210 protein-coding genes, 6 tRNA genes, 3 rRNA genes, 12 pseudogenes, 2 riboswitches and 1 other annotated feature (2 of these 234 cut by a window edge) are annotated in these 230,686 nt (G+C 43.7%); of the genes and pseudogenes, 142 read left to right on the top strand and 89 right to left on the bottom strand.

What is annotated here, in order from left to right:
* The 3 genes and pseudogenes from LEPTO7376_RS25440 to LEPTO7376_RS22815 form a co-directional block, all read left to right on the top strand.
* The gene (locus LEPTO7376_RS25440; protein ID WP_015132314.1) for an IS1 family transposase occupies positions 1 to 348 on the top strand; it begins 347 nt to the left of the window's first position. Within the gene, positions 1 to 348 belong to an annotated coding region that runs on past the window's edge; the region does not span the whole gene.
* 166 nt (positions 349 to 514) lie between these two features.
* Positions 515 to 1,373: pseudogene (locus LEPTO7376_RS25435) on the top strand (IS982 family transposase).
* Positions 1,374 to 1,652: 279 nt separating this feature from the next.
* Positions 1,653 to 2,657 (top strand): CHAT domain-containing protein, encoded by a 1,005-nt coding sequence (locus tag LEPTO7376_RS22815; protein ID WP_051188847.1) that lies wholly within the window; start codon positions 1,653 to 1,655, stop codon positions 2,655 to 2,657.
* A 121-nt stretch (positions 2,658 to 2,778) separates the two neighbouring features.
* Here LEPTO7376_RS22815 and LEPTO7376_RS22810 read toward each other — a convergent pair whose 3' ends face one another.
* Positions 2,779 to 3,834, bottom strand: a complete 1,056-nt coding sequence (locus tag LEPTO7376_RS22810; protein WP_160148558.1) for a lipopolysaccharide assembly protein LapB — start codon at positions 3,832 to 3,834, stop codon at positions 2,779 to 2,781.
* 188 nt (positions 3,835 to 4,022) lie between these two features.
* Between LEPTO7376_RS22810 and LEPTO7376_RS22805 the strand changes: the two genes are divergently transcribed.
* The 5 genes from LEPTO7376_RS22805 (at position 4,023) to LEPTO7376_RS22780 (ending at position 9,589) form a co-directional block, all read left to right on the top strand.
* A complete protein-coding gene (locus LEPTO7376_RS22805) occupies positions 4,023 to 6,596 on the top strand; it encodes a M1 family metallopeptidase (RefSeq protein WP_015136358.1) in 2,574 nt (857 codons plus the stop codon).
* A 282-nt stretch (positions 6,597 to 6,878) separates the two neighbouring features.
* Positions 6,879 to 7,952 (top strand): Gfo/Idh/MocA family protein, encoded by a 1,074-nt coding sequence (locus LEPTO7376_RS22800; protein ID WP_015136357.1) that lies wholly within the window; start codon positions 6,879 to 6,881, stop codon positions 7,950 to 7,952.
* Between the two features lie 295 nt (positions 7,953 to 8,247).
* The gene (locus tag LEPTO7376_RS22790) at positions 8,248 to 9,339 is read left to right on the top strand and encodes a hemolysin family protein (protein WP_015136355.1); all 1,092 of its coding nucleotides are present in this window, start codon (positions 8,248 to 8,250) and stop codon (positions 9,337 to 9,339) included.
* Between the two features lie 83 nt (positions 9,340 to 9,422).
* Positions 9,423 to 9,504: transfer RNA gene (locus LEPTO7376_RS22785), tRNA-Tyr, on the top strand.
* 13 nt (positions 9,505 to 9,517) lie between these two features.
* A tRNA-Thr gene (locus LEPTO7376_RS22780) sits at positions 9,518 to 9,589 on the top strand.
* Positions 9,590 to 9,749: 160 nt separating this feature from the next.
* On the opposite strand, the gene LEPTO7376_RS22775 is transcribed toward LEPTO7376_RS22780, so the two are convergent.
* From LEPTO7376_RS22775 to LEPTO7376_RS22730, 9 genes are all read right to left on the bottom strand, one after another.
* Positions 9,750 to 11,048: an ATP-dependent RecD-like DNA helicase gene (locus LEPTO7376_RS22775; RefSeq protein WP_015136354.1), complete on the bottom strand. Its 1,299-nt coding sequence runs from the start codon at positions 11,046 to 11,048 to the stop codon at positions 9,750 to 9,752.
* Positions 11,049 to 11,260: 212 nt separating this feature from the next.
* Positions 11,261 to 12,436, bottom strand: a complete 1,176-nt coding sequence (locus tag LEPTO7376_RS22765) for a hypothetical protein (RefSeq protein ID WP_015136353.1) — start codon at positions 12,434 to 12,436, stop codon at positions 11,261 to 11,263.
* A gap of 150 nt (positions 12,437 to 12,586) precedes the next feature.
* A complete protein-coding gene (locus LEPTO7376_RS22760) occupies positions 12,587 to 13,294 on the bottom strand; it encodes a hypothetical protein (RefSeq protein WP_015136352.1) in 708 nt (235 codons plus the stop codon).
* 53 nt (positions 13,295 to 13,347) lie between these two features.
* Entirely contained in the window at positions 13,348 to 13,527 is a 180-nt protein-coding gene (locus LEPTO7376_RS22755; protein WP_015136351.1) for a hypothetical protein, read from the bottom strand.
* Between the two features lie 72 nt (positions 13,528 to 13,599).
* Positions 13,600 to 14,028, bottom strand: coding sequence for a hypothetical protein (locus LEPTO7376_RS22750; protein ID WP_015136350.1), 429 nt, complete (start codon positions 14,026 to 14,028; stop codon positions 13,600 to 13,602).
* A 516-nt stretch (positions 14,029 to 14,544) separates the two neighbouring features.
* Complete coding sequence (locus LEPTO7376_RS22740) at positions 14,545 to 14,760, bottom strand: hypothetical protein (protein WP_015136348.1); 216 nt, start codon at positions 14,758 to 14,760, stop codon at positions 14,545 to 14,547.
* The gene (locus LEPTO7376_RS26870) at positions 14,753 to 14,917 is read right to left on the bottom strand and encodes a hypothetical protein (protein WP_015136347.1); all 165 of its coding nucleotides are present in this window, start codon (positions 14,915 to 14,917) and stop codon (positions 14,753 to 14,755) included. Before LEPTO7376_RS26870 ends, LEPTO7376_RS22740 begins: the two co-directional genes overlap by 8 nt.
* 201 nt (positions 14,918 to 15,118) lie before the next feature.
* A complete protein-coding gene (locus tag LEPTO7376_RS29375) occupies positions 15,119 to 15,556 on the bottom strand; it encodes a DUF1064 domain-containing protein (protein WP_015136345.1) in 438 nt (145 codons plus the stop codon).
* On the bottom strand, positions 15,549 to 15,977 hold the full coding sequence (locus LEPTO7376_RS22730; protein ID WP_015136344.1) for a hypothetical protein: 429 nt from the start codon (positions 15,975 to 15,977) through the stop codon (positions 15,549 to 15,551). Before LEPTO7376_RS22730 ends, LEPTO7376_RS29375 begins: the two co-directional genes overlap by 8 nt.
* Positions 15,978 to 16,167: 190 nt before the next feature.
* On the opposite strand from LEPTO7376_RS22730, the gene LEPTO7376_RS29370 reads away from it, so the two are divergent.
* Complete coding sequence (locus tag LEPTO7376_RS29370; protein WP_071880762.1) at positions 16,168 to 16,362, top strand: helix-turn-helix transcriptional regulator; 195 nt, start codon at positions 16,168 to 16,170, stop codon at positions 16,360 to 16,362.
* Positions 16,363 to 16,890: 528 nt separating this feature from the next.
* Here LEPTO7376_RS29370 and LEPTO7376_RS22720 read toward each other — a convergent pair.
* The 6 genes from LEPTO7376_RS22720 to LEPTO7376_RS22690 all read right to left on the bottom strand — a co-directional run bounded on the left by LEPTO7376_RS22720 (position 16,891) and on the right by LEPTO7376_RS22690 (position 22,832).
* The gene (locus tag LEPTO7376_RS22720) at positions 16,891 to 19,557 is read right to left on the bottom strand and encodes a tetratricopeptide repeat protein (protein WP_015136342.1); all 2,667 of its coding nucleotides are present in this window, start codon (positions 19,555 to 19,557) and stop codon (positions 16,891 to 16,893) included.
* A gap of 3 nt (positions 19,558 to 19,560) precedes the next feature.
* Entirely contained in the window at positions 19,561 to 20,040 is a 480-nt protein-coding gene (locus LEPTO7376_RS22715) for a hypothetical protein (RefSeq protein WP_015136341.1), read from the bottom strand.
* Between the two features lie 368 nt (positions 20,041 to 20,408).
* Positions 20,409 to 21,074: a hypothetical protein gene (locus tag LEPTO7376_RS22705; protein WP_015136340.1), complete on the bottom strand. Its 666-nt coding sequence runs from the start codon at positions 21,072 to 21,074 to the stop codon at positions 20,409 to 20,411.
* A 57-nt stretch (positions 21,075 to 21,131) separates the two neighbouring features.
* The gene (locus LEPTO7376_RS22700) at positions 21,132 to 21,467 is read right to left on the bottom strand and encodes a hypothetical protein (protein WP_015136339.1); all 336 of its coding nucleotides are present in this window, start codon (positions 21,465 to 21,467) and stop codon (positions 21,132 to 21,134) included.
* 56 nt (positions 21,468 to 21,523) lie between these two features.
* Complete coding sequence (locus LEPTO7376_RS22695) at positions 21,524 to 21,913, bottom strand: hypothetical protein (RefSeq protein ID WP_015136338.1); 390 nt, start codon at positions 21,911 to 21,913, stop codon at positions 21,524 to 21,526.
* Between the two features lie 97 nt (positions 21,914 to 22,010).
* A complete protein-coding gene (locus LEPTO7376_RS22690) occupies positions 22,011 to 22,832 on the bottom strand; it encodes a hypothetical protein (protein WP_015136337.1) in 822 nt (273 codons plus the stop codon).
* Between the two features lie 206 nt (positions 22,833 to 23,038).
* Here LEPTO7376_RS22690 and LEPTO7376_RS22685 point away from each other — a divergent pair, with 206 nt between their 5' ends.
* The 3 genes from LEPTO7376_RS22685 (at position 23,039) to LEPTO7376_RS22675 (ending at position 25,311) form a co-directional block, all read left to right on the top strand.
* Positions 23,039 to 23,299, top strand: a complete 261-nt coding sequence (locus LEPTO7376_RS22685; RefSeq protein WP_015136336.1) for a hypothetical protein — start codon at positions 23,039 to 23,041, stop codon at positions 23,297 to 23,299.
* 90 nt (positions 23,300 to 23,389) lie between these two features.
* Positions 23,390 to 24,931, top strand: coding sequence for a hypothetical protein (locus LEPTO7376_RS22680; RefSeq protein ID WP_015136335.1), 1,542 nt, complete (start codon positions 23,390 to 23,392; stop codon positions 24,929 to 24,931).
* Positions 24,932 to 25,098: 167 nt separating this feature from the next.
* Entirely contained in the window at positions 25,099 to 25,311 is a 213-nt protein-coding gene (locus LEPTO7376_RS22675; RefSeq protein ID WP_015136334.1) for a hypothetical protein, read from the top strand.
* A gap of 683 nt (positions 25,312 to 25,994) precedes the next feature.
* On the opposite strand, the gene LEPTO7376_RS22670 is transcribed toward LEPTO7376_RS22675, so the two are convergent.
* From LEPTO7376_RS22670 to LEPTO7376_RS29365, 8 genes and pseudogenes are all read right to left on the bottom strand, one after another.
* Positions 25,995 to 26,219 carry a hypothetical protein gene (locus LEPTO7376_RS22670; RefSeq protein ID WP_015136333.1) on the bottom strand — a complete coding sequence of 75 codons (225 nt, stop codon included), beginning with the start codon at positions 26,217 to 26,219 and terminating at the stop codon, positions 25,995 to 25,997.
* Positions 26,220 to 26,238: 19 nt separating this feature from the next.
* The gene (locus LEPTO7376_RS22665) at positions 26,239 to 26,583 is read right to left on the bottom strand and encodes a PadR family transcriptional regulator (RefSeq protein ID WP_015136332.1); all 345 of its coding nucleotides are present in this window, start codon (positions 26,581 to 26,583) and stop codon (positions 26,239 to 26,241) included.
* A gap of 999 nt (positions 26,584 to 27,582) precedes the next feature.
* Positions 27,583 to 28,602, bottom strand: coding sequence for a site-specific integrase (locus tag LEPTO7376_RS22660; RefSeq protein WP_216700269.1), 1,020 nt, complete (start codon positions 28,600 to 28,602; stop codon positions 27,583 to 27,585).
* Between the two features lie 464 nt (positions 28,603 to 29,066).
* On the bottom strand, positions 29,067 to 29,924 hold the full coding sequence (locus LEPTO7376_RS22655) for an IS982 family transposase (RefSeq protein WP_015136329.1): 858 nt from the start codon (positions 29,922 to 29,924) through the stop codon (positions 29,067 to 29,069).
* Between the two features lie 122 nt (positions 29,925 to 30,046).
* On the bottom strand, positions 30,047 to 30,553 hold the full coding sequence (locus LEPTO7376_RS22650) for a hypothetical protein (protein ID WP_216700268.1): 507 nt from the start codon (positions 30,551 to 30,553) through the stop codon (positions 30,047 to 30,049).
* A gap of 187 nt (positions 30,554 to 30,740) precedes the next feature.
* A pseudogene (locus LEPTO7376_RS25430) lies at positions 30,741 to 31,049 on the bottom strand (transposase); the annotation flags it as partial.
* Between the two features lie 6 nt (positions 31,050 to 31,055).
* Positions 31,056 to 31,783, bottom strand: a protein-coding gene (locus tag LEPTO7376_RS26100; RefSeq protein WP_315861548.1) for an IS1 family transposase whose coding sequence is annotated in 2 segments (ribosomal slippage) — positions 31,056 to 31,456 and positions 31,456 to 31,783 — 729 coding nt in all. Because the reading frame shifts where the segments join, the coding sequence is not laid out codon by codon here.
* Positions 31,784 to 31,837: 54 nt separating this feature from the next.
* A pseudogene (locus LEPTO7376_RS29365) lies at positions 31,838 to 32,382 on the bottom strand (transposase); the annotation flags it as partial.
* A 194-nt stretch (positions 32,383 to 32,576) separates the two neighbouring features.
* Here LEPTO7376_RS29365 and LEPTO7376_RS29360 point away from each other — a divergent pair.
* The 3 genes and pseudogenes from LEPTO7376_RS29360 (at position 32,577) to LEPTO7376_RS26745 (ending at position 34,295) form a co-directional block, all read left to right on the top strand.
* Positions 32,577 to 33,448 (top strand): annotated as a pseudogene (locus LEPTO7376_RS29360) (IS630 family transposase).
* 120 nt (positions 33,449 to 33,568) lie between these two features.
* The gene (locus tag LEPTO7376_RS22625) at positions 33,569 to 33,928 is read left to right on the top strand and encodes an IS630 transposase-related protein (protein ID WP_041764463.1); all 360 of its coding nucleotides are present in this window, start codon (positions 33,569 to 33,571) and stop codon (positions 33,926 to 33,928) included.
* 16 nt (positions 33,929 to 33,944) lie between these two features.
* Positions 33,945 to 34,295 (top strand): hypothetical protein, encoded by a 351-nt coding sequence (locus LEPTO7376_RS26745; RefSeq protein WP_162471212.1) that lies wholly within the window; start codon positions 33,945 to 33,947, stop codon positions 34,293 to 34,295.
* Here the strand turns inward: LEPTO7376_RS26745 and LEPTO7376_RS22615 are convergent.
* From LEPTO7376_RS22615 to LEPTO7376_RS22610, 3 genes and pseudogenes are all read right to left on the bottom strand, one after another.
* Positions 34,191 to 35,411: pseudogene (locus LEPTO7376_RS22615) on the bottom strand (IS256 family transposase). The gene LEPTO7376_RS26745 and the pseudogene LEPTO7376_RS22615 sit on opposite strands and share 105 nt — an antisense overlap.
* Before the next feature lie 94 nt (positions 35,412 to 35,505).
* Complete coding sequence (locus LEPTO7376_RS28795; RefSeq protein ID WP_315861547.1) at positions 35,506 to 35,625, bottom strand: hypothetical protein; 120 nt, start codon at positions 35,623 to 35,625, stop codon at positions 35,506 to 35,508.
* Between the two features lie 23 nt (positions 35,626 to 35,648).
* Positions 35,649 to 36,374, bottom strand: coding sequence for an IS5/IS1182 family transposase (locus LEPTO7376_RS22610; protein ID WP_015136326.1), 726 nt, complete (start codon positions 36,372 to 36,374; stop codon positions 35,649 to 35,651).
* A gap of 258 nt (positions 36,375 to 36,632) precedes the next feature.
* On the opposite strand from LEPTO7376_RS22610, the gene LEPTO7376_RS26095 reads away from it, so the two are divergent.
* Both LEPTO7376_RS26095 and LEPTO7376_RS22600 read left to right on the top strand, forming a co-directional pair.
* Positions 36,633 to 37,357 (top strand): IS1 family transposase gene (locus LEPTO7376_RS26095; RefSeq protein ID WP_398338393.1). Its coding sequence is split into 2 segments (ribosomal slippage): positions 36,633 to 36,956 and positions 36,959 to 37,357, totalling 723 coding nucleotides; the frame shifts between segments, so codons are not numbered across the junction.
* A 407-nt stretch (positions 37,358 to 37,764) separates the two neighbouring features.
* Positions 37,765 to 38,612: pseudogene (locus tag LEPTO7376_RS22600) on the top strand (IS982 family transposase).
* A gap of 390 nt (positions 38,613 to 39,002) precedes the next feature.
* Here the strand turns inward: LEPTO7376_RS22600 and dxs are convergent.
* Positions 39,003 to 40,913 carry a 1-deoxy-D-xylulose-5-phosphate synthase gene (gene dxs / locus LEPTO7376_RS22595; RefSeq protein WP_015136325.1) on the bottom strand — a complete coding sequence of 637 codons (1,911 nt, stop codon included), beginning with the start codon at positions 40,911 to 40,913 and terminating at the stop codon, positions 39,003 to 39,005.
* Positions 40,914 to 41,315: 402 nt separating this feature from the next.
* On the opposite strand from dxs, the gene LEPTO7376_RS22590 reads away from it, so the two are divergent.
* Both LEPTO7376_RS22590 and LEPTO7376_RS22585 read left to right on the top strand, forming a co-directional pair.
* Positions 41,316 to 41,618 (top strand): hypothetical protein, encoded by a 303-nt coding sequence (locus LEPTO7376_RS22590; protein WP_015136324.1) that lies wholly within the window; start codon positions 41,316 to 41,318, stop codon positions 41,616 to 41,618.
* 42 nt (positions 41,619 to 41,660) lie between these two features.
* Positions 41,661 to 42,164: a 2TM domain-containing protein gene (locus LEPTO7376_RS22585; protein WP_015136323.1), complete on the top strand. Its 504-nt coding sequence runs from the start codon at positions 41,661 to 41,663 to the stop codon at positions 42,162 to 42,164.
* Positions 42,165 to 42,211: 47 nt separating this feature from the next.
* On the opposite strand, the gene thrB is transcribed toward LEPTO7376_RS22585, so the two are convergent.
* The 4 genes from thrB to LEPTO7376_RS22565 form a co-directional block, all read right to left on the bottom strand.
* Positions 42,212 to 43,135 (bottom strand): homoserine kinase, encoded by a 924-nt coding sequence (thrB, locus tag LEPTO7376_RS22580; protein ID WP_015136322.1) that lies wholly within the window; start codon positions 43,133 to 43,135, stop codon positions 42,212 to 42,214.
* A 42-nt stretch (positions 43,136 to 43,177) separates the two neighbouring features.
* Positions 43,178 to 44,002: a hypothetical protein gene (locus tag LEPTO7376_RS22575; RefSeq protein ID WP_015136321.1), complete on the bottom strand. Its 825-nt coding sequence runs from the start codon at positions 44,000 to 44,002 to the stop codon at positions 43,178 to 43,180.
* A 61-nt stretch (positions 44,003 to 44,063) separates the two neighbouring features.
* Entirely contained in the window at positions 44,064 to 44,396 is a 333-nt protein-coding gene (locus tag LEPTO7376_RS22570; RefSeq protein ID WP_015136320.1) for an MgPME-cyclase complex family protein, read from the bottom strand.
* Positions 44,397 to 44,447: 51 nt separating this feature from the next.
* A complete protein-coding gene (locus tag LEPTO7376_RS22565) occupies positions 44,448 to 45,188 on the bottom strand; it encodes a pyridoxine 5'-phosphate synthase (protein ID WP_015136319.1) in 741 nt (246 codons plus the stop codon).
* A gap of 492 nt (positions 45,189 to 45,680) precedes the next feature.
* Between LEPTO7376_RS22565 and LEPTO7376_RS22560 the strand changes: the two genes are divergently transcribed.
* Positions 45,681 to 46,970, top strand: coding sequence for a glucose-1-phosphate adenylyltransferase (locus LEPTO7376_RS22560; protein ID WP_015136318.1), 1,290 nt, complete (start codon positions 45,681 to 45,683; stop codon positions 46,968 to 46,970).
* A gap of 114 nt (positions 46,971 to 47,084) precedes the next feature.
* Here the strand turns inward: LEPTO7376_RS22560 and rimI are convergent, their stop codons facing one another.
* Complete coding sequence (gene rimI / locus LEPTO7376_RS22555; protein WP_015136317.1) at positions 47,085 to 47,630, bottom strand: ribosomal protein S18-alanine N-acetyltransferase; 546 nt, start codon at positions 47,628 to 47,630, stop codon at positions 47,085 to 47,087.
* A gap of 112 nt (positions 47,631 to 47,742) precedes the next feature.
* Between rimI and lysA the strand changes: the two genes are divergently transcribed.
* From lysA to LEPTO7376_RS22540, 4 genes are all read left to right on the top strand, one after another.
* The gene (gene lysA / locus LEPTO7376_RS22550) at positions 47,743 to 49,131 is read left to right on the top strand and encodes a diaminopimelate decarboxylase (RefSeq protein WP_015136316.1); all 1,389 of its coding nucleotides are present in this window, start codon (positions 47,743 to 47,745) and stop codon (positions 49,129 to 49,131) included.
* 120 nt (positions 49,132 to 49,251) lie between these two features.
* Positions 49,252 to 49,413 carry a hypothetical protein gene (locus tag LEPTO7376_RS26720; RefSeq protein WP_160148557.1) on the top strand — a complete coding sequence of 54 codons (162 nt, stop codon included), beginning with the start codon at positions 49,252 to 49,254 and terminating at the stop codon, positions 49,411 to 49,413.
* Between the two features lie 48 nt (positions 49,414 to 49,461).
* Complete coding sequence (gene cdaA / locus LEPTO7376_RS22545) at positions 49,462 to 50,340, top strand: diadenylate cyclase CdaA (RefSeq protein WP_015136315.1); 879 nt, start codon at positions 49,462 to 49,464, stop codon at positions 50,338 to 50,340.
* An 86-nt stretch (positions 50,341 to 50,426) separates the two neighbouring features.
* A complete protein-coding gene (locus LEPTO7376_RS22540; RefSeq protein WP_015136314.1) occupies positions 50,427 to 51,170 on the top strand; it encodes an isoprenyl transferase in 744 nt (247 codons plus the stop codon).
* Positions 51,171 to 51,195: 25 nt separating this feature from the next.
* On the opposite strand, the gene LEPTO7376_RS22535 is transcribed toward LEPTO7376_RS22540, so the two are convergent.
* Positions 51,196 to 52,332 carry an LptF/LptG family permease gene (locus LEPTO7376_RS22535; protein WP_225901150.1) on the bottom strand — a complete coding sequence of 379 codons (1,137 nt, stop codon included), beginning with the start codon at positions 52,330 to 52,332 and terminating at the stop codon, positions 51,196 to 51,198.
* A gap of 284 nt (positions 52,333 to 52,616) precedes the next feature.
* Between LEPTO7376_RS22535 and LEPTO7376_RS22530 the strand changes: the two genes are divergently transcribed.
* Complete coding sequence (locus LEPTO7376_RS22530) at positions 52,617 to 54,359, top strand: DUF3370 domain-containing protein (RefSeq protein WP_015136312.1); 1,743 nt, start codon at positions 52,617 to 52,619, stop codon at positions 54,357 to 54,359.
* 16 nt (positions 54,360 to 54,375) lie between these two features.
* Here LEPTO7376_RS22530 and LEPTO7376_RS22525 read toward each other — a convergent pair whose 3' ends face one another.
* The 3 genes from LEPTO7376_RS22525 to LEPTO7376_RS22520 all read right to left on the bottom strand — a co-directional run bounded on the left by LEPTO7376_RS22525 (position 54,376) and on the right by LEPTO7376_RS22520 (position 57,311).
* The gene (locus LEPTO7376_RS22525) at positions 54,376 to 54,960 is read right to left on the bottom strand and encodes a low-complexity tail membrane protein (RefSeq protein ID WP_015136311.1); all 585 of its coding nucleotides are present in this window, start codon (positions 54,958 to 54,960) and stop codon (positions 54,376 to 54,378) included.
* 142 nt (positions 54,961 to 55,102) lie between these two features.
* Entirely contained in the window at positions 55,103 to 55,309 is a 207-nt protein-coding gene (locus LEPTO7376_RS26715; protein WP_015136310.1) for a hypothetical protein, read from the bottom strand.
* Positions 55,310 to 55,580: 271 nt separating this feature from the next.
* A complete protein-coding gene (locus LEPTO7376_RS22520; protein WP_015136309.1) occupies positions 55,581 to 57,311 on the bottom strand; it encodes a diflavin flavoprotein in 1,731 nt (576 codons plus the stop codon).
* Between the two features lie 137 nt (positions 57,312 to 57,448).
* On the opposite strand from LEPTO7376_RS22520, the gene LEPTO7376_RS29355 reads away from it, so the two are divergent.
* The 5 genes from LEPTO7376_RS29355 to LEPTO7376_RS26090 all read left to right on the top strand — a co-directional run bounded on the left by LEPTO7376_RS29355 (position 57,449) and on the right by LEPTO7376_RS26090 (position 61,811).
* A complete protein-coding gene (locus tag LEPTO7376_RS29355; RefSeq protein ID WP_225901236.1) occupies positions 57,449 to 57,520 on the top strand; it encodes a hypothetical protein in 72 nt (23 codons plus the stop codon).
* Positions 57,521 to 57,703: 183 nt separating this feature from the next.
* Complete coding sequence (locus LEPTO7376_RS22515) at positions 57,704 to 57,958, top strand: hypothetical protein (protein ID WP_160148556.1); 255 nt, start codon at positions 57,704 to 57,706, stop codon at positions 57,956 to 57,958.
* Positions 57,959 to 57,976: 18 nt separating this feature from the next.
* Entirely contained in the window at positions 57,977 to 58,174 is a 198-nt protein-coding gene (locus LEPTO7376_RS22510) for a hypothetical protein (protein ID WP_015136308.1), read from the top strand.
* Positions 58,175 to 58,179: 5 nt separating this feature from the next.
* Positions 58,180 to 59,349: a chromate efflux transporter gene (chrA, locus tag LEPTO7376_RS22505; RefSeq protein ID WP_015136307.1), complete on the top strand. Its 1,170-nt coding sequence runs from the start codon at positions 58,180 to 58,182 to the stop codon at positions 59,347 to 59,349.
* 395 nt (positions 59,350 to 59,744) lie between these two features.
* Positions 59,745 to 61,811, top strand: coding sequence for a DUF917 family protein (locus LEPTO7376_RS26090; RefSeq protein WP_015136306.1), 2,067 nt, complete (start codon positions 59,745 to 59,747; stop codon positions 61,809 to 61,811).
* A gap of 30 nt (positions 61,812 to 61,841) precedes the next feature.
* On the opposite strand, the gene LEPTO7376_RS22495 is transcribed toward LEPTO7376_RS26090, so the two are convergent.
* Both LEPTO7376_RS22495 and LEPTO7376_RS22490 read right to left on the bottom strand, forming a co-directional pair.
* On the bottom strand, positions 61,842 to 67,109 hold the full coding sequence (locus tag LEPTO7376_RS22495; RefSeq protein WP_015136305.1) for a TIR domain-containing protein: 5,268 nt from the start codon (positions 67,107 to 67,109) through the stop codon (positions 61,842 to 61,844).
* Between the two features lie 502 nt (positions 67,110 to 67,611).
* Complete coding sequence (locus tag LEPTO7376_RS22490; RefSeq protein WP_015136304.1) at positions 67,612 to 68,160, bottom strand: GNAT family N-acetyltransferase; 549 nt, start codon at positions 68,158 to 68,160, stop codon at positions 67,612 to 67,614.
* A 223-nt stretch (positions 68,161 to 68,383) separates the two neighbouring features.
* Between LEPTO7376_RS22490 and LEPTO7376_RS22485 the strand changes: the two genes are divergently transcribed.
* From LEPTO7376_RS22485 to LEPTO7376_RS22475, 3 genes are all read left to right on the top strand, one after another.
* Entirely contained in the window at positions 68,384 to 69,433 is a 1,050-nt protein-coding gene (locus LEPTO7376_RS22485; protein WP_225901149.1) for a diguanylate cyclase, read from the top strand.
* A gap of 97 nt (positions 69,434 to 69,530) precedes the next feature.
* On the top strand, positions 69,531 to 70,265 hold the full coding sequence (locus LEPTO7376_RS22480; RefSeq protein WP_015136302.1) for a MotA/TolQ/ExbB proton channel family protein: 735 nt from the start codon (positions 69,531 to 69,533) through the stop codon (positions 70,263 to 70,265).
* The gene (locus LEPTO7376_RS22475) at positions 70,258 to 70,965 is read left to right on the top strand and encodes a biopolymer transporter ExbD (protein ID WP_015136301.1); all 708 of its coding nucleotides are present in this window, start codon (positions 70,258 to 70,260) and stop codon (positions 70,963 to 70,965) included. The genes LEPTO7376_RS22480 and LEPTO7376_RS22475 overlap by 8 nt, the downstream gene beginning before the upstream one ends.
* Here the strand turns inward: LEPTO7376_RS22475 and tmk are convergent.
* The 3 genes from tmk to LEPTO7376_RS22460 form a co-directional block, all read right to left on the bottom strand.
* A complete protein-coding gene (gene tmk, locus LEPTO7376_RS22470; RefSeq protein WP_015136300.1) occupies positions 70,934 to 71,569 on the bottom strand; it encodes a dTMP kinase in 636 nt (211 codons plus the stop codon). The genes LEPTO7376_RS22475 and tmk overlap by 32 nt on opposite strands.
* Entirely contained in the window at positions 71,569 to 72,792 is a 1,224-nt protein-coding gene (locus tag LEPTO7376_RS22465) for a hypothetical protein (RefSeq protein WP_041764450.1), read from the bottom strand. Before LEPTO7376_RS22465 ends, tmk begins: the two co-directional genes overlap by 1 nt.
* Positions 72,793 to 72,940: 148 nt before the next feature.
* Positions 72,941 to 75,085 (bottom strand): polyribonucleotide nucleotidyltransferase, encoded by a 2,145-nt coding sequence (locus tag LEPTO7376_RS22460; protein ID WP_015136298.1) that lies wholly within the window; start codon positions 75,083 to 75,085, stop codon positions 72,941 to 72,943.
* 557 nt (positions 75,086 to 75,642) lie between these two features.
* Here LEPTO7376_RS22460 and rplC point away from each other — a divergent pair.
* From rplC to prfA, 31 genes are all read left to right on the top strand, one after another.
* Positions 75,643 to 76,284 carry a 50S ribosomal protein L3 gene (gene rplC / locus LEPTO7376_RS22455; RefSeq protein ID WP_015136297.1) on the top strand — a complete coding sequence of 214 codons (642 nt, stop codon included), beginning with the start codon at positions 75,643 to 75,645 and terminating at the stop codon, positions 76,282 to 76,284.
* A gap of 127 nt (positions 76,285 to 76,411) precedes the next feature.
* The gene (rplD, locus tag LEPTO7376_RS22450) at positions 76,412 to 77,044 is read left to right on the top strand and encodes a 50S ribosomal protein L4 (RefSeq protein WP_015136296.1); all 633 of its coding nucleotides are present in this window, start codon (positions 76,412 to 76,414) and stop codon (positions 77,042 to 77,044) included.
* Positions 77,037 to 77,342 (top strand): 50S ribosomal protein L23, encoded by a 306-nt coding sequence (locus LEPTO7376_RS22445; RefSeq protein ID WP_015136295.1) that lies wholly within the window; start codon positions 77,037 to 77,039, stop codon positions 77,340 to 77,342. Before rplD ends, LEPTO7376_RS22445 begins: the two co-directional genes overlap by 8 nt.
* A gap of 22 nt (positions 77,343 to 77,364) precedes the next feature.
* A complete protein-coding gene (gene rplB / locus LEPTO7376_RS22440; RefSeq protein WP_015136294.1) occupies positions 77,365 to 78,192 on the top strand; it encodes a 50S ribosomal protein L2 in 828 nt (275 codons plus the stop codon).
* A 34-nt stretch (positions 78,193 to 78,226) separates the two neighbouring features.
* Positions 78,227 to 78,505, top strand: coding sequence for a 30S ribosomal protein S19 (rpsS, locus tag LEPTO7376_RS22435; protein WP_015136293.1), 279 nt, complete (start codon positions 78,227 to 78,229; stop codon positions 78,503 to 78,505).
* A gap of 16 nt (positions 78,506 to 78,521) precedes the next feature.
* Positions 78,522 to 78,881, top strand: coding sequence for a 50S ribosomal protein L22 (rplV, locus tag LEPTO7376_RS22430; protein ID WP_015136292.1), 360 nt, complete (start codon positions 78,522 to 78,524; stop codon positions 78,879 to 78,881).
* Positions 78,882 to 78,926: 45 nt separating this feature from the next.
* On the top strand, positions 78,927 to 79,649 hold the full coding sequence (rpsC, locus tag LEPTO7376_RS22425) for a 30S ribosomal protein S3 (RefSeq protein WP_015136291.1): 723 nt from the start codon (positions 78,927 to 78,929) through the stop codon (positions 79,647 to 79,649).
* A 71-nt stretch (positions 79,650 to 79,720) separates the two neighbouring features.
* The gene (gene rplP, locus LEPTO7376_RS22420) at positions 79,721 to 80,140 is read left to right on the top strand and encodes a 50S ribosomal protein L16 (protein ID WP_015136290.1); all 420 of its coding nucleotides are present in this window, start codon (positions 79,721 to 79,723) and stop codon (positions 80,138 to 80,140) included.
* 3 nt (positions 80,141 to 80,143) lie between these two features.
* Positions 80,144 to 80,350, top strand: coding sequence for a 50S ribosomal protein L29 (gene rpmC / locus LEPTO7376_RS22415; protein WP_015136289.1), 207 nt, complete (start codon positions 80,144 to 80,146; stop codon positions 80,348 to 80,350).
* Positions 80,351 to 80,370: 20 nt separating this feature from the next.
* The gene (gene rpsQ / locus LEPTO7376_RS22410) at positions 80,371 to 80,607 is read left to right on the top strand and encodes a 30S ribosomal protein S17 (RefSeq protein ID WP_015136288.1); all 237 of its coding nucleotides are present in this window, start codon (positions 80,371 to 80,373) and stop codon (positions 80,605 to 80,607) included.
* 36 nt (positions 80,608 to 80,643) lie between these two features.
* Entirely contained in the window at positions 80,644 to 81,012 is a 369-nt protein-coding gene (gene rplN, locus LEPTO7376_RS22405; RefSeq protein WP_015136287.1) for a 50S ribosomal protein L14, read from the top strand.
* A complete protein-coding gene (gene rplX, locus LEPTO7376_RS22400) occupies positions 81,013 to 81,363 on the top strand; it encodes a 50S ribosomal protein L24 (protein ID WP_015136286.1) in 351 nt (116 codons plus the stop codon).
* An 80-nt stretch (positions 81,364 to 81,443) separates the two neighbouring features.
* Positions 81,444 to 81,989, top strand: coding sequence for a 50S ribosomal protein L5 (rplE, locus tag LEPTO7376_RS22395; protein WP_015136285.1), 546 nt, complete (start codon positions 81,444 to 81,446; stop codon positions 81,987 to 81,989).
* Positions 81,990 to 82,014: 25 nt separating this feature from the next.
* The gene (rpsH, locus tag LEPTO7376_RS22390; protein ID WP_015136284.1) at positions 82,015 to 82,416 is read left to right on the top strand and encodes a 30S ribosomal protein S8; all 402 of its coding nucleotides are present in this window, start codon (positions 82,015 to 82,017) and stop codon (positions 82,414 to 82,416) included.
* A 33-nt stretch (positions 82,417 to 82,449) separates the two neighbouring features.
* Positions 82,450 to 82,989 carry a 50S ribosomal protein L6 gene (rplF, locus tag LEPTO7376_RS22385; protein WP_015136283.1) on the top strand — a complete coding sequence of 180 codons (540 nt, stop codon included), beginning with the start codon at positions 82,450 to 82,452 and terminating at the stop codon, positions 82,987 to 82,989.
* A 5-nt stretch (positions 82,990 to 82,994) separates the two neighbouring features.
* A complete protein-coding gene (gene rplR, locus LEPTO7376_RS22380) occupies positions 82,995 to 83,357 on the top strand; it encodes a 50S ribosomal protein L18 (protein WP_015136282.1) in 363 nt (120 codons plus the stop codon).
* 30 nt (positions 83,358 to 83,387) lie between these two features.
* Positions 83,388 to 83,909 (top strand): 30S ribosomal protein S5, encoded by a 522-nt coding sequence (rpsE, locus tag LEPTO7376_RS22375; protein ID WP_015136281.1) that lies wholly within the window; start codon positions 83,388 to 83,390, stop codon positions 83,907 to 83,909.
* 47 nt (positions 83,910 to 83,956) lie between these two features.
* A complete protein-coding gene (gene rplO / locus LEPTO7376_RS22370; RefSeq protein ID WP_015136280.1) occupies positions 83,957 to 84,415 on the top strand; it encodes a 50S ribosomal protein L15 in 459 nt (152 codons plus the stop codon).
* Positions 84,416 to 84,499: 84 nt separating this feature from the next.
* Positions 84,500 to 85,816 carry a preprotein translocase subunit SecY gene (secY, locus tag LEPTO7376_RS22365; RefSeq protein WP_015136279.1) on the top strand — a complete coding sequence of 439 codons (1,317 nt, stop codon included), beginning with the start codon at positions 84,500 to 84,502 and terminating at the stop codon, positions 85,814 to 85,816.
* Positions 85,817 to 85,875: 59 nt separating this feature from the next.
* Positions 85,876 to 86,427, top strand: coding sequence for an adenylate kinase (locus LEPTO7376_RS22360; RefSeq protein WP_015136278.1), 552 nt, complete (start codon positions 85,876 to 85,878; stop codon positions 86,425 to 86,427).
* A 30-nt stretch (positions 86,428 to 86,457) separates the two neighbouring features.
* A complete protein-coding gene (gene infA, locus LEPTO7376_RS22355) occupies positions 86,458 to 86,682 on the top strand; it encodes a translation initiation factor IF-1 (protein WP_006276978.1) in 225 nt (74 codons plus the stop codon).
* A gap of 150 nt (positions 86,683 to 86,832) precedes the next feature.
* A complete protein-coding gene (gene rpmJ / locus LEPTO7376_RS25390) occupies positions 86,833 to 86,946 on the top strand; it encodes a 50S ribosomal protein L36 (RefSeq protein ID WP_015136277.1) in 114 nt (37 codons plus the stop codon).
* Positions 86,947 to 87,016: 70 nt separating this feature from the next.
* On the top strand, positions 87,017 to 87,394 hold the full coding sequence (gene rpsM, locus LEPTO7376_RS22350) for a 30S ribosomal protein S13 (RefSeq protein ID WP_015136276.1): 378 nt from the start codon (positions 87,017 to 87,019) through the stop codon (positions 87,392 to 87,394).
* 84 nt (positions 87,395 to 87,478) lie between these two features.
* On the top strand, positions 87,479 to 87,868 hold the full coding sequence (rpsK, locus tag LEPTO7376_RS22345) for a 30S ribosomal protein S11 (RefSeq protein WP_015136275.1): 390 nt from the start codon (positions 87,479 to 87,481) through the stop codon (positions 87,866 to 87,868).
* Positions 87,869 to 87,961: 93 nt separating this feature from the next.
* Positions 87,962 to 88,903, top strand: a complete 942-nt coding sequence (locus LEPTO7376_RS22340) for a DNA-directed RNA polymerase subunit alpha (protein ID WP_015136274.1) — start codon at positions 87,962 to 87,964, stop codon at positions 88,901 to 88,903.
* Between the two features lie 48 nt (positions 88,904 to 88,951).
* Positions 88,952 to 89,302, top strand: coding sequence for a 50S ribosomal protein L17 (rplQ, locus tag LEPTO7376_RS22335; RefSeq protein ID WP_015136273.1), 351 nt, complete (start codon positions 88,952 to 88,954; stop codon positions 89,300 to 89,302).
* Positions 89,303 to 89,322: 20 nt separating this feature from the next.
* Positions 89,323 to 90,147, top strand: coding sequence for a tRNA pseudouridine(38-40) synthase TruA (gene truA / locus LEPTO7376_RS22330; RefSeq protein ID WP_015136272.1), 825 nt, complete (start codon positions 89,323 to 89,325; stop codon positions 90,145 to 90,147).
* Positions 90,148 to 90,183: 36 nt separating this feature from the next.
* Complete coding sequence (gene rplM / locus LEPTO7376_RS22325) at positions 90,184 to 90,639, top strand: 50S ribosomal protein L13 (protein ID WP_015136271.1); 456 nt, start codon at positions 90,184 to 90,186, stop codon at positions 90,637 to 90,639.
* Positions 90,640 to 90,641: 2 nt separating this feature from the next.
* Positions 90,642 to 91,052: a 30S ribosomal protein S9 gene (gene rpsI, locus LEPTO7376_RS22320; protein ID WP_015136270.1), complete on the top strand. Its 411-nt coding sequence runs from the start codon at positions 90,642 to 90,644 to the stop codon at positions 91,050 to 91,052.
* 82 nt (positions 91,053 to 91,134) lie between these two features.
* On the top strand, positions 91,135 to 91,365 hold the full coding sequence (gene rpmE, locus LEPTO7376_RS22315) for a 50S ribosomal protein L31 (protein WP_015136269.1): 231 nt from the start codon (positions 91,135 to 91,137) through the stop codon (positions 91,363 to 91,365).
* Positions 91,366 to 91,466: 101 nt separating this feature from the next.
* Positions 91,467 to 92,585: a peptide chain release factor 1 gene (gene prfA, locus LEPTO7376_RS22310; RefSeq protein WP_015136268.1), complete on the top strand. Its 1,119-nt coding sequence runs from the start codon at positions 91,467 to 91,469 to the stop codon at positions 92,583 to 92,585.
* Here prfA and LEPTO7376_RS22305 read toward each other — a convergent pair.
* Together LEPTO7376_RS22305 and LEPTO7376_RS22300 are read right to left on the bottom strand one after the other, a co-directional pair.
* Positions 92,582 to 92,926, bottom strand: a complete 345-nt coding sequence (locus tag LEPTO7376_RS22305; RefSeq protein ID WP_015136267.1) for a hypothetical protein — start codon at positions 92,924 to 92,926, stop codon at positions 92,582 to 92,584. The genes prfA and LEPTO7376_RS22305 overlap by 4 nt on opposite strands.
* Positions 92,927 to 93,048: 122 nt before the next feature.
* The gene (locus LEPTO7376_RS22300) at positions 93,049 to 94,410 is read right to left on the bottom strand and encodes an aminopeptidase P family protein (protein ID WP_015136266.1); all 1,362 of its coding nucleotides are present in this window, start codon (positions 94,408 to 94,410) and stop codon (positions 93,049 to 93,051) included.
* Between the two features lie 322 nt (positions 94,411 to 94,732).
* On the opposite strand from LEPTO7376_RS22300, the gene LEPTO7376_RS22295 reads away from it, so the two are divergent.
* The 9 genes from LEPTO7376_RS22295 to rplL all read left to right on the top strand — a co-directional run bounded on the left by LEPTO7376_RS22295 (position 94,733) and on the right by rplL (position 100,412).
* The gene (locus tag LEPTO7376_RS22295) at positions 94,733 to 96,316 is read left to right on the top strand and encodes an iron uptake porin (protein ID WP_225901148.1); all 1,584 of its coding nucleotides are present in this window, start codon (positions 94,733 to 94,735) and stop codon (positions 96,314 to 96,316) included.
* 182 nt (positions 96,317 to 96,498) lie between these two features.
* Positions 96,499 to 96,861 (top strand): 50S ribosomal protein L19, encoded by a 363-nt coding sequence (rplS, locus tag LEPTO7376_RS22290; protein ID WP_015136264.1) that lies wholly within the window; start codon positions 96,499 to 96,501, stop codon positions 96,859 to 96,861.
* Between the two features lie 67 nt (positions 96,862 to 96,928).
* Positions 96,929 to 97,001, top strand: a tRNA-Trp gene (locus tag LEPTO7376_RS22285).
* Positions 97,002 to 97,063: 62 nt separating this feature from the next.
* Positions 97,064 to 97,291 carry a preprotein translocase subunit SecE gene (secE, locus tag LEPTO7376_RS22280; RefSeq protein WP_015136263.1) on the top strand — a complete coding sequence of 76 codons (228 nt, stop codon included), beginning with the start codon at positions 97,064 to 97,066 and terminating at the stop codon, positions 97,289 to 97,291.
* Between the two features lie 22 nt (positions 97,292 to 97,313).
* Complete coding sequence (nusG, locus tag LEPTO7376_RS22275) at positions 97,314 to 97,919, top strand: transcription termination/antitermination protein NusG (RefSeq protein ID WP_015136262.1); 606 nt, start codon at positions 97,314 to 97,316, stop codon at positions 97,917 to 97,919.
* Between the two features lie 2 nt (positions 97,920 to 97,921).
* Positions 97,922 to 98,347: a 50S ribosomal protein L11 gene (gene rplK / locus LEPTO7376_RS22270; RefSeq protein WP_015136261.1), complete on the top strand. Its 426-nt coding sequence runs from the start codon at positions 97,922 to 97,924 to the stop codon at positions 98,345 to 98,347.
* Between the two features lie 102 nt (positions 98,348 to 98,449).
* Entirely contained in the window at positions 98,450 to 99,157 is a 708-nt protein-coding gene (rplA, locus tag LEPTO7376_RS22265) for a 50S ribosomal protein L1 (protein WP_015136260.1), read from the top strand.
* Between the two features lie 42 nt (positions 99,158 to 99,199).
* Positions 99,200 to 99,358, top strand: a sequence feature (ribosomal protein L10 leader region).
* 41 nt (positions 99,359 to 99,399) lie between these two features.
* Positions 99,400 to 99,927 carry a 50S ribosomal protein L10 gene (gene rplJ / locus LEPTO7376_RS22260; RefSeq protein ID WP_015136259.1) on the top strand — a complete coding sequence of 176 codons (528 nt, stop codon included), beginning with the start codon at positions 99,400 to 99,402 and terminating at the stop codon, positions 99,925 to 99,927.
* A gap of 95 nt (positions 99,928 to 100,022) precedes the next feature.
* Positions 100,023 to 100,412, top strand: a complete 390-nt coding sequence (rplL, locus tag LEPTO7376_RS22255; RefSeq protein WP_015136258.1) for a 50S ribosomal protein L7/L12 — start codon at positions 100,023 to 100,025, stop codon at positions 100,410 to 100,412.
* 121 nt (positions 100,413 to 100,533) lie between these two features.
* On the opposite strand, the gene gatA is transcribed toward rplL, so the two are convergent.
* Entirely contained in the window at positions 100,534 to 101,991 is a 1,458-nt protein-coding gene (gatA, locus tag LEPTO7376_RS22250; RefSeq protein ID WP_015136257.1) for an Asp-tRNA(Asn)/Glu-tRNA(Gln) amidotransferase subunit GatA, read from the bottom strand.
* Between the two features lie 251 nt (positions 101,992 to 102,242).
* On the opposite strand from gatA, the gene LEPTO7376_RS22245 reads away from it, so the two are divergent.
* From LEPTO7376_RS22245 to tkt, 3 genes are all read left to right on the top strand, one after another.
* A complete protein-coding gene (locus LEPTO7376_RS22245) occupies positions 102,243 to 102,485 on the top strand; it encodes an acyl carrier protein (protein WP_015136256.1) in 243 nt (80 codons plus the stop codon).
* A 171-nt stretch (positions 102,486 to 102,656) separates the two neighbouring features.
* Positions 102,657 to 103,910, top strand: a complete 1,254-nt coding sequence (gene fabF, locus LEPTO7376_RS22240; protein WP_015136255.1) for a beta-ketoacyl-ACP synthase II — start codon at positions 102,657 to 102,659, stop codon at positions 103,908 to 103,910.
* Positions 103,911 to 104,069: 159 nt separating this feature from the next.
* A complete protein-coding gene (tkt, locus tag LEPTO7376_RS22235) occupies positions 104,070 to 106,076 on the top strand; it encodes a transketolase (RefSeq protein WP_015136254.1) in 2,007 nt (668 codons plus the stop codon).
* Positions 106,077 to 106,367: 291 nt separating this feature from the next.
* Here tkt and LEPTO7376_RS22230 read toward each other — a convergent pair whose 3' ends face one another.
* Positions 106,368 to 107,015, bottom strand: a complete 648-nt coding sequence (locus LEPTO7376_RS22230; RefSeq protein ID WP_015136253.1) for a hypothetical protein — start codon at positions 107,013 to 107,015, stop codon at positions 106,368 to 106,370.
* A 229-nt stretch (positions 107,016 to 107,244) separates the two neighbouring features.
* Between LEPTO7376_RS22230 and LEPTO7376_RS22225 the strand changes: the two genes are divergently transcribed.
* The 3 genes and pseudogenes from LEPTO7376_RS22225 to LEPTO7376_RS25385 all read left to right on the top strand — a co-directional run bounded on the left by LEPTO7376_RS22225 (position 107,245) and on the right by LEPTO7376_RS25385 (position 111,186).
* Positions 107,245 to 109,986, top strand: coding sequence for a valine--tRNA ligase (locus tag LEPTO7376_RS22225; RefSeq protein WP_015136252.1), 2,742 nt, complete (start codon positions 107,245 to 107,247; stop codon positions 109,984 to 109,986).
* A gap of 17 nt (positions 109,987 to 110,003) precedes the next feature.
* Positions 110,004 to 110,414 (top strand): hypothetical protein, encoded by a 411-nt coding sequence (locus LEPTO7376_RS22220; RefSeq protein WP_015136251.1) that lies wholly within the window; start codon positions 110,004 to 110,006, stop codon positions 110,412 to 110,414.
* A 76-nt stretch (positions 110,415 to 110,490) separates the two neighbouring features.
* A pseudogene (locus LEPTO7376_RS25385) lies at positions 110,491 to 111,186 on the top strand (IS1 family transposase).
* A 163-nt stretch (positions 111,187 to 111,349) separates the two neighbouring features.
* Here LEPTO7376_RS25385 and LEPTO7376_RS28165 read toward each other — a convergent pair.
* Positions 111,350 to 111,808: pseudogene (locus LEPTO7376_RS28165) on the bottom strand (transposase).
* A gap of 87 nt (positions 111,809 to 111,895) precedes the next feature.
* On the opposite strand from LEPTO7376_RS28165, the gene LEPTO7376_RS22205 reads away from it, so the two are divergent.
* Positions 111,896 to 112,195 carry a transposase family protein gene (locus LEPTO7376_RS22205; protein WP_051188845.1) on the top strand — a complete coding sequence of 100 codons (300 nt, stop codon included), beginning with the start codon at positions 111,896 to 111,898 and terminating at the stop codon, positions 112,193 to 112,195.
* Between the two features lie 71 nt (positions 112,196 to 112,266).
* On the opposite strand, the pseudogene LEPTO7376_RS22200 reads toward LEPTO7376_RS22205, so the two are convergent.
* From LEPTO7376_RS22200 to LEPTO7376_RS22185, 3 genes and pseudogenes are all read right to left on the bottom strand, one after another.
* Positions 112,267 to 112,842, bottom strand: a pseudogene (locus LEPTO7376_RS22200) (IS982 family transposase); the annotation flags it as partial.
* A gap of 6 nt (positions 112,843 to 112,848) precedes the next feature.
* A pseudogene (locus LEPTO7376_RS29350) lies at positions 112,849 to 113,717 on the bottom strand (IS630 family transposase).
* Positions 113,718 to 113,771: 54 nt separating this feature from the next.
* A complete protein-coding gene (locus LEPTO7376_RS22185) occupies positions 113,772 to 114,110 on the bottom strand; it encodes a transposase family protein (RefSeq protein ID WP_051188843.1) in 339 nt (112 codons plus the stop codon).
* A gap of 62 nt (positions 114,111 to 114,172) precedes the next feature.
* Between LEPTO7376_RS22185 and LEPTO7376_RS22180 the strand changes: the two are divergent.
* The 8 genes and pseudogenes from LEPTO7376_RS22180 to LEPTO7376_RS24075 form a co-directional block, all read left to right on the top strand.
* Positions 114,173 to 114,718, top strand: a pseudogene (locus tag LEPTO7376_RS22180) (IS982 family transposase); the annotation flags it as partial.
* Positions 114,719 to 114,747: 29 nt separating this feature from the next.
* Positions 114,748 to 114,878: pseudogene (locus LEPTO7376_RS29345) on the top strand (IS630 family transposase); the annotation flags it as partial.
* 480 nt (positions 114,879 to 115,358) lie between these two features.
* Positions 115,359 to 116,846: ribosomal RNA gene (locus LEPTO7376_RS22175) — 16S ribosomal RNA — on the top strand.
* Between the two features lie 122 nt (positions 116,847 to 116,968).
* A tRNA-Ile gene (locus tag LEPTO7376_RS22170) sits at positions 116,969 to 117,042 on the top strand.
* A 51-nt stretch (positions 117,043 to 117,093) separates the two neighbouring features.
* A tRNA-Ala gene (locus LEPTO7376_RS22165) sits at positions 117,094 to 117,169 on the top strand.
* A 193-nt stretch (positions 117,170 to 117,362) separates the two neighbouring features.
* A 23S ribosomal RNA gene (locus LEPTO7376_RS22160) occupies positions 117,363 to 120,182 on the top strand.
* An 83-nt stretch (positions 120,183 to 120,265) separates the two neighbouring features.
* Positions 120,266 to 120,383: ribosomal RNA gene (rrf, locus tag LEPTO7376_RS22155) — 5S ribosomal RNA — on the top strand.
* Together the 16S, 23S and 5S rRNA genes with 2 tRNA genes alongside form the textbook arrangement of a ribosomal RNA operon.
* A 151-nt stretch (positions 120,384 to 120,534) precedes the next feature.
* Complete coding sequence (locus tag LEPTO7376_RS24075) at positions 120,535 to 121,467, top strand: GAF domain-containing protein (protein WP_015136249.1); 933 nt, start codon at positions 120,535 to 120,537, stop codon at positions 121,465 to 121,467.
* Here the strand turns inward: LEPTO7376_RS24075 and LEPTO7376_RS22145 are convergent.
* A complete protein-coding gene (locus LEPTO7376_RS22145; RefSeq protein WP_015136248.1) occupies positions 121,454 to 122,344 on the bottom strand; it encodes a 4-hydroxybenzoate solanesyltransferase in 891 nt (296 codons plus the stop codon). The two genes, LEPTO7376_RS24075 and LEPTO7376_RS22145, sit on opposite strands and share 14 nt — an antisense overlap.
* A gap of 77 nt (positions 122,345 to 122,421) precedes the next feature.
* Here LEPTO7376_RS22145 and LEPTO7376_RS22140 point away from each other — a divergent pair, with 77 nt between their 5' ends.
* From LEPTO7376_RS22140 to LEPTO7376_RS22115, 6 genes are all read left to right on the top strand, one after another.
* Complete coding sequence (locus LEPTO7376_RS22140) at positions 122,422 to 124,062, top strand: Ppx/GppA phosphatase family protein (RefSeq protein ID WP_015136247.1); 1,641 nt, start codon at positions 122,422 to 122,424, stop codon at positions 124,060 to 124,062.
* 126 nt (positions 124,063 to 124,188) lie between these two features.
* The gene (gene thrC / locus LEPTO7376_RS22135) at positions 124,189 to 125,298 is read left to right on the top strand and encodes a threonine synthase (RefSeq protein WP_315861600.1); all 1,110 of its coding nucleotides are present in this window, start codon (positions 124,189 to 124,191) and stop codon (positions 125,296 to 125,298) included.
* Positions 125,299 to 125,431: 133 nt separating this feature from the next.
* Positions 125,432 to 125,998, top strand: a complete 567-nt coding sequence (locus tag LEPTO7376_RS22130) for a hypothetical protein (protein WP_160148553.1) — start codon at positions 125,432 to 125,434, stop codon at positions 125,996 to 125,998.
* A gap of 12 nt (positions 125,999 to 126,010) precedes the next feature.
* Complete coding sequence (locus tag LEPTO7376_RS22125; RefSeq protein ID WP_015136244.1) at positions 126,011 to 126,496, top strand: M67 family metallopeptidase; 486 nt, start codon at positions 126,011 to 126,013, stop codon at positions 126,494 to 126,496.
* Positions 126,497 to 126,578: 82 nt separating this feature from the next.
* Positions 126,579 to 127,154 carry a CAP domain-containing protein gene (locus LEPTO7376_RS22120; protein WP_015136243.1) on the top strand — a complete coding sequence of 192 codons (576 nt, stop codon included), beginning with the start codon at positions 126,579 to 126,581 and terminating at the stop codon, positions 127,152 to 127,154.
* Positions 127,155 to 127,195: 41 nt separating this feature from the next.
* Positions 127,196 to 128,230, top strand: coding sequence for a hypothetical protein (locus LEPTO7376_RS22115; RefSeq protein WP_015136242.1), 1,035 nt, complete (start codon positions 127,196 to 127,198; stop codon positions 128,228 to 128,230).
* A gap of 23 nt (positions 128,231 to 128,253) precedes the next feature.
* Here LEPTO7376_RS22115 and nblS read toward each other — a convergent pair whose 3' ends face one another.
* Both nblS and purD read right to left on the bottom strand, forming a co-directional pair.
* Positions 128,254 to 130,245, bottom strand: coding sequence for a two-component system sensor histidine kinase NblS (nblS, locus tag LEPTO7376_RS22110; protein WP_015136241.1), 1,992 nt, complete (start codon positions 130,243 to 130,245; stop codon positions 128,254 to 128,256).
* 68 nt (positions 130,246 to 130,313) lie between these two features.
* A complete protein-coding gene (gene purD / locus LEPTO7376_RS22105; RefSeq protein WP_015136240.1) occupies positions 130,314 to 131,579 on the bottom strand; it encodes a phosphoribosylamine--glycine ligase in 1,266 nt (421 codons plus the stop codon).
* A 539-nt stretch (positions 131,580 to 132,118) separates the two neighbouring features.
* Between purD and LEPTO7376_RS22100 the strand changes: the two genes are divergently transcribed.
* From LEPTO7376_RS22100 to LEPTO7376_RS22085, 4 genes are all read left to right on the top strand, one after another.
* Complete coding sequence (locus LEPTO7376_RS22100; protein ID WP_015136239.1) at positions 132,119 to 132,481, top strand: Hpt domain-containing protein; 363 nt, start codon at positions 132,119 to 132,121, stop codon at positions 132,479 to 132,481.
* 52 nt (positions 132,482 to 132,533) lie between these two features.
* Positions 132,534 to 134,060, top strand: coding sequence for a M48 family metallopeptidase (locus LEPTO7376_RS22095; RefSeq protein WP_015136238.1), 1,527 nt, complete (start codon positions 132,534 to 132,536; stop codon positions 134,058 to 134,060).
* Positions 134,061 to 134,163: 103 nt separating this feature from the next.
* Complete coding sequence (locus LEPTO7376_RS22090) at positions 134,164 to 135,510, top strand: MFS transporter (protein WP_015136237.1); 1,347 nt, start codon at positions 134,164 to 134,166, stop codon at positions 135,508 to 135,510.
* A 21-nt stretch (positions 135,511 to 135,531) separates the two neighbouring features.
* Entirely contained in the window at positions 135,532 to 136,701 is a 1,170-nt protein-coding gene (locus LEPTO7376_RS22085) for a glycosyltransferase family 4 protein (protein ID WP_015136236.1), read from the top strand.
* 272 nt (positions 136,702 to 136,973) lie between these two features.
* Here the strand turns inward: LEPTO7376_RS22085 and tig are convergent, their stop codons facing one another.
* Positions 136,974 to 138,362 (bottom strand): trigger factor, encoded by a 1,389-nt coding sequence (gene tig, locus LEPTO7376_RS22080; protein WP_015136235.1) that lies wholly within the window; start codon positions 138,360 to 138,362, stop codon positions 136,974 to 136,976.
* Positions 138,363 to 138,727: 365 nt separating this feature from the next.
* Here tig and LEPTO7376_RS22075 point away from each other — a divergent pair, with 365 nt between their 5' ends.
* From LEPTO7376_RS22075 to LEPTO7376_RS22065, 3 genes are all read left to right on the top strand, one after another.
* Positions 138,728 to 139,771, top strand: coding sequence for an aspartate-semialdehyde dehydrogenase (locus LEPTO7376_RS22075; RefSeq protein ID WP_015136234.1), 1,044 nt, complete (start codon positions 138,728 to 138,730; stop codon positions 139,769 to 139,771).
* Between the two features lie 37 nt (positions 139,772 to 139,808).
* Positions 139,809 to 140,699, top strand: a complete 891-nt coding sequence (gene dapA, locus LEPTO7376_RS22070) for a 4-hydroxy-tetrahydrodipicolinate synthase (protein ID WP_015136233.1) — start codon at positions 139,809 to 139,811, stop codon at positions 140,697 to 140,699.
* Between the two features lie 147 nt (positions 140,700 to 140,846).
* A complete protein-coding gene (locus LEPTO7376_RS22065; RefSeq protein ID WP_015136232.1) occupies positions 140,847 to 142,652 on the top strand; it encodes a ribonuclease J in 1,806 nt (601 codons plus the stop codon).
* Positions 142,653 to 142,805: 153 nt separating this feature from the next.
* Here LEPTO7376_RS22065 and LEPTO7376_RS22060 read toward each other — a convergent pair whose 3' ends face one another.
* Together LEPTO7376_RS22060 and dnaB are read right to left on the bottom strand one after the other, a co-directional pair.
* Positions 142,806 to 143,210, bottom strand: a complete 405-nt coding sequence (locus tag LEPTO7376_RS22060) for a hypothetical protein (RefSeq protein WP_015136231.1) — start codon at positions 143,208 to 143,210, stop codon at positions 142,806 to 142,808.
* A gap of 391 nt (positions 143,211 to 143,601) precedes the next feature.
* Positions 143,602 to 144,966, bottom strand: coding sequence for a replicative DNA helicase (dnaB, locus tag LEPTO7376_RS22055; RefSeq protein WP_015136230.1), 1,365 nt, complete (start codon positions 144,964 to 144,966; stop codon positions 143,602 to 143,604).
* Between the two features lie 118 nt (positions 144,967 to 145,084).
* Between dnaB and ruvA the strand changes: the two genes are divergently transcribed.
* Positions 145,085 to 145,714, top strand: a complete 630-nt coding sequence (ruvA, locus tag LEPTO7376_RS22050) for a Holliday junction branch migration protein RuvA (protein ID WP_015136229.1) — start codon at positions 145,085 to 145,087, stop codon at positions 145,712 to 145,714.
* A gap of 58 nt (positions 145,715 to 145,772) precedes the next feature.
* On the opposite strand, the gene rpiA is transcribed toward ruvA, so the two are convergent.
* Both rpiA and LEPTO7376_RS22040 read right to left on the bottom strand, forming a co-directional pair.
* A complete protein-coding gene (gene rpiA, locus LEPTO7376_RS22045; RefSeq protein ID WP_015136228.1) occupies positions 145,773 to 146,474 on the bottom strand; it encodes a ribose-5-phosphate isomerase RpiA in 702 nt (233 codons plus the stop codon).
* Positions 146,475 to 146,580: 106 nt separating this feature from the next.
* Positions 146,581 to 147,027: an RNA-binding protein gene (locus LEPTO7376_RS22040; protein WP_015136227.1), complete on the bottom strand. Its 447-nt coding sequence runs from the start codon at positions 147,025 to 147,027 to the stop codon at positions 146,581 to 146,583.
* A 634-nt stretch (positions 147,028 to 147,661) separates the two neighbouring features.
* Between LEPTO7376_RS22040 and LEPTO7376_RS22035 the strand changes: the two genes are divergently transcribed.
* Positions 147,662 to 149,476, top strand: coding sequence for an aspartate kinase (locus LEPTO7376_RS22035; protein ID WP_015136225.1), 1,815 nt, complete (start codon positions 147,662 to 147,664; stop codon positions 149,474 to 149,476).
* Between the two features lie 144 nt (positions 149,477 to 149,620).
* On the opposite strand, the gene LEPTO7376_RS24070 is transcribed toward LEPTO7376_RS22035, so the two are convergent.
* The 5 genes from LEPTO7376_RS24070 to LEPTO7376_RS22010 all read right to left on the bottom strand — a co-directional run bounded on the left by LEPTO7376_RS24070 (position 149,621) and on the right by LEPTO7376_RS22010 (position 155,421).
* A complete protein-coding gene (locus LEPTO7376_RS24070) occupies positions 149,621 to 151,252 on the bottom strand; it encodes a PAS domain S-box protein (protein ID WP_015136223.1) in 1,632 nt (543 codons plus the stop codon).
* Positions 151,253 to 151,429: 177 nt separating this feature from the next.
* On the bottom strand, positions 151,430 to 154,009 hold the full coding sequence (locus LEPTO7376_RS22025) for a GAF domain-containing protein (RefSeq protein WP_015136222.1): 2,580 nt from the start codon (positions 154,007 to 154,009) through the stop codon (positions 151,430 to 151,432).
* A 221-nt stretch (positions 154,010 to 154,230) separates the two neighbouring features.
* Positions 154,231 to 154,303, bottom strand: a tRNA-Phe gene (locus LEPTO7376_RS22020).
* 86 nt (positions 154,304 to 154,389) lie between these two features.
* Positions 154,390 to 154,983, bottom strand: coding sequence for a DUF3177 family protein (locus tag LEPTO7376_RS22015; protein ID WP_041766342.1), 594 nt, complete (start codon positions 154,981 to 154,983; stop codon positions 154,390 to 154,392).
* Between the two features lie 216 nt (positions 154,984 to 155,199).
* A complete protein-coding gene (locus LEPTO7376_RS22010; protein ID WP_015136220.1) occupies positions 155,200 to 155,421 on the bottom strand; it encodes a Calvin cycle protein CP12 in 222 nt (73 codons plus the stop codon).
* A gap of 387 nt (positions 155,422 to 155,808) precedes the next feature.
* Between LEPTO7376_RS22010 and dnaN the strand changes: the two genes are divergently transcribed.
* A complete protein-coding gene (dnaN, locus tag LEPTO7376_RS22005) occupies positions 155,809 to 156,987 on the top strand; it encodes a DNA polymerase III subunit beta (RefSeq protein ID WP_015136219.1) in 1,179 nt (392 codons plus the stop codon).
* 18 nt (positions 156,988 to 157,005) lie between these two features.
* Here the strand turns inward: dnaN and LEPTO7376_RS22000 are convergent, their stop codons facing one another.
* Positions 157,006 to 158,337 (bottom strand): serine hydrolase, encoded by a 1,332-nt coding sequence (locus LEPTO7376_RS22000; RefSeq protein WP_015136218.1) that lies wholly within the window; start codon positions 158,335 to 158,337, stop codon positions 157,006 to 157,008.
* Between LEPTO7376_RS22000 and LEPTO7376_RS26700 the strand changes: the two genes are divergently transcribed.
* Entirely contained in the window at positions 158,322 to 158,513 is a 192-nt protein-coding gene (locus LEPTO7376_RS26700) for a hypothetical protein (RefSeq protein WP_160148552.1), read from the top strand. The genes LEPTO7376_RS22000 and LEPTO7376_RS26700 overlap by 16 nt on opposite strands.
* 334 nt (positions 158,514 to 158,847) lie before the next feature.
* On the top strand, positions 158,848 to 159,243 hold the full coding sequence (locus LEPTO7376_RS21995; RefSeq protein WP_015136217.1) for an Hpt domain-containing protein: 396 nt from the start codon (positions 158,848 to 158,850) through the stop codon (positions 159,241 to 159,243).
* Between the two features lie 27 nt (positions 159,244 to 159,270).
* Here the strand turns inward: LEPTO7376_RS21995 and LEPTO7376_RS21990 are convergent, their stop codons facing one another.
* Together LEPTO7376_RS21990 and LEPTO7376_RS21985 are read right to left on the bottom strand one after the other, a co-directional pair.
* Complete coding sequence (locus tag LEPTO7376_RS21990; RefSeq protein ID WP_015136216.1) at positions 159,271 to 160,026, bottom strand: RNA methyltransferase; 756 nt, start codon at positions 160,024 to 160,026, stop codon at positions 159,271 to 159,273.
* Positions 160,027 to 160,066: 40 nt separating this feature from the next.
* A complete protein-coding gene (locus LEPTO7376_RS21985; protein WP_015136215.1) occupies positions 160,067 to 160,453 on the bottom strand; it encodes a hypothetical protein in 387 nt (128 codons plus the stop codon).
* A 355-nt stretch (positions 160,454 to 160,808) separates the two neighbouring features.
* Between LEPTO7376_RS21985 and fusA the strand changes: the two genes are divergently transcribed.
* Positions 160,809 to 162,899 carry an elongation factor G gene (fusA, locus tag LEPTO7376_RS21980; RefSeq protein ID WP_015136214.1) on the top strand — a complete coding sequence of 697 codons (2,091 nt, stop codon included), beginning with the start codon at positions 160,809 to 160,811 and terminating at the stop codon, positions 162,897 to 162,899.
* 123 nt (positions 162,900 to 163,022) lie between these two features.
* Positions 163,023 to 163,628 carry a glutathione S-transferase family protein gene (locus LEPTO7376_RS21975; RefSeq protein ID WP_015136213.1) on the top strand — a complete coding sequence of 202 codons (606 nt, stop codon included), beginning with the start codon at positions 163,023 to 163,025 and terminating at the stop codon, positions 163,626 to 163,628.
* A gap of 56 nt (positions 163,629 to 163,684) precedes the next feature.
* Here LEPTO7376_RS21975 and LEPTO7376_RS21970 read toward each other — a convergent pair whose 3' ends face one another.
* The 3 genes from LEPTO7376_RS21970 to LEPTO7376_RS21960 form a co-directional block, all read right to left on the bottom strand.
* The gene (locus tag LEPTO7376_RS21970) at positions 163,685 to 163,897 is read right to left on the bottom strand and encodes a hypothetical protein (protein WP_015136212.1); all 213 of its coding nucleotides are present in this window, start codon (positions 163,895 to 163,897) and stop codon (positions 163,685 to 163,687) included.
* 228 nt (positions 163,898 to 164,125) lie between these two features.
* Positions 164,126 to 164,503 carry a hypothetical protein gene (locus LEPTO7376_RS21965; protein ID WP_015136211.1) on the bottom strand — a complete coding sequence of 126 codons (378 nt, stop codon included), beginning with the start codon at positions 164,501 to 164,503 and terminating at the stop codon, positions 164,126 to 164,128.
* 182 nt (positions 164,504 to 164,685) lie between these two features.
* Positions 164,686 to 165,666 carry an aldo/keto reductase gene (locus tag LEPTO7376_RS21960; protein WP_015136210.1) on the bottom strand — a complete coding sequence of 327 codons (981 nt, stop codon included), beginning with the start codon at positions 165,664 to 165,666 and terminating at the stop codon, positions 164,686 to 164,688.
* A gap of 323 nt (positions 165,667 to 165,989) precedes the next feature.
* On the opposite strand from LEPTO7376_RS21960, the gene LEPTO7376_RS21955 reads away from it, so the two are divergent.
* The 9 genes from LEPTO7376_RS21955 to psb29 all read left to right on the top strand — a co-directional run bounded on the left by LEPTO7376_RS21955 (position 165,990) and on the right by psb29 (position 173,383).
* The gene (locus tag LEPTO7376_RS21955) at positions 165,990 to 166,541 is read left to right on the top strand and encodes an ATP synthase subunit I (protein WP_015136209.1); all 552 of its coding nucleotides are present in this window, start codon (positions 165,990 to 165,992) and stop codon (positions 166,539 to 166,541) included.
* Between the two features lie 58 nt (positions 166,542 to 166,599).
* Positions 166,600 to 167,334, top strand: coding sequence for a F0F1 ATP synthase subunit A (gene atpB, locus LEPTO7376_RS21950; RefSeq protein ID WP_216700267.1), 735 nt, complete (start codon positions 166,600 to 166,602; stop codon positions 167,332 to 167,334).
* 191 nt (positions 167,335 to 167,525) lie between these two features.
* Positions 167,526 to 167,771, top strand: coding sequence for an ATP synthase F0 subunit C (gene atpE / locus LEPTO7376_RS21945; protein WP_015136207.1), 246 nt, complete (start codon positions 167,526 to 167,528; stop codon positions 167,769 to 167,771).
* Between the two features lie 158 nt (positions 167,772 to 167,929).
* Positions 167,930 to 168,415, top strand: coding sequence for a F0F1 ATP synthase subunit B' (locus LEPTO7376_RS21940; RefSeq protein WP_015136206.1), 486 nt, complete (start codon positions 167,930 to 167,932; stop codon positions 168,413 to 168,415).
* Between the two features lie 140 nt (positions 168,416 to 168,555).
* Positions 168,556 to 169,083, top strand: a complete 528-nt coding sequence (locus tag LEPTO7376_RS21935) for a F0F1 ATP synthase subunit B (protein ID WP_015136205.1) — start codon at positions 168,556 to 168,558, stop codon at positions 169,081 to 169,083.
* Positions 169,080 to 169,637 carry an ATP synthase F1 subunit delta gene (atpH, locus tag LEPTO7376_RS21930; protein ID WP_015136204.1) on the top strand — a complete coding sequence of 186 codons (558 nt, stop codon included), beginning with the start codon at positions 169,080 to 169,082 and terminating at the stop codon, positions 169,635 to 169,637. The genes LEPTO7376_RS21935 and atpH overlap by 4 nt, the downstream gene beginning before the upstream one ends.
* A gap of 103 nt (positions 169,638 to 169,740) precedes the next feature.
* Entirely contained in the window at positions 169,741 to 171,258 is a 1,518-nt protein-coding gene (gene atpA / locus LEPTO7376_RS21925) for a F0F1 ATP synthase subunit alpha (protein ID WP_015136203.1), read from the top strand.
* 72 nt (positions 171,259 to 171,330) lie between these two features.
* The gene (locus tag LEPTO7376_RS21920; RefSeq protein ID WP_015136202.1) at positions 171,331 to 172,275 is read left to right on the top strand and encodes a F0F1 ATP synthase subunit gamma; all 945 of its coding nucleotides are present in this window, start codon (positions 171,331 to 171,333) and stop codon (positions 172,273 to 172,275) included.
* Between the two features lie 367 nt (positions 172,276 to 172,642).
* Complete coding sequence (gene psb29, locus LEPTO7376_RS21915) at positions 172,643 to 173,383, top strand: photosystem II biogenesis protein Psp29 (RefSeq protein WP_015136201.1); 741 nt, start codon at positions 172,643 to 172,645, stop codon at positions 173,381 to 173,383.
* 66 nt (positions 173,384 to 173,449) lie between these two features.
* On the opposite strand, the gene LEPTO7376_RS21910 is transcribed toward psb29, so the two are convergent.
* Positions 173,450 to 173,947, bottom strand: a complete 498-nt coding sequence (locus tag LEPTO7376_RS21910) for a hypothetical protein (RefSeq protein WP_015136200.1) — start codon at positions 173,945 to 173,947, stop codon at positions 173,450 to 173,452.
* A 226-nt stretch (positions 173,948 to 174,173) separates the two neighbouring features.
* On the opposite strand from LEPTO7376_RS21910, the gene cimA reads away from it, so the two are divergent.
* Positions 174,174 to 175,784, top strand: a complete 1,611-nt coding sequence (gene cimA / locus LEPTO7376_RS21905) for a citramalate synthase (RefSeq protein ID WP_015136199.1) — start codon at positions 174,174 to 174,176, stop codon at positions 175,782 to 175,784.
* Here the strand turns inward: cimA and LEPTO7376_RS21900 are convergent.
* The 6 genes from LEPTO7376_RS21900 to LEPTO7376_RS21880 form a co-directional block, all read right to left on the bottom strand.
* Positions 175,781 to 176,815, bottom strand: a complete 1,035-nt coding sequence (locus tag LEPTO7376_RS21900; RefSeq protein ID WP_173391212.1) for an iron ABC transporter permease — start codon at positions 176,813 to 176,815, stop codon at positions 175,781 to 175,783. The two genes, cimA and LEPTO7376_RS21900, sit on opposite strands and share 4 nt — an antisense overlap.
* Before the next feature lie 47 nt (positions 176,816 to 176,862).
* Positions 176,863 to 178,104: an ABC transporter substrate-binding protein gene (locus tag LEPTO7376_RS21895; RefSeq protein ID WP_015136197.1), complete on the bottom strand. Its 1,242-nt coding sequence runs from the start codon at positions 178,102 to 178,104 to the stop codon at positions 176,863 to 176,865.
* Complete coding sequence (locus LEPTO7376_RS21890) at positions 178,095 to 178,859, bottom strand: phosphodiesterase (RefSeq protein ID WP_015136196.1); 765 nt, start codon at positions 178,857 to 178,859, stop codon at positions 178,095 to 178,097. Before LEPTO7376_RS21890 ends, LEPTO7376_RS21895 begins: the two co-directional genes overlap by 10 nt.
* Before the next feature lie 69 nt (positions 178,860 to 178,928).
* Positions 178,929 to 180,956: a TonB-dependent siderophore receptor gene (locus LEPTO7376_RS21885; RefSeq protein WP_015136195.1), complete on the bottom strand. Its 2,028-nt coding sequence runs from the start codon at positions 180,954 to 180,956 to the stop codon at positions 178,929 to 178,931.
* 163 nt (positions 180,957 to 181,119) lie between these two features.
* Positions 181,120 to 181,251, bottom strand: coding sequence for a hypothetical protein (locus LEPTO7376_RS28535; RefSeq protein ID WP_264308936.1), 132 nt, complete (start codon positions 181,249 to 181,251; stop codon positions 181,120 to 181,122).
* Positions 181,249 to 181,402, bottom strand: a riboswitch (cobalamin riboswitch). It overlaps the preceding gene by 3 nt.
* 146 nt (positions 181,403 to 181,548) lie before the next feature.
* Positions 181,549 to 184,251 (bottom strand): bifunctional diguanylate cyclase/phosphodiesterase, encoded by a 2,703-nt coding sequence (locus LEPTO7376_RS21880; RefSeq protein WP_015136194.1) that lies wholly within the window; start codon positions 184,249 to 184,251, stop codon positions 181,549 to 181,551.
* A 696-nt stretch (positions 184,252 to 184,947) separates the two neighbouring features.
* Between LEPTO7376_RS21880 and LEPTO7376_RS21875 the strand changes: the two genes are divergently transcribed.
* Both LEPTO7376_RS21875 and gyrA read left to right on the top strand, forming a co-directional pair.
* On the top strand, positions 184,948 to 187,134 hold the full coding sequence (locus LEPTO7376_RS21875) for a ComEC/Rec2 family competence protein (protein ID WP_015136193.1): 2,187 nt from the start codon (positions 184,948 to 184,950) through the stop codon (positions 187,132 to 187,134).
* 167 nt (positions 187,135 to 187,301) lie between these two features.
* The gene (gene gyrA / locus LEPTO7376_RS21870) at positions 187,302 to 189,917 is read left to right on the top strand and encodes a DNA topoisomerase (ATP-hydrolyzing) subunit A (protein WP_015136192.1); all 2,616 of its coding nucleotides are present in this window, start codon (positions 187,302 to 187,304) and stop codon (positions 189,915 to 189,917) included.
* 88 nt (positions 189,918 to 190,005) lie between these two features.
* Here the strand turns inward: gyrA and LEPTO7376_RS21865 are convergent, their stop codons facing one another.
* Positions 190,006 to 191,754: a hypothetical protein gene (locus LEPTO7376_RS21865; protein WP_015136191.1), complete on the bottom strand. Its 1,749-nt coding sequence runs from the start codon at positions 191,752 to 191,754 to the stop codon at positions 190,006 to 190,008.
* Positions 191,755 to 191,796: 42 nt separating this feature from the next.
* On the opposite strand from LEPTO7376_RS21865, the gene LEPTO7376_RS21860 reads away from it, so the two are divergent.
* Positions 191,797 to 192,687, top strand: coding sequence for a glycosyltransferase family 2 protein (locus LEPTO7376_RS21860; RefSeq protein WP_015136190.1), 891 nt, complete (start codon positions 191,797 to 191,799; stop codon positions 192,685 to 192,687).
* 10 nt (positions 192,688 to 192,697) lie between these two features.
* Here LEPTO7376_RS21860 and LEPTO7376_RS21855 read toward each other — a convergent pair whose 3' ends face one another.
* Entirely contained in the window at positions 192,698 to 193,573 is an 876-nt protein-coding gene (locus LEPTO7376_RS21855) for a shikimate dehydrogenase (protein WP_015136189.1), read from the bottom strand.
* Positions 193,574 to 193,840: 267 nt separating this feature from the next.
* A riboswitch (cobalamin riboswitch) is annotated at positions 193,841 to 193,983 on the top strand.
* Positions 193,984 to 194,471: 488 nt separating this feature from the next.
* On the opposite strand from LEPTO7376_RS21855, the gene metE reads away from it, so the two are divergent.
* From metE to LEPTO7376_RS21830, 5 genes are all read left to right on the top strand, one after another.
* Entirely contained in the window at positions 194,472 to 196,721 is a 2,250-nt protein-coding gene (gene metE, locus LEPTO7376_RS21850) for a 5-methyltetrahydropteroyltriglutamate--homocysteine S-methyltransferase (RefSeq protein ID WP_015136188.1), read from the top strand.
* Positions 196,705 to 197,142 (top strand): hypothetical protein, encoded by a 438-nt coding sequence (locus LEPTO7376_RS21845; RefSeq protein ID WP_015136187.1) that lies wholly within the window; start codon positions 196,705 to 196,707, stop codon positions 197,140 to 197,142. Before metE ends, LEPTO7376_RS21845 begins: the two co-directional genes overlap by 17 nt.
* 259 nt (positions 197,143 to 197,401) lie before the next feature.
* Complete coding sequence (locus LEPTO7376_RS21840) at positions 197,402 to 199,051, top strand: CTP synthase (protein ID WP_015136186.1); 1,650 nt, start codon at positions 197,402 to 197,404, stop codon at positions 199,049 to 199,051.
* A 33-nt stretch (positions 199,052 to 199,084) separates the two neighbouring features.
* The gene (locus LEPTO7376_RS21835; RefSeq protein WP_015136185.1) at positions 199,085 to 199,399 is read left to right on the top strand and encodes a Dabb family protein; all 315 of its coding nucleotides are present in this window, start codon (positions 199,085 to 199,087) and stop codon (positions 199,397 to 199,399) included.
* A gap of 35 nt (positions 199,400 to 199,434) precedes the next feature.
* Positions 199,435 to 199,992: a GNAT family N-acetyltransferase gene (locus LEPTO7376_RS21830; protein ID WP_264308935.1), complete on the top strand. Its 558-nt coding sequence runs from the start codon at positions 199,435 to 199,437 to the stop codon at positions 199,990 to 199,992.
* Positions 199,993 to 199,996: 4 nt separating this feature from the next.
* Here LEPTO7376_RS21830 and coaBC read toward each other — a convergent pair whose 3' ends face one another.
* Both coaBC and LEPTO7376_RS21820 read right to left on the bottom strand, forming a co-directional pair.
* Positions 199,997 to 201,208 (bottom strand): bifunctional phosphopantothenoylcysteine decarboxylase/phosphopantothenate--cysteine ligase CoaBC, encoded by a 1,212-nt coding sequence (gene coaBC / locus LEPTO7376_RS21825; RefSeq protein WP_015136183.1) that lies wholly within the window; start codon positions 201,206 to 201,208, stop codon positions 199,997 to 199,999.
* The gene (locus LEPTO7376_RS21820; RefSeq protein WP_015136182.1) at positions 201,209 to 201,421 is read right to left on the bottom strand and encodes a DUF2555 domain-containing protein; all 213 of its coding nucleotides are present in this window, start codon (positions 201,419 to 201,421) and stop codon (positions 201,209 to 201,211) included.
* Positions 201,422 to 201,585: 164 nt separating this feature from the next.
* Between LEPTO7376_RS21820 and LEPTO7376_RS21815 the strand changes: the two genes are divergently transcribed.
* Positions 201,586 to 201,831: a hypothetical protein gene (locus LEPTO7376_RS21815; RefSeq protein WP_015136181.1), complete on the top strand. Its 246-nt coding sequence runs from the start codon at positions 201,586 to 201,588 to the stop codon at positions 201,829 to 201,831.
* 24 nt (positions 201,832 to 201,855) lie between these two features.
* Here LEPTO7376_RS21815 and truB read toward each other — a convergent pair whose 3' ends face one another.
* Positions 201,856 to 202,788 (bottom strand): tRNA pseudouridine(55) synthase TruB, encoded by a 933-nt coding sequence (gene truB / locus LEPTO7376_RS21810; RefSeq protein ID WP_015136180.1) that lies wholly within the window; start codon positions 202,786 to 202,788, stop codon positions 201,856 to 201,858.
* Positions 202,789 to 202,993: 205 nt separating this feature from the next.
* Here truB and rpaB point away from each other — a divergent pair, with 205 nt between their 5' ends.
* The 3 genes from rpaB to LEPTO7376_RS26695 all read left to right on the top strand — a co-directional run bounded on the left by rpaB (position 202,994) and on the right by LEPTO7376_RS26695 (position 205,274).
* Complete coding sequence (gene rpaB / locus LEPTO7376_RS21805; RefSeq protein WP_015136179.1) at positions 202,994 to 203,728, top strand: response regulator transcription factor RpaB; 735 nt, start codon at positions 202,994 to 202,996, stop codon at positions 203,726 to 203,728.
* 332 nt (positions 203,729 to 204,060) lie between these two features.
* On the top strand, positions 204,061 to 205,017 hold the full coding sequence (locus LEPTO7376_RS21800; protein WP_015136178.1) for a ParA family protein: 957 nt from the start codon (positions 204,061 to 204,063) through the stop codon (positions 205,015 to 205,017).
* Positions 205,018 to 205,106: 89 nt separating this feature from the next.
* Complete coding sequence (locus tag LEPTO7376_RS26695; RefSeq protein ID WP_160148551.1) at positions 205,107 to 205,274, top strand: hypothetical protein; 168 nt, start codon at positions 205,107 to 205,109, stop codon at positions 205,272 to 205,274.
* Between the two features lie 258 nt (positions 205,275 to 205,532).
* Here the strand turns inward: LEPTO7376_RS26695 and trxA are convergent, their stop codons facing one another.
* The gene (gene trxA / locus LEPTO7376_RS21795) at positions 205,533 to 205,856 is read right to left on the bottom strand and encodes a thioredoxin (RefSeq protein ID WP_015136176.1); all 324 of its coding nucleotides are present in this window, start codon (positions 205,854 to 205,856) and stop codon (positions 205,533 to 205,535) included.
* A 501-nt stretch (positions 205,857 to 206,357) separates the two neighbouring features.
* On the opposite strand from trxA, the gene LEPTO7376_RS21790 reads away from it, so the two are divergent.
* Positions 206,358 to 207,548 (top strand): glycosyltransferase family 4 protein, encoded by a 1,191-nt coding sequence (locus tag LEPTO7376_RS21790; protein WP_015136175.1) that lies wholly within the window; start codon positions 206,358 to 206,360, stop codon positions 207,546 to 207,548.
* Between the two features lie 6 nt (positions 207,549 to 207,554).
* On the opposite strand, the gene ilvA is transcribed toward LEPTO7376_RS21790, so the two are convergent.
* The 5 genes from ilvA to LEPTO7376_RS24065 form a co-directional block, all read right to left on the bottom strand.
* Entirely contained in the window at positions 207,555 to 209,066 is a 1,512-nt protein-coding gene (ilvA, locus tag LEPTO7376_RS21785) for a threonine ammonia-lyase, biosynthetic (RefSeq protein WP_015136174.1), read from the bottom strand.
* Between the two features lie 88 nt (positions 209,067 to 209,154).
* Positions 209,155 to 209,478, bottom strand: a complete 324-nt coding sequence (locus tag LEPTO7376_RS21780) for a hypothetical protein (RefSeq protein ID WP_160148550.1) — start codon at positions 209,476 to 209,478, stop codon at positions 209,155 to 209,157.
* Positions 209,479 to 209,780: 302 nt separating this feature from the next.
* Positions 209,781 to 210,836: an anthranilate phosphoribosyltransferase family protein gene (locus LEPTO7376_RS21775; protein WP_015136172.1), complete on the bottom strand. Its 1,056-nt coding sequence runs from the start codon at positions 210,834 to 210,836 to the stop codon at positions 209,781 to 209,783.
* Between the two features lie 76 nt (positions 210,837 to 210,912).
* Positions 210,913 to 212,082 carry a HEAT repeat domain-containing protein gene (locus LEPTO7376_RS21770; RefSeq protein ID WP_015136171.1) on the bottom strand — a complete coding sequence of 390 codons (1,170 nt, stop codon included), beginning with the start codon at positions 212,080 to 212,082 and terminating at the stop codon, positions 210,913 to 210,915.
* Between the two features lie 245 nt (positions 212,083 to 212,327).
* Positions 212,328 to 215,108: a CHASE2 domain-containing protein gene (locus tag LEPTO7376_RS24065; RefSeq protein WP_015136170.1), complete on the bottom strand. Its 2,781-nt coding sequence runs from the start codon at positions 215,106 to 215,108 to the stop codon at positions 212,328 to 212,330.
* Between the two features lie 334 nt (positions 215,109 to 215,442).
* Here LEPTO7376_RS24065 and LEPTO7376_RS21760 point away from each other — a divergent pair, with 334 nt between their 5' ends.
* The 9 genes from LEPTO7376_RS21760 (at position 215,443) to psbC (ending at position 223,231) form a co-directional block, all read left to right on the top strand.
* Positions 215,443 to 215,745 carry an RNA-binding protein gene (locus LEPTO7376_RS21760; protein WP_015136169.1) on the top strand — a complete coding sequence of 101 codons (303 nt, stop codon included), beginning with the start codon at positions 215,443 to 215,445 and terminating at the stop codon, positions 215,743 to 215,745.
* Positions 215,746 to 216,032: 287 nt separating this feature from the next.
* On the top strand, positions 216,033 to 216,797 hold the full coding sequence (locus LEPTO7376_RS21750) for a TVP38/TMEM64 family protein (RefSeq protein WP_015136168.1): 765 nt from the start codon (positions 216,033 to 216,035) through the stop codon (positions 216,795 to 216,797).
* Positions 216,766 to 217,470 (top strand): TVP38/TMEM64 family protein, encoded by a 705-nt coding sequence (locus LEPTO7376_RS21745; protein WP_015136167.1) that lies wholly within the window; start codon positions 216,766 to 216,768, stop codon positions 217,468 to 217,470. Before LEPTO7376_RS21750 ends, LEPTO7376_RS21745 begins: the two co-directional genes overlap by 32 nt.
* A gap of 156 nt (positions 217,471 to 217,626) precedes the next feature.
* Positions 217,627 to 218,019, top strand: coding sequence for a preQ(1) synthase (gene queF, locus LEPTO7376_RS21740; protein WP_015136166.1), 393 nt, complete (start codon positions 217,627 to 217,629; stop codon positions 218,017 to 218,019).
* 32 nt (positions 218,020 to 218,051) lie between these two features.
* Entirely contained in the window at positions 218,052 to 218,921 is an 870-nt protein-coding gene (lgt, locus tag LEPTO7376_RS21735) for a prolipoprotein diacylglyceryl transferase (RefSeq protein WP_015136165.1), read from the top strand.
* A gap of 76 nt (positions 218,922 to 218,997) precedes the next feature.
* The gene (locus tag LEPTO7376_RS21730) at positions 218,998 to 219,918 is read left to right on the top strand and encodes a 3'-5' exonuclease (RefSeq protein WP_015136164.1); all 921 of its coding nucleotides are present in this window, start codon (positions 218,998 to 219,000) and stop codon (positions 219,916 to 219,918) included.
* 11 nt (positions 219,919 to 219,929) lie between these two features.
* Complete coding sequence (cobU, locus tag LEPTO7376_RS21725; protein WP_015136163.1) at positions 219,930 to 220,487, top strand: bifunctional adenosylcobinamide kinase/adenosylcobinamide-phosphate guanylyltransferase; 558 nt, start codon at positions 219,930 to 219,932, stop codon at positions 220,485 to 220,487.
* Positions 220,488 to 220,806: 319 nt separating this feature from the next.
* Positions 220,807 to 221,865 carry a photosystem II D2 protein (photosystem q(a) protein) gene (gene psbD, locus LEPTO7376_RS21720; RefSeq protein ID WP_015136162.1) on the top strand — a complete coding sequence of 353 codons (1,059 nt, stop codon included), beginning with the start codon at positions 220,807 to 220,809 and terminating at the stop codon, positions 221,863 to 221,865.
* Positions 221,849 to 223,231 carry a photosystem II reaction center protein CP43 gene (psbC, locus tag LEPTO7376_RS21715; protein WP_015136161.1) on the top strand — a complete coding sequence of 461 codons (1,383 nt, stop codon included), beginning with the start codon at positions 221,849 to 221,851 and terminating at the stop codon, positions 223,229 to 223,231. The genes psbD and psbC overlap by 17 nt, the downstream gene beginning before the upstream one ends.
* 110 nt (positions 223,232 to 223,341) lie before the next feature.
* Here psbC and LEPTO7376_RS21710 read toward each other — a convergent pair whose 3' ends face one another.
* Positions 223,342 to 224,211, bottom strand: coding sequence for an NAD(P)-dependent oxidoreductase (locus tag LEPTO7376_RS21710; protein WP_015136160.1), 870 nt, complete (start codon positions 224,209 to 224,211; stop codon positions 223,342 to 223,344).
* Positions 224,212 to 224,219: 8 nt separating this feature from the next.
* Positions 224,220 to 225,725 (bottom strand): hypothetical protein, encoded by a 1,506-nt coding sequence (locus LEPTO7376_RS21705; RefSeq protein WP_015136159.1) that lies wholly within the window; start codon positions 225,723 to 225,725, stop codon positions 224,220 to 224,222.
* Between the two features lie 628 nt (positions 225,726 to 226,353).
* Here LEPTO7376_RS21705 and psaA point away from each other — a divergent pair.
* Positions 226,354 to 228,573, top strand: coding sequence for a photosystem I core protein PsaA (gene psaA / locus LEPTO7376_RS21700; protein ID WP_015136158.1), 2,220 nt, complete (start codon positions 226,354 to 226,356; stop codon positions 228,571 to 228,573).
* Positions 228,574 to 228,763: 190 nt separating this feature from the next.
* A protein-coding gene (gene psaB, locus LEPTO7376_RS21695; protein WP_015136157.1) for a photosystem I core protein PsaB crosses the window boundary here: on the top strand, positions 228,764 to 230,686 show its 5' portion. 279 nt of this gene lie beyond the right edge of the window; only the first 1,923 of its 2,202 coding nucleotides appear in the window; its start codon is at positions 228,764 to 228,766; its stop codon lies beyond the right edge, outside the window.

Raw genomic sequence — 230,686 nt, 5'->3', positions numbered from 1 at the left:
ACAGCAGTAGACCACTTTCAACCAGGTATTCTTGCTTGGACTATTGGTGACAGAAGTGCAGAGACATTCAAGCCACTATGGGCAATCGTTAGTCTCTGGAGATGCTTCTTTTACGTCACAGATGGCTGGAAAGTTTATCCCATCTTTGTACCCGATGGGGACCAGATTGTCAGTAAGACCTATATGACTCGAGTCGAAGGAGAGAACACTCGATTGCGGCATTATCTCGCTCGACTCCATCGAAAGACCTTATGTTATTCAAAGTCTGTGGAAATGTTAGAGCATTCGATTCGATTGCTGATTCACTATCTCAAGTTCTGGGATGTTCCTATCCCTCGACCCTCATAGATTCATACCTCTATTCACCAACGCCCCAAATCCTAGCCCTCAGCCAAGAACGCCTCACCCTCCTCGCCCGCAAAGATACCAGTAGTTTAACGTGAGTTCGGGATAAGAGAAGAAAAGGAGAAAGTGCATATTGTGGAAGTTGATAAGCAATCCACCACTTTCTCCCATGACCAGTCTAGAACCTTTGTTTTGTGCTGTTGATGATGTCTGCCAAGTCTTCGAACCTCAATGGCAACAACAGCTGCTGGCCTCGAAACAACGGCGGCGACGTCGCTCAAGAAGCTTGAGTTTAAGCGAGATAATGACGATATTGATTGCTTTTCACCAATCTCATTATCGTAATTTCAAATATTTCTATCTCATCAATGTGCGTCATCTATTGGCGAGGAGCTTTTCCCAGAGCCGTGAGTGACCAACGTTTTGTGGAGTGGATGCCTTCGACGTTAGTACCTCTATGTGTCTACCTACAGCACTGTTATGGTCAATGCACAGGTATTAGTTTCATTGATGCCACCAGTATCAAGGTTTGTCACAATCGCCGCATCTCTCAACATCGCGTTTTTGAAGGTCATGCCGCTCGAGGTAAAACATCTGTGGGTTGGTTCTTTGGTTTCAAACTATATCTGGTTATCAATGACCATGGCGAATTACTCAATGTGAAGGTCACACCCGGCAACACCAATGATAGAAAACCGGTAGTGGAGCTTTTGAAAGAGTTATCGGGAAAAGTCTTTGCTGATAAAAGTTACGTCTCTCAACCTCTGGCACAGTATTTACAAGAAGAATATGATATGAGGCTTCTAGCTAAACCTCGTCGCAATATGAAGAATCACCGGATGCTTTGGCGAGACAAAGTGCTGGCTCGTAAGTGAGCTTTGATTGAAACGGTCATTGACCAACTGAAGAAAATTTCTCAGATTGAACATTCCCGCCACCGCAGTCCAGCGAACTTTTGTGTCAACTTGCTTTGCGGTCTAATTGCCTACTGTCATCAGCCTAAGAAACCCTCTCTTCAGCTTGATTAGAAGCTTCTTTTCCTATCCCGAACTCAGGTTAGTTTAAGTAGTTCAGAAAAACGCCGCTTTAGCGAAATCGAAGTAGAACTAAGCGAATTAGCCACAGACTTTTACGACTTTATCAATAGCCCAGAAGTCCAAGACATCCTCGACATCCTCGCTACCCTAAAAGTCAACCTCAAAGAATTCGACGAAACAGTCGATCTCGCCCAGTCCGACCAACTCCGCTCCGAACTCGCAGACATCAAAGAATTTGGTGAAAATGCAGCCCTGCTCTACCCCTTAATCTTGGACGACAGACTGGAAGTTATCGTTATTACCGCCGATGCTGAACCCCTACGTTTCACAGAATATATTTCGTCCACCGAGCTAAACGAAATCATCATCGAAGCCAGCGCCACTCTTAAAAACAAAACAACCGACTACCAAGCCCTCCAGAAACTCCACCAATACCTAATCGAACCCTTCGAAGCCCAGCTAAAAGATTTTGGCATCGAAAATATTATCTATGCCCCAGATGGCGCGTTGCGTTACATTCCCCTCGCGGCACTCTACGACGGCGAAAAGTGGCTCATCGAGAAATATCGCACCACAAATATTACTGCCCTAAGCTTGACTTCCTTTGCCGACAAACCCAAAAAAGTCGTGGATATCCTCGGTGCAGCTTTCCCAGATACCAAACAGACTATCTCTGTCGAAACCGCAGTCAGTACCAGAGAATTCGGCTTTGGAGGATTACCTGCCGCCACCCAAGAAATTGAGGGCATCGCCTCCGTCTTTCCCGTCGAAAAGCGCTTGGCTGGGGACTTCGGCAAAAATATTTATAGTGAATTTAACCTCTACTCCGTCATCCACCTAGCCACCCATGCCAAGTTTCTGCCTGGCACACCAGAGGACTCATTTATTGTGTTTGGCAACGGCGAATATACAAACCTGAAAGAGATTGGCGAAAAATGGAAATTCACCGAAGATCAGTTGGTGGTGCTGAGTGCCTGCGAAACGGGACTGGGCACAGATTTTACGGAACTCAATGCAGAAAATAACGGTATCGAGATTGTTGGTTTAGCCTACCAAATGCAACGCAGAGGGGCACAGTCAACCGTGGCTTCGCTATGGCAAGTTCAGGATGATAGCACCGAAAAATTAATGACAGAATTTTATCGTCAACTCCAGCAAAGCAATATCAGTAAAGCGGAAGCCCTGCGCATTGCCCAAGAAACCATTAGCCAAAATCCGGAATATGCGCATCCATACCACTGGGCATCCTTTGTGATGATCGGGAATGGTTTGTAAGTTCCCCCCTTTTTTCAAGGGGGGCTAGGGGGGATCTTTCTTTGGGTTAATGAACTTACTGAGGGATCCCTCCGGCTTCGCCACCTCCCTTTGGAAGGGAGGCAATGGGGGCAATACATTTTTAATAACCGAGTTGCTGAGAAATTTGTTGGCCTTCAGCCCGATATTTTGCGGCGATCGCCTCTTCTTCATTTCCTTCTGCAAAATCAGCTAATCGATTTAAGGCACGCATCCTGATTTCTGTAATCTGTCCCGGCGATCGCCCGATAATTTCCTCATATTGCTGTTGCTCTTCACGGGGTAAACCAATCCTTCCATAGAGTTCAGCCAGCCGTTCCCGAATATCCAATGCATTGGGATTCTCTCGCATATATCCCGACAAAATGGCGATCGCCTGACTGTAGAGTTCGTATTCTTCGTAGAGAATTGACTCTAGGATGATTTCAGTTTGAGCGGATAAATCCAATTGCCGTAACTCTTTCAGCAAACCAAATAATTCTTGCTGTTTCGCTTCGTCCAGAACTTCGATGGTGACGGTCTGGCCATCCTCAGTTGAGGCAATGAAATTACTGGTGGTGATTTTGATGCTGTAGGTTTCACCGAGAACCAATGCGGGTTGTGCCAAAGGATATTGATAGTTCAATTCCTCTGCCGTGATTTCCCAAGAAATGACCTCAGTGGTGGGACTACTCAACTGAACAGTATATGCTTCTGCTCCTTCTACTTGATTCCAGTGAATCCTTGGGCGTGTCGTCAAAATCTTACTTTTTCGGGGACTAATGACATATGGCAAATTCGCCAATCCAGCCCGTGCATCTTGAATGCTATTGGGTAATGGCTTGCCTCGAAACCAATCCCAAACGACTCCAGCTAGTGATCGCCCATCCGTCTCTCTAACTTGTGTACTCGGACATTTGCTTAACACTTTTGCTGTAGAAGTGAAGGTCGCCTCCGTTTCGTTGAGGCATAGCACGACTACTTTGCCGCCAGCTAAAACAGTTAGCTGGTCTGCCCCAGCCAACAGTTGCCCCGTTCGCAATGCCGTCGAACCGAGTTGTGCTCTCGAACTTTCGATCACAAAATGTTCTTTCTTGGTTTGGGCGATCGCCTGCGGTATCGAACTACCAACCCCCATTGAAATGACGAGAAGCCCCGCTAAAGATTTCCAGAGATGCATATAAAAAATCTCATTCTTCCCCATAGGATAGCGAATGTCGTTTGATTCACTATTGATCACAATTCGCTGAATAAAAATGATGATTTCTGTCTAATTAAATCCCTGACAGCCCTCTAGATGATCCTGTTGCTATCATTTAGGACGAGTCATGATTTGTTGTGGCGATCGCCCGTAAGGTCAGGAAAAAAATGTCTGGAATTAATTTTGAATATTTCGTCGATACCGAAGATGCGCGTTCTTTCGAGTTACCCGGCGCTAAACCCCACTACAATCCTGACCGTCCGGGGCAAGTTGAACATATTCTTCTTGATTTAGACCTCGATATCGCTGGGCGCTCGCTCGCAGGTACTTGTACGATTACCTTGGCTCCAATTCGCTCTGGCGTAACCACATTCAAGCTCGATGCTGTGGATATGGTGATTGAATCCGTTTGTGTCGGCAACGTCAGTCAGCCTTTTGATTATGATGGTGAATTTCTCACCGTCACGTTATTACAACCGACCACCACCGAAAAAATTGATCTGGCGATCGCCTACAAACTCGAAGAACCTCAACGTGGCATTTACTTCATTCAGCCGGACGAACATTATCCAGACAAACCTGTGCAAGTTTGGACGCAAGGTGAAGATGAAGATTCTCGATTTTGGTTTCCCTGTTTCGATTATCCGGGCCAATTAGCGACATCCGAAATTAAAATTCGTGTCCCCAAACCCTACCGCGCGATTTCAAATGGCGAATTAGTCGGCACAGAAGAACAAGGCGATCGCACCCAATACCATTGGCACCAGAAAGAAATTCACCCATCCTACCTTGTCACCCTTGCGGTGGGAGACTTTGCCGAAATTCAAGACGAATGGCAAGGCATTCCCGTACTTTATTACGTTGAGAAAGGGAAAGAATCAGAGGGCGATCGCAGCATGGGAAAAACCCCTGAGATGATGGATTTTCTCAGCGAAACCTATGGCTATAAATATCCTTTTCCGAAATATGCTCAAGTTTGTGTCGATGACTTTATCTTCGGCGGCATGGAAAACACTTCCACTACCCTGTTGACTGATCGCTGTCTCCTCGACGAACGCGCCAGCCTCGATAATACTCGCACTGAAACTCTTGTCCTTCATGAGTTGGCGCATCAGTGGTTTGGCGATTTAGTCGTCATTAAACATTGGAGCCACGCTTGGATTAAAGAAGGTATGGCTACCTATGCCGAAGTGCTATGGATGGATCATGAGTATGGCAAAGATGAAGCTGCCTATTATCTATTGGAGCAAATGCGGAATTATCTCGCTGAAGATCGCAGCCGCTACCGTCGCCCAATTGTGACTCATGTGTACCGTGCTCCCATCGAACTCTATGATCGCCACCTCTACGAAAAGGGAGCTTGTGTATATCACATGATTCGTACTCTCCTAGGCGATGAGTTGTTCTTTAAAGCCATCCAAACTTTCGTAAATCGCCATGCCCACCAAACTGTGGAAACGATCGATTTACTTCGCGCCGTTGAAACTGCTACTGGATTTAACCTTGCGTCACTTTTTGATCAATATGTTTTCCGGGGCGGACATCCTGATTTTGAGGTGAGTTATAGCTGGGATGGAGGCAGTGGTTTAGCGAAATTAAGTATTAAGCAAACCCAAGCGAAAAAAGATGAAAAGGCATTATTCGATCTGAATATTCCAGTTGCATTTGGTTATGTTGATGGTGAAAATGTTACTCAAAAAACATTTACTTTCCGCCTGAATGAAGCTGAACAAACCTTTTATTTACCTCTTGAAAAGAAACCGAATTTTGTCAGTTTTGATGTAGGGAATAATTGGACAAAAACTGTGAAATTGTCCTACCCAATGAATGAGTTGAAAGCTCAACTCACCGATGATCCAGACCCCATTTCTCGCATTCACGCAGCCGAGGCGATCGCCAAACAGGGAAATCTCGAAGCTGTTAAAGCCTTACAAACAGCCCTCACAAAAGAACCTTTTTGGGGTGTGCGAGTTGAAATCGCGAAAGCCCTCGGTAAAATCCAACTCAACCAAGCCGAAGCTGCTTTGATGATCGGTCTTAAAGATAGCCATCCCCGCGTACGTCGCGCCACATTATCCAGCCTAGGAAACTTTAAAACGACGGATAGCTACAAAGCCGTGAAAGCCAGTCTGCTCAAAGGTGATGATAGCTACTACACTGAGGCGGCAGCAGCAAGAGTTTTGGGCTCAATGGTGGCAGTGGGCTTAGAAGATAAGGCTCCTGAAAGTCGTGATCTTCTCCAACAAATTCTCGAAACTCGTGCAGGCTGGAATGAAGTGGTGCGAGCTGGAGCAATTGGTGGTTTAGCGGCCATGAAAACTTCCCCGGAAGCGGTTGATTTGCTTTTGCCTTATACCGAAATTGGTATGCCACAACCATTACGTCTTGCTGCGATCCGTTCCCTCGGAGCCGTCGCCAGTGGACAAAGCAACGACAAACTAGAGGTCATTCTGAATCGTTTAGAGGCGATCGCCCGCGAAACTTTTTTCCTGACCCAAGTGGCGATTGTCGCGTCCCTCGGCAGAATCGAAAATCCCAAAGCCATGAGTCTCTTACAAACCCTCGCAGGCCAAGCTCCAGACAAGCGTGTGCGCCAGCGAGCAGAGGAAACTGTTAACCGCCTCCAGAAAAAACTCAGCAAAGATAAAGCTGTGAAATCCTTACGCGATGATCTCGATAAACTAAAAGAAGAAAACAAACAACTTCAAAGTCGTCTTGCCAAATTAGAAGCTCAAAAGTAGGCAAACTTCTATCAGAAATTGCGTTTGTTAATGTGAACTTTTTTAATAGCCCTGCGTCAAAAAGCCTAGAAGAATTGATTTTTTGTATTTCAGAATACAGGCGATCGCCTATTCCATAAGGACAAGGACAAACGAGCTGCTAAACTCTGAAGAATCAACTTATCAATTCTTTATACTCTAAAGTTCCGTGTTAACATCGGTGACAAAAAGATGCGGAGAGAAGAAAACAGCACACTCTCTCAACATCCAATTGTGAGGAGTACGCAGGAGTTTCTAAATTCTATGTCTCAAGTTCAGACTGGTGTATCGCAAAAACCCGCAATTCGGATCGGTGTCATCGGCATCGGTAACATGGGACAGCACCACACCCGTGTTCTGAGTTTACTGAAGGATGTTGAACTCGTTGGGATTGCAGATCTCAATGTCGAACGAGGACTGGATCTTGCCAGTAAATACCGCATCAAATTTTTTGAAGACTATCGTGAGCTACTGCCGCTAGTCGACGCCGTTTGCATCGCTGTCCCCACAAAGCTCCATTACCAAGTTGGTTTGGAATGTATGGAACGAGGTGTGCATGTCATGATCGAGAAGCCGATCGCTGCTAGCATTGCCGAAGCCGAAGCCCTCGTGAATGCCGCTGCTGAACATAAAGTAATTTTGCAAGTCGGTCATATTGAACGATTTAATCCCGCTTTTCAAGAACTGAGTAAAGTCCTTAAAACAGAACATCTCCTCGCCATTGAAGCTCACCGCATGAGCCCTTATTCCCAGCGAGCAAACGATGTCTCCGTTGTGCTGGATTTAATGATTCACGACATTGACCTTTTGCTGGAAATGGCTGCTTCTCCAGTTGTTCAGCTGACGGCTACAGGCTCTAAGAAAGAAGAATCAAACCATCTCGATTACGTTACTGCAACGCTTAACTTTGCCAATGGTATTGTTGCGACTCTGACAGCAAGTAAAGTCACCCATCGCAAGATTCGGACGATCGCCGCCCATTGTAAAAACTCCTTAACGGAAGCGGATTTTCTGAATAATGAGATCGAAATCCATCGCCAAACCACCGCTAACTACACCACCGATTATGGTCAGGTTTTATATCGTCAAGATGGCTTAATCGAACAGGTTTATACCAGCAATATTGAGCCACTTCACGCTGAACTTGAGCATTTTGTGCAATGTGTGCGAGGAGGAGAACAGCCCTCCGTTGGTGGTGAACAAGCTCTCAAAGCATTACGCTTAGCGAGCTTAATCGAGCAGAGTGCCCTTGATGGCAAGGCTTGGCATGAAATGGATTGGCAGTATCAACACCTTAATCAACCCAATAAACCAATGACTCCAGCTAAGGTTTCCTAACTTTTTCACGCTTCCGTAATTTCTTGCACGCGATCACCCGGTAAGTTCGATAACCTATAAAAGAAGTCTTTTGTATTTTGTGGAACAGGAGTTCACTAAAAAAATATTATGTCTGATCTCAACCGTGGCATCATGAAATTCGATGGAGCTGACAAGCCCGTTGTCGTTGCAGTTTCTGCCGTACTGGTGCTTGGGGCGATCGCTGTCCTCATTATTTGGGGCCTGCGTACCGCTTACGCCTTCTAAAAGTCGTTACGCTCCGTTGTAACCAGCTAACTTACTCTCTCTGTACAAATTGAATTCTTTTGTTGCGATCGCCGAACCCCGTCCCCTTCTCGGAGAAATTTGGCTAGATATCGCCGTCCTCGCGGTAATGCTCTGTTTATCGGCTTTTTTTGCCGGATCTGAAACAGCCATTACCGCTTTTGATGATCTAAAGCTTGAAGGATTAATTAAGCGGCAGGGAGATCCGCAAGGCATGTTCCGCCTTGTAAAAAAGAACCGTACCAGATTTATTACGACCCTGCTCCTTGGCAATAATCTTGTCAATAATTTCTCTGCCATCCTTACCAGTAATCTCTTCGCCATCTGGTTAGGTAATGCAGGCTTAGGTGTCGCAACAGCTGTTGTCACGATTATTGTGCTTATCTTTGGTGAAATTACACCAAAATCTCTCGCTATCCTAAATGTGCGTTCTACTTTTACGTTGGTGGTGCGGCCAATTTATCTGATCTCTCGATTTCTTTCATTCTTTGGCATCATCTACATTTTCGAGACCATCACTGAGAAAACAATCAAGCTTTTTTCCGGCCAGCAAAATAAAAATGCCCCCACCAGTGAAACCCTTACCGAGTTGCAATTAATGATCGAGATCCTTGGCGGTAAAGGCAAGCTCGATTTACAACGGCGACAAATTCTTGGTAATACTCTACTCCTCGACAACATGATGGTGAAAGATGTGGTGAAGCCCCGCATCGAAATGTGTACCATAGACCATGGCGCGACCGTCCAAGCACTCATCGATGTTTGTTTAGAAACGGGTTATTCCCGGATTCCGGTACAGGAACAATCCAAAGATCACATCATTGGAGTTGTCAACCTCAAACAGGCTCTAAAAGTTATTAATGATACTGCCTCTGAGCAGCTATCAACATCAGTTAGTCAGGTGATGGATACTCCAGTTTATATCCCTGAAACAAAAAGGGTTGCGGACCTGCTAAAGGAAATGTTGCAGCAACGGTTGCACATTGCCATTGTCGTTGATGAATACGGTGGCACTGTGGGTTTAGTGACCCTTGAGGATCTTCTCGAAGAATTGGTTGGTGAAATTTATGACGAAAGTGACCTCGAACCTTTTGGCGATCGCCCCTCTAGAAAATCCTCTTAATCTAGACCCTCAAAAAATATTGAGAGAGGGCTTGCAAAAAAAAACTTTTATGTTAGAGTTGTTAACTGTGAAAAGAAATACGTGGGTCGGTGCCCGAGTGGTTAATGGGGGCGGACTGTAAATCCGCTAGCTATGCTTACGCTGGTTCGAATCCAGCTCGGCCCATCACCTTTTCCATGCCCATATGGCTCAGGGGTAGAGCACTCCCTTGGTAAGGGAGAGGTCACGAGTTCAAATCTCGTTATGGGCTCTACGTTTGAACGTCATGACGCTCTACCACTCTTCAAAATAGGCGAACAATGGGCGAACTTGTTTTTTTATTGTATCAAAATGGTTTGTGTTGACCGCTCCCTTTTGGGTTAAGTACTTAAGGTATTTGTTAAGTCAAGCAGTCTACCCATGAGAGGTAGTCAAACGATAAACAGCTTTTTCTTTGCACGGGACGAACCGACGTACCATAATCGCGGTTGAAGCTTGTGGTCTTTTAGCCAAGTGAAGTCACGTTTGATAAACACATTGCCGAAACTAGAACCCTGTGACTTGTGAATCGTCATCGCATAGAGATAATCCACATCAGCAAAAAACTTATTCAGTTTCCAGTAATCCTTCCATGCGACTTTACGCTCATTCTGGTTAGTTTGCTTGCTGGCAAAGTCCTTACATAATTTGAGGGCTTTTTTTAGTTTCTTCCGCTCTGATGGTGGCAGAGTGATGATTCTCCAAGGTGTAATTCCGTCATTCACATCTACAGCAAACCCATTAAACGAGAACGAACCACAGTTCAGACTAATTTGTTCTTTGTAGTGAGATGACCCTTTGACATCAAGCACTGAGCCATTGCTGTAGATAATCTCGTTGCCCTCAAATACCGGGCTATTGCAGATAATTTGCTCACCATCGGTAAACTGTTCTTTCTTCTGTTCAGGAGTAAGGCTTGAGTCAACAGAACGAAGTAATTGATTGAGAGTACCGACAGTATCGTTTTTCAGTGCAAGAGCTACTTTAGAGCCATCACATTTCTGCCAGTGTTCTACTAACTCAGTTTTAGAGATAGCTTCTAAATCATCAAAATCTGGTTTGTATCTAGACTTCCAGTCAAATAAAACCTGTAGGTCTACAGCCATCTTTGAGGCTTTAACGAAATCAGCGATTCCGCCACCGTCGTATCTCATCACTTCAGTAAGCAGAGATTTATGCTTACAAACACTAAACATCGGGAATTCGCCTGAAGCGTCACCCACGGGGGTTAGTTGTAGAGAATCACCCAAAACTAAAACCTTATTCCCTTTAATGAATGATTCTTGAACAATCTCTGAGCACAAGTCTTTGCTTACCATCGAACCTTCATCTACTATCACCAGCTTTTTATCGTTGAATCCTTGAGACTCACCAGAGATAGTTTCTTGAACGTGTTCATTGGTAGCGATAGACAAACCTAAAGCCTTGTGGATGGTGGCACATTCCACAGGAATATCATTTGAATCCATGAACTCAATCAAGACATTCTTCGCTCGGTGAGTTGGTGCTGTAGCGATTACCTCATGCCATCTCAAATCATATTCATCATGTAGAATCCCAAGGATTTTAGATGCTGTATAGCTCTTTCCAGTACCAGCAGAACCATCCAAAAAGAAAAATTGAGCAGGAGAATCCCAGAACTCAAGGAAGTTATTAACGGCTTCCTTTTGTCCGATGTTTAAGTTATTCATTTGTTTAATTGATTAGTGTTAGAAGTTTTCTCGCATGTATCGATATGCTTCTCTACGAAATTGCTCGTAGATAGCGTCTTCTAATAGGCTCCAAGAGCTAAACCCATAGGATATTGCGAGTTTATTCAGTAAAGATTCGTCCTCGGAAACCTTGTATAGGTCATGGGCTAAACAGAATTTCTCGAAGCACGAATCTAGCGTTTCAGGGTTAGTTAAATCCGTGTCCATACCGACTTGCTGCTTGAGTAAACAGACTTGGTTTGTCTGAACCCTAAAGACCACATTGCAGAGTTGATATTCTTGCCTGTAAGAGATTCTGTGATTGCTCCATTCATCCGGGCTTCCATCATCTTGCTACGAAAGAATTTAGCGTCAATTTCCAATGGAGTATCACACACCCATTGCTTTTGACAATTAGCAACAATTTGCTCAAACGCTATCTGCATAGATGTTTTGTTCTCTAGCAACACAAGCAGGATTTCCTGATAGTATTTGCTAAAAATGTCAACAGACTTATCAATATCACCACAGATACAGACATGGATGGCAATAATTTCTGAACACATAGAAGTAAAATCTTGAAGCATCCCAGATTTTTTTAGGAGCTTTCTAAACTCACGACATCTCTTGAGTTCAAAAAAACGATTTTTGTTGTCTTCGTTTGCCCAAAACATTGCATATCCTTGATAAGCAGAGAAATTGAATAAATCCACTTCCTCTAGGTCAAATGGTTGACGGTTAACCCCTTTATCCTCAGGAGGCAAAAAATCATATTTTAAATGCTTCAAAATCAGCATTCTGCGTTTAAGCTCTTCTAATTCTGGCACAGCCCAAAGTGGCGTCACTGAACCTAATAACTTAGGAGCAAATACATCGAAGTCTAGGTTTGTACCTGTCCCGGCTACTGCAATACCTGTGTTAGATGTGGCTCGTGATGCACCAGACTTGAGGATAGAAAACAATAGGTCGTCTTCGAGGATTCGGGGGGTAATGTCGTCCCAAGGGAGAAAACAATCTGATTCCTCAAGGTCTATCCCTGCCTCTACTTTGTCTTTCCAATCATTGCCAAATTTCTGTTGCTGTAGATGATTGCGGATAGCTGTAGGGGTAATCTTACCTAGTTTGATTGCTGATGCTGGGTTAAAGCCACGCACGGCAGCAACCAACTTTAGGAAGGTAGACTTGCCAGAACCTGAGACACCATAGCTTTGAACAATTGGAGCGTTAATCATCCATGAACTAGGCATCAAGCAAAGAGCTTTCATGATTTCTAGTTGTATTTCCTTGAAAGGAATAATCATGAAATTGTCAGCGAAGATATCTACAAATTCATTTATTGGGGTGAATTCGTCTAACCCCTCTATCTCGTGAAGTGGGTAAAAAGTCATGCTTATTTCCTAGGTAAAGTGTTCTAGTTAACCAAAGTGTTAATTGGTTAACATTCTGGTTAACCCACACGCTCTACCCACTGAGCCGACGATTGACTTAGTAGAAAAAGTGTTAATTGGTTAACACTTTAGTTAACTGCGATGCTCCACCTAGCGGACTAGTACCCCCAAAACAGCAGAATAAGATTCACGTTCAACTTGTTCTTGGTTGGACAGCAAAAGCACAACATCCGAAAATGATTTCAACTTTTCTTCTTCCTTTTCAACGCCTTCATTCAGTAGCTCAAGAACTTCTTTCAATCTGTCCTGAGCAGTTTTAGGCTTACGGAAATTACTGTAACCACCAGACAGGTTTACCTTGTCTACTTCTGATGTGTCTTCACATGGTTCGAGCTTCAGTGCTGTTTCCATAAGAAATTCCTTCATCTCATCAGTAAGGTCTGAGCCATCCTGCTTTTTGCCAGTCTTGAGAGATTCTAGAGATGTAGGTTGCAGTGAACCAAAGGTTAGACGACCACTAAAGCCCTTATCGCCATAGGTTTCCTTGATGTACTCAACTAGCCATACACCAAACTCTGTAGCTGTCTTCTTAGTCTTCTTATCTTGGTAGGACTTCTCGTAATCCTTGATAGTGATATCGAGTTTAACGGGTTCACCTTTTTCGTCTAGAGATGGATTAGAATCGCCACGTTTAGCAAGGTTGGTGCAGCTTGTAGCCAAAAGGATTAGAGTTGCAAAATTGCCTGATGAATCTAGCACCATCTTGCCCTGTGTGAACTCGATAGAAGTAGATTCGTTCTCGACGTTACCAAGGGATGCAGAGTCAGCGTTATCGCGTTTGTTGTACCAAATAGACATGATTTACCTGTAGTTAATAGTTGATAGGTTAATTAGACGGTTAGCGTAGAGGCTTATTCGTCGATTTCTTCTGCATAGCCATCTTGGATATCCAGTTCGTCGCAAATGTAGTCATCGTCCATCATTTGTCTGGCTTTTTCGAGCGCATCTTCTTCGGTTTCAGCTTCGACTGTATAGATTTCGGAGACTTCTGTAACAACGAGTCCTTCAAGCCCAACTGTGTACTTTTTCATGTTCTTTTTGTGGATGATTGTTGATAGTTAGTCAGTAGATAGTTAATGTCTTTCTAAACCCAGACAATTGAGCTATTCGTCTTTTACCGAGTCATAGAATGCAAGGGCATCATCAATTGGTTTTATTGAGCTTGGTGACACAGTTTCTGTGGTGCAAATTTCTAGTTGCCGTCTTGCTTTTTCCAGTGTCCTGATGTACCCCCTCAACAGATATGATTCGATAGTTGAACTTGGTTTTGACTCAGGTAAAACGGCCTTGTGTTTGATGCTCACAAAAACTTCATTTTCCTTGCAATTCCAATCACTCCATACTTTGATAGACTCAGCATCTTCCTGCTTGTACTCTCCATGTTTTAGGTCTTCAAGTAATGCATCATAGTCTTTGAGTTTCTCTTGATGCTCTTCCTCCATTTTTGGGAGGTATTCTTGTAGGAAACTGGTAGCTTTTTCGATGCGCTCGATTAGCTTTAATCGGTCTAGTTTTATACGTAATGTCGCCATGGTTAATACGGTTAAGTATGTTAGTTGTGTTCGTGATTTTGGCAGTATTCAGAGATAGCGTTATCCAGCGTTGACAAGCCTTGTGATGCGGCAATGGTTAGGGTAACTCCTACTAGGAGACTCACTACGATAGTTGTGATTGTTTTGAGCTTCATAGAGTTGCCAAAAGATTTTGATGGTGATTTTCAAGCACTTGGTTTGATTGGATAAGACCATCTCCCCTTTAGTTCCATGCTTAAAATTCAAGTACTTGTAAAGCAAAGGGAAAATAGTTGCACTGAGATAAGCTTTGAGAGCGATTAGATTGCAGTTCTTTAGGTCATTAGCAAACTGTCTCTTGACCTGAGATTTGATAGGTAGCGATTGACATTTATTCATGGATTACCTCAATTGATGGCAGCTTGAACTCGATTGTTGTGTGTCTGTGATTGCTGTAGTAGTAGGCAAATAGCCCTAGAAATACCGCGATAATAAGCATCACTAGAAAGGCTTCAGCTTCTCGATTCATTGTGATGATTAATGACGAAAGCCATCGATTGTAAATTCATGACCACAGCCTTCACAAGTGATGTCTAGGGCGATAGCTGCTTCATCGAAATACGCACTAACTACCTCCCCTTCTTCGTCCCAGTCCAGAATATCGATTGTGTCTAGGCAATTGGGACAATCGGCATAGCAAGAGTAGTCGAACACTGCTGATGCCTTGCTTAAATCTTTTTCGCCTTTAGTCATTTTTCTCTACCGCTTTCTTTGCAACCATATTTGTATTTGATTGGTTGATTCCTTCCATAAATTCACTTGGAGAATTGGCGGATGTCGTTGTGTATGCAACAACCTTTTCCCCATTGCTAAGCTGAGCGGTAAATTCTACTGTGTAACGCTTTTCCATGATTATTTAGTTGGATGAAATTTACAGGTGAATCGATTAGTCTTGAGCGAACTTAGATAGGCTTACGTGTAGCTTTGGATACAGCATTTTCCCTTTAAAAAGAGCTTCTGTATCACTAATCGCAGTTACCTGAAAAGGTAGTCTAACCAACTCTTTTTTGGTTGAGTAGCCATCTCTAAACAAGGTGTAAATGCGCATTGTTTATACTTTTGGACAAATAGTGTGCAAGTTCTTAAGCCGGACTACTTTTGACTTTGTTCTGCACTGAAACTTGGTAATTCTCTCTTGATTAAAATTGTCTGGTACGACAAACCAAAGGTTGCTAAATGACTCTGGGTCATTGTACTCAAAGAACTTAAGCTTAATCATGAAATCTTTAGTCAAAACAGCCTTAGGCTCTACGTAGATTGGAGTCTCTAGGCAGGGGTGAGATAGTCTAAAATCTACTTTCCAGTACATGACTGGGAAGACTCTAGTTTTGGGTTTAGCGACTAACTTGAACTGAGTATCTATCTGACAGAATGGACAGACCTTTTTCAGTTTTCGGTAAGTCTCAGCCTCTAATAGACTGTCAAACCTTATTCCATCGACATGTACAAACTTTTTGGCTCCCCTGTAGCTTTTTGTGGGTTTAGCCAATAATTTCGTCTAGTTCCAGCAGTAGAGCAGAAACATTAGACCATCTGGGTTGGTCGCTTTTCCCTGTTGTTTTGTTATCCCATTCCTCTACTTTGTCTTTGATGAGTTGTAGCTGTAGAGAGATATCAGTGAAGGTTTCAGAAGTTAGTTGAGTAGCCCATACAGGAGGATATTCAGAACCAGTTTCCTGCATGTACATCTGAGATGCTGATTCTAGAGCTTGCTGCCAATCTTCGAGACTAACCGATGCAACGTGATTTAATGTCTTGTAAAGCTTATGAACGACGTAAGACTTATCGTATTTAACCCAAATCCCAGCTTTGTTGACCAAGAAGCCTTGTTCGATAAACATTTGAGGATGAAGTCTTACCAAGTCGGAGCGATGACGACCCTTAGCGGTTTGCCAGTTAACTGTATTCATGAGTAGAATTGGAGTGTATTTATTCGATGAACGTCCTCGGTGGTTAGAACCCGTGGGCGTTTTTTGTTTGAGTTAGCCGATTAATGGATTAACTCGTTATTGATAAATTAGACTATCTCCAACAAAAATGCAACGTATACTTTGAGTTTTTGTGCGGAAAAAAGAACAAGAAGGACTCGAATCTACTGAAATGACTACGTTTAAGGCTTACTTGAAATCTCGTAACATCAAGCAGAATGACATAGCTGAATTATTGGGAGTAACTCATCAGAGGGTTAGCACAATAGTTACTGGGAAAACCCCGCCATCGCTCCAGCAAGTCATAACCATTGCTCAATATCTCGGAATTAGCACAGATGAACTCATAAAATTATTAGAGCTTTAGAGGGGTATATACCCGTACCTAAATCGATTGACTTAACAAAACACTTAACTAGTTAAGTATTAAGTGCTTAACTAGCGTTTTTTTATCTGAGAAACATCCTTTTCTACCTAGAAGTTTGAAGTTAACCAGAGTGTTAACCAGTTAACACTTTTTCTATTAAGTCAATAGTCGGCTCAGTGGGTAGAGCGTGTGGGTTAACCAGAATGTTAATCGGTTAACACTTTAGTTAACCCAGTGGTTGTATCTAGGAAGATACCTTTTGGCTCATAGAAAAAAGAACAAACCAGCGAACACTCTGGTTAACTCAGTCATTTTACCTAGATAGGAATAGGTATTCTGATGATTCTAGACAACTTAAAATCTCTAGCAGAAATTCAGTCACTTGCCATAGAAGAAAGTCGTTATACAAATTAGAAAATAAGATTTTGAATATTCATAACATTAGAGACACTGTTGCCTATCATTATTTAGCTTCAACTTCTGCTAAATAGCGATTCGGCGTCCCTTTCTAGGAGTCTTTCCAGATCTTTATGCGGATTGAAATTGAGTCAATTCGAGTTCAACTTCTCTCAAAGAGTCTCTAGTTTCTGCAACTCTTTCGCGTCGGCCAATACGCTCAAAAATATCTAATGCTTTTCTCAACCAAGTTTGAGCTTCATTAAGCTTATCTATCTTTCGAGAAATAGATGATTCAATTTGGGCTGAACGCTGCTCTATCAAACCATATCCTCTATAACACCAGGCTATTGTATGCGGACGCCCAATAAATCTCGCTATTTGTAAAGCCTCATCAAATCGGGGTCTGATTTGCTCAAGATTTTTTTCTTGTCCCAACCAGATTTCAACATGACCCAAATTTGCTGAGCTAAAGGCAATCAATGCCTCTTTATTCTGCCAAGAACTATTATTCGCATTCTCTAGAACAGTTGAATAAAGCCTCTGAGCAAGCTCGTAATGTTCATAACTTTCCTCTTCTTTCCCAACTTCATTTTTCCAGTGACCCATGTCAACTGATAAATCACCTTGGTTAGAGTCAACAAGAGCTATCGCATAATCTGGATCTTCAAACGTCCAACGTGGACCATTTTTACTTATGTACTCAATAAAAAGATTGCGCGCCTTATTATGATACCCATTCGCTTGTTCAAACAGATTATTTACCTCAGCTTTCATATTAGTTGCGGGGCTACCCTGCTTCTTGCTGCGTTTGTAAACTTCGACTGCTTCTCCATGAGTTATTAATGCGTTAAGTTGTAAAGTTTTGGCTTCATATAATATTTTAAAAACATTTTGACTAGACACTTTAAACAAACTCTCTTGAGCCTTTTCCAACCATTTTTTTGCTTCATCATAGTTGTTTTGACGACTAAAAACCCATCCTGCCCAAAAAGATTCTCGCCAAGCAGCCTCAAAATTATTTCCTGACGAATCATGATCAAGTGCTGAGGCAGAACTGCAAATCTGAATACGAGTATGCCAAAACCCTTTTTCAAACAAGAAATGCTGTAAATGTTCAACTATTTTTGAGGTATTTCTATTGTCTCTTTGATTACTACACCATTCAAATGCTGCTAAGCAATTAGGTAAATCCTGCTCTAATTTCTCATATTCCGATGCCTCCAGACCGGGGCGTCCTAATTGCTCCATCAAGCTCATAAAATAATTAACAGCAGAACTATATATTGCTTTTTTGACAACACGATCATCATCAACTTTTGTATCAATAAAACTACGAGTTAATGGATGTAGAGAAAAACGCAATTCATTTCCTTCTGTAAGATCTCTATCAGGTTGGATCAAAGACATCCGAATCAAATTTTTAATTGCTGATTGAAACCTATTTTCATTGGTGTCAGTAATGATCTGGATAGCTCTTTCAGCAGCAGGCGCTGCAAAAAAAGTCATGCTCATTAGGATTGTGCAAGCTGATGAATCATTCTCTCGCAGAAACTTCCATGAATTACCAAATAGATGGTCTAACAAACCTTCAATAGGCAAATCATCACCTACTAATTGCTCCATTTTTTTATTGCTTTTCAAGCTTTCTAAAACAAGCTTCAAAGGAATGTTCTGAGAAAGTTGACCAATGATCAACTTCAAAGCAATCGGTAAGCCAGAAGTTATATTATGAATTTTATCAATAGTATCTTTCTGTATAATCTCATTGGCAACTCCTTGAGCTTTACCAACCTCTCTAAGCATTCTTTCACTCTGTTCAGGTTTTAAACCTCGCAATTCAATAGTTGTAGAATTTTGAGGATAAATAACTCTTGTCGTTATTAAAATTTTACTGGGATAAAAGTCATTTCTAGCCAGAAATGTATCTACATCCGAATCTCCAATTCGTTCAAAACTATCTATAACTAACAGATATCTACCGCCCCGTAAGAGTTCTGATACTTTTTCTTGCTTTTCATCTATGTTTAATTGATCAGATCGATAATTAATTGCTCTTAAAACAATATCTAAAAGATTGGCTAAAGTGATTGAGTGATCATTTGCTGAAGCCCAGATAACTTTCTTGAATATTCCCCTTACAGCTCTGGCAACCTCAACCGCCAAAACAGTTTTGCCAGTTCCACCCATGCCTCTTATTACAATAGTTCTCACCCATTTTTCTGAGGATTTAAGAGCTTCTTCAATAAACTTTCGTTCTTCAGGTCTGTCGATAAATTGTACTGGTGCAGGAATGTCATATTTAGATATATCCTCCATAGTAGTAGTACTATCTACAGAAACTTTCTCTTCAAGATTAGCTATATCCAAACGCAAAATAGCAATTTCTTGTATCATCTCTGTCGGGCACTCACTAAGACCTCCAGAACTGTCTATTAAATCTTTAAGACGTTTCAATTGAGCTTGCTTGATATCTAGAAGTTGTGAATCAGACAAATCATCTTGTGACATATTAATCGACTCACTGCTAGCACTTTCTACTATCAATTTATCTTGTGTATCATTGCTGTATAATGGCTCTTGAGAACTCAAATTATCCTGCGATTCATTATTTGTGGAAAATACATTTAGTTTTTGTAAATCCGATTCTAATTTTTCAATTTCTCTATCACACTCTTCTATTGATTTTCTAAGTGAAAATTTTTTCTCATCACTATCAGATTTGATTAGTGAAAGTCGCAATGAGTGTCGTCGATCTTGCCAAGCCTTTATTTCATGTTTCAGGTCTTGAGATGACATAAGCTACCTCCGAGTCATTCCTTTAATTGATTCCCAGGCTTTATTCATCAAACCTGACGTTTCCATTTCTATTTCATAAGATGCTATTGCTGGAATCAGTGGAAGGGCAACTTTTAATTTTGCGGATGCAGGCTGTGTCAAATCTTCTAACAATCTTCGAATCTCATTTAGTAACAGAATCAATTCTTCAGCATATTCAGTATTTGATGCCTTATCAAATGACTCTACAGCTTCACTTACCAGAGCTAGTTGAGCTGTTGCTTCATCCTCAGAAACAACAATAGTTTCTAAAGGGTAGATCTTCCAATATTCTTTTTCAGACTGTCGAATATCTGGGAGAATCTCACGTTTAATAGTTTGTCTTAATTGAAACTTTTCAGGGACAGAGGCCGTCATAGCTAGTTGTTTCCGAAATACCCCGAGTTGTTCGTAACGAAGCTCTAATATTTCCTGAAGATCAGATAATCTTTGTGAGTCAAACATTTATCTTGATAACCAACTATCTTATGTGAAGTCATGTATCTCTCATTGGAGACTCAACTTCGTGTATTTCCTTTTGTTTTAGCATTTCTCCGGCCAAATAAGCGAAAATAAAAGTTAAGAAGTGCAGATACACTCTAAGAGGATGTCTGAAAAGGGTCTGACCGTAACTTTTGTCGAAATGAGTTGCACGTAAAAATAAGCACTTCAGGCGATCAACCTGGCGGAATTTACGCAGCATTTATCGAACATAAAGACTTTTCAGACAACCTCTTACTGGCTAAATCTCTAACTTTTCTTCTGCACCACCCTTTTCAGACATCCTCTAAAGTGTTAACCAATTAACACTTTAGTTAACTGACACAACCAACCTACGAAATAACCACCACCTGATGACTGGCTGCCTCAGATACAGAAATTTTTACAGCATCCAAGCTATCCCGATTTGCCTTGAGAACTAATGAGTACTCGCGACTTAACACGAAGTCCGGAAGTACAGATGATGGCTCATTAATTACGATGCGCTGCACCGGATTGCCCTGAAAGTACACATCGATAGTCAATCTGTCGTTGTCATTGAATAACTCTAAATCAGCTAGTACTTGGTCGATTCTGAAGTACTCGAACATAAAGCCGCTAAAGTCTACGGTCTTCTCTTGATTGCGCTGTAGCTGTAGCACTCGTACTGTGGCGGTTCTAGGGAGTATCGAATTAATATCCATGTCATCGCTCCTATAAAGTGCTAACTCAAGTCTGGTATCCCCTGATATATCTAATCCACGAACAGGTAAATTTTGACTATTTACCACTATCAATTCAGGGTTTTTATCGACTAAGTATGTGGGATTGATGGCTGTGGTAAAGCCGTTTAACTCCACCAGTAGCTTCATATACAAGGGTGACAAGTACGAGACACCGCCCCTAGTCCTACGCAACCTATTGATAGGTTCATAGTCAAATACCTTTATCGCGTCAAAATCAGGCAACCCTGTGATTATTTGCCCTTTCTCTATCTCGATTACTTCTAATAGTTCCATGAACAGCAAAAGGGAGCATAAGCCCCCTCAATAACTAACCTAGATGTGGATTCAGACCTAAGGATTTAGGTTGACAGTTTTCTCACACTCTACAATGTCGATTCGACGGTCTAAGAACAGTGTTTGTACCTCTGCTTTCCGTCGTCGAGCAGATTCGATGGTTTCCTCAGCGAAAAGAAGCACTTCAGCCTCGTTTACGTTGTCAGCATCAAACGGTTCGTAGCGGTCTTCACCATTGGCATCAGGGGTCGTTTGAGCACCATCATCAAACCAGTTAGGGTTAGGCACTAAATCAGCGATATTCTGAATCGTCCCATCGTCTGCAAAAACACCATCAACCGTGTTGTCTAGCTCGTCACTATAAGAAACAATTGCCCATCCATTAGCTGGCATAATTAAACCTCAAAAAAATAAATTTACTTGGAAAAGATGAAAGTGGAATGTGTACGTTAAGCGCCAACCTTGCGAATTTCAGTATCTCCTTTGACCTTGACGATTTTTTGCCCGTTGTACTTTTTGTCTTTCAAGCCACCATTGTTTTTTCGCACATCCTTAAGTTGGTCGCCGGAGCAATAAATAGTAGCTTGTTGTAAGACAGCTTTACCATTTCGCTTTTTCCCTTTTACTTCATAAGTAATCTTTACGGGGACTAAGAGAAGGCCTTCTACAGCCTCAACAATTGTCAGTCGTTCGCTATCTTCAGATGTGCTATCAGTTCGTTTTGTTAGACCCAAAAGGTCGTTAAAACCGTCGTAGTTCCGTTCGATTAGAGATACGGAATATTTGTCCCCATCGACTGTAAATTCGTAGGGAGATTCGGAGCGAGCAGGCTTGGTCATAAGTCAATTTTCCTTGGTTGTTCACAATCTCAAGCTAACACCAAAAAAGCGTGCTAAAGATACTGGGTACATTAATGTTTCATGCAAATTGTGTTAGTTAAGTCGCAGTCTCTCCATATACGTAATATTTGCCACGTCGAGCAATAAGGTTGAAATCTTTATTGTTTGGCAATACAAGTTCTACCAACTCCAACCTCACCTTCCCTGTTCGCGGCTGGTTAGTCTTTGTGCTTTCCTCCCCTAGAGTTTCTATTGTCTCTGTGACATAGTTCTTTTTGGTGATAGCGGCTAGCTTACCCGGTATATAACTCACCCCTGCTATATCACACAAAGATTCGTACATGTAGACAGCATCGGCTTCTTTTAATGCAGCCACTCTAGTACCAGAAAAGCTATTCTTAGGATCGTAGTAACTCCATTTATTTAACCCCTTAAAGTGCTCAAATTCAGAGGGAAACTTTTCTGTTATTTTGTCTTGAATCTCCTCTAGTAGCTGTTCTGTTAACTCATCGTTCCTGTACAGCAAGCGTACGGTTAAGCGCATATCTAGCCTGTTACGGCTTCTGCCTGCTTGCTTCGCTTGGAATCTTGTCTCTTTAAAATAAAAAATTAACTGTATCTCTAGTGATGAAAATACTCCTTTGAAAGCTGTTTTTGGATAGCCATAAAACCTATCTCCAATGTCGTTAGTAATAGCACCTGTAAACAATGCATAAAAAATCATCTTGGCAATGACTAGAGTTAATGAGTCCCCTTCATGCAATTTGCAGGCTTGTTTCAATGCTCCTAATGGTGATGAAATATCTGATTCTTCTATTTCGTCTTCAGGGTCAAAATAGCTTGATATTAAAGGGTTTAAAACCTTGCTTGCCACACTAAGGAAATGAGTTGATGAGTTGTAATTTTCGGGTAATGGCATATGTCTACTTCACTCAGTTAACTACTTAAATTATTCGATGAACTTGCATTCCTAGAATACATTACCTAAATAGAAGAAATTCTCTAGATTGAATTGGACAATAGCGGAAAGATTAGTTATGCTCTATCTAGAAATAGTTTGTATGTACTTATAACCAAAATGACTTGTATTAACGTCAATATTCCTATCTTTATGGATGAACAAAAATGATTAACTTAGCTCTTATATCTGGCAATACCGGGATAGAGTTGGGCTTGATTGCTACTCTCTTTTTGGCTTTACTCGGTTTTATGTGGAAAATTTATACCGAAATTCAAAAAGCTTCTTATCGCATGGGCAAGCTAGACCAAACAATCCTCAATCTTCTTCAGGATGTAAATGAGTTGAAGGGGGAATATAAGCAAATCTGGCAATACTTATTTAAGAAGTTTGCAGACTTTAAAAACACTGGTGGCAGAGGCAAATGAGGGAAGCTAAATTTTTCTTGTATGCAGCTACTGGATTAGCTATTGCTTTATTGATAGTTGTTATTTTTTAGTGGTTTATAAAACAACAAGATGGCTAGTTTTTTTGATGCGGTTAAAGAAAGAATAGGCGGCGCATATTGTAACGTCTCAGACTTCTCTGTCTGGTATGCAGCCAACGCCTCGGAGCTATTAACGGGCACTGTTGCCGAAGCCCCCGCTGAGGTTCAAGAGCAGCTTTTCAGGCATTGGAATCAATTGGCTTGCGGAGTTAGTCCCGACACTCCTTTACCTGCTGTTTTTGATAAGCCTTTTACGGGGGGACAGTGCGAAAAGCCTTACAACGTTAGTTACCGATTCTACGCAACAGATTCGGGGGGGCAGATAATTTCGGGTTCTGACTCTGGACTAATCACAACTGCTCCTTTAGTTGGGGCGATTTCTTACGGCTCGACGACCGAAGGCGGGGTTGAGAAAACTTGGCTTTACTGGAACAACGGGGCTTCTCGTCAGTTCCTTTTTCAAGAGGACGGCATTTTTTATCAAGGTGAGTACTACACAGCGGAAATCGTAGAATTTTCTGTCGATACGACTGATGGGTCTCCAGATGATTGCGGCGACATCTCCACAGCGCTTCCAGCAGATAACAACCCACTTGTAGATACGACTGATATCAATTACGAAGATGAGAATGGCGACCCTCAGACAGCTCAGGGGGTAGAGTTCACTTTTGGACTGCCATTCCTTGAACCTGATGGGACTATTTCTGTTCCGTACGAAGTTTGCTACAACGGTTTTTGCACAAAAGGGAAACAGAATTTCGGTGAAGGGGTATCCGTAATTTCGGAACCGCCATTCAAACTTGAAGAGTTAACCGAAGATATCGGCGAACTGCTGGATGAGAAGGATAGAACCGATGAAGTGCTTGATGCCCTATCAGCGGCTGAAGCTAATCAGGAAAAGCACTTGGGAATAAGCTCTTTGACCCTTGCCGTATCCACATTCAACGCTCAGCAATTATCGTTTAATAGCGGTGACTACATTCCTTCTATTGCTACTGCTGTATCAACTGCTTTTGATGTTGTAGACGAGGGAAGCAAGTATAGTGATTTGTTGATTAACAATTCAGGTAGAGATGATAAAGAATGGTTGGACAGCAGCAGCATAATTTCTAGCTCGACTAATCTACTTACAGGGCTAAAAGAACAGCATTATCTGAATGGGTTGCTTATCGATATCAGTAACGCAAAGTTATCTCTGTTGATGAATAGCCTCAAGGGGCAAAGCTTGGTAGGGCGCAATTCATACGAATTACAGCCATTAGCTTACGGAATAGACAGGGGTTACGGTGACTTGTCTGGCTATGTAGAGGAACTAGTTACCTCAGCAGAAGCCCCCGCCGGGGTAGGGGATACCACAGTAGGTGATGAAGAGAATCTGTTTGTAGCAACTATCCCAAGCGTGGCAACTGATATCGCTACGGGTATTCAAGCCATTAATCAAGACCTAGAGGCAGTCACGAGTCAAGGCATAACTGAATTAGAGAATGATTTATCTGAGCAGGATATCGACAATGAAGCACCCGAAAGCCTAGAGAGCGCAGACCCCTCAGCCCAGCAGGTTGCACAAACATAGCCCTAGGTTGTCTAAGGCCATGCCGTAGGAGGGTTACACGGGTTGCATGAGCATCGTTATCATTTCAGCCTTCTTAAGGTGTCGATTCTTGTCGTGATAATTGCGCCAGCGGATATTAGCAGCGCTACATAGCTTACTGAAATTCCACAGCCTTATCAGATAAGGAAATGAGTAATGTCGGCGGCAAAATAAATCTATGGGTTAAGTTCACCAATATTCCCGAAGATGGTAAGTCCTTCGAGCGTTTAGGTGATTACTGCAAACGTAAGCATATTTCTAAGACTTCGGTTCGACGTGCTATTAATGCTCAAAGAGTTAGGGCGTTTAAGTTTAAGGGGAACTGGTATATGAAGGAATACCAAGCATATTTTCTCACCTGAGTCGCTTGGGTTAACCAGACTGTTAACCGATTAACACTTTGATTAACTATCTCACTCTACCTAGGAAAGAGAATTTTTGATATGACTGGAACATACGCTATTTTTTTCATTCGGTCTCTATCAACACAAAAAACTACTCACTCTCACCTCCAAACTACTATTTTAACTAGCTCTATCTATCCGCTTATTGCCTGGCTTCTAGCACTATAGAAAAAATCATAGAAGTAGTAAGAAGTAGTTAAAATACACGATTTCAAAGCGTTTAGCCATCAATAGTTCCTCTCTATAATATTGTTTGTACAACCAAGTCCACCCTTTAAGGTCTTGATGAATAGAGGAGTCCAAAATGAAAGACTTCAAGCAACAAAAATACGTGCGATTGATGCAGTTTATTTCTGCGTTTTTATCTGGTCTTTACTGGATTCTACGTATTGCTCATCTGTTGTAGCCACCATTCAGTGCTAGAGGACTTGAAACTTCACTAGCACCTGATAAACGGCTTTGACACATTGCAAATGTAGCCACCATTCTATTTCAGTTTGGTGGTTGTATTGGTAGCCATTTTTTTATCTAATACTTTTTTAGGAATATATTTGTCATTAATTACTCGCGCTGTAGAGATAATGAAATATTCACGCTACAGTTCACTTTTTAGATTCTTTATGTTGTTTTTTTGGTGAAAGTTACTTTTTTATTTTGCTGTATAAGTCTGCAAACCTATCCATCATGGGAAGTAGAAAGCTTAATAAGATATAAACACCTAGATTGCCGAAAAGAATTAGGTTAACGAATAAGCGACTATAGCCTTCATTCTCGATTAAGTGCTGCTCTCGCTCACGGAATCCTTCGGAAATCTCTATCGCTTTTTCGTTGCTGACTTCCAGAATATGAGCTGTTGGAATAGCCATAAACCTTGTGACAAGAGTATCAGATTGACGCGGCTCTAATTCCTGTTGAAGCAGATAATCTACGTTCGAACTCGATACACTCATTGAGGACTTTTTGTCCAAAAGCAGTAAGACAGTAGTATCGTTTCTGCTTTTCTCCTTTTCCAGTTGCTCCGAGTTTGGTTCGTCCTTCGATAAGACCTTTTCGTTCAAGCTGTCTGAGCTTTGGATAGAGTGAACCAAAGTTGATTTTTCTATGTCCGAAGCTGGCTTGGTTGACAACTTCAATAATTTCAAGACCGTAGAGTTCTTTGGATTGCAAAACTCTAAGAATGATTTCATCCAGTTTCTTGATTTCATAGGAGGCAGGTTTATTCTCAATCATTTTCCTTGTCCTGCTCCTATCAAAAAAAATCAACGGAGTATATAACTACCAATAAATCCACTTAAGAGTCCTTTAATGAAAGGCATCTTAAACAAATCTAAATGTCAATCAACAGATAGAAGAAGGATCTCCCCAACGCAGATAAAGCATCAGGAAATGATAGATATAAACTTGCCGTGGCTTATTGGTCTATGTATTTATTCAATTCACAAACATGGGTCAACCATTGCACTGGAAACATCACATAAATCCTAAAATGAGTGCAATGGTTGACATCATAAATAATTGGCAGACGGACTTTTTGCCTTGATATAAGTGTGCGTACTATATGGGTCTCATTATATCAATTCTTTGATACAGTGACAACTCAACGATTGATGTACCACAATTAAAGTCTCTGCATTTTCTATTTCTAAGACATAAGCTATTTCCTGATAAAGGTAATCTAAATCTAAATTGACCAAGAACCGAAGCTGTCAACTGTTCCTTAAGTGCTGATAATTGGGAACGTTCCTACTCCCTAACTTGGCAAGATATTAATGGAGTAAATGAAGCGTTCAGTAAAGGTTTCGTAGAACCGCTTGCGGCTTGACCTTTATGGGTTGCTGAGTGAGCGTAAAATATTGCAGCAAGTTAGGTGAGAGCTTATCCGCTTCCCAACCTTTTAACTCATCATCGTTATCAATCTCACAAAGTAAAGCTCAAGCCTACGGTGCTTCGCAAGCTTGACATTGCTCCATTGATATCAATTTCAGGTCTTTGCAAGGTTGGAAGAGAGGTACGTTCACCGTTTACCTAACCTTAGTTAGTTAGCGTCAGTGAGATAGGGCATCCGATTTCCTGAACTAATTCAATTAGCGCATCCCTGATGAGTGCTTGATTTGTTCGCAGACACTCTAAAGCCACAGCTCTAAGTGCTGTCCCTAGAAAAACCGACACAACGAGGGCAAAGAATTGGGAATTTTTCATTTTAAGATTAGATTCGTGCAGGGCAATTAATTACTTGGAATATTCCGAAATGTAGTCACTGTAAGAGCTGAGGTCTAATCCCGTGTCATCATCAATCCACCAGTCGTTGCTAATCAGGTAAGTCTTAGTAATCATCTCGATAGACGTTCCAACTTGTGCAGCAATAACGTTTATTCTGTCACCCCGTTTAATCATGTTGGTGATAGCTGTATGTCTCATGCAGTAGGGCTTAAGGTACTTTCTGATTTTATTGAGAGCCACTAAATCTGTTAGTAATGGTTTCCAGATTCTTTTATTGAAATTACCCCAATTGATGTAAGTGCCCTTGGGTGACGGGAAAACAAGGGCGTTATCGATTTCATTTAGGGCGGATTCTTCCCAGCTAGGCCGTAAAAGGAAATCTGTTTGTGACTTGTCTAATCGGTAGGCGCGATGAACAATTTTTCCTTTCTTCCCTTGCTTGGTATTGTGCCTCAGGTCGCCTTTTGAGTAGGTTTTGTTGATTTGCATCAACCCTTTTTTGAAGTTGATATCACCCCAAGTTAGAGGGATAGCTTCTTCAGGTCTAAGCCCTGTCATAAACAGGAATTGCACCAAGTCACGATAAGCGTTAACACCTAAACTTTGAATTATTATGGCGCGCTCGTTAGCCGTAAAGCGACCCTTGTTGTTATGTTTTTTGGGAGTTAACTGACTCTTGATAGCAGGGTAAGGATTATGAGCAACTTTCCCTAATTTGCACCAATAATTGACGCAAGCAACAATGTCGTTTAAATCGCGCTTAACGGTTCCGTCTGAATATCCCAGCATCCGATACGCCTCAAGAAACCCATGTGCGTTACCTAGGTTCAGGTGCTCATGATGAATAGTAGACAAAACCGTCTCAATTCTTTTGTGGACACGCAGAGAAGCGGCACTATACTCGTGGTCAAGCTTTTTCCATTCAAACCAGAGGAAAACTAACGACTTGTATCGCTCATCTAAACGAGCTTTTTCGACTGCTTTCTTTGGGTCGTAACAGGCAACGGGGTTATAGATGCCAGCATTCAAGTCTCTTGAGATATTTAGCGCAATCTGTCGAGCGATAGACTCTTCGTTAATAGTTAGCTTGTACTGCTTTCTGTTAATCGACCATCTAAGCTGGTAGGTCTCCCCTGAACTTGTTTTTTGGCTATGAATCGATATACGCCCTATTCTTATTTTCATGGTTGCTCTTGATGAAATGGAGCAAGCAACCCACCGGGCGAATTTTGGGCGAAGAGTAGGCGGAAACAGCAAGGGCTAAATGAGTTAACCAGTTAACTTAAAGCTGTCCTAATCCTTGGTAAGGGAGAGGTCACGAGTTCAAATCTCGTTATGGGCTCTACGTTACCAAGATTAGCCCTCGATGACGCTCTACAATCTGACTCGAATCTGACTCACGGGTGGTTTCAGATTAGCACTGAATTAAAGTGGATGACTAGTCCCTTTTAGGTTAAGTAATTAACGTGAGTTCTGGATAAGGAAATGAGACTCTAATTGAGTTGGAGAGAAGGTTTCTTAGGCTGATGACAATAGGCAATCAAGCCACACAGCAAATTGACACAGAAGTTCGCTGGACTACGATGTCTAGAGTGCTCAATCTGAGAAATGTTCTTCAGTTGGTCAATCACGGTTTCAATCAAAGCTCGTTTACGAGCGATGAATGTATCTTGCCAGAGCATCAAGTGATTCTCCATATTGCGGCGAGGCTTAGCAATTAACATCACATCATGTTCTTCTTTGAGATGTTGTGCCAGAGCTTGGGACACATAGCCCTTATCTCCAAAAACTTTGCCGAATAAATTCCGTAACAGTTCAACGACAGGCTTTCTGTCATCAATATTGCCAGGAGTGATTTGTACATGAAGTAATTCTCCTCGGTCATTAATGACCAGATGGAGTTTGAAGCCAAAGAACCATCCAACAGAGGTTTTACCTCTAGCGGCATGACCGTTAAAGACTCGATGTTGGGCAATACGGCGATTGTGACAAACTTTGATACTGGTGGCATCAATGAAACTAATGCCTGTGCAATCTCCATAACAGTCACATAAATAGGCACATAGAGGCACTAAGCTGGAGGGCATCCATGCCACAAAGCGTTGATAACTCACTGCTTTGGGAAAGGCTTTTTGCCAATAGTGTCGCACCATCAGGAGATAGAAATGCTTGAAATTACGATAGTGAGATTGATGAAATGCAATCAGTATCGTCATCACCTCACTCAAGCTTAGGCTTCTAGAACGGTGACGATACCTTTTGCAAGAGCTAAGTAATTCTTGATGCCACTGAGGTTCAAAGACTGGGCAGAAATCGTCAACGTCACAAAATAAAGCGTCTAAACTAAGCATAGGAGAAAGCTGTGGATTGGTTTCAACTGCCACGATATGAGCTTTCTTCTTTTCTTTCCTTATCCAGAACTCACGTTAATTAAGGTATTTGTTAAGTCAAGCAGTCTACCCATGAGAGGTAGTCAAACGATAAGCTGCTTTTCCTCGCAAAAAATGCCACATTCAAAATTTAATCCCTTCATGGGTCTTCCTTTGGCATCTGGGTCAAGCTCATCAAGGAATAATCGCTGTCCTTTGACTCTTACGAGTTTTGCGCCTATTTGTCGAGACTGGGTAGCTCTGGCATTAAATACTTTGGGATGGACTTCTCTGACATGATTCCAGTAGGTCGGGCTAGTCGCTTTAACACAACCAATGCAGTTGGCATTCGGATACCCCAAAAAATACATCTCTGGTAGCCTTAGTCCCACATCTGCAATGATTTCAAAGCAATTATGCTTGCTGAGGTTCGCATCGATAAGTACGGGTAGAATGTTATCTCTTTCAAGTAGCTTGAATCGCTTGAAGCGACTATGTTCTTCTGAGGTAAACCCCAAAACCAAATAGTCAAAGTTGTTGGCATTTTCCCAGTGCTGGCGTGCCATTTTCTTTAGCTCTTGTGTGCAAGGTGCTCCGTTGATTCCAGACATGTACTTTCGTCCCTCCCATACCTCTACACATGAATGATTGGGATACTTGGGGTTTGTTGCTGACTCAATTTTTATGTCCAGCCAATTTCCTACATCCTTCAAAAATCTTCTGCTGTCTGGATGCTCTTCCCTGATTGGGTTGTTTACCGCTCTAATAAACGTGAGTTCTGGATAAGGAAATGAGACTCTAATTGAGTTGGAGAGAAGATTTTTTCGGCTGATGGCAGTAGGCAATGAGCCCGCAAAGCAAGTTAACACAGAAGTTCGCTGGACTACGATGTCTAGGGTGCTCAATCTGAGAAATATTCTTCAGCTGGTCAATGACCGTCTCAATTAAAGCTCGCTTACGGGCAAGGATTTTGTCATGCCAAAGCATCAAGTGATTCTTCATATTGCGCCGAGGCTTAGCCATCAACGTCACATCATGCCCTTCTTGTAAATGCTGTGCCAGAGGTTGAGAGATATAGCCTTTATCTGCAAAAACCTTGCCAAATAGAGAGTTTCAAGAGAGTAATGTTAAACGCCAATTGCGCAGTAGCTCAATACTTCCATTCACTCTAAATTTCGCAAACAGTGCCATGCTCAAGTCCACCATGTGTTTTGATTTAGAGACGACCTTCGTCCTGCGATGAAACCGAGCAAACCAATGGCGATTGTCTGAGTTGTTTCTCTCAATTGCTATTGTCTCTTTCTTGCTAATGACATGAAAAGCATCTGGGTGATTCTCTAATAGCTGTTGATAGGGTTTCCAATTATCGGTGCAATAGACAGTGATTTGCCATTGCGAGAACCGCTCTAGTAAATGACCTAAAGTTCGACTATCACGACTTCCCAATTCCCAGTCAATGAGTCGCCCAGTATTACGGTCATATGCTTTCCAGACCCAAAGTTTGTTTTTTTCTCTTGGATAAAATGCCATAGCTCATCTAGCTCCACCACGACAGCAGACTCAGGAGTGGGCTTTTCATAATTGGCTTCACCGAAATCTCTTACCCAATTGAGCACTGATTGAGCTGATACACCGAGAATCTTGGCTGTCGCATTCATGGACATACCACTCATATACATCAATACAGCTTCTAATTTCATCCAGAGAGGCTTGCCCCGCTCTTTAGAAAAGCTTGTAAATTGATAATTGCACTGCTTACACTTATTAAATCGTTGACGATTTTTAGCGAATCCACTTTTGATGATGTCTTGAGCATTACATTGGGGACAGTGAATTGTCATAGCGAGAATTTCTAGGAAACGACTCACTCCATTTTGTTATAGCATTACTTACTTGAAACTCTCGCCAAATAAATTCTGCAATAGTTCCAGCACTGGCTTGCGGTCATCAGTGTTGCCGGGGGTGACTTTCACTTGGAGTAACTCGCCACGGTCATTGATTACCACCAACCAACAGATGTTTTACCTTGAGTAGCGTGACATCTAAATACCCGATGTTGAGAGATACGGCGATTATGGCAAACCTTGATACTGGTGGCATCAATGAAACTAATACCAGTGCATTGACCATAACAGTGCTGTAGATAAATGCACAGAGGAACTAACACTGAAGGCATCCACTCCACAAAACGTTGGTAACTCACTGCTGTGGGAAAAGCTCTACGCCAATGGTGACGCACATTAATGAGATAGAAATGCTTGAAATTACGATAGTGGGATTGATGAAAGGCAATCAGTATAGTCATTATCTCACTCAAGCTCAGACTTCTGGGGCGCCGCCGCCGTTTTTGTTTTGAAGCCATCTGTTGCTGTTGCCATTGAGGTTCAAAGACTTGGCAGAAATCATCAACAGAGCAGAACAAAGATTCTAGACTGGTCATGGGAGAAGATGGTGGGCTGTTTATCAACTTCCACAATATGCACTTTCTCCTTTTTCTTCCTTATCCCGAACTCACGTTAGTTAGACTTACTTGCTTTGAGTTGATAACGACGGCCTCCTATGTTTTTCGCTGTTTTATAGCAGGCAAGGAGTGGGTTAAGACAGAATAGGATAGAAGCAATAAACATAGATGCCATGCCTGCTCCCCATAGTCTTGATTTACGCCTAAAAGCTGTTGCCGCCTTCGATAAAGGTGAACGAAAAAGTGATATCTGTCGCTTCTTTGGTATTAGCCGAAATACGCTAGACCTGTGGCTGAAACGACGAGAGAAAATCGGTTCAGTCGCTCCGAAGACAGATTACCGTCGAGGCCCTCAACCGAAGATTAATGATCTAGATGCTTTTCGTGCTTTTGCAGAGGAATATGGGCATCTAACCCAGAAGGAAATGGCGGAGAAATGGCCAGAGTCTATTAGTGATGCATCCAGACGTGAAGCTCTACGGAAAATTGAATTTACTCGAAAAAAAAGACCTATCGATATCAAGAGAGAGATAAAGAATTAGAAAAAGCATTTGTGGCACAACTGAAGCAGTATGGCCAAGAACGACTCGTATATATCGATGAAAGTGGATTTGATAATACCTTAGATTATGGGTATGGCTACTGCCATAAGTCAGAGAGGTTTATCGCAGAGAAGTTAGGTCATCGTACAGAACGAGTTAGCGTGATTGGAGGATGGCGAGAGGGAGAGCAGATAGCACCGATGGTATTTGAGGGCTATGCCAACAGCGCCTTAGTTTGCCAATGGGTAGAGGATTGCTTAGTGCCAGAGTTGATTCCGGGTCAAATTATTATTCTGGATAATGCCAGTGTTCATCCAAAGGAAAGAATACAAACATTGGTGGCGAAGGCAGGATGTGAAGTGATATTTTTGCCACCCTACTCACCACACCTGAACAAGATAGAGAAGTTTTGGGGGAGGTTAAAGAAGGAGGTAAGTAAGCTCATCAAGAAGACTGAGGATTTGTTCGATGCCATCAGAATAGCCTTCTGTTCTATGTCCTAACCTTCTCCTTCGCTGCTATAGGTATAGCAGGATAGTTTTAGAATAAGGAGAGAAGTATGTATCTATAGCGCTGGTCGGATGGTTTCAGAATTAGAATAAAAGTTGTTATCTAAAGAAAAAATGCCTGCCGCTTATAGTGATGACCTACGCCGGAAAGCTCTTGCTGCTGTGGAACGAGGTATTCCCAAACAAGAAGTTTGTGACATGTTTAATATCAGCCTCAGTAGTCTTTATCTCTGGATACAACGTCTAAAAGAAACAGGGAACTACAGCTCTAAAACAGGTTATCAGAAAGGCTATGGTCACAAAATCGCAGACTGGGAAGCATTCAAAAGCTTTGTACAACAGCATCCAGATAAAACCCAGGCAGAAATGGCAGAGTTGTGGCCGGGTGATGTGAGTCGTCGCACCATATCGAGAATGTTGAAGAAGATAGGTTTTACTCGCAAAAAAGGCCTATGGGTATCAGGAAAGGGATGAACAGAAGCGGGAAGCATTGAGGCAAGAACTAGCAAGATTAAAACCCGAACAAATCATCTACTGTGATGAGTCGGGAATGGATGAGAGAGACGGTCAGTATGACTATGGCTATGGCCCTGAAGAGGAAAGAGTTTATGACCTCAAGTCAGGAAGCCGTCGCGGAAGAGTTAAGAGGATTGCCGCATGGAGTCGAGGCAAACTGTTTGCACCTTTTATTGTGGAAGGCTCGGGAGTGTCAAGAATTTTGTGTAAGCCAAGAAAATTAGTGAAGAAAATACTCTGGATTATCAATGGCAAAATAGCTCAAAGCTCTTTTCCAATGGGGTATTGGTATCGTCCATCCCTTCATCAAATGCTTCAGGGCTAAATACAGCAATTTCAGGGCAGCATCTGCATGGGGGAACATGCCCTTGGTTTTTCACACCTTGCCCAAAGAGCGATTGACCGCCTCAATGGCATTGGTGGTGTAAATGATGCGACGGATGGGAGCTGGATAATCAAATAATGGAATGATGTTTTCCCAATGATTCAGCCATATTTGGGAAATAGTGGGGTAGATACCGTCCCAACGCTCCGCAAAAGCAGTTAAGGCGGATTCTGCCTCGGAAACTGTGGCGGCCTGGTAAATAGGCTTGAGGTCTGACACCACGGACTTACGGTCTTTCCAAGAAACGAATTTCAGGCTATTTCGTATCAGATGAACGATACATAATTGCACTCTCGTTTTTGGGAACACCGCTTCAATGGCAGCGGGAAATCCCTTCAACCCATCCACACAAGCTATGCAGATATGTTCGACTCCCCGATGGTGGATTTCATTCAGCACTGATAACCAAAATTTTGCCCCCTCTCCTCCCGAGGATAGCCACATTCCTAAGACCTCCTTGTGACCGGACTGCTTCACTCCCAGTGCTAGATAGAGAGTCTGATTCGTATCCCGTCCTTCCTCTCTGATTTTTATTCTCATGCCATCCAGCCACAGGATTGGATATATCTCCTCCAGAGGACGATGCTGCCATGCTTTGATTTCCTCCATCACTGCCGAGGTCACTTCACTCACTAGCCCAGCTGAAATCTCCACCCCATACAGTTCTTGCATTTGTGCCTGAATATCTCTGGTACTCATACCTCGACTGTACAAAGCCAGTATCTTCTCTTCTAGCCCTTGAATACGCCTTTGACCTTTGGGCACTAACAGCGGCTCAAATTCACTTTTCCTATCCCTTGGGATGCTGATATCCATTTCCCCTTGGGTTGATTTGATTGTTTTCTTGGAATAGCCGTTTCTACTATTCTGCTTACCCGCTTCTTTGACTTGATTCAGATGATGACTCAATTCCCCTTGCAAGGCTCTTTCAATTAATCTCTGATTCAAGTGCTGTAGTAAGCCTGATTCTCCCAGAATTGATTCCGAGTCGGGACAATCTGGCAGTAATTCATCAATCAGTTCATCGGCTCTACTGGTTTGATTCTGTTTTTTCATGGGTCACGGTCTCCTTAACCATTTGTTGATTTTGACCGCTTACACAAATTAATTTACATACCCACGCCGATGTCTTTTGACCTCTTGCAAAAGGTTATAGCAATTCAAAATTGTAAAGACCAGCAATGAGATTAAGTCTTAATCCCCATCTCCGACGGCGGTTACGATATCGACTGGATAATATACGAAATCTTTTGAGCATTCTGAATACCATCTCAATGATGATTCTTTGAGCTGCTAAGAGCTGATTCTCCTGTTTCTGCTCGCAGTAAACTCTCCTCCTCTAGGCTTCTTGTGAGGAGTGAGACTCCGCTGATGCCGCTTGTGTATGCCTTGATATCCGGCATCGGCAAGGCAGAGTTGTCCCTGTCGAAAATGGACTCTACTCTTTTTGAGTAGTTTGAAGTCATGGATGCTACCTTTCTCACAGTCACAACAGATAATCTGTGCCCACTGCCAAGCAATAACTATTTGAGCTTTAAGGGAATGATGCTTCTTTTTCCTGAGTAGTAAAGACGTTGTTTTTTGGGGCTTTTCAATCACCTGTTCTGTGGCATCCATCACCACTACTGTTAGAGATAACTCTTCTGAACCATGGAGCTGTTTCATGCCGGGTAAGTGGCAATCGGTTTCTTTGATGAGTGTATTCTCTGTTTTTTGCACCATGCGACAAACTGTTGATTCATGAATGCCCCATGATTGAGCGATAGGAAAATAAGTGCGATATTCCCTCAGATATTCCAAGGTGAGGAGTAACTGATTTTCCAGGGATAAAACACTGGGACGACCGGGTTTTTGCTTTGCTTTAGCTTCTGCTAGGACCTCTACCAGACGATTGAAAGTCTGAAGTTTAACTCCACAGGCTCTCCTGAATTGTTCTGGAGATAAATGTTGGAGCTGTTCGTAAGTTGGCCTTTTTATCGCTATGGCTCTGTTACTTGCCTCTTTTTTCCCTACTCTCACCCCTTTTGCAAGAGGTCAAAGGTACTTATATCGCTCATCAAGAGCTGCTTTCTCTACTGCTTTCTCTACTGCTTTCCGAGGGTCGTAGTAATCACGACTATGGTAGATACCTGCACCAATATCTCTATTTATGGCAAAAGCAATTTCTTGTGCCTTCTGGAAATCTATAACTGATAATGATGGGTTATTCTTTCCGCTACGCCACCGTATTCGGTAACTTGTCTTTATGGAGTGAGTCGTTTCCTTGGAAGTCTCGCTATGACAATTCACTGTCCCCAATGTAATGCTCAAGACATCATCAAAAGTGGATTCGCTAAAAATCGTCAACGATTTAAGTGTAAGCAGTGCAATTATCAATTTACAAGCTTTTCTAAAGAGCGGGGCAAGCCTCTCTGGATGAAATTAGAAGCTGTATTGATGTATATGAGTGGTATGTCAATGAATGCGACAGCCAAGATTCTCGGTGTATCAGCTCAATCAGTGCTCAATTGGGTAAGAGATTTCGGTGAAGCCAATTATGAAAAGCCCACTCCTGAGTCTGCTGTCGTGGTGGAGCTAGATGAGCTATGGCATTTTATCCAAGAGAAAAAAACAAACTTTGGGTCTGGAAAGCATATGACCGTAATACTGGGCGACTCATTGACTGGGAATTGGGAAGTCGTGATAGTCGAACTTTAGGTCATTTACTAGAGCGGTTCTCGCAATGGCAAATCACTGTCTATTGCACCGATAATTGGAAACCCTATCAACAGCTATTAGAGAATCACCCAGATGCTTTTCATGTCATTAGCAAGAAAGAGACAATAGCAATTGAGAGAAACAACTCAGACAATCGCCATTGGTTTGCTCGGTTTCATCGCAGGACGAAGGTCGTCTCTAAATCAAAACACATGGTGGACTTGAGCATGGCACTGTTTGCGAAATTTAGAGTGAATGGAAGTATTGAGCTACTGCGCAATTGGCGTTTAACATTACTCTCTTGAAACTCTCTTATAAACGTTAACCACACCTACGGTAAATAGTGAATCTGCCATCTTAAGAATACGAAGAAAAGTGAATAAAATTCACCCGCATTTCTGACTCACATTCGAGTTGGTAGATTGTTGAAACGGTTAATAGATTGATTAACTATTTGCCGTAGACCCTTGGTAAGGGAGAGGTCACGAGTTCAAATCTCGTTATGGGCTCTACGTTACAGGGATTAGCCCTCGATGACGCTCTACCAAATAGACTTATTACGGACTTATAAGTAGCTCTAGGATAACTGGTCATGACAGGTTGTGACTACTCCTACATCAGACTTATCTAAAAAAACGTGAGTTCGGGATAAGGAAGAAAAAGGAAAAAGTGCATATTGTGGAAGTTAATAAGCAATCCACCACTTTCTCCCATGACCAGTCTAGAACCTTTGTTTTGTTCCATTGATGATTTCTGCCAAGTCTTTGAACCTCAATGGCAACAACAATTACTGGCCTCGAAACAACGGCGGCGACGTCGCCCCAGAAGCCTTAGTCTCAGCGAGATAATGACGATATTGATTGCATTTCATCAATCTCACTATCGTAATTTCAAGTATTTCTATCTCATCAATGTGCGTCATCACTGGCGAGGAGCTTTTCCCAGAGCCGTGAGTGACCAACGTTTTGTGGAGTGGATGCCTTCGACGTTAGTACCTCTATGTGTCTACCTACAGCACAATGCACAGGTATTAGTTTCATTGATGCCACCAGTATCAAGGTTTGTCACAATCGCCGCATCTCTCCACATCGCGTTTTTGATGGTCATGCCGCTCGAGGTAAAACCTCTGTGGGTTGGTTCTTTGGTTTCAAACTACATCTGATTATCAATGACCATGGCGAATTACTCAATGTTAAAATCACGCCTGGCAACACCAATGATAGAAAGCCGGTAGTGGAGCTTTTGAAAGGGTTATCGGGAAAAGTCTTTGCCGATAAAGGTTACGTCTCTCAACCTCTGGCACAGTATTTACAAGAAGAATATGATGTGAGGCTTCTAGCTAAGCCTCGTCGCAATATGAAGAATCACCTGATGCTTTGGCGTGACAAAGTTTTGGCTCGTAAGCGAGCTTTAATTGAGACAGTCATTGACCAACTGAAGAAAATTTCTCAGATTGAACATTCCCGCCACCGCAGTCCTGCCAACTTTTGTGTCAACTTGCTTTGCGGTCTAATTGCCTACTGTCATCAGCCTAAGAAACCCTCTCTTCAGCTTGATTAGAACCTCATTTCCTTATCCCGAACTCACGTTATTTAAGAATTCAGTAGATCGGCCCTTCACCTCGGAAAATGGCTTTGAATCTATTAAGGACTATTTCATCCCCCAATACGTTCAGAGTGAATCTCGACCATTATCTTCTTTTGCTTCATTCCCTCGGAGTAGACAAGATTTAATCTGACTGTTGGGAAGGCATGCTGCTCTGGCGTGGCTTTTGAATCTGTACTGTGATGTCTTTGTGTTGATCAAAGAACCATGTGTAAGAGTTAGGGCGATCGCCCATATTTTTATTTTTCCAGCACTAATAAAAAGAGAGTGCTCTTATGAACACTCCCAATGATTTGCCCGATTTATGGGTGGATTTATTGAGCTAATAAATATTGGGCGAATAAATTAGGCATTGACTGTAACTGTATTTTTCGCGAAAAACTTCTCGCGGATAGATTGAGCCATTTGTGCTGGTGTTAAACCGTGGGCAATCTTGGATTCTGCCGGAGTTGCGTGATCGACAAGGACATCTTTAATCCCAAATCGCTTCACGGGAACCTGAATATCATGCTCTTGGAGAGCTTCACACACTGCGGAACCAAAGCCACCCATTAGACTTCCTTCTTCAAAGGTTGCGACTTTGCCAAGTTGCTTTGCGAGGGGCGCGATTAGCTCAGTATCTAGAGGTTTCACAAAACGGGCATTGATCACCGTTGCAGAGATGCCGTGCTCTCCTAAGATTTCAGCAACTTGTAATGTTGGGTTCACCATGGCACCGTAACCGATTAAGAGGATGTCATCACCGTTACGGAGAATTTCACCTTTGCCGATTGGGAGTGCTTCCCAGCCATCTTCCATGAGTGGTACACCAATGCCACTACCTCGGGGATAACGCATGGCGATCGCCCCTTTGTTGTATTCGATACCAGTGACGAGCATCTGTTGAAGCTCAGCTTCGTCTTTTGGTGCCATCACGACGATATTAGGGATGAGGCGGAGGTAAGAAATATCGTACATGCCTTGGTGTGTTGGGCCATCCGCACCAACAATACCTGCGCGGTCTAAACAGAAAAAGACTGGCAATTTCTGAATGCAAACATCATGAATAATTTGGTCGTAAGCTCGCTGCAAAAAGGTCGAATAAATTGCGACGACTGGACTAATTCCGTCACAAGCCATGCCTGCTGCAAGGGTTACTGCATGTTGCTCCGCGATACCAACATCAATATATTGCTTTGGTAGTTTCTTCTGGAGCTTATCGAGGCCAGTACCTGTTGCCATTGCAGCGGTAATCCCGATGATTTTTGGATTATTTGCGGCAAGGGTCGTTAAAGTATGGGCAAAAACTTTTGAGTAGCTTGGTGGAGTCGGCTTTTTCGAAGGGTAAGCCTTCCCTGTGGCGAGATCAAAAGGCTTTTGGGCATGGTAGCCTACTTGGTCTTTTTCGGCGATCGCATACCCTTTGCCCTTCACTGTTGCAACATGAACAAGGGTAGGGCCTTTCGCCTTGTGAGCTTGTTTAAATGTACGGATGAGCTCCTCAATATTGTGACCATCAACAGGGCCAAAATATGTAAAGCCAAGCTCTTCGATGACAGCACCGACTTTAGAGACTGCGAGACGCTTCATGCCTTCTTTGAAGCGTTCCATTTCTGGTGTGATAGATTCACCAAGAAAAGGTAGATGTTTAACCTGTTCTTCGAGGTTATCCGTTAAAAATTGCACCGGATCGCTCAGGCGTACCTTATTGAGGTAACGGGAAATGGCACCAACATTTGGTGAAATCGACATTTCATTATCGTTAAGCACCACCATCAAATTGGTGTCGGGCAAGTGTCCAGCGTGGTTGATGGCTTCTAAGGCCATACCGCCAGTTAAAGCACCATCACCAATTACTGCAACAGATTTATAGTCTTCTCCTTGGGCATCCCGCGCTAATGCCATGCCCAATGCCGCTGAAATACTGGTTGAAGCGTGGCCAGCACCAAAGTGATCAAATTGATTTTCTGTGCGCTTGAGGTAGCCTGCAACACCGTCTTTTTGGCGGAGAGTATGGAAGTCGTTATAGCGTCCAGTGAGGAGTTTGTGGGGATATGCTTGGTGCCCGACATCCCAGACAACTTTGTCGTGATCCAGATCGAGAGTTTGGTACAGGGCGATTGTTAGTTCGACGACGCCAAGTCCCGGGCCAAGGTGACCACCACTTGCGGCGATCGTTTGTAAATGTTTTTCGCGAATTTGATTGGCTATTTCTTCCAACTGGCGAATAGATAAACCGTGGAGTTGGTTGGGGTGGGTAATTTCACTAAGATGCATAGGTTTGCTAAAAAGCCATCTTATAAAAAGGTCTAGCTCTCAGCATATCAGGTCTGACTAGTTTGATCAGGGGAATCAATTCTGTGTGGGGAGCAGGGTCTAGAAATTGGTGAAGATCAATTAAAACAAGGAAATATCGGCGAGAAAATGTATTATCTGCCACAATTTTTGGCAGTGTAATACACCTTGCTTACGTATAGGTCTTGTTTATGTTGTTTTAAGTTTATTTTTGGTTGCCTAATTATCCTTCTGGACTATGTATTCTTGTATTTTTTGTTACAAAAAATAGGTTCATGAATATTTAAGAAAGAGGCGTTTTTCGATCCATAATTTAAGATGGGGTTTTGCCGAAAAGCTTATTTTGTAAAGTGTGTTTTATGGTGGTGATTGCCATCTGATTTTGTGAAGAAACCTGAACCCTTGGCCTTAAATCAACTGGCTCCTTACGAAGATCGATTGCTCCATGCGTTGGCTTTTTTTCGGACAAATCGGAGTGTTGAAACCCAAGCTCACCACTGTTTATCAATGTATTTGCGGCAAGGGGAAGCGCGAATTATGGGTGAAGTGGGTTTTTATTCGCGATTGTTGGGGATGGAACCAAGTGAATTGTTGCAGCTGATTTATGCTGAACCGGATGAGGCGATCGCCCGCTTGTCAGAATATGGAGAAATTGCCCCAATAGCAGAGGCGAATTCTGAACTTTAGTAGGCATAATGGGGGAATAACCCTTTCGTTGCCATCAGTCGCATGACAGCTACACCTACACCGGAAACCTATCAGGTCGAAGATATCCAGGAAATTTTACAGTTGGCGATCGCCCGCCGCGAGGAAGAAAGCGAGTTAACCCGCACTCAGTTAGAGGAGATTGCTGCTGATTTGGGCATTCCTCAAACTGATTTGGTTGTGGCAGAAGAAACATGGCGTAGTCAAAAAATTGTCAGTCGCAAAAAGCAAGACTTTAATCTATATCGTCGTCACATTCTTAAAAATAAAACGATTCGTTTCGGGATTGTTAATTCTTTTCTCTTGGGATTAAACACCCTTGACTCTGGGCAACCTTCTTGGTCACTCTACATTTTGCTCATTTGGGGTTTGTTTTTTAGTTTGAAAAGTTGGCGGCTCTGGCAAACTAGTGGCGAGAACTATGAAACTGAATTTGAACGTTGGGATCGTAAAACGCAATTAAAAGAGTCTGTCCAAACGCTTTGGCAAAAGACACAGAGATTTCTCAGCGGCGCTGATTTTAATTAAAAGAATTACTAGGCGAATGCCAATCTATTATTGTTCGTTAGTAATATTTAAAGAGTTGTAACTGTCGTTCCCTCAGGGGCGATCGCCAAAACTTTTGCTTGAGCATTCACTTTGAACTTTGACCATGTATCCTGCATTGTCGCCGCAACATTCTCGGCATTCTCGGGACTTGCTAAAGCTAATAATGTTGGCCCTGCACCGCTAATCACCATCCCGAAGGCTCCCGCTTCAACCGCTGCCATTTGGACTTGGTCATAACCCACAATCAAATTTTTTCGATAAGGCTGATGAATCTGATCATCAAGGGATGCCTTTAAATATTCTGCATTATTTTGTGCTAAACCATGAGGCAATAAGCCTAGACGAGATGCATTAAAAATCGCCTGAGCGCGGGCATACTGCTGCGGTAATACGAGACGGGATTCTTCGGTCGAAAGCTCAAAATCAGGGATTGTAACCACTGGGATCACGGCTTCATGCCATGCCCAAGGACAAATTACCCAGCTTTGCTGATGATTCACTGAAAGTTGACAGCCTCCGAGGAGAGCGGGAACCACATTATCGGGATGTCCCTCCAGCTCGATCGCTAATTGCATAACCTTATCTTGGCTCAAGGGAGAACCCGCCAAAATATTCGCGCCTACTATGCCACCAACAATCGCGGTGGCTGAACTACCTAACCCCCGCGATAAAGGCACTTTTAGATCAATGTCGATGTGAATATTGGGGACTGGCTGACCAATTTTTTCGTAGAGGTACGCAAAGGCAACATAGAGCAAATTGTCGGGATCGGCATCGAGTTTTTTTGCTTCAACCGCCTCACCGACAACATCCAAGCTAAAAAATGGTGCATCAGCTTCTGTTGGTGTAAACCGAAATTCATTATGCAGAGTTAGGGCTGCTCCGAGGCAATCAAAGCCTGCACCGATATTCGCGGTTGTTGCTGGAACCTTTACTTGGATTGTGGTCATAGTCTCTTAATTGTTTTGATGGAAAAGTAGCTGCTCGATAAATTAGGGAATGAGGTTTGGCTTGAGGATGATAATTTGCTCGACGGGAACGGCGATCGCCGCAAAATTATTTTGACTGAGTAAATTTAGTAACTCTACGAGACGGTCTTCATCAGCTGTTTGCTCGGCAAGGAGATAACCGCGAGTGGCATGGCTAACGAGAGCCACATCATTACTGAGTAACGTTTTGAGATCAGTGGCGATCGCCGGATTTGTGCCATAGTCTACCAGCACACCATAACCACTGCCATTTAAAGCTTTGGGTTCAAAAGGATCAACGATTTCTGGGACTTCTGCTACTTCGGCACTGAGTGTACCAATCGGAATATTACGAGAGGGGTTAATTTGCTGTCGGAATGTGTCCGAAGGGATCGCTGTTTCCGTAGGGACAATGACATCAGGAGGCGTTGCTGCTGCTTCGGAAAGCGTTGGAATTTCTGGCGCTTGAGCTGTTGCATTTGTGGCTGAAGTCACAGGGGTAATCACCATCAGAGGTAAACCGACTGCACCATCGAAATATTCAGCCCATTCAGTTGCTTTTGCTTGGGACTCGAAATTTCCAATTCGACTGAGGACATTGCCACCATGCTGACAAACCAAGAGATCATGATTCTGAGAAAGAGTGCGTCCGACTTGGAGACGTACTTCTTCTTGAAGTGGTTCTGAGGGCGTAAAAACCAAGACCAAAAATTCATCGGCATTGGGCCCGGTGCAAGTCGGTAGGTTTTCAGTTTGGGCAAAGGCAACAGGAGCCATAGACAGCGCCGATAATCCACCCAATGCCATCGATAGCCAAGGCGATCGCCCAATATTCCAGAACTTACCCATTGCTCATCTCCTTAAGCAATAACAACAAACCACAGCATTATTTTAGGGAACATTGTCCCTACTACATCACTTCCCCAGACAAAGATTTTAGGGGTTCTGGAATCTCATCAGAAGGTCCTTCAAATTCACCCACATAGATATATTCCAAGCGGAGTTTGAGCCAAGTAATGAATTTTTTATTGGTGGAAATGACTGCCGCACAGGGTTGAGGTGTTGCCTCTTTTACTGCTTTTTGGCTGGGCGCATCGATAAATGCAGGGTCTTTTACTACCCAAAAATCTTTCTCCAATCCTTTATCCGCGTAGTGACGTTTACGCTCTTTGATTACTTCAGGAAACGGCTCATCTTCAAATAAAAACTTTTGGCTCGCGACAGCGTAATGATAGGTGGTCATAATCGTTGATATAAAAGTGTTTTGAAAGGTTTTTATCTCAGTAAAGATACCCTACAACTGACCCCTCATGGCAAGCTTCATTTCGCGGACAGCACGCTCTAATCCGACCAGAACGGCACGGCTAATAATGGTGTGCCCAATGTTAAGTTCTTCCATCCCTTCGATGCAGGCCACCGGGAAGACATTGCGGTAGGTGAGACCATGACCCGCATTGACACGTAATCCAAGGGTGATCGCCTCTTTCGTGCCTTGGCAGAGGATGTCCAGTTCATTCTGAAGTTCCTCTTCGCTAGAGACCTCTGCATATTGTCCGGTGTGGAGTTCAATAAATTTTGCGTTCGTTTTAGCCGCCGCTTCAATTTGCTCGACTTCCGAATCGATAAACCAACTCACCGGAATATCCGCTTCCTGTAGCGTTTCGACTACCTGTTTAAACCGCTCAAAATTATTGACGATATCGATGCCACCTTCAGTAGTCACTTCTTCCCGCTTCTCTGGGACGAGGGTGACATAGTCTGGTTTGATATCGAGGGCGATCGCCACCATTTCGTCAGTGGGAGCCATTTCGAGATTGAGATGAGTCTGTACCGTCTGTCGCAAAATTTTGACATCTCTGTCTTGAATATGGCGACGATCCTCTCGCAAATGCACCGTAATCCCATTAGCACCACCCAATTCCGCTAAAGCAGCAGCAGTAACTGGATCCGGTTCGACAGTGCGGCGAGCTTGGCGAATCGTCGCAACGTGGTCGATATTGACGCCGAGGGTAAGGATAGGACTAGGAGTTTGCATCTGATCTTTATTTCAGGAAAATATGGGGAAACGAGAAATAATGGCTAATGGAAAAATTAGGCCAAGGATTCATCATATCAACCATTTCCGATGACTGGCATAGGGAGATTGTCAATTACTGACAGTCCAAGTCCATTTTCCTCCCATAGTGATGTACTCAGTACTATCCATAAATATCAAAACTTAGAATAGGAAAAGCTAATATTCTTTATCCTGTTTCCTCATATCTCACCGAGCTTTAGAAATAAATTCTTCTTGATCCCTCACTAAGAGCAATTCGGATCTATAGGTTTTCCTCCCACAAAGGGGCGATCGCCATTACGTATCTTAATCAAATGATCCCTTTCCCTTAAAAAGAACAGCCTAAGAATTCAGACTTACGAAAGATATTTACCTAAAAAGAGTCAAAAAGTTGGCATTTTTACTTTTCCAGATGACCCCTACAGTCATAAACTTGACTGAGAGGTAACAGGCAGTCATGAGGTCTTTTTTGTGAAACGCGTCCTAGGAATCATACTCGGCGGCGGCGCAGGCACTCGCCTATATCCGCTAACTAAACTCAGAGCTAAGCCAGCAGTGCCTCTAGCAGGAAAATATCGCTTAATCGATATCCCTGTTAGTAATTGCATTAATTCTGATATCCATAAAATTTACGTTTTAACCCAATTTAATTCGGCATCACTAAACCGTCATATTAGCCGTGCGTACAATAACAATGGCTTTACTGACAGTTTTACTGAAGTGCTCGCAGCCCAGCAAACAAAGGAAAACCCCGATTGGTTCCAAGGAACAGCTGATGCTGTGCGTCAATACAGCTGGTTACTAGAAGAATGGGATGTAGACGAGTACATCATTCTTTCTGGAGATCACCTCTATCGCATGGACTACAGAAAGTTCATCGAACGTCACCGTGAGACAAATGCGGATATCACACTGTCCGTTGTTCCCGTTGATGAGAAAGTTGCACCAGCCTTCGGTTTGATGAAAATCGATGGTAATGGACGTGTTGTTGACTTTAGTGAAAAGCCAAAAGGTGATGCACTTCGCGCAATGCAAGTGGACACCCAGTCCCTAGGTCTTGATGCAGAACAGGCAAAAACAAAGCCTTACATCGCATCTATGGGTATCTATGTTTTCAAAAAACAGGTACTTCTAGATCTCTTGCGTGAAGGCAAAGATAAGACTGATTTTGGTAGTGAAATCATTCCTGATGCAGCGAAAGACCATAATGTTCAAGCCTATCTGTTTGATGACTACTGGGCGGACATTGGAACTATCGAAGCATTCTATGAAGCGAATTTAGGTCTAACGCAGCAACCTATTCCACCATTTAGCTTCTATGATGCCGAAGCTCCTATCTATACTCGTGGTCGCCATTTACCGCCGACTAAGATGCTGAATAGTGATGTTACTGAATCGATGATCAGTGAAGGTTGCATTATTAAAAACTGCCGCATTCACCATTCTGTTCTTGGTATCCGGACTCGCATCGAAGCAGACTGTACCATCGAGGACAGTTTGATCATGGGTGCAGATTATTACCAAGATTATGACAAGCGTTTAGAGAGTATCAAAAACGGTAAGCCTCCTATCGGGATCGGTGAAGGTTCAACGATTCGCCGAGCAATTGTCGATAAGAATGCTCATATCGGTAAGGATGTCATGATCGTCAATAAAGACCGAGTTGAAGAGTCGAACCGTGAGGAGCTTGGCTTCTATATTCGTAGTGGCATTGTTGTCGTGCTCAAGAATGCGGTTATTGGTGATGGCACAGTCATCTAACGAGATTTATTCCAACTTAAATATTTTTTGATAAGAATCTGTTCTTAGAAACGTTTAAATATTTTTTGATAAGCCCTCTAGTCATTTAATTGCTAGGGGGTTTTATGTGTGTGCCTATTCCCATTTCCATGCGTGTTGGGACAGGCGATCGCCCACAATCTTTCCCCATTGTTCTAGCTGTTCTGGAAATTGAGGATGATCTAAACCTTTACGCCACATAATCAAGGCATCTTCACCTGTGGCTTTGTAATAACCTTTCCGCCGTCCTGCGGTCTGAAAGCCAAATTTTTCGTAGAGGGCGATCGCCGCTGTATTGGAGTCCCGCACTTCGAGGGTTGCCCGTTCCAAACCCCTCAGCCAAGCATCCCGTAATAACCCCAATAAAATATACTGGCCGAGTCCTTGTCCTTGAAAATCTGGGTGCACTGCCATAATTGTCACGTGAGCTTCCTCGACGATTGACCAGAGACAGCCTAAACCCATCAGGCGATCACCGTTATTAGGGAGTGGCAAAATTAAGAGCGTACTATTCGGACTTGCCATTTCTCGGAGATAACCATCCTTCGACCATAACCCCCCAAAACAAGCTTGGTCTAGTGCGAGAACTTGTGGTAAATCATCAGTCGTAAGGGGTTGAAGTTGAACAGAGAGACAGGTCACAGTGGTTATCAAAAATTAGTGAATTCGGTAATTCCTGCCGAAAGAGTCCAGATCGTACCTTAAACTTCTTAATTAACTTTATCTGTTATAGAAATTATCTAAACTAACGCTTATGTTGACCGTAGAAGCTACAGAAAATACAGGGCTGCAATATTTACCAGAAAATCCTGACAGCCTCTCGCCAAACCAAAGCTTGATGCCCCTTACAGCCACCGTGAATGACCAAGACCATTTGGTTGTGGGTGGTTGTGATGTGGTTGAACTCGTCACGCAATATGGTTCTCCTCTCTATATTCTGGATGAGCATACCCTCCGAACAACCTGCCGCCAATATCGCGATAGCTTACAGAAATATTATTCTGGGGAATCCCTTGCCATTTATGCCTCCAAAGCTTGGAGCTGTATGGCAATTTGTGCCATTGTTGACAGTGAAGGTTTAGGATTTGATGTGGTTTCTGGTGGTGAACTCCACACAACTTTGAAGGCTGGTGTGAGCCCCAAGAAAATTTATTTCCACGGTAATAATAAGTCCCGCGAGGAGCTAAGTTTTGCCCTCGATAGTGATGTCACTATCATTGTGGATAATTTCCTCGAATTGGAAATGCTTGCTGAATTGACCGGCGATCGCCAAGAGACAGCCAATATCATTTTGCGTCTCACCCCCGGCATCGAATGCCACACCCATGAATACATCCGGACAGGCCATCTCGACAGTAAATTCGGCTTTGATCCTAACCAAATCGAAGAAACCTTTGCGTTTGTCGGTCGCCATGACTATCTAAACTGCATTGGTCTCCACGCCCATATCGGCTCCCAAATCTTTGAACAACAACCTCACAAAGATTTAGGTGATGTCCTCGCGGGTTGGTTTAAAAAAGCTGGTGAATATGGTTTAAACCTCGAAATCCTCAACCTTGGTGGTGGCCTTGGTATTCGCTATACCGAGTCCGATGATCCCCCAAGTATTGAGGCGTGGTCTCGCAATGTTGCTGAATCCCTTGAAACGGCTTGCCGCAAATATGAGGTTGGCCTGCCGAAGTTGATTGTTGAACCTGGTCGTTCTCTAGTTGGAACATCTTGCGTTACTGCTTACACCGTTGGTAGCCGCAAAGTTGTTCCGGAGATTCGGACTTACGTTTCCGTTGATGGTGGCATGTCTGATAATCCCCGTCCTATCACCTACCAATCCCTTTATCGTTCTGTCATTGCCAATCGCTTGTCTGACAAGTGCGAGGAAACAGTAACTGTTGCAGGTAAGCACTGTGAGTCTGGTGATGTGGTTATTAAGGATGCCCAGCTACCTACTCCTCAACCTAGTGACATTCTTGTGGTGTTAGACACGGGCGCGTACAACTACAGCATGGCTTCTAATTACAACAGAATTGGTCGTCCCGCTGCCGTCTTGGTCAATGAGGGAGAGGCTCAGATTATTATTCGCCGGGAAACTTATGATGATTTAGTTCGTCAAGACTGTTTGCCGGAGCGATTGTGCCAAATGTAAATGGGATTTGATTTTTGTTTTGTCGAGTCGTTTGATTTTGCAAATTAACTCGCAAAATTTGGATTAAAGCTTAATGAGTTTGAGAGAATGATCGCCTTGTGGCGATCTCTTTTTTTTGTCATGGCGATCGCCAAAGTCATCGTAAAACAGGGTTTAGATTTCCCGAAAAATGATGAAGGAAAAACCCATCTAAAAATGGCTAAAAGCTTGTCTAATCAAGACGGAGGGATCAAGTCTAACCTCAGAAAAATGGCATTCATCAGGGGCTCTATGCCATGTTAGAGTCTAACTGCGGGTTTGTCGGGTCTACAGAGGTGACGGTTATCGCAAATGCCGAGTTGGCTTTTTACTAGCGTTGATATTGCGCTAACTTTATTCCTAATCTATGTGGCATTATTTGTCATTAGTGAGCGGCGTACACTCTGGGTCGTACGGGGCTTTTTAGTGCTGATTATCGCCGAAAAAATTGCTCACACAGCGAATCTCGGTTTTTTTGAAGCGATTCTCGATAAGTTGGTGTTGATCGCTGCTGTGGCGATCGCCATTATGTTCCAGTCGCAATTACGGCGTTTATTAGAACGAATTGGACGTGGCGATATTTGGACATTGTTTCGCCCGTCCCCAGTACGCGTTATTGCGGCAGAAGATAGTCTCCTTGATAGCATTGTTGAAGCTGTTAAAAGCCTGTCACAAAATCGAACGGGAGCTCTGATTGTTATCGAAACAACCACCCCGATGGATGAAAAGGATTTTTCTGTGCCGGGTGTCATCCTCAATGCTGAAATTTCAAAAGAGCTGCTACAAACTATCTTTCAGGGTAGTACTTTGCTCCATGATGGGGCCGTGTTTATTAGTGGCTCTCGCATTGTGGCGGCTGGCGTTATCTTACCTCTCTCTGAAAAAACCGCATCACGTCAACTGGGTACAAGGCACCGGGCTGCCATGGGTATTACTGAGCGAGTGGAACATTGTGTGTGTGTAGTCGTTTCAGAGGAAACAGGATCCATTTCCCTCGCGGAGCAAGGCAACCTCAATCGTCCCCTCACCAGCAGTAAGTTAAAAGAACTACTTGCTGAATATTTTACGCCTAGCGATCATGAATCTGTAACCCCTGATTTTGGACGACTCAGCCGTCAGTTAGGTTTTCAAGGTAAAGTTTTGCTAGATCGTTTTTTGCGACTCTCTTCCTCTTCGGCGGATAAAGATTAATTTGAAATGATTTAACCTCGATTCTGTAGACTACTTTTCTCTGCTTGTAGATTATTTTTGTCTGTATTTAGAAGCTTGCTCGCATTATGGCTCATCCTCTACCCATCGATCTCGATCCATCAAAATTGCCCCAACATATCGCCGTTATTATGGACGGTAATGGTCGCTGGGGTAAGCAACGGGGGCTGCCGCGGATTATGGGGCACCAACGAGGAGTAGATACCATTCGCAATATTTTGACTTATTGCCAGGATTGGGGTGTGGGAGCATTAACGGTTTATGCTTTTTCGACTGAGAATTGGCGGCGTCCTCCAGCTGAAGTGGAGTTTCTGATGACATTATTTGAAAAAGTACTCCGCCGTGAAATTAAAATTTGGGCGCAAAAAGGGATTCAGATTCGATTTGTTGGAGATCTCACTTCGTTACCTTATTCGCTTCAGGAAGAGATCCAACGATCAGTTCTGCAGACGAAGGATAATACTGGCATTCAATTTACTGTTGCGACGAATTATGGGGGGCGACAGGAACTGGTGCAAGCTTGTCAGGCGATCGCCTCAAAGGTTGCTGCTGGGGAGCTGAAACCCATGGATATTGACGAAAATATTATCAATAACCATTTATATACCCACGGTATCCCTGACCCTGATCTGTTAATTCGAACCAGTGGCGAGATGCGACTCAGTAATTTTTTGTTGTGGCAGATGGCTTACAGCGAAATTTATGTTACACCAACTCTGTGGCCTGACTTTGATAAACATGAATTTCACCAAGCTCTTTTGGCCTTCCAGAAACGAGAGCGGCGATTTGGGAAAGCTTCTGTGTCCTCTTAGCTTTCTAGCAAGCTGCAATCATAAATTAACCGGTACGCCAAACGATTAATGCTGCGGCTCCTAATCCCAGTGCATTTGGTAGCCATGTGCCGACAAAGGGCGTGACTGTGCCCCAGACGCCCATTGAGCTAGAGATTACTGAGAGCAGGTAATAAGCAAAGACGATTGCAACAGATAATCCGACACTCGCACCTGTGCTGGAATTTTGGGGTCGTAATCCAATTGCAGCCCCAACAATGCCAAAGACCACACAAACAAATGGCACTGCAAATTTTTCTTGTTTTTTAACCTGTAATGTCCGAATTCTTTTTTCATTACGGCTGAGTTTGAGACTGTCTAAGCAGAGATCAACGACGGATAAGGTCATCTCATTAACCCGCTGGCATTGGGTTGCCAAAATGAGTGGGGCATCAGATATGTCTAAAAATTCTGTTTCAAACTGTCGAATGTTGTTAAAGGAGCCATTCATATCAATTTGATAGATGCTGCCCTGCTGGATTTGCCAACCTTGGGCTTCTGTTTGCCATTGGGCTGAGTCAGCGGTGATGATGCGACTGGTATCGACTTCGGCACGGTCAAGCACCGTGAGTTTACTCATGGTCTCGCCGTCAAATTCTTCGGCATAAAACAGAGTCTTGAGGACTTCGCGGCGATCGCCTGTTTCTTCTGTGATGCGATGATATTCGGGATAAATAATATTTTTTTTCTTGAAATCTCTGAGCTCAGTATCTTCGACCTGTTTAATCATGATGGCTGCTTGGCGGGTCGTTTGGGGGACAACCCAGTCATTCAAATAAAATGTTAAACCACTGATGAGTAGTCCTCCGAAAATACAAGGCACCATTAGTCGAATTGGATTAAATCCAGCACTACGCAGGGCAATAATTTCGCTGAAGGTAGAGAGACGGCTGTAGGCGGTTAGGCTGCCGAGTAACACAGCCATCGGTAAGCCCAATACTAAGTATTCTGGTAAGCGTAGTAATAAAACTTGCCCGGCGATCGCCCAAGTGATGTCATTTGCGACGACTTTACGCATTACATCGAAGAGCACACCAATTGATAAACCCAGACTAGTGAACACACCTAAACCAAAAAGAAAGGGCAGCACCAACTGCGCCATGATGTAGCGGTCAACCAATGAAAATAGAGGAAAAGATCTCAACGTTATGCCAAACTTCGCTTGAAATTCTCACCGGAGAACTCCAATCACCATAATGCCAAAGAACGCATAATTATGTCAGATCTTACGCAAATGGTGATCGCCTCATTTGTCAGTATTTGGCCAATAGAACCCAAAATATTCAACAACCGCATAGAATATTACAAATAAAACGCTTAAAAATAGTGATGATTTGCGCCATGACTTGAAGAATAAACAGTCATTGATGCCGCAATTTTTCCAGTGGTGATCTAAAAAAATATTGTTTCGGATAGTTTGAGACATTAATGTTTGATCTTTTTTTACCTTTCCTACTGACTCAGCCTTCCCACCTTTCTGATCCATCTTCTACTGACATTACGTCTGTATCGGCTGACACGCCTTTGACCAGTGAAACCTCAGTTTTTTTGCAGGCTCAAGCATCCACTCAAACGAAAGAAGATGAATCAGATGAGCCCGATGACAAAGAACCATTGTCACCCGAGATAGAAGCTGACGACGTCCCTGAATTTGATGATATTCCTGAACTTGAAGATATTCCGGAATTGGAGCCTTTACCTGTAGTCTTGGTAGATTATCAAACAATTCTTCCGTTACCTGGTGAATTGAACCAAGTACCCGTTTTCAATAGCAATAGCCCTGAGATCATTACCCAGGAAGGTATTTTGCTATCCACCTTCCCGAAGAGCGTAAAAGCTAATCCTGAAGCTCATTTAGAAACGCCACTGGAAGGCCGGTTTGATATTTTTACTCACCATATTTCCCGTCCCGCTGACAAACCGAAAACCCTTTATCAAGGCCTGATTGTCAATAATCCGACTGGAAAACCTCGTCGTATTCGTATCCTGCAAGGGCTGAGCTATCTCAATAGCCAGGATGCTCCATTTCGTGAGTTACCTCCCTTTATTGAAGATCCTGATGGCCATGTTTATTCTGGCCCTGGTTCACGGCTCGTGGGAGATTTGTTGCGGGGTAAAGAGCAAGATTTTATTCCAGAGTTTGTAGAAGTGCCGCCCTACAGCACTGAAATTCTATTGAGTTTACCCATTCCTCCTAGTAGCTCGCGCTCCACTTATTTACAGCTTGAAAGTGATGGTGGTCTCTACCTCGCTAATCTCGCTAAGTATGAAGTGACTGATTTTATTGAGCGGGAAGTGGTGGATGAGGAAGCGGTAGAGCGATTAGAGGAAGAACTGCGGCGATCGCCCGAAGAGACTGAGGATTTAGAGGAGTCTGATCCTACAACAAAGGGATTTGAGATTGATTTTGGTGAGGAACGAGAAACATTTTCGTCTGAGCCATTACCTCGTATTCCGACAAAAATTATTAGGGAATCTTTTGTGCGATCGCCGTCTGTAGATGAATGGCGCACCTTATTGACGACAGGGAAATTAGTGGAACCGCGTGATCGTGCCCCGATTCCAGACTCTGATAGTAATCAAGTCATTTATGGTCGGGTCGCTGGTGTTTCAATGGGTGCCCAATGGCAGGCGACTGTCACTGATCCCAAAAAGAAAAATCGTTTTACGATTCCAGAGGTTGGTGAAGCTGTCTCTTTACCCATCAGCACCACAAGTACTGGCACCTTTGATACATCTCAAGTCCAAAGTGCGGCGATGTTGGCACGTTATCCCGACACGGCACTACAGGGTCATGGCAATTATTTAGTGCATTATGATCTGAAATTTCCGTTGCATAATCCTACCCGTGAGCCGCAACAGGTTTCTCTGATTTTCCAAACGCCGATTAAGCAAAATCAGTTTAGTGATCGCCTTACTTTCTTTGAAACGCCCCCGGATCGAGTTTTCTATCGGGGCACTGTGCGAGTTCGCTATCCTGATAGTTGGGGCGATGAAGTCACCCAGTATTACCATCTTGTGCAACGACGAGGAGAACAAGGACAACCCCTAGTAACCCTTGATATTCCCTCAAAGAAGACTGTAGAAGCGCGTATTGATTTCTTTTATCCTCCCGATGCAACACCCCCTCAAGTGATCACCGTGAAAACTTTAGGCGAAGCTGAAGATTAGTGGGAATTAGCTTTCGTTAGAGTCGAACACTCGGAAAAATTTGTCCCATGGGAATTCCCCAACAGGCAAAGTCGCGGCGAATGCTGACATTTGGATGAGGGTCGATTGCGATGACCGTATTTTCTGAAAGGAATAGGGTCGGTAAAAGGGTTAATGACATTTGCACAATGACATTGCTTAGAAAAAAACCGACGATCGCTAATGTAATCCCTATCACGCGCCACTGCCAGAACCCTGCACTAATGCCTGTGGCGAGGGGAGAATAATGGGCGATTTGCCAGAGGAGAATCACCATGACAACCGCACCAAGGGCATTGAGTAAAGGCTGACGTGTCCCCTGAATAAGCCGCAAAATCTGTTTTTGGCGTTCATCCATTCTTTCTGGTGGAATCTGGAAAATGAAAAAGCCAAAGGGCTGCCAAGGGCGCAAAATCTGTAGAACCCAGACAGGTACACCACCCACTAAAACGATTGTGATCAACTCTGCCGTTGAAAAAGGTAGCGGAATGCCCCATGCTAAGGCGATCACTACCAGCGCTAAAGTGAGAGGGAGCATCGCCAAACCGACCAAGTGGAGCCAGAGATACGGATCGAAAACCATTGCACAAAGTCCGCAAAATCAAAATCTCTCTTATTTTACGGGAAAGCTCTGCTTCCCATCCGTATGTTTATTGCGATGCAATATGTTGATAATTCGTGAGTCGGGTGGTGGCGATCGCCTCTCATAGAAAAGTGGAGCGATTTTAGCTTTCTACAGAAATCTCAATCTTTTCTTGGGGGAAACGAACGTAGGAGACACCCCGGTATTGCAAAATATCAATGGATTTCTCTGACTTCATCGTCATGGACTCAAGATTGCTATCTGATACGCTGAACGTCATCATTGCTGCATAGATTGAACAGACTGCGGAGATTGCGGAAGTGAAGTGTAGAAGTGTGATGATACTCATTTGATGCACTCTGATAGTAGAAAAGAAATCTTGTCCTGATGTCTTTAGTTTCGCGAAATTTTTCTATCTTTTCGGTGATACGTTTGGAATTCTGGATTGAATTTTCTCACCCTCCAGTGTTGTCGGAAATATGGTTTTTAATTGATGGCGATCGCCGCAAAAAGTGATTTGTCTCACTTGCTTAATCGATAATTTAAAACACTATATTGACAAGCAAAGAACCCCAGCTTCCTAGTGGAGCCGGGGTTCTTGGTTTCAACAAATTAGAAATTTAGTAGTAGTTCCCAACTTTGCGGTGGTGGACTGCGGTTAAACCTTCTTGGTTAGAGACGCGACCCGTTTCCACTTTGCTGTAAACAACCCAGTGATCGCTACATTCCATTCGGCTAACCACTTCGCATTCGAGATAAGCCAAAGCTTGACCGAGAATTGGCGAACCATTTTTTGCAGTTTGGACATTGACCCCTTCAAAACGATCTGCACCAGGTGGGAAACGCTTGAGGAAATGCTTCATCAAATCTTGGTACTTTCCTTCTTCGAGGATATTGAGGACGAAGCGATCGCCTACTTGCATGAGAGATTCAATTGCACGGTCTTTTGCCACAGCAACGGTAAATCCGGGTGGCTCGAAACTGGCTTGGGTTACCCAGGAAGCAACCATCGCACCTTTCACATCGCCTTTCTGAGCTGTGATGATATAAAGTCCGCCACTGATGCGACCCATTGCTTTATCAAGCTCGCTATCGAGGGACTTTCTAGCTTTCAGCTTCTCTTTTTTTGTCAAAAGTTGGCCGAGGTCAGTGCCAGATTCTTCACAGAGCTGATAAATATTTTCGCCGGGATCTTCCCGTACACGAATCGAATCAAATGCTTTAGTGAGGCCACCATCCCGGAATTTAATGAGTAGGGGGTCAATGGGTTCGTCGTTACCGCCGTAGGACTCAAACATCCCAAAGACTTGCTTATCTTTTGAAGCAGCGAGAATTGTACCGATCGCCTTACTAAATTCATCGTTATAAGCACTCTCGATGGGAGGCATACCAATCACAAGACCAGCTGCACGCCCAACCATTTCGTGGATATCCTGAGGATCCGCCACCTTCAGGTCAATCATTTCGACAGCAACACCTGCTTTTGTAATACCTTTGGCGATCGCCTGAGAAATTCGATCGCTGTAGCCATAGTCAGAAACGTAGAAAACAGCAGCTGTTTTGTCGCCTTTCGTTTGGGCTTCACTCCACTCGCGATACCACTCCATCAATTCCTTTGTGTTGTGCTTGAGGAGAGGGCCATGACCATTTGCAACTAGGGTGATTTCCGCATCGAGCTTGTCGATCCGTTTCATCGCACTCAGTACCGAACGGGCATTAGGAGCCATCAAACATTCGTAGTAAAAACGATAGTCTGGCGTAATATCTTTTAGATCTTCATCGTAGGTCGCTGCTGAGCAATAGTGCAGCCCAAACGCATCACAGGTAAATAGTGTGAGCGTTTTAGGATCATAGGTGAAAATTGTGTCGGGCCAATGCAGATTTGGCGCGCTGATAAATTCGAGGTCATGACCATTACCTAAGTCAAGGCGATCGCCACTTTTTACCTGAATAAATTCAAAGGGGTCATGTACCAAATCTTTGAGAAATTTAATCGCGACCTTTGCACCGACGATTACCGCTTGAGGTGCAATTTTTAGGACATCAGCAATCAGACCACTATGGTCGGGTTCAGTGTGACTAACGATGATGTAGTCGATTGTTGTCGGGTCAATTTCGCCAGTTAATGTGTCGAGGTATAGCTGACGGAATTTTGCGTGGGAGGTATCCACAAGGGCAACTTTTTCGCCACGAATAATGTAGGAGTTGTAGGTTGTGCCGTTTTGCAAACCGAATTCGATATCAAAGCGATCACGATCCCAGTCGAGGGAACGAATGGTCGTGGTATCTTCGTTAATCTGTTCTGTCTGGATCGTTAATCTTTTTTCGGTTTTAATTGGCGTAGCAACCATCGGGAAACCTCCTTCATGCGATGCAATAGTCATCTTTACTTATTGTGACATGATTTCTTTGGGGTTGTGATTGCTCTTTTCAATAGCTGAGATTAATGGTGTAGTGGAACCGAATTCAGGAAGTCTCCCAATTATTTTTGCGTCTTGGGTTGACTGCATTTGGTGGGCCAGTCGTGCATATCGCGATGATGCATGATGAAATCGTTTGAAAATTGGCGATCGCCCCCATCCTGTTTTTAATGCCCTTTAATTTAGCAGCGGTTAGTGCTACCACTTCAACAGCAAGATTGCCTTGTTTTTTTGACTTTTTTGCAAGTTGGCGTAGTGATGTATGGCAGTGGTTATGTGCCCTTGGCTTTTCTGCGAGCCGATTTAGTTGAGCGATTAGGTTGTTGGCTCATCGATCAACACTCAATGGTGTGAATGTTGGCGCATTGAGCTTGATGACTGTCGTCACCGTTTTTCTTGCCGAATCTTCTCTTGTGGATCTCCTCACAATTGGGATAGTGATCGCCGTTTTATTTCTGTTGATTCGATACAAAGTAAATTCTGTTTGGTTGGTGTTGGGAGGAATGGCCATTGGATTACTGATCTACGCATTTACTATGACGTTTGGCCCTAGTTCTATTCGTTTTGCACTATGGTAAAACAGCGTTGAAATGAGAATGAACGCTCTATTAATTTACGGAAAAGAAGCGAAATTATATTGGTTCCGGGTGTTTGTTGTCTGGCTTATTGATCCTTTTTCGGTTTTAATTGGCGTAGCAACTCTCAGGAAATATCCTATCTGCCATGCAGTAGATTTTTTCCCTCGTTATGATAATTTTCTTTCTGGTTGTAAATTGCTGAGCGTCAATAGTTGATATTAATGGTGCAGTGGAGTCGTTTAGGGGAAGTTTCCAAGTTATCCCTGAAGTTGGGTTTTACGGCTTTTGGTGGACCGATCGCGATTGTGGCGATGATGCATGATGAGTTTGTCGCGCGACGTGAATGGCTTAGTGAACAAGAATTCTTAGATTTTTTCGGTGCAACAAACCTGTTGCCTGGCTCCAACTCTATGGAAATGGCAAGCCATATTGGTTATCACCGAGCTGGTTGGTTAGGGCTATGGGTCGGCGGTATTTGTTTTACTGCGCCATCTATTTTTTTGATGGTGTTGTTCTGCTGGGTTTATGTCCACTACGGTGCATCTCCCCAAGGAGAATGGCTACTCTATGGCGTTAAGCCTGTGGCGATCGCCCTAATTGCACAAGCATTATGGCAACTCGGTAAAGGAGCAATAAAAGGAAAATTTGCAATAGTTCTGGCCTTCTTAAATATTGGTTTATCGATTGTCGGTCTGCATGAATTGGCCTTGCTGTTGGCAAGTGGTATTTTTAGTTTCATTGTTAAACAAGGCAAACAACTCTTGAAGCCTGACAAAGCTTTGGCGATCGCCCCGCTGCCGTTCTTAGCACCTCTGTCTGGCTTTAGCTTTGGTTTAGGCAGTATAGGCAGTTTTAGCTTGTCGTGGCTCTTCCTGATGTTTTTTAAAGTGGGCACAATTCTGTATGGCAGTGGCTATGTGCTTTTGGCGTTTCTGCGAGGAGATTTTGTCGAACGTTTGGGATGGCTCACCGACCAACAGCTCCTTGATGCGATCGCCATTGGTCAGATTACACCAGGGCCATTATCCACAACTGCGACATTTATTGGCTTTTTACTTGGTGGCTTTCCGGGTGCGGGTATTGCCACGCTGGGGATGTTTTTACCGGGTTTTATTCTCATCTCTGTCCTCCATCCCATTTTGCCGAAACTAAATCAATCAGAATGGTTTCGTGCCTTTCTCGATGGCGTCAATATTGGTGCGTTGAGTTTAATGGCGGTGGTAACAGCACAGCTTGCTCAATCTTCTCTCGTCGATCCCTTAACTATCACCGTGGCGATCGCCTCGCTATTTTTACTAGTGAAATTTAAAGTCAATTCTGTCTGGCTAGTGCTTGGTGGTATGGTCATCGGTCTTGGAGCCTCATTTATGCCTGGTGTGGTTATTGGTTAGATTTTTTGTACAGGTCTAAAGATTCCCAACCTCTGCATTCGACATAACGATTAAGCAAATTACGCGGTCTATCGAAGTGGAGATTATTGGCGATCGCCATATCGCTGGAACTTTATAGAAATTAAGGCAAACAGCAGACGCTTAACCATATAAGTTGCATTTTTAGCTGACCATACTATTCAAAATTTAAAAGAAATCATCCATCTTGCGAAAAGTTAGGTAACATCGGAGGGACTCCGATAGTGTGTATTTACCTTTTAGTGGTCTGTGGTTAAAGTTTGTAGCAACTTTCCTCAGCAAAAATTTCAATATTTCCCTCCATCAAATTTTTCAGTCAAACAAATGCTTCATTAGATTGAAGCTCAAATGGCTTTAGCTCGAAAATAAAAAAGATTATGTTTGAACAACACGGATTAGACACTGAATCCAATGGTCAACAATTGAAAGTTGGCGATATCAAGAATATTGTTCAGGGTGCATGCTTTCTCGCTTCAGGAGGAGGAGGTTCACTCCAACTGGCACTCACTAAAATCATCCCTCACTTCTTTGATGAAACAACTGAAATTAACCTCATCAATTTAGAGACCTTAACCTCAAAAAATGATTGGGGAGCAGTGGTCGCAGGTATTGGTTCCCCATTGGAACTTTTCAGGAAGCCAGACCTTGTTAAAGCAACTATTCCAGCCTACAAAAATTTAGCCAAACTGTGTTTTGATTTCAAAGCGGCTGGAGAGGACAGATATCAATCCTTAGAGCGTATGAGCTTTTGTCTGCCAGTGGAAATAGGAGCCGTAAATAGTATCGTTCCAATGGTTGTAGCCAATGGCTTGTCAACAGACTCTAGTACCCAATTTAGTTCTATATCTGTAGTCGATGCGGACGGTGCAGGGCGCGCTGTTCCGACATTGCCCCTTACTACTTATGCTCGTCAAATCGGACGCTATCCAAATATCTTAGGCGGTGATAACGAAACCGAACCAGGTAGTAATTACTTTGACTACGCCTCTCTCAATGTTCAAGATGAAACAACCCTAGAAACTGCGACCCTTGGCCTAGTCGAATCCAAAGCCTTTGGTCTCGTATCTGGTCTAGCGATATACGCGGCAAACGGACCAACCTTCCAAAACTGTAAACCTATCCGGAACAGCATGAGTGATGCTTTACAGATAGGCATAATCATTAATCAAAAGACCGGCAAAGACCGTTTACAAGATGTCCTGCATTACATCAACAACACCGTAAAGCGCACTGCTAAACAAGCTTTTTATGGGCAGGTGACCTTTATGGAACAAGCCACTGAAGGTTTGGATACAGGCTTAGTTCAGATAACTGGCGCAGGGACTTTTGCAGGAGAATATCTGACTATTTTTATTGAAAATGAAAATATCTGGTGTCAGAAAACAACAGAACCAGACCAACAAAAGAATCCAGATAAAGCATGGATTGTAGGTCCTGATTCCATGAATTATTTGACCGATGAGGGCCATGTCTTTGACAACTCAGATTTATGGAGTATTTATCAATGGATGATGTTCCAGAATCAGACAGGCCCAACGGTCAGTCTTATCGCGGTTCAAGCAGCCGAAGAAGTAAGAGCGAATCAGGAACTGATGGATGCATGGAGTCAGGAAGTCCAATCAAAGGGAGGACCAAAAGACTACACAACCCCATGGCTATCAAACCAACCTATTGAGAAAACATCAAAAATGAAGATAAGAGTCATTGCGCCCATTGCTAGTTCCGCTTTCAATCCGAGTGTCGAAGCAGAAATTAAAACCGTTGCAGCTCCAGATGCAGACATTAGTCTGGTAAATCTTGATCATGGAACCAAATCCATCGAGAGTCGTTACGATGAATTCCTAAACACAGCCGATATTATTAAAAAATCACAAGAAGCTCAACAGGAAGGTATGGACGGCATCTTTATTGATTGCTTTGCTGATCCTGGACTTGGTGTTGTCAGAGAACTCGTCGACATTCCCGCAATTGGAGGATTTGAACCAGCAGTTCTCATGGCTAAATTGATTTGCCAAAAGTTTTCGATTGTCACTGTCGAAAAAAGAGTTAACTCCATCATCGAAGATGAAGCTCGGAAACTAGGCATTATGAGTAACTTGATGTCCATTCGAGACCTCGGTATACCTGTTGTAGATTTAGGTAATAAGGAGCGCGTCAAGGAAGCTCTGCTAAAACAGTCACAACAGGCTATTGAACAGGATGGCGCTCAGGCTATTGTGCTTGGCTGTACTGGAATGTTAGAAGTTGCCAAAGAAACCGAGAAAGTTTTGGCAGAACTTGGTACCCCAGCTCCGGTTATTGACCCGACAACTGCTGCTATCACGACATTACAGGCCTTAGTCAGAATGAACCTTTCCCAAAGTCGTTTGGAATACTATAAGCCAGAGTCCCAAGACACATCAGGTCCTAAAGCTTCAACGATCAAAAGCTGGTCTTTTCACTAGATGGCCATCATTTCTGACGAGGCTGAGAGATTACAAATCACATATATTACGGTCTCTTTCGTTAATGTTTGGATTTGTCTTCAAATAGTCTCGTAGCCATTGACAGCCGTAGGTGAGCAATTCATCTATGGCAAATGATTGCGGCTTCATATCATCCTGTGACCAAATGGCAATTGTCCGGTCAGCGCTAACGGAAGCTAGACTTTTTCCGTCAGGGCTGAACCGGGCACCATAAACAATATTTTGATGATTTTGCAGTGTTGCTAGCAAGTCACCATCTCTGCTCCAAAGTTTTACTGTTTTGTCTGCACTAGCGGAAGCAATGGTCTGACTATCGGGACTGAAGCGGACATCATGGATGTGATAGGTATGGCCTTGAAGTGTTTTGAGTAAGTTGCCTTCAGCACTCCAAATTTTTATGGTTCTATCATCACTAGCTGAAGCAATCAGTTGACTGTCTGGGCTAAAACTGACACTCCTCACCCACTCAGAATGACCTTCTAACGTGAGTAAGAGTTTACCGTTTTCTCTGTTCCAAACTTTGATGGTGCCATCAGCACTCGCAGAAGCAATTTTTTGGCTATCGGGACTAAAGTGAACATCCCATACCCAATTTTTATGGTCTTTAAGGGTATGGATTAGCTGACCTTGCCAATTCCAAACTTTGATGGTTCCATCAGCACTAGCCGAAGCGATCGCCTGTCCATCTGGGCTTATTTCTAATCCCATCACGCCACCAGTATGATCTTCAAGGCTATGAAGTAATTGCCCATCTATGGTCCAGAGTTTGACGGTCGTATCGTAACTACAGGATGCAAGACGCTGTCCATCTGGACTGCAACTGACCCCCCAAACCCAGTCTTTATGACCCTGGAAAGTCTGGAGGAGAGTGCCGTCATCTTTCCAGAGCTTGATGCTCTTGTCAGCGCTGGCAGAGGCGATCGCCCCGTCATTGCCACAAAAACAGAAATCAAAAATCTGATCAACATGGGCCTCGATCATCTTGGGAAAGATAAGGTCAGTGCGCCAAAGTCTGACATCCCCATCAAAACCTGCTGAAGCAACAAGCTGACCATCGGGACTAAAATGCACATTCCAGACAAAATCTCGGTGTCCCAGAAATGTCGTCAGCAGTACGCCGTCTCTATTCCAGAGTTTAATCGTATGGTCAAGACTGGAAGAAACCAACATTTGACTATCAGGACTAAAACAAACTCCAACCACGATGGAGCCATGACCATCCAGCGTTTTGAGTAGCTCACCATGAGAATTCCAGAGCTTGACGGTTTGATCTGCACCTACTGATGCAATCATTTGACCATCAGGACTGAAACATACGCTCACCCCCCAACCTTCATGGCCCTCTAGAATTTGAGCAAGCTTTCCATCTGGATGCCAAAGTCTGATGGTGCTATCGTAGCCAGTCGAAACTATTTGCTGCCCATCGGGACTAAAATTCACATCTCGAACCCAATCTGTATGACCAGTCAGAGTTGCCTTCAGACAATAATTTTTACAATCCCAAAGTCTGATGGTTTGATCTGCACTCGCAGAGGCAATCGTTTTGTTGTCAGGGCTAAAACTGAGGTTTGTGACCTTACCTTCATGACCTTCTAGTGTGGCAATTAAGTCTCCATCGATGCTCCAGAGTTTAATGGTGTGATCATCACTGCCTGACGCCAGCATTGTGTTATCTGAGCTAAAACCGATCCCATGAATCCACTCTTTGTGACCCCGTAGACTTTTCAATAATTTTCCTTCTCGACTCCAGAGATGGACACAGAGATCCGTCCCAACTGATGCAATAGTTTTACCGTCTGGGCTAAATCTCACATTGAGTACTTTATTACCCGGTTTCTGTAAACGGTTATATTCCTGCATGCCATAGATGGTTTGACCGAGTATTTGGGCTGTCTGATGCTTGATCTCTGCAGGCATTTTTTCGCTCAATAGCTTTCCCGCCTTCACACTGACAAGTAAGGCTCCTAATTGATCATTTACAATGCGTCGTGTTTGCGACAGAGAGTTTAAAACATCGATTTCGGCTTTGGTTTTCTCCACTTCTATACGAGTTTCTAGGGCATGGCTTGCCTCAATGAATTCCCTTTGTAACGCTGTTGTGAGGGGAATGATTTTTGTTCGGCTAGCTTTGTCTAGCCAGTTTTGGGCGATCGCCAGTTCGCTTCCCCTAAGTAATAGATCCTCATTATCTTTCTGTCGCCAGGCCAAAGCCCTTTGGGACCATTGCGTGTGGTTTCTGACATGCTCACGATCCGTATCTAGAGTTCGTATCAACTCGCTAAAATTGGCATAAAAATCACCATCGTTATTGTGAAAGTCAATCCACTGAATTTTTGCTAATTCCGGATGGAGTGATGCCGGGTTAACCGAGCGATGTAATACAGTCACAATTCGCTTATTGAGCTTGGCTGCATGCTCCACTTCTCCGCCGCAATAATCAGAGTTGACAGAGTTGGGCGAAATCACGAACAAGAAGTTATCGCAGCTTTCTATGCCATGGAAAATCTCTTGCTGAAAGTCACTACCTGAGGCGATACTTTCTTGGTCGAACCAAGTCGTTTTCTCCTGAACCTGTAGCGCATCATTGAGTTGGCGCACAAAGTCTGAGTCAGCACGAGAATAAGAAACAAAAACATCGAGGGCGACATCCTCTGGTTGATCTAGGCTCGTCTGAATGAATTCTTGGTGAAGGGCTGTCGCTGGATATTCCGAGCGTTTGGCTGCGATTTTAAGCCATGTGTCTGCTTCTCTGAGATTATGCCCTCGCAAAAGAATACTTGTATTTTTTTGTTGAGCCTGCCATTTCAATGCTCGTACCAAAATGGTTTTATGCTGCTCATAGTAGATTTTGTCTTGGGTAAGCAGCTTCAACAATACATTTATACCTTTCCGATAGGCCTCTTCATTTTCATCAAGGCAGGATAAGTCGATATATTGAATTGCTCTAATTGTTGGTGAGAGGTCAGTCTCGTCTATAGGGGCAATGCTCAGCGGAATAATGCGTTTATTTAGAGATTGGGCATAAGCAATTTCCCGTTGGCAAAATTCGGATCCTAATGAATGTGGTGATAGTAGATAGACAATCGTATCTGTGGCTTCAAGGCCATGTTTAATGGCTTCGGCGAAGTCTACTCCTGCCTCAATATCCCGTTGGCTACTCCAAATAGTGTAGCCTTCGCGCATCAAACTACGACGAATTTTAGCCTCCATTTCATTGTCTTCATCCGCATAAGAGAGGAAGACCTGGGTCATTAAATTATTTGCGTTTCTGATACTTTTAGTGACGTATTCACAATGTAAATCTGTAGGAAAACAAGGTGCTTGGGTATCAGTAAAACGAGTCAAAAGCCAACCTTCGGCAGCAATCCGGTCTTCTCCCACAAGTAAATATTGGGATTGCTGTTGATGGCTTTGCCATGACAGAGCCTTTGCCAAAATTTCGGTATGTTGTTTGACGTAATCTTCGTGCTGACGACATAGTTTCATTAACCTTTCAAATGAGTCGTCAAAATCATCCTGTTCGCGGCAATAAACCCAATTGATTTTGCCGATCTCTGGGTTCATATTATTAAAACTGGAATGTTCTCCCCTTTCCTGAGCTGCTTCCCAGTCAGATTCTTCTGTTTTGTAAGGGTTACGTTGTTGCCATGTTTCTTTGCTAATTTCCTCGACATGCATGATGGGAATAATGCGTTTGTTGAGGTTGAGAGCAAGGTCGATTTCTTTGTTGCAGTAGGGAGAATTGATGGAGTGGGGCGCAATGATAAAGATGAAATTGTGAGCTTTTTCAATGCCTGCCTTAATCTGCTCCTGAAAGTCAACACCGAGGGGAATATCGTTTTGATCAAACCAAACATTAAAACCCTGTTCGACAAGGCAATCATGGAGCATTGTTGCAAAGCTTTTACTATCTGCCCGGCCGTAAGAAATGAACACATCAAAAAATTGGTTCATTGCTTTACTGGTATTGATGTAGATCTGTTGTAGATCTGTCGCACGAGAGTCCTGTTCTGTTGCACTTAGTGCAAGCCACTGCTCTGCCAAAGTGAAGTCTTGTCCTTGTAGCAAAAGCGACTTCGGACGTTTCTGACGATCCCAACTGAGGGCTTTGACGAGAATTTGGCGGTGCTGTTCGTAATAACCTGCGTCTTCCTTTATGGCTTTAAGAATCTGGGAAATGACTAATTGCTTAGTTGCGGCTTCGGTACCTGTGAAGTCAAGCCAGGCGAGTTGCTGTTGATTGTTTGGAATATTGTTAGGGGCGATCGCCTCTAGCTTGACAGGAATAATCCGCTTGTTGAGTTTTTGAGCATATTGTATTTGCGCTTGCTGCTCAGCGGACTCTATGCATTGGGCAGAGGCTAAATAAATGAGGCTATCTGACCCCTCAATACCACGCAGCACCTCAGTGTCAAAGTCTTTCCCCAGCTGAATATCAGCTTCTTCTGTCCAAACGCTGTACCCTTCTCGCCATAGTTGCTGCCGTAGTAGCGCCATCCTATCGGAGTTCTCTGGAATGTAGATAAAGAAGATTTGCGGCATGCCATTCGGCAACTGCTTCAAACTCTCTGTGATAAATTCGCCGTGCAGATCGGTAGGCTGGCAAGGGGATTGTTCATGATGAAATTTCGTCTGCAACCAATGTTGTCCTCGCAGTGTCTGCTCTTCACTTAAGAGAAATTGGGACTGTTTTTGTTGTTTTTTCCAAACTAAAGCAGCATGCAGAAACTCAGTATGTTGTCGGACATAATTGCTTTGTCGCTCTAAGATATCGATGAGTGCCTGAAGGGATTGTCCGTAATCACTTTCATCTTCTTTAAAGCTGACTTGATTCCAATTGATTTTGCCGAGTTCAGGGTGCAGATTCGTAAAACAAGAATGCAGTCCCTCTGCTTTGTAAGCTTCCCATTGTTCATCTGTGTCATTCGGGTTGCGTCCTTGCCAAGTTTCCCGCGAAATTTCTTCCACGTGCATGATTGGGATGAGGCGTTTGTTTAGGGCGATCGCCAACTCCACCTCTTTACGACAATAGGGCGAATTTGTGGCGTGGGGAGCAATTACAAAAATAAAATTGTCAGCATTTTCGATACCAGCATTAATTTGCTTTTGGTAATCGACACCTTGGGGAATATTTTTAAAATCAAACCAAATGTCATAGCCTTGGGCGACAAGTTGGTCATTTAGCCATTTTGTGAACTCTAGGCTGTCCGCTCGTCCATAGCAGATAAACGCATTTTTAAAGGGCGTTGTTGTCGATGGAGAAGCATTTTTTGACATAGTTTATCTGAAGATAGCTAAGAAGAATAAACTATCGGAATTATAAGTGTTTGATTTTTTAGCTGCAACACAAATTTGTCTGCAATATATCCAGTAGATTGCTAATAGTATTGCTAAGTTTAATTGATTATTGGATGAGGCTTTTGATCTTGATCATTGACATTGATCCAGTTTTGATTTACACAGGCTGATTTGAGTGAAAGCGATCGTTAATTATGATGGTGTGTGGCTAACGTAATGTAAATGCAGTAAACTTAACCTCTCTATATTGAGTTCTTTCTGATGTAGAAAGAACTGTCTCGTAACCGCTGTCTCTCAGTATTAGCTGATTTGTCTGGTTTCGGTACACTTGACTACTAGTGAAATAAGTATTCAAAAGTGTGAAAAGTGCTTGCTTAAGCCGTAGATGTTTGGATTTCTACTGTCAGCAATATCTTTATACTTGAGCTTTTTTCTTGTCTCTCTATCCAGATTTCCCCAGTCTCGAAATGATTATTGCGATCTAGATTTTCGGGACATTAGATTGGTAGCCAAATAACAGTAATGTTGTGTTGTAATACTTATCTGTTTTTCCGAGGGCTTCCATGTGTAGCCGTTCTGCAAGTCTTTGCGATCGCCAATTTCCTTCTCGAAGTACTGCATAAATAATCGGCAATTTCAATTCTCGCAAGCCATAATTCAGCAGATGAGTTGCCGCCTCAAATGCAAACCCTTTGCCCCAGCTCGCTTTCCGAAAATGCCAGCCAATTTCGAAATCTCCTGTGCGGCGATCGCCATGATTATCCGGTAGCTCAACCAACAAAATAGAGCCGATGGGAGTATTCGTCGTTTTTTCAACCACTGCCCAGATGCCAGTTTTCTGCTGGGTCTGTAAGGTCATCTCCCGATAAGCTAAAAGCTTTTTAGCAGTGCTAGCGAGGTTTTGCTCTGGCGCTCGGATAAATTGCATCACTTCCGGGTCACCATAAATCTCATGGGCGGCGATCGCATCCCGCTCCGGTTCCCATAACCGTAGTTTCAATCGCTCCGTTTCCCTGCCCAGTATTGCCATAACTTCTTTTTCTATGCGATTTCGCTAAAATCTTAGTCTTTGAAACAAGGCGATCGCCAATTGTCGAAACCTTGCCAAAAATGTCATTGAAACTCAACCTAACTTAAAAGATATCGAAAGAACGCTATGGATCCGTAAGAATAGATCATAAGCTAAAACAATTCTTCCCTTTTGGGCCTGATGAAACTAGGCCAGAACGAACCCGCCAACTTATATGGAACTAATGAGCCATCACAAAGCATCTATCCTTATTGTTGACGATACCCCTGATAACCTCCGCCTTTTATCAGACTTATTGACGCGACAAAATTACAAAGTGAGAAAAGCGATTAGTGGTGAAATGGCGCTGAAATCCATTGCAGAACAACCGCCTGATCTGATTTTGCTGGATATTCAGATGCCTAAAATGAATGGCTATGAAGTTTGCCAATGTCTCAAGGCGGACGAAGCAACAGCACCCATCCCCGTAATCTTTATCAGTGCTCTCAGCGAAATTGTCGATAAAGTTAAAGCTTTTTCTGTCGGAGCCGTTGATTATATTCCCAAGCCCTTCGATGAAAATGAAGTCCTTGCCCGAGTAAATTCCCAGCTTCAGCTTCAAGATTTACGTGTGAATCTTGAATCAAAAAACCATGCCCTCAAACAAGCCATTGTCGATTTAGAACTAGCCTTACTCGAATCTGCACGGCTACGCAATAATCTTGAAAGATCTAACCAAGAACTGACCGTTGCGAACCAAAAACTCGGCGAAATGGCCATTGTGGATGCGTTGACACAAATTCCGAATCGTCGTCGTTTTGATGAATATTTAGATCAATCCTGGGAGAAATGCCGTAAGGAAAAACAGCCTCTGAGTTTAATCCTTGGCGATATTGACTATTTCAAACTCTATAACGATCACTATGGTCATCAAATGGGCGATCACTGCCTATTTGCTGTTGCCCAAGCAGTGAAAAAAAGTGTGGTTCTTGCCCGGGATTTACCTGCTCGCTACGGTGGTGAAGAAATCGCTGTGATCTTGCCTAATGCAGGTTTAGCGGAGGCAAAGGTTGTGGCTGAACGCATTATGGAGCAGATTCGAGCGCTAGCCATTGAACATGTTGAGTCGAAGGTGAAAAATACAATTAGCTTGAGCCTCGGTATTCACTCCACAATTCCGACCTCAGTAAAACATATTGGTGACTTTATCAGTGACTGTGATCGAGCGCTCTATGCCTCGAAAAAACAGGGGCGCGATCGCCTGACAATTTTTAGCGAAAAACTCATCCCCTAGAGATGTTTATGCACCATCTCCATCGACAAAATGATATGGCGCAAAAAACAACATAAAATTAGACAGAGCTTATGTGTGATTGGAGTAAAGTAACGGCGTGAATTTTTTTGAGATGATCAATCGAGGTGGCCTCGCCATGTGGCCATTAATTCTGCTCTCGATCATGGCCCTCAGCACGATTATTGAGCGGCTATGGTTTTGGTGGAAAGTGATCCAAAAAAGTCAGCGTGTTCAGGACAAAATTTTGGATGCAGCCCATTATCAATGGCAGGCAGTAAGTGAAATTGCCCGCACTTGCCAAGGCCATCCCCTCGGTCGTTTTCTTTATGCTCCCCTTAGACAAGAATGTACTGACCCAGAGATTTTTCACCTAGCCCTTGAAGCTGCTGCGGATGAAGAATTAGCCTCAATGCGTCGTGGTGAAAAATTACTCGAGGCGGTGATTGCGTTATCACCTTTGCTGGGTTTGCTTGGTACTGTCTTAGGTCTAATTAATTCCCTCGGTTCGATTCAGCTGAGTGACCTTGGGACAGATTCTACAGCCGGGGTTACCCTTGGTATCGGTGAATCACTTATCTCAACGGCTTCTGGTCTGGTGGTGGCTATTGTGAGTTTGGCGTTTTATCGGTTATTCCAATCACTATCGAGTAATCAGGTGCGGTTATTCCGTCAGGCTGGCAGTGAACTAGAAGTGCTTTATCGGCAAAATTTTGTGGAAGGTCTACCGATGCCCACCGTTTCCCCAGATGCTGAACCTGTCACAGAAAATACAGATGATGATAATGCGACGGCGATCGCCCCAGTAGCCTCGGGAGAAGAAAACCATGAGTAACGGTAGTGATCGTCCGAGTGCGAATCCGAAGCTAAATACCCTGGGATTACGCCCTTTCAAACTGTGGCAAGAAGAATCAACTCAAGATTTACGCATCGAAATTATTCCGCTTATCGATGTGATTTTCTGCGTCTTAACCTTCTTTATTTTGGCAGCGGTCAATCTTTCTCGACAGCAGGCAATTAACCTTGACTTGCCCTCCGCAGACAGTGGCACGGTACAGATGCCAAACATGGTGATCGTCAGTTTGACTGACTTTGGCCAAATTTATGTCGAGAAACAGCTCATTCAAACCCAAACGCAGTTCACTCAAATTTTAGAAGACTATCTAGAGCGTAATCCCCAGGGTTTAGTGATTTTAAATGCATCTGAAACCCGTTCTTATCAAGAAGTGATGCAAGTGCTCGACTGGCTCAAAGAGATTGGCGGGACGCGGGTGGCATTAGGGACAGTGTCTGGTTCCCAGAGTGGGACACAAAATCTTGATAGCTTTTTCGATGAAAATCAAAATCCTGGTGTGACCCCTGTAAACCCAACAATTCCACGGGTTCCTACTTTTCAACCCTCTAATGATTTTCAATTTGAACCGCTGCAAAGTGATCAAGCATTACCGCCGCCGGATGGTTTTGAGCTAGAGTTGCAACCCATCGATGGATTTGGCGAGCCGCCTAGTCCTGACCAGATTCAAACGTCTGAGTAAGGGTTTGCAAAATAGTTTGGTGAATTTTTTTTGGAGGTTGGGTGGCATCGAGTTTCAGCCAATTCCCTTGATAATCAGAAAAAACCTGTTCGTAGTTATTGCGGACTTGGGTTAATTTCGTCTGGGTTTCGTAAATTTCTTGGTGCGATCGCCGATTCACTCTTTCTAAAGCAACTTCGACGGGCAGGTCAAAATAAAAGACCATATCGGGATTGGGAAAATCTTGATTGAGTCGATAAATAAACTCATATTCTTCTGGGCTATTGGCGTTATAGGCAAGGGAAGAAAAATAATAGCGCGTTGTAATGACCTGAGTGTCAGCCTTAAGCCGTTTCATCACGCCATCAATTTCGTTATACAAATGGTCGTGGCGATCGCCTGCGAAGAGATAGGCCATCTGACGATTAAATTGTGCTGGGTCTTCCGTGAAACGAATACGTTTGCGTAACGCTTCCCGCACCATATTGCCAATCATGCCGTTGGAAGGTTCTGGACTGAGCACCGCCGCGATATTTTCTGCCTGAAAGTGTTGGTATAAAAGCTCTGCTTGAGTGGAACTGCCCGAGCCATCAATCCCTTCAAAAACAATAAATTTTGCATCCATTACCAGCAAATCTCCGCCGCTATCCCCGCATATTCTAGGAGATTGTCCCATGACTGAAAGGGTTGCTTTGTTTTAATTAAATCTCGGCAAGCATAAATTAACTTTCCAGAGTGATCGCCGAGCACTGTTGCCCCAAGCATTTTTTGATCAACTGTGAGCCATAGCTTAATCGTTAAATCCATCGGAAAACGAAGTTGATCAACATAGTCCAAAAAGAAAGTTTTTTCTTGAGTGATGGCATCAGGCGGTAAATACTTTCCTTGGTAACCCACATGGTCAAATGGATAAGGTTCAAACAGACGGTAGGGCGTTAAAGGATAGGGTGAAATTGGTCGTTTCTTGTGGATTAAAGACTGTATTAAAAAATCTGCTTCGGCGATCGCCAACTCCGGTAAATCATAACCTCCCAAAATTGACCCGCAACCGTAAATATTTAGTGTTGATGTTTGAAGCTTGTGGTTGACCTTTAAGTACGACTTTTGAGTCCGAAAATGCTTTGGCGATAGATTTAGTGAGTTGATTTTTCCTTGCAGGAGATCACTATCAATAATATAGGCATTTTCCTGCTGGAGGAATTCTGCTTGCTCTGTAATTGAAGTATTTCGATAGACTTCAATTCCTGCGACTTCGAGAAATGTTTGGAGACGATGGGTTAGCTGTTGGTCTTCTGTGCCAAAGAATTGAGCACCAAGTAATAATTGAATTTTTTTGCCTTGCTGAGATAGACCGTAAGCTAATGTCATTAATTCTGGTGTAATCCCTTTAAAAATAATCGTTTGATTTAAACTCTGCCAAGTTTCCGGTTTCAGAAAATCAGGCAGTGTCAACATTTTGGGATCATCTGATTTTTCCCAAACTGTACTCGTGGTGATCGCATAATTCTTGCTCTTTAAAGTGCGAGTTTCAGTGACAAAGATAGGGTTGGATTCTATCTGGAATTTTCCCACTTCCGGAATGACATCGACACCTTTGTCCATCAGCTTAACGAGAGGCTCATAAAAATCTGTAGAAGCGATCGCCTTGCTTATTTCCTGTCTCAACTTCTCCCCACTCGAATGGGCAGCACAGCCCAATACAATTCTTTCTAAAGCTCGTAACTGAATATCTTGTAATGGCTGGGCAACCTGTTGTACTAATGCCACTCGCAATCTTTGGGCGATCGCCTTCTTCGCTAAAACTAATCCTGTCTGTGTTGCCCCAATGATGACTAGATCGTAGTCCACAATGTTGAACCTTGTCCTTGTGCGATCGCCAAGCCACATCATAACCCGTTAATACAGCGATCTAAACAAAAGAAAAATCCCCCAGAACTTGGAGGATTGTTACCATCAAACTAGACTTAATGACTTAAGTTTTTTCTGAAAAATCTCTTTACTGTGCTTCTTCGCGAGCAGCAGCAGCTTCGTCAGGGTGAATGCCGAGACGAGTGAGATTAATACGACCTTTATTGTCGATTTCGCGGACTTTAACGACCACTTCATCACCTACGGCGACTTCATCTTCCACTTTGCCGACACGACCTTCTGCGAGTTGCGAAATGTGGATCATTCCTTCTTTGCCAGGGAGGATTTCGACAAATGCACCGATTTGAATGATGCGCGTCACCTTACCGAAGAAGACGTCGCCCTCACCCAATTTACGAGTCATATTGACAATCATCTTCTTGGCATTTTCTGCATTTTCTGACTCAGAAGACGCGATGGTCACTGTACCGTCGTCAGCGATATCAACCTTGGCGCGGGTCTGCTCAGTAATACTCTTAATTGTCTTACCGCCTGGTCCAATAACCATGCCGATGAGGTCAGGATCGATCTTGATGGTAAGTAGACGAGGTGCAGAAGGAGAAAGCTCTTTAGGCTTGTCGATAACGTCAGTCATCTTCTCCAAAATATGCAAGCGAGCAGGGAGTGCTTTGTTGATGGCTTCTGCAATCACATCAACCGCTAGGCCTGTGATTTTCATGTCCATTTGCAGCGCAGTAATACCATCGGCAGTACCCGCCACTTTGAAGTCCATGTCGCCAAGGAAATCTTCGATACCTTGGATGTCAGTAAGAATTCGAACTTCATCGCCTTCTTTAATGAGACCCATTGCAGCACCACTAACGGGCTTGGCAATCGGAACCCCTGCATCCATAAGCGATAGCGTCGAACCACAAACAGAACCCATTGATGTGGAACCATTGGAAGATAAGACTTCCGAAACCACACGAATCACATAGGGGAATTCATCTTTTGCTGGTAATACAGGAATTAAGGCACGTTCCGCTAAAGCACCGTGACCAATCTCCCGACGACCTGGCGATCGCATAGGACGAGTTTCACCAACAGAATAAGGAGGGAAGTTGTAGTGGTGGAGATAACGCTTCTCATCAGAGGGATGGAGGTCATCCATATCCTGGGCATCACCCGGTGTCCCCAAGGTGACGATGGAAAGAACTTGAGTTAAACCACGATTAAACAGACCACTGCCATGCACGGCACGAGGTAAAACCTCAGTTTTACAGGAAATAGGGCGAACTTGATCGAGTTTGCGACCATCGACTCGTACACCATCCTCAACGATCTGTGCTCGCATCAACTTTTTCGTTAATGCTTTGAATGTATTGCCAACGAGCTTTTTATTCTCAGCAGTCTTTACACGCAGCTCATTATCTTCCGGCATTGCTTCAATCGCTGCGACAATGTCGTTCGCTTTGATCTCATCTAATGCAGCATCACGACCACTCTTATCGAGATCAAACTGACTTAAAATCTTTTTGATTTTTGCTGATGCTTGCTTTGCAATGAAAGACTCTAAATCTTCTTCTTTTGCTGGTGATTCAGCCTTAACAATTTCGATGCCAAGTTCTTTAATCAATTCAAGTTGACTATCGATCAGTTCTTGAATGGCTTCATAAGCAAAATCGATTGCCTCAATCATGTCTTGCTCAGGCAATTGATTTGCCCCTGCTTCAACCATGATTACCCCTTCTGGCGTTCCTGCCACAATGAGGTCAAGGTCACCGCTAAGGATCTCACGGTAGGTCGGATTGAGGATGAAATCATCACCAACTAAACCGACTCGCACAGCAGCCATTGGCCCGTAGAAGGGTAAGCCTGCGAGTAATGTTGCGACAGATGCTCCTGTGACGGCCAAAACATCTGGGGGAACATCCTCATCCATAGACATCGTTGTGGCTACAATCTGGATGTCATCCCGGATCCACTGGGGAAATAAAGGACGCATTGGACGGTCAATCAAACGAGATGTCAATGTTGCCCGTTCTGGGGGACGACCTTCTCGTCTGAGAAATCCACCGGGGATACGACCTGCTGCATATAATCTCTCTTCGTAGTCCACCAGCAGCGGTAAGAAATCAATGCCTTCTCTACCTGGCGCTGTTGTTGCACTTACTAAAACGGCGGTTTCCCCTGATTCGATAAGGACGGAGCCGCCAGCCTGAGGCGCTAATAAGCCTGTTGTTAATCGAATCTCTCGCCCATCGAAAGATATCGACTTCGTGAACTCTTGCATTATTGCGTTCTTTCCCTTTTATGTATAATCACTTTTCTCTGTTCTGTGGCAATCGTAACACCTTATGCTATTCCCAAATGGCGATCGCCATACTCTGCAACCATCGAGGCTATTTGAAACTTGAGCTTGCATCTCACCGATGGATAGTCTATAATCGCTGCTTGTGACTAAATATACATTTTCTTTGCATAGCACTGAGCATACTTTCGGATTACTGAGAGTTCATTTGCTACAGAGTCTGGAAAAGCATTAAGTATGTTCGAGTCCGTCACCGAGGTTTACGGTAACCCTAAGCACTTGCTAGTAGTTCGGGTTTTCCGCAGTTAACCAAACGTTTGCAGTCGTATCAAGATACTGAAAGCAAATTTTGTTTTTAAGTCTTGGGCGAAGTTTGTATCCACGAGATACCTGCATCCCTAAAGTCTTTCAGAGAATCAAAACACTCTGAATACTCACAAGAGTAGAAGACAAGAACCACAACTTCCTTGCGGAGCGGTTCATATTATTTCTGCTCGATTTTTAATGTTGTCTATTAGTAGATAAGAGGTCTTTGTTCCGTGTCACTCGGTATCCTCGGCACTAAACTCGGTATGACCCAGATCTTTGATCAGGAAACAGGGGCAGCAATCCCTGTAACTGTTGTTCAAGCTGGTCCTTGTACTGTTACCCAAGTCAAAACTTCTGATACAGACGGCTATGCTTCTGTACAAATTGGTTATGGCGACGTAAAAGAAAAGGCTTTATCTAAGCCCGAACTAGGACACCTCAGCAAAGCTGGTGCAACACCGTTGCGTCACCTTAAGGAATATCGTCTTGATGACGTATCTTCCTATGAGCTCGGACAATCCATCACCGCTGACATCTTTGAAGCAGGTCAAACTGTTGATGTTTCTGGTAATACGATTGGACGTGGTTTTGCTGGTTACCAAAAGCGTCACAACTTTAAGCGAGGCCCTATGACTCATGGTTCTAAGAACCATCGTCAGCCTGGTTCTACTGGTGCTGGTACGACTCCTGGTCGTGTCTATCCTGGTAAGCGAATGGCTGGTCGTTATGGCGGTACGAAAATTACTGTTCGTAAACTCGAAGTTGTTCGCGTTGATGGAGAGCGTAATCTCTTACTCATCAAAGGCGCTGTCCCGGGTAAAGCTGGCAACCTATTGAGTATTGCACCTAGCAATATCGTAGGTCAGAAATAAATTAATGATTTTGGCTCAATATTTGTAGCCGACTATCTTTAACTATTTATTCAATCTAAATATGTAATACAGCTCAGATTTCATAATCTTGAGCACCAGATAACCGATAATCCGATACTTCATCACTATGGTTAACTGCACCGTAAAAAATTGGCAAGGAGACGAGGTCGGTAAAGCTGATCTCGATCTAAAAGTCGCCAAAGAAGAAAATGCATCGCACATTGTGCACCGTGCCCTTGTGCGTCAATTAAACAATGCTCGTCAGGGAACATCCTCCTCCAAAACGCGTTCTGAAGTTCGCGGTGGTGGTCGTAAGCCTTGGCGTCAAAAAGGTACTGGCCGTGCTAGAGCTGGTTCTTCGCGATCACCTCTATGGCGTGGTGGTGGTGTAATCTTCGGCCCTAAGCCTAAAGAATACAACCTCAAAATGAATCGCAAAGAGCGTCGTTTAGCTCTAAGAACTGCATTCCAAAGCCGTGCTGAAGACCTTATTGTGGTCGAAAGCTTTGCCGCTCAGCTCACAGCTCCCAAAACCAAAGATTTACTCGCTGCGATGAATCGTTGGGGCGTTGAGTCTGACCAAAAGGTTCTGCTAATCATGGATGAGCTTGCCGAAAATGTTCACCTGTCTGCTCGTAATGTTGCTTCATTGAAGCTCATTCCTGCAAATGGTTTAAACGTGTTCGATATCCTCAATGCCAACAAAATTGTTGTGACATCCGAAGCATTAGCCAAGATTCAGGAGGTTTACAATGACTAGTCGCGTTCAGACCCGCGATCTTGCAGATTTAATTCTGAAGCCAATTGTGAGCGAGAAAGCAACAATTCAGCTTGAGGAAAATAAGTATGTGTTTGACGTTGTCTTAACCGCAACAAAAACAGATATTAAAGCTGCAATCGAAGACTTGTTTGAAGTCAAAGTTGTCAAAATCAACACAGCCCGTCTACCTCGCAAAAAGCGTCGTGTCGGTCGCTTCATGGGTTTTAAACCCCAATATAAGCGTGCTGTCGTTACTTTGGCAGAAGGGGACACAATCACTTTGTTCCCTGAAGTATAGTCGTCATTTACTTGAATAAATCATGGGTATTCGTTCATTTAGACCATATACTCCGGGAACTCGTCAGGCCACTGTCTCCGACTTTTCGGATATTACAAAATCCAAACCAGAAAAATCACTTACTAAGTACAAGCACCGTAAAAAAGGTCGCAATAACCGTGGTGTGATTACTTGTCGTCACCGTGGTGGTGGTCATAAGCGTTTGTATCGCATGATCGACTTCCGTCGTGACAAGCGTGACATGTTCGCGGATGTTGTTGCGATCGAATATGACCCGAACCGTAATGCTCGTATTGCATTAGTGCAATATGAGGATGGTGAGAAGCGTTATATTCTCCAGCCTGCTGGTCTCGGTGTTGGCGACAAAATCATGGCTGGTGAAAGCGCTGCTTTTGAAATTGGCAACGCTTTACCGCTTTACAAGATTCCTCTTGGTACTGAGATTCACAACATTGAGCTTTATGCTGGCCGTGGCGGACAAATGGTTCGTACTGCTGGTGGTTTTGCTCAGCTCGTTGCGAAAGAAGGTGACTACGTCACTATCAAGCTGCCTTCTAAGGAAGTGCGCATGGTTAGAAAAGAGTGTTATGCAACGATCGGTAAGGTCGGTAATGCTGAAGCTCGTAACCTAAAGCTAGGTAAAGCGGGTCGTACTCGTCATCTTGGCCGTCGTCCCCAAGTCCGCGGTAGTGTGATGAACCCTGTTGATCACCCCCATGGTGGTGGTGAGGGTCGGGCGCCCATCGGTCGTAGTGGTCCTGTAACTCCTTGGGGTAAGCCTGCACTCGGTAAGAAGACTCGTAAGAAGAAGAAGCAAAGTAGCTCTTTGATCGTACGTCGTCGTCGTTAATCCCTTTTTGTTCATCACACTCGATTAAAAAGTTATGGGTCGTTCATTAAAAAAAGGTCCGTTTATTGCGGATAGTCTCTTAAAAAAGATTGACAAGCTTAATGCTGCTGGTGATAAGCAGGTCATTAAAACTTGGTCTCGGGCTTCGACAATTCTGCCTCAGATGGTAGGTCATACGATTGCTGTTCATAACGGTCGTCAGCATGTACCTGTCTTTATTTCTGAGCAGATGGTGGGTCACAAGTTGGGGGAATTTGCGCCAACTCGGACTTTCAAAGGCCATGCAAGAAGTGACAAGAAAGCACGTCGATAAGGGTTAATAACAAATTATGTCTATCGATACTACAAACGAAGTTAAGGCGATCGCCCGCTATATCCGGATGTCTCCCCGTAAAGTACGACGGGTGTTGGATCAGATTCGTGGTCGTAGCTACCGTGAAGCCTTAATCATCCTTGAATTTATGCCCTACCGGTCTTGCGAGCCTATCTTGAAGGTTTTGCGTTCCGCTGTAGCTAATGCTGAACACAATGAAGGTTTGGATCCTGCCAGCCTCATCGTGAGCACTGCTTTTGCCGATGCTGGTCCAGTACTTAAGCGGTATCGTCCCCGTGCCCAAGGTCGCGCTTTCCAAATTCGGAAGCCTACTTGTCACATTACTGTTGCAGTTGCTCCCGGAGCCACTGAGTAGATATATACCGTTTAACGAATCGTCACTATCGCAAAGGAATAAGCCGTGGGACAAAAAATTCATCCAGTTGGTTTTCGTTTAGGAATTACAAAGGAGCACTTATCTCGTTGGTATGCTGACTCCAAGCAGTACCCTGAACTTCTCCAAGAAGACTACAAAATTCGTCAGTACGTTGATGCAAATCTCAACAATGCTGGCATTTCTAAAGTGCTGATCGAGCGTAAAGCAGATCAAGTTGATCTCGAAATTCACACTGCCCGTCCTGGTGTTGTTGTGGGTCGTGGTGGTTCCGGTATTGAGGCGCTTCGCACAGGCCTTCAACAAGCCTTGGGTGACCAACGTCAAATTCGGATCAACGTCGTTGAAGTCGCTCGCGTTGATGCAGATGCTGCTCTCATTGCTGAGTACATCGTTCAACAGCTAGAACGTCGTGTTTCTTTCCGTCGCGTTGTTCGTCAAGCAATCCAAAGAGCACAAAGAGCTGAAGTTCAAGGCATCAAAATTCAAGTGAGTGGTCGCTTGAATGGTGCTGAAATCGCTCGTACTGAGTGGGTTCGTGAAGGTCGTGTTCCTCTGCATACACTCAGAGCTGATATCGACTATTCCTATAAGACTGCTCAAACCATCTACGGCATTCTTGGCATTAAGGTCTGGATCTTTAAGGGTGAAATTATTCCTGGACAGGAAGATATTCCTCCTGCAAATGCCGCGCCAATGCCCCGTCGTAAAGCTCGTCGTCAACAGTTTGAAGACCGTAGCGAGCAGTAGTTTCGTTTTTGTCGATAAGTAATTATCGATATTCCGTTTCTGCTATTTACTATCTATTTCACTAGGAAATAATGCTAAGTCCAAAACGTACAAAATTCCGGAAGCAGCATCGCGGCCGTATGCGGGGGATGGCGCAGCGTGGTAATACAGTTCAATTTGGTGATTTTGCCCTCCAAGCGATTGAACCCAGTTGGATTACCGCTCGTCAAATTGAAGCCGCTCGTCGTGCGATGACTCGTTACATCAAACGTGGCGGTAAGATTTGGATTCGGATCTTCCCAGACAAGCCAATTACTATGCGTCCTGCTGAAACTCGTATGGGTTCTGGTAAGGGTAACCCTGAGTTTTGGGTTGCTGTTGTCAAGCCTGGTCGCATCATGTTTGAGATGAATGGTGTAGAGGAAGAAATTGCACGTGAGGCAATGCGCCTTGCTGCTCAAAAGCTTCCGATTAAAACTAAGTTCGTCACTCGTAATGTGGAGTACATCTAAATTATGGCTTTACCCAAGATTGAAGATGCTCGTAAACTCGACGATCAAGCGCTAGCGGATGAGATTGTGGCTGTGAAAAAGCAGTTATTCGATTTGCGTCTGCAACAAGCAACGGGTCGTTTGGAAAAAACTCATGAGTTTAAGCATGCCCGCCATCGTTTGGCGCAGCTAATGACCGTTGAACGTCAACGTCAACTCCAAGCTCAGTAACTGTCGGAGAAATACCCTGTATGGCTACTAAAGAAAGAGTGGGATTGGTTGTCAGTGACAAGATGGACAAAACTGTCGTTGTTGCTGTAGAGAACCGTTCTCCTCACCCCAAATACAAAAAAATCGTGGTTAAAACAAAGCGTTTTAAGGCCCACGATGAAGAGAATCAATGCAAGGTCGGTGATCGCGTCCGTATTCGCGAGACGCCTCCCACTAGCAAAACTAAACGCTGGGCGATCGCCGAGATTCTCAAATAGTAATTAACCTTTCTATCTAACCCTTACTGCAAAGCCGTGATTCAACAACAAACCTATCTAAATGTTGCCGATAACAGCGGTGCTCGTAAGCTTATGTGTTTACGGGTTCTGAGTACAGGGAATTGTCGCTACGGTGGCATCGGCGATCAAATTATCGCTGTTGTGAAAGAGGCAATCCCAAATATGGGTGTCAAAAAGTCTGATATCGTACGCGCCGTGATCGTTCGTACTCGTCAGCCCTTACGTCGTGTAAGTGGCATGAGTATTCGTTTCGATGACAACGCTGCTGTAATTATCAACGCTGAAGGCAACCCCAAAGGTACTCGTGTTTTTGGTCCCGTTGCCCGCGAATTGCGGGATAAAAACTTCACTAAAATTGTTTCCCTCGCACCGGAGGTTATCTAAATGGCAGGACGTAAAAGTTCCACCCCAACGCGCCACAAAATGCACGTTAAAAAAGGTGATACCGTTCAAGTGATTTCCGGTCGTGACAAAGGTAAAGTTGGCGAAGTGCTCCAAACCTTACCCAAGTCCAGCAAGGTAATCGTTAAGGATGTCAATATCCGTACTAAGCATGTGAAGCCCCAGCAAGAAGGAGAATCTGGTCAGATTCAAACCTTTGAAGCTCCGATTCATAGCTCCAATGTGATGCACTATTCCGATAAGGAAAAAGTTGCCAGTCGCGTGGGTTACCAAATCACTGATGACGGTCGTAAAGTTCGCGTTTTGAAAAAGACTGGCGAAGTTATCGACTAGATTTAGACAATATTTTTTTGAAATATTCGATTAATTCTATTGTTCCCTGACCAAGCCCAGGGAGGTTTAAATTAAGCTCTATGTCTCAACGACTAAAAACCCTCTATCAAGACACCATTGTTCCTAAACTAACGGAACAGTTTGGTTATAAAAACATTCACGAAGTTCCTAAGGTTATTAAAATCTCAGTGAACCGTGGTCTCGGAGAAGCTGCTTCTAATGCGAAAGCAATGGAGTCTTCCCGTGCGGAATTGGCAACAATTACAGGTCAAAGACCTGTGATCACCCGCGCTAAAAAGGCGATCGCCGGCTTTAAAATTCGCCAAGGCATGCCTGTTGGCGTGATGGTGACGCTGCGCTCCGAGAAAATGTATGCATTTCTAGATCGTCTTGTCAGTTTGGCACTTCCTCGTATTCGTGACTTCCGTGGCATTAGCCCTAAGAGTTTCGATGGCCGTGGAAACTACAGCCTAGGAATTCGTGAGCAACTGATTTTCCCTGAAATTGACTACGATTCCATTGATCAAATTCGAGGTATGGATATCTCCATCATCACCACCGCAAAGACCGATGAAGAAGGTCGCGCGTTGTTGAAAGCGATGGGCATGCCCTTCCGCGAAAGCTAAATCCTAGGAGAGATTAAAGGTAATAATGGCGGCGAACGATACCATTTCCGATATGCTGACGCGCATCCGTAATGCGTGCATGGTACAGCATGAAAACACCAAAGTCCCTGTCACCCGCATGACCCGTAGCATTGCTGCAGTCTTGAAAGATGAGGGCTTCATTGAGAGCTACACAGAAACCGGCGAAGGTGTACGTAAATACCTCGTCATTTCTTTGAAGTATAAGGGCCGCAACCGCAAGCCCATTATTCAGAAGCTGCAACGCGTTAGCAAACCCGGTTTACGCGTATACAGTAACCACAAAGATTTACCTAGAGTTTTAGGTGGAATTGGCATTGCGATTATTTCCACTTCGAAAGGCGTGATGACTGATCGCCAAGCTCGTAAAGAAGGAATCGGTGGTGAGATTCTCTGTTACGTCTGGTAAACGTGACTGAAACTGATATTCAGGAGAAAAAGAATGTCTCGTATTGGTAAACAACCCGTTCCGATTCCTGACAAGGTCACTGTTGCAGTTAATGGTTTGTCCGTATCTGTAAAAGGGCCGAAGGGAAGTCTAGAGCGGACTCTGCCCGAAAAAGTAACGATTGCTCAAGAGGATAATACTGTTGTTATTAGTCCTGTTGATTCAAGTCGTGCAGCTCGTGAGCGTCACGGTCTTTGCCGCACTTTAGTCGCAAATATGGTTGAAGGCGTATCCAATGGATATAGCAAGAGCCTTGAGATTATTGGCGTTGGTTATCGAGCACAGGTTAAGGGAAACACCTTAATTCTGAACGTTGGGTATAGTAAGCCCGTAGAAATGGTAATGCCAGAAGGGATTACTGCTGCGATGGGTGAAAAAAATACTCAAGTAATTATCTCTGGTATCGATAAAGAAGTGGTCGGTAATACTGCTGCGAAGGTTCGCGCAGTTCGTCCTCCTGAGCCCTACAAAGGTAAAGGTATTCGCTACCAAGGTGAGTATGTTAGACGTAAAGCAGGTAAGGCAGGCAAGTAGTAAAGATGAAAGCAACTCGCAAACAACTTACACAACGTCGTCATTACCGGATTCGTCGTCGCGTCGAAGGTTCTGGCGATCGCCCCCGTTTGGCGATATTCCGTTCCCACAAGCATATTTATGCCCAAGTCATTGACGACGACAAACAACATACCCTAGCTGCTGCATCCACCTTAGACAAGGATTTGCGTGCAGAATTAGCATCAGGCGGTAATACTGCGGCTTCTTCCGCTGTCGGTAGTCTGATCGCTAAACGTGCCCTCGAAAAAGGAATCACTAAAGTTGTTTTTGACCGTGGCGGAAACCTCTACCATGGCCGAGTAAAAGCTTTAGCAGAAGCTGCCCGAGAAGCTGGACTAGACTTCTAAACTGTTGTTGACGCACATAGGGAAAAAACAATGGCAAAGCGCCGTAAATCATCAAAAAATAAAGACAAAGATTCGAATTGGCAGGAACGAGTCATCCAGATTCGCCGAGTCAGCAAAGTTGTCAAAGGTGGTAAAAAACTGAGTTTCCGCGCCATCGTTGTGATTGGTAACGAAACAGGCAAAGTTGGCGTTGGCGTTGGTAAAGCTGGTGATGTCATTGGCGCAGTTCGTAAGGGCGTAGCCGATGCTAAAAAGCATGTCGTTGATGTGCCCCTCACTAAAACCAATACAGTGACTCACCGCGTTAATGGCATTGCTGGTGGTGCAAAAGTTATGATGCGCCCCGCTGCCCCTGGTACAGGTGTAATTGCTGGTGGTGCAGTCCGAACTGTACTTGAACTCGCTGGTGTAAAGAACATTCTTGCAAAACAGCTTGGCTCCAAGAGTCCGTTAAACAATGCTCGCGCCACTATCGATGCCCTTGGGAACCTCCGGAGCTTCTCCTCTGTTGCCCAAGAGCGTGGTGTTTCCATTGAACGGATCTACGCTTAAACCCTGTTTTAATTGCGGACATAACAATAACTAAACCCAATAAAACAATGAAATTATCCGATATTTCTCCCAAAGCTGGCTCAAAAAGACGCCGTCGTCGCGTTGGCCGAGGTATTGCCGCAGGACAAGGCGCGAGCTGTGGTTTTGGTATGCGGGGTCAAAAATCCCGTTCTGGTACTGGTACCAAAGCTGGCTTTGAAGGTGGCCAAATGCCTTTATATCGCCGTGTGCCTAAACTAAAGCACTTTACGATTGTCAATCCTAAAAATTTCACAATCGTGAATTTAACCCAGTTAGCTGACCTGGCAGCTAAAACTGAAGTTACTCTAAGTTCTCTTATGGAAAAAGGCATTGTTACTAGTAATGATGGTCCCTTAAGAGTGCTTGGAGAAGGTGAAGTCACTGTACCTTTGACTGTTAAAGCTGCTGGATTTAGCAAAAGCGCCCAGAGCAAAATCGAGGCTGCAGGCGGTACCTGCGAAGTTCTTGGCAAATCCAAAGGGTAGATAGATTAAGTTAACATCTGAAAGAGAAATCAAAACTTTTTTAGAAATTGCCCATCTCTCTTAATCGTCACAGAGAATTTAATTATGGTTGTCAGTCGCGAAAAAACACCGACAGCACAAGAAACTTTTATGCAAATGGCACAAGCAGCAGGCCTGAGAGGTCGACTGCTTGTAACCCTTGGATTACTTGTCCTTGTTCGTCTGGGTGTTTTTATCCCTATTCCCGGAATTGATAGAACGGCACTAAGTGCTGGTATTCAAAACTCTCCTTTCTTAGGATTCTTAGATGTATTTGCTGGTGGTGGTTTATCCGCTGTTGGTATTTTTGCCCTAGGAATTTTGCCCTACATTAACGCCTCAATCATCATGCAATTGATGACTGCCGCAATTCCTGCTTTGGAAGATATGCAGAAGAATGATGGCGAAGCTGGACGTCGCAAGATTTCTCAGATCATTCGCTACGTTACTGTCGGTTGGGCTGCCTTACAGAGTTTTGGTATTACGCTACAAATTCTTCGTCCCTATGCTGTGGATCCAGGATTCACTTTTGTTCTTGAAACAACTTTGGCGCTTACTGCTGGTTCAGTATTTGTCATGTGGATCTCTGAACTCATTACAGAGAAGGGTCTAGGTAATGGTGCTTCTTTATTGATTTTCGTCAATATCGTGGCTGTATTACCACGTACTCTTGGCAATACGATTGAATTTGCCCAAGCTGGCGGACGAGCTGTAATTGCTAAAGTCATTCTTTTGTTACTGGTTTTTCTAGTGATGATTATTGGCATTGTCTTCGTTCAGGAAGGTACCCGCCGTATTCCGATCGTTTCTGCGAGACGTCAAGTTGGTCGTAAGTTATATCGGGAACGCACTAGTTATTTGCCACTGCGTCTAAATCAAGGTGGCGTGATGCCGATCATTTTCGCTTCTGCTGTGTTGGTTTTGCCCTCTTCCTTAGTTGGTTTAGCTTCGGGGGAAGGCACTTTAAGCAACATCTTGGTTGGTGTTACTAATTTTCTTCAGCCAGGGAGAATCCCTTACGTCATCGTTTATTTAACGCTGATTCTTTTCTTTAGTTATTTCTATGCTTCATTAATCGTTAATCCGGTTGATATGTCGCAAAATCTGAAGAAGATGGGGTCAAGTATTCCTGGTATCCGACCAGGGCGTGCTACTAGTGAGTATCTCGAGAAAGTAATTAATCGTTTGACTTTGTTAGGGGCTATTTTCCTCGGCTTGGTGGCAACGGTTCCTACTTTTGTTGAAGGTGCTACTGGTGTTACAACTTTGCAGGGTTTCGGTGCGACATCACTGTTGATTCTTGTAGGTGTGGCAATTGATACGGCGAAGCAAATTCAGACTTATGTGATTTCCCAACGCTATGAAGGCATGGTGAAACAGTAAGTCTGTAATAAACCTGGTCAAATTTCGTCAGGATAATTAATTCTTTTATAGGTAGAGGGATGAAACTTATTTTTCTTGGTCCTCCCGGAGCTGGGAAAGGCACTCAAGCCAAACTCCTTGCTGAGTCTTACTCAATTCCTCATATTTCTACAGGGGAAATTCTTCGGGCGGCGATCGCCAAAGAAACTGATTTAGGGAAGCAAGCTCAGGCGTTTGTGGATCGAGGGGAACTAGTTCCTGATGCTCTTATTCTTGATTTAATACGAGCAAGGTTACAAGAATCCGATACACAGCAAGGCTGGATTTTAGATGGTTTTCCGCGGAATGTGTCCCAGGCAGAGTTCCTCGAAAAACTGTTGGCTGAGTTGAATCAAAATTGTGATCATGCCCTCAACCTTGAAGTTCCTGACGCTGTACTCGTTCAGCGATTGTTAGGCCGAGGTCGTAAGGATGATAATGAATCCACGATCAGTCGTCGTTTGGATGTTTACCGTGAACAAACTGCTCCTGTAATTGAGTTTTATAAGCAGCAGGGAGCTCTGGTTAGTGTTGATGGCAGTCAGCAAATGGAAGATGTGACTAAGAATTTGAAATCCTGTATTTCTGTTTAGAATTATTCGTTATGAGGAGCTTTATTTGTTTTGTCTAAACAAGACTTGATCGAAATGGAAGGGACTGTGACTGAGTCCTTGCCCAATGCTATGTTCCGAGTGGACTTGGACAATGGCTTTAATGTTTTGGCTCACATTTCAGGCAAAATTCGCCGGAACTATATCAAAATTCTTCCTGGCGATCGCGTGAAAGTTGAACTAACCCCTTACGACTTAACCAAAGGAAGAATCACTTATCGACTCCGGAAAAAATAGATATTGGCATTATTTATTTAGCGATAGCTGAATGATAGCCATATTGACTTAATCTTGATAAGATTGAACACTTGTGGCGTTTTTTTAGATGACTGTCGAAAGGCACCATCATTTTAATGACTTAAATTGCTGTATCAAAGCAAATAAACTATGAAAGTTCGAGCATCCGTTAAAAAAATGTGTGACAAATGCCGTGTTATACGCCGACGTGGGCGTGTAATGGTTATTTGTGAGAACCCGAAGCATAAGCAGCGTCAAGGCTAGAGCTTCATTTAATATCTATATTTATTTTTATTTACTAAATTATCACCATCATAATCTAGGAGAAAGAATCGTGGCACGAATAGCCGGTGTTGATTTGCCCCGTGATAAACGCGTTGAAGTTGCTCTGACTTATGTCTATGGCATTGGTTTATCTAAAGCACAAGAAGTTATTGCTAAGACTGGTGTAAACCCAGACACCAGAGTTCGCGATCTTTCCGATGAAGACGCGATGAAATTGCGTGCTTATATTACTGACAATTATCAAATTGAAGGTGATCTAAGACGCTTTGAATCGATGAATATTAAGCGTTTAGCTGATATTGGCACATACAGAGGCCGTCGCCATCGCCAAGGCTTACCTGTTCGCGGTCAGCGTACACGTACCAATGCTCGTACTCGTCGTGGTCGCCGTGTGACGGTTGCCGGTAAGAAGAAAGCTCCACGTTAGATATTGGCAGCATTGCCTATGGCTAACCTTACCGTTGGCCTGGCATAAAAAATGTTCGTAACTTTTGAATGATTTAGAAAAATTATGGCAAGGCAAAAAAAAGGTGGCGCTAAAAAGGTAAAGAAGAATATTCCTAATGGTGTCGCGCACATTCAGTCAACTTTCAACAACACAATTGTGACGATCAGCGACACAAAAGGTGACGCTGTTTCTTGGTCTTCTGCTGGTGCAAGTGGATTTAAAGGTGCTAAAAAAGGTACCCCTTTCGCGGCACAGACTGCAGCAGATAATGCAGCAAGAAGAGCAATCGATCAAGGTATGCGTCAGATCGAGGTGATGGTTAGTGGTCCTGGTGCTGGTCGTGAAACTGCGATCAGAGCACTTCAGGCAGCTGGTTTGGAAATTACTCTAATCCGTGATGTTACTCCAATTCCCCATAATGGTTGTCGCCCACCCAAGCGCCGGAGAGTATAGACTCACTTAAATTGTGGTCTTGGAGCATGTAAAACCGAATTGTTCATTGATTTGAGGATTTCGGTCACTTAATTAAGGGAGATTGAAGAGAGAGTGGCACAGTTTCAAATTGAATGCGTTGAAAATAAAACGCATAAAAACCAAAGTCAGTATAGTAAGTTTGTTTTTGAGCCTCTAGATCGTGGCCAAGGCATTACTTTAGGGAATTCCCTAAGACGCATTTTGCTATCTAACTTAGAGGGGGCAGCGGTTACCGCCCTGCGTATTGGTGGTGTTAACCATGAATTTGCAACGATTCCTGGTGTACGTGAGGATGCTTTAGAAATCATTCTCAATATGAAAGAGATTGTTCTAAAGAGCTTCACTCCTCAACCTCAGATTGGTCGTCTTGTTGCGACTGGTCCTGGTCAAGTTACTGCTGCCCAGTTTGATTTGCCTTCTGAAGTTGAAGTGGTCGACCCGAATCAATACATCGCAACTCTTGCTGATGGCGCCAAGCTTGAAATGGAGTTTCGCATCGAGAAAGGCAAGAGTTATCGTGCTGTTCAACGTGGTAAAGACGAGACTGGCGCGCTTGATTTTCTGCAAATCGATGCCGTTTTTATGCCTGTAACCAAGGTTAATTACAGTGTTGATAGCATTCATTCTGATAATGATGTCGTTAAAGATCGATTGACGTTAGAGATTTGGACTAACGGTGGTATTAAGCCCGAAGAAGCCTTGTCTCAAGCTGCTTCAATTGCTGTTGAACTCTTTAACCCTCTTAAAGATCTAACGCTTGAAGCAATTCAAGATGATTATCAAGAGGATGAAGATCCAACTAGTCAAATCCCGATTGAAGAGCTTCAATTGTCTGTTCGTGCTTACAATTGCTTGAAACGTGCTCAAATCAACTCGGTTGCTGATCTTTTGGACTACAGTCAAGAAGACTTGTTAGAAATCAAAAACTTCGGACAAAAGTCTGCTGAAGAAGTGATTGATGCTTTGAAGACTCGTCTTGGAATTACTTTGCCAGAAGAGAAAGCTGCTAAATAGATAATCTGTTTGGTTTTTTAGTTTATTAATTTTAAGGAGGACAAAGAAATGAGACATGGTCGCCGCGTTCCGCAACTTGGAAAGCCTGCTGATCAGAGAAAGGCACTTTTGCGTGCTTTGACGACTCAGCTCATTCGTCATGGTCAAGTGAAAACGACTAAGGCTCGCGCTAAAGCTGTTCGCTCCGAAGTTGATCGTATGGTCACTTTAGCGAAGGATGGTTCTCTTGCTGCTCGTCGTCGTGCGCTTGGTTACATGTATGACAAGCAACTTGTTCATGCTTTGTTTGAGCAAGCGAAAGATCGTTATGCTGATCGCCAAGGTGGTTATAGTCGTGTTGTGCGGACTGTCCGCCGCCGTGGTGATAACGCTGAAATGGCGATCATCGAGTTAGTTTAGAGTGTCATAGGCGATCGCCAATGTCTGTCGAACTGTCTAATCATCGAAAGCGTGTTGCCATGGTTGTGCAATACCTTGGGACAAACTTTTATGGTTGGCAGAAACAAAAACAAGGACGCACAGTACAAGGAGTTATCGAAGACACCTTAACTGGAGTTCTTAGTTGTACCACGAAAATACATGGTGCTGGGCGGACTGATAGCGGTGTTCATGCCGCAGGTCAATTTGCCCACTTTGACTGTGAGAGTCCAATACCAGGACATAAATGGGCCAAAATTCTCAATGATCGTCTTCCCGATGACATTGTGATTCGAGCTTCGACTGAAGTTGAAACCGATTGGCACTCCCAGTTCTCAGCCCTTTGGCGGCGCTACCGTTACACACTTTATACTCACCCTGCCCCAAACCTTTTTGTCCAACCATTGGCTTGGCATTATTACCAGGCTCCTCTCGATGAAACCTTGATACAGGAGGCAATGACTCCATTGATGGGTCGGCATCATCTTGCTGCATTCCACCGTTCTGGTTCTCAACGTACCCATTCATGGGTCGAAGTGCAGGCGGCAGAATGTTCTCGTAGAGGCTCCTTTATTCATATTGAAATTCAAGCTAATGGCTTTCTGTATGGGATGGTTCGTCTTTTAGTTGGACTGTTGGTAGATGTTGGACAAGGCAAGCGATCACTCGAAGACTTTAAGATGATTTGGAGTACTGAGAGACGAGACCTTGTTAAATATTCCGCTCCGGCGAAAGGATTGTGTTTATTGCGAGTAGGTTATCCCAAAGCATTATTCCCAGCCCATCTCTGGTTTGATACCCAGCCCACCTTTCTATTAAGCCATTAGTAGAGTTATTATTTGTGCTATTAAAAGCAAAATCCTATGATTAAAACCCCTTTACCAAAACAAGATAACCTTGACCAGAAATGGTACGTTGTCGATGCTGCTGACCAACGTCTCGGCCGCTTAGCAACTGAAATTGCCAAAACGCTACGTGGCAAAAATAAGCCTGAGTACACACCTCACATGGACACCGGCGATTTTGTCGTCGTGATCAATGCAGAAAAAGTTGTTGTAACTGGCCGTAAGCCTGAGCAAAAGCTTTATCGTCGTCACTCCGGTCGTCCTGGTGGAATGAAGGTTGAGACTTTCAATCAATTGCAAGAGCGTATTCCTGAGCGCATCATTGAGAAGGCCGTCAAAGGTATGCTTCCAAAAAATGCCCTTGGTCGTCGTTTGTTCACGAAGCTAAAGGTTTATGCTGGTGCGGCTCATCCCCATGAAGCGCAACAACCTGAAGTTATGACTATTAACACTACTCCCGGAGGCTCTAAGTAAAAATGTCTACTGATACTCAAGATCGTGCAGTTTATTGGGGTACTGGTCGTCGTAAGGCTTCCATTGCTCGTGTCCGTTTAATTCCTGGTTCTGGCAACGTGACTGTCAATGGTCGCACCGGTGAAGACTACTTCAACCGTATTGCTGGTTATCTTGCTGTCCTTAAGTCACCTTTAGAAACTTTAGGTCTTGAAGGCGAGTATGACATTTTTGTTAATGCCCATGGTGGTGGTTTAACTGGTCAAGCTGATGCTGTTAAGCTCGGTGTCGCTCGTGCTCTCTGTGAGCTCGATCCTGATAATCGTCAACCTCTTAAAACTGAAGGTTATTTAACTCGTGACCCCCGTTGTAAGGAACGTAAGAAGTACGGTCTTCACAAAGCACGGAAAGCACCTCAGTTCTCCAAGCGTTAATTTTTCTTTTTACTGGTTAAGGGCGATCGCCTCTGGCTAGTTTAAGACCTTTAAATTTGCACAAAATATATAATTTAGTCCTATGCCTAAAGCTGATATTCATCCCGAATGGTATCCAGAAGCCAAGGTTATCTGCAACGGTGAAGTTGTAATGACTATTGGCTCGACCCAACCTGAAATCAACGTTGAAATCTGGTCTGGTAACCACCCTTTCTACACTGGTACTCAAAAGATTATTGATACCGAAGGTCGTGTAGACCGCTTCCTCCGTAAGTACGGTATGTTGAGCAACTCTTCCGACGACAAAGAGTAACCTCTTGTTTGAACATGATTAACCCGGCAGATCCCTGCTGGGTTAATTGTTTTTTAGGACATATGTCGTTTATTCGTATTCATTCGTAAAGATTTGGAATCATGGCTGAAGCTTATTTACTGGACAAACTGAAATCTGTAGAACAAACGTTTCAGGAAATGACTCGTCGCTTAGCTGATCCTGATATCGCCACAAATCCTAGCGAATTGCAACGAGTCGCAAAAATTCGCGCATCCTTAGAGGAGACCGTCAATACATATGAAGCTTGGAAAAATACTCAAGAAGAACTCGAAGGTGCCCAAGAAATTTTGAAAGAGTCTGCTGGCGACCCTGAAATGAAAGAGATGGCAGCAATGGAAGTTGCTGATCTTGATGCTCAAATTGAGGAGCTAGAGGAAAAATTAAAAATTCTTTTGTTGCCCAAAGATCCTAATGATGAAAAAAATATCATGTTGGAAATTCGCGCTGGTACAGGTGGCGATGAAGCTGGTATTTGGGCAGGAGATTTGCTGAGAATGTACTCCCGTTATTCTGAAGGACAGGGTTGGCGTTTAAAGCTCCTCAGTGAGTCAACCGCTGATATGGGAGGGATTAAAGCTGTCATTCTCGAAGTTCAAGGAGAAAGTGTTTACAGTAAGCTCAAGTACGAGGCTGGTGTGCATCGCGTGCAAAGGGTTCCTGTCACTGAAGGCGGCGGACGAGTTCACACTTCAACGGCAACTGTGGCGATTATGCCGGAAGTGGATGATGTAGAAGTAAAGATTGACGCCAAGGATATTGAAATGACCACAGCTCGTTCTGGTGGTGCTGGTGGTCAGAATGTGAACAAGGTGGAAACAGCGGTTGATTTGATGCACAAACCGACTGGGATCCGTATTTTTTGTACTGAAGAGCGATCGCAGCTACAAAACCGTGAGCGAGCGATGCAAATCTTACGGGCAAAACTCTACGAAATGGAGCTTCAGAAACAGCGAGATGAAGTTAGCTCAATGCGAAAATCTCAGGTTGGTACAGGTTCACGTTCAGAGAAAATTCGTACTTACAACTACAAAGATAATCGCGTCACAGATCATCGTCTAGGCCAAAATTTTGGTTTGGCGACGGCTCTAGAGGGGGAGATCGAGGGCATGATTCAGGCTTGTATTACTCAAGATCAACAGGCTCAGTTAGAGCAATTGGCATCCGATGATTCTGCGACGGGTGGCTTAGCGACAGCTTAGGCAAGAGCTGGCTGGGCGGGTTTGATCTCGCTACATACTTCATAGAAATCAGTTTCTGGGGGAGATGCGAACAGTTGGTTCATTTCCTCCATTATTTTTTTGCCGTCTTCAGTTTGGTTTTTTTCCATATCCTCGATGTTTTCCCAGAGGATCATGGCAATGCCTTGATCTGAATTTGTGCCCATTTTTTGCAATAGGAATGCGCCTTTAAAACCTGTGTCGTATGTTGAAACTGCTTTTTCGTAGAGTCCTTGGGCTTGCGAAAAGCGCCCAGGTTTAAATTCACCGATCGCCACATAGGCAATTTTATGTTTGAGGCAGTTGTTAAATTCTTGAATCATTATTTTCTCCCAAAAAATCTTGTAAACAGCTCTGAAATCTTTGCGACTGCTGTATTTATCTGATTCTCAATCTAACGGGAAAAGTTCGGGGAAACGGATTTCGCGAGATTTCTTAATTCAAGTTAAGGGTTCATAAAGTTCTCTAAATCATCGACGCTGGTAATCAGTGCTTGGCTGAGGTTGATGGCTCCATTGGCAGTAATCTGAATATCATCTTCAATCCGAATGCCGCGCACATCTTGAAATTGTTCTAGTTTTTCCCAGTTAATCATTGATTTAAAGGGTTTTTGGGTACGGCGATCGCCCAGAATAGCTGGAACTTGGTAGAAGCCAGGTTCGATAGTGACCACCATATTTTCTCGAAGAGGGCGATTAAGACGGAGAAAGCACTCGCCGAATTGTTCGCTGCGTTGGCGGTTGGGAGCATAGCCTGCCAAATCGCCTAAATCTTCCATATCGTGAACGTCCAAACCCAGCAAGTGACCAAGGCCATGGGGAAAGAAGGTGGCGGTGATATTTTCGGTAATGAGGTCATCAAGTTTCCCCTGAAGAATGCCGAGGTCGAGTAGTCCCTCGGTGATTATTTTTGTGGCGAGTCGATGGATATCACGAAATTCGGCAGTGGGTTTGAGGGCGGTGATCGCCTGATCATGAGCCTCTAAAACAATCTTGTAAATATCGCGTTGAGTGGGAGAAAATTTGCCGCTGATAGGATAAGTGCGGGTTAAATCAGAAGCCCAACCGCAAGAGGTCTCCGCTCCAGCGTCAACTAGTAATAAGTCGCCTGCTTTTAGGTCATTGGGTGATGATTCATTATGTAAAACCTCGCCTGCTGTCGAAACAATACTGTGATAGGCGCAGGGCATTTGTTCTTCGAGAAAGTGACCTTCGATTGCTGCCCTTACAGAAGTTTCTGTCTGCATTTTTTGAGCCGTTTTCATGCCACGTTGATGGGCTTCGATAGAAACGTTAATGGCTTTTTTTATTTCGGCGATCGCCCCATCATCATGTTGTAATCGTAAATTGATAATGGCTTCTGCGAGTTGGCGATCGCCACCAGAAAGCTGATTCGGAGCTGTTAAAGGTCGTTTTAAAGCCTGAGATTGCTCTAGTCTTTGAAAGGGATCAGTGAGTGGAATCGTTGCTGCTCCTTGAACATATTTGCTTAACGCCGATTTCGGTAAAATTTCATCGACAGCGAATTTTGACTGTAGTGCTTCGACTCCCATAAACTCACCGTGCCATAACGCATCATCGGATGTTGGAAGATCAAAAAATATAATTTGGCGATCGCCGTCTAGAAATAACACTGCTCCCGCTAAAGGCGCACCCGCAAAATAGAGAAAATGGCTACTAGCCCGAAAAGGATATTTATTCGCTCGAAAATTACGACTGAGGCGATCGCCTGCAAATAGCAATACAGGTAGATGTAAACTTGCCGCTAACTGACGGCGTCTTGCTAAAAGATTTGAATAATTTTTCATTATTACTCCACAAAAACTATTCGCTGAAAATTAACCTGCTATTAATCCATCATCAAAGACCCGTTAATAATTTTCGGGTTTACTGAGAAAGCATTAAGTTTTTGCTGAAAATGCATTAGATTTATAGAGATTATGTATTAAAAACTACTGACATCTGGACATTGTGCTTTTGTCAGAAGGATATATATAATCTAATTCGAGCATAAGCTCCTATTGCTAATCTATTGCATTAGTTTTGGCTGCATACCATGCTGCCTTGATTCGAAATATATTCCAAAGAAAAATTTCAGGTGTGAGGCTTGATTTGACAATGTCTAAAAAAATGAGAACTCTTCTCGGTGGTGCATCCGTTGCCCTTGGTGCAACTGTTGCCCTCTCCAGTGCGGCGATTGCCGAAGATAGCAAAGTTGTTCTTGACCAAATTAGCCAGTACAACGACACAAGTTCTTTTGCGCAAGTTAACAGCGTTTTCCAACTGCGTGACGTTGCGCCCTCTGACTGGGCATTTGACGCACTACGTAACCTCGTTGAGAAATACAACTGTATCGTTGGTTATCCTGACGGCACTTTCCGCGGCAACCGTCCCCTCAGCCGTTATGAGTTCGCAGCAGGTCTAAACGCTTGTATGCAACAAATTGAGCGTCTTATCGTAGGTGGCGATACTCCTGACGCAGCAGACATCACTCGTCTCCGCGCTCTCGTTCAAGAATTTGAAGCTGAACTAGCAACCCTTGGTGCTCGCGTAGATGACATCGAAGGCCGTGTTGAGTTCCTCGAGGACAATCAGTTCTCCACTACAACTAAACTAAAGGGTGAAGCAATATTCACCGTTGCAAATGCCTTTGGTGAAAACCGAGCTGGTGGCGGCGACCTTGACTCTCAAGTTACTTTCAACAATCGTGTTCGTCTAAATCTTGATACTAGCTTCCGCGAAGATGGTAAAGACCGCTTACGCACTCGTCTCCAAGCAGGTAACTTCGGAGGTAGTGGTACTCTCAGAGACGACATCACTGGCACTGATAGTACTCGTCTTGGCCATGATGCAAGTACTGGTAATAGCATTGAAGTTGATGATTTGTACTATTATTTTCCCCTAGGCCAGAAAGGTCGTGGTTATGTTAGTGCTGTTGGTCTAGGTATCCACAATATTTTTGACATCAATAACCCCTATTTCTCAAGTAGTGGTACTGGTGCTTTATCTCGTTTTGCTCGTCGTAATCCCGCTACTTTGCGTCGTTCTTCCGGTGCTGGTGCTGGCTTTAACTACAAGTTCAGCGATAAAGTGAAGTTCTCTGCTGCTTACATTGCTAGCGACAGTCAAGCTTCCAACCCTTCTCAGGCAAGAGGTTTGTTCAACGGTGAATATAGCCTCGGTGCTCAGTTAGCCGTTTCTCCTAGTGATAGCTTGGATATCGCCTTCACTTATGTCAATGGCTATGATCGTGGTGATAGTGATGACTTGTCAGGATCTACTACGGATGGTAGAGCGACAAACCTCTTTGGTGGTTCTCCTATAAGCTCTAATAACTTTGGTATCTCCAGTAGCTGGGCTGTTTCTGAGAAGTTCAATCTTTCTGGTTGGGTAGGTTATACAGATGCAAGCAACGAATCTGCAGATGAAGACGCTGACATCTGGACCTGGGCAGCTCAACTGGCTCTGAAAGATGTCGGTGGCACAGGTAATGTCCTTGGACTTATGTTCGGTCAGCCTCCCAAAGTGACTAGCAACGACAATATGATCGGTGATGATTCTGATACTTCTTACATTGCTGAACTTCAGTATCGTTACAAGCTTAATAAAAATATCACCATTACTCCTGGTGCATATGCAGTCTTCAACCCCAACCATAACGATAGCAATGACACTATCTGGGTTGGTGCAGTTCGTACAACTTTCAAGTTCTAAATTCAAATCTTATTTGAGATATATAACTTGATTGACGAATTCAAATCTTAAAAAGTGAGTCTTCATGGCTCACTTTTTCTGTGGGCAATTTGTCATGATTAGACGAGTTTTTGTCCCACCATTCTTTTGACTTAAAAAGAATTTGTCCATATACTGATAAATCGTGAGTTTTTTGGAAAGCCATGAACGCTGAAGCAATCATAAACTCCATCGAATCTGAACACCTCAAAGGTGATTTGCCAACTATCTACGTTGGCGATACAGTTCGTGTCGGAGTCAAAATCAAAGAAGGCAATAAAGAACGGGTTCAGCCTTACGAAGGCACCGTTATTGCTATGCGCAATGGTGGCATTAATGAAACCATCACTGTCCGCAAAATTTTTCAAGGAGTTGGCGTAGAAAGAGTCTTCTTACTTCACTCTCCCCTTGTTGACAATATTAAAGTGATGCGTCGCGGTAAAGTGCGTAGAGCTAAGCTCTATTATCTTCGTGATCGCGTTGGTAAAGCGACCCGTATTAAGCAACGTTTTGACCGCTCAATCTAGGTTTAGTCTTGTTGCTTAAAGGAAAACATGCTATACTTGCTAAGGCTTATTTGATGAAAATCATCTAGCGTCCTTAGTTCAGTTGGTAGAACGCAGGTCTCCAAAACCTGATGTCGGGGGTTCAAGTCCTCCAGGGCGCGTTTAGAATTAGACTAAAATTTAGTGATAAAACATTGATGCTCTGGGGAGGAGTTTCTAAACTGTGGCAAAAACTAAAAAAGCGGTTGATGCTGAAGAGCAGAAGTCCGACGGCTTAGACGTCGTTCAATATGCGAATGAAACGAAGAAAGAACTTAGCAAAGTTGTTTGGCCGTCTCGTCAGCAATTGTTTAGCGAATCAGCCGCCGTCATTTTGATGGTGATCCTTGTCGCAACTATTGTCTATGTTGTTGACAATCTGTTCATTTGGATTTCCGGCAGAGTATTTTAGAGACTCCTAAAACTTATTTGTGATGGAACAACATTCAGAAGAACAGCAAGAGGTACAGGCTGGTATCAAGCCACGATGGTACGCAGTACAAGTTGCCTCCGGATGCGAGAAAAGGGTGAAAGCTAATCTCGAACAGCGGGTGCATACTTTGGATGTCGCGGATCGTATCTTACAGGTGCAGATTCCTCAGACTCCAACTGTGAAAATTCGTAAGGATGGTAGCCGCCAACATAGTGAAGAAAAAGTTTTTCCTGGCTATGTTTTAATCCAAATGGCTCTTGATGACGAAGCTTGGCAAGTGGTGAAAAACACGCCTCATGTGATTAATTTTGTCGGTGCTGAGCAGAAGCGCAGTACTGGCCGTGGAAGAGGTCATGTGAAGCCAGTTCCCCTTAGTCGAGCTGAAGTAGAGCGTATCTTTAAGCGTGCTCAAGTCGCTGAACCGACTGTCAAAATTGATATGGCGGTGGGAGACAAAATTATGGTTTTGTCTGGTCCATTTAAGGATTTTGAAGGCGAAGTTGTTGAGGTTAGTCCTGAACGCAGCAAGTTAAAGGCTCTCTTGTCAATTTTTGGTCGAGATACTCCAGTAGAACTCGAATTTAATCAAGTAGAAAAACAGGGCTAGAGATGGCAAAAAAAGTAGTTACATTAATTAAGTTGGCTTTGCCCGCTGGTAAGGCTAACCCTGCACCTCCTGTTGGTCCTGCATTGGGTCAACATGGTGTCAACATCATGGCATTCTGTAAGGAATACAATGCTAAGACCTCTGACAAGGCTGGCATGGTTATTCCGGTAGAGATTTCGGTTTATGAAGACCGTAGTTTCACTTTTATTCTTAAGACCCCACCCGCTTCTGTCTTAATTCGTAAGGCTGCTGGTGTTGAGAAGGGTTCTGGTCAGCCTAATAAAGATAAGGTTGGTAGCATTACTCGTGCTCAACTTAAGGAAATTGCAGAAATTAAGATGCCTGACCTTAATGCTAATGACATTGAGGCCGCTATGAATATCGTTGAAGGTACTGCTCGTAATATGGGCGTCACTTTAGCTGACTAAAGGTGAAAACTTTTTTGTTTTCAACCTGTGTAGAATTTTAATTCAGAAATTATTTTGTTATTGGGGAGAGGCGTGTGTCTCGTTTGTACCCAAGGAGTGTTTATGGCAAAACTGTCTCGACGTTTTCGTGAGGCTCAAGATAAGGTTCAAGATCGAGTATATGAACCCCTTGAAGCGCTTCAATTATTGAAGGAAACTGCTACAGCAAAGTTTGATGAAACTGCTGAAGCTCACATCCGCTTAGGCATTGATCCTAAGTACACAGACCAACAAATCCGAACAACTGTTGGTTTCCCTAAAGGTACAGGTCAATCTGTTCGTGTTGCTGTAATTACCAGTGGTGAACAGGTCAAGGTCGCTCAGGAGTCTGGTGCTGATTTGGTTGGTTCTGAAGAACTGATCGAAGATATCCAGAAAGGTATGATGGACTTTGAGGTTCTAATTGCGACGCCTGACATGATGCCGAAAGTGGCTCGCCTTGGTCGTCAGCTTGGTCCCCGTGGTTTGATGCCTTCTCCTAAAGGCGGCACGGTAACCACTGATGTGGCTGCTGCGATCACTGAATTCAAAGCTGGTAAGCAAGAGTTTCGTGCAGATCGAGCTGGTATCGTTCATGTTCTATTTGGAAAATCTTCTTTCTCTGCGGAAGATCTTCTGGTAAACTTGAAAACTCTTCAGGAAACGATTGATCGTAATCGTCCTTCTGGTGCAAAGGGTCGCTACTGGCGCAGTGTTTATGTTTCTGCTTCGATGGGTCCTTCCATTGAAGTTGATATCAATTCACTCCGTGACCTTGTACTTGAAGAGTAGTGTTTAATCCGATTATTTTGGATTGATGCATTTCTAAATTAAATATTTTTTGTATTGCTACCAAAGACAGCAGGTGTAAATCATTTTTACTTAATATCCTGCCGAGGTACATCGCTACATAAAACAAGTTTTTCCAAATTTGATTTGGAGAATTGAGCGAGACCTTGGCGTATCTATGTCAGGGTCTATTTTTATCGCTACCCCCCTATTAACCTTTCCCGATAAAAGGAGGTGAAAATGTAATGGGAAAATCGCTAGCAGAAAAGCAAGTTCTGGTTACAGAAATTAAAGAGCTAGTGAAAGATGCACATTTGATCTTTGTGATTGACTACAAAGGTTTGACCGTTGCTGAAATCACAGATCTTCGTAACCGTCTTCGCCCTGTCGGTGCGTCGTGCAAAATTGCTAAAAACACTTTGATGCACAAAGCTGTTGAAGGCGATGAGAACTGGCAGCCTATGCAGTCTTTTCTCAAGGACACAACTGCATTTTTGATTGCAGGTGAAGATGTCGCTTCCGCTGTTAAAGCCTATAAAGAATTCCGCAAAGCAACGAAGAAAACTGAACTTCGTGGCGGCGTAATGGAAGGTCAGGCTTTAGATAGTGCTCAGATTGAAGCGCTTGGTGATCTACCAACAAAGGATCAACTTTACGGTCAGATTGCTGGTGCACTCAACGCTGTTACTGCCAAGATTGCTATCGGAATCAACGAGGTTCCTGGTTCTTTGGCAAGAGCATTGCAAGCTGTTTCCGAAAAAGAAGCGGCGTAACCGCTGGATTGATTGCGCTGTGCTGAAGATATGCCTGTGCAGTTTTAATCAAGTAGTTTTACAAGTAAATTTCTATTTTTTAAGGAGATATCCTAATGTCTGCAGTTACTGATGAAATTTTGGATAAGTTGAAGTCTTTAACTCTTTTAGAGGCTGCTGATCTTGTTAAGCAAATCGAAGACACTTTTGGTGTTAGTGCTGCTGCGCCTGTTGGTGGCATGGTAATGGCTGCTCCTGGTGCCGGTGCTGCTGCTGAACCTGAAGAAGAGAAGACTGAATTTGATGTCATTCTTGAAGAAGTTCCTGCTGCTAAGAAGATTGCAGTTCTTAAGGTTGTCCGTGGTGTTACAGGTCTTGGTCTTAAGGAAGCTAAGGGTCTTGTTGAGGCTGCTCCTAAGGCAATCAAGGAAGCAACTGGCAAGGAAGATGCTGAAGAAATCAAGGCTAAGCTTGAAGAAGCTGGTGCTAAGGCTAGCGTTAAGTAATTGTTTGGTTTGGAGTAGGCGATCGCCTACTCCTGCTATCCAATAAATTTAGCTATAAGAAAGCAGATGATCTAAGATCATCTGCTTTTTGCTTTATTTAGTTTTTGCTTTGGATTGAGATTTAGAGAGTTGCGCCCTTTTTGTGCCACTCAGTGGATTGTTCGTAGGCATGGGCAACTTGGAAGAGTAAATCTTCTTTTAAGACATTACCGATTAATTGCATGCCAATGGGTAATCCTTGTTTGTCAAAGCCACAAGGGATACTCATAGCGGGCAGGCCTGCTAAATTTACCGGAATTGTCATCAAGTCGGAGAGGTACATGCTGAGAGGATCATCTGTTTTTTCACCAGCTTTAAATGCGGTTGTCGGTGAGGTCGGACAGATGAGTAGATCGACTTTTGCGAAAGCTGCATCAAAATCTTCTTTGATCAGAGTGCGGACTTTCTGGGCTTTGAGGTAATACGCATCATAGTAGCCAGCTGATAGGGTGTATGTTCCTAACATGATTCGGCGTTTGACCTCGGCTCCAAAACGGCTTGCTCTCGTCTGAGTGTACATGTCCATAAGGTTATTTGCCTCAGGATCACGAGCCCCGTATTTCACTGCGTCGTATCGCGCTAAATTCGCAGATGCTTCCGAAGGCGCAATGATGTAGTAAGCCGCTAAGCCATCACGGAAACGAGGACAAGAAACGACTTCAATTTCTGCACCTAGTTCTTGAAGTTGATCAATAGCTTGTCTAACGGTTGTTTCAACTTCGTCACTTAATCCTTCACCAAAGGTTTCCTGGATAACACCAATTTTGAGTTTGGGCTTGGAGCTTAGGCTGGGTTTTAAGAGTTTGCTGTACTCAGGAATCTCAACTTTGAGGCTAGTGGAATCCTTCGAGTCATATCCGGCGATCGCCTCTAATAAAATTGCGGCATCTTCAACTGTTTTCGCGAATGGGCCAATCTGATCAAGGGAGGAAGCATAGGCTACTAACCCAAATCTGGAGACCAGTCCATAAGTGGGTTTCATCCCGACAACACCACAAAGAGAAGCTGGCTGGCGAATTGAACCACCTGTGTCAGAGCCTAAGGAAATTGGCGCTTCATCCGCCGCCACTGCTGCTGCTGAACCACCTGATGAGCCCCCCGGTACACGGGTTGTGTCCCAAGGATTACCCGTCACCTGATAACCAGAATTTTCGGTGGAACTTCCCATTGCAAACTCATCGAGGTTTGTTTTCCCCACCATGATCGCGCCTGCTTCACGTAATTTCTGGGTGACAGTGGATTCATAAGCTGGAATAAATCCTTCTAAAATACGCGATCCACAAGTAGTCTGAATACCTTTGGTACAGAGATTGTCTTTAATGGCGATGGGAATGCCTTCTAATAACCCAATCTCTTCACCTGCTGCGATCTTGGCATCGACTGCTTTGGCTTGGGCGATCGCCTGCTCCTCAGTGAGGGTCAAAAAAGCTTTTACATCCGGCTCTACCGCTTTAATACGCTCAAAAGTTTCTGTCAAAATTTCGACAGCAGAACGCTCCTTGGACATTAATTGTTGATGTAGTGCGCGGATGGCTGACATTATCGGTTGCTTCTCTCGTTCTTAATACCGAAACCAGTGTATCTATTCCCCTTCATTCCTGACAATCATCCTTTCAAAAATATTTTTCGGCGATCGCCTTTAGTAAGGGAACCACCATCCGATACAATAATTGAAGTTTATGTTAATTTAGTAAGTCTGTTTTTAGCTAGCACGACGAAATGCTAAATTGATGAGCGCTTACTCTTTAAAGCACAATTGCGCTTAGACAAATTTTAGGAATCAACAGTTCAATGAACCAAGAAATTTTTGACAAAATCAAAGGTATTATCGTCGAGCAATTAGATGTCGATGAAGCCGCAGTAACCGCTGAGGCTAACTTTATTACCGATTTGGAAGCAGACTCCCTTGACACAGTAGAACTCATTATGGCGTTCGAAGAAGAGTTTGATATTGACATTCCCGATGATATTGCTGAGAAAATCACGACTGTCGGTGAAGCAGTGACAATTATTGACTCTAAAAAAGCTAGCTAATTCAGTTTTAGAACATTTCTGTAATTCTAGTTGTGGAGCTGCGACTTTCTAATAAGTAATCGCAGCTTTCTTGCTAGATTTGTTGTTTGAAGTGGCATCTTTGACTTCTTCTGACCCCATAGACTGCTAAGCCGTCTCCCTTCACCACTGCAAATAGATTTAAACTTTATTATGGCAAACTCATCTCTGCATCGCGTTGTGATCACCGGTTTGGGTGCGATTACACCCATCGGCAATACCCTTGAGGAATATTGGGACGGTCTAATGGCTGGTCGCAACGGTATTGATCTGATTACAGCTTTTGACGCATCTGAGCATGCCTGTCGCATCGGCGGAGAGGTTAAAGGCTTCGATCCCTTCGAATTTATTTCCAAGAAAGAAGCCAAGCGGATGGACCGCTTTTCTCAATTTGCTGTGGCAGCTAGCAAACAGGCATTGACTGATGCTGGCCTCGTTATTGATGAAAGTAATGCGCCTGATGTTGGTGTGATGATTGGCACAGGCGTTGGTGGCCTGAAAGTATTAGAAGATCAACAAACTATTTATCTCAATAAAGGGCCAAGTCGTTGTAGCCCCTTTATGATTCCGATGATGATCGGTAATATGGCCGCTGGTTTGACTGCAATTCATACAGGTGCTCAAGGTCCTAACAGTTGTACCGTCACCGCTTGTGCCGCTGGCTCCAATGCCGTCGGTGAAGCTTTTCGTCTAGTACAGCGTGGCTATGCCAAAGCTATGATTTCTGGTGGTACAGAAGCTGCTATTACACCTTTGAGTTATGCGGGTTTTGCCTCTGCTCGTGCCTTGTCTCGTCGTAATGACGACCCTAAGCATGCCTGCCGACCTTTTGACAAAGATCGTGATGGGTTTGTGATGGGTGAAGGTGCCGGAATCTTAATTCTGGAAGAACTTGACCATGCCCTTGCCCGTGGCGCAAAAATTTATGGCGAGATTGTTGGTTATGGTATGACTTGCGATGCTTACCATATGACTGCTCCAACTCCTGAAGGTTCAGGGGCAACTCGCGCGATTGAATTGGCGCTTAAAGATGCTGACCTTGCACCGAATGAAGTGAGCTATGTCAATGCCCACGGTACAAGCACACCCGCTAATGACATTACTGAAACTAAGGCAATTAAAAAGGCTTTAGGCGATCAGGCTTATAAGATTCTTGTTAGTTCAACCAAATCGATGACAGGTCACTTGCTTGGTGGTTCCGGTGGTATTGAAGCTGTTGCTACTGCAATGGCGATCGCCAATGACCGTGTCCCCCCCACGATTAACCTCGAAAATCCGCAGGAAGGTTGTGACTTAGACTATGTTGCAAACGAAAGCCGTGAGCACAAAGTTGAGGTTGCCCTATCAAATTCCTTTGGCTTTGGTGGTCATAACGTGACATTGGCCTTTAAAAAATATAAGCCATAGCAAATGTTATCGATTTGACAGAAATCATTCTTGCCCATCGATCCCAACAGTGGGATGATGGGTGTAATTTTTTGGGAGAGCCCATCGCAATACTAGATGTATTAGTAGCTCTTATCGTTTTTTCCCACTTGTCGTTTACAGTCAGAAATACTTCGCACTATGACAGTTGCTACCCAATCTATCGACCAACTTTGTATTAACGCAATTCGTTTTCTAGCGATTGATGGCGTCGAAAAGGCAAAGTCCGGTCACCCCGGCTTACCGATGGGCGCTGCTCCCATGGCTTATACGCTTTGGGACAAGTTCATGCGTTTTAACCCAAAAAATCCCAATTGGGTTAACCGTGATCGCTTTGTACTGTCTGCTGGTCATGGTTCCATGCTTCAGTACGCTTTGATGTACTTGGCTGGTTTTGACAGTGTTTCTCTTGATGACCTTAAAGAATTCCGTCAGTGGAAGTCTAAGACGCCTGGTCACCCTGAGAACTTTGTGACTCCTGGTGTTGAAGTTACCACTGGCCCTCTAGGCCAAGGTATCGCTAATGGCGTCGGTCTTGCCCTTGCTGAGGCACATTTGGCTGCTCGTTTTAACAAGCCCGATGCAACACTATTCGACCATTACACCTATGTGATCATGGGTGACGGTTGCAACATGGAAGGTATTTCTGGTGAAGCAGCTTCTATTGCTGGTCACTGGGGTTTGGGTAAACTCATCGCACTTTATGATGACAACCACATTTCCATTGATGGTTCTACTGATGTTGCTTTCACTGAAGATGTAAGTGCTCGTTTTGAAGCTTATGGTTGGCACGTTCTTCATGTAGAAGATGGCAACACTGACACTGATGCGATCGCCAAAGCGATTGAGGAAGCAAAGGCTGTCACTGACAAGCCCACAATGATTAAAGTCACCACCATTATTGGTTATGGCTCTCCTAACAAAGGCAATACTGCTGGCGTTCATGGTGCGGCACTTGGTGAATCTGAAATTGAATTGACTCGAAAGGAACTCGACTGGAACTATGGTCCTTTTGAAGTTCCCGAAGATGCTCTAAGCCATTTCCGTAAGGCTGTTGATCGCGGTGCAAGTGCTGAAGCTGAATGGAACCAAACCATGGCGACCTACAAGACTAAGTATGCTGACAAAGCTGCTGAGCTTGAGCGTCTCCTCTCCGGTGAACTTCCCGCTAACTGGGCTGATTGTCTCCCCACTGCAACTCCTGATGTTGCTGGTCTTGCGACTCGTAAGCACTCCCAAGCAACTCTTAATGCGATCGCCCCTGTATTGGATGAGTTAGTTGGTGGTTCCGCTGACTTGACTCACTCCAACTTGACTGAAATTAAAGTTTCTGGCGATTTCCAAAAAGGCGCTTACGAAAACCGTAACGTTCACTTCGGTGTACGGGAACATGCAATGGGTGCGATTTGTAATGCGATCGCCCTCCACGGCACTAACCTCATTCCTTACGGTGCAACATTCCTTATCTTCAGTGACTACATGCGGAACTCCATCCGTTTGTCTGCACTCTCTGAGACTCGCGTTATCTGGGTTATGACCCACGATTCCATTGCTCTCGGTGAAGATGGTCCTACACACCAGCCTATTGAGCAGGTTGCATCTCTTCGTGCAATTCCTAACCTCTATGTGTATCGTCCCGCTGATGTAAACGAGACATCCGGTGCATACAAGGTTGCTGTGGAAAGTAAGAAGACTCCTACTCTACTTGCTCTTACTCGCCAAAACCTACCTAACCTCGAAGGCAGCTCTATTGAGAAAGCTGAGAAGGGGGGTTACATTCTTTCTGATAGTGAAGGCACTCCTGACATCATTCTCATCGGTACTGGTAGCGAAGTTCAACTCTGTGTTGAGACTGCTACTGCCCTCCGTTCCGAAGGCAAGAATGTCCGTGTTGTGTCCATGCCTTGTGTAGATCGCTTTGAAGAGCAAGATGCAGCTTACCAAGAGTCTGTACTTCCTGCTTCCGTTTCCAAGCGTGTTGCTGTAGAAGCTGGTTGCACCATGAGCTGGTACAAGTACGTTGGCTTTGAAGGTGCTGTTGTTGGTGTTGACACGTTCGGTGCTTCTGCTCCCGGCGGCATCATCATGAAGGAATACGGTTTCACTGTTGAAAATGTTCTCGCAACTGCAAAGAAAGTTCTTGGCTAAGAGGTTGTCTGAAAAGTCTTTATGTTCGATAAAGGCTGCGTAAATTCCACCAGGTTGATCGCCTGAAGTGCTTATTTTTACGTGCAACTCATTTTGACCAAAGTTACGGTCAGACCCTTTTCAGACATCCTCTAAGTTGATATAGATAAATATTCAACTAAGTAATTTTTGAGAGGGTAAGCAAGTCTTGCTCTCTTTTTTATTGATAAATTTGAAACCATAGCAAAAAGAAAAAGCTCCTTGGCATCTACTTTGTGATGCTTAAGGAGCTTTTATTGATATTGGAAAAACTTAACTACAGGTGTTTGGCCGGAAAGGGTTGTTGGTATTGGTGGGCTTGCAATTATCTGAACTGGTGTCGTTCTCTAGAAAGTTATTGAGATCAACAGAATTTGGGGCGATCGCCTCGGTTTCGAAAGGTTCTGGTGCTTGGGCGTTTGGATCAGGCCGAGTGTTTGGGGGAATAAAAATATTGTCAGAGAGATCTTTCGTGAAATTGCCGAGGATTGGCGCAGAAGTATTGATCTTAGGGGCGATCGCCTGATCTTCTGATGCTGAGGATTTTTGTGGCGATGTTTTTAGAGTACTCTTCTGCTCTGGAAAGCTTAGAGCGACTGGAGGAATCGCGCCGTAATTTGGGTAGCCGGGAATGCTTGGCTGATTTGCGGCATATTGCGGCAAAGAAGTGGGAATTCTTACTTCTGGACTAATGGCATAGTCGTTTTCAATCACCTCTTGGCTGTCCATGGGAACAAAAACTTGATTGGAGCGGGAGCCTGAATCTGTCGCAGTAGTGGTCTCCGTCTCCTCAAAGAGCAACTCTTCGCTAGCTGCTTCCGCAGGGTCGCCATCGTTATCATTGAACAAGCTGAGGTACAGAGGAGTAATTACAGCTCCTGCAAGAAATACGCCGATGTACAACAGATAATTTTTGTTCATACCACCAAATTTACAAAGCTTTCTTCTTGTAGCACATTTAGCCCAGAAGCCTACTACTTATCTAGAAAGTTCTCCACTCTAGAATGTTTCCTGTTGGCGAAAAAGAATTCGGCGATCGCCCCTAAATCACCTAATCAGTCTCAAAATCGAGACTGTACCAAAATCAAACGCTCAAATTGCTTTGAATAGCTTTAAAATTGTAATTTCAGAATAATTTAGACCCTAACCGATGACGAACGAAACACCCAATCTCCCCAGTCAGTATGATCCCCACAATACGGAAAGTAAGTGGCAACAGACTTGGCTTGAGCAGCAAGTGTTTCAGGCAGATCCGAGCAAAGATGGCGATTCATTTTGTATCGTGATTCCGCCGCCAAACGTCACTGGCAAACTCCACATGGGCCATGCTTTTAATACTTCCCTCATTGATACAGTGGTGCGTTACCACCGGATGAAAGGAGAGAATGTTCTTTGCCTACCAGGAACCGACCACGCGAGTATCGCCGTTCAAACGATTGTGGAGAAACAGCTTAAAGCAGAAGGAAAAACTCGTTATGGTTTGGGTCGTGAGAAATTCTTAGAACGGGCTTGGGCATGGCGGGAAGAATCTGGTGGCACCATCGTCAATCAACTGAAACGCATGGGTTTGTCCGCAGATTGGTCACGAGAAAGTTTTACCCTCGACGAGAATTTATCCGAAGCCGTCAAAAAAGCCTTTATTACCCTCTACGAAGAAGGCTTAATTTATCGCGGTAATTATTTGGTTAACTGGTGTCCTGCTTCCCAATCTGCCGTTTCTGATCTTGAAGTAGAAAGCAAAGAAGTTGACGGTCATCTCTGGCATTTCCGTTATCCTTTGACCGATGGCAGTGGTTTTGTAGAAGTTGCAACAACTCGTCCTGAAACAATGTTGGGTGATACAGGTGTTGCGGTAAATCCTAATGATGAACGCTATCAACACCTCATTGGTAAAACCTTAACTTTGCCGATTGTTGGTCGTGAAATTCCAATTTTTGCGGATGAACTAGTAGATCTTGAGTTTGGAACAGGTTGTGTCAAAGTTACGCCTGCTCATGACCCCAACGATTTTGAAATGGGTAAGCGCCACGATTTGCCATTCATCAACATCATGAATCGCGATGGCACCCTAAACGAAAATGCAGGGATGTTTGCTGGTCAAGATCGTTTTGAAGCCCGCAAGAATTTAGTCGCAAAGCTAAAGGAAGATGGTGTGCTCATCAAAACTGAGGATTATCGTCATGCAGTTCCCCATAGTGATCGCGGTAAAGTCCCTGTGGAGCCTCTACTTTCGACTCAATGGTTTGTCAAAATCGACCCACTTTCCAAAAAGACTTTGACATTTCTCGATGAAGATAATCAGCCAAATTATGTTCCAGAGCGCTGGCGAAAAGTTTATCGGGATTGGCTCGTTAAGTTAAATGATTGGTGTATTTCCCGTCAGTTGTGGTGGGGACATCAAATTCCAGCTTGGTACGTCGTTAGTGAAACCAATGACGAAATTCAAGACGGTACACCTTTTGTTGTGGCCCATGATGAGGCTGAAGCAAAGCAAAAGGCGATCGCCGAATATGGTGAAGATTGTCAGCTAGAACAGGACCCCGATGTACTTGATACATGGTTCTCCTCTGGACTCTGGCCGTTTTCAACTTTAGGTTGGCCGGATGAAAATGCAGCTGATTACCAAAAATATTTTCCGAACAGTGTGTTGGTTACAGGCTTTGACATTATTTTCTTCTGGGTCGCTCGCATGACCATGATGTCCAGCCATTTCACTGGCAAAATTCCATTTAAAGACGTTTATATTCACGGTTTGGTTCGTGACGAAAATGGCAAGAAAATGTCGAAGTCGTCTAATAATGGTATTGACCCACTGTTGATGTGCGATCGCTATGGCACTGATGCGCTGCGTTATACCTTGATCCGTGAAGTTGCTGGTGCTGGCCAAGATATTAGCCTTCAGTACGACCGCAAAACTGACGAATCTCAATCTGTTGAAGCTTCTCGAAACTTTGCGAATAAGATTTGGAATGCTTCCCGCTTCGTGATGATGAACCTTGAAGGTCAAACCCCCGAGGCTTTGGGTCGCCCCGCTGAAGCTGATCTGGAATTGAGTGATCTCTGGATTTTATCCCGGCTGCATCAGGTTATCGCTGAAACTCGTCGTAACCTTGAAAATTATGCCCTCGGCGAATCCGCAAAATCTCTTTATGAATTTATTTGGGGTGATTTTTGCGATTGGTATATCGAACTAGCTAAGCCGCGTTTGTATGCCAAAGAAGAAAAAGATGCTCCTTCTCGTAAGGTCGCTCAGCAAATTCTCGCATGGGTATTAGAAAATATTCTCAAGCTGCTTCATCCTTTTATGCCCCACATTACCGAGGAAATTTGGCAGACTTTAACTCAAACTGAAAGCAAGACGTTTTTGGCAACTCAGCTTTTCCCCGCCGAGAATGGAAATTTAGTTGATGAATCTTTAGAAACTAAATTCAGCTTGTTGATTGAAGCAATTCGCGTGATTAGAAATCTCCGGGCAGAAGCTGGTATCAAACCCAGTGCAACCGTCAATGTGATTTTGCAAAGCGAGTCTGAGACTGAGCTGACGACTCTAGAACAGGGCGAAGCCTACATCTATAAATCAGCAAAAGTTGATGAGCTTACCCTAACTAAAACTGTTAATTCTGATCTAAAGCAGGCGATCGCTGGTGTTGTGGGAACAATACAAGTGTTAATTCCTTTAGAAGGTTTAGTAGATGTTCCGGCTCTTTGTGCAAAACTAGAGAAGAATTTAAGTAAAGTAGAGAAAGAAATTTCTTCTTTAAACGGTCGCTTGAATAATCCTGGGTTTGTTAATAAAGCTCCCGAAGCCGTTATTCAAGGCGCGAAAGATGCCCTAGCTGAAGCTGAAGCCCAACAAACTATTCTACGGGAACGGCTACAACGCTTACAGTAACCAACTCTTAATTTGCGATGCGTCACCTCGCCCAAGTTCAAATCAACCCCTTAACAGGTCATCAACAGTTACTCATCCTCGCCCATGAACAAGAGGATGGTAGCTGGGAACTTGGCGATCGTCTAGAAATTAGCTTTGAACTCGGCTCCTTTGCTGTTGGGATGCTAGTCATTGTGAAATTAAGCGAAGAAAACAAGATTATTAGTATCCATAACGCCACAGATTGGTTATTAGACGTTGTGAAACAACATTTTGCAAAAGGAGTGATCACTCCTGATTTTCTCCTTAAGGAGCAGGCAAAAATAGAAACATGGCGGCAGGAGATTACCTCTCAAAGCCAAGACTTAACCCGTCGTCAACTTGAAATAGAGACCCGTCGCGAACAATTAGAAGAGCTGGAAAAGAAACTTGCTAACCAGGATTGCTGATTTTTCTAAGAAGATTTGTCCCCATAACTAGAGTTGGCGTTGCAGAATAGAGGTATGAATGGAGGTTGTTGACTCAATGGAATGTCCAGAATGCCAATCTACTCATATCCGTAAGAATGGAAAAGAAAAAAGGCAAACAGAATCACATCTGTGTAGATTGCGGTCGTCAGTTTATCGACCACTATAGTCAGCTCGGCTACTCAAATGCCTTCAAACGTGAATGCCTCAAAATGTATGTCAACGGTATGGGCTTTCGAGCCATTGAACGGGTGAAAGGAGTGCACCACACTACCGTCATCACTTGGGTCAAACAAGTCGGTGCATTGCTGCCTGATGCTTATGAACCGGAAGAGATGCCTCAGGTCGGGGAACTCGATGAACTTCAAACATTCGTCGGTGCTAAAAAAACAAGGTCTGGCTCTGGACAGCAGTAGACCACTTTCAACCAGGTATTCTTGCTTGGACTATTGGTGACAGAAGTGCAGAGACATTCAAGCCACTATGGGCAATCGTTAGTCTCTGGAGATGCTTCTTTTACGTCACAGATGGCTGGAAAGTTTATCCCATCTTTGTACCCGATGGGGACCAGATTGTCAGTAAGACCTATATGACTCGAGTCGAAGGAGAGAACACTCGATTGCGGCATTATCTCGCTCGACTCCATCGAAAGACCTTATGTTATTCAAAGTCTGTGGAAATGTTAGAGCATTCGATTCGATTGCTGATTCACTATCTCAAGTTCTGGGATGTTCCTATCCCTCGACCCTCATAGATTCATACCTCAATTCACCAACGCCCTAGAGTTAAATCATATTTTGTTGAGATGCTGTGTTTTAAGAAAATGCGATATAAAAACGCTTTATTGTTGTGGTCCTCAACCGAAAATACATTACCTTGAAGCTTTTCGTGCTTTTGTATAGCAGTGGACAAAAGGATTATGATGCGTTGGCATAAAGAGCCGTATCTATTGCCTCTCTGAGAGAGAGACTATATTTGAGTTGTTTTCGGATACGACTTTTCAACAAAGACCAGCACTGTTCACTTCTGTTTAAATCTGGTGAAGAGGGAGGCAGATACCACACTTCACATTGTTCCTTTGCCAAGATTGCTGCAATCCTTCCTCCTTTGTGGAAAGTGGCATTATCCAAAATCAACACCTGATGAGGTTTTAATTCCGGTAGGAGACAGTTTTCTCACCACACCTCGAAAACATTGCGATTGCAAGAGCCTTCCACAGGAAAAGGTGCAAACTGTTTGCCTTGACTCCATGCCACAATCATATTGACTCTGCCACGACGATTGCCTGATTTGAGGCCATAGAGCCGTTCACCTTCAGCTATAGCCAAATCGTAGTGACGATCTCGTCTATCCATTCCTGACTCATCGCAATACATAATTTGTTCTGGTTTTAGGTTTGACCTCTTGCAAAAGGGGTGAGAGTAGGTAAAAAAGAGGAAAGTATCAGAGCCATAGCGATAAAAATGCCAACTTACGAACAGCTCCAACATTTATCTCCAGAACAATTCAGGAGAGCCTGTGGAGTTAAACTTCAGACTTTCAATCGTCTGGTAGAGGTCCTAGCAGAAGCTAAAGCAAAGCAAAAACCCGGTCGTCCCAGTGTTTTATCCCTGGAAAATCAGTTACTCCTCACCTTGGAATATCCGAGGGAATATCGCACTTATTTTCCTATCGCTCAATCATGGGGCATTCATGAATCAACAGTTTGTCGCATGGTGCAAAAAACAGAGAACACACTCATCAAAGAAACCGATTGCCACTGACCCGGCATAAAACAGCTCCATGGTTCAGAAGAGTTATCTCTAACGTGAGTTCTGGATAAGGAATGATAGGTCTAATCAAGCTGTAAAGAAGGTTTTTTGGGTTGATGGCAGTAAGCAATCAGCCCACACAGCAAGTTCACACAAAAGTTTGTGGGACTGCGATGTCGGGAATGTTCAATCTGTGAGATGTTCTTCAGTTGGTCAATAACTGTCTCAATCAAAGCCCGCTTACGAGCAAAAAGTTTATCTTGATAAACCATCAAATGATGCTTCATATTTCGACGAGGTTTAGCCATTAGGGTCACCTCATGTTCCTCTTGAAGATGCTGGGCTAAAGATTGTGAGACATAGCCTTTATCGGCAAAGACTTTACCCCATAAGTCTTGCCATAACTCCACTACAGGTTGGCGGTCATCGGTATTTCCGAGCGTCACTTGGACGTTGAGTAATTCTCCTCGCTCATTGATGACCAGGTGTAGTTTGAAGCCGAAGAACCATCCCACCGAAGTCTTGCCCCTTGCCGCGCAACCTTCAAAAACACGGTGTTGAGAGATACGGCGATTATGGCAAACCTTGATGCTGGTGGCATCAATGAAGCTAATACCAGTGCATTGTCCGAAGCATCGTCGCAGATATAGCAGCGAAGGAGAAGGTTAGGACATAGAACAGAAGGCTATTCTGATGGCATCGAACAAATCCTCAGTCTTCTTGATGAGCTTACTTACCTCCTTCTTTAACCTCCCCAAAACTTCTCTATCTTGTTCAGGTGTGGTGAGTAGGGTGGCAAAAATATCACTTCACATCCTGCCTTCGCCACCAATGTTTGTATTCTTTCCTTTGGATGAACACTGGCATTATCCAGAATAATAATTTGACCCGGAATCAACTCTGGCACTAAGCAATCCTCTACCCATTGGCAAACTAAGGCGCTGTTGGCATAGCCCTCAAATACCATCGGTGCTATCTGCTCTCCCTCTCGCCATCCTCCAATCACGCTAACTCGTTCTGTACGATGACCTAACTTCTCTGCGATAAACCTCTCTGACTTATGGCAGTAGCCATACCCATAATCTAAGGTATTATCAAATCCACTTTCATCGATATATACGAGTCGTTCTTGGCCATACTGCTTCAGTTGTGCCACAAATGCTTTTTCTAATTCTTTATCTCTCTCTTGATATCGATAGGTCTTTTTTTCGAGTAAATTCAATTTTCCGTAGAGCTTCACGTCTGGATGCATCACTAATAGACTCTGGCCATTTCTCCGCCATTTCCTTCTGGGTTAGATGCCCATATTCCTCTGCAAAAGCACGAAAGCATCTAGATCATTAATCTTCGGTTGAGGGCCTCGACGGTAATCTGTCTTCGGAGCGACTGAACCGATTTTCTCTCGTCGTTTCAGCCACAGGTCTAGCGTATTTCGGCTAATACCAAAGAAGCGACAGATATCACTTTTTCGTTCACCTTTATCGAAGGCGGCAACAGCTTTTAGGCGTAAATCAAGACTATGGGGAGCAGGCATGGCATCTATGTTTATTGCTTCTATCCTATTCTGTCTTAACCCACTCCTTGCCTGCTATAACTCTTCTGAACCATGGAGCCGTTTCATGCCGGGTAAGTGGCAATCGGTTTCTTTGATGAGTGTATTCTCTGTTTTTTGCACCATGCGACAAACTGTTGATTCATGAATGCCCCATGATTGAGCGATAGGAAAATAAGTGCGATATTCCCTCAGATATTCCAAGATGAGGAGTAACTGATTTTCCAGGGATAAAACACTGGGACGACCGGGTTTTTGCTTTGCTTTAGCTTCTGCTAGGACCTCTACCAGACGATTGAAGGTCTGAAGTTTAACTCCACAGGCTCTCCTGAATTGTTCTGGAGATAAATGTTGGAGCTGTTCGTAAGTTGGCATTTTTATCACTATGGCTCTGTTACTTTCCTCTTTTTTTACCTACTCTCACCCCTTTTGCAAGAGGTCAATGCACAGGTATTAGTTTCATTGATGCCACCAGTATCAAGGTTTGTCACAATCGCCGCATCTCTCCACATCGCGTTTTTGAAGGTCATGCCGCTCGAGGTAAAACCTCTGTGGGTTGGTTCTTTGGTTTCAAACTACATCTGGTTATCAATGACCATGGCGAATTACTCAATGTTAAAATCACGTCTGGCAACACCAATGATAGAAAGCCGGTAGTGGAGCTTTTGAAAGAGTTATCGGGAAAAGTCTTTGCTGATAAAGGTTACGTCTCTCAACCTCTGGCACAGTATTTACAAGAAGAATATGATGAGAGGCTTCTAGCTAAGCCTCGTCGCAATATGAAGAATCACCTGATGCTTTGGCGTGACAAAGTGCTGGCTCGTAAGCGAGCTTTAATTGAGACAGTCATTGACCAACTGAAGAATATTTCTCAGATTGAGCATTCCCGCCATCGCAGTCCTGGCAATTTTTATGTCAACTTGCTGTGCAGTCTCATCGCCTACTGTCATCAGCCCAAGAAACCTTCTCTTCAGCTTGATTAGAACCTTTATTCCTTATCCTGAACTCATGTTATTTACCTCCTTATTCACCAGATTTAAACAGTGCTGGTCTTGGTTGAAAACTCGTATCAGAAAGCAACTCAAATATCGTCAATCTCTCAGAGAGGCAATGGAGATGACTCTTCGTGATGCTACGTCTTAACTCTTTTGACCCCTATAGCTAAATACCAACCGACTTAAAAGCCCCCCTATTGTCTATCAGAGTAGGAGGGCTTTATTGGAATAAAGGATATTTTGGTTAATCTTAGATTTCAGGAGTCTTTTGCTGCGAATCCGAGAAATTTTTGTCCCCAGCAACCCTTTACTGTGGCTGTATTCCAGCCTTGTAATCCAGGAATGTCAAAATATTTTCTTGAAAAGGAGTTGACATTGCCGGGTAGTGTGGTTAATATAGTTAAGCGCGGTTGAGAGAGACGCACTGAACCGACGCCCCGAACCGAGACAAAAGAATAATTTGAAAGTGACTATCCGCCCCCTTGTTTTAACAAGATTATAACAAGTGAAACGGTAAGATTGAAAAATTTATGCCGTAGGACTTAGTTAAAGGATAAAAGAGAGCCTTTATAAAAACATCTCTTATTAGGAGGAAAGAAAGCTTCTTTATGGAGTGAGTAAAGAATCTAACATGGAGAGTTTGATCCTGGCTCAGGATGAACGCTGGCGGTATGCCTAACACATGCAAGTCGAACGAAGTCTTCGGACTTAGTGGCGGACGGGTGAGTAACGCGTGAGAATCTGCCTTCAGGATGGGGACAACAGTTGGAAACGACTGCTAATACCCAATATGCCTACGGGTAAAACTTATTTGGCCTGAAGATGAGCTCGCGTCTGATTAGCTAGTTGGTGGTGTAATAGACTACCAAGGCGACGATCAGTAGCTGGTCTGAGAGGATGAGCAGCCACACTGGGACTGAGACACGGCCCAGACTCCTACGGGAGGCAGCAGTGGGGAATTTTCCGCAATGGGCGAAAGCCTGACGGAGCAATACCGCGTGAGGGAGGAAGGTTTTTGGATTGTAAACCTCTTTTCTCAGGGAAGAATTTTGACGGTACCTGAGGAATAAGCACCGGCTAACTCCGTGCCAGCAGCCGCGGTAATACGGAGGGTGCAAGCGTTATCCGGAATTATTGGGCGTAAAGAGTCCGTAGGTGGTCATGCAAGTCTGCTGTCAAAGCCCACAGCTTAACTGTGGATCGGCGGTGGAAACTGCATGACTTGAGTACGGTAGGGGTAGAGGGAATTCCCAGTGTAGCGGTGAAATGCGTAGATATTGGGAAGAACACCGGTGGCGAAAGCGCTCTACTGGACCGTAACTGACACTGAGGGACGAAAGCCAAGGTAGCGAAAGGGATTAGATACCCCTGTAGTCTTGGCCGTAAACGATGGATACTAGGCGTTGTCTGTATCGACCCGGACAGTGCCGAAGCTAACGCGTTAAGTATCCCGCCTGGGGAGTACGCACGCAAGTGTGAAACTCAAAGGAATTGACGGGGGCCCGCACAAGCGGTGGAGTATGTGGTTTAATTCGATGCAACGCGAAGAACCTTACCAAGATTTGACATCCCGTGAACTTTCCAGAGATGGATTGGTGCCTTCGGGAACACGGAGACAGGTGGTGCATGGCTGTCGTCAGCTCGTGTCGTGAGATGTTGGGTTAAGTCCCGCAACGAGCGCAACCCTCGTCCTTAGTTGCCATCATTAAGTTGGGCACTCTAGGGAGACTGCCGGGGACAACTCGGAGGAAGGTGGGGATGACGTCAAGTCATCATGCCCCTTACATTTTGGGCTACACACGTACTACAATGGTCGGGACAAAGGGCAGCAACCCCGCGAGGGCAAGCGAATCTCATCAAACCCGGCCTCAGTTCAGATTGCAGGCTGCAACTCGCCTGCATGAAGGAGGAATCGCTAGTAATCGCAGGTCAGCATACTGCGGTGAATCCGTTCCCGGGCCTTGTACACACCGCCCGTCACACCATGGAAGCTGGCAACGCCCGAAGTCGTTACTCTAACCGTTCGCGGAGGAGGGCGCCGAAGGCAGTGCTAGTGACTGGGGTGAAGTCGTAACAAGGTAGCCGTACCGGAAGGTGTGGCTGGATCACCTCCTTTTAGGGAGACCTAACCTATTCGATTCCGAAAGCAAAAAGCAATTAAGAACGAGTAAGGTCATCTCGAAGGTCGTGCGAGGGGGAATAACGGAAGTCATTTTCAAATTATAGGTTCGTGGAAATGGGCTATTAGCTCAGGTGGTTAGAGCGCACCCCTGATAAGGGTGAGGTCCCTGGTTCAAGTCCAGGATGGCCCACTTATCAAATCAAGTTTTTGAGTGTTACTTGGAAACAGTTGATAAACAAATGGGGGTATAGCTCAGTTGGTAGAGCGCCTGCTTTGCAAGCAGGATGTCAGCGGTTCGAGTCCGCTTACCTCCACCAAGACCACGAAATTGATATCAAATTAGCATCTGCACTGTCTGATGGACATTGTTGAATGCTGAAAGAGATTTCAGCAAAGCACCTTGAAAACTGCACAAAAGAATAAAAGATAGTCGAATACAATAGCTAGGTAGGAAAGTATTAAAACAATCCGAAATAATAGCCAAGAGTCTGACCTCGATTGAATGAGAAAGGTCAAGCTACAAAGGGCTAACGGTGGATACCTAGGCACACAGAGGCGATGAAGGACGTGGTTACCGACGATATACTCCGGGGAGCTGGAAGCAAGCATTGAGCCGGAGGTTTCCGAATGGGGCAACCCTTAGTACAGTCATCTGAATATATAGGATGATATGAGCCAACTCAGCGAACTGAAACATCTTAGTAGCTGAAGGAAGAGAAAGAAAAATCGATTCCCTTAGTAGCGGCGAGCGAAGCGGGAACAGCCCAAACCAACTGTTTCGACGGTTGGGGTTGTGGGACAGCAATGTAGACTGTGAATGTTAAACGAAGTAGTTGAAAGCTACACCATAGAAGGTGAAAGTCCTGTAGTTGAAAATTGAAACAGCTTAGCTGTATCCCGAGTAGTACGGAGCACGTGGAATTCCGTATGAATCAGCGAGGACCACCTCGTAAGGCTAAATACTCCTGTGTGACCGATAGTGAAACAGTACCGCGAGGGAAAGGTGAAAAGAACCCCGGAAGGGGAGTGAAATAGAACATGAAACCGTTAGCCTACAAGCAATAGAAGGACGATTTAACGTCTGACTGTGTGCCTGTTGAAGAATGAGCCGGCGACTTACAGGCTGTGGCAGGTTAAGGTGAAAAGCCGAAGCCAAAGTGAAAACGAGTCTGAATAGGGCGAAAGTCACAGTTTGTAGACCCGAACCTGGGTGATCTAACCATGGCCAGGATGAAGCTTGGGTAATACCAAGTGGAAGTCCGAACCGACTTCTGTTGAAAAAGGAGCGGATGAGCTGTGGTTAGGGGTGAAATGCCAATCGAACCCAGAGCTAGCTGGTTCTCCCCGAAATGTGTTTAGGCGCAGCGGTTAGTTTCCTTATGCAGGGGTAAAGCACTGTTTCGCTGCGGGCTGCGAGAGCGGTACCAAAGTGAGACAAACTAAGAATACTGCATAATATTTAACCAGTAAGACGGTGAGGGATAAGCTCCATCGTCGAGAGGGAAACAGCCCAGACCGCCAGCTAAGGTCCCAAAATAATTGCTAAGTGATAAAGGAGGTGGGAGTGCATAGACAACCAGGAGGTTTGCTTAGAAGCAGCAATCCTTGAAAGAGTGCGTAATAGCTCACTGGTCTAGCGCTCCTGCGCCGAAAATGAACGGGGCTAAGCAATTTACCGAAGCTGCGGGATATATCTATCGATGTATCGGTAGGGGAGCGTTCTATACGGTGTGAAGCATTAGCGGCAAGCAGATGTGGACTATATAGAAGTGAGAATGTCGGCTTAAGTAGCGAAAATATGTGTGAGAATCACATACCCCGAAACCCTAAGGGTTCCTCCGGAAGGCTCGTCCGCGGAGGGTTAGTCGGGACCTAAGGCGAGGCCGAAAGGCGTAGTCGATGGACATGAGGTTAATATTCCTCAACTCCTGTGTGGGAGCATAATTATGACGCATGAAAGATAGCTACACCCTTAATGGATTGGGAGGAGGTTACGACCTCCGTGTAGTCAAGGATAGTGCCTAGAAAAGCTAATTATGTGTTGAAAGCATAGGACCCGTACCCGAAACCGACACAGGTGGGGTGGTAGAGTATACCGAGGGGCGCGAGGTAACTCTCTCTAAGGAACTCGGCAAAATTGCTCCGTAACTTTGGGAGAAGGAGTGCCACCGAGAGGTGGTCGCAGTGAAGAGGCCCAGGCGACTGTTTACCAAAAACACAGGTCTCTGCAAACTCGTAAGAGGAAGTATAGGGGCTGACGCCTGCCCAGTGCCGGAAGGTTAAGGAAGTCGGTTAGCTTCGGCGAAGCTGACGACTGAAGCCCCGGTGAACGGCGGCCGTAACTATAACGGTCCTAAGGTAGCGAAATTCCTTGTCGGGTAAGTTCCGACCCGCACGAAAGGCGTAACGATCTGGGCACTGTCTCGGAGAGAGGCTCGGCGAAATAGGATTGTCTGTGAAGATACGGACTACCTACACCTGGACAGAAAGACCCTATGAAGCTTTACTGTAGCTTGGTATTGGGTTCGGGCTTTGTTTGCGCAGGATAGGTGGGAGGCGTTGATATATTCCTCGTGGGGAATATGGAGCCAATGGTGAGATACCACTCTAACAAGGCTAGAATTCTAACTTTAAACCGTGAAACCGGTGAAAGGACAGTATCAGGTGGGCAGTTTGACTGGGGCGGTCGCCTCCTAAACGATAACGGAGGCGTACAAAGGTTCCCTCAGGCTGGTTGGAAATCAGCCATTGAGTGCAAAGGCATAAGGGAGCTTGACTGCGAGACCTACAAGTCAAGCAGGATGGAAACATGGTCTTAGTGATCCGACGGCACTGCGTGGAAGGGCCGTCGCTCAACGGATAAAAGTTACTCTAGGGATAACAGGCTGATCTCCCCCAAGAGTTCACATCGACGGGGAGGTTTGGCACCTCGATGTCGGCTCATCGCAACCTGGGGCTGAAGTAGGTCCCAAGGGTTGGGCTGTTCGCCCATTAAAGCGGTACGTGAGCTGGGTTCAGAACGTCGTGAGACAGTTCGGTCCATATCCGGTGTAGGCGCAAGAGTATTGAGAGGAGTCTTCCTTAGTACGAGAGGACCGGGAAGGACGCACCGCTGGTGTACCTGTTATCGTGCCAACGGTAAACGCAGGGTAGCCAAGTGCGGAGTGGATAACCGCTGAAAGCATCTAAGTGGGAAGCCCACCTCAAGATGAGTACTCTCATGGAGTTAATCCAGTAAGGTCACGGGAAGAACACCCGTTAATAGGCATTAGGTGGAAGTATGGCAACATATGCAGCCGAGATGTCCTAACAGACCGAGGGCTTGTCCTTAAATCAATCAAATCAGACATCTAACGTAATCGATACATATCTAATTCTTTGTGCAGTCTTGAGGGTGTGAATACACACCACTGCTTGGTGTTTCTAGCATAGTGGAACCACTCCGATCCCATCCCGAACTCGGCTGTGAAACGCTATTGCGGCGACGATACCTCTGGGGTAGCCCATCGGGAAAATAGCTCAATGCCAAGCTTCTCTTCTTTATATAAAACTGAATATATCTAATTAGGCTCTCTATCAGCTTTGATAGGGAGCTTATTTGTTTTTGAATGTCGATTGAGCAAAGACTAATTTTCTTGGGAAACGTATAATCAATTTGTAGTGTTTTGAGCTGTCCTAATTAATGAATCTAGAGTCTAATATTCCGGCTGATTCTCTCTATTTTGAGAGATTGCAGCAGGCTTGTGAATTACAGGATGGCTTGATGGTAACTTTTTTGTCGATGGTGACAAGATCGTCAGGAAAATTATTATTGCGTTCAATATTACGTCAGACATTAGAAGGCTTAGCTAAGTTGACTTTTGCGGAAGAAAGCAGCTTATTTTGGTTGGATGAGCAAGGTTATGTCGCTGAAAGTATTTTGGCGCGCGGAATTGCGATCCGTGAGCAAAAGGAAACGGTGGTTGGTCAAGTTCTGGAAAATGGTTTGGCTGGATGGGTATATCGCCAGAGGGAGATTGGTGTCATAGAAGATACTGCAGCGGATGATAGATGGTTGGAATTGCCCTATCAACCCTATGATGCTAAATCGATTTTATGTTTTCCGATTATGCGAGGGTCTCATTTACTTGCGATCGCCACATTGATGCATTCAGAAATTGGCTTTTTCAATCAAGAGAAAGCTAAATTAATTGAATTATGTGCAACAAAATTAGGGATGGTTTTGGATTTGTTGCGAGTGCAGATTCGGCCAGCTCAAGAGATTCCAGAACAAAAACCTGATAGAGAGGAAACTGACGAATTTAAGTCGATTAGTCAGTTCGTTTTATCTGAAGATGGCAAGCTAATCTCTGCGGATCCCCGTCTAGCTGAGCTGTTTAATTATGAATCCCATGAACTAGTTGAGATTAACTCATTTTTTGATCTCGTTGCGGATACTCATCAAGAAGCTTTTGCGAAAAAGATGGCGGAATGTTTTGAAGGGAAACAATCACAATTATTGGTAACGTTTCGAGGTCTCTCAAAAGAAGGACAATCACTAAAAGTAGAGTTTTATGGTTATCGGGCGAAATTATTTGGGAATGTCGCGATCGCCGCTCGTATTAAGGTGCTGTAAACAGAGATCCTAGGATCATACCGATTAGCAAAATGAACCCAATGGTGACGTTTTGCGCAAACATTTTGCCGTATTTGAAACGAGGTAAATTGCTGCGGCGTAATTGCCAATATTGGTAAAACCACAATCCCACGGAGATCGCCCATGTGATGCCATAAATGGATAAATTTAATGCAAGGGTTTGACCGAGTATTGCCAAACAGGTTGCCGTGCCCACATAAAATAAACCGACAGCTTCTGGGGCGAATTTCCCAAAAAAGATGGCACTAGAATTAATGCCAATTTTGAGATCATCTTCACGATCTGATAAAGCATAAATTGTGTCGAAACCCAATGTCCAAAGGACTGTTGCTCCCCATAACAGCCATGTTGGTGTACTCAGATTTTTCGTGACAGCACTCCAACTGATAAGAACGGCAAAGCCCCAGGCGATCGCTAACACTAGCTGAGGGACAGGGAACACTCTTTTAGCAAGAGGGTAACAAACAATAACAGGGACAGCACCGACGCAGAGCCAAAAACTTAGAGGGTTTGTCCAAGGATTGAAGTAGAAAGCTAATCCTGCTGCACAGAATAATGAAACGAAGGCTGTGGCAATACCAACTTTTACCGTTAAAGCTTTGGATGCGAGGGGACGTACCTTTGTCCGTTCGACCTTGGGATCAATATCTCGATCCCATAAGTCATTAATCACGCAACCTGCTGCACTTGTGGTGATGGCGCCCAAAATAATCACGAGGACCAACAATGGATCGGGCTGAGCCTCTGCCGCTAGAAAAACGGCCCATAAGGCTGGAATAATGAGGATTAGACGACCTGCGGGTTTATCCCACCGTAGGAGACGAATAATTTTTTGCCATGTTGGTTCTGTCGCCATAAAACTTTGCAGAGGATCAATGAAAATATAGGGTAATCCCTAATAATAGAGATTAGCAAACTAACGCCGAACAACCTATGACGACTTCCACTTATCAACTTCAAACGAATTCGAAGCAGTTTGCGAATTTTACGGAGGCGGAAGATTGTACGTTGGCCGCGATTGATATCGGGACTAACTCGATTCATATGGTGATTGTCAAAATTCAGCCTAGTTTGCCTGCTTTTACAATCATTGCTCGCGAAAAAGATATGGTGCGTCTCGGTCACCGCGATCGCCAAACCGGATATTTAACGAATGAAGCAATGGAGCGATCATTAAAAGCACTCCATCGTTGCCAAACTCTCGCGAAAAGTTTTCAGGCAGATTCTTTAGTTGCCGTTGCCACGAGCGCAATGCGTGAAGCCCCTAATGGACGAGAGTTTTTGCAGCACATTGAAACAGAATTACAGCTCAAAGTGGATTTGATTTCAGGTCAGGAAGAAGCTCGCCGTATTTATCTTGGCGTTTTATCTGCTGTTGATTTTAATCGTCAGCCCCGTTTACTGATTGATATTGGGGGTGGGTCAACAGAGATTAGTTTGGTTGAAACTCATGAAGCACGGTTTCTCAGTAGTACGAAAGTGGGGGCTGTTCGTTTAACTCAAGATTTTGTGTCAACTGATCCAATTTCAGATCGAGAATTTATAACCCTCAGTGCTTATATTCGAGGGATGTTAGAGCGTCCTATTGAGGAGTTGAGGGAGCACCTTCAGCCGAGTGAAGTGGTGAAAATGATTGGTACATCAGGCACCATCGAAACTCTGGCAGAAATGCACGCGATGGCGAAGCTCGGATCGACACCGAATCCAATTCATGGCTATAAGTTTTCGTTGAAGGGTTTAGATCAGTTAATCAAGCAAATGCGAGAGCTTAACTATCGTGAGCGGTCGAATTTGCCGGGTTTGGCGGATAAGCGAGCTGAAATTATTCTCGCAGGGGCGATCATCCTCCGAGAAGCGATGGATTTGCTGGGAATGTCGGAAATAATGCTCTGTGAACGGGCACTGCGGGAAGGGGTAATTGTTGATTGGATGTTATCCCATGGGTTTATTGAAAGCCGTCTGTCTTACCAAAGCTCGATTCGGGAACGGAGTGTCATGGCGATCGCCAAAAAATATCGAGTTAATTTGGACTGTTGTAAACGGACAGCAAAATTTTCATTAGAAATTTTTGATCAGTTGCAGGGAGTTTTGCATAAGTGGGATACAGAAGTTCGGGAAATGCTCTGGGCAGCAGCAATTTTGCATAATTGCGGTTTGTATATTAGTCACTCTGCCCACCATAAACATTCCTACTATTTAATTCGGAATGCTGAACTGCTTGGCTTCAATGAAACGCAGCTAGAGATTGTGGCGAATTTTGCCCGCTATCACCGCAAGAGCAAACCAAAAAAGAAACATCACAGTTATCAAAATCTGACAAGTAAGTCAGAGCGGCAAATGGTTTGTGAGCTGAGTGCCATTATGCGTTTGGCTGTTGCCCTAGACCGTCGGCAAATCGGGGCGATCGCCCATGTGAATTGTTCCTATGATGCCAAAGCTAAACATTTAACCCTGAACTTGATTCCGTCCCATAACGATGATTCTTGTGAGTTGGAGTTATGGAATTTGCAATATAAAAAAGAAATTTTTGAAGAAGAATTCGGCGTGACTGTTAGCGCAAAATTGCAAATGTAGTCCTATCCTCAAAAAATAAATAAATATCAGGCGATCGCCATTTCACTAGCCGCAACTAACCCCTTGCTGTTAACCTTTAGGAAGATTTCGTCTGATTGAATACACTTTAAGAATAAAATTGTGGTTCTGAGTACTCCCGCATTAGATTTGAGCAACCAAGTATTTCCAACCCAGCCTGCCGCTCAATGGCCTGGTTTGATCGAAGCATATCGACAATATCTCCCCGTTACAGAGAGCACCCCGGTCGTTACCCTCCTCGAAGGCAACACTCCCCTCATTCCAATTCCGAGTATTGCTGCTGAAATTGGTCGTGACGTACAAGTTTATGCAAAATACGACGGCCTAAACCCCACTGGTAGTTTCAAAGATCGCGGCATGACTATGGCGATCACCAAAGCCAAGGAAGCTGGGGCGAAAGCGGTAATTTGTGCAAGTACTGGAAATACATCTGCGGCTGCGGCTGCTTATGCTCGTCGTGCGGGATTACGCGCCTTTGTTTTGATTCCTGATGGTTATGTTGCGCTTGGTAAATTAGCCCAAGCCTTGCTTTATGGTGCTGAAGTAATTGCCATCGAAGGGAACTTTGATGATGCGCTCAGTATTGTTCAGCAGATGTCTGAAAGTTATCCTGTCACCCTTGTAAATTCAGTTAATCCCTATCGCTTGCAAGGTCAGAAGACCGCTGCTTTTGAAGTGGTTGATAATCTTGGTGATGCACCTGATTGGCTCTGTATCCCCGTTGGTAATGCGGGTAACATTACAGCTTATTGGATGGGTTTCTGTGAATATCATGAACTGAATAAGACAACAAAACTCCCGAAGATGATGGGTTTCCAAGCGGCTGGAGCTGCACCGTTTATTCAAGGCGGTCCCGTCAAAAATCCTGAGACATTTGCAACAGCAATCCGCATTGGTAATCCAGTAAACTGGGACAAAGCCCAAGGCGTTCGGGCAGCGAGTCAAGGCGAGTTTAACGCGGTTACAGATGAAGACATTGTTGAGGCTTACCGAAAGCTTGGAGGCAATGAAGGGATTTTCTGTGAACCTGCGAGTGCCGCTTCTGTGGCAGGTCTATTAAAAGTGAAGGATCGCGTACCTGATGGCGCTAAGGTTGTTTGCGTCCTAACGGGTAATGGTCTCAAAGATCCAGATTCGGCGATCGCCCACAGTTTGAGTAAAGGTCAAACTGGAATTCCTGCGAATATTGAAGCCGTTGCGAAAGCGATGGGATTTTAGGAAAAGGTTTAAGACTTCTTCAGAAAAGACCTAAAAATTTAGAAAACCCTCACAAATAAGTAATTCTCTCTCTAACTTTAGGGAGGGAATTTGGGTACTATAAGGCCAAACAATTTGCTCCCCTATGACTGGCATGATGTATTGGTCTAAATTCTTTAAGCGTTGCTCGATTCTCTCGGTCTTGGCGATCGCCACCGCATTACCCTTCAAACCGGCACAAGCAGAATCAGTCTTTGAACCCTATAAACAAACGATTCGCGAGCAAATTCCCGTAGGTTTATCGTTGCGCTTGCCCGACAAAATTTTGTTGAGCGCGACTGAGCAACAAGAGATTGATAACTTTACTGTACGGGTTTTTGTAAGCCAGAACCCCAGCCGTCTCACCCTTAGTTTACATTCCTGTCAAGCCAGTAATAATCCTTGTCTTCTTGGCAGCTTTATCACAGAAAATAAGAATAGCTCTCCAGCCCAGTCCGAATTGGCGCGCCACAAGAATCAAGGCATTCGTATTACTCTCAAGGATGGGGTCTTAGGGTATGTGATCGACAGTGATCAACCCCAAAGTGCCAGTGCTTTTGCGACGGTAATGTGGTCTCAAGATAATATGATTCATACTTTGAGTTTTCCCCAGCGTGAACGCCAAAATATGCTCTATATGGCGCTATCTATGGCAAACTCAGACTCGATTTTCCGTCCCTAAAGGAGCTTTTTAATGCTCAAATTGCAGCCAGAGCATTTAGAACAGCTTCATCTTCATGCCCATGAATGTTACCCAGAAGAATGCTGTGGACTAATGCTTGGCCAGCGAATAGAGGACGTTGTGCAAGTAGTTCAACTATGGCGAACCGAAAATAGTTGGACTGCTGATTTTTTGATGTCGGAATCCTCAAAAACAAGAACTAATTTATCCAACACAAACTCCAAGCCTTCTCGTTTAAATCGATTTGCGATCGCCCCGATTGAGATTCTCCGTGCTCAAAAATACGCTCGAAATGAAAATTTAGAGATCATTGGCATTTACCATTCCCACCCTGATCATCCCGCTATTCCCTCCGAATATGATCGCCAAATTGCATGGCAAATGTATTCTTACTTGATTATGTCTGTTACAGCACAGCAAGTCTCTCAAACCCTTAGCTGGCGGCTAAATGATGAGCAACAATTTCAAGAAGAACCTGTGGCGATCGCCGACAAATAGTCATTCCAGATCCGGATTTTTACAATAGAAAGAAGGATGCTTTGATTAAGACTCACAATAAAAATTGTTTGGTAACTAAATAATGAGACAGCCTTGGATTGTACGACTCATCATCCCTTTACTTTTCTACTTTGGGAGTCGTGTCGTACTAAACCGGACAGAAAATGCTCCTCAAACTCAACAGCCGACTTCACCCATTACTGCGCCACAGACTGCGGTTTCACAATCATCAGCTCCATCAACCCAGAAACTTCGTCATCCCTCTACAGCGCAGATTGAAACCGAGATTCACGCACAAATTAATACTTATCGTCAGAGCCGCGGTTTAAGCCCTCTCGAATTGGACTATCGGATTATTGATGAGTCTCGTAAATTCAGCGGCAAAATGGCGTCTGGCGCAGCTGAATTTTCCCATGATGGTTTTGATCAACGTGCTGAAAACCTAGAAAAGAAAGCCCTCAAGTATGCAAGTGTCGGTGAAAATCTGGCCCTCTTACAAGGCTATGAAGACTTGGCGACTACAGCTGTGGAAGGCTGGATTGACAGTCCGGGACACCACGAAAATATTATTGGTGACTATCATCTGACGGGCATTGGCGTCGTAAAAAATGAAGAAGGTGTCTATTATTTCACACAGCTTTTCCTGAAGAGACAGTAATGATTTTGTAAATAAAAGGGCTCCTCTCTTCAAACTGAAAGATGTTAAATCCCCATTGTTTTGTGGCGGATAAACAAATTGAATTTTCGATTATTGCACCATTTAGATCGTCCTGGTCTGCGTCAGAAACCTGGCTAAAAAGTCTTTTGATGCAAGGTCATCATCAACTTACAGAAGTTATTTTAGTCTTGCCTGAAATGGATGCTAGTGAATATCTAAAAAGCCAATGGGAAAAGCTTTTAGACTGTTATTACGAAGAGATTGAGAGCTCACCCTATCGTTTTTCTTTTCTTACTGCGATTCAGGGCGATGATGCCTCAAGCTTTAATGGGGCATTGAACGAAGCAGTGCGTGTGGCGAACGGGGAATGGATTTATATTTCTCAGACTGATAATCAACTTTTTAAATCAGCATTTTTTGAGTTTACGGCAGCGATTAAAGAGGCTCCTGATATCGAACTTATTTCTTGTCGGTTTAATCGTCTGAACGATGAGCAGCAGGTGATTGAAAAATCTCCAATGTTAGAGTCTGAAGGCTTTGTGACAGAAGCATTTAAATATCATTTCCTGTATCAAAATCCTTTAAGGTTTGGATCGACTCTTTTTCGGAAATATCTTTGGTATAGTAGCGGCGGCCTAAAGCCTGAACTGGCTGATGCTGCGTTGTGGGAATTACTGCGACGGTTAGCCCATGGTTGTTTTCGATGGTTTTATGTACCGCGTTCAATTTGTAATGTGGCATTCGATGAAGAGACGGGTCAGCTTTTTCGTCATAGTGGTCAACTGTCTCAGTCTTTTCTAAAGTTGATTGGATCACGCCATGCTTGCTATTCACGCCAAGAAATGGATTTGGCTCAGCAGGCGATCGCCCGTCAACTGTTCCAGTACATTAATAATTGCTTCCAAAATTATCAGTACGCCCAAGGCTACAATCTGATTTTCGAGCTACTGCAAAGTATTAATTTGGGCGATCGCCAATGGCTAGATTGCTTACGGAAAATGGATAAAAGCCAGATTCAGTATAAGCAGGAAATTTTTAATATTATTCAGGTGATTAACCGACGTTGCCTAATTTAAACAGCTCTCATTAAAAAGCAACCTTAGGACAGAGTTAAATCCATTGCCTGTGTTTGAGACTCTGGCAAGGCTACTTGAGGCGTCGATAACTCAAACCAAAATGTTGTGCCAATACCGACCTCACTAATTAAATTAATGCGGCTATTGTGCTTCTCAATAATATTTTGAACAATTGAGAGCCCTAAACCTGTACCTTCCAAGGTATGAACGCGGTTCTCGACCCTAAAGAAACGGTCAAAAATTGCCTCTTGGTCTTCGGGGTCAATGCCGATGCCAGTGTCCGCAATTTCAATTCTCACCGTATCGTCAACAGAAGGTAATGTATAAGCCTGAATCACAATCTTGCCGCCATCTTTAGTGAATTTGAGGGAATTCCCCACTAAATTTGTCAGCACCTGTAACAACAGATCGTAATGCCCTAAAACCTGAGGTAACTCAGGGTCAATGCAATAGGCTAATTCAATGCCTTGATCGCGGGCGTTTAATTGATAAGTCCGCAAAGTCTGTTCGATAGGCTGAACAAGATCAACCGCTTCTAAGTTGTAAACCCGAGAAGATTCGAGACGCGATAAATCCAAGACGTCATTTACTAATCGAGTGAGGCGATCGGTTTCGTGATTCGCGGTGGCTAAAAACTCTTGCTTTTCAGTTTCAGACAGATCTTCTCCATATTCGTGGAGCGTCTCGATAAAAGATTTGATATTAAATAGCGGGGTGCGTAGTTCATGGGAAACGTTACTAATAAATTGGCTCTTGGCTTTATTGAGCTCCGCTTCTTTCGTGATGTCCTGCACCGTCATCGCGATGCCTCGTACGCTACCTTTCGTGTTATCTGTGACCTCTGTCAACAGAATACGGACAGTTTTTGGCTCAATCGATTCATCTAAATCATTGAGGTTAATTTTAAATTCGTTGCCGCGTATGTTTTCAGAACCCTCTGAGGGAATGGAATGGTGCTCAATTGCGAAGTCTGAGTCTGGATTTTCACCTGCAGCAATTTGGAAGAGTGGCTTGGTGATTTGAGTGGTAACGGATGCGGGTAGGTGATATAAAACCGTTTCTCCGGCGATCGCCTGTTCATCCCAATTAAAGATTTTCTTCGCGGTGGGATTGACCAAAATTACCTTGAGATCCGTGTCGAGAAGTACTGCACCATCCGCAATAGTGGCGACTAATGTTTCGAGTTTTGCCTTTTCGGATGTCAGCTCATCAATATTTTGTTCTTGATAACTTTCGAGACGCTCTGCCATCTCGTTAAAGTTCAAAATTAGCTCTCCTAATTCGCCACCAAACGGTAGATCAATCCGCTGCTGAAAATTCCCTGTTGCAATATTTTTGACCCCATCGAGCAATTCTTTAATTGGCCGAGTAATCGTTAAAGCATTGAAAACCCCCCCCAGAATGACCATCACCCAAATAAAGACGAACACCGCAAGGGTGACATCGCGAGTGAGGTTAGAAGAAGCGACAACGGTGGCATTGGGATTAATGCCAACTACCATTACGCCTAAATATTTGTCATTTTGGTGGAGCGGCACAAAAACATCAGTCACTTCACCATTGGGAGTGGCATGCTGCTTGGAGATGGGGCGATAACTATCTGGTGCATAGTCATCAGGTGGGGTGATGCGGCGGGCGATTGTTAGACTATTCTGAATTTCTGCTTCGGAATAGGGAATGCCATAAAAGATATCGCCATCGACATTGGCATAAATCAGGTAACGAACACTCTCTGTGCTGTTGTAAAAACGCCTTGTAAATTCGGCTAAATCGTTAACACTACCCGAAGCCACAAGGGGCGAGACATTGGCTTCTAATAAAAGTCCCAAGTCACTACCGAAACGAGTGTCGTTTAGCTTGGCATCCTGTTGGATAGAGTTCACTGCCCAAAAAGTAAAGCCACTCATCAAAAGCGACACAGCCAGGGTCCCTGCCGCCATGAGCTTGGTTTGGAGGGTGAATTCTGACCACCAGCGGGAGATGATGTCGCGGAGTTTGGTGATGAGGGTTAGCAAGGTACTTTTTGGGAAATAACAGCAGTTGGGTTGTTTATATTAAATACAATGTAACGTTTTGTTGCAAATCATGCTTTCTTGAGGCGATGTCCGATATCACTTCGATAGTAAATTCCTTCGAAGTTTACGTTCGGGATGGCTTGGTAAACATTGGTGATCGCCTCATCGAAAGTTTTACCGAGGCAGGTAACCCCGAGCACACGTCCACCATTGGTTACAAGCTTTTCTCCTTCTAATTTTGTCCCAGCATGGAAGATTGTCGCCTTAAGACTTTCTGCTGCTTCGAGACCTGTAATTACTTTGCCTTTTTCATAAGCACCTGGATAACCGGCCGAAGCTGCTACAACGCAGACTGCGCTTCCGTCATACCATGTCAGCGGTGGGAGTTCAGCTAAGGTTTGATTAACGCAAGCGAGGAGCACTTTGTCGAGGGGCGTTTCGAGGAGCGGTAAAACGGCTTGGGTTTCTGGATCACCGAAACGGCAATTAAATTCGAGAACTTTAATTACGCCGTCCGGGCTAATCATCAAACCTGCATAGAGGATGCCGCGATAATCGATGCCTCGGGCTTGTAAGGTTTTTAAGGTTGCTTCGAGGACATCGACTTGGACTTTTGCCATCACATCCGGTGGCGCAAGAGGAGTGGGAGCATATACGCCCATGCCACCCGTATTTTCGCCCGTATCTCCTTCTCCAATTTGTTTGTGGTCTTGGGAAGGCAAAAGTGGGCGAATACTTTTACCGTCACAGAGCGCCAATACGGAAACTTCCTGCCCAATTAAAAATTCTTCGACGACGAGGGTGTCATAGCCCTGTTCCCAGAGTTTGTCGACGGCAGCGATCGCCTCATCAGTTGTTTCTGCGACGATTACCCCTTTACCCGCAGCGAGACTATCTGCTTTCACGACAATCGGGGCACCTTGAGCTTGGATGTAATCTTTGGCTGCTTGGGGGTCTGTGAATGTTCCAGATGCTGCAGTAGGGACACCTGCCTCGTCCATTAGAGCTTTTGCCCAAGCCTTACTCGCCTCAATAATCGCGCCTTCTTTTTTCGGGCCAAATACAGGAATTGATTTCTCAGCGAGGAAATCGGCTAAACCCATTGCTAAAGGGACTTCTGGGCCAACAACAACAAAATCAATGGTTTGATCAGTGCAGATTTTGGCAATTCCTTCGAAATCATCGACAGCGATCGCCACATTCTCACAATTCTCTAGCGTTGCAGTGCCACCATTACCCGGAGCGCAAACCACCACATCGACATTTGGAGACTGGAGTAACTTCCAGGCGATCGCATGTTCTCTACCGCCACTACCGATCACTAATATCTTCATTCTGATTGTCTTTTATTCCTATCGAAAAATTGCCCAATATATTTTACCGAAGGACTTGCCTAGTCCCGTAGAATTGGGGGGATTCTGCTGTCCAAAGTCTTGTTTTAGTCACAGTTCTTAAAGTCATAGAGGTCTATACTCCAGCCTTAAATTAAGCTTGTATAGTTCTGCTCCAGAAAAATTGTTTATCGCGACATCATGTTGTAAAGAGCAAGGCGATCACCCTTATTCCAAAAAATATGGGGGATGACAAGCAATATAGCCAGGGATCAGAGCAAATCAATAATTCTTGAATATGGATTGTTTCTCTGATTCCGCTGGACTAAGGCGTTAATATTTAAGCAGGCTTATGGAGAAATAGAGAATACTTGCCATCGTCAAAATCAAGTATTTACTAATGACGATCCGAAAGCTGATTCAACCGTATAATAGGCGATTGACCGTTGTTTGTTGTTCGTATTTAGAGATGAGATCCCTAACGAACCGATTCACTAGAGTTATCAAAAATCAATTGAAATACACGACAAAATAAAGCTGCAATGTCTGATGATTCACTTTCCGTTTCCGCAATTAGCTTAGATGACCTGACGAGTATCGTCGGTGATGATCCTGATGTCCTTCGGGATGTTGTTAATGCTTTCTTGGAAGATTCCCCAAAATTACTGGATGGCATGAAAGAAGCCTTTGACGCTAAAGATCTAGAAGTTTTAGAACGGAATGCCCACACCCTGAAATCCAGCAGCCGTCTCTTTCGGGCGGAGCAATTTGCGACGCAATGCCAGACGATAGAAGCCTGTGCCAAAAATTCAGACTGGCCAGTCATTACAGAAGAAATGCCAAAACTTTGCCAAAACTTTGAAGTTATTGCACAGGCTTTAGAGGCAGAATTGAATAAGTTATAAACCTTGGTTATGACAACAAATTATCTAGGCAGTTTGTAAACTGTGGTTGAACATGGCAAAGTCACGCGGTCTACGTCACAATCGTTGGATGTATTTTGGTCAGCTGGGTTTGGTGCTGGCTTTAGGTTTGTCCCCATTACAGCCGACTAGAGCATTTGAACCATTGGGACATCAATCAGAGCTGCAACCAGAGCGCCCCGCCGCTGATCTTGCCAAACAGCAACTCCGGATCGGCGATCGCCTGTGGGATGAAGGAGAAAAAATTCCAGCGCGAGAATATTATCAGATTGCTAAACCTGCCTTTGATAACCAGATTACAGACGCAATCCTCGAACCAACTAGTGATGCTGAGACTCTCTCTCCTGCCGGACGAGTATATTGGCGTAATACCCAGGAAGGCTTAGAGCAAGACCTGACCAACAAAACGCTGATCTCTCTCAATTTATTGACCGAAGAATCACCGCATTTTATTCCTGGCCGCATCACTCAAATTGAGCAATTGTTGCTTGAGGAAGAAGTGGAAGCTGCCACAGAATCCTTGGGAAATGCCCTGAGTGGATACGGCAGTTCGATGGAATTGATGACCTATGCCATCGAGTTTTATGAACAGACGGAGCAATGGTTTGCTGCCTCTTTAGCGGCTCGGCGGTTTGCACTTTTACACCCAGAGAATGAACAGCACGAAACATTCATGACCCTAGCGGATGAATATTGGGAAGAATACCAATCAGATCTACGAGCAGAGATTCGAGGAAATACCTTTGCAAATTTCATTACTGGGGCGATCGGGTTTGCTTTAACGGGAAGTTTGCTAGGCCCGATCACAGCGCTGGAGAGTTCTGTACTCATTCTTGAAGGGGAAGAGGCTGTTGGGAGTCGCATTAGTGAGCGTATCCAAGAGGTGGCACCCATGGTGGAAGACGAGACGGTTTTAGCCTATGTCCGAGAGATGGGCGATCGCCTCACCACTTATGTCGGTCAAGATCGGTTTAACTATGAATTTTATGTTGTCCTCAATGAAGAATTAAACGCTTTTGCTTTACCAGGCGGCAAAATATTTATCTATGCAGGCGCAATTCTTGAGGCAAGATCTGAATCTGAATTGGCGGGTCTGATATCCCATGAAATTGCCCATGCTGCTTTGTCCCATGGTTTTCAATTGGTTACGGAAGGAAACTTAACTGCCAATATCACTAGCACCCTACCGTTTGGCCGTATTGCTGGCAGCCTAATTGTGATGAATCACAGCCGTGATATGGAGCGTCAGGCCGATGCCCTCGGAACACAAATTTTAGCCTCTAGCCCCTATGCTGCTGATGGTTTATACAATTTGACGGTGACGTTAAATAATGACCCAGATCGTGTGGCGCAACCTACTTGGCTATCGACTCACCCCGGCATCGATGAACGGGTCGATAACATTCAAACTCAAATTGTCAGCCAAAATTATGACCGTTACACCTTTGAAGGGATTAACCGACACGAAGAAATTCAAGATATTGTGCGACAGCTTATGGCTGAAGAGAAAGAGAGAGAAGCCGCAGAAGAAGCAGAAGAGCGAGAGGAAGACGAAGATTAGAAAATTGGTTTGTTCGAAACTGTGAAGGTTTAGATTGTTTCGGGCATCAGGCGATCGCCGGTTTTATACTAAGGAGAGGACTTACCAGAAAACCGCCTAGCCAATGCCAACGGAAACGGAATTACCAATTAAACAAGGCTCTGAAACTCCTTCAATAGAAGCAGCTCAAACAATTGATGGTTTTATGCCAGTCCTGAAAAACCCAAAATTTTTGGTGTTGTGGAGTGGTCAAATTTTTTCGCAGTTGGCGGACAAGATTTATCTAGTATTAATGATTGCTTTGATCGCGAGTAATTTTCAGATCGCGAATGAAAGTATTAGTGGTTGGGTTTCAGCCATCATGATTGCGTTTACAATCCCAGCAATTTTGTTTGGATCTGTGGCTGGTGTGTATGTTGATCGCTGGTCAAAAAAGCGTGTTTTAGTGGTTTCGAATTTACTACGGGGACTGTTTGTACTTTGTGTACCGTTGTTGCTGTGGTTAGTGGAAGTGCAACAGGCGGTGTTCGGAGTGCCTCTCGGATTTTTGTTTTTGCTGGGAATTACGTTTCTCGTCTCAACTCTCACCCAATTTTTTGCGCCAGCAGAACAAGCTGTCTTACCGCTAATTATCAAAAATAAGAATTTATTGGCCGCAAATTCTCTCTACACCACGACAATGATGGTGCTTGTGATTGTAGGATTTGCGGTGGGTGAACCATTATTACAGTTGAGCGATCGCCTCATAGATGGCCTTGGTCTAAATTGGTCATTCGGCAAAGAATTATTGGTGGGTGGAGCTTATGCGATCGCCGGACTATTACTAATTGCCTTACAAACTAATGAAAAACCAGAAGACCGACAGCTCGAACAACCCCATGTCTGGGCAGATATTAAAGACGGCATCCGCTACCTCAAGCAAAATGAGCAGGTACGAAATGCCCTAATTCAGCTGGTCATTCTGTTTAGTGTGTTTGCGGCATTAGCTGTTTTGGCCGTTAGTTTAGCGGCGCAGATTCCCGGTTTGAAGGCAGAACAATTTGGTTTTCTGTTGGCTGCTGGCGGTGTGGGAATGGCCATTGGTGCTTTCTTTCTGGGCAACTGGGGCGAAAATTTGTCCTATCGTTTGCTCAGTCTTTGGGGTTCTGTTGGTATGGCGATTGCCCTGATTGCTCTATCCTTTTCGACCCAAAATTTGATCTTGACCCTGTGTAGCGTTGGGGGTTTAGGTATTTTTGCCGCTCTCATTGGGATTCCGATGCAGACGACCATCCAAGGCGAAACCCCTCCAGCCATGCGCGGTAAAGTGTTTGGATTGCAGAATAATGCTGTTAATATTGCTCTATCTCTGCCGCTGGCCCTAGCTGGTGTCGCAGAAACATTTTTAGGATTGCAGCCTGTTTTACTTGGACTATCGGCGTTGGCGATCGCCGGTGGAATGTTGAACTGGTATATTGCAGTCAAAACATAAATAATCTCTGGATGCGTCTACATGCACATCGCTTGGCTTGGTAAAAAATCCCCTTTTTGTGGCAATGTCACCTACGGCAGAGAAATCACAAATCATCTCCTCGAACGGGGTTATCAAGTTAGTTTTTTCCACTTCGCCCAGCAGGAAGAGTGTGACCAAAAATGGAATGAGTGCCCAGAAGTTTTTCTACCCTTCCTCTACAAATCCCAGATTTATACAATTCCCAGTCCAAAATCTAGCCAAGTTTTAATGCGATCGCTACGGGAATTTAAGCCAGATATTGTCCATGCTTCGCTGACTCTATCTCCCCTTGATTTTCGGTTGCCTGATATTTGTCGTGAATTAGGTATTCCACTCGTTGCGACTTTTCATCCACCATTTGATAGCAAGCTTCGTAACCTTAAATCCAGTACCCAGTACTTGACCTATCAACTCTATGCACCTTTTCTCGCCAATTACGATCAAGTGATTGTCTTCTCTGAAATCCAGAAAGATATGTTGGTGAAGTTAGGCATTCCAAGAGGTACTGTCAAAATAATTCCGAATGGTGTCGATCAAAAAAAATACACACCAGGCTACGGTGGGCTCAAACAAAAATTTAAAGCCAAACGTCTATTTGTTTATCAAGGTCGAATCGCCATTGAAAAGAATGTCGAAAGCCTTCTCAAAGCTTGGCGATTGGCCAATATGGGCGACGATTGTAAGCTATTGATCATTGGTGATGGACCTTTAAAGTCATCCTTAGAGCCTTTGTATAACGAAGATTTGGGTGTTATCTGGCTCGGGTTTATTGGAGATGAAACAAAACGCATTGAAACCTTGCAGTCTGCCGATGTCTTTATTTTGCCTTCCCTTGTGGAGGGCTTGTCTTTATCTTTGCTTGAGGCGATGGCCTGTGGTTTAGCTTGTATTGCGACCGATGCTGGTGCAGATGGCGAAGTGCTCAACGATGGAACTGGTGTTGTTCTCGATACCCAAGGTGTAACTGGACAGCTCAAAACATTATTACCACTCTTTCGAGATCAGCCAGAACTAGTGACTTTACTGGGTAATAAGGCCAGACAGCGAGTCCTAGATCGATATACGCTTAGTAATAATATTGCTCAGCTCGAAGCGTTGTATCGTTCTCTCTGCTCCCACACTCCTTCACTTGAATTACCGACACCACCGAATTTAGAAGCCCGAATTTAGACATGTCAAATAGTATTGGCTGGACTGTTTGTGGAGTGGCGATCGCCTCCTTCTCTCAAAAAAATTGCATAAAAAAAGGATTCAAAATAATGAATCCCCACATAATCTATTGTTAGTCTTTCTAAGAGGTTGTCTGAAAAGTCTTTATGTTCGATAAATGCTGCATAAATTCCGCCAGGTTGATCGCCTGAAGTGCTTATTTTTACGTGCAACTCATTTCGACAAAAGTTACGGTCAGACCCTTTTCAGACATCCTCTAAGAAATAATTAAATTATTCCTCTTCCTCTTCCGCTTCAACTTCAATTGTTTCTTCTGTTTCCTCAGCTTCAGCCTCTAGAGTGCCAGCCGGAACAAACTCAATCTTGGATTGTTCTTGGAGCCAATCGAGAGTTGCTTCGATGACAATCTCTTCTGTAATGGCTTCCTTGAGACGATCCTCGTCAAAATCTTGCTCGATTTCAGACTTAGCCTGCTCTAAACGCTCGTTGAACTTTTCTTCATCAGGCTCAATCTTTTCGACTTTGGCAATCTCAGTCAAAATCAAGGAATTCCCGAGACGCTGTTCTGCTTCAGGACGAGCATTTTCACGGAGCTTAGGAACCATGTCCTTCGTGAAAATCTGATTAATATCGATGCCCATGCGGCTGAATTCCATCATTTGCTGGCTTAAAACAGCAGTGATTTCTTCATTGACACTGACTTCGGGTAAATCAACTTCGTTATTTTGGGCGAGGAGATCAAGCATTTGCTGACGAACGCTATTTTTCGTCGTAATCTCAGCATTCTTTTTGAACTGCTCTTCGAGGCTGGCTTTCCAAGCATCTAGAGTTTCAAACTCTTCATTGCTGATGTCAGAAGCAAACTCATCGTCTAGCTCAGGTAATTCACGCTCTTTGAGTTCCTTAAGCGTTGCTGTAAAGGAGACATCTTTGCCTGCCATCTCCTCATTACCGTACTCTTCAGGGAAAGTAACGACAAACTTCTTCGTTTCTTCAAGCTTCATACCAATAAAGCCTTCGATAAAGCCAGGCACAAATTTGCCTTCTTCCATTTCTACAGAGAAGTCTTCCGCTTGAGTTCCGGGGATAATCTCACCTTCTTCTTCGCCTGCGTCGTTGACATAGCGGCCTTCATAGTCGGCGATCGCCACATCTCCCATTTGTGCACCACGATCTTCGACTGGTACGAGTGTTGCAGCCTCTGAACGCTTTTGCTCTACAAACTCATCGAGCTTGCTGGGGTCGTAGTCTGTTTGCTCAGCCTTAAATTCTAAGCCTTTGTAGGTGCCGAGAGTGACGCTTGCAGGGACGTCCACAGAGGCCTTAAATGTGAAAGGCTCACCAGGCTTGTAATTAGCAATTAGTTCATCAAAAGAAGATGTGAGCTTGTAGTTACCTAGAGCTTCAATTTTCTCTTGGTCAATTGCTGCCTTCAAACTATCGTCAATCAGGTCTTCAAGCACTGTTGCCTTAATCCGACCAGAGCCTAGACGCTGAATTAAAATCTGTCTGGGAACTTTACCCTTCCGAAATCCCGGTAGATTTACAGTGCGGGCAAGCTTACTGACGGCATTGTTATAGGCTTTCTGGGTCACGTCAGCGGAGACTTCAATTTCTAATCCAACTTGACTGGCAGGAAGCTTTTCCTGAGTAACTTTCATCGATGTTTTAAGGCTCTAAATAATACAAATTACAACTAAATTGACTAGGAACAAGGATGGTTAATCTCTCTTTATTGAGCAGGATTTGAACGCTCCGTGATATCCTAGTGGAGCAATCCGCAATGCTATATTTCCAAATCAGTTTGGAACAGTTTTAAGCGTTTATCTGTCGGTTTGCCTTACTGATAATAGTATAGTTAGAGTCTTTGCGTATACAGTTTTGTTTTAGCTAAGCTGTTAGCCTGGTTTTCGTTTGAAATCGTAGTGATCACATTCAACACAGTACTTTGCTGATCACCCAGCCATTTCCATAAAGTTTTTTTGTCCACTTATCCAAGTTCAAATCCAATTAGGAGGTTTCGTCGTTGTCAGAATTAGTAAATGTTGCCATTCTTGGGGCAACGGGGGCTGTCGGAGCTGAGTTGCTCCAGCTTCTAGAAGAGCGTGATTTTCCCGTTAAAACTTTAAAGCTATTAGCATCACCCCGTTCAGCGGGCAAAACCCTAACATTCAAGGGTCAAGAGATTACGGTTGAAGAAGTTTCAGCTGAGTCTTTTAAGGGTGTTGATATTTTGCTTGCGTCAGCAGGTGGAGCAACGTCTAAAAAATGGGCGGCGATCGCCGTGGAAGCTGGCGCTGTCGTGGTAGATAATTCCAGCGCGTTTCGAATGGATCCAGAGGTTCCATTGATCGTGCCGGAGATTAACCCTGAAGCCGCCAAAGATCACAAAGGCATCATTGCGAACCCTAACTGCACAACTATTTTGATGGGCGTTGCGATTTACCCTTTGCATAAGGTGCAACCCATTAAGCGCATTGTCGTGTCTACTTATCAGTCCGCTAGCGGGGCTGGTGCTCGGGCGATGGAAGAGGTGAAGCATCAGACCGAAGCAATTTTGGCTGGTGATGCACCGAAGACAGAATCTTTTCCTTATCCTCTTGCGTTTAATCTTTTCCCCCACAATTCCCCTCTCGATGAGCAAGGCTATTGCCAGGAAGAGATGAAGATGGTGAATGAAACGCGCAAGATTTTTGGGGAGCCGGATTTAAAAGTTTCTGCGACTTGTGTACGTGTACCCGTACTGCGCGCTCACTCGGAAGCGATTAACCTAGAGTTTGAAGAACCTTTTGAACCGCCTGCGGCAAAGGAAATTCTTTCCACTGCGCCTGGTGTGACCATTGTTGAGGACTGGGAACAAAATTATTTCCCGATGCCTATTGATGCGACTGGCAAAGACCCTGTGCTTGTTGGTCGAATTCGTAAGGATATTTCTCAAGATCATGGCCTTGAACTATGGTTATGTGGAGACCAAATCCGTAAGGGTGCTGCTCTGAATGCGGTGCAGATTGCTGAACTGCTTTGTGAACAAGGTTTGTTGCAGTCTAATACGGTTGCAGCAGCGGTCTAAGTCCGTATGATGTTAGGTGTGTTGTGTCGATGCTTTTATGACGAGTACAAGATTTGGTCGAGTAATCACCGCAATGGTGACGCCCTTTACTGAAGAGGGTCAAGTAAATTATGCGATGGCTGAGAAGCTTGCCTCCCATCTTATTGATAATGGTAGTGATGGCTTGGTCGTCTGTGGCACAACTGGTGAATCGCCAACTTTGACTTGGGAAGAGGAACATCAGCTATTTCTAGCGGTGAAAAGTGCTGCTACTGGCCGGGCAACGGTTATTGCTGGTACTGGTTCTAATTCAACGAGTGAGGCGATCGCCGCGACGAAAAAAGCTGAGGCATTAGGACTAGATGGCACATTACAAGTGGTGCCCTACTATAATAAGCCTCCCCAAGAGGGTCTCTACCACCACTATCAGGCGATCGCCGAAGCTTGTCCTGACATCCCTTTGATGCTCTACAACGTCCCTGGGCGTACAAGTTGTAACCTTGCTCCGGAAACCGTGATTCGGTTAGCGGAGATTGATAACATCGTTGCAATCAAAGAAGCCAGTGGTAACGTTGACCAAGCCGCTCAAATCCGCTGTGCTGTCAGCGATGATTTTGAGATCTACTCTGGTGATGACAGTCTTACATTGCCCTTAATGAGCGTTGGTGCCCAGGGTGTAGTGAGCGTCGCGAGTCATCTTGTTGGTAAGCCAATGCAAGAGATGATTCAGGCCTTTTTAGCCGGTGAAAATGAAAAGGCGATCGCCATCCATCTGAAACTATTTCCGTTATTGAAAGTCTTGTTTTGTGATACCAATCCTTTACCCGTAAAAACAGCTCTAATCCTTCAAGGCTGGAGCCTTGGTAGTTTCCGTCCCCCCTTGTATCCTCTCGATCCGCACCGTACTAAACAGTTGACTCAGGTGCTAAAAGATCTTTCTCTGCTCTAGGTCATCGATACCAATGTGACCCACAGCAGGTTTGACAACCAAATATTGCGATTTAACTGACCAGAGGGCATGCTCCCTGGCCTATTCACCCTTTCGCATTACACAGTTTTTTCTCTTCTTTTATCTTTTAATTTAGTTAGGAAATTTATGAACAATAACAAACCCAAACTCGTCGCCAAGAAAGCCAAAGCAGCTCCTCAACCCAGCAGCAATGAGGATTCTATTAAAATTATTCCCCTCGGCGGACTCCATGAGATTGGGAAAAATACTTGCGTCTTTGAATATGATGACGAGATTATTCTGCTTGATGCAGGATTGGCATTCCCCACTGATGGAATGCATGGCGTAAATATCGTTTTACCTGATACGACTTATCTTCGTGACAATCGCCACAAAATTAAAGGCATGATTGTGACCCATGGTCATGAGGATCATATTGGTGGTATTGCCCACCATCTTAAGCAGTTTGATATTCCAGTTATTTATGGCCCTCGTCTAGCGATGTCCCTTCTCAGTGACAAACTGGACGAAGCTGGTGTCAGCGATCGCACCAAACTCAATAGCGTCATGCCCCGTGACATGGTGAGAATCGGCAAGAATTTTGTTGTTGAATATATCCGTAATACCCACTCCATCGCCGATAGCTTTACCGTTGCTATTCATACTCCTTTAGGCGTGATTATCCACACCGGTGACTTTAAAGTCGACTACACACCAGTTGATGGCGAACATTTTGATTTTCAGCGCTTGGCTGAACATGGTGAAAAAGGTGTGCTGTGTTTGTTGAGCGACTCGACGAATGCTGAAGTCCCCGGCCATACCCCTTCCGAAGCCTCAGTTAAACCAAATCTAGACCGGATTTTTGGTCAGGCTAAAGGACGTTTGATGGTGACTACTTTTGCGTCCTCTGTGCACCGCGTCAACATTATTTTGCAGCTTGCTGAGAAGCATAATCGTAAGGTTGCGATTGTGGGTCGCTCAATGCTTAATGTGATTTCCCACGCGCGAAATCTTGGCTATATCAAATGTTTGGATAACTTGTTTATTCCATTGCGCCAAGCGAAGAGCATGCGTGATGAAGACTTGCTAATTTTGAGCACAGGATCTCAGGGTGAAAGCCTATCGGCAATGACTCGTATTTCGAAGGGTGAACACCGTCACATCAAGATTAAGGAAGGCGATACGGTTGTCTTCTCCGCGAATCCGATTCCTGGTAATACGATTGCCGTTGTGAATACAATTGACCGTTTAATGATGCTTGGCGCGAATGTTGTTTATGGTAAGCGCCAAGGTATTCACGTTTCAGGCCATGGCTCTCAGGATGAACATAAGTTGATGCTGGCATTGACCAAGCCTAAATTCTTTATCCCATTCCACGGCGAACATCGCATGTTAATTAAGCATGCGCAAACAGCTCAATCTATGGGTGTGCCGGAAGAGAATATTGTCATTATTGATAATGGTGACATTGTTGAATTGACGGAAAATTCGATTGGTACTGTCGGTAAGGTTGAATCGGGTATTGAACTTGTAGATCGTTCTGGGATTGTTCACGATAGTGTCCTCCAGGATCGTCAACAGCTTGCTGAGCAAGGGGTCATCACTGTTGCGGCAGCTGTTGCCCAAGATGGGAAATTGGTTGCGCCTCCTGAAATCCATATTCGTGGGGTTGTGGCTTCGGCGAATAATAAGCTTATCCATCAGCTCATTCAACGCAATGTTGAAAGTACGATTGGCGATCGCACTGCTGAGTACAAAGAGAATGGTAAGCGCGCGAAAGAAGAGATCGATTGGACAGATGTTCGCATTGAAGTTGAGCAATCTCTCCAACGTCTTGCCCGTCGTGAACTTAAGAGTCAGCCTTTGATCGTCTTTTTGATGCAGGTGAGTGAGGAAGTTGGTGGTCGTTCTCAACAACGTCGTCGCCGTCGTCCTACTGCTGCTGCTTCTTAAAAGATAGTTAGCGCAAAGGTTATTGCAATTCGTTTAAATTTCACTAACTAAATATCAAAGAAAAAGGAGGATCTCAGATCCTCCTTTTGTGTGTATTTCATTTCAATAATATTTTCATGACGCATCAGGTTTAGAAAAGAAAAGATTGCCAGATCAATTTTGGATTGGTTCTGAATCGGGCTCTACCCAAATAATACGTTTTTCTAGGAGATCCACTTTATCGCTATGTTCACGAATAAGGTCTTGGGATTCGTAAGCATCAAAGTTGCCGTTAAAATCTTCTCGGAGTTGGTTCACTCGATACTCTGCTTCTGCTACTTCTGTACGAATTTCTGCAATTCTCTCTTGTTGAGACATGTGGTGGGGTAACAAGTTGGCGATCGCCGCAATAGCCACACCGACTAAGGCACAATTCACCGTCGTTTGCAGACTCAGCTCGATTAGAACTGCACGGTTGCGTCGAGATTGTTGTGCTTGGCGTTGTTGAGGTTGGCGTCGTACTTTTTTCCGAGGCGGAGTTGGTCTCTGGGTTTGCCGTTGGGGCTGGTAGGCGTGCATGAAAAGTTAGATGTAGTTGAAAGAAAAAGAGAAAATTGACAGTTTCCCTAGGTCTGCAAAAGCATAATTAGAGACTGGATTGGAAGGCCATAATTATAGTTGCTTCTCTGAATTATTTCGGTAAAAGCAAACAATTAAGGGTACCGATGAAAACAAATTTCGGCAGCTGACCAACAACTCATCAAAGTCATAGTTAGCAGAATCTTAGCACCCGACCTGAAATATCTCTGAATCATATTAAGAAAATTCCCGAAAAATATCACTAACTCCCCATATTCATCCGTTAATCTGATGACTTTGGCTTGATTTGTCCGAGAAATTAGTGATTTCAGGAATTTAGTGGCGATCGCCCACCCATTTATCTAGCCCACTCATTTGTCTAAACAGATATCTAATAGACTTCTGCGTAACTATTGCCTGCATTGGCTAGGTTTAGGAATTTTGTAAGTTCTGGTTGGAAGATTAGTTTCACGGTTCCTGTGGGGCCATTCCGGTGTTTGGTAATAATCACTTCGGCAATGTCATGGTCGGGGGAATCGGGATTGTAGTAGCTATCGCGGTACAGCATGATAATCAGATCAGCATCCTGCTCAATCGAGCCAGATTCTCGCAAATCTGACATCATGGGACGTTTATTTGTCCGAGCTTCTACACCACGGCTTAGCTGCGATAAAGCCAAAATTGGCACATTCAGTTCACGTGCAAGACCCTTCAGCGCCCGCGTAATCTTTGAAATTTCTTGGACACGGTTATCGCCACCACCTTCCATAAGCTGAAGATAGTCGAGCATGATTAGGCCCAACTTTCCGCCCTGTTCCGCTTGAAGCTTTCTGGCCTGCGATCGCATCTGTGCCACCGTCAAATTAGCAGTGTCATCAATGAATAAGGGCACATCTGATAAAGATTCCACTGCATTAATCAACGGCTCCATGTCCGTTTGGGTAAGGCGACCAGCGCGAAGCCTATTACTTTCAATTTGGGCTTCTCCAGCCAGTAGTCGTTGCACCAGCTGCTCTTTGGACATCTCTAGGCTAAAGATGGCGACAGGTAGCTTATGAGTGGTGGCGACATTGACGGCGACATTGAGCGAAAAACTGGTTTTCCCCATCGCTGGACGACCCGCAATAATCACTAAGTCTGAGCGCTGGAAGCCACTAGTCATTGCATCAAGATCATAAAAACCGCAGCTTAAGCCCGGCAGTGTAATTTCTTGATGTAAATCCTCGATATTGTTAAACGTTTCGACAATGGTTTCGGCGATAGGTGTTAAGCCATCTTGGGGGCGTTCTTGGGTAAGTTTAAAAATCTTTTGCTCTGATTCGTCGAGGACTTCTTCGAGGGGAGTTGTTGTGTCATAACCCAAGTCGATAATTTCATTTCCTCCAGCGATGAGCTGGCGACGAACATATTTGTCCATCACGAGCTGAGCATAACGATCGACGTTAACGGCAGAAACAGTGCGATCAACGAGAGTGGCTAATTTTGCAGTGCCACCAATTTTCTCGAATAGTTTTTGATCCTGTAGCCATGATGTGAGGGTAACGATATCTGTGGGTTTCCCTTGGGCATGGAGGATGAGCAGTCCTTTGTAGAGATCGCGGTGTGCTTGGACGTAGAAGGCATTAACGATGAGAATATCGACCACGCGTCCCATTGCCTCTGGATCGAGCAGGATACCGCCAAGGATTGATTCTTCTGCGTCAATGTTTTGGGGTGGAAGGGAGCGGTTTGAAAAAGTCGGCGTGGAGTCTGCCATAGTCCGGGAAATGGGGAATATCTTAGTTTAACTGTACTGCTCGCTTCTGTCCTGCGCAGTTTGTTGAGGATAAGGTCGTTGGCATGGCAGGATAATTTTAGTTTTTTGGCTGGAAGTTATGTTTAGCTACCTCAAGGGTCAGGCGATCGCCTTGCAAAGAAATTTACAGAATCGAACCTTTCTCGTCTTAGAGGTGGGCGGCATTGGCTACGAGATCCAAATTTCCAGTCGTTTTGCCCTTGAGATTAATTTAGCTGATGAGAAAATTCGACAGGTTTTTATTCATTATCAGCAACGTGAAGATCTGGTGATTCTCTACGGTTTTGAGTCTTTAGCTGAGCGCGATTTATTTCGTCAATTGATTGGAGTGAGTGGTATTGGAGCTCAGTCGGCGATCGCCCTGCTCGATACCCTAACTCTATCGGAACTGGTACAGGCGATCGTCAGCGAAAACCATAAACTATTGGCGAAGGCACCAGGTATTGGCAAGAAAACAGCGGAACGCTTGGCTCTTGAACTCCGCACCAAGCTTGCTCAGTGGCGTGATCAAACCGGATTACCTCAAGCTGATGTTTCTACCCCTCAAGCTGGCATTTTTGAGGATTTAGAAATGACACTGTTAGCCCTCGGTTATGAGGATGATGAAATTCGCCGTGCCGTGACTACCCTATCCCAGGATTCGCTTCTTGCCCAAAACCCTAATGCTGATGAATGGATTCGACAGGCGATCGCCCTCCTCAGTGCCTAAAAAGAAAAATCTCCCAGCCGTTAGACCAGAAGAGTTTTCAATTCTTTAGAGATTAAACTTAGTTAATAGTACGTACCTTGGGCTCACCATCGATAATCTCACCCACGAGAATTGTATTTGCCACACCGACAAATAAACCATTCTCAAGGACACCAGGGATATTATTAATCGCAATTTCGAGAGCCGCTGGATCAGCAATGCTTTCAAACTTAAGATCGACTACCAAGTTACCTTCATCAGTAACGACAGGGCCTGCCTTCTTCACGCCCATCCTTAATTCAGGTTTACCACCGAGTGCTTCAAGCTGGCGCATCACAGGTGTAATAGCCATCGGAATCACTTCAACAGGCAAGAGGAAAGTCGAACCAAGACTATCTACGAGCTTACCGCTGTCAACGACAACAACAAACTTATTTGCCAGGGCATCCACCACCTTTTCACGAGTGTGAGCTGCACCACCACCCTTAATCAAATTTTTGTTGGGGTCAACCTCATCTGCACCGTCAATAGCGAGATCAATATGATCAACTGCATCAAGACCGACGAGAGGAATGCCGTACTGCTTGGATAAAACCTCTGCCTGAAAAGACGTGGGAATACCAACAATATTTTCAATTTCGCCAGCAGCCAATCGCTCACCAATGAACTGAATGGCGTAAGCAGTAGTTGAACCTGTGCCTAGACCAACGATGGTATTGGACTCAACCATTGCTGCGGCTGCACGTCCAACTTCTTGTTTCATTACCTTTACTGGATCCATCTAAAATACCCTCCTTAATTGCTATGTTTTTGCCACGCTAAAAAATGCGTAGATATAGAAAAACCTGCCACAAAGACTGTAGCAGGAAAGATTTGTCTAAATCGTCTTAGACGTTTGTGGTTTGCTTCTGGAGCATGTCCTTAAGCTTTTCGAGTTCGCTAGCCCAACGAGGGTCAGGCTGTGCAGAGGAGGAGCCACCGCTAGAGTAAGTCATAGGCTTCTTGTCGCCACGCTTACGCTTACCGCCACCGCCTTTACTACCTGTGTTGCCACCAGCATTGCTGGGCTTCTCATCGGTCTTAGCGCGGGGAAGTGCTTTCTCAATTTTGAGCTCGCTATCCATGAAGGATTGGCCGTTGTACTTTTCGATGAAAGCATCTGCTTCTTCGTCAGTGGGAACGGTTACGAATGCAAAACCACGGCACTTGCCAGTTTTGCGGTCTTTAATCACTTTAGTACTAGCGTTCTCGCCTGCATCTGCGAAAAATGTGGTGAGGGCGTCTTTCTCGACGACATCTTTGGGTAAATTACCGACGTATAAACGGACGGACATAGAATAACCTCCTAGGGGGTGGGTGTTGTCATTAAAAACTTTGATCTTCAGGTCATTTCGACAATGAAATACGGCGTCAAAAGCTAATTACGCTGCGATCGCCTTTGACTGTGCCTATAGTGTTTAGCTGTAGAAATACTGGTCATTCAGTGTTGATTATGCCCTGAGTAGATTTGGAAGACTTATTGCCTGACTCTGCAGAAACAGTTTCTTCTCCTCAATCCGCGTTGTGATACGGAAAAGTATGGTGCGGTAATGCTTATCGGAAACATTACAAAATGTATCACACTACCGAGTGCAACATTATGGGCTACTGAGCTTAGAAATACAAGGGATTTAATATTTTCTTTTGTTTGTTTTTATGATTCTGCGCTAAAGATCACTGACTTTCGCTCTCTCAAAATGGTAAGGAAAACGACAATATAATCCTCTGTAAGTTAATGAATATAGCCATTTTGGCGCAATGGAGAGAAGTGAAGAATGCTTGTTTTTACAGTCAGGAAAAGATTATTTAAAACAACGGAGTATGAAGGATTTATTAGAAAACCCTATAGGATTTGATACAGTGGATTTCCAATTTTCCATTACAAATGGAACGTAATCTTTAGGAGTTTGGGGAGTAAAAAGCAGAGCCATGACAATGATTGTGCAGAAATACGGCGGTACCTCTGTCGGATCGGTCGAACGCATTCAAGCTGTTGCCAAGCGCATTTATAAACGGGTACAGGCTGGCAATCGGTTAGTGGTTGTGGTTTCTGCGATGGGTAAAACGACGGATACGTTGGTGAAATTGGCCAATGAGATTAGTTCTAATCCGAGTCGTCGTGAGATGGATATGTTGCTCTCGACAGGGGAACAGGTGACTATTGCGTTACTCAGTATGGCGCTGCAAGAGTTGGGTCAGCCTGCAGTATCGCTAACTGGTGCTCAGGTGGGCATTGTCACGGAAGCGGAGCATAGTCGGGCCCGGATCCTAGAGATTAAGACTGAGCGTATCGAAAAGCATTTAGATCAAGGTCAAGTGATTGTTGTGGCTGGCTTCCAAGGGGTCAGTGAAAGTCGTGAACTCGAAATTACAACTCTTGGGCGAGGCGGTTCTGATACGTCTGCAGTGGCGATCGCCGCTGCGTTGAAAGCGTCCTGTTGTGAAATCTATACGGATGTGCCGGGAATTTTAACGACAGATCCGCGCATTGTGCCAGAAGCCCAATTAATGCCAGAGGTGACGTCGGATGAAATGTTAGAGCTGGCGAGCCTCGGGGCAAAGGTTTTACATCCCCGCGCGGTGGAAATTGCCAAAAATTATGGTGTTCCTTTAGTCGTTCGGTCGAGTTGGACAGATGAGCCAGGCACAAAAGTGACTTCTGTGGCAGTGGATAATCGCCCGTTACTGGATCTCGAAATTACCAATGCGGTTGATGGGGTTGAATTTGATTTAGATCAGGCACGGGTAGCAATGCTGCATATTCCTGATCGCCCTGGCGTTGCCGCAAAATTATTTGGAGAAATTGCTTCTCACAATGTCGATGTGGATTTAATTATTCAGTCGATTCATGACGGTAATAGTAACGATATTGCGTTTACGGTGACGGAAAAGGATGCTGATCAGGCTCAAAAGATTGTGGCGGCGATCGCCCCGACACTTTGCGAAGAGGTTGGACAAACAGCCGATGATGTCATGGTTAAAACCTCAAGCGATATTGCCAAGATCACCATTTCTGGGGCTGGTATGATTGGCCGACCTGGGATTGCTGCCACGATGTTTCAGAGTTTGGCAGATGCTGGTATTAATATCGAAATGATTTCGACGTCTGAGGTGAAGGTGAGTTGCGTGATTCAGCAGGCTGACCGCGACCAGGCGATCGCCACTTTATGCGATGTATTTGAGATTGCATCCTCGGCGCTGACTGCATCACCCACCGCTCAGGCTCAAACTGAAGCACCCGCTGTACGGGGTATTGCCCTAGATCTCAAACAAGCTCAACTCGCGATTCGTCATGTGCCCGATGCACCAGGGATGGCTGCCAAAATTTTTACGCTCTTGGCACAGCAAAATATTAGCGTCGATATGATTATTCAGTCCCAGCGTTGTCGGGTGCGCAATGGCATTAATACTCGCGATATTGCTTGCACCGTTGCCCAGAGTGACGCTGAAGCCGCGCGTTTGGCTTTAAGTGGTATTGCTGAACAGCTTGATTTTGGTGAGATTGAAGTCAATCCGGCGATCGCCAAAGTGAGTGTTGTTGGCTCTGGGATGATTGGCGCACCGGGCATTGCCGCGAAACTTTTCCAAGCCCTAGCGGATGACAATATCAATATCCAGATGATTACCACCTCAGAAATCAAAATTAGCTGCGTCGTCCCTGAGGAGCAAGGTAAAGAAGCTCTACAACTTGTACATAAAGCCTTTGATTTAGCCGGTGAGGCGAAAGTGGAGATGCCTGCTTAGACGTCTTTAACGACGAGGACGAGCACCACAAATACGACGGCGATCGCCACCAAAATTGTAATCACACTCACGGACTTCCTTCTCCTTGCCAAACATCATCATTGTTTAGCGTAACGGGAAAGCCGTGGCATTGCTGCGTGATTTTTACGTTATGGGCAGGTAAATACAAAACTCACAACCCTGATCGATATCGGAGATGACGTCGATGCTTCCCTCATGGGTTTCAACGATAATTTGTCTGGCGATCGCCAACCCTAAGCCCGTACCTTTGCCAATCGCTTTTGTCGTAAATAGATTGTTGAAAATTCTCGCTTGATCCTTTTTGGGAATCCCTAAACCATTATCGGCAATACTGATTTTAATGTGTTGATTATCCACTGAAGTACGAATAGTAATGTGTTGGGGATTATCTTCTAGATCTTCAAAACTATGACCTTCACTAGCTTCTTCTAAAGCATCAATTGCATTAGCCAAGATGTTCATAAATACTTGATTGAGCTGGCTAGAAAAGCATTTGATTTCAGGTAACTCACCATAGTCTTTTTTGACTTCAATCGCTGGACGGCATTCCGTTGCTTTTAGTCGATATTTGAGGATAAGCAACGTACTGTTTAGGCCATCATGCAAATCTATACTCACTTTTTCTTTTGTTTCAGCGCGCGAGAAAATACGAAGGCTTCTACTAATGCTTTTAATTTGAGTTGTTGCCGTTGTCATTGATTCTAAGAGTCTCGGTAAATCTTCAAGGATAAATTCTAAATCGATATCATCTGCCACATCTTGAACTTTATTATTCGGGGGATGTTGTGAGTGATAAATCGCCAAATATTCAAACAGCTCTTGTATATAATCCTTGGCATTATTAATACTGCCGTTGAGGAAGCCCATCGGATTGTTTATTTCATGACCAACTCCTGCTACTAGATTCCCTAGGGTGGCCATTTTTTCACGTTGCACCATTTGTAATTGAGTCGTTTGCAGTTGCGTTAAGGCTTTTTCCAACTCCTGTGATTTTTGCAAAATGATCGCTTCTGCTGCTTTGCGATCGCTGATATTTTCGACGCTTGACCAAATAAATTTTTCGCCATGTCGCTCAACAATTCTTCCCGATAGCCTGACCGGGATAAGGGAGCCATTTTTGTGGATATATTCTTTTTCATAGGGGCCATAGCGCCCGGTTTTAGATAGGCTTTGGAGCTGTATTTGTTCTTGAGGGGCATATTTCTCGGGAGTGATTTCCCAATAGCTTAGGACAGATAAATCCTCATTTTCGCGACCGAGAATCCCCGCAAAAGCTTGATTGGCATAGACAAATTCCCCATTCATCCGACAGAGCAGTAAACCCATGGAGGATTGTTCTAATAAGTTACGATGGTAGGCTTCACTTTCTGCCAGAGCGACTTCTGCTGCTTTGCGTTGGCTAATATCTTGCATTGTGATTAGGCCATGGGGTTTGCCGTCATAGAGGCAGGCCACTGCTCTAACTTCGATATCAAAACAGCTGCCATCCTTTCGTTGGGCGATCGCCTGACAATAAAATTCTTTATCGGCTCGGAGAGTGTCGAGAAAACTATCAAATAAGTTCAGAGAATCAGGATGAATGAACTCGAACAATTGCTGGCTGGTCAATTCCGCTTCGGAATATCCTGTCATTTTGCATTGAATCGGATCAACATTGATAATCTGGCCTGTTTCTAAGTTACAAATCGAAAGGCCATCATCAATGATGTAATCATTTAAGTGCTGTGATATAGCTTGGTTGGCAAAGCTGGTCATAGACGTAGTCTTTTAAACCGTTAAAATGAGCTCACTTTTTGAGCATTCGTCATTAGTGATTCTTTGTGCTATTTATTCATCAAAAATCATCTTGAAAACTATATGAATTTATATTAGGAAGTCTGGTGTTGAATACTTGTTTTGAATATTACTCAGAGATTATTTCACAGCTGAAATCTAACCTTGAAACTTAATAGGCAATCTGATGATGAATTCAGCTCCTCCTTTTTTGATGGATTTGAAATTTAATTGCCCACCATGTTTTTGACTGATGATTTCATGGGAAATAGACAAACCTAAACCCGTACCTTTGCCAATCGATTTGGTTGTGAAGAAATGGTCGAAAAGTTTATTCTCGTCAGTCTCTGGTATACCGATACCATTATCTCGAATGGAAATCTGTATATGATCTATTCCATCTAGTTGGGTCTTGATCCAGATTTTTGGCTTCCAATTCCTTGTTTTTTTTGATGTGCTTTTTGCTTTCTTTCTTAAGACTTCTTCGATAGCATCAATTGAGTTTGACAAAAGGTTCATAAACACCTGATTGAGTTGAGCTGGAAAACACTCTACTAGTGGAATATCACTATATTTCTTGATGATGTCAATGCTGGTATTTGTATCACAGAATTTCAATCGATTACCTAAAATCAGTAACGTACTATCGAGCCCTTCGTGAATATTAACCGCTTTAAATTCAGCTTCATCTAAACGAGAGAAATTCCGGAGAGATAGAACAATTTGTCGAATCCGATCTGTCCCCATTTGCATTGAAGATAGGACTTTGGGGAGATCTTCCAAGATAAAGTCGAGATCGAGTTCTTCGGTGCGCTCTTGAAGCTTTTGAATGTCTTCGGCTGAGTTAGGGCTGGTTTTCTGATATTCGCAAGCTAGGATTAAAAGATCTTTAACGTAATCGTTGATATGGGGCAGGTTGCCGTGAATAAAATTGATGGGATTGTTGATCTCATGGGCAACGCCAGCTACTAATTGCCCTAAACTGGCCATTTTCTCATTCTGAATGAGCTGTAATTGAGACTGTTGTAAAGCTTCGAATAGATCTTTTAATTCTGTTGATTGCGATTGGAGTTGTCGGACAAATTCTGTTTGTTGTAGGGCGATGCCGAGTTGTTCGCCAACTTGAGCCAGTAATTCTACTTCGTCAGTTTGCCAATGACGTGGTCCAGAGTTTTGGAATGTCGCGAGCAAACCCCACAGATGATCATCCTGAAAAATAGGGGCGATCGCATAGGCTTTAGCTTGAAACTGTTCTAATAGTTCGATGTGACAATCGGAATGTCCCGCGTCATAGATATCTGGGATGGCAAATGTTTCCCCTGCTGCGTAGCGGCCTCCCTGAGTATCCATCAAGTGGGTATCTTCAATGACAGGGGAAACGCCAACCAAGGGTTGCCATTCTGATGTGACTGATTCAAATAAAAAGTTGCCACTCCAATCGGGATTAAAACGGTAAATAGTGACACGATCCGCATTTAGCAGTTGACGTATTTCTGTCGTTGCTGTTTGGCAAATTTCTTCTAATTCAAGGGATTGGCGGATCTTACTAACGAGTTTGACTAGGATTTTTTGTCGGTTGATTGCTTTTGTTTGTTTACTCGCTTGTTGGAGAGCAATACCGAGTTGTTCTCCGACTTGGGCAAGGAGCTCTACTTCATCAGTTTGCCAGTGGCGTGGGCTAGAGTTTTGGAATGTCGCGAGTAAACCCCACAGATTGTCATCTCGGAAAATTGGGGCGATCGCATAAGCTTTGGCTTGAAACTCTTCTAACAATTCGACATGACAGTCAGAATGCCCTGCTTCATAGATATTCGGGATGGCAAAGGTCTCCCCGGCAGCATAGCGACCACCTTGCGTTTCCATTAGGTGAGTATCTTCAATGGAAGGAGAAACCCCAACTAAAGGTTTCCATTCCGCGGCAACTGACTCGAATAGAAAATTGCCACTCCAATCAGGATTAAAGCGATAGATAATGACACGATCTGCCTCTAGTAAATGACGTACTTCTGCTGTTGTCGTGTTACAAATATCGGCAAAATCTAAAGATTGTCTGATATTGCTGACGATTTTAACGAGGGCTTTCTGGCGAGTTAAAGCTTCTTGCTGAGCCTTTGCCTGAATGAGTTGAGCTGCCTGGAGCTTAATTTGTTCGCGGTTTTCTGCCTGTTGTAGGGCAATGGCAAAATGGATTGCAATTTTCTGGACAAACCCAATTTCTGCTAGCTGCCATCGTCGAGGATGGGAGCATTGATGAATACACAATAATCCCCATAATTCTTTTCCTTTCAAGACAGGCACAATTAAGTTTGCCCGCACTTGAAACTGCTCAAGGATTTGAATATGACAATCACTCAAATTTGCATCATAAATATCTGCAACGGATTGTATACGTCCTTCTGTGTAGTGGACAGCGTATTGTGAACCGAAACAATGGTCATAAACTTTCGCTGCCATTGCTGATGGAAATTCTTTTCTGACGTTCTCAGCAACAAACTCTCCTTCGTCCCAGCCACTGCCGGGAGTGAAGCGAAAGACTCCAACCCTATCTGCACTTAGTAATTGCCGGATTGAGGTTGATGTTTCATGAAAAACATCATCTAACTCAAGACACGAACGAATACGCTCGATAATGCCATCCAAGACTTGCTCTTGCTCAATCTGCTGGAAAAGCTGATCGGTACAGACTGCAAGCTGGTGTGCGGCCTGTTGCAAAGCATTAATTTTAGGATTTGGCGACATGTCCAACGATCTCTGAAAAGGCTCGATCTCTAATTACGTATCCTAACCAGCTTTATCCAGAATCAGCAAATAAGCTTTCTGGTCTGGTTCACAATTGTGAAGACTTATTTTCTCGAAATAATTTTCAGTAAAAAAGTGTTGGTGATCGCCCAACTTCCCCAGAAAATATTCCCATAACAAAAGGGACTCACAATCGCTGTAAGTCCCTTGAAATTATTAAGTGCCGGGAGGCGGAATTGAACCGCCGACACGAGGATTTTCAGTCCTCTGCTCTACCAACTGAGCTATCCTGGCGTTTTGCGCACAAGTTCTAAGATAGCAAAACAATTTTCGATTGGCAAGAGTTTTTCTTGAAAAATTTATGCACGTTTAAATTCGGCTTATTGCTCAATTGCAATACGACCCTGTCGACCAAGGCGAAAAATCAAAAATGATAGAAGATAAATGCCATAAACAATGAGGCCTGTGGCCCCGAGGAATCCAAGGAAACCGGCCGAAGAGTTGGCATGTAGGATTTCTTTGTAGCGTATGGGGGCTTCTAACCAAACCTGACAATAGGCACCTTGCTTTGTTGTTGCTGAAAAAATGCAAGAAAAGAACGGCAGGTTAATTAATGCTCCGATTGCGCAATACGCAGTCATTGCCCAGCGCCAAGACGTAAAAACAAGTTTGAGTTTACTAGCGGGCTGGTCACGGATTTCTTCATTAAGATCGATCCAAAACCACAGGCTAATGGGGATAAGGATGCGAGATAGCAGACCTGTGAGATAGCCGACTGACCAACTAGGAATGAGTAAATAGACGGTGATCATGAGAAGGCTTGCGACCTTCCAATAGATCCCGAGGAGTCGCTGCATGGATTCGATCTTGCTAACGAGGCTCCAGATCAGCAGCACAATAGGCGTGATGACAGTGAAAATAACGGCAAGACGATAATCCATCCACGCCAGCTGCCGAAGTAATGCTTCATCCATAGTTTTATCTTGTTCTTCGCGGTCGTTTTTGACTGTTTTAGTATACACAAACCAAAACAGTGGCACTTAGGAAAGTGACCACTGTTTGAGGTTTTAGTTAGGAGATAGAATCCACTGATACATCAGCGAGCTTTCTATCTGCTTAGACAATATGTTGTTGTTTAGAGTAGTGCGACGAAAATGCCGGGGCGATCGCCACCCTACTCGATAGAAAAATTAGTCTTCGTAAATACGGCACTCATCAGCATCTGGATTGGCATCACAGAACTTGTCGAGTTCCGTCTTTTCAGGTTCCTGTTCACGTTGGTGAGAAGCCTCAGCTTGGAGCTCTTCTACTGCATCCCAAGCCGCAGCACATTCACCAGAAGTGGCATCAGTGTTGCAAGCCTCACGTGCTGCGTCGCGTTCCTTTTCAATTTGTTGTTGAATGTTAGTCATGAATCTTCTTTTTTATTGTTTGCGTTTTTATGTAATGCATCCAGCCAAGTCTAAATTTGTTTCAATTTTGATCACAAAAAATGAAACAACGACATCGACTGAAACGTATGGAGTAAGGACATTTTCCCCTCAACATCATGCGAATAGATTCATGCATCTAGCGAGTCAGTAGAGCGTAAATTAACCTAGCTTTGCCTCCCTACAATTTTCATTGTACAGCAGTAATTTGGGTGTGATTGTTCAAGCTTGACTCGTGATCACCGTACCTAAAATAGTGGTGTTAGATTAGGGCTGAGACTCCTGAAAACTAATGTGTTTGAGTTCGGATGATCAGGAGAATGTTGTAGTAGAATCTAGCTGCTCTATTTGATTATTTCCCCGTACGCCATGAAGTTTGTTTGCAGCCAAAGTGATTTAAATAGTCAACTGTCTCTGGTGAGTCGGGCTGTGCCTTCGCGTCCTACTCATCCAATTTTGGGGAACGTCTTATTAAAGGCGGATGCTGGACACCATGAGATTCAGTTAACGGCTTTTGACCTAAGTTTGGGAATTCGGACGAGTTTTCCTGCTCAGGTGCTTGAAAGTGGCACGTTAACGCTGCCGGCGAAATTGTTGAATGATATTGTGTCTCGTCTACCAGAAGGCGAAGTGTCCCTTAGCTGTCCGCAAGAATCTTTGGGCGAAGGAGACGCTCAGGCGACGCTAACTGCCGCGGCCGGTCGTTTTCAGTTGCGGGGGCTTGGAGCGGAAGAGTTTCCTGAATTGCCCACTATCGAAGGAGGGACAAAATTGATGTTGCCGGCGATCGCCCTGAGTGAAGGATTAAGTGGTGTTTTATTTGCGGCGAGTGCTGATGAAACGAAACAAGTATTAACAGGCGTGCACCTCACCCACAAACAAGATTGCCTCGAATTTGCTGCTACTGATGGCCACCGCTTAGCGTTAGTGGAAACAAGCGATCAAGCAGAACAGGATGAAACTGAAGAAGGCAAATTGCCTGTGCCAGAGCTTGAGGATTTTGCTTTAACTATTCCTGCTCGCGCCCTGAGAGAATTGGAGCGAATGTTAACGAGTGCTAACGAATCTGATTTGGTTGCACTGCATTTAGATGAGGGCCAGGTGATTTTTGAAATCAATGATCAAAGATTAACCAGCCGTAAATTGGATGGAGCTTATCCCGCCTACCATCAGCTCATCCCGAGTCAGTTTAATCGTCAGGTCACTCTAGAGCGCCGCAGTTTGGTCAGTAGTATTGAGCGGGTCGCCGTTTTAGCGGATCAAAAAAATAATATTGTGAAATTTAGATTGGATGCTGCTGGACAAAAGCTCCATTTATCAGTGGAGGCACAGGATGTTGGTAGCGGTGAAGAAGCCCTCAATGCTCAAGTGACAGGAGAGAGTCTCGAAATCGCCTTTAATGTGAAATATTTGACGGAAGGGCTAAAGGCTTTACCGAGTAATGACATTCAAATGCAGCTCAACGAAAATAATCAGCCCGTCATTTTTAGTCCACTCGGTGCAATGCAAATGACCTATTTGATTATGCCAGTACAAATCCGTAGTTAAAGGATTGGTTTAATGGCCTCAGTTTGTCTCTTCCGGGAAAGATGCTGTCTCTAAGGATTTATCGGATTCTTGGGGTTCTGTTGGGATAGGCTGAGGTTGATTTTTCTCGGCATGTTGATAAAATAGCTTGCCAATTTTGTGTAAAAGCTCTTTGCCTTTCGGCGCATCATAGGGGCGCTCGACAAAAATCGATGCAATATAGCGTTTGCCGTTGGGCAGATCAATAATGCCAGCGTCGCCAATGATATAGCCGATATCGCCGGTTTTATGGGCGATCGCCGCTCCTTGCCCCAGAGTCTGGGGTAATAAGTTATCGTTTCGAGTTGAACTCATAATCCGTATCAGGCGATCGCGGGAGCGGTTAGACAAAATGTCTCCTCGACTAATTTTTGCGAGTAGAAACGCTAAATCCCTTGCCGTGGTCAAGTTTGTCCCCTCTAAATCTGGCAAAGGCGCATTAAGCTGTGTTTGCTGGAGACCCCAACTTTGAAATTTCTGGTTTAAGACTTCAAAACCACCGAGCTGCTCAATAATCATGTTGGTGGCAGTATTGTCACTATTGATGCTCATCTCAGAGGCAACAAATAACGCAGATAGCTCAGTGCCATTATCTTTGTACTGAAAATTACCAGAGCCTCCACCTTTGACATTATCGGTAATTATTAGAGAGTCCTGTAGCTGTACTGTGCCTTGATCGACTGCTTCTAAAAAAGCGACAAGGACAGGGATTTTAATCGTGCTTGCGGCAGAAATACTCCGGGAAGAGGCGACATCTAAATATTCCCCCGTATCCAAATCCACAAATAACATCGTGGCATCTAGCTCTGGGTCTGCGGCGATCGCCACCTGTACCGATTCACGCATTGTCACGAGCGATGTCTCTAAAGGCAGAGGATTTGCCGATTCGTCTGGAGCGAAAGATTGACTACGCTCTTCCGTATCTTGGGTGACACTAATGTAGGGACGTGAGTTTGAAATTGCTAATAGAGTCCCAATAAACGCTCCGATACCAATGCCTACAATCGCGAAACGGATTGGATATAAAATCGGCTTGGGAAGCTTGAGACGTAACCGCCGTGCTTGATTATTGGAACGGCTCGATTTTGCCGTTGGCCGTCGTCGAGTTTTACGCTGTGGAGACGCCTGTTTTGTTCCGGATGGTGATGCTGCCTTCTGTAAATTTGTTTTTGGCCTTAATTTGTTGGATGTGGCTTTGGGGCGACGGCGACGAGAAGATAAAGAAACGACTTTTCCGCCAGATTTAGCTTCTTTCGAGCCACCAGACTTAGATCCTTGGGACTGGGAAGAAATCTTTCTTTTTCGCCTTGTACGGCGTGATTTCTCAACCACGGGTCACTCCTCAACTTGAAATTGTCACAAATTATTTCCCTATTATGCCCGAAGTTTTGTCGATTCGGATGGGTGAGCATTCAGAGTCGTACTCTCTACAAACTATTTTGACCTCTACTATTGATCGCTATCTTGGTGAGCTTGTCGGAGCGATCGCTGAAGTTCTGAATTTTTGATAGTTGTTAATTGACTGTAATGCTTGTTTTATGGGTATTTGGGCTGTGCCAAAAATGAGCATGATCGCGTCTCAGTACCCTAAAGATAATGGTTACGATTAATGTATAGGCACTCCTAAATACGAAAACTCGATGGAAATGACTTTACTTTAGTGAATTGTAAATTCGAAAAGATTTAGTCACATCGGAAAATAGATGTGGCAATCATCGCTAATGCTTTAGAGGATTGATAAAAAATATATGGTGGTCTGTTTGCCTCGAGTTATTTCGCTATGTTTCAGACCGTGTTATGACGTTGCCTCAAAAATCTATCAGCATTACATCTAACTAATTAATGATTGTCCCTGAGTCTAAATCCCCAGACCAATTCACCTTAAATTCTCTGGATTCTCCCATTGACTTTGAGGGTCTTTATGAGCTTTATGGCGATGATTCGTCTATGTTTCAGTTTGCATTTGAGGAGCTGATGCAAATTTTACCGAAATATTTTGCCAAGTTGGAAGCCGCGATCGCCGATAGTGATATGGCAAAAATTTTATATGAAGCCCATCGCCTGAAAGGTTCGACTGCAACAGTTAGTGTTAAGAAAATTCCAGATTTATGTAGTGCCGTTGAAGATGCAGCCCGTGTAGAGGATCTTGGACAAATTAATGCTTGCACTACTGAGATTCGGACCCAAGTGAGTATTGTGCTCAAATTCCTCCAAAATTACTCTAGTGGCAATAATTAACGGCTGAGTTGATGCTTGATTCTAAGACTATTCGTCTGGCTGTTCCGATTGGAGTTTGTCTGGATTGGCGATCGCCCATGCTGTTTGCCGAAGAATACCCCTGAGCATCGACGTTTCTGCTTGGGTTAACTGATTCCGATTGTATAAACTCCGAAATTTATTCATACGTGCAGCAGCCGTGTGGGGTTGTAGATAGCCAATTTTTAGTAAGAGCTGTTCTAGATGTTGATAATAGCCTTCGAGATCTTTGAGATCTGCCAAATCTTGGGTGGGAGATTCAGCCACTGGTTGTACCATTGTGCTCAAACTTTGCAGCTCATAACAGCAGACGGCGATCGCCTGAGCTAGATTTAGAGAGGTATATTCACTGCCCGTCGGAATACAGAGGAAGCGTTGGGCATGGTTCAGCTCCGTATTCGTTAAACCGTTATCCTCTCGCCCGAAAATAATCGCACTCGGCGTATCATCCTCTAGAACCCACGGTAAAACCTGTTTAGGCGTTTCCATTGGTGTCGATAACTCTCGCGGTTGACCTGTGGTGGCGATCGCCTTGTGACAACCCTGCAACGCATCCGCCAAACTATCCATCACCGTCGCATGCTCTAAAATTTCCGGTGCTTTTACCGCCATTAACCGTGCTTCCTTGCCAAGATGATCACACCGAGGATTTACAAGGATTAATTGCGACAGCCCCATATTTTTCATGACGCGGGCAACAGAACCAACATTTAAAGCACCCGCAGGCTCAACAATGACAATGCGAATATGATCGAAACTGCTCAAACGATTTAGATCCCCTTAAAAACAAAATTGACGGTATCGCCTAGAGTAGCTTGTCAAAAGGACTCTTAAATTCTTGGATATAGCCACAATAAATACAGCGATGATGTTTTCCTTCGATGCGTTGGAGCGGGCGATCACATTCCGGACAACCCTCAGCTTTCGGTTTTGTTGCGGGCTGTTGACGCGCTTTAACTATGGCTAACTTTGCTTGGAGATCACTTTCTTGAAGATCCGTTGTCTCCTCCAACAACTCCCAAACAGAGCGACTTAGACAGTACAATTCCTCGTACTTTTCAGAGAGTTTATCGAACTTTTCTTGTAACCCTTCCGGCTCATCCCGCCCTGCCGTACTGCGGCGCACTTGCTTCTCATCACCGAGTTGCTGGGCGATCGCATAGACATCTATTTCGCTGGGATTCTCAGACATAACCTTCTAAAAATTAGACGATCATCATTACCTCAACCAACTATCACTATTTATAATCACCACAAGATAATTTACAATCTGTAATGTTGCCATAGTGGCTGGTAAGGATTTTAATATTCTTTGCTGATGCCAAAGATACAAGTTTCGCTTGAATTCTTCCGCGGCTTATACAAAACAAATGAGTGACACTTATAATACAAGAAAGTGTTTTAACTGATACACTCACCTTCCTCGACCTGAAGATTTGCTCTAAAACAGCTTGAGGAACGTTCAGATGTACATTAATTCAACCCAAACTTAGTGATCACCCTAGTAAATCTTAGTACTTTAAATTTTATAGAGCGAACATAAACCTATGAAAGACCTGACCAAATATCGTAATATCGGTATCTTCGCTCACGTCGATGCGGGTAAAACAACCACCACCGAACGTATCCTGAAGTTAACCGGAAAAATCCACAAGATTGGTGAAGTTCACGAAGGAGCGGCAACTACCGACTTCATGGACCAAGAACAAGAGCGCGGAATTACAATTCAGTCCGCAGCAACAAGCTGTTTTTGGAAAGAGCACCAACTCAACATTATCGATACTCCCGGTCACGTTGATTTCACCATTGAAGTTTATCGTTCTCTCAAAGTATTAGATGGCGGTGTCGGTGTATTTTGTGGTTCCGGTGGTGTAGAGCCCCAGTCCGAAACAAACTGGCGCTATGCTAACGAATCCAAAGTTGCACGAATTATTTATGTCAACAAACTCGACCGTCTAGGCGCAGATTTCTACAAGGTTGTAGGCCAAGTAGACAAGATTCTTGATGCGCGTCCTCTCGTCATGGTTCTGCCTATCGGAACAGAGGAAGAATTTGTTGGTGTTGTTGACCTCCTCACTGAGAAAGCGTGGATCTGGGATGATTCGATGGATCCCATGAACTACGAAATCAAAGATGTCCCCGAAGACATGGCTGAGAAAGTTGCTGAATACCGTGAAATGCTTATTGAGACAGCGGTTGAGCAGAATGATGACCTCATGGAAAAATACCTCGAAGGTGAGGAAGTTTCTATTGATGAGCTCAAAGAATGTATCCGTAAAGGTACTCGCAACCTAGATTTCTTTCCCACTTACTGTGGTTCTTCCTTTAAAAATAAGGGTGTACAGCTCGTTCTTGACGCAGTTGTCGATTATCTCCCTAACCCTAAGGAGGTTAATCCTCAGCCAGAGACTGACGAAGAAGGAAATCCCACTGGTAATTATGCCTTGGTTGATCCCGAGCAGCCTTTCCGCGCATTGGCATTCAAGATCATGGATGACCGTTTCGGTGCATTGACCTTTACTCGTATCTACTCCGGTACGCTTAATAAAGGTGACACCATCCTCAATACTGCGACAGGTAAAACTGAGCGTATTGGCCGCATGGTAGAAATGCACGCTGATTCTCGTGAAGAGATTGACACTGCGCAAGCTGGTGACATCATCGCGATTGTGGGTATGAAGAATGTCCAAACGGGTCACACGCTTTGTGATAAGGACAATCCCGCAACCCTCGAGGCAATGGTCTTCCCTGACCCTGTAATCTCTATCGCGATCACCCCCAAGAACAAAGGTGGTAACGAGAAGATGGGTGTTGCTCTCGGTAAGATGATGAAAGAAGATCCTTCTTTCCAAGTTGAAACCGACTCTGAGAGTGGTGAAACGATTATCAAGGGTATGGGTGAGCTTCACCTCGATATTAAGGTTGACATCCTTAAGCGTACCTATGGCGTTGAAGTTGAAGTAGGAAAGCCTCAGGTTGCTTATCGTGAGTCTATTACTAAGCTGCTTAATGACAGCTATACCCACAAGAAACAGTCTGGTGGTTCTGGTCAGTTTGGTAAGATTGACTATACAATCGAGCCCGGTGAAGCTGGTACTGGCTTCCAGTTCGAGTCTAAGGTTACTGGTGGTAATGTGCCTCGTGAATTCTGGCCTGCGGTTCAGAAAGGTTTCGAGCAGTCCATCGAGAAAGGTGTGCTTGCTGGGTTCCCTTGTGTTGACCTTAAGGTTACGCTCACAGATGGTGGCTTCCACCCTGTAGACTCTTCGGCGATCGCCTTTGAGATTGCAGCAAGAAGTGGTTACCGTCAATCTTTACCTAAAGCTGGCCCTCAAATTCTTGAGCCCATCATGAAGGTAGACGTCTTTACTCCCGATGATTACGTTGGTGATGTAATTGGTGACCTTAACCGTCGTCGTGGCATGATCCAAGGTCAAGATGCTGCTTCCACTGGTGCGCGCATCAAGGCTGAAGTTCCTCTTAGTGAGATGTTCGGTTACATTGGTGATCTGCGTACAATGACTTCTGGTCGCGGTCAGTTCTCCATGGAGTTCGACCATTATGCTCCTTGTCCGAAGAACGTTGCTGAAGACGTTATTAAGGAAGCAAAAGAGCGTGCTGAGGCAAAGTCTAAGTAAGTAATGCTTTCAACTTCATAACGTTATTGTTATGAACTAAATAAATTTTCAAAAAGCCGACTGGTACAAGACCAGTCGGCTTTTTCTTTGGTAAGAATGAGATATCTAAGAAGAGGAAAGAAAATGTACAAACTCTATGATTTTTTGCCGTCGGGAAATAGTTATAAAGTACGTTTGTTACTTAACCAACTAGAAATTCCGTATGAACGTATTGACGTCAATATTTTAAATAGAGAAACCAGAACTGAGGAATTTTTAAAGATAAATTCTAATGGCCGTATTCCTGTTTTGGAAATTGAAAATGGCCAGCATTTAGCAGAGTCTAATGCAATTTTGTTTTATTTGAGCCAAGGAACAAAGTTCTTGCCACAGGGATCATGGATGCAGGCTAAAGTGTTGCAGTGGCTATTTTTTGAACAGTATAGCCATGAGCCAAATATTGCAACTTCTCGCTACTGGATTTCGATTTTAAAACAACCAGAAAAGTATCAAAATAATTTAGCTAAAAAGCAAAAGGAAGGCTATCAAGCTTTAGATGTAATAGAGAGTCATTTAGCCCAATATCAATTCTTTGTGGATGAAAAATATTCTATTGCTGATATTGCTTTATATGCCTATACTCACGTTGCTCATGAAGGCAATTTTGACTTGAGTGATTATCCTTTTGTTAGAGCATGGTTGGAACGAGTTGCTAGGCAACCAAATCATTTGAAAATTACTGATGCCTGAAATTGTGGCGATCGCCTAACTTTTTTATCGTCTGAATAATCTTGATTTTCTTGAAATTAATCATCAGGATACGCTGCATCATAAGCATCCATTTCATCGTCTGAAACAAGATGTTTCAGAGCATCAAGACGAGAGTTTAAGAGGAGCTGAGCAACTGTTGCTGCATCGCCTTCTTTGATTTCAGCATTAGCGAGACCATCAAAGAGTTGATGATAGAAATTGTTTAGTTCGTGGTGGAGTCGAAAACGAATTTCAGAGGTATCGCGCATGGAACAGTCTTCTTGCTAGATGGTCACCTTCTCTAGATAACATGATCTAAGGAAAGGAGCTCCAAAAAGATACATATTGTCTAATTTTTTCAATTAAGTAATCTGAAAGCTTTGGTTGGCGATCGCCATGATGACAGATATAAAAAAAGATGCCGAAGCATCATCGATTGAAAAATGTAATTAAATTGGCTAACTCAATAAAAAGATTTGATGATCTAGCAGTGGAAACTAAGTGGTTGAATAGATACGCTTTAGGTGTTTCCCTTGGCACCAATCCGTAAATCCATTCACGGTGAATGTGACATAATCGATGTCATAGGCAGTCCAATAATCTGTGACAACACCTTGTTTTTTCTCTGGATCGTCACGGCGCTGAACTGTTGAGCCGAGTGGAAAAATTTGAGCAATTTCATGATCCTTCCACTGCTTGATTTTGAGAATATGTTGCTGCTGCTCCTCACTAAGTAGACCCCATGCTTCAACTTTTAGGGCTTTAAAAGCTTCTGTTAACCGCTCAATTTCTGACCAAGTTTCCGCTTGAGCTAAGTATTCTGCCAACTGCTGCGCTGTATCTATTTCGAAGTCTGGAACTAATTCTGTACTCATTCTTTAAACACTAAATGTAGTGTTTGAAAACGCAACTTCCCTTCAAATATATACCAAATATAGAAGATCAGGGAAGGTAATCACAAATCGTAAATCTCCCCATTAGACCCGAAAATCCTCTCTATAGAAACCGTTTTCTCCAAAAAACGTCCCATATTGCCCAGATTTCGTGGCGATCGCCTCTAGCGAGATTGAAATGGATTTTGCACCATTGTCTTTGTGACCTGAGATGCTTCTTTGTCTAAAGCCTCGACTTCTGCCGCCGTAAGAGACCAACCCAGCGCCCCAGCATTTTCTTGCGCTTGAGCTAATGTTTTTGCACCTGGAATTGGCAATGTCCCCTTACAAATGCACCAATTTAGAGCCACTTGTGGTATCGATTTCCCATGCAGCGTTGCTAATTCCCCGAGACAACCCTGTAAACTCTTCATTTTCGGTAAAACTTGTTTGAAGACTCGTCGCCGTAATCCTTTAGGCAATGGGCGAGCAAGATTATATTTACCTGTCAATAATCCCAAAGCCAATGGACTATAAGCAATTAACTGAATCCCAAGCTCATCACAAACTTCTTTAACCGATAGTTCTGTCACAGGTGTTGTCGAGAGCAATGAGTATTGTACTTGCAGCGTTTTAATCGGAACCCCCCAATCCTGTAGCCAGCTATGAATTTTTCGAAGACGTTTGCCTCCAAAATTCGAGACGCCAACTCCCCTAACCTTTCCTGCTTCATAAAGCCCTGCAAGACCCTTTAATAGAGGCTTTTCCTGCCAGGGTGCGTAATTTGCTGTTGACCAATGGAGCTGCACCAAATCCACTGGGCGCTGTAAACGTTTAGACGAATCTTTATAGGCACGCTTCATTGAGTTTGACGTTAGTCGCCAGGGATAGGGAGCCAGCTTTGTTGCCAAAATAATGTCTTGTTGATGAGCACCTCTGTACTCCTGAGAAAATTGACCAAGTAAGCTCTCACTGCGACCGTTGAGGCGACCTGTACCGTAAGAATCTCCGGTATCAAAAAACGTGATTCCTTGGGATACGCAAAAATCAAAAATCTGCTGTAATTCAGCATCCATTTCAGGCGAATAGTCCCAGAGGAGACGGTTTCCCCAAGCCCACGTCCCACAGCCTAGAGTCGGTAAAGAAAGGGGATTGTTTGTGGTCATACTGTTTGGAAAATGAGTTTGGAAAAGGAGGAGTCTTTTGTAAAGCTTGTAGCGGTTTAACTGCTACGGCTGAAAATTTGCCAACACACTAACAGCGTCACACCAAAATACCCGGCGATCGCCACCCAATCCAGCATAGAAGACACCATCATCTAATTGCCCCTTACAACAAACATTTACTTAGTGGACTATTAAGCGTACCAAAACCGATGTTGCAATTACGATGGATTTTTTGGCAAACCCCCAAAGCCTTACCCTAAAAGTATTTTCAGACTCTATAACGGCACCTTTCAACTTTTTAACTTTTGTGACAATGCCATGATATGATTGCACGTGGTTTGTCTCGTTGCCCTTTGTTTTATTCGACAAAGAGCACAGTCAATCAACCTGATCAATCATATTGGTCTCCAATTTTACTAAATGTGAATTCATCTAATTCTCAGGAAAATCCGATTGATTCCGAACTCCCTGAAAAAACATCAGAGAATGCCGGAATCGAAAGCAAAACTAGATCGATGGATGAGTTTTATCAGCTCAAAACTTCGCTCTTATTAGTCACTCTAGGAATAACAGGAATTGCTTTCCTTATTACTTGGGTTGCCTTGTCCCTTCAAATAGCACTTAACTATTTATTTGGGGCCGCTGTCGGCTTAATTTACTTGAGAATGCTGGCTAAATACGTAGAAAAAATAAACGTTGCTCAACAGCAAATTGCATCAGGTCGCCTCGCCGTATTCGTCGGGATGATCGTTGTTGCTGCCCGCGTTGAACAACTCTCTATTTTACCTGTGTTCCTAGGATTCCTAACCTATAAAGTAGTCATCATTGGCTACGTTGGGCTACAGAGTCTAATGCCAGATTTAAAGGAAGAATAAAACCATTAATAGTAGTTAAATTCTTGCTAAAGAACTGGGGAAAGACCATCGCATGCAGATGTTCGATAGTTTAACAACACTTCAAAATTTCCCCCTTGCTGAACTAGAAATCGGCAAACACCTTTATTGGGAGTTCGGTGGATTACATGTCCATGGTCAAGTTTTTTTGACATCTTGGTTTGTTATTTCCATCTTACTTGTCGTTTCTGTTCTTGCGAGCAAAAGCGCCCAGCGTATTCCAAGCGGTGTCCAAAACCTCATGGAGTATGTCTTGGAATTTTTGCGTGATTTGACCAAAAATCAAATTGGGGAAAAAGAGTATCGTCCTTGGGTTCCCTACGTCGGTACTTTATTCTTATTTATCTTTGTGTCTAACTGGTCTGGAGCACTACTTCCTTGGAAGCTTATTGGACTTCCAGAAGGTGAACTCGCAGCACCAACAAATGACATCAACACAACAGTTGCCTTAGCACTGTTAACCTCCCTCGCATATTTTTATGCAGGCTTTAAGAAAAAAGGATTGGGTTACGTTGCAAGATATGTTCAGCCAACAATTATTTTGTTGCCTATCAATATTCTTGAAGACTTTACCAAGCCTCTCTCCCTAAGCTTCCGTCTCTTCGGTAATATTCTTGCTGATGAATTGGTAGTGGCGGTATTGGTTTTATTAGTGCCTTTATTTATTCCCGTTCCTGTTATGGCTTTAGGTCTATTTACTAGCGCTATTCAGGCTTTAGTCTTTGCCACTTTGGCTGCGGTCTATATCGGTGAAGCCCTAGAAGATCACCACTAAAGACATAGGTGTGAGATCTTGAGACTATATTTCAACCATTGTTGGTTTTGAAATGTAGTACTTAAAGTGTAAGTCAAGGCCAGAAATCATAAATAAATATGTTTTTCTGGGGACTTTTTCTGTTATTTTTTTCTTGGGAATTGTCAACCCAAACTTTTGTAAACTTTTAACTAAATTGGAAGAGAAAAAACATGGATTCTGTAGTTGCTGCTGCTTCTGTAATTGGTGCTGGTTTGGCTGTTGGCTTGGGTGCAATCGGACCCGGTGTTGGTCAAGGTACTGCCTCTGGACAGGCAGTGGCTGGTATTGCTCGTCAACCTGAAGCTGAAGGTAAAATTCGGGCAACATTACTTTTGACCCTTGCATTTATGGAATCTCTTACCATTTACGGTCTTGTTGTTGCTCTTATTCTTCTCTTTGCTAATCCTTTTGCATAAAGAACCTTAGTGAACTCTTCGGCTGTTCAACTGCTTTCGATATTTGTATCTCGACTGTCATGAACAGCCTAGAAGCACTCGGTTTCTCTGGTAAGGGGCGAATTGCTCTGAATACATAAACCAACTAACAGACCCAAATACGGTGGGGTCGGGTAATAATGACGCACTGGACACTTTTTTTAGCAACAGAAGCAGTTGAGAAAACCGCTGAAGGTGGTCTTTTTGATTTTGATGCGACGTTGCCTTTAATGGCACTTCAAATCATCGTTTTAACAATTGTTTTGAATAAGCTCTTTTACAAACCTATTGGTGAAGTAATTGACGAGCGTTCGGATTATATTCGAACAAATCTATTGGGAGCGAAAGAACGTCAAGATAAGGCAGAAAGTCTTGCTCTCCAGTATGAGCAGGAATTGCGTGATGTCCGTCGGGAAACTCAAGAAGTTGTAGCGATGGCTCAAGCAGAGGCTCAGAAAGTTGTAGCTAAAGAGATGAAACTTGCTCAAGAGCAAGCTTTAGCTGAACGAGAAAAGGTTGCCTTAGAAATTGAAGCTCAGCGTAAGTCTGCGTTTGAATCCTTAGAGCGAGATGTCGACGGACTGACTAGTCAGATTGTTGAAAAGCTCGTTGGAGCCGGATCATAACTTCGCTTCGAGTAAGTTCATATAATTTTCTTCGCTGCTGAGATGGAAACCTCGTGAAACTAAGTTTTTATTGAATGGTTATCCATCGAGTTTTAGATGTATACACCGTAAGCAAAATAACGCTGAGGTAGAGCGATATCATGGGATTCTTTTCCTATTTTGCCACCACATCAGAAGGTGGTTTTCATTTAAACTTCGACATTATCGAAGCGAATCTTATCAACCTTGGGATTATTCTTGCTCTTCTTTTCGTTTATGGGCGAAAATTTATTAGTGATCTTTTGGATGAGCGCAAGGCAAAAATTGTTGCTGATCTCGAAGATGCTGAAACCCGAATGAAGAATGCGAAAGCTGCTTTGACTAAGGCACAGAAAGATCTTGAGCAGGCTCAAAAGCAAGCTCAAGTGATCCGTGAAGAAGCCAAGGTTTCAGCTGAGAAGGCTAAGTCTAATGTTTTAGCTCAAGGTCGTGAAGAAATTGAGAAGCTAAAGGCTAATGCTGTCAAGGAGCTTGATAATGAGCAGGCAAAAGTAGTTGCTGATCTTAAACAGCGTATTGCACAGCTTGCTTTAGAAAGGGTTGAGAGTGAATTACGCGATCGCCTTGATGATGCTTCTCAGTCGAGACTCATTGATCGTAGTATTGCTCAGCTAGGAGGTAACTCATGAAAGGAAGTGCAATGAGTGCACAATTGGTTGAGCCTTATGCTGAGGCATTAATGTCTCTGGCTAAGGATACTGGCAAAGTTGATGACTTTGCAGACTACTCCCGTTCTTTCCTCACTGCATTTAAGGAATCGGAGGAATTCCGTTTCTTTATTGCTAATCCTTTGCTTGATGCTGAGGAACAAAAGGGTGTTTTAAAAAGCATCTGCGGTAAAGATATTGATGCTTATTTTTTGAATTTTCTATTTTTGTTGGTAGATCGTCGTCGCATTGCTTTTTCGGAAGCTCTCTTTGAGCGGTTTATCGCATTACAACGAGAATTAAAGAACATTGTTCTAGCTCAAATCACTTGTGCAACGGCCTTAAGCCGTGAACAAGAAGATGCGATCGCCGAGCAAGTTAAATCAATAACTGGTTCGAACAATATAGAACTGGAAATCACAACCGATACCAGCTTGATTGGTGGTGTGATTATTAAAGTTGGTTCTCAAGTATTCGACGCCAGCTTAAGAGGACAAATTCGACGTATTAGCATGGGTTTATTGGGTACAAACTAATATTCTCCATTGTTCCCTAGATAGGGCGATTCTATAAAACCCCTTGATTTAAAGTGTCTCTATAGACTGTCCCTCAAATTAACCGTTATATAGCAGTATAGACATGATTAATATTAGACCCGACGAAATTAGTAGTATTATTCGTCAACAAATTGAGTCTTATGACCAAAAGGTTCAAGTCGATAGTGTAGGAACCGTTCTTAAAGTCGGTGATGGCATCGCCCGTATCTACGGTCTTGAGCAAGCTATGTCAGGCGAACTTCTTGAGTTTGAAGATGGCACAGTTGGTATCGCCCTCAACCTTGAAGAAGACAACGTTGGTGCGGTATTGATGGGTGATGGCCGCGATATCCAAGAAGGTAGTAGCGTTAAAGCGACTGGCCGTATTGCAGAAATTCCTGTTGGTGATGCAACTGTTGGTCGTGTTGTTGATGCCCTTGCTCGTCCTATCGACGGTAAGGGTGACATCGCAGCAACTGATAACCGCCTCATCGAATTCATGGCGCCCGGTATTATTGACCGTCGCTCCGTTCACGAGCCAATGCAGACAGGTATTACCGCGATTGACGCGATGATTCCGGTTGGTCGTGGACAGCGTGAACTTATTATTGGTGACCGTCAAACTGGTAAGACTGCTGTTGCAGTTGACACTATCATTAACCAAGCTGACCAAGACGTTATCTGTGTATACGTTGCGGTTGGTCAAAAGGCTTCTACTGTTGCTCAAGTTGTTGCAACCCTCGAAGCGAAAGGTGCGCTTGACTACACTGTCATTGTTGCTGCAAATGCAAACGACCCTGCAACTCTCCAATATCTCGCGCCTTACACTGGTGCGGCGATCGCCGAGTATTTCATGTACAAAGGCAAAGCAACACTCGTTGTTTATGATGACTTGACGAAGCAAGCACAGGCTTACCGTCAAATGTCTCTCTTGCTCCGTCGTCCGCCTGGACGTGAAGCATACCCTGGTGATGTTTTCTACCTACACTCCCGTCTTCTTGAACGTGCTGCAAAGCTCAGCGATAAGCTCGGTGGCGGTAGCATGACGGCATTACCGATCATTGAAACCCAAGCGGGTGACGTATCGGCTTATATCCCGACAAACGTTATTTCGATTACTGACGGTCAAATCTTCTTGTCTTCTGACCTCTTTAACGCTGGTTTCCGTCCTGCAATTAATGCGGGTATCTCCGTATCCCGTGTAGGTTCTGCAGCACAAACCAAAGCAATGAAGAAGGTTGCGGGTAAGTTGAAGCTTGAATTGGCTCAATTTGCTGAACTTGAAGCATTTGCGCAGTTTGCATCTGATCTTGATGCCGCGACTCAGAATCAGTTGGCTCGTGGTCAGCGCCTTCGTCAGATTCTTAAGCAGCCTCAAAACTCTCCTCTCTCCGTTGCTGAGCAAGTTGCGATTGTATACGCAGGCTTGAATGGCTACCTTGATGAGATCCCTGTTGATCAGGTTGTTGAATTCACCACTGGCTTACGTCAATATTTGACGACTAGTAAAGCTAAGTATGGTGAAATCATTGCAGCTGAAGCGAAGCTAACTGATGAGGCAGAAACCCTCCTCAAGGATGCGATCACCGAGCAAAAGCAGGCTTTCTCTGTTTCTGTATAAATATCAATGAGTCATCTATCTCTGGGATAAATGGAGATGGATGACTTTGGGTCGAACTAAGGGATATTAACTATGCCAAACCTAAAAGGGATTCGTGATCGAATCCAATCGGTGAAAAACACCAAAAAAATTACCGAAGCAATGCGTCTGGTTGCGGCAGCGAAAGTTCGCCGGGCACAAGAGCAGGTAACCTCGACTCGTCCTTTTGCGAATACATTACTGCAAGTTTTGTATGGTCTGAAGAGCCGTTTGCGTTTAGAAGAAGCAGATTTGCCTCTTTTGAAACAGCGCGATGTCAAGTCTGTTGGTCTACTTGTAATTACAGGCGATCGCGGACTATGTGGTGGTTATAATGCCAACATTATCCGTAAAGCAGAACAGCGTGCCAAAGAGCTAGAAAAGCAAGGTATTAAATATACTTTTGTGCTCGTTGGTCGTAAGGCAACCCAGTATTTCCAAAATCGGAAGGCACCCATCAGCAAAACTTACGTTGGTCTAGAACAGATTCCTTCTGCTTCTGAAGCTTCGCAAGTTGCTGACGAACTACTTTCTCTGTTTTTGTCTGGCAGTGTCGACAAGATCGAGTTGATCTATACGCGATTTGTTTCGTTGATTAGTTCTCAACCCGTAATTCAGACTTTGTTACCGCTGATTCCAGAAGCTCTAACAGATGCTGATGATGAGACATTTAACCTGATTACCCGTGGTGGTAAGTTCCAAGTTGAACGCTCTAAGGTCGAAGCTGACCTGAAGGACTTGCCGAAAGACATGATCTTTGAGCAAGCTCCCCAAGATATTTTGAATGCACTCTTGCCTCTATATCTCAGCAATCAGTTACTGCGTGCTTTGCAAGAAGGTGCAGCTAGTGAATTAGCCGCACGAATGACTGCAATGAACAATGCTAGCGAGAATGCAAGTGAGTTGATGAAGGATTTGACCCGTTCTTATAACAAGGCGCGTCAAGCTGCCATTACCCAAGAACTTGCAGAGGTTGTAGCTGGTGCGAACGCTCTCTAAGTTAGAGACTGACATCAGAAATTAATCATATTTTTAGGAGTGGCTTCGGTCACTCTTTTTTATTTGACTGATATGTAGGAAATCGAAAAAATCACCATGGAAATGCGAGATAATCTGTCAGAATATTGAGTCTGAAATTTCAAAGAAGTATAGTGCATTAAGATTTTACGGATGCTTATTCAATTTGATCTTTGCATGGAAGAGCTATTGATAAATAAGAAATTAATAGCCATGTTTTGGCAGTTTTTTTGTCAATGATTGAGGTCTTTTGGATGAGATTTGATGCTCCTGTCGGAAGTTCACCTTGGCAAATCTCTCTGAAAAAGTCACAATATATTAAGTGAAGTATAAGTTTAGGGTTTTATTCGTGAATCAAGTTCGCACAGTCTCCGATGCCAAACGTGATTTCTACGGACAACATACTCGTCCGATTAATTCAATTTTCCGTCGGGTTGTTGAAGAGCTTTTAGTGGAAATGCACTTAGTCTCTGTCAATGTTGATTTTCGTTATGATCCCTTCTATGCGCTTGGGATTGTCACGTCCTATGAGCGGTTTATGCAAGGATATCGTCCTGAATCTGACAAAATTTCTATTTTTCAGGCAATGTGCCAAGCTGTTGGTGGTTCCGCTGAATTCTACAAAAACGATGCAACGGCTCTTGTTGAGTTAGCAAAGCGTTGCTCTGGTCAACAGTTGGTTGATTGTTTCCGCCAGGATAATGCTCCTGAAGGTGCTGGGGAGCTTTGGGCTAAGGTTGAGGCGATCGCCGCAAATAAAAAATTTAAATATAGTCGTTTGTTTGCTATTGGTCTCTACACTTTTTTAGGTGAAGCTGAGCCTGCACTTCTAGAAGATGCAGATAAGCGTGATGAGATGCTGGCGACATTAACTGAGGCGATGAATTTGCCCGGTGAAAAAATGAAAAAGGATCTCGATCTTTATCGCAGCAATCTCGAAAAGATGACCCAAGTTTTAGCTGTTATTGAAGATGCTTTAGTTGCAGAGCGTAAGCGTCGTGAGAAAGCTGAAGCTGAAACGACAACAGAAGATAGTAAGTCTGAAGAAACTCAACCAGAAACTGAAACAACAGATGCTGTATCTGAATAATAGTTTCGAGTGATTTTTATGTTTGAAAACGCTTAAAAACTCTAAACTTCTTGTTGACCTTGAATCTTATTTACTGTTTTCTTTATGAGGCAGTAAATAAGATTCAAGGTTTCGTTTTGGTGGGGTGACATTATTTGTTTGTGGCTCTTCGATTGCTGTGGGCTCTAAGGTTTGATTTTCAGTAATGAAAATTTCGCCAAAATTACTATTGCCGAGCTGTAAATCGTGAAATTTCAATTGGCCTGCCACTTGGATTTTGGTACCAGAAGCTGGCGGTGATGTTTCAGTGATCACCCATATACTGCCTGTTGAGTCAGTGATTTCGTAGGCGCCACCATTAATAAAAGGAGCCGTTTGGGCAACAGTACCCTGAATTTTAATTTCTATGCCTTGCTCTAGATCCGATAGGGCGGCGATCGCCACAATCTTAGAATTATTGCGAGCGATACTGATAAAAGGCTTGTCAGACTGCTGCTGTTGCGAATTAACACTCCAAGGATTACAACTGACGAGACCTGTGGCGATTGAAAATGCGCATACCCAGCGACCTAACTTACTTGCCATTGTGATTACAGATTTGTAGCGAGCGAAACAATACATCAATTTCTAGTGTATCCGACGTGCAACTTTTCTTTTTGATAGCCGATTATTGCGTCAGCAAGACAAACTGTTACCAATTAAAAATTAGTTTAAATAAACATCTCTAATGTTTGTGTTTCGATACTGGCAAACTTAAGAGCCCCAAGGCTGTTGTTAGAATTGACGGCATTCCTTGGATAATGGCCCGTTTATGAAAGAGCAGCAGGTTTGGATTTACGACACTACATTACGCGACGGTTCCCAGCGTGAGGGACTCGCCTTATCCTTTGAAGACAAAATTCGTATCGCCCAAACTTTAGATGAAATGGGGATTCCGTTTATTGAAGGTGGGTGGCCTGGTGCGAATCCCAAAGACGTTCAATTCTTTTGGCATCTGCGCGAAAATCCCCTTAAGCAAGCCCAAGTTGTTGCTTTTTGTTCGACTCGCCGTCCTAATATTTCTGCAAAAGACGACAAATTATTGAAAGCAATTTTGGCAGCAGAAACCCTTTGGGTCACAATTTTTGGGAAATCTTGGGATCTTCATGTCACAGAAGGTCTGCATACTAGCCTCGCTGAAAATTTAGCGATGATCGATGACAGTATTCGATTTCTGAAAAGCCAAGGTCGTCGCGTTATTTATGATGCAGAGCATTGGTTCGATGGCTATAAACATAATCCTGACTATGCGCTACAAACCTTACAGACGGCGGTTGATGCTGGGGCAGAATGGTTAGTTCTATGTGATACGAATGGTGGTACCCTCCCCCATGAAGTGATTGAAATTATCGAAGAGATTTATCTGAAATTGCCTGATTTACAAGTGCCTCTCGGCATTCACACGCACAATGATGCGGGAATGGCAGAAGCGAATGCGGTGATGGCAGTTCAGGCTGGAGCAACGATGGTGCAAGGGACGATTAATGGCTATGGCGAACGGTGTGGCAACGCAAATCTCTGCACCCTAATGCCGACCTTGCAGCTGAAATTAAAGCGTCAATGTCTTGAGTCGATGGCTCTAAATCGATTAACAGCAACGAGTCGTTTGGTGAGTGAAATTGTGAACCTTGCGCCAGATGAGCATGCACCCTATGTGGGTCGTTCTGCGTTTGCCCATAAGGGTGGTATTCATGTGTCGGCGGTGCAGAAAAATCCATTGACTTATGAGCATATTGCGCCGGAATCGATTGGGAATGAGCGGCGAATTGTGATTTCGGATCAGTCAGGTTTGAGTAATATTTTGTCGAAAGCCCAAAGTTTTGGGATTGAGCTAGATAAAAGTAATCCTGAATGTCGGGAAATTCTCCAACAGTTAAAGGATTTGGAGCATGAAGGCTATCAGTTTGAGGCAGCGGAAGCGAGTTTTAAGTTGTTGATTCGCTCAGCCTTAGGGCAACGACAAGAATTCTTCTCGTTACAGGGATTCCATGTGAATTGTGATGTAGGAAATGATTCGAGTTTGGCGATCGCCACTATTAAGTTAGAGGTTCACGGCAAGAAATTATTAGAAGCTGCAGAGGGAAATGGCCCAGTGGCGGCATTGGATGCGGCATTACGAAAAGCCCTCACCAAGTTTTATCCGGCGATCGCCAACTTTGGGTTGACGGATTATAAAGTGCGGATTTTAGATGGCGCAGCGGGCACTGAGGCGAAAACGCGGGTGCTGGTGGAATCAAGTGATGGCAAAACGCGTTGGACAACGGTGGGCGTCTCAAAAAATATTTTGGAAGCATCTTACCGGGCGGTGGTGGAAGGGATTGAGTATGGCTTGTTGATGCACTCCCCCTACCCTTCCGTGCCATTGCCAGTGCATTCGCTTTAGGGTTTATGGCGGCGCAAAATAATGGTGATCACGATGGGTGCACCAAATAAGGCTGTCACTGTATTTAGTGGCAGAGTGAGTTGGCTTCCAGGCAATTGCGCAATGATATCTGCGAGGAGGGCAAGGCTGGCTCCCATCAGGGCGATCGCCGGAATGAGGAGGCGATGATTGACGGTTTTTAGTAAGTATCGGCATAGGTGAGGTACCGCTAAACCAACAAATGAAATAGGGCCACAAAATGCAGTGACAGTGCCCGATAAAATTGCGGTGCTCATAATCACTTGACGGCGAGTTTTTCTAATATTTAAACCTAAACTTTGGGCATATTGTTTTCCTAATAAAAGCGCATTTAAGGACTTGGCTGATAGGTAAGCCATTATGCCACCCACTAAAATCAAAACTGAAAAAATTGGTAATTGCTCTCGTTGAATTTGAGCAAAACTACCAAAGGTCCAACTCAGGTAAAGTCGCATTGCTTCACTTGGACTAAAATGCAGCAGCATGGTCACCAAAGAATTACTGACGTAACCTAACATCAATCCCAAAATTAATAGCGTGGCATTGTGAGGTACTCGACGAGCAATGAGGAGCACTAAACTTAACACGGCGATCGCCCCCAAACTGGCAGCCACCGCCACACTAAAGCTGCCCGCAACGCCACCAATAAAGCCACTGCCTAGGATGACAAGGGCGACTCCTAAACCCGCGCCAGAGTTGATGCCCAGCACAAAAGGCCCAGCGAGAGGATTATTAAATAAGGTCTGCATTTGGATGCCACCGATGCCCAATGCTGCTCCCGCAAAAGTGGCGGCGATCGCCCGTGGAAATCTCAATTGCCAAATGATTTGTTGCCAAACTTCTGTCTGTTGGGAATCTCGCAAAAAGATGATTTCTAGAACTTTATTAAATGGAATTGTTACTGAGCCTAGACATAAACTAATGCTGAATAAACAAAACCAAAGAAAAAACAGCCCTATTAAAACAGTAATGTAAGATGACTTTTGCCACCGAAATACTTTCGGTAATGACACTGAAAAATAATCGAATATTGTCTGTTGAAAAGGGACTTTCACAAATACTAATTTAGCTGCTGATAATAATAGAGTTCGTGTTCTGGCAATTGTTCTGGATAGGCAATTTTAATTAAATCAGCAAGGACAATATCGGGATTTGTAACGCCACTTTCCCAGAAATCATTGCCACCTTCAGGAGCAACACGGGCGTTGGCTGCATAGACTTGTTTTGTCTCAAAGGCAGCGAATAGTCCATAGCGTTTATCTTCTGCTAAGACATCTTTTGCAGACTGCCAAGCCGGATTTACATTGACCCAAATATCTGCATCTTTTGCTTGATCTAAAACAGCCTCTAAATCTAACGGCAAACTTAAACGGGAATCTGTTTCTGACCAAGGATAATTAATATTTGCATCCCGGAAAAATTGTGCCACGTAACTTTTCCCCGCGGGCATATACCAAACCCCCTGAAAAGGGGAACCACTCAAAATCGTTGGTGAATTGGCGAGGGTTTGAGTTTGTTTAATTAGGTCTTGGTAACGTTGGGCGATCGCCGTAAACTCTGCGTTAGCTTTGGCCTCTCCATTAAAAAGTAAAGCTGTAAATTTTAGCCATTCAGCTCGACCTAAAGGCGTTGCCTCGAGATGGGCAGCATCTAAAACAATCGGTTGATTTAGGGCTTCTAGAGTTTTAAACCCACTGCTTTCAGTATTATCGAGGCGATAACTTAAAATGACATCGGTTTGTAAATTGAGGATTTTTTCGGCATCAGATTGTAAATCGCCAACTTCCTGAATAACGCCTTCTTCAATTTTTTTTCGGATAATGTCACTATAAATAAGACGGCGATCCGTAACGCCCACTAAAGACTCTAATTGGTCTAACTTTTCAATGTGGGGCAGATAAGTCGTGGACATCGCCAAAACCCGTTGGGTTGGGATTTCAACGATTGTCGCATTCGGATAGTCTGTTGGTGCAGGTGTGCCACATTGAACAAAAATATAATTTAAATCTTCTGCTGCTTCTTCCCAAGGTTGTTTGACAGTGACAACTTTATAATTTGTGTGGTATTCAACTTCAAATCCTTGGGCAAATTGAGGATCGACTTTGTCAGGGAAATAGTCTGTATTTTTGTCAAACTGCTCAACACAATCATTATTTGATGCAATTTCTGGTGTTGTAACAGTAGATTGGCAAGCTGTTAGAAAGAATCCAAAACTAAGGGCAAATGAAATCGTTTTAGTCGGTCGAAAATAATTAGTGACTTGGGATGATCTTTGAGGCGATCGCCATAGTTTTAAAACCATTGAATTCGATGCACCTCAGTTGTGACTTTGCCATTTTCGCCCAGCTCAATTAATCGAAATCCTGGTTGTTGCCAAGTTTGAATTTTGCCGTCGATCAACTCTTTCTTGGCAGGTGTGACTTGGGTGCAAGTGGCTGGTGTCCCGTAGAATTGCACGCCATGTTTTTCAACATCCACTTGATGGTGGATATGCCCAAAACAAACTACTTTTACTTGGGGATGCTGCGCCAAAATCTGGTGAAAGTCAGTCGAATTTAAAACCGACATCTGTTCAAGCCAATCAATGCCGGTATCGACTGGGTGATGGTGAAAGGCGATCGCCGTGGGGTTATTGCTATTTGCTTCGAGCTCTTCTGCTAACCAATCAAGTTCTGTTTGTGCAAACGTACCTTCACCATATTGAGCTGTTTCTAGGCAAGAGTTTAAGAGAATAAAACACCAATTTTTGTGGTGAAAAAGTTTCTGAGGGCGAAGATATTGGCTGGATAATGCCGACTGCATAAGACTGTAATTATCATGATTGCCCGGTAGCCAATAAGCCGGAATTGCTGTCTTCTCAATCAGTTCTTTGAGATGTTGATAAGCTTCATATTCCCCATCATGGGCGAGATCTCCCGTCAAAAGAATTAGTTCAGGCTCAGCCTTTTTCGCTGTCTCTAAAACTTTTTTGAGAGAATACCAGGTTTGGACACCTCGCATGTCATCTTCCTTGTGGGCGAGGAGGTGAGTATCTGTGATTTGGGCAATTCTGACCATTGTGTTCGACCCCGAGAAATGTCAAGCGCCACTCACCATGCTAGCAAGTGGCATCTCGACAATTTTTAGTTAACGGAATTTGGCATTGACACCAATTTGGAAGCGGCTTCCAACACCGGGAAAATTATCGAAGACTTCAAAATCTTCGTCAAAAATATTCTCCCAACTGGCTGTGAGATTCACGTTTTCGTTAATGGGATAACGGGCGCGAATATCTACATTGGTATAGGAATCAAGCGATGCGGTATTGGTGTTATTGGTGACGCGATCGCCAACATGTTTGAGGAAAAGACCGACATAAGCACCACGACGATTTTCGTAGGCGAGACCAACATTAAAGAAATCTGTCCCGGCGAAACGTACTTCATTATCGATAACGCTGGCGTCATTGTCCTCAAGGATTTTGGAATTATTCATGGTGTAATTCACAAAGCCCCGCAGCGTTTCGTTAAATTGCAAACTCAGCTCAGCTTCAAGACCTTGGTTGCGGACTTTACCGATATTTTCAGGTTGCCCTGCAAAGGTTACTGGATCAAAGACGAAATTAATTGCGTCGTCGATAGTGTTGTTGAAATAGGTCAGGCGGAATAGGGCGCGATCGCCAATCTCTTGGTCAATACCGATATCAAAACTATTGCTGGTTTCGGGAGACAAATCAGGATTGCTGAAACCGGGGAAATAGAGGTCGAGGGCGGTGGGAACTCGGAAATTTCGAGCATAGTTGGCGCGGAGGGCGGTGCGATCGCCTGCTTGCCATTTAATCCCAGCACTGGGAGAGGTGAAAGAACCATCCGCCAAACTGTTAAAGTCCTGTCGAATGCCAAGATTGAGATCCACTTCTGGACTAACCCTAGCGGAGTAACGGGCAAACAGCGCACCTTGGGAAAGATTTTCGTCGTAATCTACAACGTCAAAACTTGTGGCGATAATGTCGCTGCTGCGATAGTCAACGCCGTAGGTGATCCCTTGATTTTCGGTGAATTGCCAATCGTGCTGAACCTGTACACCAACCGAACTATTGTCTAATTCTGTGTCAATAAAGGATTCGCGATTGACGAAAAATAGATCGCCAAAGTCAGCAAAAACCCGCGCTGTCAGTTGTGAGTCATCGGCATTACCTAAACGAGATTGCAGCTCTAGGGACAACAGCCAATCGTCAGAATATTGGTTGGCGGTGAGGCTGCGGCTACTGAATAGGGACACATCATCGATACTGCCTGGCACGCCAATATCTTTACTGGAGTAAATGCCGTTAAATCTCAGTTCGTGGCGATCGCCAATCTTTGTGCTGGCAAGTAAATTGATATTTTGGAGATCGGCTTCGGCATTTTCCCGTGTGCCAGTAAAAGTGCCGTTATCGTAGTCATAATCATTTTCGGCAGCAGTGCGATCATACGCAATCCGAACCGCACTATTTTTTTCGCTGTAGCTGGCTGCAATTTCCTGACGGTTATAGCCCAGGTTCCCAATCTCCGCACCGACTTCCGCAACCCAACCCGCATTGGCTTCTGGCTCGCGCGTCACAATATTAATCACACCGGCGATCGCATTAGACCCAAATAAAGTTGAACCGCCACCGGGTATCAGTTCGATTCGTTCCACATTGGATGTACTCAAACTCGACAGGTCAAAACGCCCATCATTGAATGTATTAATGGGGCGACCATCGAGCAAAATCAGTGTTTGAGCCGAACTATTACCACCGCGAATAATTTGGCTACTCAACGCACCGAGGCGGTTACCTGCCGAACTATCAATAAAAACGCCAGGGAAATAACGCAAAGCTTCATTTACCGTGCGATATCCTTGGGCTTCAATTTGCTCACGATTAATTACATAAGCCGCGCGAGTCGATTCTTTGACAGTACTTTCTTGTCGCAACGGTGCATAAATTGCTTGATTTAAGATCTCATCGATAATCGTAAATTCGAAATCATAAGTCTCATTGAGATTGATGGGAGTAACCGGAATTTCTTCTTGAGAGTTATTTTCTAAATCCTCGTCTATTTGAAATGTCGGGATTTCTGTTTGGGCGATCGCCGCGCTATGACCTAAGGCAACCAAGAAAGCTGCAAGGGATAAAGATTTGATTTTCATATTTTTGGGAAGTCGGTGGCAAAAGATTAAAAAAATGGTGATTTATAGATCGATTGAAGAAATACTGTCCTGCGATAAAAATGGCATTAAAGCAAAGGAAATATCACTCAATTTGAATTGAGCTAAAGTAAATAATATTTAGACATTAAAAAGCTTTTGAAATCTACGTCTTTGCGTTGTGTGGTGAGAACAGAAACGCAGCAGAAAAATATTTAAGAGAACTAAAAAATTGATTGGCGATCGCCAATGGAATGGAATACAGCATCCGTACCTCGCAGATGTAAATAGTGATCATGTACGTATAACTATCGGCGGGCATCCTGACTCAGAAGCTAGTAATCACTAAACCTTCATTACAGTTGCGGGACAGCGATGGATTTGCACCATTCTTTCCCCATTGCTTTTGTCGACTGTTCCTCGACAAAACCGATAAGGCCATCATTATACAGCAGGCGATCGCCTTTCCCTTTTTCTGACAGAAACTCTTCCCTCTAATTTTCTTTAATCAATCTCATTTTTTCCTCTCGCCATGAGAAAAAAATGTTCTAAATGAAGCTTTGAAAAACGAAAAATATGGATATTAATCTATGGATTATTCAGGGTGTATGACATTTTTATTTAATAGGTTGGTAATGGTCTCTGCATTGACAGCTCTACTGAATAAATAGCCTTGAGCAACCTCACAACCAAAACTTTTAAGTATTTGATATTGCTCAACTGTCTCAATCCCTTCTGCAACAATTTCATGACCTAGAATATGTCCCATTTCAACCATTGAGCCTACTAGAAGTTTTGATTTCTGATCAGTAAGCATGTCATTCACAAAGTATTTATCAATCTTTAAATAATCCACTGCCAAATGTTTGAGAGAGGCAAAAGATGAGTAACCGATCCCAAAATCGTCAATGGCTAGTGAAATACCAAGCTCTTTTAACTGTTGGAAAATCTCAAGATTCTGTGGGTCAGTCTGCACAACACTTTCCGTAACCTCTAATTCCAGATTCTCGGGATTTATCCCTGTCTCCGCGATGACTCTACTAATTAAGGGCATAAAATCATTATCGAGAAAATGACTAGGAGAAATATTTACAGCCATCCTTAATGACGGTAAACCTTGCCTTTTCCACGCAACAGCTTGATTGCAAGCGATTTTTAAAACCCACTCTGTGAGCGGTTTAATCATCCCAATTCTTTCCGCCGTATCAATAAACTCATTCGGTGGCACTTGTCCTAATTTTGGGTGATACCACCGTGACAAGGCCTCAACCCCAATAATTTTGCCAGTACTCATCTCAATTTTGGGTTGATAAACGAGGGACAATTGTTGTGTTTCGACTGCCTCTCTCAAATTCTGTTCTACCCGAAAACGATATTCTGCCTGATCCGTAAATTTTTGTTCGTAGAAGGCATACTGATTTTTGCCGCGTTCTTTAGCGGCATAAAGTGACGTATCCGCAGCTTTCAGCAAAGTGGATAAATCCTGACCATCGTCGGGATAATGGGCAATGCCAATACTGCATGCAGGGGTGAACTTTCGACCTGATAACTCGACAGGTTTGGAGATTCTTTCTAGACAACGCTGGGCAACATGGGCTGTGGCATAATCGTCATCAATATCTTTAACGAGAATACAGAATTCATCGCCACTGAGTCGGGCAACAAAATCACCTGTACGACTAATTTTTTCTAAACGCTTAGCAATTTTCTGAAGCAGTACATCGCCAGCATCATGTCCGAGACTGTCATTAACCCCTTTGAAATTGTCTAAGTCGATATAAAGAAGACCAAAACGGCGTTTGTGGCGATCGCTAATTTCGATTAATTCCTCAAGATCTTCATAAAAGTGGGCACGACTAGCAAGTTTAGTTAATTCATCGGTATAAGCTAACTCCCGAATACGTTTTTGGGCATGATCTCGCTCCATCACAATCCCGGCTAACCTCGCCGCAGACGTGAGATCATTAGATTCCTCTTCATTCGGTAAGGCCGGGTAGTCATAGTACATTCCAAATGCGCCGAGTACTTTCCCCGAAGAGCTTTTGATTGGCTCAGACCAACAGCAGCGCATGCCATGGGGAAGGGCTACATGTTTGATTTTTGCCCATTTAGGATCAGTCTCAATATTTTCGACAAGGACACGTTTCCCTGTATATGTTGAAGTGCCGCAGGAGCCGACATTCGGGCCATTTTTGAGACCATGGACTGCATCACAATATGCTTGTGGTAAGCTTGGTGCCCCCCCGTGTAACAACCTGCCATTCTCTAATTCCAGCATTGAGCATCGGAGGCCTGGGTGACGTTCTTCATACAGCAAAGCAATTTCAGCATAGATAGCTGATGCTGGCTTACCTGTGGCAATCATTTCTAAAATTTCGGCATTTCTATTATCAAATGCCTCAGCTTTTTTTCGATCTGTAATATCAACATGGGTGCCGACGAGACGGGTCGCCTTGTCATCAGATTCACGATGCACCAGAAAGGCACGAGACAAGACAAAAACGTTATGGCCGTCTTTATGAATCATTCGCATTTCCACTTCGAATGCATCTATGGCACCTGCTAAATAATCCTGAACTCTATCTAAGACAATATTTTTGTCATCGGGGTGTACAAGCTTTTCCCAAGTACTAAATTGATTTTCTAGTTCCTCTTCTTCATACCCCAGCATACTTTTCCAACGGGGTGAATAGTAGGTTTCATTTGTCTCTAAATTCCAGTCCCATAAACCGTCATTGGCACCACGCATCGCGAGCGAAAATCGCTCTTCACGATGTCCTAAACTTTCTTCGGATTTTCTAGACTTTGTGATGTTGTGTCCAATGCCTAAGACACCAATCAATTTTTTGTTTTGGTTATATATCGGTAGTTTTGTTGTTTTTAAAAGCTTACGATGTTCGTCTTTTGCAAATGTAATCCATTCTTCGTTTGTGACTGATGAACCTTTCTTGATCGCTTTCTGAGCCTGCTTGCTGAAAAAATTGGCTAGTTCAGACTCCATAAAATCGCGATCTGTCTTCCCAATAATTTCTTGTTTCGTTGTGCCAAAAAAATCCTCAAAGCGTTTATTGCAGGCAAGATAAAAACCATTAGAGTCTTTTAGCCAAACTAAATCTGGTAAGGCATTAATAATTTGATTTCGAAATTCAATTTCTTGACTAAGTAGATTACTGATAGCTTTGATGATTATTTTGTTCTGTGAATTCGCAAAGGTATCACTTTTTTTCTGCCAAAGCTGTCTTGATAGATATCTAGATATATTTTTTTCTTCAGTAATCTGGGTTGTGAAATTTTTCATCTCTGGTCAATATCAAGCTTAAATGGCTCTCAGAGAGAGAGTCTGGAGTTTTTTATTAAGCTATTGTCTTTTCTCTTTTGAATAAAGATAAAGCTATATATACACTCTGAGAAATATCAAAAAAACACTTCTTCGAAGTCTAGCTTTAAGTCTCTTTTTTATATTGATTTGAGATACTTAGAGCTGAATATCTTGACTTTATTGGAACTCATTTCCTTGATATTTTAGTTTGGTGAAATATTACTTCTACTAGCTTAAGAACTTAATTGTATATATATGATTGTATTTCAGTTTCCGATAATTTTGAATGCGACTTTTGGCTGAAAAACAGAAGATTAAGATTAAGAAAATATGAATATATAGATGTGAAATGCTGTGAGATTTGTTGTTTATATGGCTTTATCTATGATACTTATTGAATTTTTGTAATTTACCATTACGTATAAATATTTTTCTTAGTGTGTGATTTACTGGAAAAGCTTTATACTTTGTCATGTATACACATAGTGTGTCTTGTCTGCTATCTCTAAAGTTTTGGTTGTAAATCTCTAGAATGCTAATTCTTGGCTGTTTCACCATGGACAATATCGGTGATCTTGAGCGATATTTTCGTTTACTTCGCTGTTCTGAATAATGCAGATAGTTTGTCTGAATTTTGTAATTGTATTTTATTGAATTGGCTACTACGAAAAAATCATGAATATTAATCATGGTGCAATTCTTTGTTTTGGCTATGTGCTCGGTTTATTTTTGACTTGTCTGTGGGGAGGGATTAATGCTAATCCTACAGTTTTACAATGGGTCACTGTCTTAGGGGCGATCACCGCTCTAACTGGGTTATTGATCTGGATTCTGCCACGACATTTTTGGCAAATGAGAGCTCAACTTGTATTGAACTCTGGTTTGATTGCATTGTTGGCAGTCAGTTACTTTCAATTCCGAACACCGAATCTAGCAAGAAGCCCACTCTTTCAACTGACTCAAGAAGAAGCAACTTTATTAAAATATCCAATCGAAATCTCCGGTAAAATCGCAAGTCAACCTCGTACAAAAAGTACTGGAAAACAAACTTTTTGGTTTACTACAGAAATACTGACAACAAAATTCGAGCAATTTCCTATCCAAGAGAAACTCTACATAACTCTTGATGAGATAGAACAGGAAATAAAGGCTGGTGATAATGCCACATTGCAGGGTCGTCTATATCAACCAAAATCTCCAAAAGATCCTTGGTCATTTGATTTTGCAAAATACCTTCAAAAAAATAATGCTTTCTTTGGATTTAAAAGCTGGAAAATTCTATCTTCTCAATCATCAAGTTTTGGAATCTCTAGAGTTAGAGAGAAAATTATTAATATTCACCAAAGGTTTTTAGATCCAGATAAAGCAACTTTATTAAGTGCAATGGTTCTAGGTCAGAAAGTTGTCGATCTTCCTGAATCTCTCTATCACTTATGGGTGAAAGCCGGGCTGGCTTATACAGTTGCGGCTTCGGGCTTTCATGTCTCTCTGTTGCTTGGATTTACGCAATGGTTGACGAGAAAAAAAACAGTGAAAATGCAATTTTATGCTGGTGTCACTATTCTTTCTTTTTATGTTTTGTTGACTGGTTTTCAGCCATCTATATTGAGAGCTGCTTTGATGGGAGGAGCCGGACTTACTGCACTTGTTTTAGATCGGCAAGTTAAACCGCTGAGTTTGCTGTTGCTCGCTGCGACATTGTTACTTTTGTATAATCCTTTATGGATCTGGGATCTGGGTTTTCAGCTTAGTTTTTTAGCGACATTTGGGCTCTTGACAACGCTCGATCCGATTCAAAAAAAGCTAGATTTTGTTCCGCCAACTATAGCTACCGTGATCGCTATTCCGATGGCAGCAAGTTTATGGATATTACCTCTTCTCGCCTATGAGTTTAATGTGATCGCAACTTATAGTATCCCTCTTAGTATCTTGTTTTCACTGCCAATTGCAATTGTGAGTTTGGGAGGAATGCTTAGTGGAGCTATTGGTTTATTTATTCCTATTCTTGGTGGGGCGATCGCCTATTTAGTGGGATTTCCTCTTAGTGCGATGTTGTGGTTGGTGGAAAAAGTTGTTGCATTGCCAGCCAGCAATTTATCAGTTGCATCATTACATTGGTCGCAGCTCATGATTATTTACGGCATAATGCTCTCTATTTGGCTAACGAAATGGGGACAGCGACAAAGCAAAATATTAGGTCTTGGCCTTTGTTTTTTATTTGTTAGTTTCTTGGTAGTGAAACACTATACAACAACAAAAATAGTTGTTTTTGCAGCTGGCGATCAACCAACTTTAATAGCTCAAGTAAACGGTAAAACAATTGTATTTGAGTCTTCACTAGAAAAATCTGTTGAATCTTCTTTATTTTCTTTTCTTGATCAAGCTGGGATAAGTGAGATTGATGCTTTAGTCAAACCACAAAAATCAGAAGACTTAATTGTAGACTCCGTGCTTGAGAATAGATATAAAATTGAAGACGAATATGTGACTGGAATCAATCAGGATGACAGCCATTATCTTCAACCTTTTGAGCAAAAAAAGATTGGAAATATACGATTTCAAATCCTGCAAGAAAAACCTTTATTGTTTGAATTAAGAGTCGCAGAAAACACGTTTTATATTTTGGGCGATTGCCATGCGGATGACCCACCATTGCTCGAACTATCGAAAGGCTATTTGATCACGAATCCAAAAAATATAGATCTTAAACTTTGGGAAACTCTCAAGCCTCAAGGGGTGATCGCCATAGGTTCTCGTCGTGACCATTTTCTGGCGGCAAATTCCATCATTTACTGGACTGATGAAGATGGTGTAATTCAATGGACTCCCAAGCAAGGATTAATTTCTGTTGCGCCAAAGTGATAAGACCTCTAATCTCCCGTTCTGTCTCGTTTAGACGCTTTAGGAAATATGCTAAAATAATGCCTAATAAGATAAATAATCCTGACTTAAAAAGAGTGAATTTTCGTCGTTTTTACTCTTTTTTTGTGGTTATTGACTAATTTTCAACGTATCGGAGCCGAAAACCTATGACCTCCCCACAGGAGCGCATTATTCCCACTGATCTGAGTAACGAGATGTCTCGCTCGTACTTAGAGTATGCGATGAGTGTCATCGTTGGTCGGGCATTGCCAGATGCGAGGGATGGTTTAAAACCTGTTCACCGCCGTATTCTCTACGCAATGTATGAGTTGGGTTTGACCCCCGAACGCCCGTTTCGAAAATGTGCTCGTGTGGTCGGTGAAGTGCTCGGTAAATACCATCCCCACGGTGATACAGCGGTTTATGATGCATTGGTGCGGATGGCTCAGGACTTCTCAATGCGAGATCCGTTAATTAATGGTCATGGTAACTTTGGCTCCATTGATAACGATCCGCCCGCAGCAATGCGTTATACCGAATCGCGTTTGCAGTCTTTAACGACGAATGCGTTATTGCGGGATATAGAGTCAGAAACCGTTGATTTTGCCGATAACTTTGACGGTTCGCAACAAGAGCCCGTTGTTCTCCCTGCACGAGTTCCTCAACTTTTGGTGAATGGTTCCTCCGGAATTGCGGTGGGCATGGCAACCAATATCCCCCCCCATAACCTTGGCGAAATTATTGATGGTGCAACAGCTCTCATCCATAATCCTGAGATTACGATTCAGGAATTGATGCAATTTATTCCGGCACCAGATTTCCCTACAGGGGCTCAAATTTTGGGTCGTTCCGGTATTAAAGATGCCTATTTGACTGGGCGTGGTTCGATCACGATGCGTGGTGTGGCTGAGGTTGAAATGCTTCGCCAAAATGGTCGTGAAAAAGAAGCAATTATCGTCACAGAGCTTCCTTATCAAACCAATAAAGCAGGTTTGATCGAGCGTATTGCCGACATGGTAAACGATAAGAGACTCGATGGTATTTCTGATATTCGCGATGAGAGCGATCGCCAAGGAATGCGGATTGTGATTGAGCTGAAGCGTGATGCTTATGCGCAGGTGGTACTGAATAATCTCTACAAACACACACCACTTCAGAATAACTTTGGCGCAAATATGTTGGCCTTGGTTAATGGTGAACCTCAACTCCTCAATCTAAAACAGTTTCTGACTGTGTTCCTCGACTTCCGTGTAGAAGTCATTACCCGCCGGACGCAATACGAACTCCGCAAAGCCCGAGAACGCGATCATATTTTGCAGGGTTTGTTAATTGCGCTCAGTAATCTTGATGCTGTAATTGCATTGATTCGTCGTGCAGCAGACTCGGCAACGGCTCGTACAGAACTCATGGAAGGCTACGAACTAAGTCAGCCTCAAGCTGATGCGATCCTTCAAATGCAGTTGCGTCGATTGACAGCACTTGAAGCAGATAAGATTCAGGCCGAGCATGAAGATCTGCAACTCAAAATTACTGATCTCGAAGATATTCTGGCGCGACGTGAGCGAGTTGACGCCATCATTGAAGATGAATTAACCGAAATTAAGACCATCCACCAGAGCGATCGCCGCACTGAGATTGTCTTTGACGCTGGTGATTTACAGGATATTGACCTGATTGCCAATGAGCGCTCCGCAATTTTATTAACGGAGCAAGGTTACATCAAACGGATGCCTGTGGCGACTTTCGATGCCCAGAACCGAGCGACTCGCGGTAAAGCGGCTGCAAAAATGAAGGAAGACGATGGCATTGATCACTTCCTTACCTGTTGTGACCATGACCATGTGTTGTTCTTCACAGATCGAGGTGTCGTGTATTCGCTCCATGCCTACCAAATCCCTGAATCTTCCCGAACGGCAAGAGGTTTGCCCGCTATTCAATTGTTGCCGATTCCGAAGGAAGAAAAGATTACTTCAATGATTCGGGTCAGTGAGTTTACGGAAGATGAATATCTTGTAATGCTGACTCAGAATGGTTATATCAAGAAAACGACTCTGTCGGCATTTGCTCGCATTCGTTCTAATGGTTTAATCGCAATTTCCCTTGAAGATGGTGACCAACTCAATTGGGTGCGCCTTGCTCGCCAAGAAGACAGCATTATTGTGGCGAGTAGCGAAGGGATGGCCATTCATTTCCAAGCGGATAGTAAACAACTTCGTCCCCTTGGTCGCTCAACCCGTGGTGTGCGGGCGATGAAACTCAAATCTGATGATGACATGCTTGTCAGTATGGACATTGTTTCTGCACAAATTACGGCGGCGATCGCCGCATCGGATGAAGCGGAAGAGGACGAGGACAACGAAGATATTCTTGAAGATGTGGATAATGGCCCTTGGGTTGTGGCTGTGACGACCAAAGGCTTTGGTAAGCGTGTTCAAGTCGGGCGTTTCCGACTCCAAAATCGTGCTGGCGTTGGTTTACGGGCAATCAAATTTAAGTCTAAGGGCGATCGCCTAGCTTCTCTACGGATCGTTCATTCAGGTAATGAATTAATGCTGGTGACATCCCGTGGCATTATGATTCGTCAGGCTGTGGAATCAATTTCACTCCAATCCCGTAATGCAACAGGTGTAAGGGTTCAGCGTCTCGATAAAGAAGATGCAATTGTTGCTGTTGCCCTTGTACCAGAAGCTGCAGACGAAGATGTGGAAGATACTCAAGATGAGCACACCATCGATGGAGATTCAGTTGAGCTCGAAATGACAGAATCCACTGAAGAAGAATAAATCCACATTGAGTGATAAATAAATAAAGACATGTAGTTAGGCTATATGTCTTTTTTATTGTCAATATGAAGATTGAAAAATCTCAAAACTAATCTTTCAATTCTGCTTGAAGAATACAGTGTGAATCAATTAAAGAAAGATCTTTGTCTGTGAAGACGGTGCATTCTTCTTGCAACTCTTGTAAGGCAATCGGTTGGGTTGATGATTTTAACGTGGCGATCGCCTGATTGGTTTCTGGTTGAAATTGATTAAGCCAATTATTATTTTCTAAGAAAGCAGCTGTAAATACTTGATTATTTACTATCCAATAGTCAACACTTGATTGCCGGATAAAAAACTGTAACTCATTTAATTTTGTGGTGAAGTGGGCAGCAATCATTTCTTTCGTTCTTTTTCGAAAGCGACTGTAATATCCTGTATGATATGGAATTCCATATTCTCTTCCAGCATAAATACTTCTCTTAGTAAAACTAGGTAAACTGTCATTCTCTCGGAGTAGTGAGAGATTCAAAGTCTCTTTTGGAGTATCTTGTAAAAACTCATAAAGACTACTGTGCTTGCCTATAGAATAGCCAGTGTAAGGAAAATCTTTATCAATTATTGGCTCAACTAAAATTATAAATGCAACGAGAATAACGATTGGTATAGCGATAAGTTTTTGTGATTTCTGAAGAGAAATAAATTTGAGTAATTCAAAGAATTTTTGAAGTAAAACAAAAACTACAATTCCTGATAAAAGACTAACGGAAAGACGAAAACTATGTAAAGTATAGCGGCTAGGTAAATATAATTTGAAAAGAATTATGTGAGCAAAGATGAATAGTGCACTTCCTGTAATGAATAATTGATTTATAATATAAATATTTTTGATATCTTGGACTAAGCTAAAAGTTTTTTTGAATCGAGTGATTATAGGAAAAAGAAAAAATATATAAGTTATTTGTGGCATTAGAATCGAAGAAATTCTTATGCCAGAACGACTACCATCAAATATATAAGTCCAAAAATCAGCTTGAAAAAACTCTGTTCTACCGTTCTCTTGAAATGCAGGTAATTCTTTTGCTTCTAAGTAAGTGACTATTGGACCAAATTCTGATGCATCCAAGGCATGAGGTAGTAATAAGAAAAAAGCAATTATCAAACCAATGATACTTAGCAACAAATCTGATTTATTTTGATTAATTCTAATTTTTTTGTCTTTAATAGCGAAGCATTGAAGAACTAAAATACCTGATGCAACAAGAACATAGCTAGGATAAAAAAAACCTAATAGAATGAGAGGTAAGTATGAAAAAAAGAAAGATTTTCTTACTACTCCCCAAAGAAAAAAAACAAAAATAGGAATCAGAAAAGCTCTTGCTGTAGAAGACGTTAAACCATCTTGTGTCCACAGATTTTGATTGAATATAGTAGTGGATATGAAACTTGCTGACGGTATAGCTAGTAGCTCGAAGGAAAAAAGAAATGCACCAAAACTCACTAAAATACTTAATAAGATAGGGATGAATATTGATGCTTGGATTGGGTCAAGTGAAAAAATGCTTAATAGCTTAAATAGAGAACTGAAACCTATCGGAGAAATATTTTGAAAATAGTCTGCGATTAAATCATCAGGGAACAATTCAGGATCTATGAATCTTGCCATCCAAAAAATATGTTGTCTCGCATCATCTTGAACGACATACTCTATCCCTTGAATTTTAGCAAGACCTAAGCAAGGGTATAGAACACCGCAAAAAATAGTCGCAAGAAGCCAATATAAACTACGTGGTTCATTCCAGTATTTTACTCTTGTGAACAAAAAAGATTCTAATCTTACTAATTGGTTTGAACTCATTTATACTTAAAAAATTGCAATTAAAAAACTGAAATAAAAATCATGGTAACTTTGCAGCCATTGATATCAACTCCTTCTCAAAATGGAGTCTCTATTGTGATTCCTGTTTATAATGAAGAGGGTGCGATCGCCGCAACAATTGAGCAAATAAAAGATATCTTATTAAATATCAAACAGCCCTATGAACTAATAATTGTTAATGATGGTTCTGTTGATAATACTGCGACTATTCTCAGAAAACAAGAGGGTATTTTATTATTAGAACATCCAGTGAATAAAGGGTATGGTGCCGCTTTGAAAACTGGTATTGTCCATGCGACCTATGATTTTATTGCAATTACTGATGCTGATGCGACTTACCCCAACGAAAGATTGCCAGATTTGATGCAGCTTTCTGAGCGGTTTGATATGGTTGTTGGGGCTCGTACTGGCGAAAATGTCACTTATTCAAATATTAGGAAAATTCCTAAATTCTTTTTGGTTGGATTTGCTCAATGGATTGCGAAACAAAAAATTCCTGACCTGAATAGTGGAATGCGTGTCTTTAAAAAAGATATTGCCCTAGAGTTTATCCATATTTTGCCAGATACTTTTAGCTTCACCACCACAATTACATTGGCAATGTTAACTAATAATTATATTGTGCATTATGAGCCAATTGATTATTTTCATCGGGTTGGAAATAGTAAAATTAAACCGATCCGAGATACTTTACGGTTTTTTAAACTGATTTTGAGAACAGGTATTTATTTTGCACCCATTCGTATTTTTGTCCCCATAGCAAGTCTTTTTTTTCTTGGTTTTTTAGTGTCCTTTGGTCTGGATTTATTTGTTCGTCAAGATCTGACCGAAGCGACTTTAATTCTATTTGTAGCCGCTACACAATTAGCTGTGTTTTCGCTTCTCGCTGACATGATTGATAAGCGACTTTAAAAATAAGATATTATGCTTTAGTTTTTTGAGCTAGATGTTCGAGTAGTGCTTGGCGCATTGTTGCTACTGGAACGGGTTGAGCTAGCCATTTCTCTAAGGCGATCGCCCCCTGTTGAACCAGCATTTCTAACCCATCAAAAATTGTTGCTCCCTGGTTTTGAGCAAGTTGTAGAAATTGAGTGGGTGAGGGCGTGTAAATTAAATCGTAGGCAATACTATCTGACGATAAGAGCTTCATCAACTCTGCACTTACAGGCGATGCGTCAATATTCGGGTGCATCCCGACTGGTGTGGAATTTACGAGGAATTTTGTTGTGGGAATTAAGCGATTTAGATCACCCCATAAATGCGTTTGTAATTTCTGTTCGAGAGGTGTACCTTGCCAACTTTTTGCGAAGGTTGTGAGTTTTTCAGGGTTGCGGCCAATCACATGAATCTGCGGGCAACCAAGCTGATGACAACCAACGACAACTGCTCTTGCCGCTCCACCATTTCCCAAGATTACTGGCGAAACGGTCGACCAATCTTTATCTAATGCTTTTAACGGTGCAATAAAACCCGCGACATCTGTATTCGTTCCCTGCCAACCTGTTTCTGTTTGCCAAACAGTATTCACTGCACCCACCATCTGCGCTTCTGGGGCGATCGCCTCTAGGTGCGCCATGATCGATTGTTTATGGGGAATCGTAATGCTAAATCCCTTCAGATCAATGGCTCGAAATCCATCGAGGGCTGTTTTTAGATTATTCGCAGAGATAGGAAACGCGAGGTAAACGTAATCTGTACCAAGTTCGGCGATCGCCGCATTGTGCATGAGAGGAGAGAAAGAATGTTTGACAGGGTCACCGATAACCCCCAGTAATTTTGTTGTACCGAAAATTTGCATCGATGATTTGCCTCTGCTCTACGGAGACATCATACAAAAAAATGCTTTCATTCAGAAATACTACAGATGATCTAATTGTTTTTTATCGAAAAAATAGACCAATTAAAATTTGATTGATTGCAATACAATACTGTTGAAATTATTCGATGAATTGAGTTTTTTGACTAGAGAACAAACAATATTTTTCGTCGTAAATAAATTCATTCATTTGAAAAGTGTTTTGTACTCGTTGAATTCGTTATTGATCATTTCCTTGCAAAAATATGTTACGATACCGCTCAACTCGGTTCTAACGAAGATCAGTCGTTAGAGGTAACGGGGAAAGTTTGGTGTAAATCCAGCGCTGTCCCGCAACTGTGAAAGGAGTTTTTTCCTCAGTCAGAATGCCCGCCGATGTCAATGTTCATGTTCCTAGTTACATCTGCGAGGCACAGATGATGATTCAAAGATTTTTTGGAAGGCGATCACTCGATCTCCTTTCCCCCTCTGCAATAACTACAATCCATACGATGGCATAGCCCGCACATTATTCTCTGGAAATGTGTGAAAAATTGAGATGCTTCAGGAGCAGATTTTGTGCATTATTCATTGTGATGATGGGCTGTTTCCTGTTTTTTTGAAGCTCATAGAAATAGCTCATTTTTTCCTCTGTTGCAGAAAAAAGTATTGTGGCCCCAATTCCAGTTGACTAATAGTGCTAAATATTGGGTTTTAGCCAATATCTTAGGGCGAATTTATTGTGGAATTTCTTATGATTTCTCATGCTTTTTTGAGAGAAATGTTTGCTGTGATTTTTTATTACTAAACACAAAATATCGATTGATTGAGTTGAAAATATGGACTTTGTTTATAAGTTATTTGACCTCGTAGATAGACCAAATTTTTAATTGAAAAAACCATGACAATTCAAACTGCATCATTAGGTTATGCCCGGATGGGTAAACGCCGCGAGGTAAAAAAGGCTTTGGAGTCTTTCTGGCGCGGCAAATTAAATGAAGCAACCCTCGTCCAAACACTACAAGACCTCGAAGCCAAGGATTGGCAAACCCAATTACAGGCAGGTATTGACCACATTGCGGTAGGTGATTTCACGTTTTACGATTTAGTGCTGGATTGGGCTGTCCGTTTGGGTTTAATTCCAGCGCGATTTGCGGAATTATCTGGGTTGACGCGCTATTTTGCCATGGCCCGTGGCGTTGATAATCGTCCAGCTTTGGAAATGACGAAATGGTTTGATTCTAACTACCATTATCTTGTGTCTGAAATTGATGCTGATGCCAAACCCCAAGGGGATTTTAGTGATTTTATTGCGACGGTTAAACGCGCCCAATCTAGCCTCGCAGCCCGGGCAACTCCCGTCATTTTAAGCCCTGTGACGTTACTCAGTTTAAGTCGCTGTAAGGCAGATTTTGACGGTTTGTTAGATGCATTATTGCCCCTCTATGTTGAGCTATTGACTGAGCTAAAGGGCTTGGCGATCGCCGAAGTACAGATCCATGAGCCAATTTTGGTGACGAGTCGTGCGCCCCAACTCCAAGCCGCTGTGGAAAAAACTTATGCTGCTTTAGCGAAAGTCGGTGTGCCGTTGCAATTGGTTACCTACTTTGATGATTTGGGCGACACCTATAACTGGGTCACCGCCTTACCAGTGGCAGGCATCAGTTTAGATTTCACCCGAGGCGACAATTTACAGTTATTGCAAACCCATGGTTTTCCTGCCGATAAGGTCTTGGGTGCTGGGGTTATTGATGGCCGTAATATTTGGCAATGTCAACCGGAAGACACCTTGCAGCGCTTAAAAGAGATTCAGGCGATCGCCACAACTGTGCGAGTCCAACCCTCTGCCTCTCTACAATTTGTTCCCCACGACGCCAAACTCGAAAAACAATTACCCCAACCCTTACATGGCGTCTTAAGTTTTGCCGAACAGAAATTAACCGAAATTGTGTTCCTCGCCCAAACCCTTAACGGTACGGACACCACGGCCCAACAACAGCAGATTCAACAGGCATGGCAAGCTTTTATTGATTTCAATCCTCCCAACCCTGCGGTTCATACAGCCCTAGAAGCCCTGCAACCCAAGAATTTTGAGCGGTCTTTGTCCTACAGCTCCCGCATTAGCCAACAAATTGCGTTGCCGCCTTTACCCACCACCACCATTGGTTCCTTCCCCCAAACCAAAGAAGTGCGACGGTTACGAGTGCAGTACAAAAAAGGTGAGCTGTCCCTCGCGGAGTACCAAGCTGCCATGGAAAAACAAATTGCAGATTGCATCAAGCTGCAAGAAGATATTGGCCTTGATGTCTTGGTCCATGGCGAATTTGAACGGACTGATATGGTGGAATACTTTGGGCGGCAGCTGTCTGGTTTTGCCTTTACCACCAATGGTTGGGTGCAAAGTTATGGCAGCCGTTGTGTGCGTCCCCCCATTATTTATGGTGATGTGTCCCGTTCCCAAGCGATGACTGTACGGGAATTTCAGTTTGCCCAATCCTTAACAGAAAAACCTGTGAAAGGGATGTTAACGGCACCCATTACGATCTTGAATTGGTCATTCCCCCGTGCAGATTTGTCCCGCAAGGAACAAGCATTTCAAATTGCGCTGGCATTACGGGAAGAAATTGCGGAGCTTGAAACTGCAGGTGCTCAAATTATTCAGGTGGATGAGCCTGCCCTACGGGAAGGTTTGCCGCTCAAGGTGCAACACTGGAATGATTATCTGGGTTGGGCTGTGGATGCTTTCCGTCTCGCAACGGCGATCGCTCAACCCCAGACCCAAATTCATACCCATATGTGTTATTGCGAATTTGGCGACATTATTCAAGACATTGAGCGCCTCGATGCAGATGTAATTTCCATCGAAAATAGCCGTAGTAATAATCGCACCCTTGGAGAAGTCACCAGCGCGGGTTATAGCCATCAAATTGGTAATGGGGTGTATGACATCCATAGTCCGGTGGTGCCCACCCAAGCGCAATTGGTAGAACAACTGAAAGCGGGTTTGGAAAAACTTCCGATCCAGCAAGTGTGGATTAATCCTGATTGTGGTCTGAAAACTCGTCGTTGGGAAGAAGTGGTGCCTGCTTTAAAAAATATGGTGGCTGCCACTCGTAAATTACGGGAGGAAATGGATGCGATCGCCAAATAGTTTACGCACTCATCAGTCCTATTGTTGGCAAAGTCATTTTATCCGCGAACATTTATTGCCTTTGGGTCATGCTGCTTGGCAAGGCTACCAAAACCAAGGACGAGGCTTAGTTTCTTGTCAGGTGGCGATCGCTACTGATACTTCCATTATTTGGCGAGAGGATCTCGTGAAATACACTATTAATTTTGTTGAGGCTCTGGCAATACCAGAACATTTACAGGCTTATCAAGTTGATGCGGGTAGCATGGCGAAAATTATCCAGTCTGTGCAAACTTATGATCCAAATACGGATTTCACCCTGCTACTTAAAGATGAAAGTAAGCCAGAGATTTATCTATTGCGAAAACTAAAAATTAGTCCACCTGATTGCTATCGACAAGTGCAGCAGCGTTGGTCAGAATTTTGTCTTGCAGCGTCCTAAAGTTCTTATTATTAGACGTTTTAATAATGAATTAGCATAAGGAGTATGGTTGTAATTTGTAAGCAATACTCCAATTTTTTTATTTTTAAAGTTGGCGATCGCTCCATCCATCACGACAAATCTGGTGTCCAACTTTGACATCAAACAGACTGAAATCTGCCCTATAAAAGTGTAACTAGTGAATTCGGTATATCTATCGAAAGGACTATGGCAGAATGGACAGGTTAAAGAAATTTTCAACAGGATTGGGTAGCTATTAATGTCTAAATTTATCTTTGTTACTGGTGGTGTAGTGTCCAGCATCGGCAAAGGAATCGTGGCAGCAAGTTTAGGGAGGCTCCTCAAATCACGGGATTATTCGGTGTCGATCCTCAAGCTCGATCCATATATTAATGTTGACCCCGGTACAATGAGCCCGTTTCAGCATGGCGAAGTTTTTGTAACCGAAGATGGCGCAGAGACAGACTTGGATCTTGGCCACTACGAACGATTTACTGATACGTCCATGTCGCGACTTAATAGTGTGACCACAGGTTCGATTTACCAAGCTGTTATTAATAAGGAACGTCGTGGTGATTATCAAGGAGGTACGGTTCAGGTGATTCCCCATATCACCAATGAAATTAAAGAGCGTATTTTTCGGGTGGCAGAAAATACAAATCCTGATTTTGTGATTACTGAGATTGGTGGCACTGTTGGTGACATTGAGTCGTTGCCATTTCTCGAAGCGATTCGCCAATTCCGCAAAGAAGCTGGTCGCGATAACGTTATATATATGCATGTAACGTTAATCCCTTGGATTCCGGCAGCAGGCGAAACGAAAACAAAACCCACTCAGCACTCGGTAAAAGAGTTACGGTCGATTGGTATTCAGCCGGATATTCTTGTTTGTCGCTGCGATCGCCCTTTGCCTGCGGGACAGCGGGAAAAAATTTCCGAATTCTGTAATGTGCCAGAGGAGCAGGTAATTACGTCTCAGGATGCCAGCAGTATTTATGAAGTGCCTCTAATGCTGGAACGAGAAGGTTTAGCTGAGCAAAGTTTAAAGCTGCTCAACATGGAAGCGCGACAGCCCAATTTAGAAAATTGGATCGGTTTGGTGGAGCGGATGAAACGCCCTACCCGCCATATGGATATTGCTATTGTGGGTAAATATGTGCAGCTTAATGATGCGTATTTATCTGTGGTTGAATCCCTCGGGCACGCGGCGATCGCCAATGATGCTGATATTAAATTGCATTGGATTAATGCCGAAGATTTAGAGAAAAATGGCGCAGAGCAATACTTGAAAGGAATGTCTGGCATCGTTGTGCCTGGTGGCTTTGGCTCCCGTGGTGTCGATGGAAAGGTTGCGGCGATCGCCTATGCCCGTGCCAATAATATTCCGTTTCTGGGACTTTGTTTAGGGATGCAATCTTCCGTCATTGAGTGGGCACGCAATGTGGCCAAACTTGAAGAAGCGAATAGCGCCGAATTCCAGCCCGAAGCAAAAAATCCTGTCATTAATATTTTGCCGGAGCAACGGGATGTTGTGGATCTTGGTGGCACAATGCGTTTAGGACTATATCCTTGTCGCCTCACGCCGGACACAAAAACGCATCAACTTTATGGCGAAGAAGTGGTTTATGAGCGCCATCGCCATCGCTACGAATTTAATAATGCCTACCGCAATCTTTTTCTTGAAAGCGGTTATCAAATTAGTGGTACATCCCCCGATGGCCGCCTTGTGGAAATTATTGAATATCCAAGCCATCCGTTTTTTATTGCGACTCAATTCCACCCCGAATTTCAGTCCCGCCCAAATCAGCCCCATCCCCTGTTTTTCGGGTTTATTAAAGCGGCGATGAAACATAATTCTCAACCTTTGACACCTGTGGTTATGGAAGAAATGACTGCAACTTTATCCTAAAAACTTTAAGCAAAAATCTAATCGCTAAACATAATGTCCCAACCCTTACATCACATCGTTTTATTCGAACTCTCAATGACCACCACTACTGTGGATACCCAAGCAATTATTGATGACGGCATCGAATTGCTTGGTCAAATTCCCGGTGTGCTGAGCGTTGACCTCGGTTTAAAAGCCCGTGAGGATCGCGAAGTTCATATCAAAAGTTATCAACTTGGCTTGTATGTAAAACTCCAAAGCGATGCTGATCTTGATGTTTATTCACCCCACCCGAATCATCAAGAATTTCTGGCTCGCCACAAAACAAAATGGACAAAAGTTCAAGTGGTCGATTTTGCTGGGAAATAGCTGCCAGCTTTCGGGTGGGAGATTAACTTTTTAACATGATGGATGTAGAAATACGCGAGGCAACAGATTCAGATTTACCTCAAATTTTAGAGTTGGCGATCGCCGCATTTGGTGAGACAGAAGGACCAGAAATTACGGAGCTGATTTCCGCTTTGCTCTCAGATCCCACTGCCCATCCTTTATTGTCGCTAGTTGCAGTAAAGGAGCAAATGGTTGTGGGACATATTTTGTTTACCAAAGCGCAATTGGAACCTGAGCCTTCAGAACCTATTTCGGCGTCGATTTTGGCACCTCTTGCTGTGCTTCCTCAATATCAAAAACAAGGCATTGGTGGTCAGCTTATTCAGACTGGGTTAGAAAAACTTAAAGCGATAGGGGTTCAACTTGTTTTTGTGCTTGGCCATCCCAGTTACTATCCAAGATCTGGATTTGCTCCCGCTGGAATACAGGGCTTTGAGGCAACTTACCCTATTGCACCTAAAAATGCAGAAGCGTGGATGGTACAAGTATTACAGCCAGATATTATTGGAAGAATTCAGGGTCGGGTTGTTTGCGCCGATACACTAAATAATCCCAAATACTGGGTCGAGTAACTGTCTAAAGCTGCTTAATAAAATCGAGGAGATGATGGGCGATCGCCAATTTTGGCGCCATGGGAATTGTCGCCTGCCTCCCTTCTTTATCGATAAACACAAGCTGATTTGTCTCACTCCCAAACCCTGAATCTGGTAAATCAATCGAGTTAGCGGCGATCGCATCCAGATTTTTGCGTTGGAGTTTGGCGAGAGCTGGAGCTGTAATTTCTCCAGTTTGTGCCGCGAAACCGATTAACTTTTGGTCTGCACGTTTTTTGTGACCAAGCTGCGCTGCAATATCGGGAATTGTTTCGAGTTCAATGCTTTCGGGTAAATCTGCTTTCGATAATTTGTTGTTATGTAGGATTTTTGAGCGGACATCACCCACCGCCGCGCACATGATAATCCAATCAAATTGGTCTGCCTGGTCTAATAGTGATCGCTCCATTTCCGCTGAGCTAACTACCGGAAACCGTTCCATTTCTGGCAAATCTTCAAGCAATCGAGCTTCGATTGGCGCGTGAACTAAAGTGATTTCTGCACCTCGATAGGCTGCTGCTTTGGCGATCGCCAGCCCCATTTTTCCTGAGGATGGATTGCCAATAAACCTCACCGCATCAATATGTTCGCGGGTTCCACCAGCACTAATCAATATTTTCGTATTACGTAAATCCTCTTGACCCCGACTATGGATCAGGGATTCTATCGCTTCAATAATTTCAGTGGGCTCTGACATCCGTCCTTTGCCACGGCGATCGCAAGCCAACAGACCACTATTCGGCGAAAGGATATGATATCGCTCGTCTTTCTGTAACTTGCGCCAATTTGATTGCACCGAAAGCTGTTGCCACATGTCGGTATTCATTGCCGGAACAGCCAGCACTGGACAATTTGACGCCAGAATAATATTTGTCAGCAATGTGTCTGCCAAGCCCAAGCTGACTTTCGCTAGGGTATTTGCCGTCAATGGAGCTAGCAAAATTAGATCAGACCACTCTCCTAGATCAATGTGAACCGGGCGAGGCTGATGGCTATCCCAAAAATCTTCATCTGTATAAGCCGCATGACGACTTAATGTTGCTACGGTAAGCGGTGTAATAAATCGCTGTGCCGAATCGGTTAGCACCACACGAACCTCCGCCCCTGCTTTAAAGAGGCGAGAGATTACTTCGCAGACTTTGTAGGCGGCAATACCACCGCTAATGCCAACGACAACTTTTTTATCCTTGAGCATTTATGATTCGTCGTATGCTTCGATATCGAGTAAATGCCAGTAGGGTTTGACTAAATCTTCTCGCTGAAAGGCGATCGCCCGCAATAGGTGCCAATCCTGTAGCGCTTCAAAGGGGCTCGCGTAATCATCTAGTTCGAGCCGAGTCGCTAAATTCGCCACATCAGCTTCACTCATGTGAGAAATTTCCTGAGGCGTTTTTGTTAAAACTGCCATAACAAGACCTCCCTGATACTTCACGCTACTAAGTTTGTACTTTCTTATATTACCCTGTTCACTTCCGTAGAAAATCAGCCGTCATTGAACTTATTGTGTTCTTGATTTACCCAAACTCTCAGCGTATCCTGATGGTGAAATAGTCGTAGCAGAGACCGCCTGTCGTGTTGATCGAACCCAGAGTGTTATGGGCTGCCCAGCAGATCTACTATAACTACGCGAATATTCATCCCGTTCGTGCTCAATATGTGACAGGTGTGGCGATAGATCGCGAAACTTGTAAAGGGTTTGTTAGTTTCCGACAGCAAGCCATCGTTTTGCCTCGGGAAGTTTTTATTCGCACTGACGCATTATTTTCCCACCAGCAAATGTCCCCAAGTCAGCAAATGTCGCCAGGATTCAATCTTTAAAGGCTGATAAAAATTCCTCAAAGCTTACTTACCAAACAACACAAGGCGTGGCGCAAGGACAATCTGATCTACTTCAGTCTTACTCGGTTTAAATTCCCCAACACCTAAAAAATCACTGGCCGAATCATAAATCCCTAATGGAGTTGCCTGGGGAATTGGCGGATCAACCCAAGGGATTTTTTGACCATAGCTCCAGGCAGTCACTTGAGATTCCGTTAAAACAAGTTGAGGTAAATGCTGTAATAACTGATTTGGTTTTTTGCATGCAAAGCTTTCTTCTTCTAATTGCTTTTCAATATCCTCAAAGCTAATGCTTTGCTCTAGGCTGAAACCACCACTTTGACTACGAATTAATCCCGCTAATGTTGCTTCTGTACCGACCGCAACACCTAAATCCCTGGCGATCGCCCGAATGTATGTCCCTTCGCCGCAATGTACCTCTAGATCCAGCTCTGGAAATTCTCCCTCTCGCCAACCTAAAATATTTAGCTCATAAATATCCACTTCACGACTGGGCACTTCCACCTCAATACCCTGTCTCGCTAAAGCATATAGAGGCTTACCATTCTTTTTGATCGCACTAAATGCTGGCGGAATTTGGGTGATTTTCCCCATGAAATTTGGGAGATATGCTTTTACTTCCGCCAAAGTCAGATCTGGACAAGACTTTGTGGCGATCGCCTCCCCTTCAAGATCATCTGTTGTGGTGCGTATTCCAAATCGAACAATTGCTCTGTACGCCTTTTGTTTTGGTAAATACTGCAATAATCTCGTCGCTTTACCCACCGCAACTGGCAAAACCCCTGTAGCCATTGGATCTAGAGTGCCACCATGGCCAATCTTTTTTAGTCTCAATAATCGTCTTAGTTTGCCGATGCAATCATGGGAGGTCCAACCCGCAGGCTTATTTAAATTGATAAAACCCCAACCCTCAAACTTCTGGCGATCGCCAACCATAAAACCCAAATTCCTTATAGACCAAGACGACTAAGCTACTTCAGTCTAAACCTTTCAATCCGTCTTTCCATACCGAAATCGAAACCCTAAACATTATCTCTTTTGCATGAGCCAAATGTTATTGCTATACTGAATGTAACGAAATGTAAATAGTCATTTTCACAAAACACCATTACTTGCAGACATAGAGGGAGCAGTATTCATCGTGGTAGAGAGTAAGGCAACAATCCTCGTCGTAGATGACGAAATCGCCGTACGCCGTATTTTAAATACCCGACTCTCCATGATCGGCTACGACATTATTACCGCCGCTGATGGTGACGAAGCCCTTGAGGTCTTTTGGCGTGAACGCCCTGATCTCGTTATTCTTGACGTCATGATGCCCAAGCGCGATGGCTATTATGTCTGTCAAGAAATCCGCAGAGAGAGCGACACTCCGATTATTATGCTAACAGCTCTTGGAGATGTGGCAGATCGCATTACTGGACTACGTTTTGGCGCCGATGATTATCTCGTTAAACCATTCTCCCCAAAAGAATTAGAAGCTCGCATTCACTGTATTCTTCGCCGTACTAAAAAGCAGCAAAATGAAGTCGAAGAAGCTGGTGTTCTCCGTATTGCTAACCTTGTAATTGATACGAATCGCCGCAAAGTTTTGCAGAATGGCAATGTTTTGCGTCTCACCCACATTGAATTTGACCTTTTGCACCTACTCGTTAACCAAGCTGGTAATCCTCTCAGCCGTACAGATATCTTGACGGCAATTTGGGGTTATGTCCCCCGTCGTCATAGTGATTTGAGAGTTGTGGATGTCCATGTTTCCCGCTTGCGATCAAAAATCGAAGAAGACCCTCGCCAGCCTGAATTTATCATTACTGAGAGAGGCACGGGTTATCTTTTCCGTAAGGCGCCATCTTCCGCTGCCTCTATTGCCGTCTAGATATTGGGTCTAAAATTTTGATTATTTGGTGGGCGATCGCCACCGTTTCTAATCGGAACATAGCCTGAAAAAACAGAACTCAACTTACGGATTTGTGGTCAAGTTAGATGTATTGAGGTTGTCGCCGTTTACTGCGTTGCGTCGTACCTCAATTTATCGCCTCGATTAATCAATTTTGATGCTAATTAAAATCATCCTTTGGTTGCCTTAAGCAAATATGAAGATAAAGGTACAATGGCGACAAATATCGAAAAAACACCTTTTATCAAAGAAAATTTGGCCCATTCTCGGGAACTCTACTCTAACAACCCTATTTATCTGTAACAGCGTCTATGGCACTTATTATCAGTACCGTCAACATGAAAGGAGGTGTCGGTAAAACGACCCTAACCGTTAATCTTGCTGCATGCTTAGCTCGCCACCATAAAAAGCGTGTACTTGTCGTTGACTTAGATTCTCAGATCAGTGCCACCTTGAGCCTAATGCCACCTCAGGATTTTGCTCGTATTCGCAAAGCAAGACGCACGATTAGCTACCTTATTGAGACCACCATTAAGCCGACTCTCAAACAAAGTCTAGATATTAACGACATTATTTGTCCGTTTATCGCTAACGTTCAAGGATTAGACTTGCTCCCTGGTGATATTGAACTTTACGATGAATATCTTGTTTCAGAAATGCTTCATAAGCGAGCTGTAAAAGATGAAGATACAAACTTCCAGGAAATCTGGAATAACTTTGAACTTATTCTCATCAAGCAAATCCTTGAACCTGTGATGGATCAGTATGATTTCATCATTATGGACTGTGCACCAGGCTATAACCTTGTAACCAGAAGTGGTTTAGCTGCGAGTGATTTTTATATTCTTCCTGCTCGTCCCGAACCATTGTCAGTTGTGGGGATTCAGTTACTACAACGACGAATTCGTGCGCTACGTGAGAGTCATCAAGATACTGATCCGGACAACATCGATCCCATCAAACTCAATCTATTAGGCATCGTCTTTATTCTGTCTGGTGGCACCCTACTCAATCGTTATTACAATCAAGTGATGAAGCGAGTGAGTGATGATTTCACTGCATCTCAAATCTTTAAACACAAGATTCCGATGGATGTCAACGTGGCAAAGGCTTTAGATACGTTCCAACCTGCGGTTGTTTCTATGCCTAATACTTCTGGTTCAAAGGCATTTGTCAAATTAGCCAGTGAATTTATCGCTAAAATGAAAGAAGTTGGTGCGATTTCTGATCGGACAGGCGGCAGAGTCAATTTAGCGGATATTGAATAGAGTTGTTCTTTGAATTTGGAGCTTTTCTAATTGTTTAAAGCTCTTACTATTTTTTAGCCACTAATTTCTGAAAGTCAGAAAAAGAGGAAATGATGTCTAAAGTAACATTGCGGGAAAAGGTTGAAGTTATTAAAGGGAAGCGTGAGGCGCTCGTCAAATTACTTAGTGACCCAACGCTTGGTTCCCTACGTTTAGATGTGAATCAAGCCCTTGAAGAGCTCGATGAATTAATTGCTGAACTTGATAAAACGCTTTAGATTTTAGTTGAAATAAATTGAATGATGTGGTTGCCATTTTATGGCGATCGCCTCTTTCTTTTATCAGTAAACCTCATATTTGATGGCCGTGAATTGCCAAAATGCCTTGTCATATTAGTGAGTATATTTCTGACAATAAAAATACCCCATCAATATAGATGAGGCCAAAAATGTAAGTACACTTTGTCGAGTCTTTTTTCTTAATGCCTTGTCGACAGCAAGGCGCTTTTTTCTGTCTAATTTGTAGACCGTGATTTTTTAAAGTTGTTTGTCAATCGCTGTCGCGAGAGTCGTCTTCGGTACAGCACCAACGACCATATCAACTTTTTTGCCACCCTTGAAGATCATGAGGGTGGGAATACTGCGGATACCGTAATCGCTAGCGACACTAGGATTCTCATCAGTATTGAGTTTGAATACTTTAATTTGATCCTTGTATTGGTCTGCGATCTCTTCTACGACAGGAGCGACCATACGACAGGGACCACACCAAGGAGCCCAAAAATCCACTAGAACTGGTACATCACTTTCAAGAACTTCTTCTTGAAAAGTTGCATCTGTGACTGGGGCAGTTTTTGACATGCCTCTAAATTCCTACTTAAAATAATGTGTTGCTGAGAATACTAGAGGATTCTAACATATGACTCTGATTGGTTTACCGCTTCGATAAAAACGATAATAAACAATAATAACTTTTGTAAGTTTAGGATGCGATCCGAATAATTAGAATAGTGATGTTACGATACGCTTAAGTGTTGTGGAATTAATCTATTCGAGTATTCTCTTTTCTTTTCAAAAGTTAGCCAGAGATCGCAAATAATCTTTTTCTTGCTGTAATGTATTTTTGCTGGGCGTAATTTTCCAAAGAAAAACGCCCGAATACTATGGCGACTCGGGCGAAATATGGTGTGAGGAGTGAACAAAAACTTTTGTTCTTGATCGAATAAGTTTTTGCCCACTTTTTATTGTAAGGGAAAAAAGAGTCTTTATTCAGGCGGTATGTCAGATCTGTGAGATTTCTTCAAGGGTTTGTGTGCTGGAAATGAAGGGAGTTTCCACAATTAATTTTGTGGAGTGTGATAAATGCGTATTTTTGTACTGAGTTGGGAGTTCCCTCCGCGAGTGGTTGGTGGATTGGCTCGCCATGTTGGGGAGCTTTATCCTGAGGTTGTGGCTTTGGGTCATGAGATTGATCTGGTGACGATTCAGAGTGATGATTTGCCAATTCGGGAAACAGTCGAAGGTATTCGTATCCATCGGGTAGCAGTGCCAGAGAATGGGCAATTTTTTGATTGGGTAACTGCAATGAACGATGCAATGGTTACTTTCGGGAAAAAGTTTTTGACTGAGCACACCAATATTTCATTGATTCACGCTCATGATTGGCTTGTTGGAGATGCGGCGATCGCCCTCAAGCAACAATTTGAACTCCCTTTAATTGTGACAATTCATGCCACTGAATATGGCCGACATAATGGCATTCATACAGATACCCATGCCTATATTTCGAATAAAGAACGCGACCTGGTTCATGAAGCTTGGCGGGTAATTGTTTGTAGTCAATATATGCGTCAAGAATTAGAACGAGCGTTGCAAGTTACTCCCGATAAAGTCGATGTGATTTTTAACGGTATTCGCCCTGAAAAAAAGCAGCATTCTGACCAATTTGATCGACAAGCTTTTCGACGTCGTTTTGCACCTGATGATCAAAAAATTGTGTATTATGTTGGACGAATGACCTATGAAAAGGGCATTAGTGTTCTATTGGATGCCGCTCCTCGTGTTTTGGAAACGATGGAAGGCAGAGTAAAGTTTGTCATCATTGGTGGTGGAAATAATGACTATCTTCAGAAACAAGCTCATGATTTAGGAGTATCAGAAGCCTGTGAGTTTACTGGGTTTATGTCTGACGAAGATCTGGATCGGTTTCAAACGATTGCAGATTGCGCCGTTTTTCCAAGTTTGTATGAGCCTTTTGGGATTGTCGCGCTAGAAAGCTTTGCTGCAAAAGTACCTGTTGTTGTCTCGAATACGGGTGGCTTACCGGAAGTAGTGACCCATGAGCAAACAGGACTTGTCACTTATGCTAATGTCGCGGATTCGCTGGCTTGGGGGATTCTTAAAGTTTTGCAGCACCCAGATTATGCGCAAACTCTGGTAGCTAACGCCTATGCGGATTTACCCGAACGATTTAATTGGGCAAAGATCTCGATAGAAACGGCTCAGGTTTATAAACGTGTTATGGAAGAGCGATCGCCAACTACGGAAAAATAGAATCTCTTAACCGAGGAAAAGGTGATATGCCGGGTTTTGGTTTTCATCCCAATAGCGGTAACCGAGTTGATCGAGGAAAGTTTGCCATTGATCCATTTCGCTGGGAGGCACTTGGATGGCGATCGCAATCCGACCATAATCAGAGCCATTATTGCGGTAATGGAAGCCACTAATATTCCAATCGGGACTCATCGCCTCAACGAATTTCATCAATGCACCGGGACATTCAGGGAACTCAAATCGATACAACAATTCATTTTGAGCTTTTTCGCTGCGACCACCAACCATATGCCGGAGGTGTAATTTTGTCAGTTCGTCGTCAGTGAGGTCGAGGGTTTTAAAGCCGTTTGCCTCAAAGGTTTCGGCAAGGGGTTTAATGTCTCCACGATTTTCAATTTGGATGCCTACAAAAATATGAGCTTCTGCTTCGTCAGAAATTCGATAGTTAAATTCAGTCAGGTTGCGATCGCCCATGCAGCGGCAAAATTTTCTGAGGCTACCGGGTGTTTCCGGAATAGTTACTGCAAAAATCGCTTCTCTACCTTCTCCAAGTTCCGCCCGTTCTGCCACAAAGCGTAAACGATCAAAATTCATATTGGCGCCACAGGCCACGGCCACCAAATTTTCGTCTGAAATTCCTTCCCGCTCGACATAGGCTTTCATTCCGGCGATCGCCAAAGCTCCTGCTGGCTCAAGAATGGAACGCGTATCTTCGAATACATCTTTAATGGCGGCACAGGTGTCATCCGTTGAGACCAAAATCATTTCATCGATGTAGTCTTTGCAGAGTCGGAATGTTTCTTCTCCGACATAGCGAACCGCCACACCGTCAGCAAATAAACCCACTTGCGATAATTGCACTCGCTCACCCTTGGCGAGGGACTGACTCATCGCGTCTGCATCCACTGGTTCAACGCCAATAATTTTGATGTCGGGACGTACCCGTTTGACATAGGCCGCAATGCCTGCGATTAAACCACCACCACCGATCGCCACAAAAATCGCATGGATTGGCTGTTGGCACTGGCGTAAAATTTCCATGCCAATCGTGCCCTGACCAGCAATAACATGGGGGTCATCAAAAGGGTGAATAAAGGTTAAATTCTGTTCTTCTGACAGTTTTCGGGCATGGGCATAGGCATCGTCATAGGCATTGCCGTGGAGAATGACTTCGCCACCTCGCGCTTTAACGGCATTAATTTTTACCTGTGGTGTCACGACTGGCATGACAATCACTGCTCGTGTGCCTAATCGCTTTGCCGAAAGAGCGACCCCTTGGGCATGATTACCTGCTGATGCTGCAATTACCCCACAATCTAATTGTTCTTTAGATAGGTGCGCCATTTTGTTGTAAGCGCCGCGTAGCTTGAACGAAAATACCGATTGCAAATCTTCCCGCTTTAATAAGACATTGTTATTAAGTCGAGTAGATAGATTCGGAGCCTGTTCGAGAGGACTTTCTTTGGCCACATCATAGACGCGGGCATTCAGGATTTCGATGAGATAATCGCAGGGCATAGATAGGGCGATCGCCAATGACAGATTAGGTTAGGAGATTTTACTGTACCGCCATTGGTGCTCTATTTAAAAGGAAAACCTTAAAAGCTTAATTTAGGGAGAATGCAAATTTTTTGAAAGGCGATCGCCAAGAAGTACGTTCAGATTCTGGGGAGGCGATCGCTGCATTTAAGGCTGTTTCTGTGGCAATAAGTTGCTGATCATGGATCGTCATCGAACCATCGCTGAGGGATTTTCGCCAAAGTTTCCCCTGCTTCCAAGCCTTATATTTACGCACTGTCCAACGGGGATTATTGGGGTAACCTGCAAAACCAGATCTAAGTGCTGCATGATTCTCGCGAGGAATGGCTGTTTCGATATAAACGCCTTCAGCTAGCTCAACCATTCTTGGGACAATACGATTTCTCATCATCGGACTTCCTCACGCTTCTATAGGTACAAACTTGCCCGCAGCCGACTATCTCAAGCCTCCGATTGCTCGGTGCAAAGCCATACTTTCTAGCGACAACTTTGCAAACTGATGGCAACTAAAAATCAAATGGAAATAAGGGATTATTGTAGAAAGACCCTTAAATTTAATGCTGGGATATGACAAAACATCGCAGCTTCTGAAGTTTAGTTTAGACTTTTTAATACCGTTTTACAAACAGAGGAGAATCTGTGATTGCGTGATAATCGGCGATCGCCCCTTTTGTGAATGAGCCTGTCAAATGTCTAGTATTGGCTGAGAGAAGACTGCAATTGTGCAAGAGTATCCTTTAGTTTCCCCTCAAGAACAAATGCTTCTGAGGTTGCAATTCCGGTTTTTAAATCTTCCACCGCACCGCAGTGCCAAAGATAAAAGGCCCCATTCCAAATGGCTGTATTAAAGAGGTCATTCTTTTCGCCATTGATTAATGCTTGTAAGCGTTCACTGTAATTTTCTGGTGATTCAAGATGGACATCATGGCCACCCAAATCATATTCATAGGGATTGGGTTTTAGATACTTGATATTGCCTGCTTCATCCCGTTCGTGGGTCGCAACAATGGTGATCTGAGATATTCGTAGATCGCCGCTACCTTCTAATCCTTTAATGAGGGTATAAGGAGAGTGCTGCCGCTCACCAAAAGTACTGTGAATAATACCTTCGGTTGGAGGATGTACATAGCCTGCGATGGTGTGACTATTATCGCCTGCGTAGGGAGACCATGCGAGTTCGAGAGTGGCAATGGGCGGGCGTTTACCGAGTTCTTCGCGGTAGGATGTCAGCTTTGTACTGTCAGGTAAAAATGTCGGTGTATAGCAGAGAGCAAATTCTTCTTTTTCGAAAAAGGCTTGGTAATTATCAAAGGCTAAAGTTTCAAAATTGATCCCCAAAGCTTTCCAGATTTCGATCAAGGGTAGGCCATATTTAGTGGGGAGGCGATCGCCACCATGCATAACTACTGGAATGCCAGCAGTTTTCAGAATGAGAGAGGTGATTGGTGAAATTGGTGCGGTGCGGGAACGGCCATCATAGGGAATGCCGAGGACAAAAACCGTTTTATTTGGGCAAATAGGCTGCAGTTTTTGACTACGAGAATCGTAAAAATCCAGCATCCCGGCTAGTTCTGTCCCGGTGGGCCTCTTAATGCGATGGGAAATTAAAAATGCACCAATCTGAGCAGGCGTGGCAACCCCATCGACCATCATTTGTAAGGCGGTTGTCGCTTCTGAACGGGTTAGGCCTTTGCTTGTGTGTTTTCCACTACCAACTTTTCTTAAAAGTTCGCGAAATTCGCTACTCATCTTTAGTCACATCAATGTTTTTAATCACAATTGGCTAGCTTAACTGATGTCAGAAAAAAAAACAGTAAAGTTTGCACTAAGGATTTATACTGTGCAGTTTGTTGAGAGCGGCATTAGCGTGAAGTTGGACCGCAGAATCGTCATCTTTGTTGAGTTCTTCAAGGATGGGACGAGCCGATGCTTGTTTGAGTTGGCCAAGGGTATAGGCAATAGCTTGACGGAGATCGCGATGGGGCAATTGTGCTTGTTGCTGCCAAAAATTCAACAGAATGTCTGAGGCTTGGGCTTGGCGATCGCCGCTGGTGAGACGACCAAAAATCTTAACGATTTCGAGGGTGAGGGGTTCAGAAGACGTTTCTAAAAGCTGGGCTAAAACCTCAATACTCGTTTGGTGATCGATCCAGCCTAATGCTTGTACTAATTCTGTTTTGAGAACAAAAGGCGTGATTTCGGATTTTGCAACTGCGGCGATCGCCGTGACTGCTTCAGGTGTTTGAAGACGGCTGAGGGTAAGGCCTGCTTGCCGACAAACATCAAGGTTGTGGTCGTATAGCAATGGCGATACTGCCTTAAGAATTGCCCCTTTATCTACGCAATTTGCCCAAAATCCAAGGGCTCGAATTGCTTCTATCCGCACTGTACTAACAGGATCTCTGAGTGCTGTAATCAAACAATCGAAAATCCGACTATGCCGAAAACCGCCCAATGCCTCAATGGTTAACTCGCGAATTTGTGGATTGGGGTCATCTGTAACTTCCAGCAGGGGCTCCACAATATTGGGATACCGCACTTTACATAAAGCTTTCACGGCTAATAGTCGGGTTTCGGTCTGAGCCAGGAGCGGTACTAGATAATCCGTTGCTTTGTCTTCTAACTTGACCAAAGCTCGCATAATTTCGTCAGCGAGAAACTCTTCACTGCAATTTTCCAACAAGATAATTAACCGCGCCAAAACCTCAGAATTACGATGCTGTCCCAAAATGCGTATGGCAAACCAGCGTAATTCTGTTTCTTGCTTTGTATCTTCGGCGATCGCCAGCAAAGGGAGAATAACCGAGGTTCCAACTTTGCTGAGCACCTTAGCAATGCGCCAACGTTCCTGAAAATCTCCCTTAATTAAGAGTTGAAGGCCCCAGTCTGCTGCAGAGGAAATCTTGGCAATATCCGTTTCTGCGCACAATTTCAAAAATTGATGAGTGGTGGGCTGCCCTAAGGCGATCGCCGGCTCAGCTTCGACGTGACCCATAAAAAATAAATTCCAATTTTAGTGACAATACAAATCCAATCTGAACTTAAAGATTTCTTTCAAATCTCCAAGTATCCAGTAATACGAAGGAACAGTTGTGATGCAAATAACGGTTCGATCTGAAACGCATATCGCATCGATTGGTTGCATTTTCTGAAAATCCTATGATTCCGAGAGGACACAATAAAAAGCTTTTGTCCAACGCAATTCAAGGGAATCATTCCTAAAACATATTGAAAGATCAGTTATTCCAATAAGTTTTGAATGAGATCGAAACGAAACTGCTGTATCCAAATATTTAAAGTCTGCTTCAGCTCTTGAGCCGTATCCGGAAGCTCTGTCAGCAATACGTGAATACTTTGATCGTCGCCGAGTAATGTGTGATGTTTCAATTCCTCTTGCCAATCATCTGATGTTAATTGAAGTTGTTCTTTGAGGATTGATTGATCGGCAACAATATTTGTGCTTTCTTTCAGTTCAACCTTGCTGGTGTCTTCATATAAATATTTGACACCCAGGAATTCTTGCATCAAATCAAGCGCGTCATTTTCTTTGAAAGGCTTACGGATAAAACCATCACAACCTGATTGAAGAATAAGCTCTTCATCCTCTTTTAAGATGCTAGCGGTGATGGCCAAAATAATTGTGTGCTGTTCAGAATCCTGCTGTCTTGAAATTGCGGCTTCTCGCTTACGAATTTGTTTTGTCATTTCGTATCCATTGAGAATAGGCATTCGTATATCTGTCCAAATTAAATCCGGTTTCCAACTCTTCCAGATGGCGATCGCCTCCTGCCCATCATTCGCTTCTTGAGTCTCAAACCCAATAGCTGTAAGCAACCGTTCTAAAAGCTTTCGATTAACCCAGCGATCATCAACAATTAAAATTTTATAGATAGGTTGATTCGTCTCTAAACCAATAACTTTAGGACGTTGAATTAATGGCTCAACTAGCGATTCTTTAACTGATTTGACTTTGATTGTAAATGTAAAAATAGAACCTTTTTCGAGCTTCGATGAAACAGACATTTCACCACCCATCATTTGGACGAATTTCCGACTAATCGGTAACCCTAGCCCAGTACCTTGATTAGATTTTATTCCAGTCTCTGTTTGTATGAAAGGATTGAATAATTGGTTTAGCTCAGTGGCAGCAATACCGGCGCCAGTATCTTGCACCGTAAAAGACAAACAATATTGATTATCTTCTTTCTCTAAAACCTTTACTAATAATTTAATTGAACCTACTGTCGTGAATTTTATGGCATTACTTAAAAGATTGAGGAGGATTTGCCGTAGCTTTTTTTCATCTGTCAGAATGTATTGAGGTACTAATTCATCACAAGTGAACTCTAGACTTAATTGTTTTTCCGCTGCCTTAAGCATGAAAATATCTTCAATAGAATTCAATATGCTCCTTAGATCAAAGCTCTTAAGATTTAGGTTCATTCGTCCAGCTTCAATTTTTGCCATATCTAGAACATCATTAATTAAATTGAGAAGATGTTCTCCACTTCGATTGACAATGCTTAAATAAGTAGCTTGAGTTGAACTTAGCTGGGGATCGCGATTCATCAACTGAGAAAAACCCAAAATCGCATTTAAAGGAGTACGTAGTTCATGACTCATATTTGCTAAAAATTGGCTTTTGGCACGATTTGCTGCATCTGCAATATCCCGAGCTCGATCTAGCTTTACATTTTGATCTGCTAATTCTTGATTTTTTTCTTTTAGTTCAATTGTTCGTTCTACAACTTTAAATTCTAGATTTCGAGTATAGTCTTTAAGCTGTTGCCAAAATAAATAGCCAGCTGCTGTGATGAGTGATAAATATAATCCAGCAAATGGTGAAACAATCGGGAGCCAAATATTTTGTAAAAATAGGCTTCTATTGACAGTGACTAATAGGATTGTTATTGGAATAATACCAAGGGATGCGACTTTCTTTTTGCCAAGTAGTATTCCTAAAGAGGAACCTACTGATGCCCATAGTAAAATCCAGAACCATTCAATAAATTCCGGCAAAGTTCTGATCAGAGTATTTCCTTCTATTGCCGCATTAATAATCTGACTTGTGATATGTGCATGTACCTCGATGCCAAACATTGGTGTTTGATAAGAGGTGAAGAAAATGTCGCCTAGACTACCACTAAAGCTACCAAATATGACAATTTTATCTTTGAATAAATCTGCCTCTATATTATTTTCTAATAAATCTTGAACTGATATTTTTTTGAATTTGCAATCTTCTTGGAGATTACAAGGTTTGCCACGATAGTTGATTAGGATTTGATTCCCTCTAATATTGTTAAGAGAGTATTGCCCTGCATATCCTCCTGCCTTAGAGTCAAGTAATTTGAATTCACTTTTCCCTAATTGGTAAGTGAATTTTTTGTTCGGAATAGGGGTTAGTAAAATATTTTTATCTTCTAAGTAATCAATAGCTAATCGTGCTGCCAGGCTTAATTTTGCTTCTTCGTGATCATATGGACGAACAGCTAGAAAAGCTCGACGAATCACAAAGTCTTGATCAAAGGTGAAGTTGGCGATCGCCACCTGATCTTGCTCTGCTAAAACTGGTGGTGCTTTAATTGCCTGCGCCATGACTTCATTGGGTTGGTTGGATAGAGTGATATTCTCTACACCGATAATGTTTGGCGTTGCCTCAAGAAATGATTTGAGCTCTTCATAACCTTCAAATACAGGGAAATCTCGATAAATATCTAGAGCTATAGAGTGAGGATTTTGCTGTTTTATTTTATTGAGAATAAGTGTAAGCTTGCGATCTGAAATAGGCCAACCATTAAGATATTCTAGATCTGATTCTGTTACTCCAACTAGAACAATTCGTGGATCTATGTCTTGTGCTGATTTCCTTCTTGTGAGCAAATCATAAAAATCTAATTCTGGGACTTCTAGTAGACCATTTAAGCTTGTGATAATACATAAAAAGCTGACGATTAAGCTATTGCCTAAAATAATCTGAAATAAATGAGTTTTATTTGACTTTTTTTCTTTTTTGCTCATCTTTTAAAGCTAAGAGAAATAGTATGTCTTTGGTTTAGATGAATTATCTGAGACAGACTCACACTGATAATGATAATTATTGCGGATTATTGGAAATCTATTCTTAAACTTCTTATTGGTTATGTCTTGAAAGTTTACAAGTGTCTGTTCGAGATATTCAGGGAGTTTTGTGGCTTAGATATATTCCTTGACAATTTAGTAAATCAACCATGATGGCTTTATAATTGATAGGGATTTAGGATTTTTAGTTGAATCAAGTTTTCAGATTTTTTAACTGCTTACTTCCGAATCTTTACACTCTGCATTCTCCGATTTGGAAGAATATCTAACAATTATGTCTATTTACATTGGAAATTTGTCTTACGAGGTTACAGAAGATGATCTGAGAGATGTCTTTGCTGACTATGGAACAGTGAAGCGGGTACAGATCCCTACTGACCGTGAAACATCCCGTCCTCGTGGTTTCGCTTTTGTCGAAATGTCTAAGGATGAGGAAGAACTTGCTGCTATCGAAGCGCTTGATGGCGCAGACTGGATGGGGCGTCAACTTAAGGTCAATAAAGCGAGACCTCGTGAGGATAGAGGCAATTCTCGTGGTGGCGGCGGTGGCCGTTCAAATTCCCGCAATCGTTATTAAATTAGAGTCTACCGCCATCGGTGTCTAAAATTTATTGTTTGGTAGAGAAGCAGATCAGACTTATTGTCGATCTGCTTTTTTGATTGATTCTGGTTGCAATGTGCTGTGTTTGGACCGGTACTCTTGGTTTGTCTGGGAGCATTTTAATGAAATAAGGCTCAGCATTGCCGGGATTTTCTCAGGAATTAAACCAGATTTTATGGTGTTTTTAAGGTTTGTTTGGGTGTTTGTTTTTAGACTGGACATGTCCAGATGCATTTTGCTGTTGAGGCAGATGAAGCGGAATTATGAACGGATTATTGAAAAATAAGTGGGTTAAGTTTGGGGCGATCGCCCTGATTGTGGCGGTAGCAGTAATCGCATTAAAGAAATTGGGTATTTTTACATTCATTAACGGCCTGCTAGATCAAGCAATTCTTTGGGTGGATAGCCTTGGTACTTGGGGGATTATCGCTTTTATCGGTATTTATGTGCTGGCATCAGTGATGTTTGTTTCAGGAGCCGCTTTAACCCTTGGAGCGGGAGCTTTGTTTGGAGTTGTACAAGGATCGATCCTTGTATCGATCGCCTCGACTTTGGCAGCAACCTGTTCTTTCTTGATTGGGAGATACATTGCGCGGGACTGGGTCTCGAAACAGATTGACAGTCAACCGAAGTTTAGAGCTGTGGATAAAGCTGTAGCGCAGGAAGGCTGGAAAATTGTGGGTTTGGTTAGGCTTTCGCCAATTTTTCCTTTTGTCTTCCTTAATTATGCTTTTGGCGTGACAAAAGTTACGCTACGGGAATACGTTGTAGCGTCTTGGATTGGCATGATGCCAGGGACGGTTATGTATGTTTACTTTGGCTATATCGGTCGTGCGGCAGCTAATGCAGCGAGCGCTGATGCAGCTGGTGGTCAGGAAGCACTATTAAAAACCGCATTAACAATTGTCGGATTAATTGCCACAGTAGTTGTCACAGTTTTAATTACAAAAGCTGCTCAGAAAGCACTTGATGCTCAAATTGACGAGGACGGTTCTGATGCGATTCCTCAAGGGTCTCCAGAAGTTTAATCTTTTTCAAAAAACGAATCCTCGGCAGAAACGTCGCCTAATTCTGACCATTTTTGCCCTTGGGGCGATCGCCTGCTTTGGTTTTCAGGTCAGACATATTTTGTTTGACCACGAAAATTTGGCGGGTATCCTGCAAATTTTGCCTTGCTGTGTCGTGCCCTTATTTTTGGGCTTATATATTGTTCTGACAATTTTTGGAATACCAGGTACTGTGCTCACAACCGCAGGCGGTATTCTCTTCGGATTATCTTGGGGGACATTTTGGTCGGTTGTTGGTGCGACCCTTGGTGCCCTCGGTGCATTCTGGGCGGCACGTTATATCTTGCAAGATTGGGCAGGCAAAAGATTTCGAGATCATCGCCTTCTCAAGAAAATCCGTACTTCTGTCAGTAAAAAACCATTAGCTATTGTTTTGGCTCTGCGCTTTGCACCGATTACGCCATTTAATTTGCTGAATTTTTTGTTTGGTTTGACGCCTATCCACTGGGTTCCCTATACCCTCGGGACATTTATCGGTATTATTCCTGGCACGATTCTTTATACATGGCTGGGAGTAAGCGGTAAAACTGCTCTCTCTGGAGGCGATCGCCTCCCACTGATTATGGCATTGACAGCTCTATGCCTATTGAGCCTAATCCCGCCTGTTTTGATGAATAAGTATCGCCATCAATAAAATTTCATCCTAGGGATCTTGGTCGATTTCGGTGGCTAAAGCAAACAATGATTTGTGCGAGTTAACCTAGAACGGTGTTCTGTACCGGGGAAACCTCAGATTGTCTAAAGATCGGTACAATACAACACGGCAATCCCAACGCATCTAAAATCCGCCATGACTGAATTACCAAATTTCCCTGACGCTAAATATGGTGAGCGTGAAATCGAGGAAGGTCAACTTGTTACTTTTCCGAATCCCCGTCCTGGCAGACGCTACACTGTCAATATTTCTTTGCCCGAATACACTTGTAAATGTCCTTTTTCTGGCTACCCCGATTTCGCGACGATCTACGTTTCCTATGTACCAGATCAAAAAGTGGTTGAACTAAAAGCCATCAAACTCTACATCAATAGCTACCGTGATCGTTACATTTCCCATGAAGAAGCAGTGAATCAAATTTTAGATGACTTGATTCAGGCTTGTGACCCTTTAGAAATTACGGTGAAGGGTGATTATAAACCTCGTGGCAACGTCCATACCGTTGTTGAAGCGACCCACAAAAAATAAGTTTTCCTTACTTTCCCCACTACGAAATCACTATGATCTTTGCTTGGCAATTCCAGTCTCCCGGCCCAATCATTTTTGAAGTGGGAAATTTTGCCGTGCGTTGGTACGGTTTGCTGATCGCTTCGGCTGTGCTGATTGGCGTTAATTTAGCTCAATTTTTAGCGACAAAGCGCGAGGTTAATCCTGAGTTTGTCGCGGATTATGCGATTTGGGGTGTGCTTGCGGCGATTCCCTGTGCTCGGATTTATTATGTGTTGTTCCAATGGCAAAGTTATGTTGATCGCCCGCAGGATATTTTTGCGATCTGGAAGGGTGGTATTGCTATCCATGGCGCGGTTTTGGGAGGAATTCTCGCCGGTTGGATTTTTGCGCGTCTCAACAAAGTTTCGTTCTGGCAATTGGCTGATCTGATTGCGCCTTCTCTAATTTTGGGTCAGGCGATTGGACGTTGGGGAAATTTCTTTAATTCTGAGGCTTTTGGTGATCCGACTGATTTACCGTGGAAGTTGTATATTCCACCCGCAAATCGACCCTACTCGCTCGCCAACTATGAATATTTTCATCCAACGTTTCTCTATGAGTCTATTTGGAATGTTGGTGTTTTAGCATTGCTGCTATATCTATTTTTCTGGGGTTTGAAGCATGGTGATCGCCTCAAAACGGGGACGCTTTTCCTGACTTATTGGGTTGTTTATAGTACGGGACGAGTATGGATCGAAGGGTTGCGGACGGATAGCCTGATGATCGGAGGATTGCGTATTGCACAGTTGGTTAGTCTTGGCGGTATTGTCCTGGGTTTGATGGGATTAATTTGGCTTTACGTGTTTAAAAAACGTCTACCAGATGTCCTCTCGTCCAGGGAATTACGCGAAAATGAAAAAGCCCCAGAAACGAGTCTCTGAGGCTAAAACCAGGGTGCATCTACCACTTATTTACTACTGGTGAATGTTCTTTCATCCGGACAAGTTTTGACTTTTTATGCCCTATCTCCAAAATCCCGATGACATAATCGCGGCGATCGCCCGTTTGAAGTTTGCGCCGATTTTGTGGGTAGATACGGAAGTGGCGGATTTTCGGAGTAAGCAACCCCATTTATCTCTGATCCAGATTTCTGCAAATTCTGCGGATTTGACTGGGGAACAGGTTTTGATTTTTGATGTGCTGGATCGACCAGAACTGGTTGAGCATTTCATTCAGGAGATTATGGTGGATGAGGCGATCGCCAAAGTTTTCCACAATGCGGCCTTTGATCGAAAATATTTAGGGAAAACGAAAGCGAAAAATATAATTTGTACCCTTGAGCTCGCAAAAAAGATTCCTTATTATCTTGCACCTAAGCCCGATAACTCTCTCAAAAGCTTGGCAGAGCACCTCTGTCATTTTCCAAAAGTGGATAAGGAGCTGCAAGGTAGTGAGTGGGGTGATCGCCCTTTAAGTGCAGCACAACTCGAATATGCGAAACTTGACCCTGTTTATACTGCGCAAGTGCATCACCGTCTTCTACAACTTCAGCAACAATGCCAGGCCGACCCCGATCGCGAGAATATTGTGCAGTTAACTCGTCGCTATCGTCAGATCGAACATGATTGGCAAATGCTGAATAGTGAGGTTGTACATCTTAAAGACCGTATAAAAGCGGCTATGACGGCCCAAAAAGTAGAAGAAACAGTGGGTTTTAAGCTCAGTTATTCTGAACGAAAAATCCAATACGTTAAACTTTCCGAACTTGCTCAGGCGATCGCCTCCCATCAGTTTCAGAGCGATACTCCAATCAAACTCACCAAAGCCTTACAAAAAGAATTTGAAGCCCTCCTTTCAGATCTCCCTATCGACGAAAAAATCACCCAGTCAGCCAATCTAAAAGCCATTGATATCAATGACTCTGATGTACCTTTTTAATCTTTAAACCCATGGGAAACAGTATTTTAGTGACTGGGGCTGTCCGTTCTGGCAAAAGCGAATGGGCAGAACATCTCGCCCTCCAATCCGGTAAACCAGTCACCTACATCGCCACTGCAAAAGAAGACCCCAGCGACCCTGAATGGACAGCCCGTATCCAACACCATCGCGATCGCCGCCCCGATACATGGCAATTTATCGCTGAAGCAAAAGATCTCTCAGGTGCCTTAAAAACAATTCCTAGTGGACATTGCGTATTGGTTGATTCCTTAGGGTTGTGGGTTGCGGCCCACTTGGAAACTGAAGCAGCCCAATGGCATGAACTGATGGCTGAATTCCTTGAGCTACTTCCAACCCTAGATTTTCTAAGTATTATGGTTGCCGAAGAAACCGGTTGGGGATTAGTGCCGACCTATCCTATGGGAAGACTTTTCCGCGATCGCCTAGGCCGACTCATTCGACAAACAGGCCTCAAAGCAGACGAAACCTATCTTCTTGCTGGAGGCCACGCCCTCAACCTCAAACAATTAGGCCAACCCTTACCAGAAGCACAATCCCCTCTTTTCTGATAGAACTGTATCGTTTTGTGACAATTTATCTGCAAAGTACTAAGAAAAGTGTTTACACTCGTCTTACGAAAACCTTCAGAAGGCAACCCGCCTATGAAGATTGTGCTATTTTAAGAAACGTTAATTAGGTGTCAAAAAGTCTTTTGTCTCTAGTTAGCAAACTTACGAAAAGTCTCGAATCTCCTACAACCATAGGACTTATTCCATAATCCCTATTGGCTTTTAAACATTGACAGAGAGATTCCATAACAAGGACACTTATCCGTAAGTAATTTATTACACCCTTGTTCATCTATATAAACAAGAGGAATTTAACATTATGACTATTGCAGTCGGACGCGCCTCCCAAGAGCGGGGATGGTTTGACGTCCTCGACGATTGGCTGAAGCGAGATCGATTCGTTTTCGTCGGTTGGTCCGGTATTTTACTCTTCCCCTGTGCTTTTCTAGCAACGGGTGGATGGTTGACTGGTACGACCTTCGTAACTTCTTGGTACACCCACGGACTAGCGTCCTCCTACCTAGAAGGATGTAACTTTTTGACTGTAGCGGTATCTAGCCCTGCTGCTAGCCTCGGTCACTCCCTGATTTTCCTATGGGGTCCTGAAGCTGGTTGGAACTTTGCCCGCTGGTGCCAAATTGGTGGCCTGTGGAGTTTTGTCGCCCTGCACGGTGCATTCGGCCTGATCGGCTTCATGCTGCGTCAGTTCGAGATTGCTCGTCTGGTCGGTATTCGTCCTTATAACGCGATCGCCTTTTCTGGTCCTATCGCGGTATTCGTCAGTGTATTTCTGATGTACCCATTGGGTCAGTCTAGCTGGTTCTTTGCACCTAGCTTTGGTGTAGCAGGAATCTTCCGTTTCATTCTTTTCTTACAAGGTTTCCACAACTGGACCCTGAACCCCTTCCACATGATGGGTGTTGCGGGTATTCTCGGTGGCGCACTACTATGTGCGATTCACGGAGCGACAGTAGAGAACACATTGTTTGAAGATAGTGAGCAGGCAAACACGTTCCGCGCGTTTGAACCGACCCAAGCAGAAGAGACCTACTCGATGGTGACAGCAAACCGTTTCTGGAGTCAGATTTTCGGTATTGCATTCTCCAACAAGCGTTGGTTGCACTTCTTCATGCTATTCGTACCCGTAACAGGCCTCTGGATGAGCTCTGTGGGTATTGTTGGATTGGCGTTGAACTTACGTGCATATGACTTCGTATCGCAGGAACTCCGCGCAGCGGAAGACCCTGAGTTCGAGACATTCTATACAAAGAACGTCTTGTTGAACGAAGGAATGCGTGCATGGATGGCACCGCAAGACCAAATTCACGAACAATTTGTATTCCCTGAGGAGGTACTACCACGTGGTAACGCTCTCTAATACCCCCATGTCAGGTGGTCGTGATATCGAATCTACTGGCTTCGCCTGGTGGTCTGGTAACGCTCGCTTGATAGACCTTTCCGGTAAGCTTCTTGGTGCTCATGTAGCCCATGCTGGACTTATCGTGTTCTGGACTGGTGCAATGACTCTCTTTGAGGTCGCTCACTTTGTTGCAGAGAAGCCTATGCACGAGCAAGGTTTTATTTTGATGCCTCACCTCGCAACCTTGGGTTGGGGTGTAGGTCCCGGTGGTGAAGTGATTAGTACTTTCCCCTACTTTGTTGTTGGTGTTTTACACCTTATTTCTTCTGCAGTTCTCGGTCTCGGTGGTATTTATCACGCTGTTCGTGGCCCTGAAACTCTTGAAGAATACTCCAGCTTCTTTGGCTATGACTGGAAAGACAAGAACCAAATGACTAACATCATTGGTTATCACCTTATTCTTCTTGGTTGTGGTGCATTGCTTCTTGTTTTCAAAGCGATGTTCTTCGGCGGTGTATACGATACCTGGGCACCTGGTGGTGGCGATGTTCGTATTATTGCTAATCCGACTCTTAACCCCGGTGTGATCTTTGGCTATTTGTTCAAAGCTCCTTTCGGTGGTGAAGGTTGGATGATTGGTGTGAACAACATGGAAGATATTATTGGTGGTCACATTTATGTGGGTCTCATCTGTATCTTCGGTGGTATTTGGCACATTCTCACTAAGCCTTTCGGTTGGGCACGTCGTGCTTTCGTTTGGTCTGGTGAAGCTTACCTTTCTTACAGTCTCGGTGCTTTGTCTTTGATGGCTTTCATCGCAACTTGTTTTGTTTGGTTTAACAACACTGCTTATCCTAGTGAATTTTACGGTCCTACTAACGCTGAAGCTTCTCAGTCTCAGGCGTTAATCTTCCTAGCTCGTGACCAATCTATGGGTGCGAACGTAGGTTCTGCTCAAGGTCCTACTGGTCTTGGTAAATATCTCATGCGTTCCCCTACTGGCGAGATTATTCTCGGTGGTGAGACAATGCGTTTCTGGGATTTCCGTGGTCCTTGGCTTGAGCCTCTCCGTGGTCCTAATGGTCTTGACCTCGACAAAATCCGTAATGACATTCAGCCTTGGCAACTTCGTCGTGCTGCTGAATACATGACTCACGCTCCTAATGCTTCCATCAACTCTGTTGGCGGTATTATTACTGAGCCTAACTCCTTTAACTTTGTGAACCTTCGTCAATGGTTGGCTGGTTCTCACTTCGTTCTCTCTTTCTTCTTCCTCGTTGGTCACCTCTGGCATGCTGGTCGTGCTCGTGCGGCTGAAGCTGGTTTCGAGAAAGGTATCGATCGTGAGACTGAGCCTGTATTGAACATGGACGAACTTGACTAAATCATTTGTTGATTTCTTGTTCGTAGCACATTGCTAAAAGTTCGAAAGACCTCCCTCATTTTGTTGAGGGAGGTCTTTTTAATGGGAATGATTTTTTGCTTTTCTATGCTTCAGGTATAGCTACGGAACATTGCTTGGGTTCCCTGTTCCAGGGCATCAGCTAGTTCAGCTGTGTTTTTGAATTTTTGGGTTGCAAGTTCAAAGCCAGGTAGAGAAGGATATTTATCTAATGTTTCTTGGACGAGTCTTAAGTCTTTGAGAATGTGTTTCACCATAAAGCCAGGTCGAAAGTCTGTTGCTGTAATTTTGTGACCAAGGTTGGCGATCGCCCATGAACCTGCTGCACCTGTCTGACAAACATCAATCATTAGATTAGGATCGATGCCTTGATATTTAGCTAATTTAATTGCTTCACATAGAGCGACCATGTGAATTGCCGCCAAAACTTGGTTGCACATTTTGACGGCTTGGCCACTACCTGGTTCGCCGCAGTAGTAAATATTTTTGCCCATCGCTTCAAAATAGGGCATGGCTTCGTCAAAGTCTGGGCGATCGCCGCCAACCATAATTGTGAGCGTCCCGTTTTCTGCCCCAATATCTCCGCCACTGATTGGCGCATCAAGAAACCGTAGGCCTTGTTCTTCTAAGGTTTGGGCAATTTCCTTTGCCGCAGGAGAGCCAATAGTACTGAAATCAACAATCAGAGCTTTTGGCTTGGCATAATGAATCGCCCCAGAGTTTCCCAATAAAACATTTTTGACATCAGGCACATCACTGACACAGACAAAAATATAGTCTGCATCCTTAACGGCTTCAGCAATAGATGTTTTGATTTCTCCACCAGCGTCTTTGATTCGTTGGAGATTTGGACTGGAAGCCGAACGGTTCCAAACAACGACGGAAAGATCTGCGCGCGATAGATTCAAGCTCATTGGTGTCCCCATCACGCCCATGCCGAGAAATGCAATTTTTTTTGCCATCAGTCTTCTTAAGGTTCTAAGCGAATGTCATCAGCGTACACATCTGTTGTACGAGTAGCGTCTAAATCCCAGAATGTGTCAATGTTTTCTACATTCTCTTCGTCAACATCGTTAGCTTCTGCCTCTTGAGTATCTGATTCAAGTGGTGTTGGAGATACTTCTGAATCTGTATTATCAGGAGATTCATCGACAACTTCGATATCCGTATCAAGAGATTCTGTTGCTTCAGATTCAATCTCTTCTAAATCTTCTAAAGAGTCTTCCTCTTGAACTTCCTCTGATTCAACTTCGATTGCTGATTCGGCTTCGATGCCGTCAGTTGTCGTTGCTTCATCAGCTTCTAAATCATTAGGGGCGATCGCCGGAATATTTTCTATGGAAGTTTCCTCCTCTTCTTCGAATTCGTCTTCGGCATCAGCATTAATATCCAGTTCTTGTTCCGACTCTAAAATTTCTGGCTCGGGACTCAGTTGATCTAAATCAATGATTTCGATATCTTGCTCTTCTGTGGTTTCAGGCTCAGTAACCTCAGGCTCAATCAGTTCAATGACTTCAACTTCTGGCTCTGGCGGTAATTCTTTGGTCGAGATTATTTTGTTTGCAGAGCGCAATGAGATTTTATTTTTAACAAGTTTGGCGAGAGTATCGTTGAGCTGCGGATCATAATTGATCACGCGCACAGGATTGTTGTAGACATTATCGACAAGTTCCCCTTGACTATCTACAAACTCAAGCTTTAGCCAGTTTTCACCCTTTTTGAATCCTTCTAGATAAATAGGCTGCCAATTATCGAGAATAAAACTTTCACCATTAACTGTTGCTCTGATGCGCCAATCGGCAATGCTATCTTCTTCATCTGCTTGTGCGACGAAATGTAAAGGAGCATTTGTTAGGTAAAAGTCCAACATAATTGGCTCTGCGCCATAGGTTCCCTGAGGTCGACTATAGGTGAGAAGCGGCTCTGAAAAATTGGGTAAACGAGTGTTGTTTTCCGTAAAAACACTAAATGTTGTCTGCGCGTAAGCACCTTCATTTTTAAAGCTTTCGTGCCAAGGACGGGATGCGAAAACACGTATTAAATGGCTCCCAGGATTGAGATCTTCAAATATGATGGGCTCACTGACATCATAAACAGCGCGATAGGGTTGATCGTCAATGAAGAGATGGAGATGTGGCCCCATCTCTAGATCTGGATCTTTAAACAGAGGGAGATCTTTAACCTCTAACTCAATGGCCACACGACTACTCTGTAAGATTTCGTTGGGCTGAGGACTGATGATTTTGACTTGTGGTTGATATTGAGCCAAATCTTCTCGTAACTGCGTGATGAGACTGGGAGGTGCAACTTCAGTAAGCTGAGGAGTCGCAATAGGTTCAGACTGTGTGTTGAATTGTGGTATTGCAGACTCTGCCGAGCGATCGCCGCAGCCCCACAAACTGAATAAGCAAACAAAAACGACAAAACTACCCAATATTTTTTGAGTCGCTGCCTGAACATTCTGAATAAATCCCACCGTGACTTTCCCTCCGCCGCAAGTAGAAGCTTCTACAACTCAAAACTATAACGGGGATACACCGCTATGTCATAACTTCTCTGCGATCACTCTAAAAAAGTATTGAGTCCATCCCGCAATCATTCATGTCTTCTGTCTTAGAGAAGGTCATCAATAAATTATGTAATTACTCCTTATGCTCGATTTTTCGCCCGAAAGTAGCCCAGAAATCTGAATCGTATTTGACAAAAAAATAGAATAGTTGTCATTGAAGCCGAATCATCAGCAGAACCATAGTGAAAAGCCTATATCCCAAAGCTTTCCTGCAAGTTGTCACAAAAAATCACGCAATGTGTTCTTTTATTACAAAAAGAATGGAGGATTCTCATATAAAAGAGTCTTGGATCAATCAGACAACCCCTTGCTAGCCTTATATTTCAGTGATTTTTAAATATTGTTACTCTGTGCCGACTTGTATAGAAGCAAGCTTTATTATTTACAACAATGCTTTTCTTCATTGAGAAGTGAAAGTATTTCAAAATCACTGGAAACCTTGCAAGCTGATGATTCGCCCACAGCTTACCTATTTAAATGAAACTTGTTTAGATAGAACCTTGATTAAGTCGATTGTCTAGAGAGGAGAATCCTCATGGCAGTAAAGGTTGATAAGAATCCGGTCCCAACTTCTACAGAGAAGTGGGGAAAACCGGGTCACTTTGACCGAGCTCTGGCACGGGGTCCAAAAACCACAACTTGGATTTGGAACCTCCATGCTGATGCACATGATTTCGATAGTCAAACAAGTGATCTCGAAGATATCTCGCGCAAGATTTTTAGTGCGCACTTCGGTCACCTTGCTGTAGTTTTTGTTTGGCTTAGCGGCATGTATTTTCATGGCGCAAAATTTTCTAACTACGAAGCTTGGCTTAATGATCCAACGATCATTAAGCCTAGTGCTCAAGTTGTCTGGCCTGTTGTGGGTCAAGGCATCCTTAATGGCGACGTTGGTGGTGGCTTTAGCGGTATTCAAATTACCTCTGGCCTCTTCTATATGTGGCGCGCTGCTGGTTTTACCAACTCTTATCAGCTCTATGTGACTGCCATTGGCGGTCTTGTTATGGCAGCCCTTATGGTGTTTGCCGGTTGGTTCCATTACCACAAAGCGGCTCCAAAACTGGAGTGGTTTCAGGATGCTGAGTCCATGCTCAATCACCACCTTTCCGTATTGCTCGGTTGTGGTTCTTTGGGTTGGGCGGGTCACTTGATTCACGTCTCTTTGCCTGTTAACAAGCTCCTAGATTCTGGTGTTGCTGCAGCGGATATTCCTCTGCCTCACGAGTTCTTCGATCCCTCTGTAATGGCAGAACTGTATCCTAGCTTTGCTCAAGGTATAAAGCCTTTCTTTACTCTTGATTGGGCTGTGTATTCTGATTTCTTGACCTTCAAAGGCGGCTTGAATCCTACAACTGGTAGTCTCTGGCTAACTGATGTAGCTCACCACCACGTGGCGATCGCTGTCCTCTTCATCATTGCTGGTCACATGTACCGCAATGGTTTTGGTGTAGGTCACAACCTCAAAGAAATTCTTGAAGCGCACAAAGGTCCTTTCACTGGTGAAGGTCATAAAGGTCTTTATGAGATTTTTACAACTTCTTGGCATGCTCAATTGTCTTTGAACCTTGCACTGCTTGGCTCTTTGACAATCATCATTGCCCACCATATGTACGCAATGCCTCCTTATCCTTATATGGCAGTAGACTACGGCACGATGTTGTCTTTGTTTACTCACCACACATGGATTGGTGGCTTCCTTATCGTTGGTGCCGGTGCTCATGGCGCAATCTTTATGGTTCGTGACTATGATCCCGCTAAGAATGTTAATAACCTCTTAGACCGTGTGATCCGTCACCGTGACGCAATCATTTCTCACCTTAATTGGGTATGTATTTGGCTTGGCTTCCATAGCTTTGGTCTTTATATCCATAACGACACCATGCGTGCGTTAGGCCGTCCTCAAGACATGTTCTCTGACTCTGCGATTCAGTTACAGCCTATCTTCGCGCAATGGGTTCAAAGCCTTCACTTTGCTGCTCCCGGAAGTACCGCTCCTCATGCGATCGCCGGTGTCAGCCAAGTATTTGGTGGTGATGTAGTGGCAATCGGCGGCAAAGTCGCGATGATGCCTATCACTCTAGGTACTGCAGACTTTATGGTTCACCATATTCATGCGTTTACCATCCACGTCACAGTGCTGATCCTGCTTAAGGGTCTTCTCTACTCCCGCAGCTCTCGTTTGGTTCCCGATAAGGGTCAAATTGGATTCCGTTTCTCTTGTGACGGTCCTGGCCGCGGTGGTACTTGCCAAGTTTCTGGCTGGGATCACGTTTTCCTCGGCCTCTTCTGGATGTACAACTCCTTATCCGTTGTGATTTTCCACTTTAGCTGGAAGATGCAATCCGACGTTTGGGGTACCGTTCTTCCCGATGGCAGCGTCTCCCATATCACTGGTGGTAACTTTGCAACAAGCGCAATTACTATCAATGGCTGGCTCCGTGATTTCCTATGGGCACAGGCTACTCAGGTAATCAACTCCTACGGTACTTCGTTGTCCGCTTACGGAATCATGTTCCTCGCTGGTCACTTTGTCTTCGCATTTAGCTTGATGTTCCTCTTTAGTGGACGTGGCTATTGGCAAGAACTTATTGAATCCATCGTTTGGGCACACAACAAGCTCAACTTGGCTCCTGCAATTCAACCCCGCGCATTGAGTATTATTCAAGGCCGTGCGGTTGGTGTTGCTCACTATCTCCTTGGAGGGATTGTGACGACCTGGGCCTTCTTCTTAGCAAGAAGCTTGTCTATCGGTTAAACACTAGTTGTCTACCGTAAGCCAGATTTCGGGGGGAGTTTTAATCACCGTTTTTGATTCTTGCTTTCCCTGCCAATTGGCATCTTATCCTTCCCTCGCGGGAAGCTCGACATCTAGATATCAGCTAATTATTAGAGATATATAGATTTCACCCTCATTCGTTTAACGAGGAGAACCTCAAAGCATAGTTATGGCAACTAAATTTCCAAAATTTAGCCAAGACCTTGCTCAAGATCCAACCACGCGTCGGATTTGGTACGGAATTGCCACTGCGCATGATTTCGAGACCCATGACGGGATGACAGAAGAGAATCTTTACCAAAAGATTTTCGCATCTCACTTTGGTCACCTTGCAATCATCTTCCTTTGGACTTCCGGTACTCTTTTCCACGTTGCTTGGCAAGGCAATTTCGAACAGTGGGTCAAAGATCCGCTCAACGTCCGTCCTATCGCTCATGCGATTTGGGATCCCCACTTTGGTCAAGGCGCTATTGATGCGTTCACCCAAGCTGGTGCTTCCAACCCTGTAAACGTTGCTTATTCAGGCGTTTACCACTGGTTCTATACCATCGGTATGACCACCAATGCTGACCTTTATCAAGGTTCAGTCTTCCTTTTGATCCTCTCTTCTTTGTTTTTGTTCGCAGGCTGGCTGCACTTGCAACCCAAGTTCCGTCCTAGCCTTGCGTGGTTCAAGGATGCTGAATCTCGTCTAAACCACCACCTCGCTGGTTTGCTTGGTGTAAGTTCTTTGGCTTGGACTGGTCACCTTGTACACGTTGCAATTCCTGAAGCTCGTGGTGTTCATGTTGGCTGGGATAACTTCCTTTCTGTGAAGCCTCACCCTGCTGGTTTGATGCCTTTCTTCACTGGTAATTGGGGCGTTTATGCTCAGAACCCTGACACTGCTGGTCATCTCTTTGGTACTTCCGAAGGTGCTGGTACTGCAATTCTGACTTTCTTAGGTGGCTTCCACCCTCAGACTGAGGCGCTTTGGTTGACTGATATTGCTCATCACCACTTGGCGATCGCCGTGTTGTTCATCATTGCTGGACACATGTATCGCACCAAGTTTGGTATTGGTCACAGCATCAAGGAGATCCTTGAATCTCACCAGCCCCCAAGCGGTAAGCTCGGTGCAGGTCATAAAGGTCTTTACGATACCCTCAACAATTCCCTCCACTTCCAATTGGGTCTTGCGCTTGCTTCCTTAGGTGTTGTTACATCCTTGGTTGCTCAGCACATGTATTCGATGCCTTCCTACGCATTTATTGCGAAGGACTACACAACCCAGGCAGCACTTTACACTCACCACCAGTACATTGCTGGTTTCTTGATGGTTGGTGCGTTTGCTCACGGTGCGATCTTCTTCGTTCGTGACTACGATCCTGAAGCAAACAAGGACAATGTCCTTTACCGTATGTTGGAGCACAAGGAAGCTCTGATTTCCCACCTCAGTTGGGTTTCTCTCTTCCTCGGTTTCCATACCCTCGGCCTCTATGTCCACAACGACGTAGTTGTTGCTTTCGGTACTCCTGAAAAGCAAATCCTTGTAGAACCTGTTTTTGCTCAGTTTGTCCAAGCGGCTTCTGGTAAGGCACTCTACGGCTTTGATGTACTTCTCTCTAACGCAGACAGTGTTGCTTCCGGTACCGGTGCGGCTTACTTACCTGGTTGGTTAGATGCTATCAACAGTGGTACAAATTCTTTGTTCCTCAACATTGGTCCTGGTGACTTCCTTGTTCACCATGCGATCGCCCTCGGTTTGCACACCACTACCCTCGTTCTTGTGAAGGGTGCGTTGGATGCCCGTGGTTCTAAGTTGATGCCCGACAAGAAAGACTTCGGTTACTCCTTCCCTTGTGACGGTCCTGGCCGTGGCGGTACTTGCGACATCTCTGCATGGGATGCCTTCTACCTCGCGATGTTCTGGATGTTGAATACCTTGGGCTGGTTGACCTTCTACTGGCACTGGAAGCACCTCGGTATTTGGCAAGGTAACGTTGCTCAGTTCAACGAAAACTCCACTTACCTCATGGGCTGGTTCCGGGACTATCTCTGGGCTAACTCTGCGCAGCTCATTAACGGCTACAACCCATATGGAGTGAACAAC

Origin of the sequence: [Leptolyngbya] sp. PCC 7376, assembly GCF_000316605.1 — a bacterium.
Lineage (GTDB): Bacteria > Cyanobacteriota > Cyanobacteriia > Cyanobacteriales > MRBY01 > MRBY01.
The sequence above is the reverse complement of the archived record's forward strand: the minus strand, read 5'-3'. Positions and strand labels throughout refer to the sequence as shown.

Excerpts from the sequence above, each read along its gene's own strand:
- LEPTO7376_RS22810 (WP_160148558.1), bottom strand. The coding sequence starts at position 3,834 with ATGCATCTCTGGAAATCTTTAGCGGGGCTTCTCGTCATTTCAATGGGG.
- LEPTO7376_RS22805 (WP_015136358.1), top strand. The coding sequence starts at position 4,023 with ATGTCTGGAATTAATTTTGAATATTTCGTCGATACCGAAGATGCGCGT.
- LEPTO7376_RS22800 (WP_015136357.1), top strand. The coding sequence starts at position 6,879 with ATGTCTCAAGTTCAGACTGGTGTATCGCAAAAACCCGCAATTCGGATC.
- LEPTO7376_RS22775 (WP_015136354.1), bottom strand. The coding sequence starts at position 11,048 with ATGAATAACTTAAACATCGGACAAAAGGAAGCCGTTAATAACTTCCTT.
- LEPTO7376_RS22765 (WP_015136353.1), bottom strand. The coding sequence starts at position 12,436 with ATGACTTTTTACCCACTTCACGAGATAGAGGGGTTAGACGAATTCACC.
- LEPTO7376_RS22760 (WP_015136352.1), bottom strand. The coding sequence starts at position 13,294 with ATGTCTATTTGGTACAACAAACGCGATAACGCTGACTCTGCATCCCTT.
- LEPTO7376_RS22755 (WP_015136351.1), bottom strand. The coding sequence starts at position 13,527 with ATGAAAAAGTACACAGTTGGGCTTGAAGGACTCGTTGTTACAGAAGTC.
- LEPTO7376_RS22750 (WP_015136350.1), bottom strand. The coding sequence starts at position 14,028 with ATGGCGACATTACGTATAAAACTAGACCGATTAAAGCTAATCGAGCGC.
- LEPTO7376_RS22740 (WP_015136348.1), bottom strand. The coding sequence starts at position 14,760 with ATGACTAAAGGCGAAAAAGATTTAAGCAAGGCATCAGCAGTGTTCGAC.
- LEPTO7376_RS26870 (WP_015136347.1), bottom strand. The coding sequence starts at position 14,917 with ATGGAAAAGCGTTACACAGTAGAATTTACCGCTCAGCTTAGCAATGGG.
- LEPTO7376_RS22730 (WP_015136344.1), bottom strand. The coding sequence starts at position 15,977 with ATGAATACAGTTAACTGGCAAACCGCTAAGGGTCGTCATCGCTCCGAC.
- LEPTO7376_RS29370 (WP_071880762.1), top strand. The coding sequence starts at position 16,168 with ATGACTACGTTTAAGGCTTACTTGAAATCTCGTAACATCAAGCAGAAT.
- LEPTO7376_RS22720 (WP_015136342.1), bottom strand. The coding sequence starts at position 19,557 with ATGTCATCTCAAGACCTGAAACATGAAATAAAGGCTTGGCAAGATCGA.
- LEPTO7376_RS22715 (WP_015136341.1), bottom strand. The coding sequence starts at position 20,040 with ATGTTTGACTCACAAAGATTATCTGATCTTCAGGAAATATTAGAGCTT.
- LEPTO7376_RS22705 (WP_015136340.1), bottom strand. The coding sequence starts at position 21,074 with ATGGAACTATTAGAAGTAATCGAGATAGAGAAAGGGCAAATAATCACA.
- LEPTO7376_RS22700 (WP_015136339.1), bottom strand. The coding sequence starts at position 21,467 with ATGCCAGCTAATGGATGGGCAATTGTTTCTTATAGTGACGAGCTAGAC.
- LEPTO7376_RS22695 (WP_015136338.1), bottom strand. The coding sequence starts at position 21,913 with ATGACCAAGCCTGCTCGCTCCGAATCTCCCTACGAATTTACAGTCGAT.
- LEPTO7376_RS22690 (WP_015136337.1), bottom strand. The coding sequence starts at position 22,832 with ATGCCATTACCCGAAAATTACAACTCATCAACTCATTTCCTTAGTGTG.
- LEPTO7376_RS22685 (WP_015136336.1), top strand. The coding sequence starts at position 23,039 with ATGATTAACTTAGCTCTTATATCTGGCAATACCGGGATAGAGTTGGGC.
- LEPTO7376_RS22680 (WP_015136335.1), top strand. The coding sequence starts at position 23,390 with ATGGCTAGTTTTTTTGATGCGGTTAAAGAAAGAATAGGCGGCGCATAT.
- LEPTO7376_RS22675 (WP_015136334.1), top strand. The coding sequence starts at position 25,099 with ATGAGTAATGTCGGCGGCAAAATAAATCTATGGGTTAAGTTCACCAAT.
- LEPTO7376_RS22670 (WP_015136333.1), bottom strand. The coding sequence starts at position 26,219 with ATGGCTATTCCAACAGCTCATATTCTGGAAGTCAGCAACGAAAAAGCG.
- LEPTO7376_RS22665 (WP_015136332.1), bottom strand. The coding sequence starts at position 26,583 with ATGATTGAGAATAAACCTGCCTCCTATGAAATCAAGAAACTGGATGAA.
- LEPTO7376_RS22655 (WP_015136329.1), bottom strand. The coding sequence starts at position 29,924 with ATGCTTAGTTTAGACGCTTTATTTTGTGACGTTGACGATTTCTGCCCA.
- LEPTO7376_RS22650 (WP_216700268.1), bottom strand. The coding sequence starts at position 30,553 with ATGTCTGGAATCAACGGAGCACCTTGCACACAAGAGCTAAAGAAAATG.
- LEPTO7376_RS22625 (WP_041764463.1), top strand. The coding sequence starts at position 33,569 with ATGCCTGCCGCTTATAGTGATGACCTACGCCGGAAAGCTCTTGCTGCT.
- LEPTO7376_RS28795 (WP_315861547.1), bottom strand. The coding sequence starts at position 35,625 with ATGGTATTCAGAATGCTCAAAAGATTTCGTATATTATCCAGTCGATAT.
- dxs (WP_015136325.1), bottom strand. The coding sequence starts at position 40,913 with ATGCATCTTAGTGAAATTACCCACCCCAACCAACTCCACGGTTTATCT.
- LEPTO7376_RS22585 (WP_015136323.1), top strand. The coding sequence starts at position 41,661 with ATGACAGCTACACCTACACCGGAAACCTATCAGGTCGAAGATATCCAG.
- thrB (WP_015136322.1), bottom strand. The coding sequence starts at position 43,135 with ATGACCACAATCCAAGTAAAGGTTCCAGCAACAACCGCGAATATCGGT.
- LEPTO7376_RS22575 (WP_015136321.1), bottom strand. The coding sequence starts at position 44,002 with ATGGGTAAGTTCTGGAATATTGGGCGATCGCCTTGGCTATCGATGGCA.
- LEPTO7376_RS22570 (WP_015136320.1), bottom strand. The coding sequence starts at position 44,396 with ATGACCACCTATCATTACGCTGTCGCGAGCCAAAAGTTTTTATTTGAA.
- LEPTO7376_RS22565 (WP_015136319.1), bottom strand. The coding sequence starts at position 45,188 with ATGCAAACTCCTAGTCCTATCCTTACCCTCGGCGTCAATATCGACCAC.
- lysA (WP_015136316.1), top strand. The coding sequence starts at position 47,743 with ATGTTGACCGTAGAAGCTACAGAAAATACAGGGCTGCAATATTTACCA.
- LEPTO7376_RS26720 (WP_160148557.1), top strand. The coding sequence starts at position 49,252 with ATGGCGATCGCCAAAGTCATCGTAAAACAGGGTTTAGATTTCCCGAAA.
- cdaA (WP_015136315.1), top strand. The coding sequence starts at position 49,462 with ATGCCGAGTTGGCTTTTTACTAGCGTTGATATTGCGCTAACTTTATTC.
- LEPTO7376_RS22540 (WP_015136314.1), top strand. The coding sequence starts at position 50,427 with ATGGCTCATCCTCTACCCATCGATCTCGATCCATCAAAATTGCCCCAA.
- LEPTO7376_RS22530 (WP_015136312.1), top strand. The coding sequence starts at position 52,617 with ATGTTTGATCTTTTTTTACCTTTCCTACTGACTCAGCCTTCCCACCTT.
- LEPTO7376_RS22525 (WP_015136311.1), bottom strand. The coding sequence starts at position 54,960 with ATGGTTTTCGATCCGTATCTCTGGCTCCACTTGGTCGGTTTGGCGATG.
- LEPTO7376_RS26715 (WP_015136310.1), bottom strand. The coding sequence starts at position 55,309 with ATGAGTATCATCACACTTCTACACTTCACTTCCGCAATCTCCGCAGTC.
- LEPTO7376_RS22520 (WP_015136309.1), bottom strand. The coding sequence starts at position 57,311 with ATGGTTGCTACGCCAATTAAAACCGAAAAAAGATTAACGATCCAGACA.
- LEPTO7376_RS22510 (WP_015136308.1), top strand. The coding sequence starts at position 57,977 with ATGAACGCTCTATTAATTTACGGAAAAGAAGCGAAATTATATTGGTTC.
- chrA (WP_015136307.1), top strand. The coding sequence starts at position 58,180 with ATGGTGCAGTGGAGTCGTTTAGGGGAAGTTTCCAAGTTATCCCTGAAG.
- LEPTO7376_RS26090 (WP_015136306.1), top strand. The coding sequence starts at position 59,745 with ATGTTTGAACAACACGGATTAGACACTGAATCCAATGGTCAACAATTG.
- LEPTO7376_RS22495 (WP_015136305.1), bottom strand. The coding sequence starts at position 67,109 with ATGTCAAAAAATGCTTCTCCATCGACAACAACGCCCTTTAAAAATGCG.
- LEPTO7376_RS22490 (WP_015136304.1), bottom strand. The coding sequence starts at position 68,160 with ATGGCAATACTGGGCAGGGAAACGGAGCGATTGAAACTACGGTTATGG.
- LEPTO7376_RS22485 (WP_225901149.1), top strand. The coding sequence starts at position 68,384 with ATGAGCCATCACAAAGCATCTATCCTTATTGTTGACGATACCCCTGAT.
- LEPTO7376_RS22475 (WP_015136301.1), top strand. The coding sequence starts at position 70,258 with ATGAGTAACGGTAGTGATCGTCCGAGTGCGAATCCGAAGCTAAATACC.
- tmk (WP_015136300.1), bottom strand. The coding sequence starts at position 71,569 with ATGGATGCAAAATTTATTGTTTTTGAAGGGATTGATGGCTCGGGCAGT.
- LEPTO7376_RS22460 (WP_015136298.1), bottom strand. The coding sequence starts at position 75,085 with ATGCAAGAGTTCACGAAGTCGATATCTTTCGATGGGCGAGAGATTCGA.
- rplD (WP_015136296.1), top strand. The coding sequence starts at position 76,412 with ATGGTTAACTGCACCGTAAAAAATTGGCAAGGAGACGAGGTCGGTAAA.
- LEPTO7376_RS22445 (WP_015136295.1), top strand. The coding sequence starts at position 77,037 with ATGACTAGTCGCGTTCAGACCCGCGATCTTGCAGATTTAATTCTGAAG.
- rplB (WP_015136294.1), top strand. The coding sequence starts at position 77,365 with ATGGGTATTCGTTCATTTAGACCATATACTCCGGGAACTCGTCAGGCC.
- rpsS (WP_015136293.1), top strand. The coding sequence starts at position 78,227 with ATGGGTCGTTCATTAAAAAAAGGTCCGTTTATTGCGGATAGTCTCTTA.
- rplV (WP_015136292.1), top strand. The coding sequence starts at position 78,522 with ATGTCTATCGATACTACAAACGAAGTTAAGGCGATCGCCCGCTATATC.
- rplP (WP_015136290.1), top strand. The coding sequence starts at position 79,721 with ATGCTAAGTCCAAAACGTACAAAATTCCGGAAGCAGCATCGCGGCCGT.
- rpmC (WP_015136289.1), top strand. The coding sequence starts at position 80,144 with ATGGCTTTACCCAAGATTGAAGATGCTCGTAAACTCGACGATCAAGCG.
- rpsQ (WP_015136288.1), top strand. The coding sequence starts at position 80,371 with ATGGCTACTAAAGAAAGAGTGGGATTGGTTGTCAGTGACAAGATGGAC.
- rplX (WP_015136286.1), top strand. The coding sequence starts at position 81,013 with ATGGCAGGACGTAAAAGTTCCACCCCAACGCGCCACAAAATGCACGTT.
- rplE (WP_015136285.1), top strand. The coding sequence starts at position 81,444 with ATGTCTCAACGACTAAAAACCCTCTATCAAGACACCATTGTTCCTAAA.
- rpsH (WP_015136284.1), top strand. The coding sequence starts at position 82,015 with ATGGCGGCGAACGATACCATTTCCGATATGCTGACGCGCATCCGTAAT.
- rplF (WP_015136283.1), top strand. The coding sequence starts at position 82,450 with ATGTCTCGTATTGGTAAACAACCCGTTCCGATTCCTGACAAGGTCACT.
- rplR (WP_015136282.1), top strand. The coding sequence starts at position 82,995 with ATGAAAGCAACTCGCAAACAACTTACACAACGTCGTCATTACCGGATT.
- rpsE (WP_015136281.1), top strand. The coding sequence starts at position 83,388 with ATGGCAAAGCGCCGTAAATCATCAAAAAATAAAGACAAAGATTCGAAT.
- rplO (WP_015136280.1), top strand. The coding sequence starts at position 83,957 with ATGAAATTATCCGATATTTCTCCCAAAGCTGGCTCAAAAAGACGCCGT.
- secY (WP_015136279.1), top strand. The coding sequence starts at position 84,500 with ATGGTTGTCAGTCGCGAAAAAACACCGACAGCACAAGAAACTTTTATG.
- LEPTO7376_RS22360 (WP_015136278.1), top strand. The coding sequence starts at position 85,876 with ATGAAACTTATTTTTCTTGGTCCTCCCGGAGCTGGGAAAGGCACTCAA.
- rpmJ (WP_015136277.1), top strand. The coding sequence starts at position 86,833 with ATGAAAGTTCGAGCATCCGTTAAAAAAATGTGTGACAAATGCCGTGTT.
- rpsK (WP_015136275.1), top strand. The coding sequence starts at position 87,479 with ATGGCAAGGCAAAAAAAAGGTGGCGCTAAAAAGGTAAAGAAGAATATT.
- rplQ (WP_015136273.1), top strand. The coding sequence starts at position 88,952 with ATGAGACATGGTCGCCGCGTTCCGCAACTTGGAAAGCCTGCTGATCAG.
- truA (WP_015136272.1), top strand. The coding sequence starts at position 89,323 with ATGTCTGTCGAACTGTCTAATCATCGAAAGCGTGTTGCCATGGTTGTG.
- rplM (WP_015136271.1), top strand. The coding sequence starts at position 90,184 with ATGATTAAAACCCCTTTACCAAAACAAGATAACCTTGACCAGAAATGG.
- rpsI (WP_015136270.1), top strand. The coding sequence starts at position 90,642 with ATGTCTACTGATACTCAAGATCGTGCAGTTTATTGGGGTACTGGTCGT.
- rpmE (WP_015136269.1), top strand. The coding sequence starts at position 91,135 with ATGCCTAAAGCTGATATTCATCCCGAATGGTATCCAGAAGCCAAGGTT.
- prfA (WP_015136268.1), top strand. The coding sequence starts at position 91,467 with ATGGCTGAAGCTTATTTACTGGACAAACTGAAATCTGTAGAACAAACG.
- LEPTO7376_RS22305 (WP_015136267.1), bottom strand. The coding sequence starts at position 92,926 with ATGATTCAAGAATTTAACAACTGCCTCAAACATAAAATTGCCTATGTG.
- LEPTO7376_RS22300 (WP_015136266.1), bottom strand. The coding sequence starts at position 94,410 with ATGAAAAATTATTCAAATCTTTTAGCAAGACGCCGTCAGTTAGCGGCA.
- LEPTO7376_RS22295 (WP_225901148.1), top strand. The coding sequence starts at position 94,733 with ATGAGAACTCTTCTCGGTGGTGCATCCGTTGCCCTTGGTGCAACTGTT.
- rplS (WP_015136264.1), top strand. The coding sequence starts at position 96,499 with ATGAACGCTGAAGCAATCATAAACTCCATCGAATCTGAACACCTCAAA.
- nusG (WP_015136262.1), top strand. The coding sequence starts at position 97,314 with ATGGAACAACATTCAGAAGAACAGCAAGAGGTACAGGCTGGTATCAAG.
- rplK (WP_015136261.1), top strand. The coding sequence starts at position 97,922 with ATGGCAAAAAAAGTAGTTACATTAATTAAGTTGGCTTTGCCCGCTGGT.
- rplA (WP_015136260.1), top strand. The coding sequence starts at position 98,450 with ATGGCAAAACTGTCTCGACGTTTTCGTGAGGCTCAAGATAAGGTTCAA.
- rplJ (WP_015136259.1), top strand. The coding sequence starts at position 99,400 with ATGGGAAAATCGCTAGCAGAAAAGCAAGTTCTGGTTACAGAAATTAAA.
- rplL (WP_015136258.1), top strand. The coding sequence starts at position 100,023 with ATGTCTGCAGTTACTGATGAAATTTTGGATAAGTTGAAGTCTTTAACT.
- gatA (WP_015136257.1), bottom strand. The coding sequence starts at position 101,991 with ATGTCAGCCATCCGCGCACTACATCAACAATTAATGTCCAAGGAGCGT.
- LEPTO7376_RS22245 (WP_015136256.1), top strand. The coding sequence starts at position 102,243 with ATGAACCAAGAAATTTTTGACAAAATCAAAGGTATTATCGTCGAGCAA.
- fabF (WP_015136255.1), top strand. The coding sequence starts at position 102,657 with ATGGCAAACTCATCTCTGCATCGCGTTGTGATCACCGGTTTGGGTGCG.
- tkt (WP_015136254.1), top strand. The coding sequence starts at position 104,070 with ATGACAGTTGCTACCCAATCTATCGACCAACTTTGTATTAACGCAATT.
- LEPTO7376_RS22230 (WP_015136253.1), bottom strand. The coding sequence starts at position 107,015 with ATGAACAAAAATTATCTGTTGTACATCGGCGTATTTCTTGCAGGAGCT.
- LEPTO7376_RS22225 (WP_015136252.1), top strand. The coding sequence starts at position 107,245 with ATGACGAACGAAACACCCAATCTCCCCAGTCAGTATGATCCCCACAAT.
- LEPTO7376_RS22220 (WP_015136251.1), top strand. The coding sequence starts at position 110,004 with ATGCGTCACCTCGCCCAAGTTCAAATCAACCCCTTAACAGGTCATCAA.
- LEPTO7376_RS22205 (WP_051188845.1), top strand. The coding sequence starts at position 111,896 with ATGCCAACTTACGAACAGCTCCAACATTTATCTCCAGAACAATTCAGG.
- LEPTO7376_RS22185 (WP_051188843.1), bottom strand. The coding sequence starts at position 114,110 with ATGCCAACTTACGAACAGCTCCAACATTTATCTCCAGAACAATTCAGG.
- LEPTO7376_RS24075 (WP_015136249.1), top strand. The coding sequence starts at position 120,535 with ATGAATCTAGAGTCTAATATTCCGGCTGATTCTCTCTATTTTGAGAGA.
- LEPTO7376_RS22145 (WP_015136248.1), bottom strand. The coding sequence starts at position 122,344 with ATGGCGACAGAACCAACATGGCAAAAAATTATTCGTCTCCTACGGTGG.
- LEPTO7376_RS22140 (WP_015136247.1), top strand. The coding sequence starts at position 122,422 with ATGACGACTTCCACTTATCAACTTCAAACGAATTCGAAGCAGTTTGCG.
- LEPTO7376_RS22130 (WP_160148553.1), top strand. The coding sequence starts at position 125,432 with ATGATGTATTGGTCTAAATTCTTTAAGCGTTGCTCGATTCTCTCGGTC.
- LEPTO7376_RS22125 (WP_015136244.1), top strand. The coding sequence starts at position 126,011 with ATGCTCAAATTGCAGCCAGAGCATTTAGAACAGCTTCATCTTCATGCC.
- LEPTO7376_RS22120 (WP_015136243.1), top strand. The coding sequence starts at position 126,579 with ATGAGACAGCCTTGGATTGTACGACTCATCATCCCTTTACTTTTCTAC.
- LEPTO7376_RS22115 (WP_015136242.1), top strand. The coding sequence starts at position 127,196 with ATGTTAAATCCCCATTGTTTTGTGGCGGATAAACAAATTGAATTTTCG.
- purD (WP_015136240.1), bottom strand. The coding sequence starts at position 131,579 with ATGAAGATATTAGTGATCGGTAGTGGCGGTAGAGAACATGCGATCGCC.
- LEPTO7376_RS22100 (WP_015136239.1), top strand. The coding sequence starts at position 132,119 with ATGTCTGATGATTCACTTTCCGTTTCCGCAATTAGCTTAGATGACCTG.
- LEPTO7376_RS22095 (WP_015136238.1), top strand. The coding sequence starts at position 132,534 with ATGGCAAAGTCACGCGGTCTACGTCACAATCGTTGGATGTATTTTGGT.
- LEPTO7376_RS22090 (WP_015136237.1), top strand. The coding sequence starts at position 134,164 with ATGCCAACGGAAACGGAATTACCAATTAAACAAGGCTCTGAAACTCCT.
- LEPTO7376_RS22085 (WP_015136236.1), top strand. The coding sequence starts at position 135,532 with ATGCACATCGCTTGGCTTGGTAAAAAATCCCCTTTTTGTGGCAATGTC.
- tig (WP_015136235.1), bottom strand. The coding sequence starts at position 138,362 with ATGAAAGTTACTCAGGAAAAGCTTCCTGCCAGTCAAGTTGGATTAGAA.
- dapA (WP_015136233.1), top strand. The coding sequence starts at position 139,809 with ATGACGAGTACAAGATTTGGTCGAGTAATCACCGCAATGGTGACGCCC.
- LEPTO7376_RS22065 (WP_015136232.1), top strand. The coding sequence starts at position 140,847 with ATGAACAATAACAAACCCAAACTCGTCGCCAAGAAAGCCAAAGCAGCT.
- LEPTO7376_RS22060 (WP_015136231.1), bottom strand. The coding sequence starts at position 143,210 with ATGCACGCCTACCAGCCCCAACGGCAAACCCAGAGACCAACTCCGCCT.
- dnaB (WP_015136230.1), bottom strand. The coding sequence starts at position 144,966 with ATGGCAGACTCCACGCCGACTTTTTCAAACCGCTCCCTTCCACCCCAA.
- ruvA (WP_015136229.1), top strand. The coding sequence starts at position 145,085 with ATGTTTAGCTACCTCAAGGGTCAGGCGATCGCCTTGCAAAGAAATTTA.
- rpiA (WP_015136228.1), bottom strand. The coding sequence starts at position 146,474 with ATGGATCCAGTAAAGGTAATGAAACAAGAAGTTGGACGTGCAGCCGCA.
- LEPTO7376_RS22040 (WP_015136227.1), bottom strand. The coding sequence starts at position 147,027 with ATGTCCGTCCGTTTATACGTCGGTAATTTACCCAAAGATGTCGTCGAG.
- LEPTO7376_RS22035 (WP_015136225.1), top strand. The coding sequence starts at position 147,662 with ATGACAATGATTGTGCAGAAATACGGCGGTACCTCTGTCGGATCGGTC.
- LEPTO7376_RS24070 (WP_015136223.1), bottom strand. The coding sequence starts at position 151,252 with ATGACCAGCTTTGCCAACCAAGCTATATCACAGCACTTAAATGATTAC.
- LEPTO7376_RS22025 (WP_015136222.1), bottom strand. The coding sequence starts at position 154,009 with ATGTCGCCAAATCCTAAAATTAATGCTTTGCAACAGGCCGCACACCAG.
- LEPTO7376_RS22015 (WP_041766342.1), bottom strand. The coding sequence starts at position 154,983 with ATGGATGAAGCATTACTTCGGCAGCTGGCGTGGATGGATTATCGTCTT.
- LEPTO7376_RS22010 (WP_015136220.1), bottom strand. The coding sequence starts at position 155,421 with ATGACTAACATTCAACAACAAATTGAAAAGGAACGCGACGCAGCACGT.
- dnaN (WP_015136219.1), top strand. The coding sequence starts at position 155,809 with ATGAAGTTTGTTTGCAGCCAAAGTGATTTAAATAGTCAACTGTCTCTG.
- LEPTO7376_RS21995 (WP_015136217.1), top strand. The coding sequence starts at position 158,848 with ATGATTGTCCCTGAGTCTAAATCCCCAGACCAATTCACCTTAAATTCT.
- LEPTO7376_RS21985 (WP_015136215.1), bottom strand. The coding sequence starts at position 160,453 with ATGTCTGAGAATCCCAGCGAAATAGATGTCTATGCGATCGCCCAGCAA.
- fusA (WP_015136214.1), top strand. The coding sequence starts at position 160,809 with ATGAAAGACCTGACCAAATATCGTAATATCGGTATCTTCGCTCACGTC.
- LEPTO7376_RS21975 (WP_015136213.1), top strand. The coding sequence starts at position 163,023 with ATGTACAAACTCTATGATTTTTTGCCGTCGGGAAATAGTTATAAAGTA.
- LEPTO7376_RS21970 (WP_015136212.1), bottom strand. The coding sequence starts at position 163,897 with ATGCGCGATACCTCTGAAATTCGTTTTCGACTCCACCACGAACTAAAC.
- LEPTO7376_RS21965 (WP_015136211.1), bottom strand. The coding sequence starts at position 164,503 with ATGAGTACAGAATTAGTTCCAGACTTCGAAATAGATACAGCGCAGCAG.
- LEPTO7376_RS21960 (WP_015136210.1), bottom strand. The coding sequence starts at position 165,666 with ATGACCACAAACAATCCCCTTTCTTTACCGACTCTAGGCTGTGGGACG.
- LEPTO7376_RS21955 (WP_015136209.1), top strand. The coding sequence starts at position 165,990 with ATGATTGCACGTGGTTTGTCTCGTTGCCCTTTGTTTTATTCGACAAAG.
- atpB (WP_216700267.1), top strand. The coding sequence starts at position 166,600 with ATGTTCGATAGTTTAACAACACTTCAAAATTTCCCCCTTGCTGAACTA.
- atpE (WP_015136207.1), top strand. The coding sequence starts at position 167,526 with ATGGATTCTGTAGTTGCTGCTGCTTCTGTAATTGGTGCTGGTTTGGCT.
- LEPTO7376_RS21940 (WP_015136206.1), top strand. The coding sequence starts at position 167,930 with ATGACGCACTGGACACTTTTTTTAGCAACAGAAGCAGTTGAGAAAACC.
- LEPTO7376_RS21935 (WP_015136205.1), top strand. The coding sequence starts at position 168,556 with ATGGGATTCTTTTCCTATTTTGCCACCACATCAGAAGGTGGTTTTCAT.
- atpH (WP_015136204.1), top strand. The coding sequence starts at position 169,080 with ATGAAAGGAAGTGCAATGAGTGCACAATTGGTTGAGCCTTATGCTGAG.
- atpA (WP_015136203.1), top strand. The coding sequence starts at position 169,741 with ATGATTAATATTAGACCCGACGAAATTAGTAGTATTATTCGTCAACAA.
- LEPTO7376_RS21920 (WP_015136202.1), top strand. The coding sequence starts at position 171,331 with ATGCCAAACCTAAAAGGGATTCGTGATCGAATCCAATCGGTGAAAAAC.
- LEPTO7376_RS21910 (WP_015136200.1), bottom strand. The coding sequence starts at position 173,947 with ATGGCAAGTAAGTTAGGTCGCTGGGTATGCGCATTTTCAATCGCCACA.
- cimA (WP_015136199.1), top strand. The coding sequence starts at position 174,174 with ATGAAAGAGCAGCAGGTTTGGATTTACGACACTACATTACGCGACGGT.
- LEPTO7376_RS21895 (WP_015136197.1), bottom strand. The coding sequence starts at position 178,104 with ATGGTTTTAAAACTATGGCGATCGCCTCAAAGATCATCCCAAGTCACT.
- LEPTO7376_RS21890 (WP_015136196.1), bottom strand. The coding sequence starts at position 178,859 with ATGGTCAGAATTGCCCAAATCACAGATACTCACCTCCTCGCCCACAAG.
- LEPTO7376_RS21885 (WP_015136195.1), bottom strand. The coding sequence starts at position 180,956 with ATGAAAATCAAATCTTTATCCCTTGCAGCTTTCTTGGTTGCCTTAGGT.
- LEPTO7376_RS28535 (WP_264308936.1), bottom strand. The coding sequence starts at position 181,251 with ATGATCACTATTTACATCTGCGAGGTACGGATGCTGTATTCCATTCCA.
- LEPTO7376_RS21880 (WP_015136194.1), bottom strand. The coding sequence starts at position 184,251 with ATGAAAAATTTCACAACCCAGATTACTGAAGAAAAAAATATATCTAGA.
- LEPTO7376_RS21875 (WP_015136193.1), top strand. The coding sequence starts at position 184,948 with ATGAATATTAATCATGGTGCAATTCTTTGTTTTGGCTATGTGCTCGGT.
- gyrA (WP_015136192.1), top strand. The coding sequence starts at position 187,302 with ATGACCTCCCCACAGGAGCGCATTATTCCCACTGATCTGAGTAACGAG.
- LEPTO7376_RS21865 (WP_015136191.1), bottom strand. The coding sequence starts at position 191,754 with ATGAGTTCAAACCAATTAGTAAGATTAGAATCTTTTTTGTTCACAAGA.
- LEPTO7376_RS21860 (WP_015136190.1), top strand. The coding sequence starts at position 191,797 with ATGGTAACTTTGCAGCCATTGATATCAACTCCTTCTCAAAATGGAGTC.
- LEPTO7376_RS21855 (WP_015136189.1), bottom strand. The coding sequence starts at position 193,573 with ATGCAAATTTTCGGTACAACAAAATTACTGGGGGTTATCGGTGACCCT.
- metE (WP_015136188.1), top strand. The coding sequence starts at position 194,472 with ATGACAATTCAAACTGCATCATTAGGTTATGCCCGGATGGGTAAACGC.
- LEPTO7376_RS21845 (WP_015136187.1), top strand. The coding sequence starts at position 196,705 with ATGCGATCGCCAAATAGTTTACGCACTCATCAGTCCTATTGTTGGCAA.
- LEPTO7376_RS21840 (WP_015136186.1), top strand. The coding sequence starts at position 197,402 with ATGTCTAAATTTATCTTTGTTACTGGTGGTGTAGTGTCCAGCATCGGC.
- LEPTO7376_RS21835 (WP_015136185.1), top strand. The coding sequence starts at position 199,085 with ATGTCCCAACCCTTACATCACATCGTTTTATTCGAACTCTCAATGACC.
- LEPTO7376_RS21830 (WP_264308935.1), top strand. The coding sequence starts at position 199,435 with ATGATGGATGTAGAAATACGCGAGGCAACAGATTCAGATTTACCTCAA.
- coaBC (WP_015136183.1), bottom strand. The coding sequence starts at position 201,208 with ATGCTCAAGGATAAAAAAGTTGTCGTTGGCATTAGCGGTGGTATTGCC.
- LEPTO7376_RS21820 (WP_015136182.1), bottom strand. The coding sequence starts at position 201,421 with ATGGCAGTTTTAACAAAAACGCCTCAGGAAATTTCTCACATGAGTGAA.
- truB (WP_015136180.1), bottom strand. The coding sequence starts at position 202,788 with ATGGTTGGCGATCGCCAGAAGTTTGAGGGTTGGGGTTTTATCAATTTA.
- LEPTO7376_RS21800 (WP_015136178.1), top strand. The coding sequence starts at position 204,061 with ATGGCACTTATTATCAGTACCGTCAACATGAAAGGAGGTGTCGGTAAA.
- LEPTO7376_RS26695 (WP_160148551.1), top strand. The coding sequence starts at position 205,107 with ATGATGTCTAAAGTAACATTGCGGGAAAAGGTTGAAGTTATTAAAGGG.
- trxA (WP_015136176.1), bottom strand. The coding sequence starts at position 205,856 with ATGTCAAAAACTGCCCCAGTCACAGATGCAACTTTTCAAGAAGAAGTT.
- LEPTO7376_RS21790 (WP_015136175.1), top strand. The coding sequence starts at position 206,358 with ATGCGTATTTTTGTACTGAGTTGGGAGTTCCCTCCGCGAGTGGTTGGT.
- ilvA (WP_015136174.1), bottom strand. The coding sequence starts at position 209,066 with ATGCCCTGCGATTATCTCATCGAAATCCTGAATGCCCGCGTCTATGAT.
- LEPTO7376_RS21780 (WP_160148550.1), bottom strand. The coding sequence starts at position 209,478 with ATGATGAGAAATCGTATTGTCCCAAGAATGGTTGAGCTAGCTGAAGGC.
- LEPTO7376_RS21775 (WP_015136172.1), bottom strand. The coding sequence starts at position 210,836 with ATGAGTAGCGAATTTCGCGAACTTTTAAGAAAAGTTGGTAGTGGAAAA.
- LEPTO7376_RS21770 (WP_015136171.1), bottom strand. The coding sequence starts at position 212,082 with ATGGGTCACGTCGAAGCTGAGCCGGCGATCGCCTTAGGGCAGCCCACC.
- LEPTO7376_RS24065 (WP_015136170.1), bottom strand. The coding sequence starts at position 215,108 with ATGAGCAAAAAAGAAAAAAAGTCAAATAAAACTCATTTATTTCAGATT.
- LEPTO7376_RS21760 (WP_015136169.1), top strand. The coding sequence starts at position 215,443 with ATGTCTATTTACATTGGAAATTTGTCTTACGAGGTTACAGAAGATGAT.
- LEPTO7376_RS21750 (WP_015136168.1), top strand. The coding sequence starts at position 216,033 with ATGAACGGATTATTGAAAAATAAGTGGGTTAAGTTTGGGGCGATCGCC.
- LEPTO7376_RS21745 (WP_015136167.1), top strand. The coding sequence starts at position 216,766 with ATGCGATTCCTCAAGGGTCTCCAGAAGTTTAATCTTTTTCAAAAAACG.
- queF (WP_015136166.1), top strand. The coding sequence starts at position 217,627 with ATGACTGAATTACCAAATTTCCCTGACGCTAAATATGGTGAGCGTGAA.
- lgt (WP_015136165.1), top strand. The coding sequence starts at position 218,052 with ATGATCTTTGCTTGGCAATTCCAGTCTCCCGGCCCAATCATTTTTGAA.
- LEPTO7376_RS21730 (WP_015136164.1), top strand. The coding sequence starts at position 218,998 with ATGCCCTATCTCCAAAATCCCGATGACATAATCGCGGCGATCGCCCGT.
- cobU (WP_015136163.1), top strand. The coding sequence starts at position 219,930 with ATGGGAAACAGTATTTTAGTGACTGGGGCTGTCCGTTCTGGCAAAAGC.
- psbD (WP_015136162.1), top strand. The coding sequence starts at position 220,807 with ATGACTATTGCAGTCGGACGCGCCTCCCAAGAGCGGGGATGGTTTGAC.
- LEPTO7376_RS21710 (WP_015136160.1), bottom strand. The coding sequence starts at position 224,211 with ATGGCAAAAAAAATTGCATTTCTCGGCATGGGCGTGATGGGGACACCA.
- psaA (WP_015136158.1), top strand. The coding sequence starts at position 226,354 with ATGGCAGTAAAGGTTGATAAGAATCCGGTCCCAACTTCTACAGAGAAG.